The organism is Paenibacillus sp. FSL R7-0204, assembly GCF_038002225.1.
Lineage (GTDB): Bacteria > Bacillota > Bacilli > Paenibacillales > Paenibacillaceae > Paenibacillus_AQ.
Genome location: NZ_JBBOCA010000001.1, coordinates 4,148,774 through 4,379,459 on the forward strand (window position 1 = coordinate 4,148,774; position 230,686 = coordinate 4,379,459).

Annotated in this window: 209 protein-coding genes and 2 pseudogenes (2 of these 211 cut by a window edge); 61 read left to right on the forward strand and 150 right to left on the reverse strand. The window is 52.2% G+C overall.

Annotation, left to right across the window (positions count from 1 at the left end):
* Both MKX42_RS18285 and lysS read right to left on the reverse strand, forming a co-directional pair.
* Positions 1-395 carry the 5' portion of a YebC/PmpR family DNA-binding transcriptional regulator gene (locus tag MKX42_RS18285; RefSeq protein WP_340753751.1) on the reverse strand. Its footprint begins 325 nt before the window's first position, so 395 of the gene's 720 nt are visible here — the first part of the coding sequence; it begins with the start codon at positions 393-395; the stop codon falls past the left edge of the window.
* Between the two features lie 94 nt (positions 396-489).
* Complete coding sequence (lysS, locus tag MKX42_RS18290) at positions 490-2,052, reverse strand: lysine--tRNA ligase (RefSeq protein ID WP_340753752.1); 1,563 nt, start codon at positions 2,050-2,052, stop codon at positions 490-492.
* 687 nt (positions 2,053-2,739) lie between these two features.
* Here lysS and MKX42_RS18295 point away from each other — a divergent pair.
* A complete protein-coding gene (locus tag MKX42_RS18295; protein WP_340753753.1) occupies positions 2,740-3,972 on the forward strand; it encodes a hypothetical protein in 1,233 nt (410 codons plus the stop codon).
* 14 nt (positions 3,973-3,986) lie between these two features.
* On the opposite strand, the gene MKX42_RS18300 is transcribed toward MKX42_RS18295, so the two are convergent.
* From MKX42_RS18300 to MKX42_RS18320, 5 genes are all read right to left on the reverse strand, one after another.
* Positions 3,987-4,439 carry a GNAT family N-acetyltransferase gene (locus MKX42_RS18300; RefSeq protein ID WP_340753754.1) on the reverse strand — a complete coding sequence of 151 codons (453 nt, stop codon included), beginning with the start codon at positions 4,437-4,439 and terminating at the stop codon, positions 3,987-3,989.
* 530 nt (positions 4,440-4,969) lie between these two features.
* Positions 4,970-6,163 carry an IS256 family transposase gene (locus MKX42_RS18305; protein WP_339249823.1) on the reverse strand — a complete coding sequence of 398 codons (1,194 nt, stop codon included), beginning with the start codon at positions 6,161-6,163 and terminating at the stop codon, positions 4,970-4,972.
* A gap of 128 nt (positions 6,164-6,291) precedes the next feature.
* On the reverse strand, positions 6,292-7,407 hold the full coding sequence (locus tag MKX42_RS18310; RefSeq protein ID WP_340753755.1) for a 5-methyltetrahydropteroyltriglutamate--homocysteine S-methyltransferase: 1,116 nt from the start codon (positions 7,405-7,407) through the stop codon (positions 6,292-6,294).
* Between the two features lie 15 nt (positions 7,408-7,422).
* Complete coding sequence (locus MKX42_RS18315; RefSeq protein ID WP_340753756.1) at positions 7,423-8,355, reverse strand: LysR family transcriptional regulator; 933 nt, start codon at positions 8,353-8,355, stop codon at positions 7,423-7,425.
* A 126-nt stretch (positions 8,356-8,481) separates the two neighbouring features.
* Positions 8,482-9,621, reverse strand: a complete 1,140-nt coding sequence (locus tag MKX42_RS18320; protein WP_445669330.1) for a phosphodiester glycosidase family protein — start codon at positions 9,619-9,621, stop codon at positions 8,482-8,484.
* Positions 9,622-10,009: 388 nt separating this feature from the next.
* Between MKX42_RS18320 and MKX42_RS18325 the strand changes: the two genes are divergently transcribed.
* From MKX42_RS18325 to MKX42_RS18335, 3 genes are all read left to right on the forward strand, one after another.
* The gene (locus tag MKX42_RS18325) at positions 10,010-10,543 is read left to right on the forward strand and encodes a 2'-5' RNA ligase family protein (RefSeq protein WP_340753758.1); all 534 of its coding nucleotides are present in this window, start codon (positions 10,010-10,012) and stop codon (positions 10,541-10,543) included.
* A gap of 34 nt (positions 10,544-10,577) precedes the next feature.
* Entirely contained in the window at positions 10,578-11,519 is a 942-nt protein-coding gene (locus MKX42_RS18330; RefSeq protein WP_340753759.1) for a hypothetical protein, read from the forward strand.
* Positions 11,520-11,601: 82 nt separating this feature from the next.
* Entirely contained in the window at positions 11,602-12,141 is a 540-nt protein-coding gene (locus MKX42_RS18335; RefSeq protein ID WP_340753760.1) for a DUF4303 domain-containing protein, read from the forward strand.
* A 69-nt stretch (positions 12,142-12,210) separates the two neighbouring features.
* Here MKX42_RS18335 and MKX42_RS18340 read toward each other — a convergent pair whose 3' ends face one another.
* From MKX42_RS18340 to MKX42_RS18370, 7 genes are all read right to left on the reverse strand, one after another.
* Entirely contained in the window at positions 12,211-12,720 is a 510-nt protein-coding gene (locus MKX42_RS18340) for a GNAT family N-acetyltransferase (protein ID WP_340753761.1), read from the reverse strand.
* A 108-nt stretch (positions 12,721-12,828) separates the two neighbouring features.
* Entirely contained in the window at positions 12,829-14,316 is a 1,488-nt protein-coding gene (locus tag MKX42_RS18345) for a TPM domain-containing protein (RefSeq protein ID WP_340753762.1), read from the reverse strand.
* A 129-nt stretch (positions 14,317-14,445) separates the two neighbouring features.
* Positions 14,446-15,276 (reverse strand): aldo/keto reductase, encoded by an 831-nt coding sequence (locus tag MKX42_RS18350; protein WP_445669331.1) that lies wholly within the window; start codon positions 15,274-15,276, stop codon positions 14,446-14,448.
* A 57-nt stretch (positions 15,277-15,333) separates the two neighbouring features.
* On the reverse strand, positions 15,334-19,857 hold the full coding sequence (locus MKX42_RS18355; RefSeq protein WP_340753763.1) for a hypothetical protein: 4,524 nt from the start codon (positions 19,855-19,857) through the stop codon (positions 15,334-15,336).
* Complete coding sequence (locus tag MKX42_RS18360; protein WP_340753764.1) at positions 19,844-20,602, reverse strand: DUF6063 family protein; 759 nt, start codon at positions 20,600-20,602, stop codon at positions 19,844-19,846. Before MKX42_RS18360 ends, MKX42_RS18355 begins: the two co-directional genes overlap by 14 nt.
* A gap of 12 nt (positions 20,603-20,614) precedes the next feature.
* Positions 20,615-22,120 carry a hypothetical protein gene (locus MKX42_RS18365; RefSeq protein WP_340753765.1) on the reverse strand — a complete coding sequence of 502 codons (1,506 nt, stop codon included), beginning with the start codon at positions 22,118-22,120 and terminating at the stop codon, positions 20,615-20,617.
* On the reverse strand, positions 22,117-23,007 hold the full coding sequence (locus tag MKX42_RS18370; protein WP_340753766.1) for a hypothetical protein: 891 nt from the start codon (positions 23,005-23,007) through the stop codon (positions 22,117-22,119). Before MKX42_RS18370 ends, MKX42_RS18365 begins: the two co-directional genes overlap by 4 nt.
* Positions 23,008-23,198: 191 nt before the next feature.
* On the opposite strand from MKX42_RS18370, the gene tnpC reads away from it, so the two are divergent.
* Positions 23,199-24,665, forward strand: a complete 1,467-nt coding sequence (gene tnpC / locus MKX42_RS18375; protein ID WP_340753767.1) for an IS66 family transposase — start codon at positions 23,199-23,201, stop codon at positions 24,663-24,665.
* A gap of 329 nt (positions 24,666-24,994) precedes the next feature.
* On the opposite strand, the gene MKX42_RS18380 is transcribed toward tnpC, so the two are convergent.
* From MKX42_RS18380 to MKX42_RS18390, 3 genes are all read right to left on the reverse strand, one after another.
* Complete coding sequence (locus tag MKX42_RS18380) at positions 24,995-25,591, reverse strand: GNAT family N-acetyltransferase (RefSeq protein ID WP_340753768.1); 597 nt, start codon at positions 25,589-25,591, stop codon at positions 24,995-24,997.
* A 312-nt stretch (positions 25,592-25,903) separates the two neighbouring features.
* The gene (thrS, locus tag MKX42_RS18385) at positions 25,904-27,817 is read right to left on the reverse strand and encodes a threonine--tRNA ligase (RefSeq protein ID WP_340753769.1); all 1,914 of its coding nucleotides are present in this window, start codon (positions 27,815-27,817) and stop codon (positions 25,904-25,906) included.
* A gap of 484 nt (positions 27,818-28,301) precedes the next feature.
* Positions 28,302-29,021 carry an HAD family hydrolase gene (locus MKX42_RS18390; RefSeq protein ID WP_340753770.1) on the reverse strand — a complete coding sequence of 240 codons (720 nt, stop codon included), beginning with the start codon at positions 29,019-29,021 and terminating at the stop codon, positions 28,302-28,304.
* Positions 29,022-29,196: 175 nt separating this feature from the next.
* Here MKX42_RS18390 and MKX42_RS18395 point away from each other — a divergent pair, with 175 nt between their 5' ends.
* Positions 29,197-29,808 (forward strand): hypothetical protein, encoded by a 612-nt coding sequence (locus MKX42_RS18395; RefSeq protein ID WP_340753771.1) that lies wholly within the window; start codon positions 29,197-29,199, stop codon positions 29,806-29,808.
* Positions 29,786-29,992, forward strand: coding sequence for a hypothetical protein (locus MKX42_RS18400; RefSeq protein ID WP_340753772.1), 207 nt, complete (start codon positions 29,786-29,788; stop codon positions 29,990-29,992). Before MKX42_RS18395 ends, MKX42_RS18400 begins: the two co-directional genes overlap by 23 nt.
* Here MKX42_RS18400 and MKX42_RS18405 read toward each other — a convergent pair.
* A complete protein-coding gene (locus tag MKX42_RS18405) occupies positions 29,973-31,343 on the reverse strand; it encodes a glycoside hydrolase family 64 protein (protein ID WP_340753773.1) in 1,371 nt (456 codons plus the stop codon). The genes MKX42_RS18400 and MKX42_RS18405 overlap by 20 nt on opposite strands.
* Positions 31,344-31,546: 203 nt before the next feature.
* Positions 31,547-32,062, reverse strand: coding sequence for a peptide-methionine (S)-S-oxide reductase MsrA (msrA, locus tag MKX42_RS18410; RefSeq protein WP_340757727.1), 516 nt, complete (start codon positions 32,060-32,062; stop codon positions 31,547-31,549).
* A 359-nt stretch (positions 32,063-32,421) separates the two neighbouring features.
* Here msrA and MKX42_RS18415 point away from each other — a divergent pair, with 359 nt between their 5' ends.
* Complete coding sequence (locus MKX42_RS18415) at positions 32,422-32,982, forward strand: TetR/AcrR family transcriptional regulator (protein ID WP_340753774.1); 561 nt, start codon at positions 32,422-32,424, stop codon at positions 32,980-32,982.
* A gap of 134 nt (positions 32,983-33,116) precedes the next feature.
* Here the strand turns inward: MKX42_RS18415 and MKX42_RS18420 are convergent, their stop codons facing one another.
* Genes MKX42_RS18420 through MKX42_RS18435 form a run of 4 tightly spaced genes read right to left on the reverse strand, consistent with a single transcriptional unit; the run spans position 33,117 to position 37,249 of the window.
* The gene (locus MKX42_RS18420; protein ID WP_340753775.1) at positions 33,117-34,133 is read right to left on the reverse strand and encodes a Gfo/Idh/MocA family protein; all 1,017 of its coding nucleotides are present in this window, start codon (positions 34,131-34,133) and stop codon (positions 33,117-33,119) included.
* A 38-nt stretch (positions 34,134-34,171) separates the two neighbouring features.
* Complete coding sequence (locus MKX42_RS18425) at positions 34,172-35,260, reverse strand: Gfo/Idh/MocA family protein (protein WP_340753776.1); 1,089 nt, start codon at positions 35,258-35,260, stop codon at positions 34,172-34,174.
* On the reverse strand, positions 35,257-36,033 hold the full coding sequence (locus MKX42_RS18430; RefSeq protein ID WP_340753777.1) for a sugar phosphate isomerase/epimerase family protein: 777 nt from the start codon (positions 36,031-36,033) through the stop codon (positions 35,257-35,259). Before MKX42_RS18430 ends, MKX42_RS18425 begins: the two co-directional genes overlap by 4 nt.
* A 52-nt stretch (positions 36,034-36,085) precedes the next feature.
* The gene (locus MKX42_RS18435; protein WP_340753778.1) at positions 36,086-37,249 is read right to left on the reverse strand and encodes a Gfo/Idh/MocA family protein; all 1,164 of its coding nucleotides are present in this window, start codon (positions 37,247-37,249) and stop codon (positions 36,086-36,088) included.
* A 159-nt stretch (positions 37,250-37,408) separates the two neighbouring features.
* On the opposite strand from MKX42_RS18435, the gene MKX42_RS18440 reads away from it, so the two are divergent.
* A complete protein-coding gene (locus MKX42_RS18440; protein ID WP_340753779.1) occupies positions 37,409-38,248 on the forward strand; it encodes an AraC family transcriptional regulator in 840 nt (279 codons plus the stop codon).
* A 440-nt stretch (positions 38,249-38,688) separates the two neighbouring features.
* On the opposite strand, the gene uxaC is transcribed toward MKX42_RS18440, so the two are convergent.
* On the reverse strand, positions 38,689-40,098 hold the full coding sequence (uxaC, locus tag MKX42_RS18445) for a glucuronate isomerase (RefSeq protein ID WP_340753780.1): 1,410 nt from the start codon (positions 40,096-40,098) through the stop codon (positions 38,689-38,691).
* A 154-nt stretch (positions 40,099-40,252) separates the two neighbouring features.
* Between uxaC and MKX42_RS18450 the strand changes: the two genes are divergently transcribed.
* Both MKX42_RS18450 and MKX42_RS18455 read left to right on the forward strand, forming a co-directional pair.
* Positions 40,253-40,945: a GntR family transcriptional regulator gene (locus MKX42_RS18450; RefSeq protein ID WP_340753781.1), complete on the forward strand. Its 693-nt coding sequence runs from the start codon at positions 40,253-40,255 to the stop codon at positions 40,943-40,945.
* A gap of 48 nt (positions 40,946-40,993) precedes the next feature.
* Positions 40,994-41,848, forward strand: coding sequence for an SDR family oxidoreductase (locus MKX42_RS18455; RefSeq protein ID WP_340753782.1), 855 nt, complete (start codon positions 40,994-40,996; stop codon positions 41,846-41,848).
* 66 nt (positions 41,849-41,914) lie between these two features.
* Here MKX42_RS18455 and MKX42_RS18460 read toward each other — a convergent pair whose 3' ends face one another.
* The 12 genes from MKX42_RS18460 to MKX42_RS18515 form a co-directional block, all read right to left on the reverse strand.
* Positions 41,915-42,604 carry an ABC transporter ATP-binding protein gene (locus MKX42_RS18460; RefSeq protein WP_340753783.1) on the reverse strand — a complete coding sequence of 230 codons (690 nt, stop codon included), beginning with the start codon at positions 42,602-42,604 and terminating at the stop codon, positions 41,915-41,917.
* Positions 42,601-43,725, reverse strand: coding sequence for an ABC transporter permease (locus MKX42_RS18465; protein ID WP_340753784.1), 1,125 nt, complete (start codon positions 43,723-43,725; stop codon positions 42,601-42,603). Before MKX42_RS18465 ends, MKX42_RS18460 begins: the two co-directional genes overlap by 4 nt.
* A gap of 200 nt (positions 43,726-43,925) precedes the next feature.
* Positions 43,926-45,314, reverse strand: a complete 1,389-nt coding sequence (locus MKX42_RS18470) for a sensor histidine kinase (protein ID WP_340753785.1) — start codon at positions 45,312-45,314, stop codon at positions 43,926-43,928.
* A complete protein-coding gene (locus tag MKX42_RS18475) occupies positions 45,311-45,988 on the reverse strand; it encodes a response regulator transcription factor (RefSeq protein ID WP_340753786.1) in 678 nt (225 codons plus the stop codon). The genes MKX42_RS18470 and MKX42_RS18475 overlap by 4 nt, the downstream gene beginning before the upstream one ends.
* Before the next feature lie 108 nt (positions 45,989-46,096).
* Positions 46,097-46,915, reverse strand: coding sequence for an SDR family oxidoreductase (locus tag MKX42_RS18480; protein ID WP_340753787.1), 819 nt, complete (start codon positions 46,913-46,915; stop codon positions 46,097-46,099).
* A gap of 123 nt (positions 46,916-47,038) precedes the next feature.
* Positions 47,039-47,485 (reverse strand): MarR family winged helix-turn-helix transcriptional regulator, encoded by a 447-nt coding sequence (locus MKX42_RS18485; RefSeq protein WP_340753788.1) that lies wholly within the window; start codon positions 47,483-47,485, stop codon positions 47,039-47,041.
* A gap of 171 nt (positions 47,486-47,656) precedes the next feature.
* Positions 47,657-48,847, reverse strand: coding sequence for a metallophosphoesterase (locus MKX42_RS18490; RefSeq protein WP_340757728.1), 1,191 nt, complete (start codon positions 48,845-48,847; stop codon positions 47,657-47,659).
* Between the two features lie 177 nt (positions 48,848-49,024).
* Positions 49,025-49,690, reverse strand: a complete 666-nt coding sequence (locus MKX42_RS18495; protein ID WP_340753789.1) for an HIT domain-containing protein — start codon at positions 49,688-49,690, stop codon at positions 49,025-49,027.
* A 125-nt stretch (positions 49,691-49,815) separates the two neighbouring features.
* A complete protein-coding gene (locus tag MKX42_RS18500) occupies positions 49,816-50,229 on the reverse strand; it encodes a bacteriohemerythrin (protein WP_340753790.1) in 414 nt (137 codons plus the stop codon).
* A gap of 126 nt (positions 50,230-50,355) precedes the next feature.
* Complete coding sequence (locus MKX42_RS18505; RefSeq protein ID WP_340753791.1) at positions 50,356-51,261, reverse strand: NUDIX hydrolase; 906 nt, start codon at positions 51,259-51,261, stop codon at positions 50,356-50,358.
* Between the two features lie 448 nt (positions 51,262-51,709).
* The gene (locus tag MKX42_RS18510) at positions 51,710-52,573 is read right to left on the reverse strand and encodes a cation diffusion facilitator family transporter (RefSeq protein WP_340753792.1); all 864 of its coding nucleotides are present in this window, start codon (positions 52,571-52,573) and stop codon (positions 51,710-51,712) included.
* A gap of 420 nt (positions 52,574-52,993) precedes the next feature.
* Positions 52,994-53,497: a ferritin gene (locus MKX42_RS18515; RefSeq protein WP_036694058.1), complete on the reverse strand. Its 504-nt coding sequence runs from the start codon at positions 53,495-53,497 to the stop codon at positions 52,994-52,996.
* Positions 53,498-53,613: 116 nt separating this feature from the next.
* Here MKX42_RS18515 and nagZ point away from each other — a divergent pair, with 116 nt between their 5' ends.
* Entirely contained in the window at positions 53,614-54,957 is a 1,344-nt protein-coding gene (gene nagZ, locus MKX42_RS18520; RefSeq protein ID WP_340753793.1) for a beta-N-acetylhexosaminidase, read from the forward strand.
* A 361-nt stretch (positions 54,958-55,318) separates the two neighbouring features.
* Here nagZ and MKX42_RS18525 read toward each other — a convergent pair whose 3' ends face one another.
* From MKX42_RS18525 to MKX42_RS18545, 5 genes and pseudogenes are all read right to left on the reverse strand, one after another.
* Positions 55,319-56,419 carry an efflux RND transporter periplasmic adaptor subunit gene (locus MKX42_RS18525; RefSeq protein ID WP_340753794.1) on the reverse strand — a complete coding sequence of 367 codons (1,101 nt, stop codon included), beginning with the start codon at positions 56,417-56,419 and terminating at the stop codon, positions 55,319-55,321.
* Positions 56,420-56,446: 27 nt separating this feature from the next.
* Positions 56,447-57,838 carry an ABC transporter permease gene (locus tag MKX42_RS18530; RefSeq protein ID WP_340753795.1) on the reverse strand — a complete coding sequence of 464 codons (1,392 nt, stop codon included), beginning with the start codon at positions 57,836-57,838 and terminating at the stop codon, positions 56,447-56,449.
* 257 nt (positions 57,839-58,095) lie between these two features.
* Positions 58,096-58,761: pseudogene (locus MKX42_RS18535) on the reverse strand (ABC transporter ATP-binding protein); the annotation flags it as partial.
* 54 nt (positions 58,762-58,815) lie between these two features.
* Positions 58,816-61,434 carry a hypothetical protein gene (locus MKX42_RS18540; protein ID WP_340753796.1) on the reverse strand — a complete coding sequence of 873 codons (2,619 nt, stop codon included), beginning with the start codon at positions 61,432-61,434 and terminating at the stop codon, positions 58,816-58,818.
* A 184-nt stretch (positions 61,435-61,618) separates the two neighbouring features.
* A complete protein-coding gene (locus MKX42_RS18545) occupies positions 61,619-62,452 on the reverse strand; it encodes a helix-turn-helix transcriptional regulator (RefSeq protein ID WP_340753797.1) in 834 nt (277 codons plus the stop codon).
* Positions 62,453-62,596: 144 nt separating this feature from the next.
* Between MKX42_RS18545 and MKX42_RS18550 the strand changes: the two genes are divergently transcribed.
* The 3 genes from MKX42_RS18550 (at position 62,597) to MKX42_RS18560 (ending at position 65,913) form a co-directional block, all read left to right on the forward strand.
* The gene (locus MKX42_RS18550; RefSeq protein WP_340753798.1) at positions 62,597-64,660 is read left to right on the forward strand and encodes a beta-galactosidase; all 2,064 of its coding nucleotides are present in this window, start codon (positions 62,597-62,599) and stop codon (positions 64,658-64,660) included.
* Positions 64,661-64,897: 237 nt separating this feature from the next.
* A complete protein-coding gene (locus tag MKX42_RS18555; protein WP_340753799.1) occupies positions 64,898-65,596 on the forward strand; it encodes an AzlC family ABC transporter permease in 699 nt (232 codons plus the stop codon).
* Positions 65,587-65,913 (forward strand): AzlD domain-containing protein, encoded by a 327-nt coding sequence (locus tag MKX42_RS18560; RefSeq protein WP_340753800.1) that lies wholly within the window; start codon positions 65,587-65,589, stop codon positions 65,911-65,913. Before MKX42_RS18555 ends, MKX42_RS18560 begins: the two co-directional genes overlap by 10 nt.
* A gap of 46 nt (positions 65,914-65,959) precedes the next feature.
* Here the strand turns inward: MKX42_RS18560 and MKX42_RS18565 are convergent, their stop codons facing one another.
* From MKX42_RS18565 to MKX42_RS18595, 7 genes are all read right to left on the reverse strand, one after another.
* Positions 65,960-66,925, reverse strand: coding sequence for an alpha/beta hydrolase (locus MKX42_RS18565; RefSeq protein ID WP_340753801.1), 966 nt, complete (start codon positions 66,923-66,925; stop codon positions 65,960-65,962).
* A 102-nt stretch (positions 66,926-67,027) separates the two neighbouring features.
* Positions 67,028-67,435, reverse strand: a complete 408-nt coding sequence (locus MKX42_RS18570; RefSeq protein WP_340753802.1) for a MerR family transcriptional regulator — start codon at positions 67,433-67,435, stop codon at positions 67,028-67,030.
* A gap of 43 nt (positions 67,436-67,478) precedes the next feature.
* Positions 67,479-68,810, reverse strand: a complete 1,332-nt coding sequence (locus MKX42_RS18575) for a hypothetical protein (RefSeq protein ID WP_340753803.1) — start codon at positions 68,808-68,810, stop codon at positions 67,479-67,481.
* Positions 68,807-69,895, reverse strand: a complete 1,089-nt coding sequence (locus tag MKX42_RS18580; protein WP_340753804.1) for a DUF58 domain-containing protein — start codon at positions 69,893-69,895, stop codon at positions 68,807-68,809. The genes MKX42_RS18575 and MKX42_RS18580 overlap by 4 nt, the downstream gene beginning before the upstream one ends.
* A 3-nt stretch (positions 69,896-69,898) precedes the next feature.
* Positions 69,899-70,876: an AAA family ATPase gene (locus tag MKX42_RS18585; protein ID WP_340753805.1), complete on the reverse strand. Its 978-nt coding sequence runs from the start codon at positions 70,874-70,876 to the stop codon at positions 69,899-69,901.
* Between the two features lie 339 nt (positions 70,877-71,215).
* Entirely contained in the window at positions 71,216-72,193 is a 978-nt protein-coding gene (locus MKX42_RS18590) for an aldo/keto reductase (RefSeq protein WP_340753806.1), read from the reverse strand.
* Between the two features lie 114 nt (positions 72,194-72,307).
* Entirely contained in the window at positions 72,308-73,168 is an 861-nt protein-coding gene (locus MKX42_RS18595) for a DUF421 domain-containing protein (RefSeq protein ID WP_340753807.1), read from the reverse strand.
* A gap of 218 nt (positions 73,169-73,386) precedes the next feature.
* Here MKX42_RS18595 and MKX42_RS18600 point away from each other — a divergent pair, with 218 nt between their 5' ends.
* Positions 73,387-73,593, forward strand: a complete 207-nt coding sequence (locus MKX42_RS18600; RefSeq protein WP_209986222.1) for a DUF1657 domain-containing protein — start codon at positions 73,387-73,389, stop codon at positions 73,591-73,593.
* Positions 73,594-73,684: 91 nt separating this feature from the next.
* Here the strand turns inward: MKX42_RS18600 and MKX42_RS18605 are convergent, their stop codons facing one another.
* Entirely contained in the window at positions 73,685-74,236 is a 552-nt protein-coding gene (locus MKX42_RS18605) for a class I SAM-dependent methyltransferase (protein WP_340753808.1), read from the reverse strand.
* A 197-nt stretch (positions 74,237-74,433) separates the two neighbouring features.
* Here MKX42_RS18605 and MKX42_RS18610 point away from each other — a divergent pair, with 197 nt between their 5' ends.
* Positions 74,434-76,371: an AraC family transcriptional regulator gene (locus MKX42_RS18610; RefSeq protein WP_340753809.1), complete on the forward strand. Its 1,938-nt coding sequence runs from the start codon at positions 74,434-74,436 to the stop codon at positions 76,369-76,371.
* Between the two features lie 90 nt (positions 76,372-76,461).
* On the opposite strand, the gene MKX42_RS18615 is transcribed toward MKX42_RS18610, so the two are convergent.
* Positions 76,462-77,532: a Gfo/Idh/MocA family protein gene (locus MKX42_RS18615; RefSeq protein WP_340753810.1), complete on the reverse strand. Its 1,071-nt coding sequence runs from the start codon at positions 77,530-77,532 to the stop codon at positions 76,462-76,464.
* Positions 77,533-77,547: 15 nt separating this feature from the next.
* Entirely contained in the window at positions 77,548-78,435 is an 888-nt protein-coding gene (locus MKX42_RS18620; protein WP_340753811.1) for a sugar phosphate isomerase/epimerase family protein, read from the reverse strand.
* Between the two features lie 124 nt (positions 78,436-78,559).
* Between MKX42_RS18620 and MKX42_RS18625 the strand changes: the two genes are divergently transcribed.
* A complete protein-coding gene (locus tag MKX42_RS18625; RefSeq protein ID WP_340753812.1) occupies positions 78,560-79,453 on the forward strand; it encodes a helix-turn-helix domain-containing protein in 894 nt (297 codons plus the stop codon).
* A 218-nt stretch (positions 79,454-79,671) separates the two neighbouring features.
* Here MKX42_RS18625 and MKX42_RS18630 read toward each other — a convergent pair whose 3' ends face one another.
* The 6 genes from MKX42_RS18630 to MKX42_RS18660 form a co-directional block, all read right to left on the reverse strand.
* Positions 79,672-80,832: a Gfo/Idh/MocA family protein gene (locus MKX42_RS18630; RefSeq protein ID WP_340753813.1), complete on the reverse strand. Its 1,161-nt coding sequence runs from the start codon at positions 80,830-80,832 to the stop codon at positions 79,672-79,674.
* A gap of 191 nt (positions 80,833-81,023) precedes the next feature.
* Positions 81,024-82,357 (reverse strand): IS3 family transposase gene (locus MKX42_RS18635; RefSeq protein ID WP_445669382.1). Its coding sequence is split into 2 segments (ribosomal slippage): positions 81,024-81,976 and positions 81,976-82,357, totalling 1,335 coding nucleotides; the frame shifts between segments, so codons are not numbered across the junction.
* Positions 82,358-82,502: 145 nt separating this feature from the next.
* Positions 82,503-83,711, reverse strand: a complete 1,209-nt coding sequence (locus MKX42_RS18645) for an L-serine ammonia-lyase, iron-sulfur-dependent, subunit alpha (RefSeq protein ID WP_340753814.1) — start codon at positions 83,709-83,711, stop codon at positions 82,503-82,505.
* Positions 83,712-83,728: 17 nt separating this feature from the next.
* Positions 83,729-84,565, reverse strand: a complete 837-nt coding sequence (locus MKX42_RS18650; RefSeq protein WP_340753815.1) for an enoyl-CoA hydratase/isomerase family protein — start codon at positions 84,563-84,565, stop codon at positions 83,729-83,731.
* Positions 84,555-85,394 (reverse strand): enoyl-CoA hydratase/isomerase family protein, encoded by an 840-nt coding sequence (locus MKX42_RS18655; protein ID WP_076077911.1) that lies wholly within the window; start codon positions 85,392-85,394, stop codon positions 84,555-84,557. Before MKX42_RS18655 ends, MKX42_RS18650 begins: the two co-directional genes overlap by 11 nt.
* 29 nt (positions 85,395-85,423) lie before the next feature.
* Complete coding sequence (locus MKX42_RS18660) at positions 85,424-86,650, reverse strand: M20 metallopeptidase family protein (protein WP_340753816.1); 1,227 nt, start codon at positions 86,648-86,650, stop codon at positions 85,424-85,426.
* A gap of 226 nt (positions 86,651-86,876) precedes the next feature.
* On the opposite strand from MKX42_RS18660, the gene MKX42_RS18665 reads away from it, so the two are divergent.
* Complete coding sequence (locus MKX42_RS18665) at positions 86,877-88,190, forward strand: transcriptional regulator (RefSeq protein WP_340753817.1); 1,314 nt, start codon at positions 86,877-86,879, stop codon at positions 88,188-88,190.
* Between the two features lie 72 nt (positions 88,191-88,262).
* Here the strand turns inward: MKX42_RS18665 and MKX42_RS18670 are convergent, their stop codons facing one another.
* The gene (locus MKX42_RS18670; protein ID WP_340753818.1) at positions 88,263-89,144 is read right to left on the reverse strand and encodes a LysR family transcriptional regulator; all 882 of its coding nucleotides are present in this window, start codon (positions 89,142-89,144) and stop codon (positions 88,263-88,265) included.
* A gap of 120 nt (positions 89,145-89,264) precedes the next feature.
* Between MKX42_RS18670 and MKX42_RS18675 the strand changes: the two genes are divergently transcribed.
* The 3 genes from MKX42_RS18675 to MKX42_RS18680 all read left to right on the forward strand — a co-directional run bounded on the left by MKX42_RS18675 (position 89,265) and on the right by MKX42_RS18680 (position 91,538).
* Positions 89,265-90,161: a DMT family transporter gene (locus tag MKX42_RS18675; RefSeq protein ID WP_340753819.1), complete on the forward strand. Its 897-nt coding sequence runs from the start codon at positions 89,265-89,267 to the stop codon at positions 90,159-90,161.
* Positions 90,162-90,360: 199 nt separating this feature from the next.
* Positions 90,361-90,663 carry a transposase gene (locus MKX42_RS33460; protein WP_445669297.1) on the forward strand — a complete coding sequence of 101 codons (303 nt, stop codon included), beginning with the start codon at positions 90,361-90,363 and terminating at the stop codon, positions 90,661-90,663.
* A complete protein-coding gene (locus tag MKX42_RS18680) occupies positions 90,585-91,538 on the forward strand; it encodes an IS3 family transposase (protein ID WP_445669363.1) in 954 nt (317 codons plus the stop codon). The genes MKX42_RS33460 and MKX42_RS18680 overlap by 79 nt, the downstream gene beginning before the upstream one ends.
* A 374-nt stretch (positions 91,539-91,912) precedes the next feature.
* On the opposite strand, the gene MKX42_RS18685 is transcribed toward MKX42_RS18680, so the two are convergent.
* From MKX42_RS18685 to MKX42_RS18720, 8 genes are all read right to left on the reverse strand, one after another.
* Entirely contained in the window at positions 91,913-93,400 is a 1,488-nt protein-coding gene (locus MKX42_RS18685; RefSeq protein ID WP_340753820.1) for a DHA2 family efflux MFS transporter permease subunit, read from the reverse strand.
* 42 nt (positions 93,401-93,442) lie between these two features.
* Positions 93,443-94,066, reverse strand: coding sequence for a TetR/AcrR family transcriptional regulator (locus MKX42_RS18690; protein ID WP_340753821.1), 624 nt, complete (start codon positions 94,064-94,066; stop codon positions 93,443-93,445).
* 195 nt (positions 94,067-94,261) lie between these two features.
* Positions 94,262-95,038: a stalk domain-containing protein gene (locus MKX42_RS18695; RefSeq protein WP_340753822.1), complete on the reverse strand. Its 777-nt coding sequence runs from the start codon at positions 95,036-95,038 to the stop codon at positions 94,262-94,264.
* A 98-nt stretch (positions 95,039-95,136) separates the two neighbouring features.
* Positions 95,137-95,904: a M15 family metallopeptidase gene (locus tag MKX42_RS18700; protein ID WP_340753823.1), complete on the reverse strand. Its 768-nt coding sequence runs from the start codon at positions 95,902-95,904 to the stop codon at positions 95,137-95,139.
* Between the two features lie 69 nt (positions 95,905-95,973).
* Positions 95,974-97,299 (reverse strand): FtsW/RodA/SpoVE family cell cycle protein, encoded by a 1,326-nt coding sequence (locus MKX42_RS18705; protein ID WP_340753824.1) that lies wholly within the window; start codon positions 97,297-97,299, stop codon positions 95,974-95,976.
* Positions 97,299-97,631: a PadR family transcriptional regulator gene (locus MKX42_RS18710; RefSeq protein ID WP_036728783.1), complete on the reverse strand. Its 333-nt coding sequence runs from the start codon at positions 97,629-97,631 to the stop codon at positions 97,299-97,301. The genes MKX42_RS18705 and MKX42_RS18710 overlap by 1 nt, the downstream gene beginning before the upstream one ends.
* Before the next feature lie 183 nt (positions 97,632-97,814).
* Complete coding sequence (locus MKX42_RS18715) at positions 97,815-99,269, reverse strand: DHA2 family efflux MFS transporter permease subunit (RefSeq protein ID WP_340757730.1); 1,455 nt, start codon at positions 99,267-99,269, stop codon at positions 97,815-97,817.
* A 66-nt stretch (positions 99,270-99,335) separates the two neighbouring features.
* The gene (locus MKX42_RS18720; RefSeq protein ID WP_340753825.1) at positions 99,336-99,905 is read right to left on the reverse strand and encodes a TetR/AcrR family transcriptional regulator; all 570 of its coding nucleotides are present in this window, start codon (positions 99,903-99,905) and stop codon (positions 99,336-99,338) included.
* A 351-nt stretch (positions 99,906-100,256) separates the two neighbouring features.
* Here MKX42_RS18720 and MKX42_RS18725 point away from each other — a divergent pair, with 351 nt between their 5' ends.
* On the forward strand, positions 100,257-101,084 hold the full coding sequence (locus MKX42_RS18725; protein WP_340753826.1) for a lipase family protein: 828 nt from the start codon (positions 100,257-100,259) through the stop codon (positions 101,082-101,084).
* Positions 101,085-101,136: 52 nt separating this feature from the next.
* Positions 101,137-101,973, forward strand: a complete 837-nt coding sequence (locus MKX42_RS18730; protein WP_340757731.1) for a lipase family protein — start codon at positions 101,137-101,139, stop codon at positions 101,971-101,973.
* Positions 101,974-102,115: 142 nt separating this feature from the next.
* On the opposite strand, the gene MKX42_RS18735 is transcribed toward MKX42_RS18730, so the two are convergent.
* The 7 genes from MKX42_RS18735 to MKX42_RS18765 form a co-directional block, all read right to left on the reverse strand.
* Positions 102,116-102,646 carry a hypothetical protein gene (locus MKX42_RS18735; protein WP_340753827.1) on the reverse strand — a complete coding sequence of 177 codons (531 nt, stop codon included), beginning with the start codon at positions 102,644-102,646 and terminating at the stop codon, positions 102,116-102,118.
* A 114-nt stretch (positions 102,647-102,760) separates the two neighbouring features.
* On the reverse strand, positions 102,761-103,693 hold the full coding sequence (locus MKX42_RS18740; RefSeq protein ID WP_340753828.1) for an NAD-dependent epimerase/dehydratase family protein: 933 nt from the start codon (positions 103,691-103,693) through the stop codon (positions 102,761-102,763).
* A 309-nt stretch (positions 103,694-104,002) separates the two neighbouring features.
* Positions 104,003-104,992, reverse strand: coding sequence for an ROK family protein (locus MKX42_RS18745; RefSeq protein WP_340753829.1), 990 nt, complete (start codon positions 104,990-104,992; stop codon positions 104,003-104,005).
* Between the two features lie 232 nt (positions 104,993-105,224).
* Positions 105,225-106,010 carry an ABC transporter permease gene (locus tag MKX42_RS18750; RefSeq protein ID WP_340753830.1) on the reverse strand — a complete coding sequence of 262 codons (786 nt, stop codon included), beginning with the start codon at positions 106,008-106,010 and terminating at the stop codon, positions 105,225-105,227.
* An 8-nt stretch (positions 106,011-106,018) separates the two neighbouring features.
* Positions 106,019-106,813 (reverse strand): ABC transporter permease, encoded by a 795-nt coding sequence (locus tag MKX42_RS18755; protein ID WP_340757732.1) that lies wholly within the window; start codon positions 106,811-106,813, stop codon positions 106,019-106,021.
* A 70-nt stretch (positions 106,814-106,883) separates the two neighbouring features.
* Positions 106,884-107,939, reverse strand: coding sequence for an ABC transporter ATP-binding protein (locus tag MKX42_RS18760; RefSeq protein WP_036728804.1), 1,056 nt, complete (start codon positions 107,937-107,939; stop codon positions 106,884-106,886).
* 110 nt (positions 107,940-108,049) lie between these two features.
* Entirely contained in the window at positions 108,050-108,832 is a 783-nt protein-coding gene (locus MKX42_RS18765; protein WP_340753831.1) for a GTP cyclohydrolase II, read from the reverse strand.
* A 202-nt stretch (positions 108,833-109,034) separates the two neighbouring features.
* Between MKX42_RS18765 and MKX42_RS18770 the strand changes: the two genes are divergently transcribed.
* Positions 109,035-109,361: a winged helix-turn-helix transcriptional regulator gene (locus MKX42_RS18770; RefSeq protein WP_036728810.1), complete on the forward strand. Its 327-nt coding sequence runs from the start codon at positions 109,035-109,037 to the stop codon at positions 109,359-109,361.
* A 96-nt stretch (positions 109,362-109,457) separates the two neighbouring features.
* On the opposite strand, the gene MKX42_RS18775 is transcribed toward MKX42_RS18770, so the two are convergent.
* The 5 genes from MKX42_RS18775 to MKX42_RS18795 all read right to left on the reverse strand — a co-directional run bounded on the left by MKX42_RS18775 (position 109,458) and on the right by MKX42_RS18795 (position 113,622).
* Positions 109,458-110,339, reverse strand: a complete 882-nt coding sequence (locus MKX42_RS18775; protein ID WP_340753832.1) for an ABC transporter permease subunit — start codon at positions 110,337-110,339, stop codon at positions 109,458-109,460.
* Entirely contained in the window at positions 110,336-111,328 is a 993-nt protein-coding gene (locus MKX42_RS18780; protein WP_340753833.1) for an ABC transporter ATP-binding protein, read from the reverse strand. Before MKX42_RS18780 ends, MKX42_RS18775 begins: the two co-directional genes overlap by 4 nt.
* Positions 111,325-112,458, reverse strand: a complete 1,134-nt coding sequence (locus MKX42_RS18785) for a hypothetical protein (protein WP_340753834.1) — start codon at positions 112,456-112,458, stop codon at positions 111,325-111,327. Before MKX42_RS18785 ends, MKX42_RS18780 begins: the two co-directional genes overlap by 4 nt.
* A 23-nt stretch (positions 112,459-112,481) precedes the next feature.
* The gene (locus MKX42_RS18790; protein WP_340753835.1) at positions 112,482-112,997 is read right to left on the reverse strand and encodes a sigma-70 family RNA polymerase sigma factor; all 516 of its coding nucleotides are present in this window, start codon (positions 112,995-112,997) and stop codon (positions 112,482-112,484) included.
* A 61-nt stretch (positions 112,998-113,058) separates the two neighbouring features.
* On the reverse strand, positions 113,059-113,622 hold the full coding sequence (locus MKX42_RS18795) for a TetR/AcrR family transcriptional regulator (RefSeq protein ID WP_340753836.1): 564 nt from the start codon (positions 113,620-113,622) through the stop codon (positions 113,059-113,061).
* Positions 113,623-113,787: 165 nt separating this feature from the next.
* On the opposite strand from MKX42_RS18795, the gene MKX42_RS18800 reads away from it, so the two are divergent.
* Both MKX42_RS18800 and MKX42_RS18805 read left to right on the forward strand, forming a co-directional pair.
* On the forward strand, positions 113,788-113,952 hold the full coding sequence (locus MKX42_RS18800) for an NAD(P)H-binding protein (RefSeq protein WP_340753837.1): 165 nt from the start codon (positions 113,788-113,790) through the stop codon (positions 113,950-113,952).
* Entirely contained in the window at positions 113,949-114,128 is a 180-nt protein-coding gene (locus MKX42_RS18805) for a hypothetical protein (RefSeq protein WP_340753838.1), read from the forward strand. Before MKX42_RS18800 ends, MKX42_RS18805 begins: the two co-directional genes overlap by 4 nt.
* Before the next feature lie 107 nt (positions 114,129-114,235).
* Here the strand turns inward: MKX42_RS18805 and MKX42_RS18810 are convergent, their stop codons facing one another.
* The 6 genes from MKX42_RS18810 to MKX42_RS18835 form a co-directional block, all read right to left on the reverse strand.
* Complete coding sequence (locus MKX42_RS18810; RefSeq protein ID WP_340753839.1) at positions 114,236-115,516, reverse strand: stalk domain-containing protein; 1,281 nt, start codon at positions 115,514-115,516, stop codon at positions 114,236-114,238.
* A gap of 177 nt (positions 115,517-115,693) precedes the next feature.
* The gene (locus MKX42_RS18815) at positions 115,694-117,148 is read right to left on the reverse strand and encodes a PTS transporter subunit EIIC (protein WP_340753840.1); all 1,455 of its coding nucleotides are present in this window, start codon (positions 117,146-117,148) and stop codon (positions 115,694-115,696) included.
* Positions 117,149-117,190: 42 nt separating this feature from the next.
* Positions 117,191-117,709, reverse strand: coding sequence for a PTS sugar transporter subunit IIA (locus MKX42_RS18820; protein WP_340753841.1), 519 nt, complete (start codon positions 117,707-117,709; stop codon positions 117,191-117,193).
* Positions 117,710-117,730: 21 nt separating this feature from the next.
* Entirely contained in the window at positions 117,731-118,597 is an 867-nt protein-coding gene (locus tag MKX42_RS18825; protein ID WP_340753842.1) for a PRD domain-containing protein, read from the reverse strand.
* 186 nt (positions 118,598-118,783) lie between these two features.
* Positions 118,784-121,516, reverse strand: coding sequence for a CHASE3 domain-containing protein (locus MKX42_RS18830; RefSeq protein WP_340753843.1), 2,733 nt, complete (start codon positions 121,514-121,516; stop codon positions 118,784-118,786).
* Positions 121,517-121,587: 71 nt separating this feature from the next.
* Positions 121,588-121,983: a DivIVA domain-containing protein gene (locus tag MKX42_RS18835; RefSeq protein ID WP_340753844.1), complete on the reverse strand. Its 396-nt coding sequence runs from the start codon at positions 121,981-121,983 to the stop codon at positions 121,588-121,590.
* A 187-nt stretch (positions 121,984-122,170) separates the two neighbouring features.
* Between MKX42_RS18835 and MKX42_RS18840 the strand changes: the two genes are divergently transcribed.
* The gene (locus MKX42_RS18840; protein ID WP_340753845.1) at positions 122,171-122,734 is read left to right on the forward strand and encodes a TraR/DksA C4-type zinc finger protein; all 564 of its coding nucleotides are present in this window, start codon (positions 122,171-122,173) and stop codon (positions 122,732-122,734) included.
* 73 nt (positions 122,735-122,807) lie between these two features.
* Here the strand turns inward: MKX42_RS18840 and MKX42_RS18845 are convergent, their stop codons facing one another.
* Complete coding sequence (locus MKX42_RS18845; protein WP_340753846.1) at positions 122,808-123,167, reverse strand: helix-turn-helix transcriptional regulator; 360 nt, start codon at positions 123,165-123,167, stop codon at positions 122,808-122,810.
* 714 nt (positions 123,168-123,881) lie between these two features.
* Here MKX42_RS18845 and MKX42_RS18850 point away from each other — a divergent pair.
* Positions 123,882-124,334 carry a MarR family winged helix-turn-helix transcriptional regulator gene (locus MKX42_RS18850; protein ID WP_340753847.1) on the forward strand — a complete coding sequence of 151 codons (453 nt, stop codon included), beginning with the start codon at positions 123,882-123,884 and terminating at the stop codon, positions 124,332-124,334.
* A gap of 15 nt (positions 124,335-124,349) precedes the next feature.
* Positions 124,350-124,808, forward strand: a complete 459-nt coding sequence (locus MKX42_RS18855; RefSeq protein ID WP_340757734.1) for a GNAT family N-acetyltransferase — start codon at positions 124,350-124,352, stop codon at positions 124,806-124,808.
* A gap of 262 nt (positions 124,809-125,070) precedes the next feature.
* Here MKX42_RS18855 and MKX42_RS18860 read toward each other — a convergent pair whose 3' ends face one another.
* From MKX42_RS18860 to MKX42_RS18960, 21 genes are all read right to left on the reverse strand, one after another.
* Entirely contained in the window at positions 125,071-125,715 is a 645-nt protein-coding gene (locus tag MKX42_RS18860; RefSeq protein WP_340753848.1) for a general stress protein, read from the reverse strand.
* Between the two features lie 108 nt (positions 125,716-125,823).
* The gene (gene hrpB / locus MKX42_RS18865; protein WP_340753849.1) at positions 125,824-128,316 is read right to left on the reverse strand and encodes an ATP-dependent helicase HrpB; all 2,493 of its coding nucleotides are present in this window, start codon (positions 128,314-128,316) and stop codon (positions 125,824-125,826) included.
* Positions 128,317-128,800: 484 nt separating this feature from the next.
* A complete protein-coding gene (locus MKX42_RS18870; protein WP_340753850.1) occupies positions 128,801-129,211 on the reverse strand; it encodes a DnaJ family domain-containing protein in 411 nt (136 codons plus the stop codon).
* 131 nt (positions 129,212-129,342) lie between these two features.
* Positions 129,343-129,723: a GIY-YIG nuclease family protein gene (locus MKX42_RS18875; RefSeq protein ID WP_340753851.1), complete on the reverse strand. Its 381-nt coding sequence runs from the start codon at positions 129,721-129,723 to the stop codon at positions 129,343-129,345.
* Positions 129,724-129,748: 25 nt separating this feature from the next.
* Positions 129,749-130,537, reverse strand: coding sequence for a DUF2087 domain-containing protein (locus MKX42_RS18880; protein WP_340753852.1), 789 nt, complete (start codon positions 130,535-130,537; stop codon positions 129,749-129,751).
* A gap of 151 nt (positions 130,538-130,688) precedes the next feature.
* On the reverse strand, positions 130,689-131,498 hold the full coding sequence (locus MKX42_RS18885; RefSeq protein WP_340753853.1) for an SDR family oxidoreductase: 810 nt from the start codon (positions 131,496-131,498) through the stop codon (positions 130,689-130,691).
* Between the two features lie 205 nt (positions 131,499-131,703).
* Entirely contained in the window at positions 131,704-132,570 is an 867-nt protein-coding gene (locus tag MKX42_RS18890; RefSeq protein ID WP_340753854.1) for a transglutaminase family protein, read from the reverse strand.
* Entirely contained in the window at positions 132,567-133,520 is a 954-nt protein-coding gene (locus MKX42_RS18895; protein ID WP_340753855.1) for an alpha-E domain-containing protein, read from the reverse strand. The genes MKX42_RS18890 and MKX42_RS18895 overlap by 4 nt, the downstream gene beginning before the upstream one ends.
* Before the next feature lie 29 nt (positions 133,521-133,549).
* Positions 133,550-135,013: a circularly permuted type 2 ATP-grasp protein gene (locus MKX42_RS18900; RefSeq protein ID WP_340753856.1), complete on the reverse strand. Its 1,464-nt coding sequence runs from the start codon at positions 135,011-135,013 to the stop codon at positions 133,550-133,552.
* A gap of 736 nt (positions 135,014-135,749) precedes the next feature.
* Positions 135,750-136,742, reverse strand: a complete 993-nt coding sequence (ftsY, locus tag MKX42_RS18905; RefSeq protein ID WP_340753857.1) for a signal recognition particle-docking protein FtsY — start codon at positions 136,740-136,742, stop codon at positions 135,750-135,752.
* A gap of 57 nt (positions 136,743-136,799) precedes the next feature.
* Positions 136,800-140,369, reverse strand: coding sequence for a chromosome segregation protein SMC (smc, locus tag MKX42_RS18910; protein WP_340753858.1), 3,570 nt, complete (start codon positions 140,367-140,369; stop codon positions 136,800-136,802).
* Positions 140,370-140,576: 207 nt separating this feature from the next.
* Entirely contained in the window at positions 140,577-141,281 is a 705-nt protein-coding gene (gene rnc / locus MKX42_RS18915; RefSeq protein WP_036694163.1) for a ribonuclease III, read from the reverse strand.
* A gap of 14 nt (positions 141,282-141,295) precedes the next feature.
* Entirely contained in the window at positions 141,296-142,534 is a 1,239-nt protein-coding gene (gene fabF, locus MKX42_RS18920; protein ID WP_081751295.1) for a beta-ketoacyl-ACP synthase II, read from the reverse strand.
* A 223-nt stretch (positions 142,535-142,757) separates the two neighbouring features.
* Positions 142,758-142,991: an acyl carrier protein gene (gene acpP / locus MKX42_RS18925; RefSeq protein ID WP_036694165.1), complete on the reverse strand. Its 234-nt coding sequence runs from the start codon at positions 142,989-142,991 to the stop codon at positions 142,758-142,760.
* A gap of 124 nt (positions 142,992-143,115) precedes the next feature.
* Positions 143,116-143,865 carry a 3-oxoacyl-[acyl-carrier-protein] reductase gene (fabG, locus tag MKX42_RS18930; RefSeq protein ID WP_340753859.1) on the reverse strand — a complete coding sequence of 250 codons (750 nt, stop codon included), beginning with the start codon at positions 143,863-143,865 and terminating at the stop codon, positions 143,116-143,118.
* A 51-nt stretch (positions 143,866-143,916) separates the two neighbouring features.
* The gene (gene fabD / locus MKX42_RS18935) at positions 143,917-144,840 is read right to left on the reverse strand and encodes an ACP S-malonyltransferase (protein ID WP_340753860.1); all 924 of its coding nucleotides are present in this window, start codon (positions 144,838-144,840) and stop codon (positions 143,917-143,919) included.
* A gap of 91 nt (positions 144,841-144,931) precedes the next feature.
* Positions 144,932-145,921 (reverse strand): beta-ketoacyl-ACP synthase III, encoded by a 990-nt coding sequence (locus MKX42_RS18940; protein WP_340753861.1) that lies wholly within the window; start codon positions 145,919-145,921, stop codon positions 144,932-144,934.
* 8 nt (positions 145,922-145,929) lie between these two features.
* Positions 145,930-146,919, reverse strand: coding sequence for a phosphate acyltransferase PlsX (plsX, locus tag MKX42_RS18945; RefSeq protein WP_340753862.1), 990 nt, complete (start codon positions 146,917-146,919; stop codon positions 145,930-145,932).
* A complete protein-coding gene (fapR, locus tag MKX42_RS18950) occupies positions 146,903-147,499 on the reverse strand; it encodes a transcription factor FapR (protein ID WP_036694172.1) in 597 nt (198 codons plus the stop codon). The genes plsX and fapR overlap by 17 nt, the downstream gene beginning before the upstream one ends.
* 275 nt (positions 147,500-147,774) lie before the next feature.
* The gene (rpmF, locus tag MKX42_RS18955) at positions 147,775-147,948 is read right to left on the reverse strand and encodes a 50S ribosomal protein L32 (protein ID WP_076154019.1); all 174 of its coding nucleotides are present in this window, start codon (positions 147,946-147,948) and stop codon (positions 147,775-147,777) included.
* A gap of 50 nt (positions 147,949-147,998) precedes the next feature.
* Positions 147,999-148,520, reverse strand: coding sequence for a YceD family protein (locus tag MKX42_RS18960; protein ID WP_340753863.1), 522 nt, complete (start codon positions 148,518-148,520; stop codon positions 147,999-148,001).
* Positions 148,521-148,659: 139 nt separating this feature from the next.
* Here MKX42_RS18960 and MKX42_RS18965 point away from each other — a divergent pair, with 139 nt between their 5' ends.
* Positions 148,660-149,898: a nucleotidyltransferase gene (locus tag MKX42_RS18965; RefSeq protein ID WP_340757736.1), complete on the forward strand. Its 1,239-nt coding sequence runs from the start codon at positions 148,660-148,662 to the stop codon at positions 149,896-149,898.
* Here the strand turns inward: MKX42_RS18965 and MKX42_RS18970 are convergent.
* Positions 149,888-150,928 (reverse strand): YlbL family protein, encoded by a 1,041-nt coding sequence (locus tag MKX42_RS18970; RefSeq protein WP_340753864.1) that lies wholly within the window; start codon positions 150,926-150,928, stop codon positions 149,888-149,890. The two genes, MKX42_RS18965 and MKX42_RS18970, sit on opposite strands and share 11 nt — an antisense overlap.
* A gap of 159 nt (positions 150,929-151,087) precedes the next feature.
* On the opposite strand from MKX42_RS18970, the gene MKX42_RS18975 reads away from it, so the two are divergent.
* Entirely contained in the window at positions 151,088-152,347 is a 1,260-nt protein-coding gene (locus MKX42_RS18975; protein ID WP_340753865.1) for a nucleoside recognition domain-containing protein, read from the forward strand.
* Here MKX42_RS18975 and coaD read toward each other — a convergent pair.
* From coaD to MKX42_RS18995, 4 genes are all read right to left on the reverse strand, one after another.
* Positions 152,319-152,837, reverse strand: coding sequence for a pantetheine-phosphate adenylyltransferase (gene coaD, locus MKX42_RS18980; protein ID WP_036728903.1), 519 nt, complete (start codon positions 152,835-152,837; stop codon positions 152,319-152,321). The two genes, MKX42_RS18975 and coaD, sit on opposite strands and share 29 nt — an antisense overlap.
* Positions 152,821-153,429 (reverse strand): 16S rRNA (guanine(966)-N(2))-methyltransferase RsmD, encoded by a 609-nt coding sequence (rsmD, locus tag MKX42_RS18985; protein ID WP_340753866.1) that lies wholly within the window; start codon positions 153,427-153,429, stop codon positions 152,821-152,823. The genes coaD and rsmD overlap by 17 nt, the downstream gene beginning before the upstream one ends.
* A gap of 364 nt (positions 153,430-153,793) precedes the next feature.
* Positions 153,794-154,237, reverse strand: coding sequence for a hypothetical protein (locus MKX42_RS18990; RefSeq protein WP_340753867.1), 444 nt, complete (start codon positions 154,235-154,237; stop codon positions 153,794-153,796).
* Between the two features lie 74 nt (positions 154,238-154,311).
* Complete coding sequence (locus tag MKX42_RS18995) at positions 154,312-154,737, reverse strand: hypothetical protein (RefSeq protein WP_340753868.1); 426 nt, start codon at positions 154,735-154,737, stop codon at positions 154,312-154,314.
* A gap of 230 nt (positions 154,738-154,967) precedes the next feature.
* Between MKX42_RS18995 and MKX42_RS19000 the strand changes: the two genes are divergently transcribed.
* Both MKX42_RS19000 and MKX42_RS19005 read left to right on the forward strand, forming a co-directional pair.
* Positions 154,968-155,543: a hypothetical protein gene (locus tag MKX42_RS19000; RefSeq protein WP_340753869.1), complete on the forward strand. Its 576-nt coding sequence runs from the start codon at positions 154,968-154,970 to the stop codon at positions 155,541-155,543.
* Positions 155,544-155,790: 247 nt separating this feature from the next.
* Entirely contained in the window at positions 155,791-156,561 is a 771-nt protein-coding gene (locus tag MKX42_RS19005; RefSeq protein WP_445669332.1) for an S-layer homology domain-containing protein, read from the forward strand.
* Positions 156,562-156,650: 89 nt separating this feature from the next.
* On the opposite strand, the gene MKX42_RS19010 is transcribed toward MKX42_RS19005, so the two are convergent.
* The 7 genes from MKX42_RS19010 to MKX42_RS19040 all read right to left on the reverse strand — a co-directional run bounded on the left by MKX42_RS19010 (position 156,651) and on the right by MKX42_RS19040 (position 162,040).
* A complete protein-coding gene (locus tag MKX42_RS19010) occupies positions 156,651-156,902 on the reverse strand; it encodes a YjcQ family protein (protein WP_340753870.1) in 252 nt (83 codons plus the stop codon).
* Positions 156,903-157,078: 176 nt separating this feature from the next.
* On the reverse strand, positions 157,079-157,213 hold the full coding sequence (locus tag MKX42_RS19015; RefSeq protein WP_268748465.1) for a hypothetical protein: 135 nt from the start codon (positions 157,211-157,213) through the stop codon (positions 157,079-157,081).
* Positions 157,214-157,365: 152 nt separating this feature from the next.
* Entirely contained in the window at positions 157,366-157,788 is a 423-nt protein-coding gene (locus tag MKX42_RS19020) for a hypothetical protein (RefSeq protein WP_340753871.1), read from the reverse strand.
* A gap of 114 nt (positions 157,789-157,902) precedes the next feature.
* On the reverse strand, positions 157,903-158,184 hold the full coding sequence (locus MKX42_RS19025) for a holin (protein WP_340753872.1): 282 nt from the start codon (positions 158,182-158,184) through the stop codon (positions 157,903-157,905).
* A 5-nt stretch (positions 158,185-158,189) separates the two neighbouring features.
* Positions 158,190-158,993, reverse strand: a complete 804-nt coding sequence (locus MKX42_RS19030) for a glycoside hydrolase family 73 protein (protein WP_340753873.1) — start codon at positions 158,991-158,993, stop codon at positions 158,190-158,192.
* A 655-nt stretch (positions 158,994-159,648) separates the two neighbouring features.
* Positions 159,649-161,280, reverse strand: coding sequence for a sensor domain-containing diguanylate cyclase (locus MKX42_RS19035; protein ID WP_340753874.1), 1,632 nt, complete (start codon positions 161,278-161,280; stop codon positions 159,649-159,651).
* A gap of 154 nt (positions 161,281-161,434) precedes the next feature.
* Positions 161,435-162,040, reverse strand: coding sequence for a pentapeptide repeat-containing protein (locus MKX42_RS19040; RefSeq protein ID WP_340753875.1), 606 nt, complete (start codon positions 162,038-162,040; stop codon positions 161,435-161,437).
* A 248-nt stretch (positions 162,041-162,288) separates the two neighbouring features.
* Between MKX42_RS19040 and MKX42_RS19045 the strand changes: the two genes are divergently transcribed.
* Positions 162,289-162,564: a PilZ domain-containing protein gene (locus MKX42_RS19045; RefSeq protein ID WP_235218399.1), complete on the forward strand. Its 276-nt coding sequence runs from the start codon at positions 162,289-162,291 to the stop codon at positions 162,562-162,564.
* An 81-nt stretch (positions 162,565-162,645) separates the two neighbouring features.
* Here the strand turns inward: MKX42_RS19045 and MKX42_RS19050 are convergent, their stop codons facing one another.
* The 5 genes from MKX42_RS19050 to MKX42_RS19070 are packed head-to-tail and all read right to left on the reverse strand — an operon-like array spanning position 162,646 to position 166,177.
* Positions 162,646-163,380: a hypothetical protein gene (locus tag MKX42_RS19050; protein ID WP_340753876.1), complete on the reverse strand. Its 735-nt coding sequence runs from the start codon at positions 163,378-163,380 to the stop codon at positions 162,646-162,648.
* Positions 163,374-164,075: an ABC transporter ATP-binding protein gene (locus MKX42_RS19055; RefSeq protein WP_340753877.1), complete on the reverse strand. Its 702-nt coding sequence runs from the start codon at positions 164,073-164,075 to the stop codon at positions 163,374-163,376. Before MKX42_RS19055 ends, MKX42_RS19050 begins: the two co-directional genes overlap by 7 nt.
* A gap of 5 nt (positions 164,076-164,080) precedes the next feature.
* A complete protein-coding gene (locus MKX42_RS19060) occupies positions 164,081-164,464 on the reverse strand; it encodes a GntR family transcriptional regulator (RefSeq protein WP_209985987.1) in 384 nt (127 codons plus the stop codon).
* Positions 164,464-165,210: an ABC transporter permease gene (locus tag MKX42_RS19065; protein ID WP_340753878.1), complete on the reverse strand. Its 747-nt coding sequence runs from the start codon at positions 165,208-165,210 to the stop codon at positions 164,464-164,466. The genes MKX42_RS19060 and MKX42_RS19065 overlap by 1 nt, the downstream gene beginning before the upstream one ends.
* Entirely contained in the window at positions 165,203-166,177 is a 975-nt protein-coding gene (locus MKX42_RS19070) for an ABC transporter ATP-binding protein (RefSeq protein WP_340753879.1), read from the reverse strand. Before MKX42_RS19070 ends, MKX42_RS19065 begins: the two co-directional genes overlap by 8 nt.
* Positions 166,178-166,463: 286 nt before the next feature.
* Here MKX42_RS19070 and MKX42_RS19075 point away from each other — a divergent pair, with 286 nt between their 5' ends.
* Together MKX42_RS19075 and MKX42_RS19080 are read left to right on the forward strand one after the other, a co-directional pair.
* Entirely contained in the window at positions 166,464-166,835 is a 372-nt protein-coding gene (locus MKX42_RS19075) for a hypothetical protein (RefSeq protein WP_036728954.1), read from the forward strand.
* 150 nt (positions 166,836-166,985) lie between these two features.
* Entirely contained in the window at positions 166,986-167,921 is a 936-nt protein-coding gene (locus MKX42_RS19080; RefSeq protein ID WP_340753880.1) for an aminoglycoside phosphotransferase family protein, read from the forward strand.
* Positions 167,922-168,227: 306 nt separating this feature from the next.
* On the opposite strand, the gene MKX42_RS19085 is transcribed toward MKX42_RS19080, so the two are convergent.
* Complete coding sequence (locus tag MKX42_RS19085) at positions 168,228-169,166, reverse strand: phosphotransferase (RefSeq protein ID WP_340753881.1); 939 nt, start codon at positions 169,164-169,166, stop codon at positions 168,228-168,230.
* Positions 169,167-169,373: 207 nt separating this feature from the next.
* Here MKX42_RS19085 and MKX42_RS19090 point away from each other — a divergent pair, with 207 nt between their 5' ends.
* The 4 genes and pseudogenes from MKX42_RS19090 to MKX42_RS19105 all read left to right on the forward strand — a co-directional run.
* The gene (locus MKX42_RS19090) at positions 169,374-169,769 is read left to right on the forward strand and encodes a hypothetical protein (RefSeq protein WP_340753882.1); all 396 of its coding nucleotides are present in this window, start codon (positions 169,374-169,376) and stop codon (positions 169,767-169,769) included.
* Between the two features lie 193 nt (positions 169,770-169,962).
* Positions 169,963-170,859 (forward strand): sulfurtransferase, encoded by an 897-nt coding sequence (locus MKX42_RS19095; RefSeq protein ID WP_340753883.1) that lies wholly within the window; start codon positions 169,963-169,965, stop codon positions 170,857-170,859.
* Positions 170,860-171,080: 221 nt separating this feature from the next.
* Complete coding sequence (locus MKX42_RS19100; RefSeq protein ID WP_036728968.1) at positions 171,081-171,527, forward strand: OsmC family protein; 447 nt, start codon at positions 171,081-171,083, stop codon at positions 171,525-171,527.
* A gap of 44 nt (positions 171,528-171,571) precedes the next feature.
* Positions 171,572-171,907, forward strand: a pseudogene (locus MKX42_RS19105) (alpha/beta fold hydrolase); the annotation flags it as partial.
* Here the strand turns inward: MKX42_RS19105 and MKX42_RS19110 are convergent.
* Together MKX42_RS19110 and MKX42_RS19115 are read right to left on the reverse strand one after the other, a co-directional pair.
* On the reverse strand, positions 171,871-172,434 hold the full coding sequence (locus MKX42_RS19110; RefSeq protein ID WP_340753884.1) for a winged helix-turn-helix transcriptional regulator: 564 nt from the start codon (positions 172,432-172,434) through the stop codon (positions 171,871-171,873). The pseudogene MKX42_RS19105 and the gene MKX42_RS19110 sit on opposite strands and share 37 nt — an antisense overlap.
* Complete coding sequence (locus MKX42_RS19115; RefSeq protein ID WP_340753885.1) at positions 172,431-172,793, reverse strand: VOC family protein; 363 nt, start codon at positions 172,791-172,793, stop codon at positions 172,431-172,433. Before MKX42_RS19115 ends, MKX42_RS19110 begins: the two co-directional genes overlap by 4 nt.
* A 258-nt stretch (positions 172,794-173,051) precedes the next feature.
* On the opposite strand from MKX42_RS19115, the gene MKX42_RS19120 reads away from it, so the two are divergent.
* Complete coding sequence (locus MKX42_RS19120; RefSeq protein WP_340753886.1) at positions 173,052-174,533, forward strand: 4-hydroxyphenylacetate 3-hydroxylase family protein; 1,482 nt, start codon at positions 173,052-173,054, stop codon at positions 174,531-174,533.
* Positions 174,534-174,643: 110 nt separating this feature from the next.
* Here the strand turns inward: MKX42_RS19120 and MKX42_RS19125 are convergent, their stop codons facing one another.
* From MKX42_RS19125 to MKX42_RS19135, 3 genes are all read right to left on the reverse strand, one after another.
* Positions 174,644-176,515, reverse strand: coding sequence for an ABC transporter substrate-binding protein (locus MKX42_RS19125; protein ID WP_340753887.1), 1,872 nt, complete (start codon positions 176,513-176,515; stop codon positions 174,644-174,646).
* 279 nt (positions 176,516-176,794) lie between these two features.
* Positions 176,795-178,966 carry a methyl-accepting chemotaxis protein gene (locus MKX42_RS19130; RefSeq protein ID WP_340753888.1) on the reverse strand — a complete coding sequence of 724 codons (2,172 nt, stop codon included), beginning with the start codon at positions 178,964-178,966 and terminating at the stop codon, positions 176,795-176,797.
* A 303-nt stretch (positions 178,967-179,269) separates the two neighbouring features.
* Positions 179,270-182,926 (reverse strand): S-layer homology domain-containing protein, encoded by a 3,657-nt coding sequence (locus MKX42_RS19135; RefSeq protein WP_340753889.1) that lies wholly within the window; start codon positions 182,924-182,926, stop codon positions 179,270-179,272.
* 144 nt (positions 182,927-183,070) lie between these two features.
* On the opposite strand from MKX42_RS19135, the gene MKX42_RS19140 reads away from it, so the two are divergent.
* From MKX42_RS19140 to MKX42_RS19160, 5 genes are all read left to right on the forward strand, one after another.
* Positions 183,071-185,176, forward strand: a complete 2,106-nt coding sequence (locus tag MKX42_RS19140; RefSeq protein WP_340753890.1) for a bacterio-opsin activator — start codon at positions 183,071-183,073, stop codon at positions 185,174-185,176.
* An 18-nt stretch (positions 185,177-185,194) separates the two neighbouring features.
* Positions 185,195-186,841 (forward strand): helix-turn-helix domain-containing protein, encoded by a 1,647-nt coding sequence (locus MKX42_RS19145; RefSeq protein WP_340753891.1) that lies wholly within the window; start codon positions 185,195-185,197, stop codon positions 186,839-186,841.
* Between the two features lie 120 nt (positions 186,842-186,961).
* The gene (locus MKX42_RS19150; RefSeq protein WP_340753892.1) at positions 186,962-187,924 is read left to right on the forward strand and encodes an ABC transporter substrate-binding protein; all 963 of its coding nucleotides are present in this window, start codon (positions 186,962-186,964) and stop codon (positions 187,922-187,924) included.
* A 12-nt stretch (positions 187,925-187,936) separates the two neighbouring features.
* Complete coding sequence (locus MKX42_RS19155) at positions 187,937-188,704, forward strand: (2Fe-2S)-binding protein (protein ID WP_340753893.1); 768 nt, start codon at positions 187,937-187,939, stop codon at positions 188,702-188,704.
* Between the two features lie 229 nt (positions 188,705-188,933).
* Positions 188,934-190,994, forward strand: a complete 2,061-nt coding sequence (locus tag MKX42_RS19160) for a methyl-accepting chemotaxis protein (protein WP_340753894.1) — start codon at positions 188,934-188,936, stop codon at positions 190,992-190,994.
* 81 nt (positions 190,995-191,075) lie between these two features.
* Here MKX42_RS19160 and MKX42_RS19165 read toward each other — a convergent pair whose 3' ends face one another.
* Positions 191,076-192,344 (reverse strand): hypothetical protein, encoded by a 1,269-nt coding sequence (locus MKX42_RS19165; RefSeq protein WP_340753895.1) that lies wholly within the window; start codon positions 192,342-192,344, stop codon positions 191,076-191,078.
* Between the two features lie 205 nt (positions 192,345-192,549).
* On the opposite strand from MKX42_RS19165, the gene MKX42_RS19170 reads away from it, so the two are divergent.
* Positions 192,550-193,449 (forward strand): hypothetical protein, encoded by a 900-nt coding sequence (locus tag MKX42_RS19170; protein ID WP_340753896.1) that lies wholly within the window; start codon positions 192,550-192,552, stop codon positions 193,447-193,449.
* Positions 193,450-193,565: 116 nt separating this feature from the next.
* Here MKX42_RS19170 and MKX42_RS19175 read toward each other — a convergent pair whose 3' ends face one another.
* The 3 genes from MKX42_RS19175 to MKX42_RS19185 form a co-directional block, all read right to left on the reverse strand.
* Positions 193,566-193,760, reverse strand: a complete 195-nt coding sequence (locus MKX42_RS19175; RefSeq protein ID WP_340753897.1) for a hypothetical protein — start codon at positions 193,758-193,760, stop codon at positions 193,566-193,568.
* Positions 193,761-194,119: 359 nt separating this feature from the next.
* Positions 194,120-195,505, reverse strand: coding sequence for a sensor histidine kinase (locus tag MKX42_RS19180; RefSeq protein WP_340753898.1), 1,386 nt, complete (start codon positions 195,503-195,505; stop codon positions 194,120-194,122).
* Positions 195,495-196,172 carry a response regulator transcription factor gene (locus MKX42_RS19185; RefSeq protein WP_340753899.1) on the reverse strand — a complete coding sequence of 226 codons (678 nt, stop codon included), beginning with the start codon at positions 196,170-196,172 and terminating at the stop codon, positions 195,495-195,497. The genes MKX42_RS19180 and MKX42_RS19185 overlap by 11 nt, the downstream gene beginning before the upstream one ends.
* Positions 196,173-196,358: 186 nt before the next feature.
* Between MKX42_RS19185 and MKX42_RS19190 the strand changes: the two genes are divergently transcribed.
* The 6 genes from MKX42_RS19190 (at position 196,359) to MKX42_RS19215 (ending at position 204,623) form a co-directional block, all read left to right on the forward strand.
* Positions 196,359-197,264, forward strand: coding sequence for a hypothetical protein (locus MKX42_RS19190; protein ID WP_340753900.1), 906 nt, complete (start codon positions 196,359-196,361; stop codon positions 197,262-197,264).
* Positions 197,265-197,484: 220 nt separating this feature from the next.
* Positions 197,485-199,038: a response regulator gene (locus tag MKX42_RS19195; RefSeq protein WP_340757737.1), complete on the forward strand. Its 1,554-nt coding sequence runs from the start codon at positions 197,485-197,487 to the stop codon at positions 199,036-199,038.
* Positions 199,039-199,056: 18 nt separating this feature from the next.
* Entirely contained in the window at positions 199,057-200,799 is a 1,743-nt protein-coding gene (locus tag MKX42_RS19200) for a sensor histidine kinase (protein WP_340753901.1), read from the forward strand.
* 119 nt (positions 200,800-200,918) lie between these two features.
* Positions 200,919-202,601 carry an ABC transporter substrate-binding protein gene (locus tag MKX42_RS19205; RefSeq protein ID WP_340753902.1) on the forward strand — a complete coding sequence of 561 codons (1,683 nt, stop codon included), beginning with the start codon at positions 200,919-200,921 and terminating at the stop codon, positions 202,599-202,601.
* A 91-nt stretch (positions 202,602-202,692) separates the two neighbouring features.
* Complete coding sequence (locus tag MKX42_RS19210) at positions 202,693-203,682, forward strand: ABC transporter permease (RefSeq protein ID WP_445669333.1); 990 nt, start codon at positions 202,693-202,695, stop codon at positions 203,680-203,682.
* A 17-nt stretch (positions 203,683-203,699) separates the two neighbouring features.
* Positions 203,700-204,623: a carbohydrate ABC transporter permease gene (locus MKX42_RS19215; RefSeq protein ID WP_340753904.1), complete on the forward strand. Its 924-nt coding sequence runs from the start codon at positions 203,700-203,702 to the stop codon at positions 204,621-204,623.
* 73 nt (positions 204,624-204,696) lie between these two features.
* On the opposite strand, the gene MKX42_RS19220 is transcribed toward MKX42_RS19215, so the two are convergent.
* The gene (locus MKX42_RS19220; protein WP_340753905.1) at positions 204,697-205,533 is read right to left on the reverse strand and encodes a helix-turn-helix transcriptional regulator; all 837 of its coding nucleotides are present in this window, start codon (positions 205,531-205,533) and stop codon (positions 204,697-204,699) included.
* Positions 205,534-205,660: 127 nt separating this feature from the next.
* Here MKX42_RS19220 and MKX42_RS19225 point away from each other — a divergent pair, with 127 nt between their 5' ends.
* Both MKX42_RS19225 and MKX42_RS19230 read left to right on the forward strand, forming a co-directional pair.
* A complete protein-coding gene (locus tag MKX42_RS19225) occupies positions 205,661-206,434 on the forward strand; it encodes an SDR family NAD(P)-dependent oxidoreductase (RefSeq protein ID WP_036729015.1) in 774 nt (257 codons plus the stop codon).
* A gap of 160 nt (positions 206,435-206,594) precedes the next feature.
* Positions 206,595-208,883, forward strand: a complete 2,289-nt coding sequence (locus MKX42_RS19230) for a preprotein translocase subunit SecA (protein ID WP_340753906.1) — start codon at positions 206,595-206,597, stop codon at positions 208,881-208,883.
* A gap of 218 nt (positions 208,884-209,101) precedes the next feature.
* On the opposite strand, the gene MKX42_RS19235 is transcribed toward MKX42_RS19230, so the two are convergent.
* Positions 209,102-211,024 carry a serine hydrolase domain-containing protein gene (locus MKX42_RS19235; protein WP_340753907.1) on the reverse strand — a complete coding sequence of 641 codons (1,923 nt, stop codon included), beginning with the start codon at positions 211,022-211,024 and terminating at the stop codon, positions 209,102-209,104.
* A 155-nt stretch (positions 211,025-211,179) separates the two neighbouring features.
* Between MKX42_RS19235 and MKX42_RS19240 the strand changes: the two genes are divergently transcribed.
* Complete coding sequence (locus MKX42_RS19240) at positions 211,180-211,710, forward strand: MepB family protein (RefSeq protein WP_340753908.1); 531 nt, start codon at positions 211,180-211,182, stop codon at positions 211,708-211,710.
* 34 nt (positions 211,711-211,744) lie between these two features.
* Entirely contained in the window at positions 211,745-213,103 is a 1,359-nt protein-coding gene (locus tag MKX42_RS19245; RefSeq protein WP_340753909.1) for a cryptochrome/photolyase family protein, read from the forward strand.
* A 34-nt stretch (positions 213,104-213,137) separates the two neighbouring features.
* Here MKX42_RS19245 and MKX42_RS19250 read toward each other — a convergent pair whose 3' ends face one another.
* The 5 genes from MKX42_RS19250 to MKX42_RS19270 form a co-directional block, all read right to left on the reverse strand.
* The gene (locus MKX42_RS19250) at positions 213,138-213,776 is read right to left on the reverse strand and encodes an ABC-2 transporter permease (RefSeq protein ID WP_340753910.1); all 639 of its coding nucleotides are present in this window, start codon (positions 213,774-213,776) and stop codon (positions 213,138-213,140) included.
* A gap of 1 nt (position 213,777) precedes the next feature.
* Positions 213,778-214,641, reverse strand: a complete 864-nt coding sequence (locus MKX42_RS19255; protein ID WP_340753911.1) for an ABC transporter ATP-binding protein — start codon at positions 214,639-214,641, stop codon at positions 213,778-213,780.
* A complete protein-coding gene (locus MKX42_RS19260; protein ID WP_340753912.1) occupies positions 214,631-215,017 on the reverse strand; it encodes a GntR family transcriptional regulator in 387 nt (128 codons plus the stop codon). Before MKX42_RS19260 ends, MKX42_RS19255 begins: the two co-directional genes overlap by 11 nt.
* A gap of 120 nt (positions 215,018-215,137) precedes the next feature.
* Entirely contained in the window at positions 215,138-216,250 is a 1,113-nt protein-coding gene (locus tag MKX42_RS19265) for a metallophosphoesterase (protein ID WP_340753913.1), read from the reverse strand.
* Positions 216,251-216,329: 79 nt separating this feature from the next.
* Positions 216,330-218,189: an FAD-dependent oxidoreductase gene (locus tag MKX42_RS19270; RefSeq protein ID WP_340753914.1), complete on the reverse strand. Its 1,860-nt coding sequence runs from the start codon at positions 218,187-218,189 to the stop codon at positions 216,330-216,332.
* Between the two features lie 98 nt (positions 218,190-218,287).
* Between MKX42_RS19270 and MKX42_RS19275 the strand changes: the two genes are divergently transcribed.
* Positions 218,288-219,169: a LysR family transcriptional regulator gene (locus MKX42_RS19275; protein WP_340753915.1), complete on the forward strand. Its 882-nt coding sequence runs from the start codon at positions 218,288-218,290 to the stop codon at positions 219,167-219,169.
* A 171-nt stretch (positions 219,170-219,340) separates the two neighbouring features.
* Entirely contained in the window at positions 219,341-220,573 is a 1,233-nt protein-coding gene (locus tag MKX42_RS19280) for an MFS transporter (protein ID WP_340753916.1), read from the forward strand.
* 62 nt (positions 220,574-220,635) lie between these two features.
* Here the strand turns inward: MKX42_RS19280 and mnhG are convergent, their stop codons facing one another.
* The 9 genes from mnhG to MKX42_RS19325 all read right to left on the reverse strand — a co-directional run bounded on the left by mnhG (position 220,636) and on the right by MKX42_RS19325 (position 228,812).
* Complete coding sequence (gene mnhG / locus MKX42_RS19285) at positions 220,636-221,040, reverse strand: monovalent cation/H(+) antiporter subunit G (protein WP_340753917.1); 405 nt, start codon at positions 221,038-221,040, stop codon at positions 220,636-220,638.
* Entirely contained in the window at positions 221,015-221,308 is a 294-nt protein-coding gene (locus MKX42_RS19290; protein ID WP_036694318.1) for a Na(+)/H(+) antiporter subunit F1, read from the reverse strand. The genes mnhG and MKX42_RS19290 overlap by 26 nt, the downstream gene beginning before the upstream one ends.
* Positions 221,305-221,784: a Na+/H+ antiporter subunit E gene (locus tag MKX42_RS19295; protein ID WP_340753918.1), complete on the reverse strand. Its 480-nt coding sequence runs from the start codon at positions 221,782-221,784 to the stop codon at positions 221,305-221,307. The genes MKX42_RS19290 and MKX42_RS19295 overlap by 4 nt, the downstream gene beginning before the upstream one ends.
* A 2-nt stretch (positions 221,785-221,786) precedes the next feature.
* Complete coding sequence (locus MKX42_RS19300; protein ID WP_340753919.1) at positions 221,787-223,268, reverse strand: Na+/H+ antiporter subunit D; 1,482 nt, start codon at positions 223,266-223,268, stop codon at positions 221,787-221,789.
* Positions 223,265-223,600 (reverse strand): Na(+)/H(+) antiporter subunit C, encoded by a 336-nt coding sequence (locus MKX42_RS19305; protein WP_036729053.1) that lies wholly within the window; start codon positions 223,598-223,600, stop codon positions 223,265-223,267. The genes MKX42_RS19300 and MKX42_RS19305 overlap by 4 nt, the downstream gene beginning before the upstream one ends.
* Positions 223,600-226,464 carry a Na+/H+ antiporter subunit A gene (locus tag MKX42_RS19310; protein ID WP_340753920.1) on the reverse strand — a complete coding sequence of 955 codons (2,865 nt, stop codon included), beginning with the start codon at positions 226,462-226,464 and terminating at the stop codon, positions 223,600-223,602. Before MKX42_RS19310 ends, MKX42_RS19305 begins: the two co-directional genes overlap by 1 nt.
* A gap of 66 nt (positions 226,465-226,530) precedes the next feature.
* Positions 226,531-227,139 (reverse strand): universal stress protein, encoded by a 609-nt coding sequence (locus MKX42_RS19315; RefSeq protein ID WP_340753921.1) that lies wholly within the window; start codon positions 227,137-227,139, stop codon positions 226,531-226,533.
* 165 nt (positions 227,140-227,304) lie between these two features.
* Positions 227,305-228,153 carry a metallophosphoesterase family protein gene (locus MKX42_RS19320; RefSeq protein WP_340753922.1) on the reverse strand — a complete coding sequence of 283 codons (849 nt, stop codon included), beginning with the start codon at positions 228,151-228,153 and terminating at the stop codon, positions 227,305-227,307.
* The gene (locus MKX42_RS19325) at positions 228,150-228,812 is read right to left on the reverse strand and encodes a DUF2625 family protein (protein WP_340753923.1); all 663 of its coding nucleotides are present in this window, start codon (positions 228,810-228,812) and stop codon (positions 228,150-228,152) included. The genes MKX42_RS19320 and MKX42_RS19325 overlap by 4 nt, the downstream gene beginning before the upstream one ends.
* A gap of 274 nt (positions 228,813-229,086) precedes the next feature.
* Between MKX42_RS19325 and gdhA the strand changes: the two genes are divergently transcribed.
* Positions 229,087-230,463, forward strand: coding sequence for an NADP-specific glutamate dehydrogenase (gdhA, locus tag MKX42_RS19330; RefSeq protein ID WP_340757738.1), 1,377 nt, complete (start codon positions 229,087-229,089; stop codon positions 230,461-230,463).
* A 65-nt stretch (positions 230,464-230,528) separates the two neighbouring features.
* Here gdhA and MKX42_RS19335 read toward each other — a convergent pair whose 3' ends face one another.
* Positions 230,529-230,686, reverse strand: partial view of a diaminopimelate dehydrogenase gene (locus MKX42_RS19335; protein WP_340753924.1) — the 3' end only. The gene runs 826 nt beyond the window's last position; 158 of the gene's 984 nt are visible here — the last part of the coding sequence; its start codon lies beyond the right edge, outside the window; the stop codon is at positions 230,529-230,531.

The window sequence follows — 230,686 nt, forward strand, 5'->3', positions numbered from 1 at the left end:
TCGAACATATATGTAACCGATCCGCTGACACCCATGTTGCCGCCATTCTTGCTGAACGTGGAACGGACCAGCGGAGCCGTGCGGTTGACGTTATTCGTCAGCGCATCGACTACAATCATTGAGCCGCTTGGGCCGAAGCCTTCGTAGCGAAGCTCAACATAGGTCTCATCGCCGCTGCCCTTGGCTTTCTCCAGGGCACGGTCAATAATCGCCTTCGGTACATTGTAGGTCTTGGCACGCTCCAGAACCACCTTAAGCGCCCGGTTGGATTCCGGATCAGGCTCACCCTTCTTGGCAACCACATAGATTTCTACCCCGAACTTGGCGTAGACCTTACTTGTATTAGCATCCTTGGATGCTTTCTTTTCCTTAATATTATTCCATTTACGACCCATATCGTTACCGCTCGCTTTCCAACATTTAATTAAAAACAGTCTTGTATATTATACCTCTCTTCAATCGATCCCGTAAAGGGCCGTCCACACACCTTCACAAATCCAGCAAATTCAGCATCCGCTCTGTCCCCGCCGCCTGAATTAGCCAGGGCAGACGCGGCCCCTCCTCTGTACCAAGCACTAGCTGATAGATGATGGTGAACAGTCTTTTTTGCTGGCTGCGCATCATCTTCTTGTCTTCATGATGACAAATGGCGTAGATTTCGGTCATCCGCTGCGTCTCGTCCAGCTCCCTGCTCCGCAGCAGACTGCACAAGCTCCGCAGCCATCTCAGCTCCACTCCGGTAAGAGAATGATAATACGCATAGTTGGGCGAGGTCTGAATCGTCACCAGCTTGTGCGGCATCCAGTTCCTGATCCAGTATTCCACCCGCTCAACCGTTGTCTGCAGCCTGAGTTCATCTACCTCTTCGCCGTTTCTGTTTAACATCTCCCGGAGCTTGTCCCTGTCGAAGTTGATTAAGGGAAGCAGACTGGCTACCTGGCCGAAGCTAACGTTGCTTCCAGTGCTAACCGGAGAGTCGCTTCGCAGAGACAGCTCCAGCGCACCCGCAAGATCGCCCGTTAATGTGCCTGCATGTGCTCCTGCAGCATATCGTTCGAACTCCGTATAATTGCGCAGCACATCCTCATCCAGCCCGATATGGAAGGCGGCATTGGGCTGGTATTTGGCGAACAGGAACAGAATGTTCTCAGGGGCGTAGACTCGGAGCAGATCATCTGGAGTGTAATTATGACCGGAGGAGCTTGACATTTTAGCGAAGCTGCCTTTAATGCTGATGAATTCATAAGGCTCATACACCGGTGGTGAATACCCGAAAATCTGCTCTGCGATTACCGCAGCCACATTGTAGCTCCCCGTCTCCGACGAATGGTCCCGGCCGCCTGGCTCAAACACCACCTGCTCTTGCTGCCAGCGCATCGGCCAGTCTATTTTCCAGTGTAGCTTGATATTGTCCGCCTGCGGAATATGTACGGTATCGCAATGACCACATCCGCAGCGGTAGGCCACACTCTCCTCCAGATCGTCGAAATACAGAATCGTTGTCGAATCTTTTCCGCACTGCCCGCAATATAAATGGATCGGATAAAAATCCGCCCGCTCATCCGCCGAACTCTCACCGGTCTTGAACGACATCAGGATATCGTAGATCTCACCCCGGCGCCGCAGAGCGTGAAGGATCTGCGGATGATAGCGGCCTGACTGGTATTCCCGGCTCTGATAAATGAACTCCGGCTCAATCTCAAATACCTGGAGCGCCTGCTCGAATTCCGACTCGAAATGTGCCGCATACGAAGCATGACAGCCATACGGACAAGGCACCTTCGAATATGGCAGCCCAATATACTGAGCGAAGCCGGGATCGATATGGGCCGGAACTTTACGAAACCGGTCGAAGTCATCCCACGAGAAAATAAACCGCACCTCCTTCCCCGCCCGCCGCAGCGCCTTCGCCACAAATGCAGTCGTCACCACCTCGCGGAAATTCCCGATATGAACGGACCCGGACGGACTGATCCCGGATGCACATACATACGTCTGAAGCTGCGGATGCTCCGCGATTAACCGGTTTGCAATTTTTTCTGCCCAATGCACAATGAATCACCTCTACTGATAGTATGAATCTTACTTGGAGCCTGCTTGACTGCGCTCGGAGCTGCCCGCCTGTGAACGCAAAAAAGCTCCCGCCCTCAAGATCAATATCTTGAGGACGAGAGCTTGGATAAGCTTCGTGGTACCACCTCTGTTCACGGACAAGTTGCCTCATCCGCCTCTTCGGGTACGGCCATGACGCTTATACCCTATCTCTGTAACGGGAGAACCCGGCATACCATCCTTGGACCCTTGTGCCCAATTCCCTATGCAGCTCGGAGACTTTTTTCAGATCAGGCGCTTCGCTGCTCCCTTTCACCACTCTGGAGCTCTCTGTGAACGCTGCCGCCTGCTTACTCTTCTCTTCATCGCTTGTTGCTGTAAGTTGTTATGTGCAATAATACTGCGGCAGGGAGGGCGGTGTCAATTACTTAGATCAAAATAATCTTGCAGAAACTTATAAAAGCTTGGCCAGCCTATTTCCAATTCTTATTTCATTCTTTTCAAACACATTTGTTTATAAATCCATATTCAATTATCATTTTTAGGTTATCTCAGTATGAATACAAGGTACCCGCCGTTTAAGCTTTCATTAACTAGATCACAAGAATCTAATTACAAGCATTGTCTAATTAAGGATGATATAGTAGATTCATATAGAAAGAGCTTCTACGAAAAGGAAGGGTTTGTTTGAAAAGAATACTAGGGTTACTTGGCTTGATTTTTATACTGATACTATGTAGTTGTGATGACCATGCCAAAAATCAAAAAACACAAGATTTGAAACAAACACTGCCCCCCAATACTACGGTTTCAAATGAAGCCATTTCAATTTATAACATCAACAATACAATAATCGGAAAAATCGAGCGTTATGGAGCGTTAGTGCTAACCGATGACAGTATCATCTACAATAAGATCCCAAAGGGGTCTGTTGACTCAATATCCGAAATGGATTATTATCGCTACATTTTTAAAACAAAAGAAAATATAAAACTAGGTACAGTTAAACATTGGTCATATGAAGCTAAGTATGATACAACTATCATCGATAACTCTTTATACATGTTTGTCACAACTGGTGAGATATCGGATATTACAAGCAGAACACTTCGTCTCTATAAAATAGACTTAAAGAACAATACTATGTCCGTTGTTTTTTCTGAAACAGGCGGATTCCCCTATAACAGTATGACCGCTGTGGGCAACAAATTATTAATGGTTAGAGTAATCGCTGCTGGCGGTTCTGAGTTAGAAGAATATAATTCAGAAACGAAGGAGAGAAAGATTCTTAAGAAATTCGACTTTGATGACAAAGCAAATACAGGTGAAGCCATCCGGCAAATCACATCTGACGAGAATACAATTTCATTATTACGATTAAAAATAGACTCGGATGGTAAATCAAAGTTGTTTCTGGATGTATACGATCATGGTATGAAATTCCAGAATAGCGTTGATGTGTCGACGATTTCACCCAATTCTACGGATGCGACACAGAGTGAATTACGTCAAGGGGTATCTAATTTTGTTGTTACAAACGATTATATCTACTATGCGAATTTTAGTATTACAAGATTTTTAGGAAAAATAAACAATAAATCTCTGCGCCCTATTATAGAGGTTAATCCGGAATTTGAAATGTCTTCAGAATCTGCAAAAAGTGAACTCTCAGGTTTATTTTATCAATCGTTTGGACAAAAAAATGACTTATATCTATTGAGTTACTCAAACGGCACAATTAGAAAAACTACGTTTAATGCTGATGACAAAAGGTATTATATGATTAATATTTCGAGATATCATGACAAGCTCCTAATCACAATGAGATATAAAGACCCCAACACCGGAGAGGAGCTTGAACCTAGATTGTACTATATAAGCATGTCAAATTTGAAATTTTCCGCAGCAACAGTGAGATAGAAGTTAATACCCTATTATTGATTAAGCTCCAAACAACGCACAACCTCACCGTCGCATAACTCTTCACTGACCTTTTGGAATCCAAGCGACTCATACAGCGATCCGGCAATCTGATTGTCAGGTCTATGTCCGATCATTAATCGGGTACACCCTTCATTTCGCATATGCTCGATTAACTGTCCCATTGCTTGTCTGGCATAACCCTTTCCTTGATGATGCTCATCGATCATAAGGGCGGGTATCCAGCAGTTACCGTCCTCATCGGGAGTTGTGACAAAGACAATAAATCCTACCACTACAGCTCCTGAATAAATAGCCAGTAGTTCAAACTCCTGCACGAAATTTGCTTCAGCAATCCAATTAATCACCGGAGCAGGAAAAACGCTTTGTTGTTCTGGCTTTACTTTCAGCAATGTGCAATCATACCAGTTCTCGGCCGATACAGGCAGTAGTTCAATAACCATCATATTCCCTCCAAAGATATAGCCTCATTTTTGAATCCGCTCTCAACATTATACTGTAGAGGCAATCCCTACGATGGGTACAGAATGGTTAAAGAAGAAGACTACAATTGCAAGCACACAGAATACCCCCACCCTCCTTAGCAAACAAATGGAATAACGTATCTTATTTCCCTCGTTTCTAATATTTTCAGGTAAACAAGTGGAAAAACAGCAACTACTGGATCGGGATATACCGCTATGGCGGAATATGCGAGAATTTAAGTGTTGTTTATCCAACTGCTGCCCTGACAAAGTCTGTTCCTTCATCAGGAGGTGGAGAAAATCCACCTATTCTCCGTCCGCAGCCTAGCACTCCGCGCAAAAAGGGGGATTGCCCCAGGCACTCCCCCCATTTCGCTCCAAATCAATCCGAATTCAGGTAGCGTCAAGAAGTTTGTGTAAAAGAGTAGAAGTGCCTCCCCCGGGTTACGGGTTGGGATGTAGTGTTTCTGGGGGGAGGGGGAACCCCGACTCCCAGAAACTGGATTTATCTGCTACGCCTCTTCCGGTGTGGGCAAAGAGGGGTAGCGTGTTTCGAATAGCTCTTTTAGCTTCTTTTTAACGGCATCCACTCCAAAGCCTTGGGCGACCCGCCCTGCATGACGTTCATTGTATTCCAGCATCTCCAGGTACACGATTTTCTCTGCGGCATCCATGTTTGTCAGACTGTTCATCGGTTTCAGACGCTTGCGGATTTCCTTGTTCATCCGCTCGATGGGGTTCGACGTGTAGATCGCTTTACGGATCGACAGCGGATAGTTGTAGAACGTCAGGAGTGTGGATAACTGTTCCTCCCAGGACCTCATTTCCTTCGGATACAGCTTGTTCCACTTCGCTTTGACCGTATCAAAGTTAGCCCGGGCTACCACTTCATCCGGTGCTGTATATACGGTTTTCAACGCCTCCATGACATCGGTTTTGTGCTCCACCCGAATTTTATGAAACGTGGCCCGCACTTTGTGCACTACGCAATGCTGTACATCCGCCTGAGGATAGGTCTCTTTAAACGCCGCATCCAGTCCCGGTAGCCCGTCAAACACACCCAGCAGGACTTCCTGCGCTCCGCGGTCGTACAGGTCTTTGAGTACCTCCCGCCAGCCATTCGAACTCTCTTGGCCACCCACGTAGAACCCGAGAATTTGACGCTGTCCCTCCTCGTCAATTCCCATCGCAAAGTAGACCACTTCACCACGAACCGTGCCCCGTTTCAGCTTCACGTACAGCCCATCTAAATAGATCACAGAATACCGTTTGCTCAGTGGCCGCTTTTGCCACTGGTGGATATCGTCCAGCACTGTAGCCGTAATATTGCTGACCGTGGTTGGGGAGTAGTGGCTACCAAACATACTTTCAATGAACCGGGCCACATCCCGCGTACCCATGCCCGATTTATACATTTGGATGACGGCCTCTTCTAACCATCCGTCCCGCCGCTGGTACGGCTCAAACAACTGCGTCTGGAAAAGGCTTTGGCGGTCCCGGGGCACCTGAAGATCCTCGATATGGCCATATTTCGTGTGTAAGTCTCGCGTATAGTAGCCATTGCGACTATTGCTGGCGCCGGCTTCTTCACTCTCCATAAACCCCTGGATTTCGGCGCGCAACAGGCGTTCCATGTTGTCTTTCACAAAATCTTTAACAAGTTTTTCAAATAGATTATTCAGCGAACTTTCGGGTAAAATATTCATTGGTAGGGTTCCTCCTTGGTGGTTTCGCAATCCCGAGGATACCCTACTTTTTTGGTGCCTGACTAGGCTCCAAATCTTGGTACACAACTTACTTTACGCCATCCGAATTCATCCCAATTCATCCAACGCTACACCCAAACCTCATTCGCCGTCTCAATCACCAGCCGCAGCTTATCCCACTGCTCTTCCTCCGTCAAAATATTGCCTTCCTCCGAAGAGGCGAAGCCGCATTGTGTGCTAAGACACAGTTTGTTGATGTCTACGTACTGTGCAGCTTCTTCGATACGCGCGATGAGTTGCTCCTTGCTCTCCAGGCCGCCGTGCTTGGTTGTCACCAGTCCCAGCACAACGAATTGGTCCTTAATGAAGCGCAGTGGCTCGAAGTCGCCGGAGCGTTCATTGTCGTATTCGAGGAAGAACGCGTCCACGTTCGTATTCGAGAACAGCTCCTCGGCGACCGGCCCGTACCCTCCGGCAGCGAACCAGGTGGAGCGGAGATTGCCCCGGCATACATGCAGGGCAATAGTCATGTCCGCCGGGCGGCCGGCAATGCTCTCGTTGATCAGCCGGACGTAGTCTCGAGCAAGCTGATCCGGGTTAACGCCCCTGCTGCGCAGATGAGCACGATGTCTGCCGCTGCACAGCGTCCCCCAGGTCGTATCGTCCAGCTGCAGATAACGGCAACCGGCATCATAGAACGCCTGAATCGCCGTCCGGTACACCTGGATGATATCACCGTAGAGCGTTTCGGTATCCGAATACACCTCGTTGCCATTGTAATCCTGCACGAAATGGAACAAAGAGGGTGAAGGAATCGTCATTTTGGCCAACGTCTCTCCGGCCATTTGCTGCAAGGTGCGGAATTCTTCGACCATAGGATGGACTCCGAAGGCGATTTTACCGGTAATTCGGAAGCTCTCCGCCCGGTTCGTCTGCTCCTTGGAAGCACCGGGAGGGCCAAGCGTAATCTTGCCTGTACCTTCAATCCCCAGGAAGAAATCCAGATGCCACCAGGAGCGGCGGAATTCACCATCGGTCACAGCCTTCAGCCCGAGTGCCTTCTCCTGCTCCAGCAGTTTACGAATCTCCACATTCTCAATTTCCTGCAACTGTCCCGCGGTTAGCTCACCTTCCGCATGCAGGCTGCGCGCATTCTTGATCTCCTCTGTACGCAGGAAGCTCCCGACAATGTCGTAGCGGAAGGGCGGTGCGTTTCTTGTCGATCCGATCACTGGACTGCTCATACTTCCCTCCTGCTCTTATAGTAAGAAAGATTCAAGCTCAAAAACATTACCTGACACCAGATCATTCAGAATATCAATATATGTAGACATAATCTCACTCGGTTTGCGGTCCTTGTGGGCGATCCAGCCGACAGAGAACACTTCCTTGCTGTCAAAAGGAATCGTAATCAGCCCCGCATCATCCAGCTCAGAGGCCATAATCCCAGTCCCTACGGTATACGAATCACTGCCGAGCAGCAAATGAGTCAGCGTGGCCCGGTCGGTCACCTTAATATTCTTCTCAATCTGTGTGAAGCTAAGCATCTCCTCTGAAAAATGCAGCGAATTGTTATCCCCCTGCTCAAAAGTAATGTAAGGATACGGATGAATGTCCTCCGCCGTGATCCACTCTTTTGCAGCCAATACATGCCCTGCCCGCACATAGACATGCGGATTCGTATTGAACAGCGGAGTGAACTTCAGGTTCCCGTCACTGAACAGCTTGTTCATGATCTTGTAATTGCTCTCGTTGATATACAGAATCCCAATGTCGCTGCGCAGGGTACGCACATCCTCGATGATCTCATAGGTCTGCTTCTCTCTCAGGCTGAAATTGTATTCCTGCACCTTGCTCTCCTTCATCAGCTTCACAAAAGCATCCGTAACAAACGCATAATGCTGTGTAGATACCGAGAAATAGATCGGGCTGCGCTTTTTGCCGGTATAGCGGTTCTCCATGAATTCGGTCTGCTCAATAATCTGCCGGGCATAGCCCAGGAATTCCATGCCTTCGGCCGAGATGCTGATCCCCCGGTTATTCCGTTCAAAAATCGTGATGCCAAGCTCGTTCTCCAGCTCCTTGATAGCATTCGAGAGGCTGGGCTGCGACACAAATAGCCGTTTGGCCGCTTCATTCATAGAGCCGCTGTTCGCAATCTCAATCGCGTAGCGGAGCTGCTGCAAAGTCAAACCTTTTCCCCCTCTGATCAAGGACTTCACCAACAGGTTCAGCAAAATAAGAATTTACTTGTTATCCTAGCACACCTGCCGCGTCTGATCTACTATAGATTATTGAAGCAGGCGGCCTAGCGGATGTTACTGGCTGCGCTTCTTGCCTGCGTCGATTTTGGCCGGGTCCAGCCCTTCCCAGATATTCTTGATCTTCGCGTTCTCAGGGTCATCGAATACCAGGAATGCCGTTGGCAAATAACGCTCCCCATACTGCGAAGAGGGCTTGTTGACAATCTCATTGTCTTTCACCAGCACTGTCGAAGATCCCCCGTCCAGATTGGCCGCGATGACCGCTCCATGCTTCAGCATAATCTGCTGCACATCATACAGGTTCGCCCCGATGCTGTAGCCCGGCTGCCGCCCGTCAATGACTACGAAGATGAGCGCACCGTCTGCCCGTTGGCCCATAGCGGTTCTTGGCGCGATGCCCCAGCCTTCGGCGGCATTCTTAATCTGACCTTTACCGTTCACAATAATCCGCGGCTGAAAAGTCACCGCCTCCTGCACTCCCATTTTGCTGAGCTGATCCAGAGTGTAGTTACCGGCGACCATTTTGCCTTCTTTATCGATGCCGACAATCTGCGTGGATTTCTTGCCGCCCAGTCCATTGTAGAATAGCTTTCCTTGCGAAATCACCAGCCCGATCGGCTTGAAGCCATTGCCCTTCCAGTTCGGATCGGCGAAGCCGCCGCCGTTCACCCCGGCGATAGCCCCCGTCCGTGCCACCATGCTGGATACCTTCTCCCCGGAGCCGATTTTGCCCGGCACACCCAGCCGCACCTTTTTGGGGTCGTTCACAATCATGACATAGCCGCTGTAGCCGCTGCCCGTGACTTCTTCAATCTGGACGAGCGGTGTATGTTCAGCTTCCTTTACAGGCTCAGGCTTGATCTCATGGGTATCAACCTCGTCGCCCATCTCCTCGAAGCGCTTGGTATAATCGCTGACGCGGTGCTTCAGTTCCTCTTCGCCGATAATATATTTGGCCCAGTGCCGGTGTTGAGTCGTAATCAGCGTATCTGCGATCAGGAAGCGCGTATTCTTGGCCGACGGTGCGAAATAGAGCCAGCCTCCGGCTGCTATAATCAGAATGAAACAGACCATGAACACCCTGAAGAGTGTGCGGAAGAAACCTCTTTTCTTGCGCTTGCGCGCCGGCTTCTTCTTCTTGCGGACAGTTGAACGTTGTGGTAAAGAGCTCACTTCTGAAATCCTCCCTAACATACTGATAATGGTTAAGTCTACAAACTCACAACTTCCATGATAGACGAAATCTCTGATTTAAAAGTTTCAGTTTGTTTAACTCTGTCCAAAAACTGTAAACTATATATATTGAACTATGTTTTTATGTTTTGGATTAGCCGTGACTCCAGAGAAGTTTTGGACTTCCGGCCGCTGCCCTTCTACAGATTTCATGATTTTATACCGTTATTAGCGGATGAAATCCGTAGACAGGCGGTCGCTACCGCTCCTCCAGTTCCAAAATTCCCCTCCGCCACTTTTCCTTCAACTTAAATTTTCAGTTCAATTTATATAGTTAAGTTACGACTAAATTATGGTAGATTAAAGTTATATCCTAAGCATAAGGATACAAAGGAAAAGAGGAGCTTGAATGCAGTATTTCATAGGCATTGTGCCGCCACAGAAATTTACCGTAAAAATGATCCAGTTTCAGAACCGCTGGCCCAATAACCGCTTGCAAGAGGTAGTTGAGCCTCATATCACTGTGAAAGCTCAGGGCGGATTATATCCGGACTTGGAGTGGTTGCAGCATGTGAAGAAGGTGTGTTCCTCATATCCGCCGTTTGAGTTATCTTTGTCTGCTCCGATATGTATAGGTGATTCCGTCATAGGTTTAGGTGTTCGTTCGCAGCATTTATCAGAATTACATATTAGACTTGTAAGGGCCGTTTCCCCGTCACCAGAGCTTATCGCCCGTTATTTTGAGCTGGATAGCTACCTCCCTCATCTAACATTGGGGCAGACCAGATGGGGTTTGAACGGCGCTGAATTAACAGAGATGAAAGCGCTCGCAAGAACAGAATTAACACCATTTCCTATCTGGACAGTAACGCATCTGCGGGTGTATACAGAAATTCAGCCTGATAAGTATGTGCTGTATGAGGATATCGCTCTTCTTGGTTAGAATCTTAATGCCTGAAACATAGGAGGACACCAGCATGAAACAGCAATTCATCACAGCCTTGGAGCAGAACAATCGGGAGTTGATACGGCAAATACCCAAAGGCGATCTGCACAACCATATCACCCGGGGAGGCAACAAACGTTACATCACAGCTTGGTGCGATACGGCTATACCGGAATGTCCAACATTTAAGGATCTTGGGGAGATGAACTTGTGGAATGCCCGCTATATCAAGCCTTTGCTGACCGGACGAATCGGGTATGAGAAGCGGATTGAGGCTGCTTTTGTCCAAGCGAAGACCGACGGTGTTCAATTGCTGCATATGAGTGTGACGATGGGAGAAGAAGAGTGGTTTGACGGCTCTATAGCAACACTGATCCATACCATTCAGGGCATCCACCAGCGGGTTGCGCCGCAGATTCTTTTTGTGCCGGAGCTTGCCTTTCTTACTCATACACCAATCCAAGAAACCATTGAGAGGCTCGAACAATATCTGGAGTATAACTACTTTAGATCGCTCGATATTTTTGGCGATGAGTCTGCTGTTCCGGGGTTTAAGCAGGTGTTCCGCATGGCGAAGCAACAAGGACTAATTCTCAAAGCACATGTTGGGGAGTTTGGTACATCTGATCTGGTAAAACAAGCGGTGGAGGAACTGGAGCTGGATCAGGTTCAGCATGGCATTGCAGCCGCACAATCTCCAGAGACGATGAAGTGGCTTGCCGACCATCATATCCAGCTTAACATCTGCCCCACCAGCAATATTCTGCTCTCCCGGGTGGCTGATTATGGGTCACATCCCATCCGCAAGCTCTATGATTATGGCGTCACAGTCACGGTGAATACGGATGATATGATTATTTTTGACCAGAGTGTATCGGACGAGTTCGTTAATCTGTACCGGGCCGGATTGTTCAGTGTGGAGGAGTTGAATACAATCAGGGAGAATGCGCTGACAGAGGCAAACCGGAGATAAAGACAGCTGCTTGCATTCCTATACGTAACGCCACTATTCTATAAGTGAAGTCATACTAAATCGTAATATAAGGAGGTTTATAATGAACGCTTTTCTAACTGAATTTGAACAACGGATTCGCGAGGGCTTTGTGGCTGACCTTGAAGCTATTTTAGAGGAAGTAGCACATGAGAAGGTATATGTCTGTGCAGTCGGTACAGATAGCGACTTTGTCACTCTGTTCCTTGCGGTCAATACAGAGCAATCCCTTGCCAGACATATTGCCGATATGACAAGTGAAGGCTTATGTGATGATGCTGAAACAGAGCTTTATTACAAATGGGGAATTTCCGAATTTCAATATGGTGAGCATTCGCATTTCAATCATATCAGCCGTTTTTTATATGCTGAGGATAATGTATACCAATATAAAGATGAAATGGTCAAAATCATTGCTAAGGTTGTTAATGAAACCAAGGACGATTTATTCACAAAATATAATCAAACCAAAGAGGACATTACCTTCTTTGTATCCATGACCGACGATGAGCTGGCTGAGGAATTAGAAAATGAATCGGTGTCGCTTATGACAAATCCTGAATTAGTTTCTGAATTTTTGTCACGCTATGATGCTGAAATCTAAAGAAACCTAATAGCGGCAGCCCGGACATTAATATCCCTGACTGCCGCTATAGTAATGGTAATTCGTGCTCTACCTTGATTTTGTCAAGTATAGAGTAAGCTCATCATCCACCCGCACCTGACTTCCAGGAACAGCGGGCAGGTTGTCATACATGAGTCCCCGGCCATCCGGAATGTAGCCGCGTTTGGTGTACAGCCTTTGGGCCGTACCGTAGCTGGCATACAGTCCAAACCCAATGCCAATCGTATCGAATGTAGCGAACACTTCTGCTTCGAGAGCTTCCATCAGCACATTCCCTATGCCGCGTTTTCGTAAGGTAGAGATCACATCGAGATTCTGAATCTCTGGAATATGATTCTCTGCAAAATAAGGATAGTGTGAGGTATACACGATATGTCCCCAGCCTGCAAACTCATTCTCATGGAAGGCTAATAGCGTAAGCCGATTATTCTCAACGTTCTCCTGCCAACAATGTGCAATATACTCTACGGGTTTGCTGACATCATGCGGGGCCAGCCCCTCATGTATTAATGTAATGTCCTCGGACTTCATCCGGCGGACAAGTGTAGATTTACTCATCAGATCATTCATTCCTTTCCAGTTGGACTGTGCTTTTGAAAAAAAGCCGTGCATCCCTGCACGGCTTCACGCTAACTCTAGCACAGCTTAGCGGCTGAGCGACCCGGATTAACCGTGTCTGCCTACACCGCCACCGCTGCTTGCACTGCCGCCTCCGCCAGAGTTGCTATCATCGTCGTCATCGTTGGAGGAATACCGGCCGGCTCCACCACCGCCCGAGTATCCGCCACCGCCACGATTCCGGTCATCATCGTCATCGTCACGCGAGGAATACCGCCCTGCTCCCCCTCCGCTCGAAGAACCGCCGCCCCCGGAGTTACTGCCCCAGAAGCTGCTGGAGCTGGATGAGCTGCTCCCCGAGGAGGAGTGATGGTGCGGCCGCCGGTATCTTCTTCTCTGGCTGTAGCCATAACCGGGCTGGCCGGTCCAGACGCCGTAGCGCCGGATATTGCGCGGGTTATGCGGATTTATCCGTATCCCGTAGCGGGCAACATAACGGTTGCGTGCGCTGGCTGCAAGACTGATTAGCGCTACAAGGATCAGGAAGATTCCGACAATCGCCATCCCCTTGGATCTGGAGACAGGCACCAGCTTCACAGGTTCCTTCGCTGCCACAGGCGCTTTGCTGACGGTAGAGGCTGCTGCGGATGTAGAGTTGCCTGCGGCTTGTCCCGAAGCAGCATCTGCCCGGGCCAGGAAGAAACTGTAGAAGGCATTCGCCGTCCCCGCCACGCCGCCAGCGTAATCTTTTGCCGCGAATTTAGGCTCCAGCACCTTATTCAGAATCCCGCTGATCCGCTCATTCGTCAGCACTCTATCGATCGATTTGCCCTGTAGCACATGATAGTTATCTCCGCCGATATCCAGTACCAGCATCACATCTCTGGGTCCGGCAGCAACCCCGGCGAATTTCGCATAGGTGTAATCCTGCAGGCTCTTGCCGCCAGTATTCTTAACGGTTACCACATAGATTCCGCTCCCGGTAGTAGCCGAGTAACGGTTGCTGGACTGGTTGAGATAATCCTTGGTAACTTGCGGGAGAATTCCGGCATTGTCCGAGACATAGCTGCGGGTGCCAAGTGTTTCCGAGTAGCTTCCGCCGAGCTTCTGAATGAAGGAGCCATAGGTTTTATGGGCACCGGCGCTATACTTCTTGGCAGCGAAGTCCGGCTCCAGTGATGCCGAGAGAATCTTCGAGATTACACCACTGTTCAGTTCATTCTCCAGTCCCTTGCCGGGAACCGCCCAGTAATCATCGTCCTTAATGGAGAGCAGCAGCAGAAGTCCATTATTCTTGTCCGCTGAGCCGACTCCCCATGAATTGAACAGCGAGGTCGCATATTTCTCCATAGATACACCGTTCGTCGAATCCACGGTGACCAGTACCACCTGGGCTCCGGTCTTCTGATGCAGCTTCACCCCGTAATTGACCATATAATTCTCGGTTTTCTCATCAATTACGCCTGCAAAGTCATTCACATAGAATGATTCTGAATGTTTCGGAACAGCAGCCTCCGCCCGCCCGGGTGCCAGCGGCAGCAGAAGCACAATCATCAGGATGGCGGTAAGTGCTGCTTGTATACTTTTACGATTCATAGTTACCCCTCCGGCTTCTCAAATCTCTTCTATTACTATATCGGTTACGCACAGGATGGACTTATAGTTCCATCTCTCTTATGTGTATGTCCGAATCTAGCAAATATTCGAAAGAGACTGCCGGGCCCTTTACTCGTTGTTGAACCGGTCTGGATGAGAGCCAAAGCGCTGATCGCGGTTCAAGCCGTTGATCCGGCTGATCTCCTCTTCAGACAGCTCGAAGTCAAAAATATCGGCATTCGCAATGATCCGCTCTTCCTTAACGGACTTCGGAATCGTCACAATTCTGTTTTGCAGATCCCAGCGCAGGATGACCTGCGGCAGCGTTTTGTTATGATGGGCTGCAATATCGGCCAGCACCTCGTTATCCAGCAGATGCCCTTGGGCCAACGGGGCCCAGGCTTCAATCTGAATGCCCTGTGCCTTGCAATACTCACGGAGCTCTTGCTGGTTAAGCAGAGGATGCAGCTCCACCTGGTTGACCATCGGCTTCACGTTGGCATCTGCCAGCAGATCCTCCAGATGATCGATCTGGAAGTTGGACACCCCGATGGCGCGGACTTTGCCGTCTGTATACAGCTTCTCCAGAGCGCGCCAGGTGTCTTTGTATTTGGCCCGGATCGGCCAGTGTACCAGATACAGATCGGCATAATCCAGTCCCAGCTTGCTTAAGCTCTGGTCAAATGCGGCCAGTGTAGAATCATAGCCCTGCTCTGTATTCCATACCTTGGTGGTGATGAACAGCTCCTCACGCGCAACTCCCGATTCACGGATAGCCTGCCCGACCCCTTCTTCATTTCCATACACGGATGCGGTATCGATACTCCGGTAACCGGCCTTGATGGCTGCTTTGACCGAATCAATAACCTCCTGGCCCTCTTGCACCTTGAAGACGCCCAGCCCGAACCATGGCATTTCTACACCGTTAGCCAATTTCGTTGTTGACTTTAGATTCATCATAATCACACTACCACCTATCTCTATGATTTGTAGGGTTACCAAGTGATGCTTCTATTTCTAGAATAATGAAGCAGGGATCAGCTTACGCCCGCCTTTGATCAGGGTCGAATCCAGGGCATCCCCTTTATCTCCGCCAAAATACAGCTGCCAGTACACGCCGAAGCGGATGCTGACATCATTCTTGACCAGCTCCGGCGGCGTGACGATCAGCCACTGGAACTTCAGCGCCTTCGAGATCTCGAAGACCGGATCAAGCACGTTATTCGAGACCATCTCTCCGAACGGGTTATCATACAGGAAGACCGTCCAGCCTTTGTTTTCCCGGTTAACTCGCTTGTGGGTCATAATCATCATCGCCACCAGCAGCTGAACAGACTGGCGCTGTCCGCCGCTGCCTACCGCCTCATCCAGCGCGCCGCGGTTGATGACCTCCCAATCGGAATAATGATAGTCTTCGGGAGCGGCATACAGGAAGTAATTCTCCGTCACCGGCTTATACACCTGCAACACCGGGAACCGGTTCTGTAGTGCCGCATAGACCAGCCGACCGTCGCTGATCAGCTCTCTGACGGCCGGAGCCGGAACCTGCTCCATCTTCGGGAACCGCTCCAGCAGGCTGCTAATACAGTGGTTGAAATACTCTCTGACCAATGGTTCGATGTCATCTGCTGTCCGCGGAACGTTAATATTCTTGTAATTCAGCTTAACCAGCGGGAACGCATGTCCGTTCTCATTATGAATGATCATCCGGCGTTCCATACGTTTAAGGATATCTACAATCTGAACGACACGCAAGCAGGCGCGGCCTACCCATACCTTGCGGGACAGCTCCATCTCTTCCTTGTCGCTGCGGATGCTCTCAATCTGATCACGCGAGCTCTGAAGCATGGAATCCAGTACCTGCAAGGCGATAGCGAAATCATCCCAGTGAACATTGTTCAGGCGTTCCTGAATTTTGGTCTCAAGCTCCGCGTTCCAGCCGGACTTGGCCACCTTACCGCTTAGCTCAGTCTTCTCTTCCTTCACCTTGCGGGAGATCTCTGCCCGCTGGCTGCGGCTGGTCTTGCTGCGCTGCAGCCAATCCTCCACCAGCGTCTCGCAGCCCTCCCGCACACTCAGCTGCAATTCTTCCGGCACGTCCCGGAGCGGTACACGGTTCTCGACATGGGTATCCATGATCCTGCTCTGATTGCCGAGAATGAGCAGCCATTGATCCATGGAAGCCAGTGCCTGCTTACAGGTATTCAGCAGATGCTCATTCTCCCGGACCCGCAGACTGATCTCTTCCTCCTTCTGTTCCAGCGGCTCATGCCACAGCTCTACCGCCCGCTCATGCTTCTCCTTGATCGCCTTCTCAGACTTGTCCAGCTCCTTGCGCAGGCTGTCAAGCTCGGTCTGGCAGCGGATGAAGGAGTCACGGAGTTGTTGATAGTCCTCGTCCAGAATCATCGTGTCGCTCTTCTGACGGACTCTGGCAGACTGAAGCATATCCGGTGACTCCTGCGGCTCAGGGGCAGAAGGCCATCCGGCATCTACCTGCTGCACAGCAGCTTCCAGCTCAGCCAGCTGTTCTCTGGCTGCCTTGATCTGGGCTGTTCTTGTGCGGATCTCCAGCTCATTCTGGCTTAGTGACTGCTGAAGACTCTCGGCCGTACTGAGCAGCTGCAGCAGCTTGTCCTGTACCGTCTCATTTAGCACTTCATCGGCAGCAGCTTCCTCTGCCTTAACATCCGCCTCAGCATCAGCACCCTGAACCTTAGCACCCGCAGATTCACCGGGGAACTCTATGTCCGGGAACCAGTTCTGCAGCCGTGGGAATACGGAATAACGGGCATCCCCGATCCATTTCTCGCGCTGTAAGGCGAGGCTGTCCATCTCCGCCTTCAGCCGGGCGAGCTGCTGGTCCTTCACTGCAATCTCTTTGTTGAGATTATTCTTCTGTTCAACAGACTTGTGCTTGTCTGTACAGTTGCGCTCGTGCGTCTGGCTCCGCTCACTCCACTCCCGCAGCGCCGCCGCCCGGGCCTCCTGCCCGGACTTATCCGCTTCGCAGGCTGACAGGTCTCTGGTAATTCCATCCAGAACCTCCTCATAGCGTGCCTGTTCTGCTTTCATTTCATTCAGCTGGCTGTGAAGCTCCTGCAGCAGGGTCTCCGCACTCTTCTGTCTGCTCCGCAGAGTTGAAGTATGTTCGCCCTGATGCAGACGTTCATATTCCTGCCGGGCGGATCTCAGCTTGGCAAGATACGCTTCCTCTGCCTGAAGCTCCTCCTCCTGCTCACGGAGTCTGGAGGCCATCCCCCGCTTCCACTCCTGGAAATGATCCGGCTGCAAGACCATTTGCGGCCCTTGATGCGCCAGCAGCAGAAAGGCGTCTGTACCGCCCTCCGCCATCTCCTCGCGCACAAAGATTGGAACCGGAGCCTTAAGCAGAAGCTCCTTAAGCAGCTCCGGCTGGAGCTTAGCCGCTTCGCGCTTCGTGACAATCAGGCCGTAAGGAAGCAGCGGATGGCGTTCCAGCTCCTCCTCCCGGACCAGATAAGGCTGATCGTTCAGATACATAGTACCCGTCATGGAACTTATCTTGAGAGCATCCAGGCTATCCTTCACCGTTACAATATCATGGTTAGGCAGCCAGTAGGCTTCCTGCTGCAGCTCAACATCCAGCAGTTGCTGATAATAATCCCGCCGCAGCCGCTTCGTCTGCTGCTCGGTATCCTCCAGCCTGCGGATGAACCGCTCCTGGATTAGAGGCTTCGCTTCGAATAGAGCTGTCGCGCCTAAGAGCTGATGCTCCTCGTACATCTCCAGCAGCACTACGAGCTGTGACCAGAGCTGGGACTCCTTGTTCATCTGGGCTTCGATTCGCCCGGTTAGCTCCTCTGCCTGGGCCTCGGCCCCAAGCAGCTTCTCGGACAGCCGGGTATGCTGCGTATGCAGGAGCAGCTTCTGGTCCTCAGCGGTCTTGCGCTGTTCGTTCAAGGTCTCAATCCGCTCAGTCAGCCCTCTGGCTGCAAGCAGCGCACGCTGAAGGGCGGCTCCCGGAGAGTGGGCAGCTTCCTGCCCGTGTCGGGAAGCGAACACACCCAGATCCTCTGTATACTGACGGATCATGGCTGTTAATTCCTGCAGCTTCCCGTCCAGCCTGCCAAGCTCCAGCAGCAATTCCTCCCTGCCCTTGCGCAGAATCTGCTCTTCCGCTGTATGTGACTGCTGCTGCCCGCTGTAGAAGAGACTCTTCGTCTGCCATAGCCGGTATACCTGCTTCCACTGTACCCGCAGCTCCTGCTTGGCGCCCTGAATCACCTCTTGGCGCTCCTTCATTGCAAGCGACCCTTCGATGGCTTCAATCTCCTTCTGCCACTGCTCCATCTGACGGAGCTGCAGCTTGCGCCGGGCCAGATAATGGGCGACCTCCAGCGACTTCTCTCTCTGCTTCGATTCTTCCAGACGCTGCTTGGCCCGTGCCTGATTGTCCGAGACTGCTCTGAAGTGTTCCTGTTTGCCGTCATGCTCTTCCTTCAGCCGCAGGTACTTCAGATTATCGCTCTCGAATCTGAGCGTCTTCGCTTCCAGATAATGTCCGGCCTGTTCATCCGCCACTTTGCGGCGCTTGTCTTCCGCCTGCTTCAGTTCATCATGAATAACAGTATAGAGCTGCGCGCCTAGTCGCTCGGTCTCCCGGAAGCTGAGGTCCGCCTCCATTCCGAGTTTCACTGCTTCATATAGAGGAGTTGCAAGGGAAGTGAATTCGGCAAAAGCCCGCTCCCTCTGCTCCAGTATCGGCAACCGCTGCGCAACCGTAGCGGTATCCACGAACATCCGCTGAAGCGAGCCTTCATCCTCGCGCTGGCTCCCTCCCAGACTGGAACCAATCTCCGGGATAATCAACCGCTCGAAGAGATTATGATTGGTGAAGGCGTCATTTTTCTGGAAATAGCCTTTGATGCCGCCCTCTTCCCCGTTGATTCTGCGCATATTGCGCCATTCATCGAAATGGATATCATGGTCAGCCAGGTAGGCATAGTATTTCTTCTGATCAGAACTGTGGCTACCATAGACGGTGATCTCATTACGCCGCTCCCGGACAAACTGCTGAATGGCTTCGAAGCTGGCGGGGCTGTTTAGCTCATGATCATATAAGGGCAGGGTGGAGAGTGTAAGCTCAGCCGTCTCCTCATATTTCAGCAGCGCGTACAGTATATAATCGACTTTGATTTCAAGCTGGTCCATAGAATGCTGGGCCGTCATCGCGATCCCGGTGGTGATATACTCCACCCGCTCCTTATCGTCAAGCCGCCATTCGATGGCTACGTGGAAGGTGTAGGGCTTCAACTGTTTTTTGTGATTATGAAAAAAAGCTTCGACTTGGTTCTCATTATTCTTGCCCCAGGCCGTCTTCGGCATCAGCAATTGGAAAATCGACTGCAGCAGCACGCCCTTCCCCCCGCCGTTCATCAGAGTAATCAGGGTATTCGCCGGGCCTTCTTCATTACACAGATCGAGGATCATATCCTCATATTTCTTCAGCATCTTCTCGTATTTCAGTCCGGCGATGCGGATTCGCTCAATACGCGGCATGGGCTTCCCCCTCCTGTTCGCTGAGTGTCCGGCCAACCAGAGCCTTCAGCTCTTTGTACCGGTCCACATCGTGGTAGAGATAACGCATCCGTTCGTACAGCTCTTCCCTTGGGAAAATCCGCTTCTCATTCTCGGAAATGAACACCAGATGCTCCTCCTCCAGTAGCTTCATTCCTTCGTGGATGAGGCCAATCCGTGAGCCTGCGCCACGGGACAGCGAATCGCCCTCCTCCTGGCTGCGGGTCTGCATATAGAGGCTGGTCCATACTCTGTGCATGGCCTGGATATCCAGCCGCCACTGCTTGCTGAAGCTGCCGTCTTCATCCATGCCAATCCACGCCTGGAACAGCTCGGATACCTGATCCGACAACTGAATATAGGACATGCTGTCCTGTCCCGGCTTGAAGTGCTGCTCATCCTGATCTATCTCCGCCAGGAAGACGAGGATAATAACGTTAATGATATGTAGATGCGTCTTGCGCTCAATCCGTGAATACTTATTACGCAGCTGCGTAAAGTTGCTGGCGAACCCGGAGCCGATCGGACTCACGAGCAGGTGCAGGCGGTGACCTGAATTCATAATCCGGCAGCCGGCTTCTTTGGCTACATATTGCAGGGCATCATAAGCGGCGGTATCCTGCAGACATTCGGCGGCAGCGGGATCATCCAGCGGAATCACCTTGCGCCGAAGCAGGTCGAAGAACAGCCGGGAAGCCTGCTGAACTTGCTCTAAGGAATAACTCATATCCGAATCATCTCACTTCTCTACTATAATAATGGTATAAGGGCTGATCTCAAGGCCGGGGAAGCGGATACTGCCCTGCTGCTGTGCAGAGATGGTGGTCCGCAGCCTTGCGCCGCGCAGCACCGCAAGCTCCGGGTGGTCCAGCATCAGCCGCTGAAGCAGCTTCTGGCACTCGTCCGCGACGCCATGGCCTTCCGCTTCCTGCTCCTCGACAGTAATTACGGTATGGAAAAATTGCACCCACAAATCCACGGCATCCGGGCAATCCGCCCAGCGCCGCTGCTCCTGCTCCGTGAACACCTCCGCAGTGAAGGTGAAGCTGCCTTGCGCAGCCACTCCGGCTATAACCGGCAGCCACAGCTCACATACCTCGGTCCAGGGAATACCTCTAGGAAGATAATGGTAATCCTCGTCCTCTCCAGCTTCCTCCGGTGCATCCGGCGTATCCTCCGGCAGGAAGCCGACTTCCTGCTCTTCCCAGGCCCAGGCCAGCGGATAGATGAAATCCTGGCTTGGCGAGAAAAGCCCGCTGATCAGCGTCTCCAGGCTATCCCCATCCCGTAGTCCTTCCGGCTTCACCCATTCTTCCCACACATGAGTGCGGAAGTTGAAGCCTGCTGCTCCCCAGAATAATTCCGGGAAGTTCAGCCGCAGATTCGTCTCTGCTTCGAAGATGCTCAACACGACCTCAGCCAGCTCGTCATGCACCCGCCGGGACAGCTCCACCCGCTCGGAGAGCTGACGAAGCTCATTGAAATCAATGACATCCTTCTCATCATTGACCAGCCGGGCCAGTGAGCGGTGGATATTATCGAAATGCTTTCGTTCCTCGTCAAATTGCTGGTGGATTTCCTCCAGCCGCTCATGCCGCTGGGTGCCATATTCGCTGAAGATATGCTTCGGATTACGGCGCAACGCATTACGGTACTCCTGCTGCTGTTGGGTCATTTTGCGCACGCGGGAGATCAGCTCATTCACATCCTGCATCGCCCGGGTAACCCGTCCATGCTTGATATGCATCTGAATCTCCAGCAGCTTGATGCTGACCTGGAACTCATCGATAATCTCATGGCTCATGAAGATCAGCTCCATCGCATACTCAGAGAGCCGGTAGATGGTCGTCCCGTTCTCTTCCCAGCTGATACGCGTAGCATCCTCGTCCACAGTGAAATATTTGTATTTCTGGACCCCGATCTGGCGGGTGTGGTCATCGTAATAATGGGCCTCGAAATCCCCGCCGCTGCCGCTCCACAGCAGTCCGTCTACCAAACGTTCGACCGATTCCGGGCTGCCCGACTTGGCTATGCCGAAGCGCTCCAGCGAGCTCCAGGCCAGATCCACCAGATCCTCCCTCGCCCGCTGTTCATTCGATTCCAGCTCCAGATAATAGACCTGCAGCAGCACACTAAGCGCAATCATTTCCTTATATGGCTGCAGCTCACCCAGATTCATGCCTGCGCCCAGACTCCATAAGGGATTCAGCCGCTTGTTCCGTTCTCCGAAATCATTCCAGTTCATGCTCTTGCCAACCTCGCCATCACTTCGTAATTTAAGACTTCCTGCGGAATTCTCTTGTTCTCCGTAAGCAGGGAATTCATACACAGCAGCAGTTCGGGAATAGCAGAGAACTCCTGACGCACCCGCTCCAGATAAGCCGGAGGACAATCCGTTTGTTCTTTCGCATAATCGTACGAACGCGTGGCGCTGCTGAGCATGGAACGATACACTGGCATTGCCAGCTTCATATTCAGCTCTGGATAGCTGAGCTTCAGATTGCCGTAGATCTCCCAGCCCTTCTTGTCCATATCCCCCACATAGAATAGCTTTGCTTCAAGCAGGTCTATCCCACGTTCCTCCAGATAAGACAGACTGCTGATAATCTTCCAGCCTTCCCCGTAGATCAACATGTCCGGCTGCAAGCCGCATACTGCCGTACCTTTCACCATTAATCTTTTGGCAGACTGATAGAAGGAATGGTTCTCTGAAATAAGGATACAAAGTATAGGTCTATCCGGCACCAGGTGTGCCTCGAAATCTTCACGTACAATCTCGGCTCGGAGCAGCTCTAGGTTCATGCCCAGCCTGGACAGAAATTGCTTGCCCTCCGGTCCTGCCAGATATTTCTCCTGATCAAAAAGCTCCAGCGAGCGCTCCTCCCGGGTAATCGTCTCCCTGTCCTCTGCTGTTCGCAAAAATTCGTATATCCGTTCTATGTACTTCCACGTGTCCGCCGTCTGGAATTCAGGATGATTCCTGTAGTAATCCAGATTCAGACCTTTCGCGCCGATAACCCGCATCATGGCCGTCTCGCTCCATCTAGCCTGAGATGAAGCAGGTACAGTCAGCCAATAGGCTTCTTCCAGATGGGTAGAGCTATACTTTGTCTTCTTTATAATAGGGGTCAAATATCCCTCTGTTATCAGTCCTTCAATTCCTCTAACAAACGCTGAGACTCCTCCTTCTTGATAATAGTCAGTATTATAGTTACTACTTAGGTATCCATGAAAAAATATCTGCCATGTTCCACGTTCCGAAAAGGAGTTTTACTCTCCCTTGTCGAAAGAAAAAAAGACAAAACCCGGGAGGTGAATGAGGTATGGATGTTAGCCCACAGCAAGTCCTTCAGATCAGTAAAGGGGATCCTGAAATTGCAGGCTTCATCCAGATGCTCCTCGAACAGAATCAGCGCCTTCAACAAATCGTTGACGCACAGGCGAAAGAGATTCAAACGCTGAAAAAACGCGTGCATGAGTTGGAACGGCAACTCCAGCAGAAGAGTCATAACAGCAGCAAACCTCCATCCAGTGACGGGCTTCGCAAGCCTCCCAATCTGCGGACTCCTGGCGGTCCCAAAGGCGCACCGAAAGGCCATCCGGGGACGACGCTCCATGTTATCGACAATCCGGATGAAGTCGTGGTCTGCGAATTAACCACCTGCCCGGACTGTTTAGGCTCGCTCGCAGATGCCCCTTGTGTGGGGGAAGAACGGCGTCAAGAATTCGACCTTCCCGTGTCCCGCATCTGGACCACCGAGTTTCGTGCCGAGCAGCGCTATTGCGCTTGCTGCCAAAAAGTCCAGCGTGCAGCCTTCCCGTCCCACATCACTGCTCCGGCCCAATATGGCCCCCGGATGGCGGCGTGGACGGTGTATTTGCATGCCTTTCACTTTCTTCCGCTTCAGCGGATGGCTCAGCTCTTCGAGGACTGGACCACGTATCGGCCCAGCGAAGGTACCTTGCTTTCCTTTTTAGAGACCGCCCATGACCGGTTCGCTCCCATCGAAGAGCATATCCGTACCCAGTTGCATCAGAAAGTCAAAGTCCATGCGGATGAAACCGGGTGCCGGGTCGGCGGACGGACTCAGTGGATGCATGTCATGTCCGACGAAACGTATACCTTGCTCCAGCTGCACGCCAAACGGGGAGCGCCTGCGATGAAGGACATCGGTTTTTTACCTACTTATACAGGGACCGTCGTCCATGACTGCATGAAAGGATATTTTAATGAGAATCATAGCTATTCCCATGCCTTGTGTAATGCCCATTTGCTCCGGGAATGCATCGGGATCGCCGAGCATGACGGACATGAGTGGGCGAAGCAGATGAAGGATCTGCTGACGGAGGGCTGGACCCAGGCGCTGCGTTCCCGTCAAGCAGGGGTTCCTTTGGAGACGGAGGTCATTCAATCGTTTTGCAAACGGTACGACGCGATTCTCCAAACGGGCGAAGGTGAATGGTCGAAAGACTGGGTACGGGCCAAAACGTGTAAAAAAGGACGGGCCATTAAGAGCAGGGCCGGCAACTTGGGAGAACGCTTTTTGGTGTACAAAGAAGCGATTCTCAAGTTTCTTTGGTGTCCCGAAATTCCCTTTGATAACAACCAAGCCGAACGTGATCTCCGAATGGTCAAGGTCAAGCAAAAAGTCTCCGGTTCGTTTCGTACAGAAGCCGCGGCGCAATGGTTTGCCCGCTTACGGAGCGTCGTCTCCACCTACATTAAACAACAACTCCCTGTCCTTGCCTCGCTATCTCTTGCCTTTTCTGGTAACCCTGTTTTGAAGTGACCTAAGTAGTAACGTATTATAAGCAAAAGATTTCGTAACTGCTTCTTCAAGCTTCTTAAGCTTGATTATGCTTCTGGCTGTGTGAGAATTTCTGAACTTCCCTTCCAACACTTGCTTAATACGCTCTTTCATCCCATCACCCTCACAACATAACATAAACCCAAATCCGCACCACAGGGTGAAGGGAAATGGGAATGTATGTTTCTATTCTTATGTCATTCTATTATATCAATGTTTCATAGATATGGCTATTTGCAAAATAAATAGAGGCGCCCGCGCAGGGACACCTCTATGTTAATCACTACTTCATACCACACCATAGCCAACCGCTAATTGTATTTCTCATTCACTAGATATAGCAGATTCTGCTTCACCGCAGGCCATTCCTCATCGATAATACTGTACAGCACATTGTCCATAACAGTACCGTCAGCGGTGATCCGGTGCTTGCGCAGGACACCCTCCCGTACCGCTCCAATCCGCTCGATGGCCTGCTGCGAGCGCAGATTGTGACTGACAATGGAGAAGTCTACCCGGATCAGCCCCAGCACCTCGAAGGCATATTGCAGCAGAAGCAGCTTCGACTCCGTATTCACTGCAGTTCTCCAGTAATCCGGGGAGATCCAGGTGCAGCCGATCTCTGCATTACGATGCGTAAGGTCCAGATGCATTAACCGCGTAGTCCCTACGATCCGGCCGGATGCCTGCTCCACCATTACATAGGGCATATCCTTGCCTGCTGCCTGATTCGCCAGAGCCGCATCCGCCAGTTGTCCTGCCTCTTCCTCTGAGCTGATCCGTCTCCAGGTGTACTCCCAGATCAGCGGATTGTGCAGCACCTTGGTAAGCTCAGGTTTATGCTCCGCCGTCAGGGGTAACAGCCGGATTACGTTGCCTGCAAGCTGGCCTGTTTTTATTGCTTTCAATTGATTTCCCCCTAGTTGAGTATAAAAAATCTAACGGACCGAAGAGACCGTATTCCCACAATAACAACCCCTTTTGCAGTGTAACGGACTCAGGCGAACTAATCCTCTTTCTGGGAGACGTTTTGGAGCTGAATGGCAGGGGATAAGGGCCATGCGGTCCGTTAATCGCCCAAGTGACGACTTTCTTCACGCATAAGAGCACCTCAGTCCGTTGCGCTAAGCCAAACGCCCCTAAAGAACACCCCCGCATGGAAAAGATGTGATTTAAGGGGGGATTGCTTTTGCCCCTCTATCTATTATATATGAAGCGATTTATTCCCATCCGTCAATCTTAGCAGTCAGTTGCTGAATGAACTCCTGGGCGCTCAGTGTGAATAATGTCTTATCCGCACGGCTTCTTACCGAGATTGTTCCATCATTCTGCTCCTGATCTCCCAGCACCAGCATATAAGGGATTTTCTCCAGCTGAGCTTCACGAATCCTGTAGCCCAGCTTCTCATTCCGGGAATCTACTTCTACCCGCAGTCCGGCTGTAGCAAACTGTCTTCTGACCCGCTCGGCATACTCGTCATGAACCACAGAGACTGGCAGCACTTTGACCTGCACCGGAGACAGCCACAGCGGAAACGCTCCGCTATAGTGCTCTGTTAGAATACCCATGAACCTGTCAATGGAGCCGAACACCGCACGATGGATGACAACCGGACGATGCTTGTTGTTATCTTCGCCAATGTAAGTCAGGTCGAACTTCTCGGGCATCTGGAAATCCAGTTGAATTGTACCGCATTGCCAGCTGCGTTTCAGGGCATCGAGGACATGGAAATCGATCTTCGGTCCGTAAAAAGCGCCATCTCCCGCATTCACCCGGTATTCGATTCCATTCTTCTTCAGCACCCGCGTAAGCGACTCCTCCGCCTGATCCCAGAGCTCTTCGGACCCCATATAATCCTCCGGGCGTGTGGATAGCTCCACCTTGTATTCGAATCCGAAGATGGAATAGAACTGGTCGATCAGTTCCAGCACCCGCGAGATCTCGGATTCAATCTGCTCCGGCAGCACGAACAAATGGGCATCATCCTGGCAAAAAGTACGGACCCGCATCATCCCGTTCAGCGCGCCGGAGGATTCATGGCGGTGAACCTGGCCGTATTCTGCAATGCGGATCGGCAGATCCCGGTAAGAACGGAGGCTGTTCTTGTAGATCAGCATGTGTCCCGGACAGTTCATCGGCTTCAGCGCAAAATCTGTCTCATCCACCTTCGTGAAATACATCTCGTCCTTGTAATGATCCCAATGTCCGGATTGCTCCCACAGACGGCGGTTCATCATCAGCGGCGAGCGGACCTCTTCGTACCCGTCGGCACGCTGCAGCTTGCGGGAGAAATCCTCCAGCGCTGTGCGGATCAGCATCCCTTTGGCCAGGTAGAACGGCATGCCCGGCGCTTCCTCGGAGAACATGAACAAGCCTAGCTCCTTGCCCAGCTTCCGGTGATCCCGTTTCTTCGCTTCCTCCAGCAGGTGCAGATGCTCCTCAAGTAGCGCTGTGCTCAGGAGAGCTGTGCCGTATATCCGCTGAAGCACCTGATTGTCAGCATCCCCGCGCCAGTAGGCACCCGCTACACTAAGCAGCTTGAACGCCTTAATCCGGCCAGTGGAGGGCAGATGCGGCCCCCGGCACAGGTCCGTGAATTCGCCTTGCTCATACAGGCTGATGACCGCGTCCTCCGGCAGATCCCGGAGCAGCTCCAGCTTCAGCGGCTCTTCCAGCTGTTCAAAGAACTGCACCGCTTCCGCCCGGCTGACCACCCGGCGCCGGATCGGCAGGTTCTCCTTGATGATCTTCCCCATCTCCCGCTCAATCGCAGCAAGATCCTCGCTGGACAGAGGCTGGGCAATATCTATATCGTAATAGAAGCCGTCCTCAATCACCGGACCAATTCCCAGCTTCACGTTCCGTTCTCCATAGATCCGTTTGATTGCCTGGGCCATCACATGGGCAGTGCTGTGTCTGTGAATCATCAGCCCGTCGCTGCTGCCCTCTGACACAATCTCCACGAGGCTGTCCCCTTCAACCGGACAATCAAGGTCAACGAGTCTGCCATCGATTTTGCCGGCTACTGCATTCTTCCTTAGACTTACGCTAATCGACTCCGCAATCTGCGCAATTGTGGTGTTACGCGAATACCTCCTATTTGCTCCATCCGGCAGCTGCACTTGAATCTCCATGATTATGGCCTCCATTTCTTCAGTATATATTAGTATATGTGAACACAAAAAAACGCATCTCATCCCGGAAAGGGACGAGTGCGTCTTAAGCTCGTGGTTCCACCCTAATTCGACTATACGTCACTTAACCCCCGGCTGTTCGGCGGAAATGTAATCAGTACAATCCTCATGGCATCCGTTAACGGGGATGGGGCGGTGACATTTACAGCCTCGCTAACAGCAGGAGGGTTCAGTGTCACGGCTATAGAGGGGTAACATCCGGCTGGTCACTGTAAGAAGCTCTCACCTTGCACTTCTCTCTCTGGTCAGTCCTCACGGGATATCCTGTCTCTGGTCATTGCCTTGGTTATGGTGTTGCTGGTTACATAATACGCACGGTCTTCGCCAGAAGTCAATACCGCGCAGAAAAAAACTTAAAATCCGCTTCACGCTTGACCGCTTAATTCTTAAACTTTAACTCCCCTAATCCTTTAGCTTGCGGGCCTTATCCGTTCAGCTCATTCCTCTGTATCCGCAGGATAATATCCTCCACACTACGTACTGAAGGTGCAATATAATCGGCTCCGGCCGCCGATAATTCCTCCTCAGAACCATAGCCGAACAACACGCCCACTGAGGCTACGCCGCAGGCTTTTGCACCAATAATGTCATGCTCCCGGTCCCCGATCATCAGCGACTGCGAAGCAAGAAGATTATTCTCGTCCAGTACATGCTGAATCACCTCGCGCTTCTTCGAGCGTGTGCCATCCAGGTTACTGCCTGCCGCATACTTGAAGAACCCGTCCAGCTCATAATGCCGGAGAATCTGCTCAGCGAATACAATAGGCTTTGAGGTTGCCACATACAGCTCGAACCCTTTGGCCCTCAAGCTCTCCAACAGCGCTGGAATGCCTGGAATCACATGGTTCTCGAACATCCCCAGCGTCCGGTAACGCTCCCGGTAGAACTCCACAGCCTGTGCCGCCGCCTCCGCCGTGAAGCCCTGAATTTCGATAAAAGAATCATATAGCGGCGGGCCTATGTACGGAATCAGCAGATCAGGATGCTCCACCTCTAAGCTGAATTGGTTAAGCGCATACTCTACACTTTTGGTAATGCCTTCCTTGGGGTCAGTCAGTGTGCCGTCCAGATCAAATAAGATATGCTTCAAGCTGTCCTTCATCTCTCCCGGATGCTCCCTTCGTGTGCAGTTGCTATCTATCATACCTTTCTTCCTGTTTATTTTCCATCCTCAGGATGCTATAATTCAGGGCAATTCGAGGAGCAGGAGGAATAAGATGATACTGCTTAATCCCGCCACAATACTCATAGGCGACTATCACTTCGCCGCTAGGAACAATGGCGGACCTGAAGTTGTTGTATATGACAAGGAAGGCTAAGTGTACCGACTGGATGCGGACTTAACGCCTCGTGAAGCCGGACAGCTCTATAGCATGCAAACGCTTAACCTGGACTCCCTTTCGTTCCATCCTGAGGGGGAGCTGGCGGCTTTCATTATGGAGGATGCGGCAATGGGCGCAGGAGACTTTACGGGCCGCTTGCTGTGGAGCAAAGCCGGGGCGTATGTAAGTGTTCTTTTCTCGCGTGATGGGGGGCTAATCTGGTCTGTAGCCAGGCTGGACGGGGAATTTCTGCGGATTTCGGTGTTTCATAGCGGAGACGGAACGTTAGCACATTCACTAGACTTGGAAGATCCATTCGGTGACAGTGCGCTGCAGCTGATGGATATCCCAGGGTCCGATGCAGTAACACTGGAGCTTGCGGCCGGTCAGAATGGTATATCCGTGTACGAATTGTCTATTCAGCAGGACGGGTTACATAGCAGGGAGATGTTCCCGCAGGGATGTTATCTCTCACCAGCTTGGCATCCTGACGGCAGTCGGTTGTTCACCTTGGAGAATGATGCTCAGGTGTATGCACGCTTCTCCTATCCAGCCTTGGAGCTGCTACAGGAACAGGGTCCGCATAATGGGGAATACGAAGAAGAGTAGTGTAGTTTTCCCTTCACTGGATGATGATCCTTCCCTGTACTCCCAGCTTCAATCGTGCAAGAGAGTCGGCAGCCTGCTTCTATTCAGGACCGGCTCTCTACACGATATCCCTCATGTGCTGATGATTGAGGAAGCTGTGCTGCTGGAAGCCATCGGCTCTATGCTTACCAGGCCACGCGGATAATCAGGCCTTTAGGGTCACCGACTTCCAGGTAGGCTGCCTGGCCGTTCACATCGTCATACGGGAAACCGTAAGCCAGTCCGCTGATGCTGTGGTCATGCCAGAATTTCGCATAAAAGTTCGCAGGAGCCGCATTGTAATAGTTCGCTACGTTGTTCCAGTTGCTAGTGGTGTAGACATGGCGGTTGATCGCAGCGGAAGTGGCGGCATCGATTAGCGAACCGTCATTGCGCAGAATATCCTGGGTGCTATAGCTGGAATACCCTGCAAAGTAATTCGCATTGGCCCCACCGGCTTTGAATGATCCATGGACTGGAGCAATAATCCGGTAAGGTGCCTGCTCAGTTGCCAGCGATTTGAAGGCGGACGGAACTTCATTCTGGTATTTGGTGAAAATGCCGGCCCGTGTCTCCGATTCCAGCTCTCCTACCGTCTTGTCATAACCGCCGGACAAGCCTACCAGCCGGTGCTGGATCGGGAAGCCGAAGGCATCTACACGGGTGGTATTGCCATGATAGCCTGTAGCATCTACCGTGAATTCAACGAAGTCGAAATAGAGATTACGGTTAGGATCGGTCGGATTATCAATATCCGGTCCGGCGAAGCCGTCGTCATAGGTCTTGATGTACAGCGGTGTGCCTACACTGAGGAACATGCGGCCGGAGGTGATTTTGGGCAGCGTTACCCAGGAAGCCTCATTAATCGTGTGATAGATATTGGCATAATTCACGCCGCTCTTGGTCAGATGGCCTGAAGCATTGTTCAGCGCATTCGAGATCGGAGTGAGATTGCCATTCAGGTCCAGATAACTCCATTTGCCATTGGCCGGGTTGATGCCGAGCACTCCCCAGTAGATCTGGCTGTCAGGATAAGCACCGCCTGTTCCGTTCATGACTTTGACGGAGACAGAGCCAGCTGGCGGTGTCGGGATTGAAGAAGCAGCAATGGAATAGATGGAGCCTGAAGAACCGGACGGCGGAGTTGTCGGCCCTGTGGTTGGTGCAGTTCCGGCAGTGTAGTTGAACCAGCCGGTGTCATACGCCGGAGTGCCGTTGTTGTAGGTGAAGAAGTAAGAGAGTACTGTGCCGCTGGCGATTCCTGTAACCACCTGCTCATAACGCGATTTGCTGTTGTTATACGTTGATCGGAAATTGCTTTGAGTCCCCGAATTCACCTTGTAATGGACGTCCACCCAACTGGTATTTACTGTGGATTTGAACCAGATGGTAGCCGAGGTTCCCGACAGGTCTACCCCTTGGGTGTAGTCTGCCGCGGCTGCTTTGGAATTGAACATGGGCAGGCAAGAGAGCAGAAGCACGAACGCAAGCATCGTCATTAGCCATTTTTTGGACATTCTAACATTCCTCCTGAATTATATTGGAATTTCTGTATCCGCTTACAAATATGATTATAGTAGCTCTGATAGCTATTTAGTAGGTACAGAATTTCGGATTTCGGTTCCCATATTTTGGTTCGGTGCTGCAAAAATAGCAAAAAGCCCTTAATTCCCAGATGCCTGGTCATTAAAGGCTTTTATACGCTTCTATCACGTATTCGCTACTCCCAATGCTGCGAAATAAAGGTATCCCGCCCCGATTGCTCACGGTCCTCTTTATAATGCTTCGGATTCTTCTTGTGATAGTCCTGGTGATAGTCTTCTGCCGGATAGAACACCGGCGCAGGCAGAATCTCCGTCACTACCGGCTGCTCGAACCGGCCGCTAACCGCCACCTGCTCACGGGAAGCCAGTGCAGTCCGGCGCTGCTCTTCCGTATAATAGAATACCGCCGTGCGGTACTGTGTTCCCCGGTCCTGAAACTGTCCGCCGTCATCCGTCGGGTCTATCTGCGGCCAGAACAACTCCAGCAGGCGCTCATAAGGGAATAATTTAGGGTCATAAGTGATCTGCACCACCTCATAATGGCCGGTTGTCCCTGTCTTCACCTGCTCATAAGTCGGATTATCAACTGTTCCTCCGGCGTAACCTGATACAATCCCCTCAATTCCGGGAAGCTCTTCGAACGGTGTGACCATGCACCAGAAGCAGCCTCCGGCAAACATTGCCTGTTCCATAGCCATACTCCCACTCCCTGTCTCTCTTCTGCTGACTCTAGGTAAACCTGTACTGAAGATAAAGCCTAATGGTCTAAAAGTCAATTGGATTGCTTGTATTAGCAATCTATTCATAAGCTTAAGAAATAGAATATTTATTCTATTGATATTCTAAAAGGAAGAAAATCAAACTTCAAATAAATTCAGAATGAAAATTCCACTTCTCCTGATTTTGACATAAATATAGTTCTTTTATTGTCTATTCCACCACAAATTCAATCTTTTCTCCACTTCACAGCGGAATAGACATTCTGATAATTGACATTTCCTTGCAGAAGCTGTACTATTTTATAGAATGATTTTTCCGCTAGCGAGGTGTAATGATGGGTAAACGCGATGATATTCTTCAGGCAACCCTTGATTTGATTACTGAAGAGGGCTTACAATCTGTTACTTTTGCCAAAATATTTAAGAGCGCCAATGTCGGCTCCAGCACATTCTACCATTATTTCGAGAACAAAGAGCAACTGGTCAATGAGCTGTACCAAAAGGTCCGCATACATAAAAATGAGTTCGTTATGAACGGTTATGACCCTGGATTAACGATCTATGAGCGTGTGAAGAGTCTGCTGAAGAATACAGCCACCTACTCGCTTCACTACCCCAAAGAGGTTGATTTCACAGAGAGCTATTGCTCTTCGCCCTATATTTCCGAGGATTTGCGGAACACACCGGCTCCCTCCACCTTAGAGATTTTCTCCATCATTGAAGAAGGCCAGCGGCAGGGAATCATCCGGGAAATGAATGTGTGCCTGTGCTATCAGATGATCTACGGAATATTAATTGCTGTGATCAAAGGCTATTTGGACAGAAAGTACCCGCTTAACGAGCAGCAGATTCAGCAGACCATTGAAGCTTGCTGGCTTGCGATTAAGCTGTAACGGCGTTTCAGCGAGAGATAGAAGGATAAGTTATCGTGTGAAACCTATAACTTCTATATTTCAAATAAGGCCATCCCTTAAGCAGAACCCTGCATAAGAGACAGCCTATTCCAGCATCAGCCGGTTGATGAATACTAGACCTGCGGAACCAGATTCCGGCTCCCCGAGGACTTATAGATCTCTGCAATCAGCGTGAGCGCTTTGATGCCCTCAGCACCGTCAATCCAGAACCTGCGGTCTTCACGGATATGGGCGTAGAAATCATGAATTAACCGTGAATGCCCGGTGCCCCAGTACGATTTCCCGCCGCTGCTGATGCTCTGCGGCTCGCAGAGCAGCGTCTCCTGACCATCCTTCCACAGATACAGGCTGTCCCTGCGCTGCTGCAGGGTCCCTTGCTCGAAGACCAGCTCCAGCTCCACCGGTGAATTGGCCTGATACGCATTGGTTCCGTAGAATAGTCCGCGCGCCTTGTTCTTGAAGTCGATACACGCATGCGCGCTGTCATCGACCTCGATGACATCGTTCAGCACATCGGTGCTGACACTGCCTTTCACGGAATCAATGTCACCGCCGAACCATTGCAGCAGATCCAGGGTATGGATAGCCTGATTGATCAATACCCCTCCGCCTTCTGTAGCCCAGCGGCCTCTCCATGTACTGTTCGTGTAGTACTCCTCAGTCCGGGTCCAGGTTACCAGACCCTTCATACAGAGGAGATTGCCCAGGCTGCCGGAATCGATCACTTGTCTGATCCGCACTGAAGGTTCATTATATCGGTTCTGGAATACTACACCCAGTTGTCCTGCAGAATGCTCCGCCGCCTCCTGCATCAAGCGGGCTGAAGGCACATCCAGCGCCATAGGCTTCTCGGTTAACACATGCTTGCCCGCCTTCAGCAGCTCCACCGCCATTCCGGCATGCAGATGATGCGGCGTGCAGAGATGGACGATGCCGATATCTGCGCGCTCCAGCAGTTCCCTGTAATCTGTCAGGCCTTCACATTCGTAATCCTGAGCAGACTGTGCTGCCTGAACAGGGTCACTGTCCGCCACGGCTACCAGTCGCGCATTGTCGATGGAAGCAATGGCTCTGGCATGCAGCGGGGCAATCGCCCCGCAGCCGATAATCGCTGCTCCATTAGTATTCATCTTAACCACCTTTCGATCTTCTGCTAGCTGTCCTGCAACTATTTGAGCGTATCCGGGGTCAGATTCACCGCTTGCCGCTGCGCCTCCAGACACAGCTCAGCCGCTTTGAACGCATGCTCCTGGGTCATCGCCTTCTCCGTCCGTTCCAGGCAGTCCAGAATCAGCTCACCGAAGAACGGGAAGCCGATCTTCCCGGCCACATGCTCATAATGCTCTCCCTCGCCGTCTACCCAGTAGACATGATCCGGTGTGCTGGAGCGGCCAATATCGCTGTATTTGCGCAGTTCGATATAACCTTCTGTACCAAGAATGATCGTCCGGCCGTCGCCCCAGGTTCCGAGTCCTGACGGAGTGAACCAGTCCACGCGAAAATACTGCGTAGCCCCGTTATCCCCAACCAGTGTAGCATCCCCGTAATCCTCCAGCTCCGGGTAAGCCGGATTGTTGTAGTTGGCGACCTTGCTGTGCATTACCTTAGCATCACGGCAGCCCGCGTAGAAGAGGAATTGTTCAATTTGATGACTGCCGATGTCACAGAGAATGCCGCCGTATTTGTCACGCTGGAAGAACCATTCCGGCCGGCTTGGTGCATTTAACCGGTGCGGCCCCAGTCCCATCACCTGAAGCACACGGCCAATCGCCCCCTGCTGCACCAGCTGACCCGCATAGACAGCGCTCTCTACATGCAGTCTCTCACTGTAGTACGTCATGTATTTTCGCCCCGTCTTCTCTACCTGAAGGCGTGCTGCGGCGAGCTGGTCCAGAGAAGTGAACGGAGATTTATCCGTGAAATAATCCTTTCCGTGTGCCATCACCCGCAGACCGAGCGGACCGCGCTCCGAAGGAACGGCCGCCGCTGCTACGAGCCGGACCTCAGGATCTTCAAGAATCTCTTCAGCAGAACGTGCGGCTCTGACGCCGGGATACTTGTTCAGGAACGCTTTTACCTTCTCGGGGTCAGGATCGTATACCCACTTCAGCTCGGCACCCGCCTCTACAAGCCCGTTGCACATCCCGTAGATATGCCCATGATCCAGCGCCAACGCAGCGATTACGAATTCACCCGGTCCCACCACAGGCTTCGCCTCATGTACCGGGGCATACATCATTCCATCCTTGCGGCTCATGCCTGCACCTCCAATCTGGAATGCAGATTCTGGAGACTGATCTCCAGGCTCTCGAACGGATCACGCTGGCACACATCCTGCTCCACGATATGCCATTCCACCCCCGTCTTGCGGCAGGCCTCAATAATCGCTCCATAGTTCATATTGCCTTGGCCGATCTCGGCAAACACTGCCTTACGGTTCAGAATAGTCATATCCTTGAAATGCACGGCCTGCATTCTGCCTTCCACCTTGTGAATCCACTCTACAGGATCTCCGCCCCCGGCCTGAACCCAGTACAGATCCAGCTCGAAGCCGAAGACCTCCGGATCACTCTCCTTCAGCATCACTTCCATGCCGGTCAGACCGTCAAACCGTTCGAATTCAAAATCATGATTATGATACACAAATTGCAGGCCATGCTCTTCCTTCAGCGTACGTGCAATGCCGGAAGCCAGCTTGGCGAAGGTGCGGTAGCCTTCCTGACTGGTCTGATATTCCGCAGGCAGCGAGCCAAGACCGATGTATTTGCAGTCCCACTGCTTATGTTCGGCGGCGAGTGCATCCAGATCATTCACCAGCCGGTCCCAGGGAACGTGTGTCGCACATATTTTGAGATTAAATTCATCGGCATATTCCTTCACCAGCTTAGGGTCCATCGGACCGTTCCCGGAGATCTGGACAGCCTGGTACCCGATACTGCTCACCTTCCGCAGGCTCTCCCGCAAGGCCTCCGGCGTCTGGGTAAATTCTCGCAGAGTATACATTTGGGCGGCAATCGTTGAACGATTCATTGTATTCATCCACTCCTAGTTAAGTTTGAGTTTGCGTAAGAGTAAGGTTCGTCTAGTGGGTACCCGATACATCCAGGGCTTTCTGGCTGACCGGCGCTTTCTGAAAAGTCGAATTCTCCACCTGCTCCATCAGCTTCTCATAGAACAGTTCGCTGTCGATCGGCAGGTCCACCCAGTTGTCAGTCCACGCAGACAGATACATGGCATTGGACAGGGTCAGCCCGTGAATGCCCTCTTCCCCCGGAGCCAGCAGCGGCTCATCATGCAGGATCGCATTGGTGAAGTTGCGCAGAATGCCCTTATGCTGTTCTCCATTGCCGGCCTCCACCGGAATCTCGCATTTCCAGCACTCCGGTGCTCCGAACCCTCCGGTATATTCCGCATTAAACTTCGGCTCCGGGGTGCGAAGGCGGAAGAAGGTCAGCGTGCCGTCTTCGATGACGATTTTACCGTTGTCGCCAGTAATCTCGAACCGGTTCGTCCCCGGCGCTTCTCCTGTAGTCGTGATGAACAGCCCCGTTGCGCCATTCTCATATTCCACATAGGCGGTCACATCATCCTCAACCTCAATATTCCGGTACTTCCCGAACTGGCAAAAAGCGCGTACCCGCTTAGGCATCATCCCGGTAGTCCACTGCCAGAGGTCAAGCTGGTGCGGGTCCTGGTTCAGCAGTACCCCGCCGCCTTCCCCGCCCCAAGTCGCCCGCCAGCCGCCGGAATCGTAATAGCTCTGAGAGCGGTACCAATTCGTAATAATCCAGTTGGTGCGCCGGATCTCCCCCAGTTCCCCGGACTGGATCAAGTCTCTCAGCTTCTGATAGAGCGGGTTCGTCCGCTGGTTATACATAATGCCGAACTTGCGGTCAGACTTCGCTGCGGCGTCGTTCATCTCCTGTACTGCCTTCGTATAGACACCGGCAGGCTTCTCAATCAGAACATGCAGCCCGTAGCCCAGCGCTGCAATCGCCAGCGGCGGATGATCATAATGCGGGGTGGCAATCATCACCGCATCAATGATCCCGGACTTGAACAGTTCCTCCGGCGACAGAAAGCGCTGCACATGATCCGGCAAATGCTCCTCTGCCCATTCCAGCCGCTCAGGGCTGATGTCGCATACGGCCGTTAGCTCGGCCCCCTTAATATCACTCAGCAGACTCTGTGCATGGGTCCGCCCCATCCCCCCAACGCCAATAATTCCAAATTTCACCTTATCCATCGTCCAGTCCCTTCCTGAAACAGTTTATGATATGAGGATAACCCTATTTGCCTGTGGAGGCCATGACTGTAATTAAGGTATATTTGTATAATAATAAGATGTATTGGATAAATGGAAGCGTTATAATAGCTTTATAGCCTTATTTTAAGGAGCCCTGATATGAATATGACTGCGAAAGGCAATGGTAATTTGACCGGACGCCTGCTGCACAACCTGACGGTTACCGTTACCCATGCCCAATTAACCAGCAGATATCCGGGATGGAACCGGACGAATGAGACCCCTGCCTTCAACCGGCTCTACTACATTGATTCCGGCGAAGGCAAGGTGATTATCAACGGAGTGGCGTACTATCCGAGACCCGGACAGCTGATGATTATGCCCGCAGGCTCTACCCAGACCACGGATACTTCACGTGATGATCCTTATACACGCTACTATTGCCACTTCGATGCGCAGATCGGGGAATGGCCGCTGTTTCATTCGGCGAATAAGCTCTACATCTGTGATGTGCCTGACCCGGAGGCCACCCGGACGATGTTTGCAGAGATGATTGAATGGTTCCAGGATACCGGCTTCCTCGCTACCCTGCGGACGCAGGCCGCGCTGCTTACGCTGCTGTCCCTCTGCCTGGAATCTGGAGGCTACAGCAATTTCCTTGACGATCTGACGCATACAAGCGACCAGGGTAAGCTGGCAAATGTGATGGGCTACATCGATCAACGGCTAATGCGGCCGCTGACGGTGGAGGAACTGGCAGAGCGGGTCCATCTGCACCCGAACTATTTCATTCCCTACTTCAAGAAATTCATCGGTGTTCCGCCGATGCAGTATGTCCAGCTGAAACGGATGGAGCTGGCTAAGAGACAGCTCTCCTATACCGATTTCAGCATCTCCAGTATCGCCGAGCAGGTCGGCATGGAGCTGGCCCACTTTTCCAAGGTGTTCAAGAAATCGACTGGCGTATCCCCGTCTGCTTACCGGAGCAGTACGAGGTAGAATGCAACGGATTATCAGAACATAATCACCCTAACGGATGAATAAGATTACCTTCGCGCGAACAATGTATGCTGCATTGGTCCATATTCCGCTGTAACGGCCAATTGTGATCGGTTTTTCGATTACATTCGGCTTACGCTACCCTCCGAGTCCAATTGTGATCGGTTTTTCGATTACATTCGGCTTACGTAGCCCTCACAGTCCAATTGTGATCGGTTTTTCGATTACATTCGGCTTACGCGGCGCTCCGAGTCCAATTGTAATCGGTTTTTCGATTACATTCGGCCTACGCGGCGCTGCCAGTCCAATTATAATCGGTTTGCTGTTGTGCCTTGAAAGACATAATTCCTGAACAATTAAAAAATCAGCATGCCTCTCTAAGAGGCCTGCTGATTTTTTCACTGCGTCAACCCATGAATGGTATGCTGCGCTCCTGCTCCCTACTTAATCCCGAAATAAGCATCCGCATTGTTGTAGCATATATTCTCAATGGTCCGGCCGATCAAGGCATAGTCTCGCGGCAGGTCCCCCTCTTCGATCCACGTGCCGAACAGGTTGCAGAGAATGCGCCGGAAGTATTCATGACGCGTGAAGGACAGGAAGCTTCTGGAATCAGTCAGCATGCCGACAAAAGGGCTGATCAGGCCAATGCTGGATAGCGCCTTCAACTGCTGCAGCATGCCCTCCTTCTGATCATGGAACCACCAGCCGGAGCCCATCTGTACCTTGCCCTTGATGCCATCCCCCTGGAAATTGCCGATTGCGGTGGCGATCATCTCATACTGCGAAGGGTTCAGTGTGTAGACGATGGTCTTCGGCAGCTGTCCACTGGCATCCAGCTCATTCAACAGCGCGTTGAGACTGCGGGCCATATTGAAATCCAGAATCGAATCGAAGCCGCTGTCCTTGCCGATAGCACTGAACATCCGTGTATTGTTGTTGCGCAGCGCTCCGATATGCAATTGCATGCTCCAGCCCCGCTCATGATAGAGCCGGCCTAATTTGATCAGCGTATGGCTTTGGAACTTCTGTTCCTCCTGCGGGCTGATCTCTTCCCCTTTGAAGGCACGGGCGAATATGTAGGCCGCTTCATGCTCTGTAGACTGGGCATGCGGCAGCTCGCCGAAAGCCTGATCCGACAGCCGGCAGCCATGCTTATGGAAATAATCGATCCGCGCCGTCACAGCCTGGAGGAACCCCGAGTAATCGTGGATTTCAAGACCGCTCGCCTCACCAAGCAGACCTACGTATCCGGTGAACCCTTCATCACGGATATTCAATACCCGGTCCGGTCTGAAGGTTGGAGCGACCACCGCCTTAAGCGCATGATCCTTCTTAATCTGGATGTGATGCTCCAGTGAATCAATGGGATCATCCGTTGTGCAGACCACATCGACATTGAGTTTTTTGAGAATCCCCTGCGTAGTCAGTTCATCTCCCTGGAGCTGCTCGTTGCAGCGTTCCCACACACTGTCCGCAGTCTCTCCAGAGAGCAGCTCGTCGATCCCGAAGTAGCGCTTCAACTCCAGATGAGTCCAGTGGTAGAGCGGATTGCCCACCATCTCCGGCAGGGAACGCGCCCAGACCATGAACTTGTCTTTGTCCGGTGCATTCCCGGTAATTAGCTGTTCGTCAACGCCCAGCCAGCGGAGCGCCCGCCACTTATAATGATCCCCGGACAAGGCGAGATCAGCAATATTGCGGAACCTGCGGTTACTGCTGATCTCCTGCGGATTCAGATGACTGTGGAAATCGTAAATCGGCATTGCGGCAGCATAATCGTGATACAATCTCTGTGCACTTGGACTTAACAGCAGCCAGTCGTCATGAATAAAAGATGATGTACTCATATTGTTCTCCAGCCTCTCGTCTATGATATTGGCGGGCCACGGATACCGTCCTGATGCGGACGGGAGACGCTTATGCCCGTAAGCACTACCATACTACCATACTTGTATGGTAGTATGGTAGTGCTTACAATAACTATAGCAGGAGGGTTACACGATGGAATACACTATCGGTACACAAGCACTCTCCACAAGGGACATCGTGTATCGTTCACTGAAGAATCAGATTCTGCTGCTGGAGCTGCCGCCCGGAACCGGCATTTCTGAGAAAGAGATTTCGCTGAAATTCAACGTCAGCCGCACCCCAGTCCGGGAGGCCTTCGTCCGTCTGGCCCAGGAGGGCCTGCTTGCCGTATATCCCCAGCGGGGAACGGTGGTCTCCCTGATTGATTCCGAGCTCGTGGAAGAAGCCCGCTTCATGCGCGAGCATCTGGAGCGGGCGGTCATCCGGGAAGCGTGCAACACCTTCCAGGCCAGGAAGCTTATTGATCTGAAGGCCAATCTGGACAAGCAGAAGCTCTGCATCGAGGACCAGGACTATAAAGAAATGTTCATGCTGGACGAAGAGTTCCATCATGTGATTTTCATGGGCTGCAATAAAAAAAATACCTGGGAGGTCATCCAGCAGATCAAGGTTCACCTGAACCGCAGCCGGATGCTCAAGCTCACGGCAGATCACAACTGGGAGCATCTGTATCGGCAGCATTATTCTCTATATGAAGCCATTGAGCAGCATAATATTCAGCAAGGGGATCAGATTATGCAGGAGCATATGGCCCTGACGATCGCCGACCAGGAGATGCTAATGGAGAAATATCCGCAATATTATAAGCAAAGATCCGCAGACTGATATAACCTGACGCAAGATCATACTTTCACCAAGAAGGGTTGGATCACTATGACTGAGTTGGCATTACAGCCTGCACTGGCAGGCAAGACTGCTGTAATTACCGGAGGAGCCGGAGCCCTCTGCAGCGCTATGGCGCTGGAGCTGGCCCGGCAAGGCATGAAGGTAGCTATCCTGAACCGTACGGAGGCCAAGGGAGCGGCTCTGGCTGCCCAGATCACTTCCGGCGGCGGTCAGGCTCTAGCCTTGGCCTGCGATGTTATGGATGCAGAGAGTGTCCGGCAGGCAGCGGAAGAGATCCACAAGCAGTGGGGGTCCTGCGACTTGTTAATCAATGGAGCCGGGGGGAATCAGCCTTCTGCGATCACCACCAAGGAGACCTTGGAGCCGGGAGACCCGGAGAACCCCGATGTCGTCTCCTTCTTCGATCTGTCCGTGAACGGTTTCCGCACGGTCCTCGACCTCAATCTGACCGGAACATTAATTCCAGTCCAAATCTTCGCCAAGCAGATGCTCGGACGCCCCGGAGCTGCGGTAATCAACATCTCCTCCATGAGCGCCGCTTCGCCACTCACCAAGGTCCCGGCTTACAGTGCGGCCAAGGCAGGCATCAACAACTTTACGCAGTGGCTTGCGGTTCATCTGGCAGAGTCCGGCATACGGGTGAATGCCATCGCCCCCGGCTTCTTCGTCACCGCACAGAATGAACAGCTGCTGAAGAACCCGAACGGTGAACTGACCGAACGTTCGCTCAAAATCATCTCCCAGACCCCGATGCGCCGCTTCGGCACACCGGAGGATCTGCTCGGCACCTTGCTCTGGCTGGCCGATGAGCGCATGTCCGGGTTCGTAACCGGGGTAACCATCCCCGTAGACGGCGGGTTTATGGCCTACTCGGGCGTGTGAAAGCATCATGGAGCGGGAAACCGCCATTCAAAAAAACTGAACCCCATCCCCAGGGTTCAGTTCCAATTAATTAAGGCTATGCGCTTCAACCAGCACGCCATCCTCCAGATGCAGCACCCGGTCGCACCAGTCGAGCATCCGTTCGTCATGAGTTACCATCACGGCGGCCTTGCCTTCGCTCCGCACCTCGTCGGCGATCATCCGCACGACTTCCCGGCCGCGGCTGTAATCCAGGCTGGCTGTAGGTTCATCCGCGAACAGAATGGCCGGCTTGTTCATCCATGCCCGGGCAATCGCCACCCGCTGCTTCTCGCCCCCGGACAGCTGTTCGGGGTAATGGTTGCGGCGTTCCCAGATCTCCAGACGCTTCAGCAGATAGGCGGCACGCACCTTCGCTTCCTTCTGGCTGAGCTTAGCAAGCTTCGCTAAATAGAGCAATTGCTCCTCTACCTTCAGGAACGGCAGCAGCTGCGCACTTTGGAACATGAAGCCGATTTTTTTCAGCCTCAGCTCCGTCAGTGCCCCCTTGTCCTTGTCACGCAGTGATTCGCCGTCGAGGATGATCTCACCGCTGGTGGGCGTGAGCAGAGCGCCGGCTGCGGAGAGAAACGTGCTTTTCCCGGAGCCGGATGGTCCCAGTACTGCTATGAATTCGCCCTCGTTCACCGTAAGGTTCAGATGGTTCAGAACGGTCATCGCCCCGTCCCCGTCTCCGTAAGTCTTGGTTACCTGCTTCATCACTAATTTCGCACTCATGCTCCAGTCCTCCCTATCGCTTCCAAAGCATCCACCTTGGCCACTCTTGCTACCGAAATTAACGAGCCCAGCAGGGACATCCCTATGAACAGCAGACTGGTCATAGCCATCGTCTGCCCGTCCAGCTCAAACGGCATCGTGTCAGGCAGGCCCATATTCATCGCAAGCGTAAGCAGAATGCCCAGCGCCAGACTGGCGACAGACAGCAGCATCACTTGACCGACTACACTCCAGGCCAGATAGGACATCTTGGTCCCCATTGCCTTCAGGATACCGAATTGGCTGGTCTTCTGGATCGTAATGACATAGAAGAATACAGCAAGAACTACTGCGGCAATCACGAACAGGAACACAATCATCATCAGCAGCGAGTTCTGCTCGGCGGAGTAACCGGGAACACTGGCGATTGCCTGCTTTTGCGTAATTACCTCTACGGACTGCTGCTGATCCGCAATTTGCGCAGCTTGAGCTGCCGTTACATCCAGCGCGATAACATTGTACGGAGCATTGGCATTGCCTGAACTGCCGCCGCCCTGAACCGCTCCTTGTTTCATCGCCTGCCAGTCCAGTTGGTTGATATAGACCACCGGAGTATGGCTGTAGGAGCTGTCCTTCACGAAGCCGGTAACCGTCCAGCTCATGCCGGAAGCCTGATCACGGATCGTACTGCCAATGGTAACGCCTGACTGCTCCAGCTTCGAATCCGCAACTGCACTGCCTTGAACCTCATTGGTGATTCCGGCACCTTCCGTTACATCAGGAGCCAACATCCCAGTCATATCTACAGCAAAAAACGTAATATCCGCTTTAACATCTGCACCGGCAGCCGTAATTGTACTGGTCTGTACCCCCAACGGAGTCGCGTTCGCCTCTCCGGCTACCGACCGGGCAGCCGCAAGCTCCGTATCCGTTAACTGTGAACGCCTGAAGGTATGATCCGCGTCGCTCTGCACGGCAAAGTAATTGGCGGGCATATTTTTCAGCGCTGAAATGTTAGCATAAGCAAGCCCTCTGGCCAGGCCGGTGACGAACAGCACTAGGAACGAGACCAGCAGCATAATCACCATAATGAGACTGTAGCGTGCTTTGGAGTGCCTCATCTCCCTTATTGCCAAGAACATATAACCACTCCTTCTAATCTGTATATCCACAGTTTAGAGAGTGAAGATGAACGGAGTATGAATAAAGAATTACACTATATAGATTGAACTAAACGGTATTATGTTTTGGGAATGCCGTGACTCCAGAGAAGGCTAACGCTCCTCCAGTTCCAAAATTCCCCTCCGCCACTTTTCCTTTAACTTTAAATTTTTAGTTCAACCTATATAGCGGCAGGGTGGCAGGGCAGAGTGACAGTGAACGTTGTTCCTTCCCCTACTGTACTCGTTACCTCGATGCTTCCGCCATGCGCCTGGACGATCTTTTGGGCGATGGCCAGCCCCAGCCCGCTGCTGCCTGGCTCACGGGATCGCGACTGATCCACCTTGTAGAACCGGTCGAAGATCATCGGCAGCTGCTCCGCCGGAATACCCGCCCCGTTGTCGGTCACTGTTACAATACATTGCTGGCCCTCCACATGGGCTGCGATACTGAGGTTCCCGCCCGCCGGGGTGTATTTGACCGCATTCGTCACCAGATTCATCCACACCTGATAGAGCAGATTGGAATCGCCCGTAAGCCGGATTTCTCCGGCATGCAGCCTTACCGCCAGTTCCTTCTCCGTAAGATGCCACTCCATAATCTGAATCACCTGCCGCAGCTGGGCGCGAAGATCGAAGCTTCTTTTCTGCAGAGCATGCTCGTCATAATCCAGCGAAGACAAGGTGAGCAGTTGTGTGCTGAGCATGGACAACCGCCGGCTCTCATCCCCGATAATGGACAGATACTCTTGGCGCTGAGCTTCCGGCAGAGTACCGTCCTGGAGCGCATGGGCGAAGCCCTGAATTGAGGTTAGCGGTGACTCAATCTCATGCGACACATTGGCGACAAACTCCTGTCTTGCCCGGTTCGTACGTTCCAGCTCGCGGCTCATCGTCATGAAGTGGGAAGCCAGTTGGCCGATCTCGTCGCGGCGTGCGGTGTAGAGCTTAATGTCGTAGCGCCCCTTGGAGATTAGGAGCGTGGCCTCGGTTAGCCGGGTGATCGGCCGCACCACATGAAATACAGTAATCAGCATGAACCACAGACTTAGCAGAATAATGACTCCAATAATCACGACAAAAAAGATCCGCAGCTCCCCGAACTGCACCTGGGCATCCGGACGCATGAACAAGGCATAGGTCTCCCCGTTAATATGGACCGGCACCCCAATGGAATTGCTGAGCTGGTTATCGAAGAACCCTGTCACGAACAGCTGGCCGGGGAAATTCCCCACCCCATGGTAGATCTCCCCGTCCAGCACCTTGCGCAGCGCCTCGTCCTTGAGGTCATTTTTGCGGAAAGGCAGGCCGTAGAAGCGTTCCTCTCCATCGCCATTGACCAGATACATTTTGTACCCCAGGGAAGCCGTACTCAGGAGATATTCTTCCACCGCATCCGGGTGATCCTCAATGAACTGCTGCAAACCTATGGCCATCCGGGTCAGCTTAGCATCATTTTTCGGCTTGACTTGGGACTGGTAATAGAGGTTAGAGACCAGAAATCCCAGCACACTGCTGATCATAATCACCGAGCAGAAGATAATACTCATCCGTACATAGAGCGATCTCATGCGTTCACCATGTCCACTTTGTAGCCAATTCCCCGTACCGTGCGGATGATAAAATCATTCTGGTATTCGCTGAACCGCTGACGCAGGCGCTTGATATGAACATCCACCGTCCGCTCGTCCCCTTCGTAGTCCGCTCCCCAGACCAGCTCAATCAGCTCACCACGCGTGAACAGGCGTCCCGGATATTGGGCCAGCTGGGCCAGCAGCTCGAACTCCTTCACCGGCAGCAGCAGCACCTCTGTACCGTCACTGATCTCGTAATTCTTACGGTCTATCACTAGCGAATTCAGGCGAATCCGATCATCTGAGGCGATGGAATAACGGCGGAACAAGGCCTTGATGCGAAAGATCAGCTCCTCCGGCTCAAAAGGCTTAGTCACATAATCATCCGTCCCGTGCAGATAGCCCTGCTCCTTATCGCTGAGCTGCTGGCGGGCCGTCAGCAGAATAACGGGAATATCATAGTTCTCCCTTATGTATGCACACAGCTCCAATCCGTCCATATGCGGCATCATCACATCCACCACCGCCAGATCGACCGTCTGCTCCTTCATGCGCGCCGCCGCTTCCCGCCCGTCTCCGGCTTCTATCGCTTGATATCCCTCTCTGGTAAGAACATGCCGCAGCAGCGTGCGGATATGAACATCGTCGTCGGCTACCAGTATCTTTTTCAACTTACATACGCCCCCTCCGGCTTGCCTGTCAATGACATCATACTAGCAACAAACCCTGCTCAAAACAATAGGACTCCAAACCAACAAGCTCACTTAGGTCAGTACGTCCTACACTATAAAAGGCAGAATGCTGTCCCTCAGTGGGGTGACCGGTCTGCCCATAAGCCGCTCCAAATCCCCGGAGGTGGAAGCCGTATCCAGCTTGCTCATAAAAGCATAGATCCAGTGCTGAATTCCGTCATCCTGACGGTGCACCACCGGATTGCCGGCAACCTCTGTCAGAACTTCGGCCAGATCGCCAAAATCCCAGGTCTGCGGAGCGGTCAATTCATAGATCCGGTTGCCTGCTCCCTCTTCGGCCAGCACAGCAGCAGCAGCCAATGCAAGATCCCGTCGACCTACCGAGTTAAACTTCCATTCTCCCGGTGCCGTCACCAGCTCTCCGCTGGAGAGGGCTTCCTTCAGCCCCAGCACCCCTACGAAATCAATATAAAGAGCATTGCGCAAAAAGGTATATTCCAGCCCGGAGTCTATAATCGCCTGTTCCGTCCATGTATGCACATTATCCGGCTTGCTCTGATCTGTTCTCCGCCCTGAGAATGCAAAACCAGTATATAGGATATGCCTCACACCGCTTCGTTTAGCCGCATCAATCACCCGCTTATGCTGGGACAGACGAACATTGTCATCCGTATGCGAGCTGGAGATCAGCAGGAGCCGGGAAATCCCGCGAAAAGCTTCATTCAGTGTTTCCGGCAGATCATAATTCACCTTGCGGACTTCAATTCCCTGCTCCCGGATAAAAGTAGCTTGCTCAACACTTCTTACTCCGGCAATGATCTGCCCTACAGGGATGCTGCTACGCAGATTCTCCAGAATTAGACTTCCCAGTTGCCCGTTTGCTCCCGTAATCAATATTGTCGTCATAGGCGATAACATCCTTTCCTTATTGGAATCAGATTTCTTCACATATCCACCGTCATATTCCAGCTGCTATATATAATCTCTGTCTGCGGGCAGCCTCCCGGCATGCGGAACATTCCACACCTTCTATCCTCTGCTCAGCTTATTCAGCAGCTTCAGCAGCAGCTGCAGCTCCGGCTCATCCAGCCGGTTCATTACCTCCGCAACTGCTTCCCGGTTCCCCGGCAGCTGTTCCAGCAGCAGACGCTTACCTGCTTCAGTCAGCGAAATGACTGTCTTACGGCCATCCTGTGCGTGAGCCGCCCGCGTAATATAGCCATCCTTCTCCAGCGGAGTCAGCAGCAGGCTGATATTGGCTTTGGTTACCGCGATTCGCTCAGCAAGCAGCGAAGGCAGGATCGCCCCTCCTTCCTTCGCAATCTCAACCAGTACGCGAATTCTTGCCCCGTTCAGCCCCTGCGCCTGCCAATATTTCTCCGAGACGGCCACAGTGCCGGCAGTCGCTCCCACCAAGGCGAAGAAAACCCTATTTTCAAGCGGCAGCTCAAGCACAACCTTTTGTAAATCATCCATTAGCAGTCGTCAACTCCATTTAGTTAATAGCTTAACTATATCTAGAGATAGATTATCTGATTCCGTCAGGATTGTCAAAAGAATTGCACCAACTCACCCATAGACAAACAAAAACCCCCTATCCTTCCTAAGGAAGGCAGAGGGTTCAATACAGCCGCATGAAGGTTTCCGTTAGATTAGAACAGGCTTAGCCGCAGGTGACACCTTTTCTTCACCATAGCTCCTACTGCCTTCCAGCACAAGCTCCAGCTTAATCAGCTCCGAGCGGCTGGCCAGCCGGATCGGCGGTCCCCAGGTTCCGTAGCCGGACGAGACGATGACATGCAGCTTATTTTTGAGCAGATAGCCCCAATCCAGTTCGAACAGGCGCCGGGTAATCCAGTGATTCGGTGCAATCTGCCCCCGGTGGGTATGTCCAGACAGCAGCACATCCACTCCAGCCTCTGAAGCGATGCCAAAGCCAGTCGGTTGATGATCCATCATCAGGATCGGCTTACTGCGGTCAAGACCCTCCAGTAAAGCTTCCACGCTGAGCCGTCCACCGGCCTCCATAGCTTCAGCAGTCTTGTCTTTGCGCCCGACCACGTAGACTCCCGAAGTCTCCACCACTTCATCCTGTAACACCTGAATGCCGACACTATGCATAACCTCCGTATACTGCGCAATCGATCCGCCGTAGTATTCGTGATTTCCCAGCACAGCGTAGACCCCATAACGTGCCTTCAGCTGCTTCAGCTGCTGCTCCATCCCATTGCGGAGAAAAGGTTCAATGCTGTCATCCAGCACATCTCCGGCCAGCAGAATGATATCCGGGTTCATCGCGTTCATCTCCCTGACCATTCTGCGCAGATGGCGGTTGCCGACAATGTTGCCCAGATGCAGGTCGGAGGCTACCGCTACCGTCAGCGGAACGCTGGTTCCGATGGATTTTTCCACCTTAAGCCGGTGGGTCCGCACCACAGTACTCCAGGCATTGCGCGATCCCCAGATCAGGAAGACGGCGAGCAATACCAGCAATGTAGTTCCTGCTTCCGTTACGAATGCGGAGAGATTCGCGCCTGCGAGCGCCAGCACACCATAGAGCAGATCGGTCAGCGGCAGCATGATCACGGCGAACTCCATACAAGCCAGATAATAAGAGCCGATCACCTTGAACAACCTGCCTAACGGTCTCAGCGCCTGCGGCAGAGGCACCCGGCCAATCATATAAGAGAAGGAAATGACAAGAAAGACAGTCCAGTACGCAGCAGTATTTATCCCCGGCAGCCATGCCTGGAGCAATACGGACAGATGCCATCCAATGTAGACATTCACCAGTCCAAGCACCAGCACCATGACCGCAGCCCCGGCCAGCATCCGCATGTTTTTCACTAAATCCCACTCCCTTAAAGTAAGTTTCTATACGATCTACTTCAAATCATAACACAAAGTATTCACCAGGTATAAACTGTGCCGCCAACCTGTGATAAACCTGAGTTCCCCTTGGACAAAAAAGAAAGGCAGCCCTGCGGCTGCCGTTGATGGAATGCGTATTTCCGTTTATTGTCTTAGTCCCTTGATTTCTTCTACCGGTAAGCTGGTGGCTTCGGAAATGGTTTGCAGGTCTATACCGCGGTCTAGAAGTTTAATAGCAATTTCTTTACTTGTCTCCGTTCTACCCTTTGCTTCGGCACTTTCAATACGGGAATGCTCATCGCTCAGCGCCTTCATCCCGGCATCATAAGCCACTCGCGCTGCGGCGTCCTGGCTCAGAAACTCTAGCGTGTCCATCGCTTTTTTCAGCATAGGTTTTTTCTCCGCCAACGCTTCTACCATTCTCCGTCTCGTCTCGCCCAGCCGTTCCCCGGCTCCGTCCGGGCGCAGCGGCTCTCCCCACAGTAGCCCGTCCCCCTCATACCGGGGAAGCACATGCATATGATAGTGGGTCAGATCATTGAATTTACCGCCGTCGGCAATGATTCTGATCCCGTCCGGCTGGTATAGACGTTTGAGCAAGGCGGAGAGCTTTTGTGAAGTCTCCATAACAGCATGTGCAGTCTTCGCATCCATCTCATCGACGTCCCAATAGTGCTTTTTGGGCAGAATCAGGGTATGGCCTTCATTGAAGGGATCGATATCGAGTACACAGGTGATATATTCATTCTCATAGACGATATTCAGGTCAGGCTCAAGCCCGTTCGCAATTCTGCACCCCAGGCAATCCATGATGATCCTCCCCCCTTAACAAACTGGATACTATGATAATATCAACAGGCAATAGGATTCATATCCAAGCAGCTAATATAAAAAAAGAAATGCCTTACAGCATCTCCTTGTTCCCGATCATTCAGTTAGACCGCCTGGTTGCCCTTTGCAGCGATGCATTCCCCAATCAGTTTGTCACACTTGTGAATGTGATTAATTAGCCAGTCTGTCAGCGTCCGGTTCAGCTTAATGGTGGATAAGACCGATACCCCTTTGTTCTTAATACTCTCTTCCAGATCAAGCACAGTCTGCACGAACTCAGCGTGCGTCTTCTGGTGTTCCGACAGCTCCGGGAAGCTGATATCCTTCATCAGCTGCTCTTCACTGCCGAAATGCTCCACGGTATAGTCCTTGAGGAACTTCAGCGTTTCTTCGATTTTTTCTTTGCCCTGCTGGTTGCTGCAGGCTTCAAAAAAATCATTCAGCTTCACCAGCAGCTGTCTGTGCTGACAATCAATCTTTTCTACTCCGATATCATACGAATCCTTCCAGCTAATCATAGGCTCACCCTGTCCTTTGCCATAAATCAAATAGTCAAAATATAACTAATTGTCTGCTTTTCCCTATGAAAGTTCTATTAAGAACATCACAAGGCCAAGGCGGCGTTGCCGGACAGAAGGGCGTTCTCAAAATAAATTCCATTCCCGGTTATACCGGTACAGCTTCGAGGGACGGTGTCCGGCATCCCGGGTGCTCTGATCCGTCTCAATGACCCGCTCTGCGATTTTGCGGCGGAAGGCGGCGGCGAGCAGCTCTTTGCCGAGGATAATCTCATACACGCGCTGCAGCTCGGACAAGGTGAACAACGGCGGCATGAGATTGAAGATAATATCGGTATATTCCGCCTTGCCGCGCAGACGTTCGATGGCATACTGCACCATGAGCAGATGGTCAAAAGAAAACCCTGTGCTGCGCACGATCTCACGGCTGACCTGCCGGACATGCCCTTGAATCGTCTCGGTAAGCTTGACGACCCCGCTTAGCTTCTCCTGCTCACTCTCCAGTATAATCTCCACCAGTGTCTCCTGGCGGACGTCCTGCTCCAGCACCTCGCGGCGGGTCTCCAGAATGTGGTACGAAACGTCGAACCAGGCAGCTGCGGCTGCATCATCCCCTGCTTGTACGTCCAGAGCCTTGCGGTCCACTAGCGCCATGTAGGAGCAGCTGATCACCCGCATCCGCGGATCACGGTCTACATCGCCCCAGGTATACAGCTGCTCCATGTAGATATTATCGATATTAGTCTCGCTGTACAGCTCCCGGCGGGCAGCTTCTTCTACGCTCTCACTGATCCCCACGAACCCTCCCGGCAAGGCCCACTGTCCCAGAAAAGGATGCTCCCCGCGCTGAATCAGCAAGAGCTGCAAGGACTTATCCGCCAGCTTGCGGTAGTTATCCTGCTCCTGCTCCATTACAGTGAAAATCAGCATATCGACGGTGACAGACGGACGTTCGTAGCTGCCAACATTATAGTTTTTCAGGAATTGCTCCTCGTTTAAGCCGTTGGGGTCGGTGACTGGTTGATTTGGCATGGATATTCTCCTTGTCTTGAATCGATTAATAGGAATCGCTTGTTAATAACACATTGATATTATATACATGTTCCTGCAATGCGGGCAAGTCCGGGCCAGGGCGAAGAACGTTTTTCCCAATCTATATAAGACGTACTCAAGGTTTGAACTCGAAGCTTGGTCGTCGCTGCGGTGAACATTTGGACTTCCGGCCGCTGCCCGCCCCCAGGTTTCTTGATTTAAACCACTATTCGTGGTAGAAATCCGGTGACTAGCTGATGCTTACGATGCGAGCTTTCCTGCGGAAAGCTTTCAGGCGATCGCTATCGCTCCTACAGTTCCAAATTTCCCCTCCGCTTCTTTTTGCTTTTCGTTAATTTCTTTAGTGCGCCTTATCTAACACAAAAAATCGCCCCACCCGAAAGCAAGGCAATTCTTCATGTAACTATTCTTGTTGTACACCTGTTGGTCACATCGGTTCGATATGGACAAGTACGGTAGAGACCTGATGACGGTCCTTAAGCTGATCCTCGATCTCCTCCGTAATATCGTGACTCTGCACCACATTCAGACTGGAATCCACCAGCACTGTAGTATCGACCAGCACATTATTACCGTGAATACGGGCTTTGATATCCTTAATCGACTCCACGCCTTCAATCTCAGCTACCGTCTGCTTCATCAGCGCAAGCTTACCGGCATCGAAGCCGTCGGTGAGGTCGTGTGTAGCTTTGCGGAAAATATCCCAGGCCGTCTTGCAGATCAGCAGTCCGACAATCGTGGCTGTGAGCGGATCTAACCAGGGAATTCCGAACTGTGAGCCGATAATGCCGACGAAGGCTCCCATGCTGACCAGTGCATCCGAACGGTTATCCTGCGCCACTGCATGCATTGCATTGCTGTTCAGGTTGCGGGCAAGCCTGATGTTGTAACGGTAGACTGCAATCATAACCACAGCACAGGCAGCTGCCGTCCACGCGGCAATCAGATCAGGGGTCTCCAGCACAGGCTGAATGAATTTGTTCACACCCTGATAGAGCACTTGGAAGCCTACGGCAATCATGATAAAAGAGGCGACCAGTGCGGCAACTGTCTCTGCTCTGAAATGACCATAGCTATGGTTGGAATCCGGGGGTCTGCGGGAAATCCTAAGCCCGGTCAGGATGGCCAGAGAAGCAATAATGTCGGTGCTGTTATTCAGTCCGTCAGCCAGGAGAGCCTGAGAGCCCGACACCGTTCCTATGAATAATTTGACAGCAGATAAGAGTATGTACGCTAATAGACTTAGCCATGCTCCTTTTTCACTTTGTTTGATATCACTGTAATTTTCCAAGAAAAAGGACCTCCAAAGATTAGTATTGTTCCATACTACACGCTGAATTACGGGTGGGTCTAGAGAAACAGTGTTGCCGGACAGCGCAAGAGTTAACCCCGCTAAATAGAGTTGGGAGCCCGGAAGTAAGTTGCCACCCCCTACATTCTTTGCCCTTGTTCAACTTTGCAGTCCATCTGCTGCTGACAGGCCGGGTAACTTTTACCGCAAAACGTAGTCTAACTATATGGTGACCCTGGGTCGGCCAAGCAGAAACGGCGTTGCCGTCCTCTCAAGGACGGTACCGTTTCAGCGAGAAATAGAAGGATAAGTTATTGTGTGAAACATATAATTTCTTATATTTGCACACAAACAAGCGGCTTCCCCTCTTCAGGAGAATGCCGCTGAGCTTGCGTATGATCCGGTTACACTGGCTGTCCTCTACTCCGCTGGAGGAGTGAACGAACGTGCTGCAAATTCTGCATCCAGCATATAGAAGGCATTGCTGTCGGTTTCGATCCGTTTGAGCTTGGCGATAATGTTGCTGAAGAGCGCCTCTTCTTCCACCTGCTCATCAATGAACCATTTCAGGAAATAGATCGTCGCATGCTCCCGTTCATCCAGGGCCAGATCCGCCAGATGATAGAATTTCTTCGTATTCTGCTGCTCATGTGCGAAGGCATGCTCGAACGCATCCAACATGGAGCTATACTCATTGTTCGGTTCAGGCATCGCCGCAAGGGTGGCCCGGTAATCGCGGTCATTCAGGAATTTGTAGATCTTCATGGCATGGAACCGTTCTTCTTCAGCCTGCACCAGAAAGAAATTGGCGAATCCGTCCAGGCTCTCACCGGAACAATACGCAGCCATCGCAAGATAGACGTGAGCAGAATAGAATTCGAAATTCATTTGTTCATTAAGCGTGTTCATTAATTGCTCTTTCATTGACAGGTCACCTCATCCTATAGTATTGATTATGCTTGAAGCAAGCTCATATGTAATGTCTTGTTCATTCTATCATTCTTATCCGCCAAACCGCAATCGAAAGGAAGATTCCCGCGATGAAATGGTTCAGCCGTAATAAAATAAAAAATAATTCCACCCGCCGCGCACTACTCCTGCTCGCAGCCTCCGCCTGCCTGCTTCTGGCAAGCGGCTGTGAGGAGAATGAAAATTCCGCGCAGGTTAGCACCGATACCGGCTCCACCCCGGTATCGGCGTCAACCTCTCCGGCTGCTGTACAGACGCCTGCGGCAACCGAAGCTCCAGCGACTCCGTCACCAGCGGCCACGGCCACCCCTGACCCCGTCTCCCTGAAGCTCGCCGGAATGACCCTGGAGGAGAAAATCGGGCAGATGCTGCTGGTCGGCATCCAAGGCAAAACAACAGGTGCTGATGCGCGGAAGATGATTGCCGAAGATAAGGTGGGCGGAATCATTCTGTATTCGGGTAATGTCGGCAGCCTGAAGGAGCTGGTGCAGCTGACCAACGCCTTGAAGCAGAGTAATGCGGGGAATTCTGCACCGCTGTTCATGAGTGTCGATCAGGAAGGCGGCAAGGTCAGCCGTCTCCCCGCTGACTATGCCGCCTTCCCTTCGAACGCTGCTGTCGGCAAGGGAGACGATGCCGCCGCTGCCGGAACAATGGGCGAACTGCTTGCCCGGGCGGTGAAATCCTCCGGCTTCAATATGGACTTCGCGCCGGTCCTCGACATCAACAGCAACCCGGATAATCCGGTGATTGGTGACCGTTCCTTCGGCAACAGCGCAGAGCTTGTCACCCGGCTTGGCATTGCCGAGATGCAGGGACTTGAGCGTGAAGGCGTAATTCCCGTGGTTAAGCATTATCCCGGCCATGGCGATACTTCTGTAGACTCCCATCTGGAGCTGCCTGTGATCAACAAGACGGAGACCCAGCTGGCAGAACTGGAATGGCTGCCATTCCAGGCAGCGATCCGGGAGAAGGCCGATGCTGTAATGGTGGCCCATATCCTGTATCCGAAGCTCGACCCGGACAAGCCTGCCTCTCTGTCCCCAGTGATTATCGGCCAGCAGCTCCGCGGGCTGATGGGATACGAAGGTGTAGTCATTACGGATGACATGACCATGGGCGCAATCATTAAGAATTACAGCCTCCCAGCTGCGGCAGTAGAATCTGTATTGGCCGGCAGCGATATCCTGCTGGTCGCCCATGAATACAAGAATGAACAAACCGTTCGCGCCGCGCTGCTGGACAGCGTCAAGAACGGCAGTATCTCCGAAGCACGGATTGACGAGAGTGTCTACCGTATTCTGGCGCTGAAAGCCAAGTATCAGTTAACGGACGAGGCAGTGCCCTTGCCTGATCTCGCCGGATTGAACAGTGACATCCAGGCTTGGCGTAAGCCGTATCAGCAGAACAAGTAGCTAACAAGCGGAGTCGGTACACTCTCAACCATTTATATACTTAGGGGAAGTTTACTCCACTAACCCTCGGGATAAACCGTCAGAGTTGGAAAAAAGGCACTTAATTAAGCCGAAACCATGCGCTGTGGGGAAGCAGTTGGAAAAAGTACATTTAATCCACCAAGCCCCATAATCTCAGCAGAATTCGGTCTGATTAAGTGTTATTTATCCAACTGTTATAAGTAATTGTTCCTGCGACCATAAATTAGATGTACTATTTCCACTTAGATGATCCGCCGCGCGCCACTCACGCCTATAATTTCTATTCAAAAAGCCCCAAACCCGGCAATCAACCAGGTTTGGGGCTTTCAACTGCTGTCAACTACTGCAGAACCACGGTGTCTCCTGCCTTCAGTCCCGACAGCACCTCTGTTTTATCGGTTGTTTCCATTCCAGTCTTGATCTCTTTGCGTTCATACTGGCCGTTTCCTTTGTCCACCATAACGAAGGCAAGATCCCCTTCACGGATGACGGCGATATTGGATACAACCACCGCCTTCTCTTTGCGCGAGGTCTCGACGTCTCCGCTCAGGCTGAGGCCGCCCATCAAATGCTCGTCCGGCTGCATGGAGATAACCACCTCGAATTGCGGAAGCTGGCCGGCTGTGTTCTGTCCCGTAGTCGTTGTAGCGAACTTGGCCACTCCGGTTACCTCTCCGTCCAGGACCAGATCTTTTACGGCGGTCATCTTCACCTTCACCTTCATGCCCTTTTTAATGCGGAAGATATCCTGTTCCCCAACCTGTGCTATGAACTCTACCTTGTTCGTGTCCACAATCTTACCGATGTACTGATTGTCGGTGACGGTCTGCGGACGTTCTGTACTGCTGTCGAAGAGGAAGATGCCGTTCTCCGGTGCATGGTATACCGCAGTGTTCAGCTTCGCCTTCTTCTCCGTAAGCTCTTTGGCTTGAATCTCGGCGTTCACCTGATTCAGCTCATCGCTCAGACGGGCGGTTTCCTGGGCAGCCAGGGCCTTCAGCCGTTCCGCTTCCGTACCGGCCGGGGCAGAAGAATCATCCTCCTGCTGCGCGACAAAAGCATTCAGTTCCCCCTCCAGCTTCGCCTTGCGGGCAGTTGCCTCCGCCGTGGAAATCTCATTACGGAGTGTGCTCTGATCCAGGGTGAAGAGCACCTGGCCCTTCTTCACCTGTGCCCCGTTCTCCACCTTCCAGGCAGTCACCTTGGAAGCAAAGGGGGCATACACCAGCGTCTCCTTCTGGTATTGTGATCTGCCTTTGATCTGCACTGAGCTGGTTAACGTCTCTTCCGTTACCGGGAAGCTGATTACCTGCATCGGTTCAGGCGGGAGTTCAGCGGTATCATCAGCCTTGAAGAATTTGGTATATCCGAAATAACCGGCAGTGCCGATGATACCTAAGATTATGATCCATTTCAGGCTCTTCTTTAGAGTCCTTTTCATCGTTTCGGCTTCCTTTCTAGCTTAGGGTTAGTCTCGTTTAATAGCGGTTAATGCATCGGTTCTGGAGGCGCTGATTGCCGGATATATGCCCGACAGCACACCCGTCATAATGGCAAAGGACATGCCGACCGGCAGATTCATCGTCGGAATGAAGAAATTCATCCCGTCCCCCGCGCTGCCCACCAGCTTGTTGAGCGCCATGACAATTAAATAGGAGAAAGCGACACCCAGCATACCCCCGAGCAGGCCCAGAAGTGCAGCTTCGGTAATGAACATATTGCGGATCTGTCCCATGTTGGCCCCGAGGACCTTCATAATCCCGATCTGGCGCCGCCGCTGATGGGTGGACATGGTCATGGCCACTATGATGGAGATGGAGGCGATGATCAGGATGAATACCCCGATGCCGAGAGCCGCCATTTTGATCATATCGAATTGTTCCTTCAGCATCTCCTGCTGGAAAAGATTGTCTTGAGCGTTCAGTGACAGCTTCTGAATCATCTGCTCTACCGGCTTGATGTTCGCCACATCGTCCACCTTGACCGTAATCGAGTTGTAGCTGCCCTCCGGCGGGAGAGAGAGGACGCTCGTGGTGGAATTATCGAACATTAGCTCTTTGGAGAGCTGCTGTGCGGTCTCGGGAGACACATACATAATCTTCTCATAAGATGACCGCAGTTCATCCATACCTTTGGGAAGAGCCAGAATTCCGGAAATCTGCAGGGGCGAGCTAAGCTTGAACACCGGTGATGTAGAACTGTAATCCTGAGCCTGAATTTGGACCTGCTTGCGGTACAATTCAGTAGGCACAGTGGCCATTTTGTCATATTGCTGGTATAGCTCCTGGTTGAACGGATCCGCACTCATCTGATCGAACAGCTTCTGCCGGGTCTCCAGGTCAATCAGGCCCAGTGTAGCCCCGTGATTGAGCACAATGGATCCGAGCTGGCCATTCGCCCCTCCCTGCTTGAACTTGTGGTCGTACGCCGTCAGCTTCTGTAAATCGGCGACAACGACCTGAACATCGGAGATCTTGTTGTCTATGGTCACCATCTGCAGATATCCTGCTTGATGAAAAGGCGAAGCCGCCTTCACATGATTCAGCCCCTGGATGATCTTCAGCTTCTGATCGGTCAGCTTGCCGGGGTCGAGGTTCTCATTCACCTCACCCGATCCGCCGCCCCCGCCTCCGTTCTTCCCGTTCGTTGGAAGTCCTCCGCCGGGCGAGACTGTAATCTCATCCATTTTGAAGTTGGCATTAACTTGTTCCGTTACATAGACCTGTGCAGACTGGCCTACGCTCAAAGCCACGATAATGGCTGCGCAGCCGATGGATATCCCGGTCATACACAGACCTGTAACCACCTTGCGCCGTTTGACCTGTTCCCAGGCCATCCGTGAAATGTCTCTGATCTTCACGGCTTCCCTCCCTCTGCAGGATCAGCTTCCGCAGTGGTCTGGTGTTCAGGTTCCTCAGCTGGCGGATCTTCATCCGCTGCTGCTGTCTGCGGCTCTACAGCTTCCTGTTCAGCTCCTGCAGCTAATTGTTCTTCAACCTCTACCATGATCTGCGGTTCAGCTTCCTCAGCGATTTGCTCTTCAACCTGTACTTCTGTCTGCAGCTCAAGCTGCGGTTCTATCCGCGGTTCTGTCTCCGCATGCGGTCCTGTCTGCAATTCAGTAACCAGGAAGCCGTCCTTCAGCGTAAAAATCCGCTGCATTTGTTCAGCCACCTTATACTCATGAGTAACGACAATAAATGTCGTCTTCATCGTCCGGTTCAGGTTCAGCAGAATGCCGATAATCTCCTCTTCGGTCTTGGAATCCAGATTCCCCGTCGGTTCATCGGCGAAGATGACCGACGGCTCTGTGATCAGTGACCGGGCGATACTGACCCGCTGCTGCTGACCTCCGGAGAGCTGCGAGGGGAAGAGATCCGCCTTGTCGGGAATCCCCACCTGCTCCAGCAGCGCAAGCGCCTTGGCCTTACGGGCCCTGGGAGAGACCGACTGGAAGACGAGCGGCAGCTCCACGTTCTCACGGACCGTCAGGCTGGTAATCAGCTCATAGGCCTGAAAGATAAAGCCGATATTCTTGCGGCGGAACTCGGCAAGCTTATTCTCGCCCATCTTCACAATGTCCTTATCAGCAATGTAGATATGACCTTCCGTGGGCTTCATCAAGCCGGCCATCAGGTTGAGGAGCGTTGACTTCCCGGAACCTGAACTGCCCAGCAGAGCAACCATTTCTCCTTTTTTGACGGTGAAATTGATTTTATGAAGAACGGAGGTCCATTCATTACCGCTTTTGTACGAATGCGTAATATCTTCAACACGCAACATGGAAGCTGCTCCTTTTTTAACAATATAAGAATGTTTTAGTTGAGCGAATGATGATTATTCCTGTGTCTTGTTCGGAACCACGTTAGTGACTACAAAGGACTGGCTGCCCAGCATCAGACGTTCACCCTGGAATTCATCATAGAAAGCTAACTTATAAGCGCCGCCGTCCATTGTCTTGTACAAGGGTCTGCTGAGGGAGAAGGAATACTGGTTGTTCGTCCCTTCAATCAGGTCTGTGCCAAGCGTAAGAACCTTCTCGGTAGCGATGCCTAACGGATCGGTAATCTGCAGAATCAGCTTATGCTCCAGAACCCCTGCATCGTAGATGTTATCCTTCCTCAGGCTGTAATTCATTGTAATATCTATGGTATCCGACGACTTCATCCGCTTGCCTTCAGAGGTCAGAACAGAAATCGTATAAGGATATAATACCGTGGATTCCAGCGTATTCTTCGGTACGTTCGCCTGCGGATTCAGCTGCAGCGCTGCCACATTGACGAATCCGGTAGCTTCCTCCTTGGCCTCGATCAGTTTGCCTTCTTTGATACCGGCACCCAGGTAGAGCGAGACATCTGCGAGGTCCGTAGCCTTAGGCACCTTAGCCCATAAGACCACGAGCTGCTTGGCGCCCGGAGACGCGCTGTTCTCCGACTGGCTGGAGCCCGCTTCAAAATACTGCCCGTCCTTGGTCTTATAGTAAGCCTGGAGACGGGCCATTTTGCTCTGTCTTTTCTCTTCACTGCTCAAATAGAGCTCTGTGTATACCAGATTGTGGCTTTCTCCTGGGTAGATCGTTGTCCGGTTCTCCTGTACACTGGCCGTTTTGCCTTTGCCGCTAATGGTGTAGCTCTTGCCCTTCTCGATGGCCGGGATACTGTTAATCGAGTTATTGATGCTGAAATCCAGGAACGCAGCGGTCTCTGAATTCTGTGTGCCGTTCAGGACAATCCGCATATCCTGGAACTCTGACGTATAGGCGATTTTGCCAAGTACATACAGCTCCGCCGACTTCCCTGGCGCAAGGACAGAAGAATCCTTATTGTCCATATACAGCTCTGTAGTCACGGGCAGGTTTTCTTTATCCAGCTTAATGGTGCCCTTCAGCTCAGGCAGCGTAAGAGATACGTTCTGGGTATTGGTGATTCTCAGTCTGGCAGCCAGGATATCATCATCTCTCCAAGGATAACGCTGCAGAGACTCTATGCTGTACGAGAAGGAGCCGTATGAATTCGTGGTCATATACTCTTGGCCGGACGTGACTTCCGTACGTAGTGCATATGGAATGACGAAGTAGGCCACCGGGAAAATCATTTTGGCAGTCGGTGTTGCAGGAGCCGCAGTGGACGGAGTCCCGGTATTTCCGGTATTTCCGGTATTTCCTGTTGACTCGCCGTTTCCGTTTGATTCAGGTACATTTATGCTCTCAGCGCCTACCGACTCTATCATCATAAGCTGTAATCCGGATTGATCGACTTCAAGCGGCACGCGGACCGTAAGCGGTACAATTTTGGTCTCTAGCGGTTTGAGGGTTACTCCGCTTACACCTTTGGAATTCACCGGAAAAACCTTGCCCTTGACCGATTTGACCGCCAGGTCGTAGCTTGGCAGGGTTACCGCCTTGTTGCCGGTATTCTTAAGCTGCATCTGGAACGTCCATACCGCATCTGCATCCTGTGCATACACATTGGCGTTGCGGAGCAGCGTGTCTACTGTGTTGTTATTGACTACTATCTTTTTGACTACACCGCTGCCCACTACCAGATTAGGCGAGCTTGCTGCGGGCAGCTTATAAGAGGACTTAGCCAGCTCCAGCTTCGCGGTCTCATCCTTCTTCGTGAATTGCAGCTTCATATTATCTGTTTTGAGATAGGCCGGGATTTCGGCAATGTAATAAATGCTCCGCTTCTCCTGCGGCTGAATCTTGTAATCCGCCTGTGTGCCGCTCAGCGCCAGCTCGAAGGAAGTGCCGCTGGCAGATACCAGATACGCCGAATAGCCCGGATCACTGAGGACTTTATTGCCCTTGTTGGTTAGGCTGACTCCTACTTTGGCATAGACCTTACCGCTGTATTTATAGAGCTGGAGAGAATCTGCACTGGCTGCGACAGGAATGTCGTTCATGACTGTACTTAGGCTTGTTCCAGCTGGAGCCGTAGTTGAATAATTAGCGGGCACTCCAAAAGATCCCGTCTGCTTCAGATACCCTTTCGTCTTGGCATCCCAGACCAGCATCGAGATTTTGATCCCCTGCAAAGAGGAGGTTTGTCCCACATTTACATAATAGGTCACGCTAAGGGTTTCTTTGGCGCCGACTTTCTTCTTCAGGGCATCCGCACCTAAGGGATTCCCCGGAAGCGCTGACCCTCCCGGAGTGACCACACGTGAGAAATAGTGCATTAAGCTAGCGCTTGAATTTCCGGAATTCGTATATTTAAGTGTGTATGACAAAATGCTCCCGCCTGGCTGGCTCCATATGTTGATATTCTCCAGTACTGCGGTCACTCCCGCACCCATGGGAACGGAATTGAACTTGAATGCCGCCGGAGCGGATACTGCGGGGGCCTTCGCCGCCGGGGCTGCATGTGCAGCAGGCGCAGTGATACTGCCAGCCACCTGGCCGGCAACGAGTGAACTCACCAGCAATGCAGCATATGTAACTCTATACTTTCTCATTTATTTCCCTCCAGATGTATTTACTAGCAATAGTATAGTTGCTTGGCGCGTGGAATTTGTATCCACTTTGTAACCCTTTGTTTCCATTTGTAACCTTCTGTCACTCAACCAAGGCTGCCACGGCGTGAAAACTGCCACAAATGTAACAAACTTTGTTGATACTTGGTCCTAAAAAAGCTTGATTCTATGAGTTGAAGGAACGTCTGTATTGGTTCGGCGGCATCCCTTCGAGCTGTCTGAACACCTTGATGAAATAACTGGATTGTTGAAAACCGCTCTGCAGTGCAATTTGCGCAACAGACAGCTTGGTGGAAGCCAGCAGCAGCTTGGCCCGGGCCATCCGGCAATCGCTTAAATACCGGTTCGGCGTCTTGCCCATAATGCTGCGGAACAGACGGAGAAAATGGTAGCTGCTATAACCGGCAAGGCTGGCCATGGACTCCAGCGTCCAGGGCCGCTCACACTCACTGTAGATCCTGTCGGCGGTTAGCCGGATGGAATGCCGGATCTCCAGCGGAACGGAGCCGTGGAGCGGCTCGGAGTTCTGCATCAGCGTAACCAGAATCTCATAGAGCAGTGTAGAGAGGCGCGGTTCACTCCGGGTCTCATAGCCTGCGCTGAGCCGGTACATTTCCTCGAAGAGTGCTTCATAACCGCTGGCGGGATCGAAGGTGAAGAAGTAGCCGCGTGACTGATCCGCCTCCTCCAGCATGGGCAGAGGCATCGCCGTGGCGAAGTGCATCCAGCGCACATCCCAGGCGGCCCCGGGATCAGAACCATACTGCTGATAAGCCCCCCTGGGAAAAAGAAACCCGCTTCCCCGTCTCATGGAGATCCGCTCCCCTCCCTGAAAAACATACCCTTCTCCCCCGAAAACCATGTGGAGATTATAGCTGTTCAGGAACCCCTCGCTTCTGCGCTCTGCATGCTCCGGGAAGTCGCTGTAATGCCCCAGCATCTCCGGATAACATACATAGTGGGCATAAGCGGGCTGCGGCAAAACCCAGTGCTTTCTCATGTGAATCTCCTCCTGCCCTGCGCTGACTCAAGCACGCAATATAATGATATAATAGCAATATTCTGTTATATAAGTGGATACACTGCTGATAATACAATAGATTGGTAGCTTAAATAAAGCATATTTTTACACTTGGAGGTTAAGATGAAGAAACCTGTTGCAGCAGAACGATTTGAACTGGGCGTCTGCTATTATCCCGAGCACTGGCCTGAATCCATGTGGGCTGACGATTACCGCCGTATGGTTGAAACCGGATTCACCATTGTGCGTCTGGCTGAGTTCGCCTGGTCCATTTTTGAACCGGAAGAAGGCGTGTTTCAATATGATCTGTTTGACCGTGCGGTCGACATGGCGCACAGCCACGGGCTCAAGGTCATTCTGGGAACGCCTACGGCCACTCCGCCTGCCTGGCTTACCGAGAAGTACCCTGAGGCTCTAAATGTTACTTATGAAGGTGTGACGCTACAGCACGGCATGCGCCGCCATTACAATTACAGCAGTCCCAAATACCGCGAGCTTTGTGCCCGAATCGTAACGAAGCTTGCTGAACATTACGGCAATCATCCGGGTGTTGTCGGCTGGCAGATTGACAACGAGCTGAACTGTGAGATCAATGTATTCTACTCGGAGAGTGATCATCAGGCCTTCCGCCTTTGGCTTCAGGACAAGTATGTGACCCTAGACAAGCTTAATCAGGCTTGGGGCACGGTGTTCTGGAATCAGACCTATACGAGCTGGTCACAGGTCTGCCTCACCCGGCCTACCCCTTCACCGAACCAGCCGAACCCTCACCAGGCTCTGGATGAGAAGCGCTTCATCTCTGATAACACCATCTATTTCGCCAAAATCCAGGCAGATATCCTCCGGGAATTGGCCCCTAATCAGTGGGTTACCACGAACGGGCTGTTCGGGCATCTGGACAGCCATGAGCTGAATGACGAGCTGCTGGATTTCTTCAGCTATGACTCTTACCCGCAGTTCTCCACCATCGGCTTCGATCCGGCTGAGGTGAACCCGATGCTTGACCGCGGCTGGGGCCTGTCCCTGTCGGCAGTACGTTCGGTAAGCAGTAACTTCTGTGTCATGGAGCAGCAATCCGGTCCGGGGGGCTGGGTCAACCGGCTGGACATGCCTTCACCGAAGCCGGGACAGATGCGGCTGTGGACTTACCAGTCCGTTGCCCACGGCGCTGACATGCTGCTCTATTTCCGCTGGCGGACCGCCACGATGGGCAATGAGATCTATTGGCACGGCTTGAACGACTACCATAACCAGCCTAACCGGCGGGTAAGAGAAGCGGAGCAGATCGGCCGCGAGCTGGCAAGCATCGGACAACAGTTCATCGGCAGCCGGACTCAGGCGAGCATTGCTATCGTGCGTGATTATGACAATGAGTGGGACGGGGAATATGATGTCTGGCACGGCCCGTTCATGTGGCAGAGCAACAAGGAATGGTTCAAGGCTCTGCAGCGGAAGCATATTCCGAATGACGTTCTGTACCTGCGCAGCCATACCACCCTTGCAGAGCTTGCCCGTTATGAAGTGCTGGTCTACCCGCATCCGGCGATTATGACCGATGATACGGCGGCCCTGCTGGACCAGTATGTACAACAAGGCGGGAAGCTGGTCTTTGGCTGCCGCACAGGCTACAAGGATATTACCGGACAATGCTACATGCGGCCTTTTCCCGGAGCGGCCCAGGAGATGTGCGGGGTAACCGTGGAAGAATTCACGCTGGTCAAAGGAACGCGCAAGCCTACCTCCATCCGCTGGAACCATGATCCTGAGGCGCTGACCGGTGCAGATGCCTTCAATGACATCCTGCATGTGGAAGAGGACAGTGTGGAGGTCATGGCAACCTATGCGACCGACTACTATGCCGGCAAACCGGCAGTAACCCGCAACACCCGGGGCAAAGGCGAAGTATGGTATTACGGCGCCGTGTTCAATGAGCCTGCTGTGCTGCAGATGCTTGGCAGCCTGGGTCTGGTCTCGCCAGCCGCAGATTTGGCGGAGCTGCCGCCTGAGGTTGAATTGCAGATTCGCTCCTCAGGGGAAGACGCCTCTACAGGTGTCGCGTTCCTGCTCAACTACAGCGAAGAACCGGCACAGATTGTGCTTAAGACAGCAAAGACAGATCTCTTAAGCGGCCAGACCCTGTCGGGGAGCTATACGATGGAAGGGTTCGGCGTACTCGTCTTGAAATAACCATGAACTCAAAAGGGTTCCGCTGCCGCAGATTGCTCTGTGGACGGCGGAACCCTTTTTTACAGATATAGCTAATATTCCCTTGCAATTCGCTATGAATTATTAGATATTAATACAATGTATTTATTACCGGTGGCAGTCGTTATTCCATTACCCAGAAGGAGCATGTCTATGAAGACGGAATCCATTCATTAGGAGCCGTTATCCGGCGGCGGCCTGGTTACAGATAGCCTAAGTGTGCCGGAGAGCACCGATACGTTCTGGCAAGGGGTCAAGGACTGCCTCCCCACGCTGCTCGGTTATCTCAGTATCGGATTCGCCGCAGGCGTTGTGGAGAAAACAGCGGGGCTGACCCTTGCCGAAATCGCCATGATCTCAATCATCCTATATGCTGGCTCAGCTCAGTTTATTGCCGCTGGCATGATTGCCGCCGGGAGCAGCGCCTCCGGGATTGTCATTACGATTCTGCTGGTTAACCTGCGTCATCTGCTGTTAAGCGCAGCATTGTCGCCGTACTTCCGGCATCTGACCCCGCTGCGCAACCTGCTGATCGGCTCACTCCTCACCGATGAGACCTTCGGCGTAGCCATTCAGAAGAGTGCCGCAAGGAAGCAGATCAGCGAGAAATGGATGCACGGCTTGAATATTACCGCTTATCTGAACTGGTTCCTGGCCAATATCGCCGGTGCTATTCTCGGTCAATGGATATCCAGCCCCGAGAAGTGGGGACTGGATTTCGCCCTTCCGGCTATGTTCATCGGACTGCTGGTCCTGACCATTATGGGACGGCGCAAGTATAGACTGGATATCACTGTCGGAATAGCTGCTGCTGCGGTGGCCGTGCTCGTCTCTGTACTGTGGTCACCCAGTATGGGTGTCATAGCTGCCGCGCTGGTAGCCTCAACGATTGGAGTAGTGATGGAACAATGGAAATAAGACTTGATATTGCTATAATCATTCTCGGAGCCGCGCTCGTCACCTTCATTCCGCGTGTCCTTCCGCTGATGCTGCTAAGCCGGATCACGCTCCCGGAATGGGGCATGCGCTGGCTGAGCTATGTGCCGATTGCAGTCATGGCGGCACTGGTTGCCCAAGAGCTGCTCGTATCTGGCGGCAGGTTCGCAGTCCTGTCCACCAATGTGGAGCTAATCGCCGCCCTCCCCACCTTCTGGGTAGCCGTCAAGACCCGCAGCCTGCTGGCCACTGTAATAACCGGTATTGTGACCCTAATGTTGCTGCGTCTGCTGTTCTGACCCTGTCCACTGGATACGCTGTACGATTCCCTTCAGGCTACTGGCGTTAATCTTGCCTGCCCTCCTGCTGGAATACTCTCTTAATGAAGCTGCCTATATTTCCAATGGCCTGCTGAGCTTCAGGAAGCATGGCTGCCATCAGCTGAAAGGCGCACCACATGTTCTCCCAAAGTTGAAGCTCTACAGCGATGCCTGCAGCCCCTGCCTGTTCAGCCAAGCGCTCTGCATCACTCAGCAGCACCTCGTGATCACCCGCCTGTATGAGCAGGGGCGGCAAACCCCGGAGATCCAGTCTTAGCGGTGACAATATCGCAGGCCACGCACCATTGTAGTCCCTCATATATTCCTCAATCATTCTCTGATTCGCAGCCCGGCTTCCTGTCGGGTCCATTCCCGCACGGCTGTCATAAGATTTCCCGTCCAAATGAACAAGGTCGGCGTGTGGAGATAGCAGGCATGCACCACCAGGGAGCTTAGCCCCCTGCTCCCGCAGCGTAATCAAGGTCATCAGCGCAAGCGTGGCTCCTACCGAGTCTCCGCAGACTATGATATTGCCAGCACATACGCCCCGTTCCAGTAGCCAGTGGTAAGCTGCAAGGCAATCTTCATTAGCTGCCGGGTAGCAGAACTCCGGTGCAAGCCGGTACTCCACAGTGAAGACGGCAATTCCTCCAGCTGCATGAGAGAGGCGGGCTGCCAGATCCCTATAAATCTCGCAACTGCCGGATACGAACCCTCCGCCGTGAAAATATAGAATTACCTTGTTATCTGCGGGCTGCGGATGCCCGGCACATTGCTTACTCTCTCCCTCCGCCCTGACCCACTCTCCGCTGAAGGTCTCCGCCTCAACCGGTTCAACCTTCACGCCTTCAAGTAAGGGGATTTGCCTGGAAGCTTCCACAGCTGCCGCCCGAATCTCCTGAACCGTGCTTTTCGAATAACTATTATTGCTTTTCAGATAAGCTCTAATGGCCTGTAACTGTTCAATCGGGGTGCTGCTCGGATATAACATACATGTAGTTCCTCCTGTTATCCTGGGATGCCCCTACTATAAACCCTGTAGCTGTGTACAGAGTCAAGCGGCAATTCCTCCAGCATTACAGGCGGCAGCGGATTAATCATTCATGTTTAATATAGCAAGCGTATCCTGAAGGCTCGGGTGCCTGTCATGAGACAGAAGGCCGGACTTTAACGCTTCAAGCTTCCTGCGTGTCTCGTTCCGCCGGGCAATCTCCAGATCGACAGCGGCGATCTTCCGCTCAATGACTTGGACGAAATCACTGATTCCGATGCTGCGGTCGGCAGATTTAACGAGCGCCTTCTTAATCTCCTGAAGTGTGAACCCGCAGCTCTTGGCATTACGGATAAAAGCAATCCGGAGAAGCGTCTCCTCCGGATACAGCCGATACCCGCCTGCTGAACGCTGCGGCAGCGGGATCAGCCCCTTTTTCTCATAGAACCTGAGCGTCTCCATATTAATCTGAGCCTCTTTTGCCAGCTCACTGCGCAGATAAGGGGTCATACTTGCCGCTCCTCTCCCATATTCGCTGAATGAGATGATTCAGCTACAGCTTCAACTGCTCCTTAAGCGCTGCCGCCTCAGCGGCAGTAAGTTCAGCCAGCTCCTCCTCGGCATAGCGGGCCTTGTTATATAGGCCGAGCAGCCGGTCATTGACAGAGGCATCTCCGTCAGCGTATTTGCTTGAGCGCTTCTGGCCTTGCGACCAGGCAGCTACATCCGCAGCTGTCTCCTGCGGGGTCAGGTAGGGCTTCACCTCATACCCTTCCGCATGTCTGGCCCGCAGCCAGTGCCGGTAGAGCCAGCGGATGCGCTCGCGGCTTCCATCCATCCCCTCCCAGCGGTCCCGGCGGCTGGCGGGTGTCAGCTTGGAACGCATGTACTGGCGGAAGTCCTGAATGGTCTGCTCCCAGTTGAACAGGCTGGTCTCCTCATCCTGATACCCTGAAACCGCAGGCGTCTCTCTGCGAAGCAGGGACAGCAGCCTGTCCATCGTTCTGCGCAGGATGCCTCCTGTATTTCTGTATAACCAACGCAGGATAAAATACAGTACCGCAAGAATGGCTGCCGCTCCTAGAATATAGAAGCCTATATTTAGAATCATCGACAGCAAGCCCGGTTCATTCGGCTCCACTGACGGCATGGGAGGGATAGCCTCAGGCGGTGCCTCTGCTGGCGGTGCCTCCTCAGAACCGGAGGATAACCGGCTGAGCCAGGCGAAGAATGCCCGCGTCATATTCCATAGCATCATTCCTAGCGCCCTACCGCCCCCCGCTGCAAGCAGTGCTGCCAGGATAATAAAGCCAATCACGAATACCCGGTTATGCCGCCGCAGTCCTTGTGGCAGACTTCCCGCACTTCCGTTCAAGGAGCTATAGCGCAGGTGGGTGCTGTTCGTAGCCAGCAGTGCCAGGATCAGGCACAAGCTGCCGCTCCAGGTGAGCACCGCTGCACTCGGCTGGAGACCGGGTGTGCGCGAGAAGACAATAGAAGCGACAAAATACAGTATAATCCCGCTGATATACAGCCACAGCCGGTTCACCCGTGTAGCCGCTGTCATGCCAAGGAAGGCGGATACTGCCGCTCCGGCTGCCAGCGGAAGACCCATAAGTGACAGTGTACCGGTTAGTGCAGCTGCTATAGCTCCGAGAACCAGCGCCGCCAGCAGCTGCTTCCAGCGGCGGTTGCATATCATCCGCAGCAGTACACCAACTGCAGCCAGTACCGGCAGCAGATAGATCCAGCGCAGCGCCTCAGCCTCCGGCTGGAAATAAGTCTGGAGTACCAGCCATACCGGGAGCAGCAGCAGCCATTCGATGAGGGAAGACATCCATATGAAGAAGTTTTTTTTGAAGGCATCCGGGATTCGGGAAGTCATAGCTCACCGCCCCCTTCTGCCGGAATATCCAGCCACTCTACACCGTTCCCGAGAAAGCTTAACCCTGAGGCAGCCAGCTGCAGCTCTGCCCCCCGGTGACAGGTAATGATCAGATAATCCATATCTCCCACACCCTTGTCCGCTTCAATTTCCATCAGCCTGCTCATCGGCACGGTCCGGTCCAGATTCAGTCTGGCCAACAGGCCAAGGAACTCCTCGGTATGGGCAATGGACCAGGTGTCCACCGAATCTCTCGCCCCGCTGCCGTCCAGTCTTCCATTGCTGAGCAGCCGGACCTCAATCCCGTGGCTGATCGCATACTCTGCTACAGTTGCCGCATAGCGGATACCCAGCTCTATGCGCTGCACATCGGTAACCGTTCTCCACATGGACTCACTGGTCTCTACGTTCAGGCAGATGACCAGCCGGGAATCGGCGGTGTAATCCTTTTGATGCACCTGCATACTTCCCGTCCGGGCAGTCGCCTTCCAGTTAATGCTCGCCAGAGAATCCCCCGCGCTGTATTCTCTTGTACCGGCGGTCAGGAACGGATCTTCAACAATCCAGCGCTTGACCGGCAGCTCTCCAAGCCAGCTGTGAACCGGCAACGGAAGGTCATGGAAACGCAGCAATCCGGGGTAGACCAGCAGCTCCAGATGAAGCGGGAAGGTCTTGGCGCTGCGGCTCAGTCCGAACAGATCGCCGGTAGTCATGGTTGCCGTCTCCAGGACGAACAGTCCCCGCTCCCTGCAGGTGATATTATGTCGCCGTTTGATATGGCGGAAAGACCTCAGGAAGAACAGGCTGACATGATTCTGGGAAATCTCTCCGCTGCTGATGCCCAGATTCTCCTGGTTACCAAATTCTAGCCCCTTGGCTATGCTGGATTCCAGCCGCAGCCATGGCAGCGGCAGCAGCTTCTTGTTCATAATCTCCTCAACCATTTCTACCTGTTCTCCGGCGTACACCGCTTTGGCAGAGAAGTAACGGGTATAGCTGACCTTCTTCAGTGCATTCCGGTCATAGATCAGCGAGATTAGGACCAGCAGAACGAACGTGCTTGCGATGAACCACGGCAGCGACATGGGTCACTCCACCCTTCCGCCTCTGGACAGGACCGCAGGCTCAGCAGGCACCTCAATTTCACGCAGCACCTGGAGCACTACCTCTGCCGACTGGCCTTCACGGACTCCGGGACCACGCTGAAGAATCAGCCGGTGCGCCAGCACAGGAACCGCAACCTCTTTGATATCATCCGGGATACAGTAGCTTCTGCCCTGGATCAATGCGTACCCCTGCGAGGCGCGCAGCAAGGCAAAAGCTGCCCGGGGACTTGCTCCCAGCCGGACCGCCGGGGAGGTTCGGGTGGCCTCGACTACACGCATCATATAAGCGAGCAGCTCGTCACTTACGGCAACCTCCGCAGCCAGACGTTGAATGTCCTGAATCTGCCGGGCCGTGGCCACCGCAGAGGTATCCTCCAGCGGGTTATTTTGGCGGAATCTCTGGAGGATATGTACCCCTTCCTCAAATGTCGGATACCCGCTGGTAATCCGCATCAGGAACCGGTCCAGCTGCGCTTCAGGCAGCGGAAAGGTCCCCTGGCTGTCCACCGGATTCTGCGTAGCAATAACCAGGAACGGCCGCTCCAGCTCATGCGTCACGCCGTCAATTGTAATCTGCCGCTCCTCCATACACTCCAGCAGGCTGGACTGGGTGCGCGGCGTGGCCCGGTTGATCTCATCCGCAAGCAGAATGCTGGCAAATACCGGACCGGGGCGGAATTGAAATTCGCCGGTCTTCTGATTATAGTAATTGATCCCGCTTAAGTCGGACGGCAGCAGGTCAGGTGTGAACTGAATCCGCTTGAACGTGCAGTTCAGGGAACGGGCCAGTGTTTTGGCGAGCAGTGTCTTTCCGGTGCCGGGCACATCCTCCAGCAGCACATGACCATTCGCCAGCAAGGCCGTCAGCAGCAGGTTCACACCGCTCTCTTTGCCCACGATAACTTTTGCCAGATTGCTTCGGATCGATTCAATTAGAGCGGTTGCTTCTTGAAGATTCATGAATAATAACACCATCCTATTCCAAAAAAAGGTATGTACATATAAACTAATCATACCAGAAAGCGCCTACATTATATAATAGTAAGTATTCAAGCTATAAGATGTACTTTTCCTCATTGGAAACGCTCCTCGCGTTAGAAATCCAAACACAGCCTATGCTTACGATGCGAGCTTTCCTTCGGAAAGCTTTCAGGCGTACGCTATCGCTCCTACAGTTCCAATTCCCCCTCCGCTTCTTTTGCTTTTTTGTTAATTTCTTATGTGCGCCTTGTATAGAACGAACAAATAAGGAGCCGTCATCCGGCTCCTGTTCATTCACATTATCATATGATGTCTGTGCTAAAAGCCCATCACCGGATGAGGCACGTATGGCTCCTCAAGCCGGCGGATTTCCTCATCGGTGAGGATAAGCGAAACCGCTGCGGCAGCATCCTCCAGATGGCTCATCCGGGTTGCTCCGACAATCGGCGCCGTGACAGGCTTCTTCTGTAGCACCCAGGCCAGTGCCACCTGTGCACGGGGAATCTCCCTCTGCTCCGCAATTTCCTTCAGCCGCAGGGCCACCAGCCGGTCCGCTTCCTCCGTCTGTGAATACAGCAGCTTGCCGAACTGATCACTCTCCGAACGGGCGCTAGTCTCCTGCCAGTCCCGGGTCAGGCGGCCGCGGGCCAGCGGGCTCCACGGAATTACGCCGATCCCTTCCGCTTCACACAGGGGCAGCATCTCCCGCTCCTCCTCCCGGTACAGCAGGTTCACATAGTTCTGCATCGACACGAAACGGGCCCAGCCATGGCGCTCTGCGGTATGCAGTGCCTTAAGGAATTGCCATGCAGGCATGGAGGAAGCGCCGATATAGCGGGCTTTGCCCGCTTTGACCACATCATGCAGGGCTTCCATCGTCTCCTCAACCGGCGTGGACGGGTCCCAGCGGTGAATCTGATACAGGTCCACATAATCTGTGCCCAGCCGCTTCAGGCTGTGATCGATTTCGCTCAGGATGGCTTTGCGCGACAGCCCTCCGCCATTGGGGCCGGGACGCATGCGCCCGTGCACCTTGGTGGCCAGCACGATCTCGTCACGGGTGGCGAACTCCTTGAGGGCCCGTCCGACAATCTCTTCACTGGTCCCATCCGAATAGATATTAGCCGTGTCGAAGAAGTTAATGCCCAGCTCCAGCGCTTTGCGGATAAACGGCCGGCTCTCCTGCTCATTCAGCGACCAGGGATGGGCTCCGCGCTCCGGCACCCCATAGCTCATACACCCCAGGCAGATCCGTGATACATCCAGTCCGGTCTTCCCCAGCTTCACATAGTCCATAATCGGCAGCATCCTCCCTATTACTTGAAATAGATCCTATGAAATCGATTATAGTATACCTCTACAGCGCCCGAATGGAAAATCTCCCCCTGTTGCCCGCTTGGTCAACTGCTGTCAGTTCTGGATAAAAGGCTTCAGCTTCTGCAGCAGCTCCTGCAATTGCTCTGAACAATTTCCGTACATTTGCTTCGCTGCTTTGTTCTTGGTGGACAGACCGAACAGCTCCAGATCGGCTTCGCATTTCTTCAGCAGCGCATACAGCTGAGGCTTATCCTGCGGCTGCGGCACCTTCACATTGTCGGCATAGAGATCCACGGTAAGCTCACCGTAAGAATCTACCTGCCCCAGGAAAACATCCTTCACGCTCAGATTCAGCTTTTCCAGCTCGGTCTGCAGCCACTTCCGGGACAGATTCAGCGTATCCAGAGGCTCATCCAGAATCTCACCATCCATAATTACAGCGAGCGTCTCCTTCTCCGGGGCGACCTTTATTCCCAGATCCTTTGGGGTGAAGGGCTGATTCTCCTTGGTCAAAAGCACATTAATCGCACCATCTGATTCCATAATCGCAAATTCCACATCGGCCACCTTGAAGACATCCTTTTTACGCAATTCCTCCAGCAGCTCGTCGACGCTCAGACGCTCTTTTTTCATATTATTCTCGAGAATCTTGCCGTCCTTAATCAGCACCGTCGATTTGAAGTCAATGAAATCCCGGGCCTTCTTACTCTTAATCTGCAGATATTCGATTCCAAGCGAGCAGGCAACCCAGACGCCTAAGGCAATCAGGCCCAGATGCCAGGTCTTATCCGTATCCAGCGAGATATACGCCGCCAAGCTCCCCACCGTAATTCCCGTAATATATTCAAAAAAAGACAGCTGCGAAACCTGCCGTTTACCGAGTATCTTGGTTAGAAAAAACATTACGACCACTGCAAACAAGGTCCGCAGGACAACCTCCAGCGCTTCAGGCATTCGAATAACCCCCTGTATTGATATTTCATGCTCTGTGTGCTCAGGCATTCTGCTTCAGTATTTGTCAAACCAGGGGTGAATTAACCATAAGATTTCGTTCCGGTTGATTATGCTCTCGTGAGTATAGATTTATTTTCCAGAATATGAGCAGCGGGAATGCAGATACTAGAATCCATGGATGATGATCCATTTCTATGATATGAAGGAGGGAATGCCTGATGACTGTCGCCTCACAAGTCAAGACCTGCGTAGCTTCGCTAAAAAGCGCCCAGGCCAGCCTGGAGCAATTCGCCATGGAGACTCAAAACGAGGAAGCCAAGACCCTGTTCACCCAAGCTGCCGAGCAGACCCAGCAGGTTGTCCAGCAGGTGGAAGGACGCGTAACTGAGCTGGAAAAGGAAGAACCGCAGTACCGGGGCTTCTAGCCCGGGCGGGTAGAATGAAGGACGGGCTGATCTTAGCGTAGCGAATCGTGCTGCGGGGATCAGCCTTTTTGCCAGGTGGAGATACTATGTGTTATCTCTTAACGGCATCCACAATCAGCGAGACAAAACCTAACCTTCCCTCTGTATTACGGTGGTCAAAGCGCTCGGAGCGGTAGATAAACCCTCCGCCCTCATCCCAGTGGTTATAATGAAACTTCCCGGATTCATCACAATATTCCAGCAGTTTGACCTCGAATCCAGCCGCCATGAACATGCCTTCCAGAGTATTGTAATTATGTACGATGCGGTGGGATGCAGCCGGATGATCCAGGGGACCCGGGCCCCCGACCTGTACTATTCTCTGATAAGCTTCATCCGGAAAATACCCATCCGGCACAGCACAGCGGATATACCCGCCAGGTGCCAGATACGAATAGCAGATTCGGGCCGCCTGTATCCCCTCCTCATACCTCAGATGCTCCCAGACATGCTCCGCAAGGATTGCTTGTATGGAGCTTTTCTTGAACCTGTTGGCCCACTCCTCTTCATTCAAAAGATTAAGCTCCGACTCCTCCGTATGCAGCCAACCCTGGTTATGCCGACTTCCGCCGCTCCCAATCACAACTCTTAACCGCTCATCCATCAAGATCACCCCTTGTTCGTTACATCCACTATCTGTTATTTACTCTAGTCTTCATTGCACAGATCTGGAATACATCGATGTGAGGATAATATGGATTTATGTGACTTTCAATTTCACGATTATTATTCAGACTGTCATTGATAATGGTTATCATTTAAAATGAGAAGCAGACAGATAACGGAGGGGAATAACGCATCATGCACAACAGCAATCAATTATTACTTTGGGATCAGGCTTCAATTAGGCTGGTGGATATCCGGCAGATGGAGTTAGCACAAGGCGAAGCTCTTCCTGCGTTCATAATATCCGCCAATATATTCTTACTGTCGGTACAAGGAAGCGCACAAGTTCAGGTAGACCAGGCTGAATTTGCTTGCACAGGCTTTCAACTTTTACATAGCGGCAAAGGGGCGGCCCTAAGCATCGTTTCGGTTAACAATAAATTTATTTACTACATCATTTACTACAAAGCCTTGCTCCATGAAGCGAATCCTTTTCAATCGCAGTATTGCTTTAGCCCTGAGGCACCGCTTTTACTGTATAACAGAATTCAGCAGATGCATCAGAAATGGGACAAGCCGGAAGAGCGACTTCAGGTAAAAGCACTTTTTTACCAGTTCGTTCATCTGACGTTAAAGGAATTGCGCCTGCAAGAGCATAAGACCGAGGTCAGAACAACTTCTGTTGCAGTCCAGGTAATCACTTATATCCAGGAGTATTATGCGGAACCTATTACCTTAGATTCACTTGCCGAAGTATTCAATTTCAGTGCTTATCACTTGTCATCCTTATTTAAGGAGCATACAGGCATCAGTCCGATTGATTACTTAATCCGCTACCGGCTTGACCTTGCATCAGAGCTTCTAATGACAACTAATGCTTCTGTCGGGGAGATTGCGGCCAGCATCGGGTATCAAGACGTGTATTATTTCAGCAGGATTTATAAAAAACGAAAAGGTGTAGCCCCTGCTCATCATAGAAATAGAGAGCTGGAGCAGCACAAAGTTGCTGAAAGTCCATTAAACTTCCCCACATCCTCTATTTCTGAATATAGTGCGGATCTGTATATTAATAATGATAATCATTATCATAATACGGACAAAGGGGAAATACATATGTTTAAACCAACGAGATCTGTGGCCATGGCTGCTATCCTGCTGTGCGGCTCCCTGCTGCTCAGTGCTTGCTCCAACGGGACGAACACAGCAGCAAAGGATTCAAGCAGCGGGAACACTAACGTAAATCAAGCAACTCCGGCTGCCTCTGAAGAAAGTCCGAAGACACGGATCGTATCCACGCCAAGAGGAGATATTGAAGTACCCGCAGAGCCGGTAAAAGTGGCGGCAGACCAATATATGGGCCATTTATTGAAACTGGGCATTGTCCCCGTCGGGGCAAGAACGTTTATGCTCGACGAAGGCTGGATGGACAAGGCGGAGATTCCACAAGAAACACTCGAAAGAATCGAAGATCTGGGAGAATTCCCGATGAATCTGGAGAAATTGACCATGCTGGAGCCAGACCTCATTATCGGTTCCATCGAAGATTATGTTGACCAATATGAGAAGATCGGCACCACTGTTTTTCTGCCTTATTGGGAAGAGCTGTCAACGGCCGGACCGCTTGATAAATTCAGACGAGTAGCCTCGATATTCGGAAAAGAACAGCAGGCAAAGGAATGGATTGCGGAATACGAACAGAAGGTTGTTGAAGCAAGGTTAAAGGTCTCTAACGTCATTAAAGAAGGCGAGACGGTATCCATCGTACAGTTTGCCGAAAAAACGGTTTATGTGTTAGCAGCAACGGGCGGAAATTATGGTTCCTCCACTATCTACGAAATGCTGCAGCTGCCTCCAACAGAAAGTGCCTTACATATGAAAGAGGGGTTCGAATCAATCTCGCTTGAGGTGCTTCCTGAATACTTAGGTGATTATATCTTTGTCTATAATGGCGATGCTGAGATTACAAACCAGGCAATGGAAAGTGATATATGGAAAAGTGTACCTGCCGTGAAGAATGGAAAAGTCTTCTTATACGGGGATAATTATCATGATGAATTTGTCATGGAGGACCCTTATTCTTTGGAGCAGCAGCTGGATACGGTTGTGAACTTGTTACTGGGGACAGATAAATAACCAGAATTGAGAAGACGGCGGTAAAAGAAAAGGCATGGGGCTTTCCCCATGCCTTTTTGCATTCCATTTTGCTTCCCCTGCTAAAATCTCCTACGCCTTACTCCCCGCCAGCTCAACCCCCTCTATGAATTCGGCAATACTAAGCTTGCGGCCAGTCCGCGCACTCTCCAGAGCGCCCAGCACCATGGCCATGCTATAGCGGTTATCGCGGCAATCCGTCTCGGCCGGACGGCCTTCGGCCAGCGAACGGAACATTTCATCGAGGCAGCCCTGGTGGAAGGTCTCCTCCATCTGTACCTCCGGCGCTTCCACCCGCTCGAATTCATGGAGGAACTGGCCGGAGTGTTCACTCCCGGCGCTAATCACCTCGGCATATGGCAGATCCCGGCCATCCCAGATCGCAGCGCCCTTTTCACCTTGAACCCGCCAAGAAGCTTCCCAGGATGTAGGCGCACCTTCCGCACACCAGGAGCCTTGATAGCAGAACACGGAGCCGTCCGACATTTCAAAAATACAAACCGCCGCCGCATTTCCCGCATACCACGATCCCGGCGGATTGAACTCCTGGCAATACACACTTACCGGATCAGCGCCGCTGATATAGCGGGCCTGATCGAAAGTGTGGATCGCCATATCCAGCAGCAAAGGGCTGTCCATCGCATCCCGGAAGCCGCCGAAATGCGGAGCCAGGAAGAAATTCGCGCTGATTGAGCCTGTCCGCCCTATAGCCCCTGAAGTGATCAGCTCCCGCAATGAGCGGATGCGCGGATCATACCGCCGGTTCTGCATCACCGCATGGCTCCTGCCGGTACGTTCAGCAATGCTGACGATTGAATTGCACTGCTCCATCGTCTCCGCCAGCGGCTTTTCCGCGAACACATGGCAACCGGCCTCAAGCGCGCTGCTGGCAATATTGTAATGGCTGGCGGGCACCGTCACATCGAATACCAGATTAGCCGCTGTATCGGCAATCGCCTCTTCCACATCAGTAAATACCGGGCAAGTAAGCCCGTGCTTCTCTGCCATGGCCAGAGCGGACTCCCGCCGGATATCCACGAGCGCTACAATCTCAATTCCATCAGCATGCTTCAGTGCATAGGTAATCCATTCATTAGCCATGGCCCCACAGCCCGCCACAACCACACGATATCCTGCCGTCATAGCTTGTTCCTCCTGTTACACCGGGTTCGGGATGAAGCTGCCGCCCCGGCAGGTTTTGAGATAATTCAGTGCATGGACCTGACCGGTCATCTCCAGATCGTCACGATAGACAGGATCATGCCAGCCTTCAATATCGATCGTCCCCTTATATCCGGCCTGACGAAGAATCGAGATCACATCGGTCCAGTTCGTATCCCCGAAGCCCGGTGTCCGGTGCCACACATAAGGCTTAGGCCCATGGATTCCGTATTCCTTGATAATATCCCAGGCGATGGTTGCGTCCTTGCCGTGGACATGGAAGATCTTGTCCGTCCATTTGCGCAGCTGCGGGATCGGGTCAATCAGCTGCACCATCTGGTGGCAAGGCTCCCATTCCAGGCCGAGATTATCGGCAGGCACGGCGTTGAACATTTTCTCCCAGGCTGTGGGGTTATGAGCAATATTCCAGTCCCCTGCCCGCCAGTTCCCATCCATCGAGCAATTCTCAAAAGCGATCTTGACCCCGCGCTCCGCCGCCCGCTTCGACAGCTCACCGAACACCTCAGCGAACTTCGGAATCGACTCATCTATAGATACGCCAGGCAGACGTCCGGTGAAGCCGGAGACCAGATCCGTCCCGAACAAATGGGCATGGTCGATCAGCCGTTCCCAGCTGGCAACCGTATCTGAATTGTCACCTGTCCCTGTAAGCGGATTCCCGAATATGCCGACTGAAGAAATTGTGAAATCATGCTCCGCAGCCAGTTCACGCACCCGTGCCGCTGTTTCCGCCAAATCAGTAGTCCCTGTAGTCTGCCAAAAGGTTAAGCTGAAGGACTCGAATCCATGTCCTATAATCTGAGGAATGACTCTGAGCGCATCCCCGCCTCCAACCAGTGTTCCGATTCTTAATGTATCCTGCATCTTGTATGCCACTCCAATATTGGTTTATAGTTAATGCAACATTCCTAGTATATCGCTCATTTTGGGCAAAATCTCTACTTATCTTGTGCTAAACTAGCTGAATCTTGCGGGAGTTGAACCAAGCATGACCTATCCGAAGGAACTTAAGGAATATCCAAGGCTGGAAGAGAAAACGTATCCGTTCCGTCTGTTCTTCAACAACTGCCGGGAGGTATCGCCTGAACAGAACATCCTGTTTCTGCACTGGCATGAGCATTTCGAGATAATCATAATGCGCGAAGGTCAGGCCATTTTTCATGTGGACAGCAAGCCTTATGAAGCCGGGCCGGGGGATGTTCTGATGGTGCCCTCCGGCGGGCTTCATGTCGGCTATAGCCTGTGCAGCGGTGACCTGTCGTATGTCTCGATTGTATTCCATGCCTCGCTGTTCAAGGACCGGAACCAGGATTCCCAGCATGAGCAATTTGTAGCTCCGTACCTCAATAATCTGAATCAGTTCCCGGTTATGCCTGCCGCCCAGCAGCCTGAATGCGCCGCGTATTATCATTTGCTGGAGCGGGTGATTGCCGAAGTGGAGGCGAAGCAGCCGGCTTTTCAGCTCGTGGTGAAGAATCAGCTGCACCTGTTCTTCACCCTGATGTCCCGGGCCTTCCCGGCCCGGCAACGCAGCGAGCGGGAGCACAGCGAACGCCATTCGATCCACCGTGAGCGCTTCAAGCCGCTGCTGGAACACCTGGAGAACCACGCAGATCAGAAGATGTCGATTGAGACCGCTGCCAGGTTTGTGAATCTGAACCCTTTTCATTTCTGCAAAACCTTCAAGAAGCTCACCGGCCGGACGTTCATCGATTATGTGAATTTCTGCAGAATGGATGAGGCGCAGCGGCTGCTGCTGGAGACGGACTTGACGATTACCGAGATCTCAGGCCGGGTCGGCTGTGACAATCCGAATTACTTCACTAAGCTGTACAAGCAGTACAAGGGTCTAACCCCTTCCCAGGCACGAAAACAAGGGTGAAAGAATGGGGCGCTACTGCTGACCATCCGGCCTATGTGGCGCGTACAGTCCAAATGTGGTCGTTTTTTCGACTACATTTGGTCCACGCGCCTCCACCGCAGCAAATGTATTCGGTTTTCCGCATACATTTGGCTCATACGCCTTTCCGGCCTGTCCGGGCCACAGCCCAAAAAACACCGCAGGCCATCAAGTAGCCGGCGGTGTTTCCCTGTCTTCCCTTACATCTCAGATATCGGAACCCAGCGCCGCTGCTCGATCGAACGCTCGACCGCTTCGAGCACCGCCTGGCACTTCACACCGTCGTTGAAGTTCGGCTCCGGCTGGCGTCCCTCCTCAATGGCATTCGACAGCTCCAGCATCTCATGAATGAAGGTATGCTCGAACCCGATGGTGTGGCCCGGCGGCCACCACGCTTCCGAATAGTCATGGGACGGATCGGTGGCTAGCACCCGGCGGAAGCCCTGCACATCCTCGTCATCCGAGGTCAGGTAGACCTCCAGCTCATTCATCCGTTCAAAATCAAACTTCACACTGCCGAGACTGCCATTGATCTCGAAGGAGTTAGTCGAACGATGTCCGGCGGCAAACCGCGTTGCCTCGAAGCTGCCCAGTGCACCGTTCGCAAAGCGGGCCAGGAACAATGTTGCATCATCCACGGTTACGGGACCGCGCGGCGCATCCTTGCCAGCCTTGGCACTCAGCCCCGTCATCTCCGTTGCCAGCGGACGCTCCTTGACAAAGGTCTCGCTCATACCGATAACCTCCTCTACATCTCCGACCAGGAAATGAGCCAGATCAATCAGATGCGCCCCGAGATCACCATGCGATCCCGAACCGGCAACCTCCTTCTGGAGCCGCCAGACCAGCGGGAATTCCGGATCGAGAATCCAGTCTTGCAGGAACCATGCGCGGAAGTGATAGATTGTGCCCAGCCGGCCGCTCTCGATCAGCCGCTTCGCCAGCCGCACCGCCGGGGAGAAACGGTAGTTGAAGCCAATCATATGCGCAATTCCAGCCTTTTCGGCAGCCTCCAGCATCTCGCGGGAATCCTCCAGATTCAGGGCTAGCGGCTTCTCGCAGAAGATATGCTTGCCTGCTGCCGCAGCCGCAAGTGCAATCTCTTTATGGGCATTGCTTGGCGCATTAATATCGACCAGATCAATATCGCTGCGTGCGATCAGTTCTTTCCAGTCGGTCACACTCTCCGACCAGCCAAGCTGTGCTGCCGCCTCTGTAACCGCTTCCTCATTACGTCCGCAGATGACCGACATTTGCGGCTTAACTGCCTTGGGGAAGAACATTGGCAGACTGCGGTAAGCGTTGCTGTGGGCCTTGCCCATGAATTTATAACCTATCATTCCAATGCGTAGCTGTTTCATTTGGTGCCTCCTCACTGAATAGACAACTCGATGTACACGCATACATTTTCTCATTCAGGCTGCACTTAAGTCAAATCGCTTCTTGCCGGACGGCCAGATCCAGCTTACATCAACTCCAGTAAAAAAACGCCCCTCCGGCCAACTTGAACTGTGACCCAATTTGAGGACGGTTTAAAAGAAATACCCTAGAGCTAGCTCGCAAGGAGATGACTTCTGAATTCGTCAGGAGTCATCTTTTTTAATGTCCATTGGTATCGCTCGGAGTTATAGTAGGCAATATATTCCGAAACACGAGCCCTGACTTCCGTAAGATTCTGACAATCTCGAACGCTCATTTCATCTTTCATGTGCCCAAAGAATGACTCCATTGATGCATTGTCCCAACAGTTCCCTTTACGGGACATGGACTGTTGAAAACCTGCCTGCTCCATTTGGAGACGAGTTTTAGGATGCGTGTAGTGCATGCCCTGATCGGAGTGGAAAATGGCTTCTGGATGAAGGTTTCCATCCAGCCGTTCCAGCAGGCGCCGAATGGTCTTTTCAACGAGTGGTAACTCTAGTGTCCCTGCTACACAGTCGGCAAGAATTTGTCTTGTTGCTCCATCTTTTACGCACGATAGATAAGCCCACTGTCCGTTTCCGTACCGCAGGTACGTGATATCGGTTAGAAAGACTTTCTCCGGCTCTTTCTGGTCAAATTGGCGTTTCAGTAAATTGGCACAGGTCTGATGCTCCTGCGTAGCCTTTGCCATCTTACGGTACGGGTTCGCTTGCCGTATGGCCGCGACAAGGTTAAACTTACGCATTAATCGGCGAATCTTCTTGTGGTTCATGGTGACCCCGCTGAGATGCTCCAAACGCATCTTAATCACCAAAGCGCCAGCTCTTCCTTGTAAGGCGTCGAAGTGTTGCTTAATGAGAACAAGGTCACGCTCGTCGTCGGCTGTACGAAGTTGGCGTCTTTGCTCGGAGCCCAGCCATCTGTAATAGCCACTGGTGCTCACGGCGGCGACTTCACAGAGATAACGCGTCATGCGGTTGAGTCCATGGGCTCTCAGGGTGTGATAAATGATCTCGTAGCGCTCCGAAGGGGTTAAGGTCTTCCTTTGTTCCGTTCGAGCGCTTCGAGCTTTTTTAGAAAGTCGACCTCAGCTTCTAGTAATTTGATCTTCGCCTTTGCGCGCTTCAGTTCTTCGTCAGCAGACAAGGGACTCGCAGGCTTTCGCCCAGCGCTGCCTTTGCCACGCCGTTCTTCCAGTAGTCCAAGTTCACCATATTTAGCAAAGCTATCTCTCCAGCGTTTCAAACTATGCTTTGGTTTTTTAGAACCGATGAGATCCAGGTCAAAGCCCGCCCTAAGAAATATTTCTGACGGGGGTGTCCCCTCGTTGTAGGCCTTCACTGCCGATAACTTAAACTCAGCAGTATACGAAATATTCGTCTCGGATACTCGCTGAACATTTGGATTCTTCTCTAATCTTCTGATGCTATCCTCCGTAAATAGGGTTCGATTTAAGTTTCCCACAGCCTTATCCCGCTCCTTTTCCAATATTCTGATTAAAACACAAAAGACCCACAAGAAGGTCACTTTTTTCAAAGTGTCTTTCTTGTGGGTCACAGTTCAACTGGCAGTAAAGGGACGTTCTTCGTCTATATCAGTTCATAATCATTTAACTGCCCATGTTGTAGAACTTAGCGAGCCCGCCCTCTGAAGTTTCACGGTACCTGCTGTTCATATCTAAGCCTGTCTGATACATGGTCTGAACAACCAGATCAAAGGATATTTTACGGGTACCCGACAAGAATTTGGCCAGACTCAGCGCATTGATTGCCCGCATCGCACCGACAGCGTTCCGCTCAATGCAAGGGATCTGAACCAGTCCGTTAATCGGATCGCAGGTTAACCCCAGGTGGTGCTCCATGGCCACCTCCGCTGCATACTCAATCTGGCCGATCTCCATCCCGGACAGTTCAGCCAGTGCAGCTGCTGCCATAGAGCAAGCCGTGCCAACCTCCGCCTGGCAGCCGCACTGAGCGCCGCTGATCGAGGCGTTATGCTTGACCAGATTGCCAATGAGCCCGCCGACGGCCAGCGCCCGTAGAATCTGTTCGTCCGGGACCAGCAGCTTCTCCTGCATATAACGGAGCGAGGCGGGGACAACACCGCAGGCCCCGCAGGTTGGAGCCGTTACGACTGTACCGGCGGCCGCATTCTGTTCATTGACGGCAAAAGCGTACGCGCTGACGATCCGGTTCTCCCGCGTCTCCGGGCTCTCATCCACAGTCCCCTGATGATACAGATATTTCGCCTTGCGTTCGACATTCAGGCCGCCCTCCAGAATACCTGTGACAGACAGTCCTTCGTCGATCGACCGCTTCATCGCTTCCCAGATGCCTTGGAGGAACTCCCAGATCTGTAGGCCTTCACGCTGCTCGACGTAATCGCTTAGACGGATATGATTCGCTTTACAATAGGCACTGATCTCTGCAAAGCTGTTCTCCGGGTAGACATCAGGTCCCCGCTTCTCCTCCCGCCCATCAATCACGATCTCCCCGCCGCCGATACTGGCAACACGCATGGAGGCTGTTTGCTGACCGTCCTGGTAAGCGAACAAGTCCATTGTATTGGGATGAGGCAAATCAAAGTCAGGCTGCGGAACAAATTGAACCTCCGTCCGGACGGGATAGAGTGCCCGAATAATAGCCTTGTCCGTCATATGGCCTTTACCTGTTTTGGCAAGGGAACCATAGATCAGTGCCTTGAACTGGTCTGCGTCTTCATTTTCTGCTTTGAAGATTCCGGCTGCCTTCTCCGGCCCCATGGTATGGGAGCTGGACGGTCCGCTGCCAATCTTGAATAGCTCAGTCAACGATCTCATAGCACCCTTATCCCTTCTCAGTTGTCATTCCTCTGAAAACGTTCCTTAAGCTTCATCAGCCGTTCATGAATCCCCTCTTCATCAATCGCCATGTCAACCAATTGCTGAGTAAGCTGAAGACCCTGATTCTGTGCCAAAGCTTGTTTCCACGGGTGCGCCACAATCGAATGCGTAAGATGTCTTGTAGAGCGGGGGGCCTGCATGATCATCTCTGCCAGCTCCCATGCCCGTGGAAGAAGCTGTTCACGAGGCAATACCTCACTGACCAGACCTAGATCTAATGCCTCTTGAGCATTAATATTCAAGCCCGTGTATGCATAGTATGCCGCTTTCTTGGTTCCCAGTATCCTTTGAAGTGCCAGGACGATTCCATCTCCGGGCGGTACACCACCCAGATAATGGGCATCGAAGAAGGCTGTGTCATCCGTACAAATGGTAATATCACAAAGCGTTCCCAATTGCCAGTGTGCGCCTGTGCCATTGATCGCCCCAATCGTGGGGATGCCCAGGCAATGAACCATATTTTCAATCATCCGGAGTGATTCATGGTACATTTCCAGCTTCCGGCGATTCGGCCAATCCATGAATTTTCTTTTCCAGACTTCAGGATTGCCGGTCTGCCATAACTCTCCTGTCCCTGTAAGAATCATGACCTCATTCTCAGAATCACGGCCAATATCTGACCATACCTGACCATATGCCGCTTGGACCGGCCAGTCGAATTGCAAAGGTCCCCCGTCAGTGTGCATGCGCACTTCGAGGATGCCGCCGCGTCGGGTCATGAGGAACAAGTCCTTGTACTTCTCCGAGTATTCTTCGAGCCGGGTAGGTCCGGTCATCTTTCTATTGAACATCGTTGCCCATCAGGCGTCCTTGCATTTTCTTCAGGCGTTCCAGCGCTCCTTCTTCATCAATGGCCATGTCGTACATCTGGTGGGCAAGCTGGAACCCTTGATCAGCGACCAGAGCCTGCTTCCATGGCCGGGAGATAATGGAGTGAGACAGATGTCTCGTTGAACGCGGTGCCTGCATGATCATCTCCGCCAGCTCCCATGCGCGCGGAAGAAGCTTTTCGCGGGGCAGAACTTCACTGACGATACCCAGGTCCAATGCGGTCTGACCATTGATATTCTTGCCGGTATAGGCGTAGTAGGCTGCTTTTTTGAACCCGATCATGCTCTGCAGTGTGAGCAGCATTCCATCTCCCGGAGGCGTGCCTCCCAGATAATGCGGATCAAAAAAGTCCGCGTCTTCCGTACAAATCGTAATATCACAGAGCGTTGCAAGTTCGCAGTGCGTTCCCGGCCCGTTGACCGCCCCGATGGTCGGAATGTCAATGCAGAAGATCAAATTCTCAAGTAATCTCAGCGATTCATGATACTGTTCGAGCTTCTTTTGCTTCGGCCAGTCCATAAATTTCGTGTTCCAGACCTCAGGGTCGCCAATCAGCCATTTATCCCCGGTTCCCGTAATAATCATGACTTCGTTCTCAGGGTCACGGCCAATATCTGACCAGGCATGAGACCATGCGGTATGAGCTTCCCAATTGTGCGTGTACGAACCTCCATCGGTGTGAAGACGCACTTCAAGGATACCGTCACGGCGTGTCATTAACAGGAATTCCTTGTATTTCTCCGAGTACTCTTCAAATTTGGTCGGTCCAATCATACGTCTCTCTGTCATTGTAATTCCTCCTAAGTTTGGTTTAGAGCTTATCTGTTATTTTCAAGCCAGTCTCTGGCAAAAGCTGCGTAAGCCGCAGCCCCTCTATGAAGCACCTCATCCGAGAACATCGTCTTTGGATGGTGTACAGGGTAACTATAACCTTCTTCGATATTGCCTGCGTTAAGAAACACAGTGGTACTTGGCACCGCCTGAGATACAAATGCGAAATCTTCCGAGCCCATTAATTTACCGCCGGGAACCAGCTCAGTTATACCGATGTAGGAGCCGTCCCCAAAGGTATTTGCAATCGAAGCCCTCATTTGCCCGTTAAGCCCGCCATCCGTTTTCACCTCAGGACACCCCCGCGTATAGATCACTTCCAGTTTTGCCTGAAAAGTCCCTCCGATTCCTGCGGCAATTTCGCGGATACGGTTCTCCATTTTATCCCGCAATGCAGCATTAAATGTGCGCACGCTGCCTTTCAATCTGGCCATATCGGGAATCACGTTGTTCGTCGTTCCGCCTTCCATCACGCCAATGGTAAGGACTGCATTATCAATCGGTGATATTTCCCGGCTAAGGATACCTTGCAGCGCCAGATGAAGATGAGCCGCTACATTTAAGGGGTCCACTGCGGCCTCGGGCATTGCGCCATGTGAGCCCCTTCCCCGGATGATGATTTCGAACCAATCCGAAGAAGCTGATATCGCTCCGCCTTCCTCAGGCACTACAAATTGCCCCATAGGAAGTGGCATTCCGGTCAACACATGAAGCATCATGGCTGCATCCACCTTGGGATTGCCCAGAATCCCATGCTCCAGCATCATCTGTGCCCCGTGCAGCGTCTCTTCACCCGGCTGAAACATAAGCTTAACCGTCCCGCGAAGCTCAGCTTCGTTAGCCTTCAAGATCTCGGCTGCTCCGAGCAGCATGGTAGTATGCATGTCGTGGCCGCAGGCGTGCATGTTACTGTTCAACGACGCGTAAGACAGATCCGTTTCTTCTTGAATGGGCAAAGCGTCCATATCCGCACGGATTAGAACCACCTTCCCGCCATGCTGTCCGCCAATGGTAACTGTTAGCCCTGATTCCCCGACGGGAGTGGGCTTAAGCCCCATCGATTCCAATGCCTCTTTTACGTATGCAGTTGTCTTAGGCAAACTTAGATCAAGCTCTGGAACCGCATGAAGATGATGCCTGTACATGACCATTTTGTCCTGCAGCTGATGAGCCATACTCATTAAGTCTTCAGCTTCTTCACTCACAATGAACATCTCCCGCAACATGAATTAAATGAACGTTTAGTTAGAGTAAACATTATCTCCCCTTTTTATTTTAAGACTTTTTAAGAACACTTTTATCGTACTGGCATTTTTATTCGCTGTCAATATATTTTTAGACATTTTAAGAACATTATTTCAAGGACTGATGGAACATTGTAATATCACATTTATTGTGATATAACTCTTTTGATTGAACTGTTCATGAAAGGAATCAATTATGAAAATCAAGCTGGGTATTATCACGCCAGAGTCCCATATGGATTATTTCCGCGCTATTGAAGAAGAAATGCGGCCCCTATGCCAGTTCCGCTTCCTTATCATCAGCAACTTCCGGGAAACAACGGACATTTATCTCAAAAACCTGGATTCGGTGGATGGATTTGTGATCAGCGGGAGAATGCTTTACGAGGCCATCGACAAGGAATGCCTGGATGACAAGGTACCTGTTCACATTTTGCATGATGATGAGAACCTGCTGTACAGAGAGCTTTTCCGGCTGCTGGTTACAGAACCTGAACTTGATATCTCCCGGATCTATGTGGATTATGCGTATATCATCGAGTCTTTCAGCGAATTCCAGCAATACCTGACTCATGAAGGAAAGCCCGTTAACAGCGGAAATCTGCTTGAGCGGGTGGAGACCATGCTGGAGAACCATATCACGCTATGGGAAGATAAGAAAATAGATCTGTCTATCACGGCGTTCGGCCACTTTGTTCCAGAACTCCAAAAGCACGGCGTCAAATATATCTTAATCCGGCCCACTTTGAAGAGCGTTAAAGAGACCATCAGCGAGATCATCAACGAAATTACCATCCTCAAGCTTAAGAACCAGAGGGCAGTGGTTGCATGTCTATCGGTCCAAAAGAATCAGCAGTCCTCCGAAGAGGAGCTTCATGAGCTGAAAGTCCTGGTCGGCAGGTTTCTGCACGATATAAACCTGGCAGACACAACGCAAATTTCGGATGGCTATGTCAGACTGTACACCACCTACGGCAACTTCATGAGAATCACCTCTAACGCTCATAACTGCTCCCTGCTGGAGTATCTGGAGGAGCGCATACAGGACAAGGTGAAGATCGGGTGGGGCTCGGGGCATGAATATTTTCAAGCGAACGTTAACGCCACCAAGGCTCACAGACAGGCGGAAGCCTATCCGGGCAGTTCCAGCTTTTTCATAGACGAGAATCAGAAGGTTGCCGGCCCCATGCGCAGCATGAATGTCATCCAGTTCTCTGAACAGGGGGACCCGGAAATCATTGCGTTAGCCAAAAGGATCGGAATCAACAACATCAATTTACAGAAAATCATATCCTATGCAGAAATCATGCGAACCAATAAACTGTCCTCCGAGGATGTTGCACAGTGCCTGTCCATGACCGTCAAAGGTGCCAACCGAATTCTTAACAAAATCGAGGAAAGTAAACTCGTACAAACAGTATTTGAAAAAAGGGACAACAGTAAGGGGCGGCCCAAAAAATATTACGAGCTGTTGTTTCTCGACAATGAAGGGCGCAAATTAAGCAGATGATACGCGGATGCACTTGGCAAAAAGGCATGTTTTCAACATAGAAAACATGCCTTTTTGCGCTTTTTTAGCAAGTTAAATGGCTCCTTGGCTAAACGACCAGTGCTGTACATGCTGCAAGAACCGCCGCGTGGCAGGTGAAGCATATTTCATCGAGTTGACTGCGATGCCCAGGGAACGGAAGCTCCGCTCCTCCAGCTCGAGCATGGCTACACGCTCATACTGGAACCGGGTGACCAGCTCTGGAAGGATGCTGATGCCCAGGCCTTTTTCCACCATGGCAATAATGGCGTAATCGTCCCCGGCCGAGAACTTGATGTTCGGCTTAATCCCGGCCTTCTCCAGCACCCGCTGCACATCATAATCCGAGCCGGGCTTCGGAATGATGAAGTCCTCGTAGGCGATCTGGGCCAGCGGCATATAAGGGGCCTTACTCAGCGGATGGCCGAGCGGCAGGACCGCCAGCATCCGGTCCTGCTTCAGCGGAATGACCTCGAACCGCTCCCTTGTCGGCAATGAGAGGAAGCCGCAATCAACCACCCCAGCCTCGATCCACTGCTCAATCTCCAGATAACCACCCTCCATCAGCTTGAACTCAATGTACGGATATTCCTCACGGAACTGCTTGATGATATCCGGCAGCCAATGCACAGAGACACTGGTGAAGGTGCCGATCGTGATCGTCCCCGTCTCCAGGCCGTGAATATCCGTTACCTGCTGCTTAAGCTGCTCATTCCAATTCAGAATCTCCCGGATCGGCTGAAGCACCTGCTCCCCGTTCACCGTCAGCTTCACGCCTGATCGGCTGCGCACGAGCAGCGGGAAGCCGAACTCCTGCTCCAGACTGCTGATCGTATGGCTGATGCCGGATTGGGTGAAGCCCAGCGCCTCCGCTGCCTTCGTAAGACTGCCCAGCTCCACCACTTTCAAGAACACCTCGTACTTAATCAGACTCATGTCCAGCCCCCTCACTAAGCATGACAATTCCTCATGTATCCTATGATAAACATTCAGTTACCTTATGTATTCGAGCGTATTATACTATACTCACTTGAAATAAAGAAGGATGATGAAGGAATGAAGCCGCTTAAGGCCGAGCTAATGCTCATTGTAGTAACTCTGTTCTGGGGCTCCTCTTACCTGTTCATGAAGCTGGGACTGGGTACACTGGGAGAATTCAATCTGATCGCACTGCGCTTCGGGCTTGCATTCATCCTGGCGGGGCTGCTGTTCCGCAAACGGCTGAGCAGTGTGGATGCCAGAACCTTGAAATACGGAGCCTTGCTCGGCTTCCTGCTGCTTGGCGTATTCACTTGCATCACCTTTGGGCTGAAGACGACCACGACCTCTAATGCCGGATTCCTGGTTGCGTTGACCGTTGTCTTTGTTCCTATGCTTGAGGTTCTGGTATTTAGAAAAAAAGTCGCTCCCCCGCAAATCTTCGGCGCCGTGCTCGCCATCAGCGGCATCGGGCTGCTTACGCTGAACGGATCGCTGCAAGTCCAGCCGGGTGATCTCCTCTGTATTCTGTCCGCAGTATTCTATGCGGTGCAGATTCTAGTGACGGGCCGGGCGGTCAAGACCTGCGACTCGCTGAACATCGGCATTCTGCAACTCGGATTCGCCGGTGGCTATGCCCTGATTCTATCTGCTATCTTCGAGACACCTTCGCTGCCGTCCACCCTTCCGGGCTGGATCGCGATTCTGGCTCTGGGGATCTTTTGCAGCGCCTGCGGGTTCATCCTGCAGCCGGTTGCCCAGAAATACACTACACCGACCCGCACCGGTCTGATCTTCGCACTGGAGCCGGTATTCGCTGCCTTCTTCGGATACTTGTTCGTACACGAACAGCTCTCGCTCCAGGGCTATACCGGTGCCGCCCTTGTCCTGCTGGGAATTCTGGCCTCCGAGCTGCTGGGCAAGCTGCATATGGTTCCGCCGACAAGGCTGCTGAAGAAGCGGCGGGCGCACTAATAGGTTCTTCTGGCAGATCGAGTGGTTGCGGGACAATTGCCTTAGACGTTCATCCACCGCTCCCGATCCAATTGTAATCGGTTTTTCGATTACATTCGGCTCACGCGCCGCTCCCTGGTATTATCCCCTTTAAGTAGACACTCGAAAAAACCTCATGTGTTAACATGAGGAAATGAGTGAACTTGGAGGGGATTTTGGTATGGCCAAAAAGGGACAAGTGTTTCAATCGTACACGGAGGCATTCAAGAAAGAGGCTATTCAAGCCTATTTTACAGGAGGTGAGAGCTATAAGGTCGTCTCCGACAGGTTGGGGATTGTGAACTGTACCCAGCTTAAAGTATGGGTAAAGAAATATCGGAATGGGGAGCCACTCGATACACAAAAAGGGGCAACAAGCCCTTTAAAAGGACGTCCACGTTCTACATTTGCCAGTATAGAAGAAGAACGAGATTACTTAAAGGCACAGGTGGACTACTTAAAAAAGCGGTATCCAAATCTGTAAAGGGAGGGAAGCTTGGACTGCACGACAAATACGCCGTAATTGAAGAACTACGTGACCAACATGGCATCACCCGCCTATTAGCCATTGCAGAGGTATCGCGGGCAAATTACTACAAGTGGCGAGGTGCAGAGGTTCGACGAATGGATGCCCATGAGCAAGAGCACGCCATTAAAGAGCATATGGTGGCTATTCACCTGGTTCATCCCTATTTCGGGTACCCTCGAATGCAGGCAGCCCTGCGGGAGGCAGGCTACCTCGTCAACCACAAGAAGGTATGGCGGCTCATGAAAGAGCTATCGATCCAGTCTGTCATTCGCAAGAAAAGGAGTCGTGCGGGCTCTACTCCTTCCGTGGTCTACCCGAACCGATTAAAGCGTAAGTTTCATGCGACAGCACCTCAGCAGAAGCTAGTAACGGACATCACATATATCTCAGACGGCACCCGTTTTTATTATCTGTCTGCGATTCAGGACCTCTTTAACAATGAGATTGTAGCTTGGCAGATCTCGGAGCGAAACGACGTAAACCTCGTCTTAGATACCGTTGAACAGTGGACACGGAAAAGAGACGTGTCTGAGGCCGTGCTCCATTCGGACCAAGGCTTTCAGTACACGTCTCAGGCGTACAACACACGATTAGAGGCATTCAGCGTCAAGGGCAGCCACTCTCGCAAAGCAACCTGCCTGGATAACGCCTGCATCGAATCCTTCTTTTCGCATCTGAAGACAGAAAAGTTGTACCTTCACCAGTGTAAGTCAGAAGCAGAGATTCATCAAGCCGTTGAGGAGTATATCTACTTTTACAATTACCAACGTTTTCAGGCGAAACTGAAACAGCGCGCGCCGATTGAGTATCGACACGCGCTGGCTGCTTAGCTTTTTTCATCTGTCTACTTGACAGGGGTATGACCACCCGGTCCAATTGTAATCGGTTTTTCGATTACATTCGGCTCACGCGCCGCTCCCGGTCCAATTGTAATCGGTTTTTCGATTACATTCGGCTCACACGCCGCTCCCGATCCAATTGTAATCGGTTTTTCGATTACATTCGGCTCACGCGCCTCTACACCCGCCCATGCATTCGGTTTTCTCCCTACATCCGCCCCGCACCTAACGCCCCTCTTCTACTAACACTCTCCCTTCCCCGCATCATTCATTGAGAACAACAAAAAACGTCCCCCTGCCAACAGGCAGTCAGGGACGTTCTTTGTTAGTCTATAACGTGTGTCTTCTATAACAGCTACAGCCGATTAATGCCCCATCATCATCGCGGCATCCGTCTGCTGTTCTTCAGGAGAAGGTGCAGCGCCTGCTGGCTTCGGACGGCGCAGAATCAGACTGAGCACCACTCCGGCCACGGCGATGCAGCCCGAGAGGAAGAAGACATCCCCGAAGCCCTGTACGGCAGCGGCAAGCGGATTGCTTCCAGCCGCCATTTTACCCATATGCACGGTAATTTGGCTGGTCAGGTACCCGGTCATGCCGGCCACGGCGAACGATACCACAACCTGCTGGGCAGCGGCGGTGAGGGGGGTAACCCGGTTCACCCATTCACGCGGCGCAGAGTTCAGAACATGGGTGTTGACCGGCATCATCGAAAGGCCCATACCGAGACCCATCATCACCAGACACAGCATAATAATAGGAAGACTGGTGTCTACTGTAACTCCTGAGAGCAGGAACAGGGCCGTAGATATAATACTGAGACCTACGAATACCAGCGGACGCGCACCGATTTTGTCAAACAGGCGGCCGCCCAGCGGCATCCCTACTCCGGAAGCCAACGCCTGGGGAAGCAGGATGAGCCCAGTCTCAAGCGGCGTGTAATTGCGGATCTGCTGAAGATACAGCGGAACGAACAGCATGGAGCCGAACAATGCCGCCTGTGTGACCCAAGACAGAATAATCCCGCGCGTGAAGTCCGAGGAACGGAAGACGCGCAGCTCCAGCAGCGGATGCTTTTGCAGCAGTTCAACAATGACAAAGACGATCAACGCGGCTCCGCCAACTGACAAGCCCAGGATAGCCCCGGTTGAAGTCCAGCTCTCTCCCCCGCCCTGATTAACACCATAAGCCAGCATCGAGAACGCGAGCGGAGCCAGAATGATTCCGAAGATATCGAGGTGGGCTCTTCCCTTTTTCTCGGTCACCGGCAAATATTTAAGGCCAAGAATAATACCTACAATACCAATTGGCAGGTTAATCAGGAAAATCCAGTGCCAGCTCACATACTCCACCAGATAGCCTGCGAGGATCGGGCCAAGGGCCGGAGCCAGCAGCATTGGAATACCGAGCATCCCCATGATCGAGCCTCTGCGCTCTGCCGGAGCGAGTCTGAAGACCATCGCCATCCCGATCGGAGCGACCATGCCGCCGCCAAGACCTTGAATGACACGGAAAAGAACCAGTTGCCCCGAAGTCTGAGCTACAGAGCATAACACAGAGCCAAGCACGAACATGGCAATGGTCGTTAGGAACACCTGCTTGGACCCGAACCGGTCCGTCATATAGCCTGCCAGCGGAATTACAGCAGCGAGCGCAAGCGTGTAGCCGGTAATCGCCCATTGAACAGTCTTCAGATCCGTATCGAAATATTGCACCAGATTCGGAACGGCCACATTGACTGCGGTGCTGTCCAGAATAACCATGATCATGCCGACAATAATTGCCAGCAGCGATGGCAGTATAGCTCTCAGAGAGAACGGCGCCTCTGCGGCTGCGGTGTTACTTGGATTCATAGATTTTGACATTCTCTTGTCCACTCTTTTCTCTATTTATGATTAGTTATACTTGTGAAAATACAGCTCAAACAACCCTTCAATCTGCTCCTCCAGCGGGGCCAGCTTGAAGATTTGCTGAAGATCCTCACGCTCCTTCGGGAGACTGCTCACCATAATCACCGGAAATACGATAGCCCCATAGATCTGCATTGTCATTGTCATCAGCTTGTCACGGTCCTGCTCTCCGGTAATCTCAGATAGTGCGTCAAGAATCCGTTCAATTCTCATCAGCTTGGAATATTTCGCATATTCATCGTGAGAGCCCATAATATGGTGTCTCTGATCCAGCATCTGCCGGGCCATCCCGGGATAACGGCTAAGATTTATAATATAACGCGTGAAAAATAGCTTCATACGCTCCTTCGGCGGCAGCGAAGTATCCTCCAGTGCCTTAAAAGCATCGTCAAAGGTCGCCACGAGCTGCTTCACAGCATCGCCGAACAGCTTCTCCTTGGAGCCGTAGTGGTAATTCACCAGTGCCAGATTGGTCTCAGCTCTTGCCGCGATACTGCGTAATGTAATGCAGCGGAATCCATCCTCGCGGATCAGCGCAACCGTGGCATCGAGGATCAGTTGCTTCGTATCTTTATCTGAAGAATCAGCCTTGTTGCCCAATTTAACCATAATACAGGTTGTCGCCCTCCTCTGTCACAGAATCTTAATCATTGATCTAATCAACGATTTAAACATTGTTTAATTCGAATTTAAAATTACTCTCTTTCCGGCATTCTGTCAATAGAAATATAAAGGGAGAATTCCTACAGCTATACTTAAGCCGTGGAATTCTCCCTTGGAAGTGAAGTTATGTCTTATGTGAACCTAGGATTGGGCCGGGCTGGCCAATACTTCACTGGCTGCCTGAACCGGCGTTAGAGTCAGCTTGGTGAGCTTGCCGGAAGCGCCTAGTTCCAGAGTCAGTACGGCCTCCGCTTTGGTGAATGACAATACGCTCACAATCGTCATTACTCCAGCCTGCTGTGTGCTTGTGGTCGATTTCACTCCGAGGTAACTGCCTGCCGCCGTGTTAATTCCTTCCCAGCTCTGCTGGAGCGCCGGAAGAGCAGCGGGTTCCGCATCATTGGCGTAATACCGCTCCTTCAGCGCCGGATAGTTACCGGTTGCCAGCAGACCTGCTACGGCACCAGCCATTACCTCGGGTGTGTATACGTCAACCTGGCCTGTAGCCGGATTATAGGAAGTGACTAACCCGATTGCTGCAAAAAAAGACAGCGGTGCGTACGCCTTTTTTTGTTTTAACTCAAAGCCGCCTGTAAACGGTACCTTATTCTTTCCGTCCAGCACAAGCTCCTGACCGGACAGTCTGAACTGAACGCTCTCCTGGAACCGTTCCAGCAGGAATGTCCCGGTAGCTCCACTGAAGGTGACCTTATACTTGAGAGCTTCTACCGTCTCACGTAGCGGAAGCATGGCATCCGGTCCGTCTGTATAAGCCGATGCCCCAGCCGTCTGCAATTCCTGACCGTTCACGATAATCCTCAAGCTGCCGGCGGCACTAACGTTATCACTGGTCAATACACCTGCTCCTGCTGCAAATAACATTACACTAAGGAATACGGCTGCGATTTTTTTGAACAAATCGATCCCACCTCTCCTGTATTACAATATTATGCACGCATGCTTCAGAGATTAACCTTACATTATCCATTAACCGTTCTGTACAGCTTTGAACAGCCCTACTCCACTTTGAAGTTGAAATATTGCTTCGGGTAAGGCTCCTTGATCAGTGTGAAATGCCACCATTCCTTGGTGTACGGCTTGAAGCCCTGCTTCGTCATCGCATCCTTCAGAATCTTGCGGCTCTCATGCTGGGTGCTGCTGATGAGCGTCGTATTATAGTAAGAGATTTCACCGAAAAAATCATAAGGGCTGCCCATATCCACCAGCTTGCCTGTACTTTTGCAGGCCAGGGTCAGGTCAATCGTGCTGCCCCGGGAATGCCCCGATTTCTTGGCGATGAAGCCCAGCTTGAACAGATTGCGCTTGTCCAGCTTCGGATAATACTGCGGCTTCATCTTCAGATCACCGGCATCCTGCGACCAGCGCACGAAGTGGTTGACGGCTTGCTGCGGACGGTAAGCGTCATAGATTCTCAGGATATAGCCCTTCTGCTCCAGATCCTCGCTAACCTTCTTCAGCGCAGCAGCGGCAGTCTTTGAGAAGATCGCCAGCGGTGCCTTATACCCGTCCACTCTGGTGCCGGTAAAATTATTCTCACTATAATAACGGATCTCATATTGCGCCGAGGGAATAACCTCATCCAGATAGACAAAACCGCCGGGGAGATTGTTTTTCTTCACAATTGTACTTGATGTAATCGGTATCTCTGGAGTCACGGGTGCTGCTGTAGCTGTTGTCATGACACCCAGAAGCACAGCCCCGCTTACAATCATTGCACCTAACAGTAATCCGAGTTTTGTGCCTGTATACCGCAGCTTGTTCACAATGCTTACTTCTCACCTGCCTCATCCCATATTTACCCTTTCAGTATACGGTGCAGCCCCAGGGAGCGTCTATAGAGAAGATGGAGCTTGACCCGCTGGGAGCATATCTTTACGCCGGTAAATCCCCATTAACAGCCCGGCAGCAGCGAATTCAATGAAAACATGCTGGCCGTAGCTCAGGAACGGGAACGGTAGAGACACAAGCGGCATTCTGCCGCTGAGTATAGACAAGCCATACAGCAAGCGGATCGAGAGCATCAGCGTCACCGCAAAGATCAGCATCCGGCCGTAAGTGTCGCTTACCGCGCGGGCATAGGAAAACATTTTGAGTACAAACCAACAGGTTAACACAAGGAGTAGTAGACCTCCGGCCCAGCCGAAGGTTTGAATCAGCACCACGGGAAACAGATCCGTATATGGATAAATCAACCCGTTACCTGCTCCATCGAACCCCTGGCCCTTCCAGCCGGCGGAGGTAAGCGTACCCTGTATGATCCGATTAATATAGCCTGCACCTGTCACTACATCATGGAAATAGAAGGCATCAATGTTCCGGTCACTCAAATGAAGTTGACTCCAAACATATAGGACAATGCCTGATACACTGCTTACAACAACAACCATAACTCTTACCCAACGCCGGGTAATCCTTATATATAATGGTAAAGCAACAACCAGATATACAACCAGTTCGGCAAAAGAAGGGATAAGAATATAAATGACCGCAGGCAGCAGCAGCACGCAAAACTCCACCCAACTCCTCAGTCGTCCGCCCGTAGTATTCTGCACACTTGGTCTTTTCCAAATTCCTGCTAACGCTACAACGAAGAGATAGGGACTGCAACCGATCAGATCAAAGGGGAATCCCAGAATAGAAACATATCGCCTGCTGCCATTCATCATCTCTGGACCGAGCCACAGACTGACAGCAATCATAAGTAGCGCTCCGCCATAGATAAAGCCTGAGGCCCGCTGCAATTGCTTGAAATTGATGAAGAACATTCCGGTCATGGCTATAAGACCAAGGATGATAAAGACAGATTGACGCAACATTAGAGCATTAGGAATAAGATCCTCAGTGAACCCCGCTTCCACAGCTGCCATCCCCAGCAGACTTACCGCCGACAACAATACTACACCGGCCAGCAGCCCCCAGGGAATGCGCGGTTTATGAATCTGGTGCAGCTCTCTGCCTACGGCCTGCGGGTCTCCCATTTGCGCGATCGCATACCGCTGTGCCTCTTCTTCGGGAGCACCAAGCTCCAGCCGCTCCGACACCAGGTCTGTGAAGTGTCCGCTAAGCTCGTCCCGAATTTCACTGTGCATCCCTTTGGCTCTAACCTCTGCGCATACTGTATCCAGATAACGCTCCAGTTCCATCTTACTCTGCTCCATCAGCCGCTCCCCTCCCCCAGAACGGTATCCATAGCACCCTTGAACAGCGCCCATTCTGCCTTCTTCTCCTGAAGCTTGTGCCTGCCCTCATCCAGTAGCCGGTAATACTTACGTCTGCGTCCGTCTACCTCCATCCAATACGCTTCCACCCAGCGTTCACTCTCCATCGCATGAAGAATCGGGTAGAGCGTACCCTCCTTCAGGGCAAAAACTCCCTGCGAGCGCTGCTCCAGCTCCTTAATCAGCTCATACCCATACAGCGGCCTGTCCAGCAGCAGAGTGAGGATCATCGTCCCCGTGCTCCCCTTCAGCATTTCTTTGCTGACCTTCATCGGCATTTCCTCCTGTTTGTTTCGCCTATACATCGTTAATCTATGCTTAATATACAGTATTAACCAAATGAAGTCCAGCCTTTCCGACATCCGCCTCCATACATTAACACGCACAAAAAAACCTCTCCCGCCAAATGATTGCCCATTTTAGCAAGGAGAGGTTGTTATTCAATTCCATGGTAATTAATGCATAGAAGCCTGAGTCTTGTGCGAAACGATGACACGCTTAAGGAAGAACGCAATCACCAGACCTATAATAGCCATGACCATCCCGAAGATGAAGGCATTCTGCACTCCATGAGTGAAGGCAGCGCCTATGTTCAGCGGATCAGCCGGGTTAGTGACGGTCTGCATGTAGCTTTTGGAGCCGGAGGTCATGATGCTTACCGCCAGCGCTGTACCTATCGCACCCGCCACCTGCTGGAGTGTATTCATAATGGCAGTACCATGCGGGTAGTATTCTAGCGGAAGCTGATTGATACCATTCGTCTGTGCAGGCATCATAATCATGGAGATTCCGATCATCAGCACACTGTGAAGCACGATCACGAAGACAACGGTCGAAGTAGCTGTAATTCCCGAGAAGAACCACAAGGAGACGGCGACGAGCGCCAGTCCTGGGATCACCAGCCATTTCGGACCGTATTTGTCGAACAGACGTCCCATCACCGGCGACATCAGACCGTTGATGATTCCGCCCGGCAGCAGCAGTAATCCTGCCTTGAAGGCTGAATACCCTTGTCCCTGCTGCAGATACATAGGAAGAATCAGCATCGAGGAGAGAATAACCATCATACAGATGAAGACCATCAGTACCCCAACCACGAACATCGGGAACTTGAAGGCGCGCAGATCAATCATTGGCTGCTTCATCGTCAACTGGCGGATACAGAACAGAATAAGGGCAATCGCACCGATCACGATGGCGATAATAACCTTTGGACTTCCCCAGCCTTCTGCTTCACCAGCACTGCTGAAGCCGTAGACAATACCGCCGAAGCCGAAGGAGGACAGAATAATGGACAGGACATCAATCTTAGGTTTTGTCACTTCCGTGACGTTCTGCATGAAGAGAATTCCGCTAATTAGAGCCATTACCAGGAACGGCAGGGACAGCCAGAAGATCCAGTGCCAGCTCAAGCTCTCAATCAGCAAACCGGCAATCGTAGGTCCAATCGCTGGAGCTACCATGATTACCAAGCCGATAAGCCCCATCGCCGCCCCTCTTTTCTCAGCGGGAATGATGATTAGAATCGTATTGAACATCAGCGGCAGCAGCAGCGCGGTTCCCATCGCCTGCACCACTCTCGCAGTGAGCAGAAACTCGAAATTCGGCGACATCGCTGCAAGAAACGTGCCCAGAATGGAGAAGCATAGGGCAGCGACGAACAGCTGTCTTGTGGTGAACCACTGCAGAAGCATCCCGGAGATCGGAACCAGAATGCCCAGCGTCAGCAGATAGGCCGTAGTCAGCCATTGCGCCGTCGATGGTGTAATTTGCAGGACATTCATAAGATCACTTAAAGCTACATTTAGGGCGGTCTCACTGAACATGCCGATGAAGCCGGCAATCAGCAGGGAGATCAGAATGGGTAAAGTCTTGAATTGCCGGGGGGTGCTTGACCCCTTGTCAGTCATAGTTGCGTTCACTCTCGTATCCTCCTGGTATCTGTGTATATCTCTCTATGGTCTTGCGTATTACGGTTAAGCCAATATTGCCGGAATGCACTCTGCCGCTGCTTCCAGCGGTTGAATATTTCTGCAGGTCAACGCCTGCAGCAGCGCTCCCTCGAACAAGGAGACCACCACCGAAGCTTTGCGCTCTGCCGTTTCCTCCTGTACCCCCTCCCGGATCAGACGCTTCGCAATAATATCCTGCCAATCCCTGAAGACACACTGGCAAGCAGTGCGCAGCTCATGGCTGACACAGGAGGTCTCCACGGCTACCCAGAAACTGAACGGAACCAGTCCTTCAAAAGAGGACTTCTCCGCCTCATTTGCCATAGACATGATGAAATTCTGCACAGCCTGAGCCGGTGCCGCTTCACCCTCCATGTAATGGCGCAATAAACGGGCTACCTCTTCACTAGTCCGGTTAATGCAGGTCAGGGCCAGCTCCTCTTTGCCGTGGGGGAAATAATAATACAAGGAGCCCTTGGGCGATTCGCTGTCCTTGATGATCTGATTCAGTCCGGTAGCATGGTACCCCTGTGTAAAAAACAATCTGGAAGCCGTATCTACAATGGCCTCGCGTGCATTAGGCTTGTTCGACAAGCTCTACACTTCCTTATCTTGACGATCCAACGATTATAACAATTGGTCTACATAATAAAACCACAAAAAAACTGCTCCTGTCAATGGATAATAATTTTAAATTTTGGCAGGGGCTTAGCGTATATTGACGGTAAACTGTCGGCGAACCTCCAGAAAACAAATTCAAAAGCGAATCGCGCAGTTTCTGTATGGTATTTTCGCATTTCACCAGTCGGTGACATCATCATTTAGGGATAGGTTTCATATTAATAATCAAGAACCCTTAACAATCTGGCCAAGTCAACCACACGGATTGTTCAAGCTTAGGAAGAAGACGAAGAATAATCTCTCATGCGGAAAGGAGGTATACAGATGGTTTTCGCTCACAAACCGCCTGTTTTTGATAGCAAAACAGCCATATTTCTCTCTGCGATGAGCTATCAGACCTACCCGTTCTTTTTTGAGGGAAAGCTTGTCTTGCCGGAAGGCTTTAAGCTTCGATTTACGATCCGCGCTTTTGCCGACGTTGAGAACCCTACGGAGCTCGTATTCGGCTTTATCGCCGTGTCGCGGGATCAAATCGTTGTTGCGTTTAGAGGATACGCTTCGTATCCGGCAGACCTTCTTGCCTCATATGACATCTTTCTGACCCCATATCCTTTCGTCCGAAGCGGGGGGAAAACCTCTCGTGGCTTTACATGTTTGTATCGATCAACCCGAAACAACTTAATCCGTGAATTAAACAAGCTTTCGACAGCTAAAAGGCTGTATATTACCGGCCACAACTACGGTGGGGCTTTGGCCACGCTGGCCGCTTTGGATATTGCAGTAAACACCAGGTTCAAGCATCCGTTCGTCTATACGTACGGCAGTCCTCGCATCGGAGACCCCAACTTCGTTTCCCGCTTTAACAGTACGATTAAAAACAGTGCGCGAATCGTCAACATTCATGACTCTTTCCCGACTTTCCCGGCCCGAAGGTATCCGCCTCCTTTTACAAAGAGAGGAATTACTTATCGGCATGTAAAAACGAAGGTACCCATCTCTTTTCAACTGAACAATGTGCCGCGCAACGACTCGATTGCCTGCTATTTTAACAAGCTCAGTCAAAAGAATCCCAAATTCGCCAAAGCGTTATGCGACGAAAATCCGGGGTTCTGTCCTGATACCGGCATGTGCTTTCCGTTTCAAGGATGCTAGAGCTCGAATCCTTGAATATTAAGGAGGAGTTGCAGTTTTGAAAATTCCAGGCATGTACAGCAACGAAGACGCGATATTGCTTGCGGCCATGATCAATCAGGCTTACCGGCTTTTTGAGAAGGAAAAGGTAGTTCTGCCGCAAGGTTATACCCTTCGATTCAACATTCTAGCGCTTGCAGGTGTCGAACAGCCGGAGGAAGAAGTATTCGGCTTTCTCGCGGAGTCGAAAGATAATGTCATAATGATTTTCAGAGGAACACGAACATTTAAGGACAATGAGTCAGACCAGGACTTGTATCAAGTTCCCTTTCCATTTGTCAGAAATGCCGGAAAAACCCATCGCGGTTTTACATGTATTTATCAATCGGCAAGAGATGAATTGATCGAGGAATTGAACAAACTTTCTACGAATAAAAGACTGTTGATTGCAGGCCACAGTCTGGGAGGGGCTTTAACCGTATTGACTGCTTTGGATATTGCGGTGAACACCGGATTTAAACATCCTGTCGTGTATTCATACGGCAGTCCGCGTGTCGCAGACCCGAAATTTTCTTCCTTTTTCAACCACACGGTAAAAAACAGTTTTCGTATTGTCAACGTCCATGACATTATTCCGACTTTGCCGGCTAATGCGTATCCGCCGCCGTTTACCAAGAACGGTTTGTTTTATCGGCATGTAAACACGAAGGTTCCGATCTCTTTCCAGCTGAACAGTTTGCCTGTCCGCAATCATGAGATTGTCTGCTATTTCAAATTCCTAAGCCGACGGAATCCTGATTTTGCCAAAGCTTTATGCGCTGATAGCCCGGGGTTTTGTCCCGATACGGGATTATGTGTTCCGTTTATAGGAATATGCAGTGCGGAGGAAGAAAGACCAAACCGTGCATAATCGAGGATTTTCGAGTATCTCTAGTCCATTTCACAGAACAGGCCAGCCAGTCCTTGCAGCAGTAGAACACTACTGTCAAGGCTTGGCTGGCCTGCGCCTGCCGGAATGAAGCGGACTAAAGTGTAACCCATGTGTAACCCGTTCAGCGTTCCCTGCCTGCCACATCCCAGCGGTGACGGAACTTCTCGAGGCGCGGATGGACCTCAGCCGGCGCTTCGGAGAGCAGCAGACGCAGCTTGACGATCCACTCCTCGAAAGAGGAGAAGGAGGCGAACAGATTCGCCATAGCTGGAGTCAGATAGAGGAAATACGGTGCGGGGTAAATGTCGCAGATATGACGCAGCGCCGAATCCATCGGGGTATACTTCTTACGCTTACCTTCGAGGCTCTCTACGGTGATGAAGGACTGTCCCTGCTCTTTTTCCCACGCATGCAGCCGGTCATCCCGCTTATACCAGGCCTTCACCGGCTCCTTCGTCATCCGCCGGACGGTTTCTTCATGCAGCGGGTAGAGCACCAGCTTCGTGAACTTGCGCTCCACTGCCGTCTCCGCCGCCTTAAGCAGCTCCATATCCGATATATGCTCGAAGGAATCATAGAAGATCAGCGTTCCCTTACGTTCATTCACTGGCGGTTCATAACCATAAGGCACATGCTGTATGTCGCGTGTCATCCTATTACCTCCCGTGTATTACTGCCTATAGCATATCATGCTACCCGGGACGGCGTACAATTCTGCAAACTTGTCATGAAAAGCACCACTGCTCATTTCTCTTGGCTTAATCCGCTAACCCAGCTCTTCACGGAACCATTCTATGGTTTCCTTAATGGCATTTTTATACGATGTCGGATTATATTCTGGAAACCGTTTCATGAATTTGTTATCATTCAGCAGCAGAGGATACTCGAATTCATATAGAAGCTCATGGAATTCGTTAGCTTCCTTATTGAACATACCGGCTAATCCGACTGCCCAGCTCGGCACCGCACAGCACTTTCCCGGACTGCCAGCCGCATGGTGGATATTCATCAGGAATTGCCGCCCCTCAATAGCTCCGGAGCCGGACACATGCCACTCCCCCTGCTCACCGCTCTCCGCCAGCAGCACGGCCGCTCTGGCCGCATCGCGGATATAGACCAGATCATGCGGAACGTCCAGCTTCACCGGCCACTTAATCGTTCTGGCTTGGAGGGCTCCGCTGAAGATCGGTCCGAATAAGCGGTTTGTGACATTGGGACCGTAGCAATTCGGATATCGCGGAATCACATAACGGAAGCCCCGCCGTTCAGCCTCCGTCTTAAGCAGCTCCTCCAGTTGATTCCGCAGCTTCCCCTTGCGGGTTCGTGCCTCCTTCGGATGGCGTTCATCCGCCGGAAGATATTGGAGCTTGCCGTAACCGTAGATATTGCCCGGAAATACCAGGGTCTGGCCAGTCTTAAGCTGGCGGGTTACCCGCTCCAGCGCCTCTGGCATGACAGAGTACCAATCCTGATACGGCACATTAAGACAGAAATAGAGGGTTGTTACTCCATTCAGCACTTCAGCCAGCACCTTCTCATTCATTACATCTACTTCCGCCAGGGTCAGCAGCGGCCCCTTCAGCCTGCGCAGAGCCTGACTGGAACGGTGGTATGTAGCCGTCACTAGCTTGCCCCGTGACAGTAATTCTTGTGTGATGGAATGGCCCAGACCGCCATTTCCCCCAATGACGAGATTCATAACATGAACGGCTCCTTATCGAACGCATGAATACCTTCAGCAACCAGCTAACGGTTCATTCAATTTGCCCGTGATTATAATTCGCAGTTGTTGAAGAACCGGATCATCCATGCTGCTTCTATAGAAGGGAAGGATATATATTCCAGTAACCTGCGTTGTTATCAGTATAGCGCCTGCAAGTCACTGTATTCATTGGGTTAATTTGACGATTCATGTCGATTTCGAGCTTTTATATGGACATATGGTGAATTATTGAATTTCAATAGTTTTGCATCAGGCAGATGCGGCCAGTAGCACGCGAATTTTTGCTCAATTAGAATGGTCTAGTTGTGTATGCTTCTGTTTCTGATAAGCATATACAGCAGCACCCAGCGTACCTGCACGGCTGCCCAGTTCAGCCTGAACAATCCGGCACCGGCTTGCGGATAGCTTCAGCGCATGGGCGTTTACGGTATCGCGGACACTATTCAGGAGCCGGTCTCCGGCTGCGGCCATGCCGCCCCCGATAATAACCAGCTCCGGGTTCAGCAGATTAATCACATTCGCCAGCCCGAATCCCAGCAACTCCCCCGTCTCATGCATGACCTCAATGGCCAAGGGGTCTCCAAGATCGTAAGCCTCTGAAATCATCTGAGCTGTGATTTGATCCTGTTCGTGCTTCGTCCAGGTCTGAATTAGGCTGCCCCTTCCTGCCTCCAGCTTCTCCTTGAAGGTATTCACCATCCCCACCGCAGATACATACCTCCCCAGGCATCCAGAGCTTCCGCAGCGGCAGGGCCGTCCCTGCCGGAACATATTCATATGTCCGATTTCACCAGCGCTGAAGGTTGTCCCGTAGAGCACCTTGCCGTCATGAACCATCCCGGAGCCGAGACCGGTCCCGAGTGTGAGCAGTATCAGATGCTTATGCCCTTGTCCGGCCCCCTGCTGCCATTCCCCGTAGAGATTAACCCGCACATCGTTATCTATGTAGACCTCGAAGCTGTAGTACGGCTTCATTTCGTTGACCACATGAACCTGCTCCCAGCCGGGAAAATTCGGTGAGAAGACCGACAGGCCCTCCTCCGGGTCGAGCAGACCGGGGATTCCCATGCCCATACAGGCAATCTGCGACTCGTAAGTTCCGCTTCCTGCACATAGCTGTGTAACAGCAAGCCTGATCCGCTCCAGCACATGTGCCGGACCCTGCTGCGCTTCTGTGGGTATCGACAACTCCTCCACGGCTGTGAAATGCTCATCGAATAGGCCTGCCTTGATATTGGTTCCGCCCAGGTCAATGCCGACTATGTATTTATCCATTCTGTCCCATCCTTCTTTCCCCATTAGAATGCTGTACCTCTCTTCTCTTATTATGCGCTTTCAACATTTAGATAAGTAGCATTTTCCGAGCATCTGGATAGTACGTTTCACTTGAAAGCGAACATCCTGCGGAAAGCGATTGCTGTTATTTTATTGACAAAGAGGGCTGCCCCGGCAGCCAGACTTATGCTGCGGGACAACCCTCTCTGTACATCTATTTCATTCAAGCGTCTTAAGAACCAGCGCCCTTATACCGTTTGACGCCGTAGCTCCAGGCCATCAGGCCGATGCTGAGGAAGACCACACCGACCAGAGGAGTCAGCAGCGCCATCGTCCGCATCTCATCGCGGTGCAGGAACAAGGCTGCCGGATAGATCCCGACAAAAGCGAAGGGGATAATCCAGGTAAGCAGCACCTGAATCGCCCGGTTGTAGATCGTTACCGGATAACGTCCGTACGTCTGGATGTTATACATCAGCGGCAGAATGCCTGTCGGCGCATCCGAATAGAACGACAACGAGGTCAGTGTAGTATAGATCCCTGTATAAATGGCTACAGCGCTGAGCGTCAGAAGAATCAGCATCGGCAGGGTCCACCATTCAAACGGCAGGCCCAGATTGCTGCCGCTGATTGCCATCACAATCAGCCCGATGAAGGATCCGACCAATGACGGCGGGTCTACATTCTCCAGGAAGATCTGGAACAGGTTATGTGCCGGACGGGTCAGGACGCGGTCCATTTCGCCTTTGACAATATACCGTTCACTGAAGCCCCACATATTAACGAAGCAGCTGAACACGCCGAACGGAACCATGAAGAAGCCGTAGACGAACACCACTTCGTTCTGATTCCAGCCGCCCAGGCTGTCGGTATGCATGAAGATGACCAGGATGAAGATAAAGTTCGTCGCCTGGAACAGCAGGTCGGAGATAACCTCCACCCAGAAGTCCGCGCGGTAGGTTAACCGTGTTTTCATATAATTCTTCAAGTATTCAATCAATAAGCCCAGGTAGTACATAGCTCAGCTTAACCCCCCTGCACGAACAGCCGCTGACGCGCTGCGTGATTTAGCCAGACAATTGGAATGAGCAGAATCAGGAACCAGATGACCTGGATACCCAGCACATTCCAGATGCCTACCCCCTGCACCCGGCCTGTAAATACAGAACCCGGCAGATAGGTAATCGTTTGGAAGGGAAGAACTTTAAGCACGGAAGACAACCAGTCCGGGAATAACGTAATCGGCACAATCAGCCCCGAGAACAGATCGACGACCACACGCTTCATGCGCATCATCCCCTCATTGTTCTCCACGAAGAAGGCTGACAGGCCTGTGATAATATTAATCTGCGAGCTGATCAGGAAGCTGAAGAACAGCATGACCAGGAACCCGGCCCAAGCCGAAGGCTCCGTAGGAAGCTGTACCGGAAACAGCAGAATGGCAATCACCATGCCCGGGATCATCAGCATCATGAAGCGGAACAGGCCTTCGCCGAGACCCTGCATCATTTTGACCAGAACATAATTATAAGGCCGGATGAACTGGATCGCGATGCTTCCGTCACGGATATCCGTAGAGATCTCCCGGTCCAGATTGTTGAAGTAGAAGGCCCGTGCCATCCAGGACACCGCCACATACGTGGTCATCTGCGCCCCGGTAAAGCCGCCAAGCGATTCACCATCGCCATAGATCGCTCTCCAGGTGAAATAGTTCACCCCGATATTAAGCGTGTAGATCAGAATCCCCGAATAGTAATTTACCCGGTAAGCAAGCATCGTCAGGAACCGGATACGGATAAAATCAAAATAAGCGCCAAGCAGCAGCCTCCGCCCATTCTCCCCGGAACCGCCCCGGGAACCGCCGGAGGAGGGAACTGCCGTTGCCAGCTTCTCAGACATGGATAACCTCTTTCTCATCGCTGAGTGCGGCGATCCGCTCCTCCGGCTTCTCTGCCGAGCCTGACTGGTAGATACTGCGGACGATGTCATCCGTATTCGTTTCGATGATTTTGATGTCTGTAATATCTGCCTGTCCAACGACCCGGCCCAGCACATCCGATACATTCAGCTCCAGCGGAATCCAGACCTTGGCCGCCAGCTCATTCTCTGCGGTCCAGGTAACCGGCATGCCTTCCGTCCAGCCGATCAGCTGCTGCAGCTTCGTGGCCGTTCCGAACTGGAACTGCACCTCACGCCCGGTTCCCCAGCGCTGCTTCAGGTCATCCAGACCTCCGTCATAGATAATCCGCCCGTCATCCAGCATGATGACCCGTGAACAGAGCGCTTCGATATCCTGCAAATCATGAGTCGTCAGCAGGATGGTTGTGCCATGCTCCCGGTTCATATCCTTCAGAAATTCGCGGATCTCCGACTTCACGACAATATCCAGTCCAATCGTCGGCTCATCCAGGAACAGAATGGACGGATTGTGCAGCAGTGCGGCTACCAGCTCGCAGCGCATCCGCTGCCCAAGACTCAGCTTACGGACCGGACGGTTCAGCAGATCCTGAAGCTCCAGGCGTTCCACCAGTTCATCCAGCCGTTTTTTGAAGTCCTGCTCGGACACGCGGTATACCTTGCGCAGTAGCTGGAACGACTCAATCACGCCGATATCCCACCAGAGCTGGCTCCGCTGGCCGAAGACAACGCCGATGTTCTGCACGAACTTCTCGCGCTCCTCGTACGGCACGAAGCCGCCGACAGTCAGACTGCCGGCGGTAGGGACAAGAATTCCGGTAAGCATTTTGATCGTAGTAGACTTCCCTGCCCCGTTCTCCCCAATATATCCGCAGATTTCACCTTCGGGAATGCTGAACGAGATGTCCTTCACTGCCGTCACTTCGGAATATTGCCGTTTAAACAAATCAGCGAAGGCCCCTTTGAGGCCCTCGCGGTTTTTTTGGACTTTGAAGGTCTTGCGCAAGTCCTGCACTTGAATAGCATTCATAGGTTACCTCACTAAGCTAAGAATTGGGTTCAGTACCCCATTATAATAGAATGAATACAAAAGTACTACCTATTTCCTCGTCCCTTTCCCTCCGCCAGCATCTGCCCTGCTTATTTTGCCACTCTTCCCTCAAAAAACTCTGCACCCGGCACAGCCTCCAGATGTCCGGAACGGGCCACCTTGGTCCGCAGGTACTTCTCATTGAAGGCCGATACGTCGCCCCATAGCGGCACCCGCTTCACTGTGTTCATTCCGGCAGCCCGGAGTGCTTCCAGCTTCTTCGGATTGTTGGTGATCAGGGTCACCGGATGGCTGCGCAGGTGCTGAAGCACGCTAATCGCATCTGTGTAATCTCTGGAATCATCGGCGAACCCAAGCTCCAGATTGGCCTCCACAGTATCATACCCTTCTTCCTGAAGCAGATATGCCATCGCTTTGCTGAACAGGCCAATACCCCTTCCTTCATGATTCGCCAGATAAAAGAGTGCCCCGGCGCCATGCTGCGCAATCATCTTCATCGACTGATGCAGCTGGAAGCCGCAATCGCAGCGCTTGCTGCCGAAGATGTCCCCGGTATGGCAAATGCTGTGCATCCGGATCAGCGCTTCCTCGGAATGCTCGAAATCTCCGTAGACCAGGACACTGGATTGCTGTCCATCCGCAAGCTTCATCGAGGATAACCGGCTGATGAGCAGCTCGGTAGCCTCCTTGCCTTCAGCGTGCTGAAGCTCTTCATCCGTCACATTCAGCCAGCTGTACCATTTGAAAGTAATCGTCTCCCCGTCCAGATTGACAGGCAGGGTAATAGGTCCGACCAATATATTCGTGGAGTGTTCCATAGGAATCCGGCTGATTTTGTTTTGTAGGATAGATAGGATATCTGGGTTAATCATAAGAGCACCGTCCTAAAAGTTTGATAGCGTTGCTTCGAAAGCATACACTTAGTTTAAATTGAGATATTTAAGTTTTGTCATAGTAACTATTTGTAAGTTAGTTTATCATTGTAATATAACTTCGTCAAGTTATAATATATATTTAAATATTTATAATTACTTATTGTAAGTTTATGATATAATGAATGCTGAGGTGATCCTTATGAATGATTTTGAGATGTGCCCGCGGTTTGAGAAAGCGGTAGATGTGCTTAGTAAGCGGTGGGTCGCCCTGATCGTGTTCGTCCTGATGGATGGTCCGCGGCGGTTCGGAGAAATTGAGCATTGCTTGTCCAATCTTAGCGGCAAGGTCTTGTCAGACCGGTTGAAGGAAATGGAGACGGAAGGGATCATACAGCGCACTGTATATCCTGAGATGCCCGTACGAATTGAGTATTCGTTAACCGATAAAGGTACGGCCCTCGCCCCTATTCTTGGAGAGATTGGTAACTGGTCTACGGATTGGATCGAGATCGGCGTGACCAAATGATTCCCGCACGGCACGCGAAGCAGCGCCCTTGAAGCTCCTGAACAGGAACCTTCGGGGCGCTGCTTTGTTTGATTTAATAATAAGCATGGTCGATTCCTAGAGATCCTTACGCTGAAAGCGCAGAAGCCCCAGCCCAAAGATAACCACAGTGTAGATTACAGCGTAAACGACAAAGGTATTAGACGGAAATGAATTGAAATTCATCAGACTAAGCGCCCCGCTATTCATGGATACCATGCCGTTCATATCCTTCAAGCTGAACAGCTCGACAGTCATTCGGCGCTGCAAGGTATCTGCCGGCATAATCATCGAGATCATTCCGGTCAGATTATTCAGCACCTTCAGTCCGTCGTCCTCCAGTCTCAGCGAACTGCTAAGCTTATCTACCATCCCTCCGAGAAATCCCGCCCCATAGAGCATCGTCATGAACACACCGTTGCCAAGCGCCGAGAATAGTCCTGAACCCAGCATGGATACGGAGATTAACAAGGGAACTACAGAAGCGAACAGCAGGAATGACTTTGTAAGCACGACTGCATCTCTGGGAACATTCGCGTGGGCACTTGTAATCAGTAGAATTGCAGTGAACAGAATGAGGGCATAGATCGTTCCCAGCGTAACGAAGCCCAGCCAGCGGCCAAGATACCATTTCCAGCGCGGCAGCGGCCGGGGCAACAGAGCCTGCATGACCCCCTGTTCCGCCTCACCGGCAATCACCGAGAAAGAGCTGAAGATCGCCAGAAAGGCAATAACGAACGCGCCGAAGAAGAAGCCCAGACTCAGAATAAAAGCGCCGTTCATGAACTGCATGAATAACCCGCTGCCATTCCCCAGCGTTCCGGCCCCCGGATCATTCGTCCCCACGGTATCCGCCACGAACCAGAAGGCAATCAGGAACACCAGGGTCAGCAGGAGGGTTAGCAGCATCACTTTTTTGCGCAGCATTTCTTTCCAGGTCATTTCCAGTATGGTTCTCATTCCTTCTCCCCCCTATGACTGAGCCCGGCGACCGCATCCATGAACCAATCCTCCAGCCGTTCAGTCTGGCGGTTCACCTGGTACAGCGTCATCCCCTGCTCTACCATCAGCCCGTTCAGCCAGCCCGCCTGCTCCTCATGATCCAGCTCCGTTTCCAGCCACACGACGCTTGAATCTGACTCTTCCTGTGCCGGAGCATTGCCCGATTTACCCGCCGCAGGCACGGATTGCCGGATGGATAGCCCTGTATGCTCATTAAGCCAGGACAGCAAAAAAGGCGTGTATCCGCCCACTTTGAAATGCCAGCTTGTCCGCTTGTTCAGCATATCCGCTACTTTGCCGTGCCGCAGGACCGCTCCGTTACTCAAGAGAGCCATCCGGTCGCACAGCACTTCAACATCCTCAAGTAAATGAGAGTTGAGAAAAATAGTAATTCCCCGTTCCTTCAGCCGCTGCAGAATCTTCCGCACTTCCATTCTCCCGATGGGATCAAGGGCTGAGGAGGGTTCATCCAGGAAAAGAATCTCGGGGTCATTCACCAGCGCACACGCAAGACCCAGCCGCTGCTGCATTCCCTTGGAATAATGCTTGACCCGGTCCCTTCCACGCAGCCCGATGCCTACCTCCTGAAGGAGCTCGGGAATTCTCTGATCCATGACGGATTTCGGAATCCGGCACAGCTTGGCATGAAGCCTGACCACCTCTTCACCGGTCAGCCAATCCTGGTAGCGGTACAGCTCGGGCAGATAGCCAATCTTCATTTTGGCTTCGATTGAGCCGAGCGGATGGCCCAGGATGGAAGCCTGCCCGTCCGTTGGCGAGATGAGTCCGACCAGCATTTTGACAAAGGTACTCTTGCCGGCACCGTTGGGGCCGAGGAAGCCGAAGGCTTCCCCTTTCCCCACAGTCAAAGTAACATCCCGGCAACCGCGCCCGTTCGGATAAGCTTTGGTCAAGGCGTTCGCATCAATCGCAGGGATACTGCTCATTGTGTGATCAACTCCTGTACCTTCTGGATGAACTGCTCGCGGTCAGGATAAAGGTCTCCGCCGCTAAGCTGCAGAAACTGCCCCTTCTGCACCCAGACAGCCGTATAGCTGTTGCCGTTACTGTACTTCATTTCAGTAAGAATCACCGGCGTACCAGCCACCGTAATCTGTTCATCATGACTGCCCTTAATCAGCGGCATCGGCAGATCTCCGGACAAGATCCGGCTCTTCTGCAGGCTGTTTCTCAGATTATCTGGAATCAGCGGGAAGTTCACAACGGCATCAATCGCTTCGTCCAGATCCACAGAAGGATCTACAGTAACGACAGGTGTGTTCATCTGTGACAAGGCTCCCCAGTGCTGATCTGAGCCCAGATCGTAATTCACCTGTTCGGGGATATGAAGCGTAATCGGCTTGCCATCTACAGATGTAGGCAGCAGATCTTGTGAGCCCAGACGTTTCAGTGCCTTGTTCACTTCCTCCACTTTCAGGTTCAGTGTGATATCATGGGTCCCGCTTACCTGAACAAATTTGACTGAATCCATAATGGACCCCTTCAGCGGCTCGTAGCCCAGCAAGCCTTGGATATCCTTGAGCGGAACATTCTCCTTCATCTCACCATTACTGATTGAGACGTCACCGAAGGCCTCAAGGGATTGCTCGATATTGCCATTGCCATTACCATTCTCTGTTATCTGATAAAACATATCCCGCAGATCGCCTTCTTCAACAACAGTGGCCTCCTGCATCTTGAACTGGTTCAGCAAGGCTGCCATGGCTGTATTCCCTACCGGAGTAGCCAGAATTGCTGCGAAAATCGCTACGCCTGCCGCCGCTGAGGCCCACTTGCGGGTGCGGCTCATCACAGGCCGGCGTGACTTGCGCCCTGTATTCTGCACTGGCTCCGCTGCTGCACGACTATCCGCCTTAGCTGCCTGAAGCACAACATCTGCTTCCGGTTCTGTTCTATCTGATCTATCAGCCTTGACAGTCTGTTCCTCTAGAGGGGTCTCTTGCTTGCCCCATGTAGCCCACACCGGATTGACCGGCTCGTCTCCCAGCTTCTCCTGTAATTTAGCCCAGGCTTCATCTGTGCTCTGGAGCTGTACCTGCCCGTTTGCTCTATTCATGGTCTCTTTCCTCCCGGATCTCATTATTCTTGCGGAATGGATTTCACCGCATGGTGTTTCAGTTTGGCTGTCGCCCGGCTTAACAGGGTACCGACCACAGGCGGCCTCACTCCCAGCTCCCCGGCAATCTCTGCGTAGCTATAGCCCGAATACTTAAGCAGCAGTGCCTGCCGGTCCCGTTCCGGAAGATCCTCCAGCCAGCTCCGCACATCTTCCTGATCCAGCTTGCTGAGGACCACTTCTTCCCCTGTAGGAGCAGAAGCCCCCGGATCATATAACAGCTCCTGCTTGTTGATCAGACGCCGCTCTCTCACCCGCTGGTTCAGATAATCATATCCGATCCGCGTAAGCACTCTATGCAGCCACGCCCCCAGAGCCGCTGGATCATCCGGCGGATTTCTGTAGAGTCTGATAAAAACCTCCTGCGCCAGATCATCAGCAGCACTCTCGTCCCTCACAAGTGCCGCCAGCTTGCGGCGCACACTCGGGTAATGCTCATAAAAGATTAATTTGTATGGGTCTGATTCCGGAATATTCATTAGGTAAATCCTCCTTATCCGCTGCAGCTATAAGTAAGACGAAGGCTGGGGCTAATTTGTATCACCTTGCCTCAAGATTTCTCTCCAGCAAGTTCCCGATCCGCTGTGCCATTACGTCTGGAGGGAGCGGCTGTCCATTCTTGAACCACCATTCCACTACCCCAACGATTGCCGATCCCAGAAACTGGATGTCCACATTTCTGATTTTGGCTGACTCCTTGCCGCTCTCTCCGGACAGGCTCTTATCCTTCTCCAGCTCGCCGAGGAAGAATTCAAGAAACCGCCCCCGGAAAAAAACGCTGCCTTTACTCCCCAGCAGCACAGAGAAGAACATCGAATGCCTCTCAAAATATTCAAACCACACCAATCCCATTTCGGTATACCCGGCAGCATCGTCAGAACTTTCACAGATTTCGCGTACATTGCTGATATGCTCTTCTATGAGCTTGTCCAGAAGATCAAATTTGTCTGTGTAGTGAAGATAAAGGGTTCTTCGGCTGACATCCGCTCTATCGGCAATGTCCTGTATTGTAATTTGATCAAAATCCTTCTCCAGCATCAGCTCAATTACAGCCTTTTTTAAGGCTTCCTGGGACTTGCGTATTCTCCGGTCAATCTTTAACACTCTATCCTCACCAGCTTTCCTGTAGATTACTGCACAATTCCGTTGAAGTCGTGAATTAATGCACAGAATCAGGCTTTTTAAGACTTGTATCGTTACTTATTCTGCCTATTATTATACATACATGCTTACTAATTCACGACTGTGCATTTAAAGGAGAATATCATAATGAAAATTGCAATTATCGGAGCCACTGGAGGAACGGGAAGAAAAGTAATGGAGCAGGCACTTGCAGCGGGACACGAGGTGATAGCTGTGGTACGCAGACCGGAGGCGCTCTCCCCTGCAACGGGGCTCACTATACGCCAAGGGGATGTATTCGACACTGGGTGATCGTACGGGCATCCGTGCTTAAATACGCAGAGAGTTCTTTTAATTATTCGGCAGGCCCATCGGCCCGCATACATCCGCTCCAGGCGCTTCCATATGCTGCCTGTGCCGATTGCCTGCTACGTGCGGCAGGCAGCGAGCCGTCCTGGACCCGCAAGGTGATCAACGTCGGCCGTTAAGGAGCAAGCGGACGAATGCGCACGTACCGAAGAGCTTATACACTATCCATACCAAAAAACGGTCCCTTGGGTATTCCCGTGGACCGTTTCTGTGTTACTGTTTCTTCCTATTCCTTGTCATAATTCTCATCGCCAACCTGGATACTGCCGTCATCATGCTGGAAGAATAGAGAGCTGGATACTTTGCCGTTGCCAAAAGCGAATACGATGGTATTCCCGCTTATCTTGTAGGAGCCGGTGTCAGACCCGCCGGCCCCGCCTGTTGTAGGCGCCCCGCCCTGAACAGTACCCAGCATCAGGTTATCGCTGGTGAAGGTACCATTGCTGTTCAGCACCAGCGTCCGTGTCCAGGAGGTCGATCCGGCTGATATTCCGGCCAGCCCCTGGAAGCCGCGGTGAACATAAGTGCCGCTTAGGGTCAACCCGTTCTTGACAGCCTTGACCCGGCCGAGCTCAACATCGTCAATATGCAGCTTACCGGATTTGACCGCAATATCATAAGTGTCTCCGTTACTTAGCTTCAGCTTACCACTCTGTATCGTGTAAGTCTGGCAGCCGTCACGCGAGCAGTTGATCGTTTCCGGTCCGCCTTGCTTTGGAGCATCCACAACCACTTTATTACCCGGCAGGAAGGTGATGATATTCCAGCACATCCCGCCGCATTCATACCCGTCATAGTCCGGGCTGAAGCCATAATACATTCCCTGCAGATTGCTCAGATTCACCTGGTCCGAAGCCGCTGGCTTGTAGGAACCGTCTCCGGCAGGAGCATTCGGCACAGTCCCTGGAGCTGGCGGCTTGGGCTCCGGCGGCTGGCTGGCGATCTGCTCATCATATACTTTTTTGAATTCAGCAATTTGCTTGTCAACCGCCGCTTTCGCCGTTGCTTTGGTCAGGCCGTTCGCCGCCAGATAAGGGTCGGTGTAAACGAGAATTTGCGGCTTATACGGGTTCCATGCCACCAGTGCCTGAGTGGATTCTCCGACGAAGCGGAGCGGGACGATTGTATAATTATCGATAATTGTTGGCGCTTGCAATAGTTGAACACTGGTGCCGTTGACGGTGGCCGTCTTGCTGCCTATCTTCATGACGATGGATAGACCTTCCTTCGTACCGGTTACTGTCTGCTGCGCGGGGTTCCAACCTACTTCAAGTCCCATGGCCTCGAACAGCGGTCGGAATGGAACCAGCGTTGTCCCCTTATCCAGCAAGGGAGCTTTCTCAAAAGACAACGGTTTATCGTCCAGATTGACCTCAATCGTTTTGCCCGCAGCTGGCGAAGCTTGCGCCTCACCCGCTGATGCACTCAGTGCTACGGCTAGCCCCAGCCAGATGACAGCCGTCCATATCCGCCGGATTACAGGTCCGGCCATTCGCCTTTTTCTCACGTATACCCATCCTTTCGCAGACCTCAAATTATAGATAGCTAAACAAACAGATTTTTATCTCCTTACCCGGAAGCAAAGTATTCAAAACGAAAATTGGTGAAATTGTGCAAAAAACAGACACCCCGCGAAGGATGCCTGCCAGTAAAATGCTATTCTGCTCTGTTAACAAGCTTCAAGCTACATCAGTTTCTTGATATCATCCTTGAGCTGCTCAGACTGCGGTCCGAACACAATCTGTACGGCACCCTGCCCAAGCCGCATCACACCGGAAGCACCAAGCTGCTTAAGCGCGGAGTCTTTAACCGCCTTGTCATCATTTACGTTAAGGCGCAAGCGGGTGATACAGGCATCGATGCTGCGGATGTTCCCAGGACCACCGATATTCTCCAGAATCTTGGCGGCTCTGGAAGAGGAAGACACGGTCGCCCCGCCTTTGGACAGTTCAATGACCTCCTCCTCGCTGTCATCCTCGCGTCCGGGAGTTTTGAGGTTGAACTTGATGATAACAAAGCGGAATAAAACATAATATAGTAGGAAGAATGCCAACCCTACCGGAAACAGTACCCATGCGTTCGTTGAAATCTTAAGGTTCGTCAGATAGTCAATTAGACCTGCAGAGAAGCTGAATCCGAGCCGTACATCCAGGATGTACATCAGAGCCATTGACACACCGGTCAATAACGCATGGACAAGGTACAATAACGGTGCCAAAAACATAAATGAGAATTCCAGCGGTTCGGTAATCCCGGTAAGTATAGAGGCAATTGCAGATCCAATAAAGATGGAGGCTACCAGCTTTTTCTTCTCCGGTTTTGCGGTATGAATGAAAGCAAGCGCCGCACCAGGCAGAGCGAACATCATAATCGGGAAGAAGCCGGTGGTGAACATTCCTGCACTTTTATCTCCGGCCAGGAAACGCCAAACGTCACCATGGACTACCTCGCCGGCTGCATTGGTAAAGTCACCTAGCTGGAACCACGCAATGGTATTGATAACATGATGGAGGCCGATCGGAACGAGCAGACGGTTCGCCGTACCGAACACGAAGGCACCAATGGCACCCAAGCCTACTACCCAGTTACCGAAATCACTGATAACATCTTGTATCGGGCTCCAGACCATACCAATGAAGACCGCCAATACCATTGTCGAGGCTGCAGTAACAATAGGAACAAACCGTTTACCTGCGAAGAAGCCGAGCCAATCTGGCAATTTGATATTGTGATACTTTTTGTATAGGAAAGCGGCCCATGCACCAGCAAAGATCCCCCCAAGTACGCCCATATCCAGCACTACATCGTCACCTATGAAACTAAAGGTTCCCGGTACGATCAACAATACTTTGGTAAGAACCATATACGCAATAAGCGCCGATAAAGCAGCTACAGCATCACCGGCAAAGCCTATGGCAACCCCTACCGCAAAGATCAGTGCCAAGTTGCCGAAAATCGCACCCGAACCTGCGTTTAAGAATGGAGCAACATACTGGTTCAAGAATCCGCCGATAGCGCTACCCAGATGTAAATCCTTTTCGTAATCGAGAAGGCCGAGTCCCTGCAGTAGAGCTGCCGCCGGTAAAGTTGCCACTGGAAGCATCAGAGATTTCCCTAACTTCTGTAGAAAAGCCAACATAATGAAATCATCCCCCTGGTTTCATATTAATAAGTGTATGTTCTATAGCTGTGAAGCTGCTGTGGTAAGAATACTGCTCGTTCCTGCCGTAACCTGGCCGTAATGGAAATCGACCTCCGGAGGTTCCTCCCCGTTATGGGTCACAATCACTGGAGTAATGGTACGGTACCCCGCAGCCCGGATCGCCTCCAGATCGAATTCGATCAGCGTCTGCCCTGCCTGCACTTCATCTCCGTTGGCAATATGGCTGATGAAGCCTTCGCCCCGCAAGCTGACCGTATCAATTCCGATGTGCATCAGCAGCTGTAACCCTGAGGCATGCTCCAGGATTAGAGCATGATTGGTTTTGACCACATGCGCGATTTTTCCGTCAAAAGGGGCCGTTATACGTCCCTCTATAGGTTCTATGGCAATGCCTTGGCCCATATGCCCGCCAGCAAAGGTCTCATCCGGCACTTCTGTTAATGGTACGGACTGTCCGCTGACCGGAGCGTATATCTCCAGGCGGGTTACCCCCTCAGTAGGTTTCTCTTCTTTTTTAGCTTTCCATCTCGAAAACATAAAAGTCACTCCTTGCTGCCGCTATTTATTCTTCTCTATCGTCTGGAACAGCCGGTGCAGATGCATAGCCAGGAAGCAGATTTCTTCTTCGGGTACGTCTACACTGAGCTTGCCCTGCATGACTTTGCCCATCCTATGCGCGAGCTTGTATTCATCCTTGTATTCCTTCTTGATATGCTTCACAAAAGGATTGTCGATGAGCGAACCCTGCAGAATCCGTTCAATCGAGAATCTCAAGTGAACCATCAGCCGGACATGATTCATACTGCCCTGCTCAAAGCGGATCTTGCGTTCACTGCGGATCATCTCCATTAGTTCACTGACAATATTGGAGGCCTTCACGAGCTGGCCCACCGGCACATTGCTGACCGCAGAATAGACGTGGTAAGTAAGGAAACCGACCTCATCTTCAGGAATCTGCACTTCAAAGCCTTCGCTGATCTTCCCCGCCGCCTTGGAAGCGATCTCAAATTCCTTGGGGAAGGTCATCCGGGTCTCTTCCAGGAAAGGATTCACAATGTCCATCCCGCTGCGCAAGCGGAAAATGGTGAACTGGATGTGGCTGGGGAGCGCCAAATAGATCTTGTCGTTTAACTTGCCGGGAAACTCACGGGCGATATCAGAGATAATCTCATCCGTAATCCTCATGACCTTGGGATCAATGTCCTCCAGCAGAATCTGATACTGACTCCATTCCTCCCGGTCCTCCAGCCGAAACAGCTTTTCAATCCGGGGATCATCCGAATCAATAACACCCGTATCCTTAAGCGCAAACCCGATGCCCTTGCCGATAATTACATATTCCTTGCTCTTCTTGCCGCCCTCTACCATTACGACATTATTTCCAATCACCCGCAGCACCTGAAATTGTTCAGTGTCCCTCGCCAAGTTCCCCCTCCTTTCCGCCCATTGCCTGATTTTTTGCACAAAAAAGAGCCAAGACTGGACTCAAATTATTGAGTACGAATCTTGGCTCATGCCCTGTTAAGGTAACACGCCACTGCATATAAATGATCATTTATGAACCCATCATAAAGCATACCTTGTATTGCCGTCAATGGGTTTTTGGAAAAGTCAAATGTACCGGCACATTCGTGTAATGACGTCCTGCATCAATACCGGCTTGCTGATGAAATCAGTGGCTCCGGCGGCCAGGCAACGCTCACGGTCTTCCCTCATCGTCTTGGCAGAGACCGCAATGATCGGGAGGTCGGTGAGATGCATCTCCTCACGAATAATAGACAACGTGTCATAGCCATCCAGAACCGGCATCATAATATCCAGGAGTACGATATCCACCTCCGGCTGTTCTCTAACCACTTGAAGACATTCATACCCTGTCTGAGCGGTCATGATGGTCATTCCGTAAGGCTCCAGACCCTTCTGAAGGGCATAGATATTGCGCATATCATCATCTACAATCAGGACAGTCCTGCCTTGCAGCATGGCGTATTCTTTCTCGAACAGGGAGTCCTGGCCATTACCCGGCTGCCCTGTATCATGAATGGTCCTGGAATGCTCCGCCCCGGCTGCAGTCTGAGCCAGCTCCGCCGGATGGACGGGTTCTTCTTCACTGTCCAGTTCACGGCATGGGAGATACAAGGTGAATGTACTACCCTTGCCCTCTTCGCTCTCCAGGCTAATGTGTCCGCCCAGAAGCTGAGCCAATTGCTGGGAGATGGATAAGCCCAGACCGGTTCCCCCGAATTTGCGGGCAGTCGTTCCGTCCACCTGGCGGAAGGCCTCGAAGATCAGCTCACGGTTCTCCGCAGAGATGCCGATTCCGGTATCCTGTACAGCAAAGGCCAACACCGGCCCCTCTGTTATGTAACGCTGATCCGAATATGCCGCCAGCTTGGTAATCTCCACGGTAACCGAGCCCTGCTCAGTGAATTTGAAGGCATTGGACAGCAGATTCCGCAGAATCTGATGCAGGCGCATCTCATCGGTGAAGAACAGATCCGGAACCTCCGGGTTCAGGGTCACGTTAAACTCAACATTCTGCGCTTCGGCAAGCTTGCCGAAATAACCCTGCAGCAGTGCGGGCAGCTCGGTGAGATTGACGGCATCCATTTCCACCAGCATTTTGCCGGCTTCCACCTTGGAGAGATCCAGAATATCGTTAATCATATTCAGCAGATCACTGCCGGAATTGTAGATGACTGAGGCATAGCCCAGTTCTTCCTCATTTAAGGTATGATTGCGGTTCTCCGTCAGGAGCTGTGAGAGAATCAGCATACTGTTCAGCGGCGTACGCAGCTCATGCGACATATTGGCCAGGAACTCAGACTTGTAGCGCGAGCTCTGCTCCAGCTGTTCATTGTACCGCTCCAGCTCAATCGCGGCATTCTCGGCTACAGATTTCTGGTTCTCAAGCTCCTTGTTCACGGTGAGCAGCTCGCTGGTCTGACTCTGAAGCTCCTCCGTCTGCATCTGCATCTCCTCGGATTGCGTCTGAAGCTCCTCCGATTGAACCTGAAGCTCTTCGTTCATCACCTGCGATTCATGCAGAAGCCTCTGGATCTCCATCCGGGTCTTCACCGAATTCACGGTAACCCCCATCATATCCAGCAATTCCTTCAGCAGCCCGAAATGGTAAGGCGCCCATCGGGTCAGCGCAGCAATCTCAAGTACAGCAACGGTCTTATTCTCAAAAATAATCGGAGCGATCACAGCGAATCTGGGTGCCGTTCTGCCCAGAGCAGAGTTGATGTAGATATAGTCATCAGGCAATTGCTCAATCACATTCATCCGCTGATCCAGCGCACATTGACCTGCGAGGCCTACTCCCGGCTGAATAACCTCCGGCCCTATGAGCTCTTCCTTATTCTCTGCTCCTGCATAGGAATAGATGCGTTCGAACAGTTCCCCGTTATTCACGACATATATAGTGGCATACTGCATTTCCAGCATAACCGACAACCGGCTGACAAAAATTCTGCACAGCGAAGGCATATCAATAGTCTCCTGCAAGGCAATGGACATTGAGGTGAGCTGTTCGCTCATCCACTGCTCCCGCTGCACATTATCCAGCAGCCCGTTCGTCGCTTCGCCCAAATCATAGATTTCATCCAGCGTCTTCACCTTAATGCGCTCTGAGCGGTTACCGCCGGAGGCAATGCTGTTGATGGCCTGTATGACGCTGTGCAGAGGATTTACAATGCTGGCCGAGAGCAGATAAGTGATGAGCAGCGCAAGTACGACCACCAATCCCCATAATATGTACATGGTGATCAGCAGCTTGTGATTGCTGTCCTTCAGATTGCTGATCCGGTCGTTCGTGAGGGTTCGTTCGATGTCTCGGAAGTAATCGGACTGGGAACGGATCGTGTCGACGAGATTTTTCCCCGTATCGTTGCGAAAAAAAGCGTTGACCGCCTCTGTATTGCCATTCTTCTTCAGCTCAACCACATGCTGCCCGGCGACATCGACCCACTTCTCGATATTATCCGTAATCGTGTCCAGATTCCGCACCTGATTCGGGTTATCGGCAATGAGATTGTTCAGCTTCGCTGCATTAATCCTCCACTGCACCAGCCCGTCATTATACGGTGCCAGGTAAGACTCATCATCGGTAAGGACGTACCCGCGCTGTCCAGTCTCCATATCGAGTACATTTTTCTCAATTTGATATGTAAGTTCATGAACTTCTATATCATGATCGCTCAAGAACACGGTTTCTTTCTCCAGGCTGTTAATCCGGCCAGAGACTATAATCAGAAATAGCCCTAGCATTAATAGTATGATGACATATCCAAGTGCGATTTTGCCGCGGATCTTCAAGCTCCAAGCATGCTTCTCCGGCAATGGTCCAACCCCCGTCCAGAGTTATACTTATGCTGCATATTGTTGTCTCTCACGCTGTGGCTGCACAGGGCTTATAAATACCCCTCCGTGCGGGGCATAGGCAATCTGTCCTTGAGCTGACGAACATTGGCTTCCAGCTTGATGATGATATCCTCAAGATCCTGCGGATCGATCCCCTTAATAATCGGCACAGGGGCCGGAGTGGCTGCGGTCTTCACCTCTGCCTTCAGCTCTTTCATCTCAATCTGCTGCTCCTGCCACTTATCCATCAGATCCGCTATGGTGGCATAGAACCGTTCATAATCCTTAATAACGCTGTCCAGGAACGTATCCACCTCTTCGGCGTCATAGCCGCGAAGCTTCATACTGAATTCCTTTTCATGAATTGTAAGTGCATCAAGGGTAATACCGAGCTGGCTGAACAGCTTTCTCTGCTTATCCAGCCGCCGTTTCATATGTTCGTCCATTTCATAACCTCCAAGTGTATGCTGCATTCATCCGGCAGGTATTATTATAACAGGGTGAAAGCAGCATGAAAATATCACTAAAGTTACAATTCAGCATAGGGATGCCTGCTGATTGCCCTATAACACATTAGGGTAAGGAAAGATTACGACAGTGTAACTACTACTCAAGCTGAAAGGAAGATGACACATGAGCCACTTAACCAAAGACCAATTAAATACAATCCGGGCAGCCCTTGAGAAGCGCAAGGCAGAGCTGGAGCAGCATTTCTCCGGCAATGGAGCTGAAGACAGCCTGCTCGGCGATTCTCTTATCCTCTCCACGGGGGAGCTCTCTTCGGTCGATAACCATCCCGCCGATACAGGCACGGAGACGTTTGAACGCAGCCGCGACCTGTCCATCAACACCTCGCTATCCGAAGAATTAACGGAGATCGAGGCTGCACTTGCTCGGATGGATAACGGAACGTACGGCATCTGCGAGGCCAGCAAGCAAGAGATTCCTTATGAACGGCTTGAGGCCATCCCCTACACCCGCTTTACCGTGGAGCATGCCCCAACCAGCAGTGACACTGACGCACGCCCTGTGGAAGAAGAGGTCATGACCCCGCCGCCCGCCGGTGCAGGCGAAGGACGCCAGCAGAATAGCGGAAGATTCGATGACGCCGGTGCCTGGGAAGCCGTGGAGGAATATGGCAGCGCAAGCTCGCCGGTAACCCCACCGGGCCAGGATTCTGAAGAAGAGGATACCTGAGACGGCAGGTCACTGCTTGCGAGCCTCGTGGATAGACTGATATGGATGAGGCTTACGGCTCAGGCATTTCCCATCAGAAGTTGTCTGCTACCGCCTTATTAAGAATTCCAAGACAACGGTCCAGGTCGGCCTTCACCTGCTTCTTATACAGCTTGGCCTTCTCCTCCCCGTCCGAAGTGAAATGATACAGGACAATCTCCTGAAAATCGACCTTCGGATCATTCCCCTTGAGCTGCTTGGTGCGGTAAAGTATCCCTTGCTGCACCAGCTCATGCAGGGCGCGGTAAATTTCACTTTGGGGAGGCGAATAGCCATGAGCTTTGAAATCTCTGCGTAAATCCTCAAGCATCTGATAACCATACCCCTTGTGCTGCTCCACCATAGTAATCAGGTATACCTTTATAAACGCCCGCTGGGCAATCATAAACGCCATAAGACACCTCCCGGGGTGTTTTTTTTGTTTTTTAGGAAATTCTAATTTTCTTCTGTTATGGATAAGTGGCGCGCAGGTAATCTCATTCACCCGTAAGGGTGATTTTGTCCTAGAATCCTTAGAGAAGAACAGTCTTTGCCCCTTGTCACTTAATTCCGGCAGTCAAATGATATGGTAGTATTTCCAGCTACAACTCTAGTATAAACTCTATTTCCCAGTTTTCACAACAAGTTATATTTTATAGTTTCATTTTTCCGGTGAGGAGTTTAGGTTTACTTTTTCCGTTTTGAAGAGGATAGGTACAGATGTCGTAAGGCGTTTAGAAGGTATATGTAGATATGGTGGGTGTTTTTATGTATTCTATTGTGAATTTTTCATATATTGAAATTATGTTAATAGAGACGAGTTTAACTTACAGCCCCTGACACCCGTTGCTTAACACCTCTACACAATAAAGGTTATTGTGGACGCAATAAGTCTTTTATTAATATTTAGGGGTCACTATTATGAATTTTTCATATGATGAAATAACATGAATAATTTCACCCCTCGGCCTCCCCGCAGACGATCACTCTTATGTATAGAAGGGTCATTCTGGGTGCGGCAATACATTGATCTTGAGGGGATTAGGTACGCATGTAGTTAATTGCTTGGTGTTGTAGATTTATTTTAAACTATAGGCTTGGAAAATACATGATCAATGGGGCTGTGATTATGAAAGAGATTCTACGCGAGGTTGGAATGATTGCCCGGTCACTGGACTCTATCAGCAATATCGAATTTAAGCAATACGACCTTACCAGGGGGCAATATTTGTATCTGATGCGGATCTGTGAGCATCCGAGGATGATCCAGGAGAAGCTGGCTGAAATGATTAAGGTGGACCGGACAACGGCTGCACGTGCTATACAGAAGCTTGAGATTAACGGTTTTATTGAAAAAAATGAAGATCAGCATAACAAAAAAATCAAGAGGCTGATCCCTACAGAGAAAGGGCAGGCCGTCTACCCTCTGCTCAAAAGGGAGAACGATTATTCTAATAGCGTAGCGCTGTCCGGCTTCTCCGAAAGTGAGGCAGAAACCCTGGTAAAACTCCTGCAAAGAGTCAGGTCCAATGTGGAAAAAGACTGGGGATTTGTAAAAAAGGGAAACAAACGGGACTATTGATTATACAAAAGGAGAATTACAGATGACTATTTTGATTTCAAAAATCAAAATTCACCAGAAGCTATGGAAGCTTATTTGAAAAGAGCATTTCGTACAGAGCAATTAAAAAAAGAATGCGCCAACCGCCATTCTGAATTTTATTTCATCTATTATAATGAAGAAATTGCCGGGTACATGAAGCTTAACGCCGATGATGCCCAAACAGAACATATGGATAAGGACTCGCTTGAAGTGGAACGGATCTATATTAGAAGGTCCTTTCATAGGCTGGGACTAGGGAAACAGCTGATTGAGAAAGCGGTGGAAATCGCGGCCGAAAAGAATAAGAGGAAGCTCTGGCTGGGGGTTTGGGAACAAAACGAAAACGCAGTTGCCTTTTATACAAAATTGAATTTCGTACAGACAGGAACTCACTCTTTCTATATGGGTGACGAGGAGCAAACAGATCTGATCATGACCAGAATCATCCTCTAGCACAATTAGGTTAATCAGCACAAAATCACTCTGCCAGGTGAATGATGCTAATACCTCTCTCACCGGCCGCTTTTAAGGAGCAGTAATGTTGCACTTTTTGCAGGATTCCTCCTTCTTCACTCATGCGGTCTCTGTTCCTCCTTTATCCATAGCAGACGAATATTATAATTTCCAAAACAAGCACAAAGAACTGCCCCGGCATGTTCGCCGGCAGGCAGTTCTTTGAGGGTGCTATATTAGCGGGGAGTGTCCCGCTATAGGGTTAGATTTTGTCGCGGTTGTAGAGGTCCGGGTCACGGTCTGCATTCATCGCGCCCCTGTTGCCCAAGGTATTGCCGACCGTTGTGTCCTTAGGGACCAGATCCGGGTTCGTTGCCCTGCGGTCTGCCAGCGTATCCTCCGGGTACAGGCTGTCGTACCTGCCCGAGTTGAGTGAACGGTTACCCCGGAACACGGTATGGATATCTCTTCCGCGGCCGTTGTCATCGACGAGGACGAGGATTTTGCCGCTGTCGATGTAGCCTTCGTAATCTCTGGCCTCATCCTCGGGAATGCCGAGTCCGATTAATCCGCCCACCAGACCGCCCGCTCCTACTCCGATGGCAGCCCCTGTTAACGTAGCTGCGATTGGGCCTGCGGCAAGGATTGGACCAATTCCCGGAATGGCCAGCGCACCGATCCCGGCGAGCAGCCCTGTAATACCGCCCACTACGCCGCCGGTGGCTGCACCTGTGGCAACGCCTTCCGGCGCCATTGTTCCTGTATCTTCGGAGATGTGTTTCAGGTCATCTCGATCCTTCGTAATTACTGAAATCTCATCGTTCGTGAACCCTTGACTCTGCAAACTTTCAATTGCTCTGGTTGCTTCTTGTTCCGTATCGAATACGCCAATAATTTTCTCTGTCACTTGAAGCCCTCCTTCGTAATTGTTGTTCGCTACTCTATTACCCGTTCACGCGATGCCCAAACAGGAAAAGCTTCACTGGCTGCACTAATACCTGTTCACCGCCACATTCTATTTGGAAGGACGGGTACGGCTAGTCGGTACTGCCTCCAGCGGATTATCCGGCCAGTAGTGCTTGGGATAACGGCCTTTCAGATCTTTTTTCACCTCGAAATAGGTGTTCTGCCAAAAGCTCGCCAGATCTGAGGTAATCTGCATCGGCCTTCTCGCCGGAGACAGCAGGTGCAGCAGCACCGGGACCTTCCCTCCGCCGATCCTCGGAGTATCCGTCTGCCCGAACATCTCCTGCAGCCTGACTGCCAGTACCGGCGCTCCCGGATTGCTGTAATCCAAGGGAACCCGCGATCCGCTCGGTACCGTAATATGCGTCGGCGCCTCCTTGTTCAGCAATTGGCGGCTGTTCCAGTCCAGCATTCCCTCCAGTGCCTGCGTCAGCTTTACCCGCTGTAAATCACGGAGATTCCGCATCCCTTGTATAAAGGGTGCCAGCCATTCCTCCAAGGTATCCGTCAACGCCTCATCCGACATATCGGGCCAGTCGGCCCGCAGCGAGTGCATGAATTCCATCCGCTGCCGCAGCTGAGTGGTCCCTTTCTCCCAAGGCAGCAGCTGTAACCCTTCCGCAGCGATCACCTTCAGCAGCACGTTCTCTGTCTCCTCGGGAGTAGCCCGCTCATGGGTCGTCTGCTTCAGAATGAGCGCCCCCAGCCGGGTCACTCTTCGCGCCTTCACGCTTCCGCTCTCACTGTCCCAGAAGACTTCGCGCTCCTCCAGAAGGCTGTCCGCATGATGCTTCAGCAGGTCCTGCTCGGAGAGCGCTGCGGCAAGCATAATCCGGCTCTGCCCGGCACGGTCATCCACGCCGGGTGCCACGATGTAGGGCGAGCGCGCCAGCGGCTGCCCCTCGCGCATCGCCGCCCCCCGGCCGCCGGACAGCAGGAACGCGCCATTGCCGCGTTCTTGCCCGATGCGGTCGGGATAGGCGAACGACAACAGCAGGCCGCTGCAGCTGATGTCGCCGGGCCCTTCGCCCGGCGCTGCCTGCAGCTGCGCCAGGAAGCTGCGGCTCTCGCGCTGCACCGCGCGCAAGGCCGCCGGGTCCGCTCCGCCGCTGCTGGCGGAGCGCTCGAACCCGAGCAGCGCCTCCACGCGCAGCGTGAGGTCGCTGTCCAGAGCCGCGGGACCCTTGAAGAGGTCCCGCTCTTGCAGCAGCGCAGCGAGCCTGGCGGCGAGCGGCGCGGCTGCAAGGTCTGCCGCGCGCAGCAGCATATGCGCGATGCGCGGGTGCGCGCCAAGCACGGCCATGCTGCGGCCGTGCGGCGTAATGGCGCCGCCGGCGTCCAGCGCGCCGAGCTGGCGCAGCAGCGCCGTGGCCTGCGCGTAAGGCGCGGCAGGCGGCGCGTCCAGCCAGGCGAGCGCTCCCGGATCGCGCACGCCCCACAGCGCCAGCTCCAGGGCGAGCTGCGCCAGGTCGGTCTCCATGATCTCCGGGACACTATCGTCCGGCAGATGATCATGCGCCTCCCGGCTCCACAGCCTGTAGCAGACGCCCGGCGCGGTGCGGCCTGCCCGGCCGCGCCGCTGATCGGCCGATGCCTTCGAGACCGGCACCGTCGTTAAGCGCGGCATGCCGGTACGCGCAGAGAACACCTGCGTCCGGCGGAGCCCTGTGTCAATCACCGAGCGTACCCCTTCGATTGTCAGACTCGTCTCGGCAATCGAAGTGGCCAGCACGACCTTCCGCTCGCCGTCCACCGCAGCTGCCACCGCCGCATCCTGCTGCGGCTGCGGCAACTGGCCATAGAGCGGCCGCAGCACCGTCCCCGGCGGCAGACTTCCTGACGCCAGCTCCTGCTCCGTCCGGCGGATCTCCCGCTCACCGGGCAGAAAAACAAGCACATCCCCCGGCTGCTCAGCAAGCGCACGGCGGACAGCGGCGGCTGCAGACTTCTCAGGAGAAGCGTTGCCTGCCTCCGGCATATAGATCGTATCCACAGGATAGGTACGGCCCGGGCAACGCACAACTGGAGCTTTCCCCAGCAGAGAAGCTACTCGGTCTCCGTCCAGAGTCGCCGACATCACCAGAATGCGCAGATCCTCGCGCAGCACACTCTGCGCCTCAAGCGCAAGTGCCAGTCCAAGATCCGCATGCAGACTGCGCTCATGGAACTCATCGAAGATCACAAGCCCCACATCCCCCAGCGAAGGATCGCTCTGGAGCATTCTCGTCAGCACGCCTTCCGTTACTACAACAATGCGTGTATTCCGCCCCACCCGGGTATCCATCCGCATACGGTAGCCTACGGTCTGTCCCACACTCTCTCCCAGACAAGCAGCCATATAAGCTGCGGCCGAACGGGCGGCGAGGCGTCTGGGCTCCAGCATCAGGATCGTTTTACCGGCCAGCCAAGGCTGCTCCAAAAAAGCAGGCGGCACCGCCGTTGTCTTCCCCGCTCCAGGCTCAGCAATCAGAACCGCCGCTGCACGGTCTGTCAGAATTCTCTTCAGGTCAGGAAGCACCTGCATAATAGGAAGCTGCTTCATTTCATCTCTCCATCATCTGCTAAAAGTTAAGTTAAATCTCCATCTCCCTATCATCGGCGAATTCATTCCAGATATCAAGCGGTTCATTGCTGCTGTTTGAGAATACAACAATAAGTGGAAAATCGCATTTTAATTTGTTGATATCATACGTTTACAGGCAAGCAAGTGGAAAAAAGGCAGCTATTGCTGTTAGGTCTGCCGCTAAAGCGAACATAGTGATAACTTAAGTGCCGTTTTTCCAACTGTTGTTCCCGAAGCGCCGATACGCTCATCAGCAAGTGGAGAAAATCCACCTATTTCCGTTCCCATCTAATCTTCGCGCAAAAACCCCCGGTTCCATGAATCGGAGGCCTCATACTCTAATATTCGTCTACTGAGCCGTTCGCCTATTCACAAGCTCGACTATCCATCCATTCAACTATCCAACTCACCTATTCTACTCACTATACTATCAGCTATCCACAGTAGGCCTACCTATCACTCACTACTCAGTATCTTCCCTTTCCACCCCGGCCAGACGCTGCCCGATAGCGTCCCCGTAATCCGCATATGCAGCATTGCCTTCCAGACCCCGTTCCTGCAAAAGCATCTGAAGACGCAGCCGCTTCAGGGAGAGCTTGCCCTCCAGCTCCCTGCGTTCCCCGGCAGTGCTGTTGCCGCTGCGGTGGCAAGTCACCAGCAGCTCTTCGAGCGTTACGCACTCTGCCCGCAGCGTCACTTCCTCCGGCAGCAGCCCGGCATTCTTCATAAGCTTGTAGGACATCCGCAATTCCTCCGGTACGCCGGAGAGATCCTCCAGCGCCAGCGGCTTGCCGTGCCCCGGCAGATTGGCGAACTCTCCGCTGCGCATCGCTTCCTGAATTCTCTGTTCTGCAAGCCAAGATAATATAGCCATACACACCGCACCTTTCATCAGCAGCTGAGCATCTCTTCTTATTATATCCGGCTTACCTGGCGCCACAGCTTTGCCCTCATTTTACCACAGCCGCTGATGAAATTCCTTCCGTTCCCATCTCCACCTACCCTCTATTTCTGCTTATGATAGCCGCGCTCCCCGTAAGGAGACAGCTGCTCCAGCCATTTACTCTCCATGTCCGGCAGCATCTTGCGGTACTTCTTCAGCTCTTGCACATCTGCCACGAAATCCTCCTCCGGCTTAATCTGCTCCAGCACCTCGAAGCGGAAGCCCGCTTCACCGCGATCATTCCAGTCTTCCTGCAGCGCCTTGTTGTCATGGCCTTTGATATCCAGCATGAACTTATGCTTATTCCAGACCCCGTCCAGATTCAGGCTGCTTCCCACATACATTTTGTCATTGCCGGTGTTCACAATCCGGTATACCCCCATCGGCCTGTGCGAGTGTGCGTAATTATATCCCAGTTCCTTGCGTCTCGTTTTATCCGTCATTTCTTCTCTCCCCTTCTTCTCTCCGTTATAATTTCACCCAGTAGCTGCTTCCGTCTTCTTCACGGTCCAGCAGCCCGTAATCGATCAGATACCGCCGGAGCGTCACGTAATCGGGGTAAGCCGCTTCGAGCACCGCATTGATTTCCTTCTCACTGTACCTGCGCCCGGTCTCAAAACGCTGCAGCAAATGGCGCAGAATTGCCGCCTTCCGCTTCTGCCGCTTAGGAAACTCCGACAATGGGCCGTCGGGCCCTTGTTTGAAATAGGTGCCCAGAATCTCGGCGTTCTCCTGCTCGGTAATCGCGAACCGTTCATCGAGCATCACAGCCGTGCGCGGAATACTCACAAAAGGCGATGAAGCTCCCGGCTTCTCCTCAGCCAGCTCCATAACCGCCAAAAACAGCTTGGCCTGCTTCACCTTCTCGCGAAGTGTGAACCGGTGGTTACGTACCGTAGAGGTGCTGCCGATTCCCAGCGCCTTGGCTGCTTCTGCATCGCTAAGACTTTGGCGGAAGGCCTGGAGCAGTCCCTTTTGCAATTCGGTTAACCCGCTCAGCTTCTTGTCCAGCGTCAGCAGCCAATTGAACATCCCGCCATGAACCCTGTCCACATGCAGAGCGGCGAACTTCTCCGCTTCGTAATACTGCCCGCCATCCTGATAGATCAAGCCCTTCTCAAAGGCAGCACCGCAGACCAGACAATGATACTTTTCCGTCCGCTCTTCCGTCTCCACATTATAGCCCTGCTTCAATTCTGCAATGGACGCATTCCAGAACTTCTCTGATATCCGCACCGCCTCATTCTCTTCTGTCAACTGGACCACCACACCCTTTGTTTACTTTAATATAGACATATTATCATTTCGTTTGTTATTTTACAACCATCTAATTAGATTGTTTATGGCAAAAGAAAAACACCGCCAATCATGGCAGTGTCTCATAGCAGAAACGGGCGGCAGAATATGCCTAAGACAGCAGCGACTCCGCACCGTCAATCACAATCTGCGAGCCGGTAATATGAATGGATTCATCCGAGGCCAGGAAGGCGACCAGATCGGCGACATTCTCCGGCTTGCCCGGTCCGTCTGCCAGCGGCTGTGCTCCTTCAGGGAATTCAATTGGAATGACAATGGACTCTACATCATCGTTCCACTCCGTGCTCTCGTCGATATTCGTGGCAATCGCTCCCGGGCAAATGACATTAACGCGGATTTTGAACTTGGCCAGCTCCAATGCAGCCATCTTGGCAAAAGCGACCTGACCGGCCTTAGTAGTACTATATGGTGACCAGCCGAAGCTGGTAAATCTGCTGTTGCCGTTAATCGAGCTGGTAATAATAATGCTGCCTTTGCCCTTCTCCTTCAGGTGGGGAATGCTGTATTTCAGCGTCAGGAAGGTACCTGTGAGGTTGACCGACAGGGTTTTCTCCCAATCATCTACGCTCAGCTCCTCAATAGGCCCGACTACTCCGTTAATGCCTGCATTGGCAAACACAATATCCAGACCTCCGAAATGCTCCACGGTTCTGCGCACCGCTTCCTCCATCCGGCCGGCATCCGAAGTATCCACATCAATTGCTAATGCACAGTCCTTGCGGAGCTTGTTCAGCTTCTGTTCCAGGACCAGAGTACGTTCGTTCACCAGATCGAACAAGGCGACATTCGCGCCTTCACGTGCCAGCTGGATCGCTGCCGCTCTGCCGATTCCCGAGCCCGCACCTGTAATTATGGCTGTTTTCCCCTGAAAACGCTGCTTTTTTGCTATATTGGGGCTCATATGTACACTCTCCTTCCGTGAATACCATTCAGCTTGTAATGGCTCTGTTTCAAGATTACCCAATTGGTGCTTGATTATAATCATGTTATGCAAAAAATTGCACAAACCTCGTGCAACATGCACAGCACATCTGCTAATTGGGTCTAGAGTGCGGCTTACCGGCAACAGCAAAGACCCCACATCTGCGGGGTCTCCAATAACAAATTCAATTCTCCAGCTGCCGTACATCCACCTTGACCGTAAGCTTGCCCGCTCCTCCACGGTATACGCCTTTAACCGGAACAATATCCTTATAATCCCGTCCATGCCCCAGCTTGATGTACCGCCAGTTCACTTCAACATTATTGGTCGGATCGAAGCCCAGCCAGCCCGTACCCGGAATATGTGTCTCCACCCAGGCATGGGAGGCCTGTTCGAAGTTGGCATTGCCCCCCTGCAGATCCCCGACAAAATGGTACCCGCTCACATAACGCGAAGGCAAGCCGACACTGCGGCAGACCGCAATCATCAGATGCGCATAGTCCTGGCAGACTCCGCGCTTGAGCATCAGTGCTCTTTTTACCGTAGTATTGACGCTGGTCGCCTCAGGATCGTACGTAAACTGCTCATAGATGGTGGATGACAGCTTCCGGGTCCATTCATACATATCCTCGGCTTCCTCAAAAGGATGCTGCGACGCGAATTCCACCAGCTCCGGCGTCACCTCGGTGTACCGGGTAGGCAGAATAAACTCTATATACCGGTTCTGAAACTTCTCGTCATTCAGCAGCTTCACCTGCTCCTCCAGCGGTATATGCGGCAGATCCGTGCCTTGCGCCTTGTCGAGCGTGACCACGGTAGCTTTGGTGTGAATGACCATCTCCGTGTGCGGCTTATTCACTGAATAAGCATGGACCCGGTTACCGAAAAAATCCTCATAGGTCAGCAGATTGGCCGCCGGATGCACCTCTACTTCATGATGATAACAGGATTGCCGGTAGTTCGTGCGCGGCGTCAGCCGGATCTCATTGACACTGTCCGTCACCGGCTCGGGGTAGCTGTAGGTGGTTGTGTGATTGATTTGTATTTTCATACCGATACTCCTTCACGGCGAAAAAAAGCACCGTCCATCGTTCTGCCGAGCCTCTGACAGGATATCATGAGTGCATCCAGCACATCCAGGGCCAGGTCCCCGGACATCTCATCCTTCTCCATGTAATCCAGCTCCGCCTTGATCTTGCCCGCCTGCCGGATCACCTTCTCATGCCCAGAGCCCTTCTCTGCAGTGTCCAGCTCCAGCTTGGCCAGATGCTCCTCCAGCTTGTGGAACGAGAAGCGGATCGAACGGGGAAAGAACGGGTTCACGATCAGGAATTCAAGAATGCACTCCGGCGACATATCATCGGCATAATACCGGCGGAAGGACTGATAGCCGCTTACCGATTTCAGCACGGCCTGAAGCTGAGTATAGATAGAATTGATATCCTTCGACTTGCAGGATACCGTGACGGTCTGCAGGATACGCGTCGTATTCTCTGCCCGCTCCAGAAACCGGCCGCTCTCGATGAAATGCCATTCATTGCCCCGCAGCATCACCGATTGCTCCGCACCGAGGAACATCGCCGCCCGTTCCTTGACCTGCTGATAGAATTGATGGGGACCGCGCATGATATCTGCTACCGACTGCTCCCCCAGCCACAGGTTGAAGCCGTTGACAATATCCCACAGCTCACTCGGCAGATGCTGGCGCAGGGTGCGCAGATTGTTCCTAGCTTGATGCACACAGGAGAATAGGGAGTTGGTATTCCCCATATCCAGTGTGATGAAGGACAATACATCCTGCTCGTTGAAGCTCTCAAACTGCCGCAGATATTCGCTCCGTACCCCAAGCGCGTCAATCAGGCGTGACCACTTGTGGCCCTCTTGCTGGAAATCCTCTTCCTGCTGGATATGGTAATGCACGTCGATTAGCCGGGCGTGATTCTCAGCCCGTTCAATATACCGGCCGATCCAGAATAGAGCCTCCGCATTGCGATTCAGCATTCTAGCCACCCCTTTAACTTAGATAGTCTCTAGGCCATTACCCAGGTATCCTTCACTCCGCCGCCTTGGGAGGAATTCACGACCAGCGAGCCTTCACGCATCGCCACCCGGGTCAGGCCCCCTGGAATGACATGCGGCTTGCGGTCAGCCCCCATCAGCACAAATGCCCTCAGATCGATATGCCGCGGAGCCATACTGCCTTCTGACAAGACCGGTGCACGGGACAGCGACATAATCGGCTGGGCGATATAACGCTCGGGTTCTGCCAGTATTTTGAGCCGGAAGTCTATTAGCTCCTCCTTCGTGGCCTCACTTCCGATCAGCATGCCGTAGCCCCCGGAGAGCGACGTCTCCTTCACCACCATTTCAGACAGATGATCCAGCACAAATTGGCGCTCTTGTGGCCGAGACAGCAGATAAGTCGGCACGTTGCCCAGAATCGGCTCCTCATTAAGATAATAGCGGATAATATCCGGTACATACACATATATGGCCTTATCATCCGCTACCCCGGTTCCGGGCGCATTGGCAATCGCGATATTCCCTGCCCGGTAGGCATTCATCAGACCTGCGACCCCAAGCAATGAGCTGGGCTGAAAAGCAAGCGGATCAATGAAATCATCATCCAGGCGGCGGTACAGCACATCGACCTTGCGCAGCCCGTTCATTACCTTCAGATAGATTTTGTGGTCCTGCGCGACCAGGTCGCGGCCCTCAACCAGATGAATGCCCATCTGCTGCGCCAGAAAAGCATGTTCATAATAAGCCGAATTGTATTCCCCCGGTGTCAGCAGAGCAATGACCGGGTCTTTGGTCCGGGACGGGGACAGGCTGCGCAGCACGGAGAGGAAACGGTTCAGGCTGTGATCCACATCGCGGATGGAGCTGGCAAAGGACAATTCAGGAAACAGCTGATTCATGAGCGATCTGCCTTTGAACAGATACGAGAAGCCAGAGGGTGTTCGCAGGTTATCCTCCAGCACATAATACTCGCCGTCATGATGCCGGATCAGATCGATTCCTGAAGTTGTGATGTAGGCACCGCCGGGCACGCGGAGTCCGGACATTTCCGGCCGGAAATAACAGTTCGAAATAATCATCCGCCGCGGTACTATGCCGTCCTTCACAATGTATTGCTCATGGTAAATATCATGAATGAACAGATTCAGTGCGGTAATCCGCTGCACGATGCCCGCCTCCAGCCGTTCCCATTCCCCCTTGGGAATAATGCGCGGAATCATGTCAAACGGAATCGTCCGCTCCATCGGCTGATCCTGTGCCGGATTATACAGCGTAAAGGTAATGCCTTCTTCCATCATCCGACGCTGCATCAGCTTCTGCTTGCCTTGCAGCTCTTCGGGGCTCATCCCGGAAAACATGCGGTGCACATGCTTGTAATGAGGCCGGACGTTCCGTTCATCCGCATACATCTCATCATAGAAATGCTGCAGCGGATACGGAGACAGACCGGGCAAAGGATCTAGTTTGGACATGAGCCCGACTCCTCTCGGATCAGTATAATGTGTTATGTTTCTTAACAAATAAGTTCAAAAATTAAAAAGTTCACCACGAAAATATGATTTACTATCTTCATAATACGTAAATGATATTATTCATGTCAATATATATAACAGCAAAATGGAGTTTCTAAACCATCCTGCCGGTTTGGAAACGTTTCCTTTCTCTTAAACTTGCTTTTCAGGGTGCTGCACGTTCATTCCACATCCCATTGTATGCCGGAGTGCTGACAAGCATTACTAATATGAATTTTTCATATGATGTATTTTTAATATAATTTTGGTGTATTCTTTGAAACGCCAAAAGGGGAGTAAACCGAAGGATGCTTATGTACTGGTGGAGGCTCCTTTCGGCAGAGGAGGATATGTCCGTGGCGGGGGATTCTGCGCGGGAAGCCAAGAAGCGGCAGCCCCGCAACAACAGGTGGACAAACGTATCTTAATTCTTCGATTTCTGAGGGATAGGGGAAAGCAAGTGGAAAAACTACAACTGCTAGTGTTAGTATCAGCCACATTGGCTGAAATGCGCTCAATTAAGTGTTGTTTTTCCAACTCCTGCCTAACAGAGACCTTTCTTTCATCAGCAAGTGGAGAAAATCCAACTATTTTCTCTCCCCTCCCCTCTCAGCGGGTCCAATCCGTTCAACAAAAAACCTCCCCGGGAATATTTCATTCCAAAGGGAGGTTGCTTCGCAGCTATCTATTGTTGTGGTTATTCTTCGGCGTCTGCTTCTTCCGAGATCATGCCTGCGAACAGGGCGTGCACGAACTGGTCGGAGTCGAACGGCTGGAGATCTTCCATTTTCTCGCCGAGGCCGACCAGCTTCACTGGCAGGTTCATTTCCTGACGGATCGCTACCACGATACCGCCCTTCGCCGTACCGTCGAGCTTCGTCAGTACGAGACCGGTCACACCGCTCTTCTCGCCGAACAGCTTAGCCTGAGTCAGCGCATTCTGCCCGGTGGTCGCATCCAGCACCATCAACACCTCGTGCGGTGCGCTTGGAATCTCGCGCTGGATGACACGGAAGATCTTGTTCAGCTCTTCCATCAGATTGCTCTTGTTCTGCAGCCGGCCTGCCGTATCGCAGATCAGCACATCCACACTGCGCTGTTTGGCAGCCTGAACCGCATCGAACATCACCGCTGCCGGGTCCGAGCCCGACTGCTGCTTAATAACATCCACTCCGGCACGCTTGCCCCACACCTCAAGCTGCTCAATGGCTCCGGCACGGAAGGTATCGCCTGCCGCCAGCAGAACCTTCTTACCTTCCTGCTTGTAGCGGTGCGCCAGCTTGCCGATGGTCGTCGTCTTCCCGACTCCGTTAACGCCAACGAACAGGATCACGGTAATTCCGTCCGGATTCTCATTCAGACTATTGTCGTCATCGCCGCGCAGCAGCTCCATCAGCTTGCGGGAGAGAATCGGCTGAAGCTCTGCCGCGTCCTCGATCCGCTTCTGCTTCACTTCGGCGCGCAGCTCCTCCACCAGATTCATGACCGTATTCACGCCTACATCGGCGCTGATCAGAATTTCTTCCAGCTCCTCGTAGAACTCTTCATCTATCTTTTTGCGGCGGATAATCAGATCAGAGACCTTCTCAACGAAGCCCTTGCGTGTTTTCTCCAGACCGTCGCGGAACTGTTTCGTTACGCTTTCCGTTTTGCCGGAGATACTGTCTTTCAGTTTTTTGAAAAAACTCATATGCTTATGCTTCCTCCTAAAGGGTTATAGGGATCACTTCATGAATCCTGCGTCTAATTAAGCTATCTCAGCCTCTTCGTCCTCCAGCCGCACGGATACGAGCTTGGATACGCCGCCTTCCTCCATCGTCACGCCATAGAGTACGTCTGCTTCCTCCATCGTTCCCTTGCGGTGGGTCACTACGATGAACTGCGTCTGCTCCGAGAACTCGCGCAGGTACTGGGCGAAGCGCACCACGTTGGCTTCATCCAGCGCCGCCTCCACCTCATCCAGCACGCAGAACGGCACCGGCTTGACCTGCAGAATGGCGAACAGCAAAGCCATCGCGGTCAAGGCGCGTTCTCCGCCGGAGAGAAGCTGGAGGTTCTGCAGCTTCTTGCCCGGCGGCTGGGCAACGATATCAATCCCTGTATCGAGCATATGCTCAGGGTCCAGCAGCTGCAAATCTGCCCGGCCGCCGCCGAACAGCTTCGTGAACACCGTGCCGAACTCGCGGCGGATGGCATCGAAGGTCTGCTTGAAGCGCTTCGACATCTCCTCTTCCATCTCATGGATGACATGATACAGCGTTGTCTTGGCTTCCACCAGATCATCCTTTTGCCCGCTGAGAAAAGTATACCGCTCATGCACCCGCTGATACTCTTCAATTGCGCCAAGGTTGACCTCGCCCAGACCTGAGATGCTGCGCTTCAGACGCTGCACCTCCAGCTGTGCCGCAGGCACATCCTCCGGCACCGGATAACGCTGCTTCGCTAGCTCGTAGCTCAGCTCGTAATCATCGCTCAGCTTGCGGAGGATATTGTCCAGCTCCACATCGAGCCGGCCAACGGCAACCTCCGTGGAACGGAGCTTGTCCTCAACTGCCCTGAGCGCCTGACGCTGGTCTTTGGTCTCGCCTTCGGCCAGCTCCAGCTTGCGCGAGATCGCCGCGCGATCAGCACGGGCCAGGTCAAGCCTCGCAGACGTATCTTCCTTGCTCAGCCTCAGACTGTTGACCTCTTCCTTCTGCTTCACTGTCTCCCGAGCATTCTCTTCCAGATCCTGCTCGATGGTCATCAGCAGGCTGCGGCTCTGGCGCAGCTCCTTCTCTTGGGAGCCGGCGTCCTGCCTCATCCGGCGCAGCTGCTCCTCCAGGGAGAAAATCTCCTGATCCAGCTTACCTTCCGTGACCTTCATCCCGGTCAGCTTGCCCTGCAGCTCTTCCTTGGCCGATTCATTCGCCTTGCGGTCCGACTCGGCACTGCGGATGGCTGCGTGCGCCTCCTGCTCTTCCTTCTCCAGCCGGGACAGCTCTGCTTCCGCCTGCTTGCGGGCCTCGTCCAGCCCGCGTACCTCCTGCTCGAAGCCGCTGCGCTCCGCGCCTGCGCCCTCGACCTGCTCCTGCACATGCCGCAGCTCCTGCTCCAGCTGCTTCAGATCGCCGGATACGCGCTGTTCCTCCAGCCGCTTCTCATCACCGTCATGCCGCAGCTGCTCCAGCTTCTGGGAGCCCTTGTCCTGTTCGGCGCGCAAGCGGCTGATCCCCTGCTTCAGCTTGTCAATCTGCTGCTCGCTCTCTTCAATCTCGCCGGAGAGCTGGTCGAGCTGGCGCTTGCGGCTAAGCAGGCTGTTGTTCTTCTTATGCTGGCTGCCGCCCGTCATCGAACCGCCTGCATTGACCACATCCCCTTCCAGCGTAACCACTCTGTAGCGGTATTGGCATTTGGCCGCAATGCGGTTCGCCTGCTCCAGACTCTCGGCGATTACGACATTGCCGAGCAGGCTTCCGATAATACTGCCATACTTTTCTTCATAACCGACCAGCTCCGAACCGATACCAACAAACCCTTCAGAACCTTGAACCATGCTGCGGTCACTGCCGGTAATCTGCCGGGGCCGGATAACATCCAGCGGAAGGAAGGTCGCCCGCCCTAGCTGACGCTGCTTCAGGAATGCAATCGCCTGCCGGGACACCGCTTCATTCTCCATAACCACATGCTGCAAGGAAGCGCCCATCGCGGTCTCAATCGCCATTTCCAGCTTCTCAGGAACAGAGATCAATTCGGCAACCGCCCCGTGTACACCGCCCAGCTGTCCTTTGCGCGCGCCCTTCAGCACCTCTTTGACCCCAAGCATGAAGCCGTCAAAATCATCCTGCATTTCCTTCATCGTCTCATGCCGGGACACCTGGGCTTCGCGCTTCTGCTCCCATTTGCGCAGGCCGCTCTGCGTCTCTTCGAGCAGCTTCTGCCGTTTGCCGGTCTGCTCGCTCTCCGTAATGTACGCGCCGCGCAGCAAGCCGATTTCCTTGCCGAGCGCGGCAATCTTATCCTTCAGCCCGCTCTGTGCAGAGACCAGCTCCTGCAGCCGGGCTGTCCACTTGCCGCTCTCCTCCTGGCTGCGGCTCATCCGCCGCTCCAGGCTCTCCTTCTGCTGATCCGCATAGCGGATCTCGTTGCGCGCCTGGGCCATCAGGTTCATCAGCTCAAGCAGAGCGCTCTTCAGCTTCTCTTCCTTGCTCTGGCTGATGCCTCCGGCCACACCCTGCAGCTTCGATTCCTCATCCGCCAGCTGTGCCCGCAGCTCCGCAAGCGTCTGCCGGGTCTGCTTCAGCTTATGCTCCAGCTCGGCCAGCTCACGCTGCCGCCCCTCGGAACGTTCGCCTACAGAACCCAGAGTCTGCATGAGCTGTTCCCGGTTCTGCTCCAGATTCCTGCGGCGCTCCTTCAGCAGCTCTCCATAGCCTTCGCTCTTCTCGTTGGCTTCGCTGCTGCGCAGCAGCTGTTCCTGCAGCTTCTCCACTTCCTGCTCCAGATTACGCAGCTCCGCCCGGCCGCTCTCCAGCTTGGCATCATGGGCAGAGACTACAGTGGACAGCTCCAGCTGCTCTGTCTTCAGCACCTCCAGGCGGGCGTTGCCCTCCTGCCAGGAAGTATGTATGCCTTCGATCTGATGCACATATACCGAAATCTCCAGATGCTTCAGCTGCTCACGCAGCTCCTTGTATCTTATCGCCTTCTCGGACTGGTCCTTCAGCGGTCCCACCTGATCCTCCAGCTCACTGATCAGGTCATGAATCCGCAGCAAATTCTGCTCGGTCTCATCGAGCTTGCGGCCGGCATCCTTTTTGCGTGACTTATATTTAACAATACCTGAAGCCTCTTCAAAGATACCCCTCCGGTCTTCCGAACGGGTACTGAGAATCTCTTCAATCCGGCCTTGTCCGATAATCGAATAAGCTTCACGGCCGATACCGGTATCCATGAACAGCTCTGTAATATCCTTCAGCCTGCAGGCCTGCTTATTGATCAGATATTCACTGTCGCCGCTGCGGTGGACACGCCGGGTCACGGTCACCTCGCTGAAATCCAGCGGCAGGACATGATCCTCGTTATCCAGCGTCAGTGAGACCTCGCCGTAGTTGACCGCTTTGCGGGCATCACTTCCGGCAAAAATAATATCCTCCATCTTGCCGCCGCGCAGGGATTTGGCACTCTGCTCCCCAAGCACCCAGCGGATACCGTCGGATATGTTACTTTTGCCGCTTCCGTTCGGGCCGACTACAGCCGTAATTCCGCGTACAAATTCCATCTCCGTTTTGTCGGCAAATGATTTGAAGCCTGCTAATTCAATCCGTTTCAGAAACATAACTCGCCACTCACCTCTGACCCATTATACCATAGTGTTTCCTTGCCAAAACAACCCCATAAAGTGGTGCACCTGCTTCGAAGTTTACCCCAAAACATATATTTTCCGACCTTTCGAAAAAGAGCAGCAAAAGTCTGACTTCCGCCGAACCGCCGGCATTCAGACCATTGCTGCTCTACTCCGCATTTCAGATGTTCAAATCTGCCTTCAGGCACCGTCTTCCTTCAGAAGCAATAATGCCGCTGCGGCTGCCTGCTGCTCCGCTTCCTTCTTGGAGCGGCCGCTGCCGCTGCCGAGCGAACGGCTGGCCATATATACTTCTGAGACGAACTCGCGCTCATGCGCCGGTCCGCGTTCTTCAATAATCCGATATTCCAGCGTACCCAATCCATGATGCTGTATCAGTTCCTGAAGCTCTGTCTTGAAGTCGCTCATCTGCATTTGCAGCTTACCGTCGGTTTCAACCAGCGGGAATACGTGATTATCCAGGAATCTCCGGGCCGTCTCCAGGCCCTGATCGAGATAGAGTGCTCCCACGAAGGCTTCGAACACATCGGCAAGGAGCGCGGGGCGGGTACGTCCGCCCGTAAGCTCTTCCCCTTTTCCCAGCAGTACATACCGCCCGAAGCCCAAGGTCTCGGCGAACCGGACCAGCGACGGCTCGCAGACAATCGCAGCACGCAGCTTGGTCAATTCTCCTTCGGGTCTGTCCGGGAGCAGATTATACAGATATTCGGACACCGTCAGCTCAAGCACCGCATCACCCAGGAACTCCAGGCGCTCGTTGTCCTGATGCTGATTGAACCGGTGTTCGTTCACATAAGATGCGTGGGTGAAAGCCTGCTTCAGAAGTACAGGATCGTGAAATTGGATTTGAAGTTGGCTTTGTAACTGCTTCAGGTCTCCTTTCACTGCACTGTCTCCCCTTACTTATTATATTTTTTGAGAATAACGGTCGCGTTATGTCCCCCGAATCCGAAGGAATTCGACATCGCAATATTCAGCTCCGCCTGACGCGGCACATTCGGAACATAATCCAAATCGCAATCCGGGTCAGGGTTGTCCAAATTGATCGTTGGAGCAATCATACCCTTCTGCAGGGACAGTCCGCAGATAATCGCCTCTACCCCGCCGGCAGCGCCAAGCAAGTGGCCTGTCATCGACTTGGTCGAGCTGATCGCTACCTTGTACGCATGCTCTCCGAGCGCTTTCTTCACAGCGGCTGTCTCTGATTTATCGCCTACCGGTGTTGACGTACCATGCGCATTGATGTAGTCGATGTCCTCAGGATTAATGCCGGCATCACGGATCGCCATCTTCATGCAGCGCGCTGCACCGTCAGGATCAGGCTCCGTCATGTGGTGGGCATCGGCGCTGAGACCGTACCCGATGACTTCGGCATAGATCTTGGCTCCGCGCTTCTCGGCGTGTTCCAGGGATTCGAGAATCAGAATTCCCGCACCCTCGCCCATGACAAAACCGTCACGGTCCACATCAAATGGGCGGCTGGCCTTCTCCGGCTCGTCATTGCGGGTAGACATGGCTCTCATGGCACAAAAGCCTGCCATTCCTGTAGGACGAATGGTCGCTTCCGCACCGCCGCAGATCATCGCATCCGCATCACCGCGCTGAATCAGACGGAAGGATTCCCCTATGGAGTGGCTGCCTGTCGCACAAGCGGTCACTGTCGTTGTATTCGGTCCCTTGGCCCCGAGGTTGATCGACAGCTGGCCGGAGCCCATGTTGGCAATCATCATCGGAATGAAGAACGGGCTGACCCGCTTCGGGCCTTTTTCGAGCAGCAGGTTGTGGTTATCTTCCCATGTGCCGAGGCCGCCGATTCCAGAGCCGACAGACACGCCGATCCGCTCTGCATCGATATCTTCACCGATTGTAAGTCCGCTGTCCTTCAGCGCATCTTCACCGGCAGCAACCGCAAATTGTACGAACCGGTCCATCTTGCGGGCTTCCTTGCGCCCGAAGCGGGCTTCCGCATCGAAATCCTTGACCGAGGAAGCGATTCGTGTTGGATATTCACTGACATCAAAAGCTTCAACCAGGGATACTCCGGACTTGCCGCTCATGAGACTATCCCAGAATGTCTCAAGATCCTTACCCAGCGAAGTCATTACACCCATACCAGTTACAACTACTCTATGATTCAAACATAATCACCCCGTCTATAGGCTGTGTACCTCTACAATTTGTAAACGCAAACATGCCAGATGTCTATATAAACTGCAGTCGCCGCAAGATTAATTAATCTGCGGTTCTGTTATTATCTTCATCAAGATGCTCATGCACCACTTCGCGGACGCTTGGCTTAAAGAACCGTAAAATGAGGAGAAGTCCCGCCCTGGCAGGAACGGGACCCTCAATCATATGACTCTAGGTATGAGATTGTATGTACTTCACAACTTCACCCACGGTCGTAATTCTCTCTGCATCTTCATCAGAGATTTCCATGTCGAATTCATCTTCCAATTCCATTACCAATTCTACTACATCAAGAGAATCAGCACCTAAATCATCTTTGAAAGACGCTTCTAATGTTACCTCTGCTTCATCGGCACCTAAGCGGTCGATGACAATGCGTGTTACACGCTCTAATACATCGGACATCCGGTTCACCTCCTCTTTTGGTATTATACGAGATATGAAGTCAAAATACCATAGAGCATAAAAAACGCTGCCCTGGCCGCCTCTGTCCATCTTCCCCCGTAATGATCTAATGCCCTGCGAAGCCTTACATGTACATTCCGCCATCCACATGAAGCGTCTGGCCTGTCATGTAGGCTGCCCCTTCTGAAGCCAGGAATACCGCCGCATTCGCAATGTCCTCCGCCCGCCCAAGCTCTCCCAAGGGAATCCCCTTGATCAGCTCACTGCGAACCTCATCGGACAACTCGCGGGTCATGTCGGTATCAATGAAGCCGGGCGCAATGCAGTTCACGGTGATTCCACGTGAAGACAGCTCGCGGGCCGCAGACTTCGTCATTCCGATTACACCTGCTTTGGCAGCGGTATAGTTCACCTGTCCGGGATTCCCTGTGACACCCACGACCGAGGAAATATTGATGATCCGGCCATAACGCTGCTTCATCATCGGACGGGTTACTGCCTTCAGACAGTTGAAGACGCCTTTCAGATTCGTCTCGATGACCTGATCGAATTCTTCCTCTTTCATACGCATGATCAGATTATCCCGGGTAATGCCCGCATTGTTCACCAGGATATCGATTTTCCCCCAGGTCTGGATAACCTCCTTGACCAGGTTCTCGGCGTCACTGCTGCGGCCGACATTCCCCTGCAGAGCAATTCCTTCCGAGCCCAGCTCGTGAATAAGGGCCACGGTCTCTTCAGCCGCCTGAAGGCTGCCGGAATAGTTCACCGCAACCTTCACGCCATGAGCAGCGAGTGCCAAGGCTATGCTGCGGCCGATCCCCCGGGACCCTCCGGTTACAAGGGCGGTCTGACCTTTTAGTGCTGCAAACATGCTAAGTTGTCCCCCTTCGATAATCATGCGGCTGCGGCTAGGCCCAAGCTGTTACCAGCCAGCCTGCACGCTCTCCAGACTGTTGATATTCACAACCTTGACATTTCTGTCAATTTTGCGGATCAGGCCAGCCAGCACAGTGCCGGAGCCGATCTCTACAAAAGTATCTACTCCTGCGCCAATAAGCCATTCCACGCTATCCTGCCATAGTACTGGAGAATACACCTGTTCTACCAGCAGCTTGCGGATTTCTTCCGGGTCTGTCACCGGAGCAGCAGTCACATTGACCACTACAGGCATAGCAGGAGCATTGAAGGTTACCTTCTCGAGCTCAGCAGCCAGCCGCTCAGCCGCACCCTTCATTAATGAGGAGTGGAACGGCCCGCTAACCTCCAGCGGAATCGCCCGTTTGCCCCCGGCTTCCTTCACACGCTGGATCACCTCACCGACACCGGCCACGGAACCGGAGACCACAATCTGTCCCGGACAATTGACATTCGCCAGTTCAACGGGAGTACCCGCCGCTGTAATACTGCGGCATAATTCCGTAAGCCCTTCACGGTCTGCTCCAAGCACAGCTGCCATAGCCCCCTGTCCTCCGGGAACGGCTTCTTCCATGAATTGTCCGCGCAGGCGGACCAGCCTTACAGCATCTTCATAGGACAGCACACCGGCTGCCACAAGAGCGCTATATTCGCCAAGACTGTGGCCTGCCACATAATCCGGCGTAACCTTAAGGCCGCTTAGCGCTTCCAGATAAGCCACACTGGCTGTAACCAGTGCCGGCTGCGTGTTCACCGTCTGCTTAAGCTCGCTGTCCGGCCCTTCAAATACAAGCCCGCTCAGCGGAAATCCAAGCACCTCGTCACCCTTCTCAAAGACCGCACGGCTCTGAGGCAATGCTTCATATACATCCTTACCCATACCGACTGCCTGTGCACCCTGACCGGGAAAGACAAATGCGATTTTGCTCATGAGGTATACAGCTCCTTCCCTTTAACTGCAGCGAGCCCGGATATTCTCCGGATCGAGCTGCTGCGCGTTGCTATTATTAATGCCCCGTTTCTTACCAGATCAGCACAGAAGCGCCCCAGGTAAGTCCGCCGCCGAAGCCGACCATAAGCACAGCATCGCCTGCCTTCATCCGGCCTTCCTCGGCTGCTTCTACAAGAGCCAGCGGGATGGAAGCTGCAGAGGTATTCGCGTATTTATCAACGTTGACTACAACCTTCTCCGGCGGCAGATCCAAACGCTGCATAGCGGATTGAATAATCCGGATGTTGGCCTGATGCGGCACGAACAAGTCGATATTCTCCTTAGACAATCCCGCCTTGGTAAGCACACGCTCCGTAGCCGATCCCATGACGCGAACGGCGAACTTGAAGACCTCGCGCCCATTCATATAGATGAAGTGCTTCTTGTCTTCTACGGTCTGCCGGGAAGCTGGCAGACGCGAGCCGCCCGCTTCAAGATTAAGCAGGCTGCCGCCAGAGCCTTCCGCCCCAAGATCGAAGGACTGGAAGCCGCGTCCTTCCGGAACTTCGCCGACGATTACCGCACCTGCACCGTCACCGAACAGCACGCAAGTATTGCGGTCTGTATAGTCTGTAATACGCGACAACGTATCCGCACCGATCACCAGCGCATTGTTATACATTCCATTCTGGATAAAGCCGGTAGCTGTAGCCAAGCTGTAGACGAACCCCGAGCAGGCTGCCGACAGGTCAAAGGCGGCTGCGTTCTTGGCCCCCAGCTTGTCCTGAAGAATGCAGGCTGTGGACGGGAAAGCACTGTCAGGTGTAACTGTAGCGACAATGATCAGATCCAGCTCGTCGGCCTTCATGCCTGCGGATTCCAGTGCCTTCAGGGCCGCTTCATAGGCCAGATCAGAGGTGGCCTGTTCCGGGGCCGCAATATGCCGTTCCCGGATTCCTGTGCGGCTGACAATCCATTCATCATTTGTTTCAACGATCTTCTCCAGATCGCTGTTGGTTAATATTTTCTCAGGTACATATTTCCCAGTCCCAATAATTCCTACCGGACGTAATTGTCTCATGTCTTCACTCACTTCCCGCTAATTTCCTTCGATATACTAGGCACCAGTTCAGCCTTCAGGGCAATCCGTGCCTGTCTCACCGCATTCTTCACCGCATTGCCGTCGGACGAACCATGCCCCTTCACTACCAGGCCGCTAAGACCGAGCAGCGGCGCTCCGCCGTGTTCCTTATAATCCATCTTGCCCTTCAGGCTTCTAAGCTCCGGCATCAGGATCGCCGCACCCAGCTTCGTCTTCAGCGATTTACTGAACTGCTCCTTCAGCAGAGAGAACATCGCGCCGGCTGTTCCTTCCAGCGTCTTCAGAAGTATATTACCGGCGAAGCCGTCACAGACCAGCACATCGCAGCTTCCGGTGAGCACATCCCGCGCTTCCACATTGCCGACAAAATGAATGCCCTGCAGCGCCTCAAGAAGCGGATAGGCTTCCTTGGTCAATTCATTTCCCTTGCCCGGCTCAGTCCCGACGTTCAGCAGGCCCACCCGGGGCTTTGCAATACCGTGCACTTTATTGCGGTATATGCTGCCGATCGTGGCATACTGTGCCAGATGCTGCGGCTTCGCATCCATGTTGGCGCCAAGATCCAGGGCCAGCACACCGACATCATCCAGCGTCGGAATCATCGGAGCCAGCGCCGGCCGTTCGATCCCTTCCATTCTTCCGACTACCAGAAGTCCTGTAGTCATCAGCGCACCGGTATTCCCGGAGGAGATCATGGCATCGGCCTCACCCTCGCGGACCATCCGTCCGGCTACGACCATGGATGAGTCTTTTTTGCGGCGGACCGCCTTCACCGGCTCTTCGTCCGAACCGATCACATCCCCCGCATGGCGTACGGTAACATTGGAGGGCTTGTTCTTCAACAGCGGATCAAGCCGCGCTTCATCACCGACCAGTACGATCTCTATGTCATTCCACTCCGCAGCCGCTGCCAGCGCGCCTTCCACATTACATTCAGGAGCATTATCCCCGCCCATAGCATCAATGGCGATCCGCACTCCGGTTTCCCCCTTCGCTGTACTCTTCAGTTGCTGAACGATACACTATAAAATGGCCTTGAAATACCAGCTCTTCTCCGACATATGTAAATACATCCACTTCAGCCTTGCCGTTCCGGCCCGCAAGTGAGCGCACCTGCGCCTTGGCAATGCATTTCTCACCCAGCCGGACCATGCGCACAAACCGGATGTCGGCCGAAGCCGTTAAGGCAATCTCATCATTAATAATGGCTACTGCCAGCGAATTCGCCTGACCGAAGACGTAATGGCCCCGGGCAATCCCGTTGCGGGAGAACACATGCTCATCGCGGATCTCGAAGATCGAAATCCCGCTCCGGTCCAGCTGCAGATCCACAATATCACCGACCACTTCATCAACTGGCAGGGAACGCACCTGATCATAGGAATGCTCCGCCATCTGCTTCATCCGCTCACGCAGTTCCGGAATCCCCAGCTCCAGCCGGTCCAGCCGGATCGTCTGGATACTCACCTTCAGCTGGCGGGTCAACTCCCGGTCAGTTACAAACGGGTTCCCTTCTATTATAGCCAGCAGCTGCTGCTGACGTTCCTTCTTGGACATCCGCTCGATAGCGACTCACCTCCCGGCACAGGCCTGATGTGCAGCTTTCCGGCCCGCAAGAGTGGCCGCATTAGTTAGAATTCTCTGTTCTCTCTTACTATTTAGAACCAGGTACTAATATGTAGTATAAAGCATGCCGCCGCAAAAATAAAGCTTTGGCTTGAAAAGCGCCTGAAAACCCGCGCAGTGCAAGGCATCTAAGCTCCGCCCCAGTTTCATTTTCTCCATAAAAATAGCACTTCACCGGCAGATGAAGTGCTACTCTTATGTTCAAACTATTGTTTGATGATCTCTCTTGCTTTGTATGTTCCGCAAACTTTACATACGTGGTGGGAAAGCTTCAGCTCTCCGCATTGTTCGCATTTCACCATACCTGGAACAACCAGTTTAAAGTGAGTACGACGCTTGTCACGGCGAGTCTTGGACGTTCTGCGTTGTGGTACTGCCATTGTTAGACACCTCCTGATTTGGTTGTAACCCAATTCCTTGGGATTTGTTCTTAGTCATCTTGCTTGGTAAAGAATCCTTTCAACGCAGCGAGTCTTGGATCGATCACTGTGTTGTCGCAACTGCAGGTGCCTTCGTTCAAGTTCTGTCCGCATTTCTGACAAAGACCAAGACAGTCTGCCTTGCACAATACCGAATCCGGTAAGTGCAGTACGAAATTTTCTTCCACATACGGGATAAGATCCACAATCTCATCTTTGATGTAAATGAGTTCCTCATCATCATCTTCGGGAAGAATTGGCTGCTTAAGCCACTTGAAGGTCTCAGCGAAAGGAATGTTCAGCTTACTCTTGACCTCACCCAGACAACGTGAACATAACATGTCCACTTCTCCACTCAGTGTTCCCACCACGTTCACACTATCGGTTCCCGCGGGCAGCGCTTTAAGGTCTACTGAGAGTGGTGCAACAGCAAGTATATCCTTCCGCCCTGTGACAATCCCGCTGACATCCACAACTTCGTGGAGGACCAGAGGCTCGTCGGCATTCGCTAATTTGCGAAAGTGAATGTTCATTCTTATCACTCCAAACAAACAAAATTTATTATACCTATTATTCCCTGACTTTGTCAACCACTTTCCCTTTATATTGTTTCAGGGGGCGTGACAATTTATGATATACAATATAGATTCCAGAATGGGGCGTGAAGCAACTGTGACAACTGTAGGTATTATAGCCGAATATAACCCTTTACATAACGGGCATGTCCATCATTTCACCGAGGCCAAAAGAATCTCGGGAGCGGACCGCTCCATTGTCATTATGAGCGGACCGTTCACCCAGCGCGGCGAGCCGGCGGCGGTCAGCAAGCGCGCCCGCACCGAGATGGCGCTGCATATGGGCGCCGATCTGGTTATTGAGCTGCCGGTGGCATACGCCGTGCAGCCGGCGGAATGGTTCGCCTTCGGAGCGGTATCCCTGCTGGAGGCGACCGGCGTCGTGGGCAGCCTGTGCTTCGGCTCCGAAGCAGGCACTTTGGGCGTGCTGCTGCCTCTGGCCGGCTTCCTGGCCGAAGAGAGCAGCGCGCTTAAGGAGGAGATCCGCGCACGCCTCTCTGAGGGCGCGGGATTCCCCGCCGCCTACAGCGCAGCTGCGGCGGCGGCCTGGAGGGCCTCTTTCATGGGAGAGGAGAAACCGGAAGATGCCGAAGATATATTACGGCAGCCCAACAACAGCCTCGGCCTGCACTACCTGATCGCGCTAAGGCGGCTCGGCAGCGCGATCAAGCCCTTAACCGTGCCGCGTACCGGCGCGGGCTTCCACGACCCGCTGGAGGGCGGGTCGGCTATTGCCAGTGCAACAGCCATCCGCAGGCTGCTGCAGGAGGGCGGGTCGCCGGCGGCTTACATGCCGGAGTACGCCCTGTCCATCCTGGAGCGTGAGCGTGCTGCAGGCCGGGGACCGGTGCTGCTGGAAGACTTCTCCAGGCCGCTGCGCCATGTGCTCTCGACGCGCTCCGCTGCAGAGCTGCACACGGTTCAGGATATGAACGAGGGCCTGGAGAACCGGCTGCTCCGCAGCCTGCACCAGCTGGACAAGTTCACCGTCGGCGGACTGCTGCAGGAGCTTAAGAGCAGACGGTATACGCTCACCAGGCTCCAGCGTCTGCTGCTCCACACCCTGCTGAACCACAGCACAGCAGAGATGTCCCCCTCCGTTCTCTCTCAGGGTCCCGGCTACATAAGAGTTCTCGGCTTCCGCGAGAGCGGCCGTGAGCTGCTGAAACAGATGAAGCAGACAGCGGCGCTTCCGGTGATTACAAGCCCAGCCCGCTACACCCATCCCATGCTGGAGCGTGACCTCCAGGCGGCCGCTGTGTTCGCCGGGGCTTATGCCGACCCGCGGCGCAGCGATCTGTATAGTGATTATCTCGAGCCGCCGGTCAGGATTTGATGACCGGCAGCTCCTCCATGTACTTCAGAGCATCGGTTAGCGTTGAGACAGGAACCAGCTTCATATCCGTGCCAATTTGCTCCGCTTTTGCCTTGGCCTCATCATAATTCTTGAGCGGAACGAAGAAGATCACCGCCCCCTTGCGGTCAGCCGCTACAATCTTATGCTTCACACCGCCGATCGGCCCCACATTCCCCTCCGCATCTATCGTACCCGTACCAGCCACCCTCCGGCCCTTGGTGAGGTCTCCCGGCGTAAGCCGGTTATAGATTTCCATAGTGAACATCAGTCCGGCAGAGGGTCCGCCCACGTTAGTGTCCACGAAACTGACGGCATTGCCTTTCTCCTTAGGCTCCACCTTTTGAACGGCACCGATTACAACTCCGAAGCCCGGCCGTGCAGCTGCAGCCTCTTTATCCTTGACTCCCACCAGTTTGACCTGCTCCTTGATCTCTTTGCCGTCACGCTGGAGCGATACCTCCACGGTATCCCCGATTTGATGAACCGACAGCAATTTGGACAGTGCAGCCGGATCGGCGGCCTTTTGCCCGCTTACACTGATGATTTTGTCCCCCGGCTTGAACCGGTCCTGATTGGCAGCCTCAGGTACAGAGAACACGTACAGATAATCCACGACATCCTCATAGGGTACACCTGCCGCATGATAGGCTGCCTGCACCGCATAGGACTGTGAACTATTCATATAGAATACCTGTTCCGCAGCATATTCCTGCTCCGTCTTATCTTGCAGGCGGGTTTCTTTCAATACCACCTCGGCATTGGAATTGAACACGGAAGCGATTAGAAGCGCCACATTCGCATAGCTTGCCGAGACTGTGGTCATCATGAAGGTTCCCTGCTCCTGCGGATCGGCGTTCTCAACCTTGATCATCGGTGCCACCTCGGAGGCGCTTCCCGGCTGATATACAATGTAAGGCGTGTTCATAAAGACCACAACATAGAGAATGACCACGAATGAAAATAAATAGGCTGAAGCGCGGATGCCTACCCGGCGTTTATACTGCCTCAAGTCTCTTCCCCTTCTTTCCTGCGGATGATGCCCCGGCACTTAGAATGTCGTGCCTTAGCCTGAAGCTTCACTCCGGCTGTGGCATGATGGTTGTCTGCTCTGCATAAATTGGTAACAAGATCTGTCCATGTCCTAAGCTATGAAGAGGGGATAACTCTAATGATAAACTTTAGATCCAGACGCTTCCTGTCGGGTTCAGCTCCATTTATACCCGGGGCTGCAGCCATTCTGCTCGCTGTAGCGATTATCATAGCACCTGAAGCCTCGTTCAAGGCTTCACTTACGGGCCTTACACTCTGGTGGACCCTGGTTTTCCCTGCGCTGCTGCCCTTCCTGATCCTCTCAGAGATGCTGAACGCATCCGGCTTCGTGCATGGTATCGGCGTTCTGCTTGAACCGCTAATGAAGCGGTGCTTCCGGCTTCCCGGGGCGGGCGGCTGGACGCTGGTGCTCGGCCTAACCGCCGGCTTCCCGGGAGGAGCCGGGGGAGTGATGCAGCTGCACAAGCAAGGGGACATTACGGACAAGGAGGCTGGAAGACTGGCGGCTATTGTACATTATGCCAGTCCGGTCACACTGCTTATTGTAGTCGGGACAGCATTCCTGCACAGTCCAGCCGCCGGATATGCCCTGCTGGCCATCCACTGGCTGTCAGGGATAACCGCAGGTATTCTATCCGCCTGCTTCACCGGCTCCCGACAAATAACCTTCCCGATTCCTCAAAAGAGTGCCCCCAGCTTTACCGGCAACCGCCCCCATAACAAAAAAACATCCTTACCCCGGCGTATCCATCAGGCAGCAGCGGATGCCCGTTCAAGGGACGGACGGGGCTTCGGTAAGGTGCTTGGTGAATCCGTATCCTCCGCCGTACAGAGTCTAATGATTGTAGGCGGCTATATGATCATGTTCGCGGTCGTCATAAGTATTGTTACCCGGTTGTTCCCGCAGCTGCCGGCTCTGGTTACAGCAAGCATGCTTGAGATTCATCTGGGGGCCCGGACAATGACTTCAGCCATAGCAGGTCCCGAAGGCTTCGTCATAGGCGGTCTTCTTGGCCCGGCACTGCTGTCCGCCGGACTGGCCTGGAGCGGCATCTGCGCCCAGCTCCAGGTACTAACTGTGCTGAGGGCAGCGAATGTCCGCTTTCTCCCGTTCACCGCAGTCAGGCTGCTGCATGGACTATTTGCCTTTATGTTCACACTCCTGCTGTGGACACCGCTGCTCCATATTCAGTCTGCGGTGCTGCCGGTTCTTGCCGGTTCTCCCCCAGCTGCTCTGCCGCAAGACATAGGCACTTCGCTGAGAATATGGACTCTGGCCCCACAGATCCTGGGACTTCAGACCCTGCTTGTTATGCTGCTGCTGTTGCTGTCTGCTGCCGTGAAGCTGTTTACTTCGAGCCGCCGTCCATCCGGCTGAACTTCAGCTTCATGGCCTGCTCCACCTCAGGGGTTACAAAATCCGAGACCTTCCCGCCGAAGTGGGCAATCTCCTTCACCACACTAGAGCTAAGGTAGGAGTATCTCGGATTAGTCATCATAAATATAGTTTCCGCTTCAGGGTCAAGATTATGATTAATGGAAGCATTCTGCAGCTCATATTCAAAATCCGTAACGGTCCGGATTCCCCGGACAATAACCTGCGCATCCTTTTGCCTCAGATAGTTAACCAGGAGATCACGGAAGCTGTCTACCTCAACATTCGGTATATCCGCTGTCGCCTGGCGCAGAAGCTCTGTCCGTTCCTCGACCGAGAACAACGGATTCTTGCTCAGGTTGTTCAGCACCGTCACAATCAGCCTGTCGAACTGCTTGGCGGCCCGGTGAATAATATCCATATGTCCCAGCGTAACCGGATCGAAGGTTCCCGGATAGATAGCGACACGTTCTTTTCTAATTTGCAGACTCATCATTAACCTCCTTGCCGCTTGCGGCAGCCTCTGGAAGAGCAGCTTCATACCGGTAGATAGAGATCGTAACCTCTCCATAGACGGATTGCTTCGTTCTCACGAACCCCGGTATGTCCTCAGGGTAGGTATATCCCGATTCATGCTCCAGCACGATCACTGCATCAGGGTTCAGCAGCAGCTTGTCCGCCAGCGTAAACATCAGCTCGTCTCCATGCTTCATACGGTAAGGCGGGTCCAGAAAAACAAGATCAAATACTTTCCCCCGCTTCTGAAGTGCCCCAAGCGCTCTACCCGCATCATTGCGGTAGACCTCAGCCTGGGCCTCCAGCCGGGCCGCCTTCAAATTAGCGCGCACCGTGTCAATCGCCTTCTGCTCCATGTCCACAAACACTGCAGCTTCCATCCCTCTGCTCAGGGCTTCGATCCCCAGACCTCCGGTACCGGCATACAGATCAAGCACCGTACCTCCTTCAAAATAAGGCCCGATCATGCTGAATAACGCTTCCTTGACTTTATCGGTAGTAGGCCGTGTGCCATTGCCTGGAACACTTTTAAGCGGCCTGCCTTTTGCACTTCCCGATATGACTCTCACCGATCATCCACCTGCTTTTTAGCTTTTGTCTCTACATTACTATGCCATTTCAGGGCATAAGTCCAAGCCTATAGTACCACAATTATTCCATGAAATAAAAAGAATGTCCGACTTTGTCACAATGAGGAGCAGAAGAATATTCGCAAACAAATGTATAAAACTCCCGTAACCGGGTCATCCTGTAACTATCGACATCACAAAATGTCGTAGACAACCGCGGAGCAGGCTTACGTTTCCCCATAAGCTCTTCGTCCGGTTTCTCCTCTCCCATGAAAGAGGCTCCCGAAAGGGAGCCTCGATTTTTGTTTTACGCCAAAAAGCCCCCGCCTTGAAATCAAGGTGCGGGGGCTTGCTGTGTATATACTTATATAATCCGCTTCAGCTTGGCTTCCTGCTCAATCGAGCGCGCTGAGAGCAGTTCGATAATTCTGTGCTGATTCTCCAGAAGAGACTCAACGTTAATGAGACGTTCGTTTGTTTCCAACACAGCACGTTTAATCTGCTCCTGATCTTGCTTCATTGTTTGCAGATCTTGCCTCATTGTTTGCTGATCTTGCTTCATTGTTTGCTGATCTTGCTTCATTATTTGCAGATCTTGCTTCATTGTTTGCTGATCTTGCTTCATTATTTGCTGATCTTGCTTCATTGTTTGCAGATCTTGCTTCATTGTTTGCTGATCTTGCTTCATTGTTTGCTGCTCTGTCTCAATTCGATCTAAACGCTCGTTGACGGTTCCTAATTCCGCCTTAACAGGAACTAATTCTTCACGAATAACGGATCTTAATACCTGCACCAAATCATTATCCATGTGCTCCGCTCCTTCAAACTTAATATTTAGATTGTACCAGAATCAAATGTATTATTCCACTTCATTTCAGCTTGTCATTTGACCTTATCGATCTTGAAAACAAACTTCCAGGAGGCAGTGTTCCCGGAATACCGCCCGCGGTTTTCGACTACCTTCACTGTCAGCGATTTGTTCTGGGTATCCTTCAGGGCTGACACCTTAATAGAAGCGCTTGCTGAGCCTTCATCCGGAATCTTATCCTGTTCCTGCGCTTCAGCACGAAGCTTGATGCTTGCGGTTGAACTGAGATCCAGCGTGACTGAATCCCCTTCCTCAAGCTCCTCTCCATTGACGAATCCGCCCCACCACCACTCATTACCTACATGACTATTCTCTACCAGGTCTGCACTTACAAACGTAACCTTAACCTTCTGAGTCTTGCCTGCTGCCGATAATGGCTGCACACTTAAGGATAGAGCAAATATCATCACAAAAAAAAGCGTTGCTAGTTTCCGCTTCATTTTACTTGGCACCTCTTTTATATTCTATTTTTTACCAATTATATCAGGTCAAATGGCTTAGTTCTATAGACTCACACAATATTCTTATTTGTCATTTATCCCCGCTTCCCTCTCAGGGAATGTATTATCCATTTAAGGTGAAGACTGTAATTAGGTTACGTAGTTCAATCAGGCATCACAAGGTTACATATATAGTATATGGATATCCGATAGATTCAGGAGGAACCGCTATGAAGAAGCCCTTGTATAAAAAGATGTCGTCCCTCGCCCTAGTCATCCTAATCAGCGGTGCCATTGGACTGACCGCAGGCTGCAACACTCCGGCTAATCAGGCCGCCCCAACTCCCGCAGGGGAAGCGCAGCCAACCGCAGTCCAGTCAACCAGCGCACCAGCCACTGAACCATCCGCCGGGAAGGGGGCAGTGAACTGGGAATCTGCGATCCAGCAAATCGCGACTACGGATACGGAGGCCACGCAAAAAGCAGATGCTGCGGAAGTTTTGGCGAAATCATACACTCCGTCGGCTGTGGAGCTTAAGGATTTTGAATCCCAGATCGTGGAGGAGTACACCGCCGGGAATTATCTCGCGCATAGCGAGGATGCCGGATACATGCTGACGAACCTGTTCAAGGCTACCGTTGTTGAGCGCAATCACCCTGACGGTGAAGCTATTAAGAAGTTTGCCTTTGACTTTTATCAGAACACTAAGAATGTCTTCCGCGGAATTGATGCTGTGGACAGCGAAGCCGTACAATCGAATGAAACGCAGATGGACAAGGCGTTGTCAGAGATTACAACCAAGTAAACCTCCTGCATGGGACCTCCCGTATTTATTGACAATTCAGGAATGATGGTGATACCGTTCATTAGGGTAAGGGAGCTTAGGGCTCCCGCATTCATCATAAGAATTCAATTGATCAGGAGGTCCCATGTTCAAAAAAACAATCCTTTTCCCCGTCATCAGCATGATGCTTCTCAGCTCTGCCCCGTCTTCATCCGCAAGTGCGCAAAACTTGTAATCCGATGTCAACGAGCAGAAATATGCCTGGGCGATGGAATCCATTCTTTTTATGACGGATAACGATGTGCTAAAAGGGTATTCCGACGGTACCTTCAAACCAGAAGCAACGGTTACCAAAGCCGAGTTCACCGTCATGCTGCACCGGCTGTTCAATAAGTACCGCCCCAATGTAAAGCCCCTGTTCTATGAACCGAAAGTGGCCGGCTATCAGGATGTCCCCACAAATCATTGGGCCTACAAAGAAATATCTGAGCTATACAATTCCTCTGCGGTCAGCGGCGGCGGGATTTCCCAAAACCCTTCAACAGGTAAGTATACCTTCCAACCTGAAGCCCGGCTGACACGACTCAAGCTAACGTCTATGCTCTACCAATTATTCGCTGAAGATTTCGACAAGGGTGCGAATGCCGGTGATCCTGACAAAGAGTTATACCAGCGGTTAAGTAAATTCAAGGATATTCCCTTGAGAAAATTCAATACTCAGAATGCTATGGATCAATACATGGATACAGAAAGAGCGAAGGCCAGCAACAGGTGGGATACATACATACCTGGGGATGAACTGTCCCCCGCGATTTTTTATACATACCCGAATGGATCTATCTCGCTAATTGGAGATTTCACCTTTCTGCCGGTTTACGCCATTGCAGCGATGGATTCCCAAAGGATTATTACAGCCGATTCCCGTGGATACTACAGACCGCTCGCCCCTGTTACCCGGGCAGAACTGGCAACGATTCTGGACCGCGTCTATCTGTTGTTTGAAAAGAAAGGGGTTCTGCAAAAATACAGCAATAAATAGCCTTAAGTGTTGATTCATCAAGCAGGGACCCTAGTCAACAAAAATAGCCCGGCCTCTTACAGTGCCGGGTAATGACATCTATTTTCCGATCAAATTCGGCCAGACTCCTTCAATAAAATAAAATCATGACCACGCCGGGTCAATTTGATGTCAGTAGTTCTGACTGTCACGATCCCGCTTCCTGACCGGGAGATCTTAATATTCTCCACCATCCGGCTGTCGATAAGCTCCTCCATAATATCGGCGAAGTCCTCGGCTTCGAGTTCCATTACCTCCTGATTAACCGCCTGTTTTGCTTCAATCCGCTTGAGGATGGCATATATCTTTTCCTTCTCTTCCATCGTACACCTCTTTCATGCCAGCACTAATTGCCCTGAAGACAATGACTTCTATTATCGCACATCCATTCGGGCCAAGGCGAATTTAAATTCACCGTCATGTAGCAAAGCTTGTCCATCCTGCATCTGCAACAAGAGCAGTCCCGGATTACCGGGACTGCTCTGACTGATTGGATCTCCTAGTAGAAGCAGGCACTCAGAATAATAACGAGCAGGATATAAAGAACCAGAATCGCACCTGTAGATGTCCAGGGACCTACTCCACACGTATTCACGCCGCCTACATTGCCACCGTATCCGCAATCTGCACCCATGAGATTACCTCCTTCATAATGTTGACTACAGAACAGCATATGAGCCAGCCGCCTTATCAGATTGGGCGAAACGGACATAATTTGAGGCGTATGTACAAGGGCATCCTGCCCGCCCGTCCTTGCGGGCAGCCCAGGATGTCCCATGCTATTACTTAATCGGATACCAGGATTCCATCGAAGCTCTCCGGACCTACACGGATTGTACCCAGAAGGTTCGAACTGATGAACGCAGTATACGTTAACTGCGGTGTAATCGTCGGAAGAAAATCATCAGCCGAGAAGGTAATCACCTGTGGAGCCAAGACACTAAGACTGAAGGTACTGGTAGCGGAATAGACCAGTGGATCAGTCGATAGTGTTCCTCTAACAATTGTTACAGTTACACCTACCAGCGCAAGCGGAAGCTGCAGCGAGATGGTTCCTTTTAGTATTACGCGAGGATTCGCCCCTACCCCTTCAGTGATCAGCCCAATTTGCCCGAACAGCTGCGGAGTATTAATGACCAGGATAGGTATTGCAATAGAGTTAGCAAAACTAGCATTCTGCGAGGTTCTACCATCAACATAAGTTCCCATATCAAGCACCTCCTTTCTTCTTAATTAATATATTCGCGTTCCTTCTAAATCGCTTGGATGATATCACCATTACTTATTCCCCATCTTATATTACCGCCTGAAGCCGCCGCTCTACTAATCTTCTTTGGTAGTCCCGCTCCGCTTATTGAACGCCAGTTCAAACAATCCCGTTGCCGATAATCCGGCCAGGCCTCCGGCCCATAGACGAAGAATGAGATTCATATCTGTAAAAGGGTACGCAGCCGCTCCTACCAGCAGGCCGATGACCAGCCCCACCGCAGGAACCACATTACGCGGAAGGTTCACGCTGTTCTTAACGAGCTGCACCAGCGCCATGACGAATACCGCCAATACGGATGCAAAAGCTAGTACACTGTTAAGTGCATCATTGTACATACCGGCTACACCCCCTTGCTGGTAACCAGCAGACCGGCACGATTCAATACGGTCAGCATCCGGTAAAAATCATAGCTGCCGCCGGACGGTGTATCCAGCAGACCGGCGGCTGACGCTGCCTGTACTGCAGGCTCAGCCCAGGCCGGCACATTCATTACTGCACGGCCCTCAATGACAGCCAGCCGCTCCGCAACACCTTTAATGGACTGGCCTTGCTCTTGAACGCCGGCCTTCAGTGTATCTCTGCTGGCAGACAGTCCTGCCAGCAGCTCCTTCAGCTCACGCAGCTCGGTTTCCAGCGCCGCAATTTTTTGTTTATCTTCAGCCGACATCTCTTCATCCTCCTTCAGCTCGTCATATTGATACAGGTTATATGAATCCATAATCTGAATCAGCTTGGACGCATAACCCGGGTCCGTTGCGTAGCCTGCAGCAGCAATCTCGCGGGCAGCTGTTTTGCCGTCGACTCCAATAGCCTTGCTGTACAGCTTGGGGTTCCAGGACACTCCCCCGGTAATCAGTGCGGAATGATCCGCTATAGATTCTCCCCAGTTATGATAGGAACGGAACTGGGCAGTCACCTGTACAGCTTGGCCGTTCCTGTATTCCGTTGTCGGAAGCGCCAGGCTGCCCGCAGGCCCGCTACCCTTGATGCCGAACAGATTGCCTGCCTTCAGCGTCAAGCCGCTCGTTCCCCAGCCGGATTCCAGCGCTGCCTGGGCAATCGTCAGCGAAGCTGCGATACGGGTGCGCTGCATATCCGCTACTGCGAAAGAAGCGATCCGGGTGATAAATTCGGAGTTCGTCATTGCTTCACTTCCTTTCCTACTATATTAAATGCCCCGCCCTGCCAAACTGCCTGTGCTTATCCCTGTTATGATGTATATGGAAGTGAGCTGCAGCTTATACGCACGCAAACAGCGCCGGAGCGGATGCCCCGGCGCTGTCCCCCCCCCTATTTTCCCTTCCGCTAAAATACGCTAAGGATAATAATCAACAAAATAAACAATACCAGAATCGTAGCCGTTGACGTTCTCAGACCTCCACTCATCTGGAGCCCTCCTTTCTTACGCACATGCCCAGCTTTGCTTCCTCTACATCGTATGCCTGTAGTCCCAAAAAAACTGGGCGAACGTACAATATGGGATTTATATGTAATAAAAAGGATTGTTAAATCTTCCATCTTGGCTTAGACTAGTATTAATTAACTATATCGGAGGGACTAATTTACTATGCCTTCATATTATTTCAAGGAAATTTGGACACCGCTGAGCTGGATAGGCATTAAGTTTTTCCGGGACGACGAAGGATTTCTGTGGATAAAGAGATGGTCTAATCCACGTAAGCGGTTACGCTAATCTAGGGAGATAACATCAAACAACCTTTTATCCGGCACAAGAGGAGCATCCCCGTCCTGCTGATAAAAGGTTGTTTGTTGTTTCTGTCTGCTTCAGACTCCTGACCCTAAGATGCCGCCTCGAAAGTAATCCGGTTCTTCCCGCTCCGCTTGGAGATATACAATGCTTCGTCTGCGAGCCGCAGGGTCAGGGTGGTATCTCCGCCGTCCGGAGTCCATACAGCAGCACCTACGCTGCAGCCTACACGAAGCTCCTCGCCTTTAATCAGAATCGGCTGGTTGATCTTGCTGATAATCCGCGAAGCCACTACCTCCGCTTCCTTCATCGGTTTGCCCGCCGAGGTATTCAGAATAATCACGAATTCATCCCCGCCCAGCCGGGCAACGATCTCATTGTCCCGCGTACAGTCCATCAGCCGGAAGGCCACCTCCTGCAACAGAGCATCTCCAACCGCATGGCCGAAGCTGTCGTTCACTTTTTTGAAGCCGTCCAGATCCATGTACAAAAAGCTTAGCGTCGTCCGCTTCTGCTTAGCCTTACTAACCGCATGGGCCAGAAACTCATCCAGCGCTGCCCGGTTGGGCAAGCCGGTAAGCTTATCATGCAGCGCCATATCCGACATATAGCTTAGCTTGGTCTCTGTCTTGGTCAGGTTGTTCACCAGGCCCCGCAGGGAGGCCGACAGAATCGCCACATCTCTGAACCGGGTAGACGCCGGGATCTCCACATCGGCACCGGAGCTGAGCAGGTCGGCTGTACGGGTGATATCCCTCAGCGGACGGCTGATCCATGAGGCCAGCAGCCAGCCGATTAGTGCGAAGACTGCTGCGGTCAGCAGACCGCTGATCAATATGAAGCGTTCAAGCTGATGGACCGAGGCAAACGCGATGTCTGCCGGCTGACGGATAATGACCGTCCAGCCAAGGCCCGGGTAGTTCATGTAACCATCGCCATAGGCGTATCCCGTTAAATAGGAGTCACGGCCCCGCTCCTGTTCAATCACATAGGAGCTCTTGCCGCTGCGGGCCTGCTGCAGGACCGCAGCCGTCATTCTTTTACCGGTGAGCGCTTCAGGTCCCAGCAGAATGGTGTCATCCTTCTTGCTGACCACGAACACCTCCACGCCCTTAAGCCGTTCCTTGAGCGGATTCACGATGGAGGCCTCGACCTCGCGTGACCACTCCCAGCTAAGATGTGCCGCCAGCACGCCGCTTGTCTGTCCTTGCTTGTCCATGACCGGCACACTCACATCAACAAACTGCAGGGCTTCTCCTGTAGGATTAGGCAACAGCTTAGAGAGCAGCACCGCATCGTGGACATCCCCGACGAAGGTTCCCTTAAGCGCCTGCTGAAAGACCGGCCTCTGGCTGATATTCGTTCCTTGTAAAATCCGATCCGTGGAAGCAACTACATTCCCTGTCTTATCCAGAAAACCCACCCAAGTGAATACTGGAAGACTCTTCTTCAGCTGATTCAGCAATCCGCCGGCTTCTGCCGGTTCCACAGGCTCCTGAAAAGCATTAAGCTTACTCAAAACTTCTATTTCACCGGAACGTGACCACATGAATTGATCAAGCTTCTCTGACATTTGATTGGCCTCTGCGGCCAGGGAGCTGCCGATACTGACTTCCACAGAAGTGGTGGAGCGGTTGCCGATCACATAGCTGAGAATAGCCGTGAGCAGAATGATAATAACCGCAAATGCTATTGAAAATAAAGTGCGAAGACTTAATGACATGTACACTCTCCTCTTCCGATGACCTTGTTCATGCTTCCGACCACTGAAGATATCTTGCGGCAACATGTCGAAATGGGTCGATATTTCTTTATCGGAAGAGTCCGGCAGAAATATAATACAGCTTTCCGGCACACCGCCGTTTTTTCTTGAGTCGTTACCCTACCTTCGCTCCCATAGAACGGGCCAGCAGCACAGCCTGCTCCACATCCAGACGCACTCCTTTGAGATCCAGGCTCTTCAGATCAATCCCTTCCAGCTTGGCGTCACGCAGATCTGCCCCTGCAAGCTTACACTGTGCAAGCTGAACCCGGCTTAAATCCGCCCCGCGCAGATCCGCCTTTTGCAAATCACAACCCTGCATATCTGCCTCGGTGAACCGGATGCCACGCAGATCCTGCCTGCTGAGATTCAGGTGGCGCAGATTCGTATAGGCCCAGTCCCCTCCGCTCAATGTGATTCCGTCCATATGGGCGTTGGCGAAATCCGATCCGACCATCTTGCAGTTCTCGAACTTCGCCACGAACAGATTCGCTCCGGTGAACTTGCAGTTGGTGAACGCGCCATCCGTGTGCAGCGATGCATTCAGCAGGGCACCGGTGAAATCGCAATCGACAAACCGGCAGCCGCTGGAGGTCATCTCTTCCATCGAAGCTCCCCGGAAGGAGCAGTGCTCAAAGGTACAGCCGTTTATTTCTCCATCCTGCAGCGCCGCGTAATCGAAATTATGCTCATTAAACGTTTCATTATGAAATTGATACATCGTACATGCACCTCTTTATCTGGGTATTAGAGCAAAGGTATGGTATAACAGATACTATATTATTCTTTAAATATACTACTTTAGGAGATTGTCCAAGTGTAGCCGTTTCGATATAATAGCAAATAAAATCGCGGAGGTAAATGATGGATGACTCCAGCAGAAAAGAACCATTCCGATATGTAATGAACCAGCCCATCGATTGCTGGCTTGAAATTCCTGCCAGTAATTCGGGACCGGGAGCGGGAAAATTGACTGAAGGTATTCTGCTTGACCTTAGCCGCTCCGGCTGTAAGGTCCGCACCTCGCTGAACCTCCGCTTCACCGCAGGGGATACGAAGCTGATTATTCATTTTCAGCTGGCGGAAGAGAAGCTGCAGTATGAAGGCAGTGTCCGCTGGGGCTGGATGTTCGGTCTGGGGCAATACCAGTACGGGGTAAGGCTGGACCTGCAGGAAGACGAGGAAGAACAGCTGCTGCGGGAGCTGGAGCTGTGGACAAGCGGAAGAAGCGCGCAAGGCTTGTAGCCTTTGCGCTCCCTAATAATGTATACAAACGCAAGCAAGGCTGATTAGGAGCCTTGCTTGCGTGAAATAGGAACGTACCTTTTACACTTCGATTCTTCTCCTCACAAGCGTAACCATTCCATAGATCATCAGGCAGACCACCGCCACTTCAAACAGCAGCGCCCCTTGATTCACCGGAAGATACTTTATTGTGAAATCACTGCCGGACTGGGGGCTTACAGGGTATATTTTGAAGTTAAAAGGACTATCTAAACCAATGAAATTAGTGTCAAAGAGCACCTTTTCCAGATAACCTATTCCGTTCTGCAGCAGGGCCAACAGGGCGATGCCGACCCAGACTCTCAATCTCATGCGCAGACTGTAGGCAACGGTAAAGGAGAACATCACCATCACCATTAAAAATAAGATAGACCAGACCGATTGAAGCAATACCCGGAAGCCAACCGTCAGCAGATTGCCTGGCAGAAAATCCATCGTATACAGCAGCTTGTAAATCCCCAGATGGCCGAGACCCAAAAGGATGACCACCCCGGTCAGCAGCAGCGCCAGCAGCATGGGAGACAGGACCGTCTGCTGCGCAGTAACCGGCAAAAGCCGCCGCTGATAGGATTTAAGATTACGGAAATATCCGGTGACCGCTATAAAGATCATTGCGATGGCCAGTATACAGTAAACAGCCAGATTCAGGGTGACCAAATCCACGTCCATTTTTGCACTGTAGATCCACAGTCCGGCTTGAGCGAGCAACGCAATGACGATGAAGACGAGAATACGTTCTTGTCGGCGTTTAAGATCATATTTTAATAGCTTCAGCATTCGGCAAACACCTCTCTGAACAGCTCATCTACACTCTTCCCATGCTCTTGTCTAAGCTCTTCCACCGGACGATGCAGCACAATCTCCCCATCCTTCAGAAAAATCACCTCATCAAAGATCCGTTCGATATCCGTCACCAGATGGGTGGAGAGCAGAATACTGCTGTCCTCCTCATAGAACTCCATCAGCGCATTCAGAATCTTGGTCCGTGCCACCGGATCAACGCCGCCAATCGGCTCATCCAGCAGATATAATCTGGCCCGGCGGGAGAGCGCTAAGGTCAGCTGCAGGCGTTCGTTCATCCCTTTGGATAACGTCCGCACCTTATCCGCTGTACGCAGATTCATGAAATCCAGCATCCGCAGCGCCTTGGCCTGATCGAAATCCGGGTAGAAATCCTGCTGGAATCTCAGCGCATCCCCGATATTCATCCATGACTCCGTTACCGGCACATCCGGCATGAAGGAGACGAGCTTCTTGCTCTCTACGCCCACGGGTACGCCAAGGACCCTGATCCGTCCCGAGCCGGGCCAGGCGAGTCCTGAGATCAGCTTCATGAGTGTGCTTTTGCCGCTGCCGTTGCTTCCCAGAAGGCCGGTGATGGTGCCGCTGCCCAGCTTGAAGGAGACCTGGTTCAGCGCCTGTCTGGGCCCGAACTGTTTGCTTACATTCTGTATGTCAAGTATATCGTCCACTCTTCTTACTCCCCCTGTTCTTGGTCCCGCTGATGAATGCTCTCTGCTACTGCAGTTAGAATATCTTCGCCCTGGAAGCCGAGTTCCTGCATTCCGCGGATAAAACGGTCCAGCACATCCTGTGCCATCTCCTTCTTAACGGTCAGAATCGTCTCTTCGCTTCCGGTCACATATCTGCCCATGCCGCGGCGGGTCTCCACGATGGTCTCACGCTCCAGTTCCTGAAATGTTCTTTGCACGGTATTCGGGTTAATCTGCAGTTCAGCGGCCAATTCACGGACAGAGGGAATCTTATCTCCAGGCTTCAGCTTACCGGTGATAATCTCTCCCTTGATGTAATTCATGATCTGGAGATAAATCGGCTGGTTATTATCGAATTCGATCCCCATCAAGCAACATCCCTGCGTCTGAAGACGGCGAAGCCTGCAAGCAGGAACAGCGCCATGTAGATGCACAGCAGGATAATGGAGAAGCTCAGTGTCATTCCCTGCATCGGCGCACCGCCATCCTTGTAGGCTGCAAGATTTAGATTAGGGAACAACACATATTTGTAGAAATCACGGGAAATGACCAGCTTGTCGATGGTGGTGGCGAAGATGGTTGCCCCAATGGTTACGCCAGTCGATTTCGTCAGGATTCCCAGCATGAAGCCAATCGTGGCGTAAACTGTGCAGTACACGGTTGAATACAGCAGTGAAGTAAGGATCTCACTTATTCCCGCCTCCCCTCCGCTGATTCCGAAGAAGACTGCGCCCGAGAGGAACAGCGCCACCGCTGCAACTACTTGCATGCTAAGTGTATACAGCAGTACGGTTACATATTTGGAGGCCAGAATCGCCGTGCGGCTGCGGGCACGGATCAGCAGAAATTTGATCGTCCCCTGGCTGTATTCCCTGGATACAATCCCCGCCGTCCCGACGATCACCAGAATGGCCAGAATCTGGCCAATGCCTCTGGGCTGAAGAGAATCCGCCGTAAAGTCCGCCCCTGAAGCATACATATCCGTAGCAAATGTACGTGTCATATAGCCTACTGCCAGCGACAGCACCAGCAGGATGACGTAAGGAATGATATTGCTGCGTTTCTTCGATATTTTGAGCCATTCATTCAACACGAGCAGATTAAATTTACGCAATGCGGTTGCCCCCTGTCCATTTCAGGAAATCCTCTTCCAGACTTTGTCTATTCTCAGTGATCCGGTATATTCCAACCTTGGCCTCGCTAAGCGCCGCCACCAGCTCCGGTACGGCTCCATCCGGCAGCTGTACATGCAGCTCGGAATGAGCTTCATCCGCTCCAGTGACCTTGACACCCTGCAAGGCTCCGGCCACAGTCCGTGCAGCTTCAAGCTTATCTACCCGGATCGCAAGCGCTACCTCACTCCTCGCCTCCGGCGCTTCCGTAAGCTGTGTCACCGTTACAAGCTTGCCGTTCTGAATGACCACCGCGCGGTGGCAGATCTGTTCAATCTCGGCCAGCATATGACTGGAGATTAGAATGGCAATGCCCTCGACTTCTGCTATTCTGCGCATATAGTCGCGCATCTCACGGATGCCGGCGGGGTCCAGACCGTTGGTCGGTTCATCCAGTATGAGCAGCTTCGGCGAGTGCAGCAAGGCCTGAGCAATCCCCAGACGCTGGCGCATACCGAGGGAGTAGGCCCGAACCTTCTTGTTCATCGCCTCCTGCAGCCCCACCAGCTCCACGACCTCCTTGATCCGTGATACCCCGGCTCCATCACTCATGCGTAAATATTGCAGCAGGTTGTCGTACCCGGTCATATGCGGATAGAACTCAGGATTCTCAATGATCGCCCCGATCTGTGAGATCGCCTGCTTGAATTCCTTCCGGATGCTGTGTCCATGAATCAGAACATCCCCTCCGCTCATGCGGATCAGTCCGGTCATCATCCGGATGGTGGTCGTTTTGCCGGCGCCATTCGGTCCCAGCAGCCCGACAATCTCTCCCTTCTGAATCTTGAAGCTTAGATTATCTACAATGGCCTTACCTTTAATCACTTTACTGACGCCCTGCATTTCCAGTACGGTTTGTTCTTGCGCCGGGCCAGACGGCCCCTGAGCCTTAAGAGCGGTTGAATTCATGACAGCCTCCTTGTGCAGATAGGTATGGGTGGAATAACAATTCCACAGGTTGTTGCTGAGCTGAAATAGGTGTATTCTCTTCGTTGTATTGGTGTGTTAGTTAAATAGTACACTAGGTGTTTCAGTTTGTAAAGCAGGTTTGTGAAAAATTTCCTGAATCACTATGTAAACAGGCTATCCGTGCAGGGGTTCTAACCATACGAATCTCTATCAGCATACATAGAATAGTATTGCAGGTGGCAGTATCATGCTGCTTTTGCCAAAACGGCTTCAAGGAGGAATACACATGAATAAAGAGGTTCATATCTCGCAGACTTATCCAAGACTGACAGTGTACAGCGAAGAAAACTTCCGGGGAAGAAGCAGAATCTACAGAGGTAATCTAGGCATCCGCGATACGGACAATATTCTGGATGGCATCGAAAGTCTCCGCTTCTTCTCCACCAGCAGCAATGCTACGCTCGTCCTGTTCAGCAGAACCCGGTTCAGGGGCAGCTTCCGCGTGCTTCGCGGCAATCACAGCATCCGCGATCTGGATGACTTCATCTCCGGCAATGACGTAGAATCGATCATCTCTACCAACCAGAGACTGACGCTGGACCAGATCCGCCGTATCCGCAGCAGCGGGGAACTTCCTCCAGGCTACCGCTTAATCTAACAGAATAGGCACGTGAAACAGGGCACCCTCTGGTATCGCCCAGCCGGAGAGTGCCCTGTTTGGTATGACTTTAGATTAGTGAACTTCCTATGATAGGATATTATTGTAAAATAGTGAATAAAACTAATTATGAAGGAGGACCAACAGAATATGAAGCCACTGGATATCCATCCAACAGCGTTGTATGAGCAGGTTCAGTCCGACATTGGCAGCTTTCAGGTCTTGGCGAATTACAGACAGAATAGTGTGAGAACCGGGGTCTGGAAGCTGCAATCCGATCAGGACTCTAAATGTTATTACTTAAAAACGTACAGCCGCAAACAGAGATGGCATCCTGAGGTTTATGCATACCGTCACTGGATAGGTCAGTTGAAACCGTATGTACCTGAGTTAATAGCTGCTTACGAGGGGGAGAGTTGGCAGGCTATATTAATTACAGCAATCGACGGGTTCATTATGAGAGAGACGGAACTAAGCCCAAGTGCTGCTAAAGCTGCTTTTTATAAGGCTGGTGAGTTAACAAAGATTCTGCATCTATCGCAGACAGGCCGCTGGTTCGGCCGCCCCGATCAATATGGAAACCCGATAGAGCTAAGGCACCATGCTGACCCGGTGCAGTATGTTGCTGATGCCATTCAGGACTTAACTTCTCAGTGTGTTGATGAGGGGCTGTTGCAGGCCTATGAACTAAGGTTAACCGATTGGGCACTTCAGAACGTTCATGTATTCCGGCATAGCAGACCTGTGCCTATTAGCTGGGACTCCACACCAGGCAACTGGCTGGTGGATGACCAGGGTATTTTGACAGGAATGATTGACTTCGAGAATATGTTGTGGGGGCTGGCTGTGGACAACTTCTCCATTCTGTTCGCCAGATATTTCATAGATCATCCATCAGCCAGAGATGCCTATTTTGCAGGGTATGGACTTGAAGTGCTTAAGGACCAGTGTGCTGAAATACAAATATGCTGCATCAAAATGGCCCTCGGCGATATCTGCTGGGGTACTCACAATCATCAGCCCGAAGTCGTCCGATCCGGCAGAGAGCTTATGAAAAGAATACATAATCAGCAGCTTTTCCTGTAAGAAAGCTTACTTGAGCAGATTCGAAGGAAGTGGAAGCCCCATACGTGGCAGCAACAAGTGGACAAACGTATCTTAAATTCTGGATTTTCACCAATAAAGCTCAAACAAGTGGAAAAACAGCAACTACTGAGGGAGGTTTCGCAGATAAAGGGTGAATCCAGCTTAGTTAAGTGTTGTTTTTCCAACAATGGCTTCAGGAAACACTGTTAATTCATCGGGAAGTGGAGAAAAGGCAACTATTCCCCCTACCTGCCTCACACGCACCGGGTTATCGCTATATAAACACCTTGACTCTTGACTTCCCGCCTACATCGCAGCTACCTCTGCCGCCAGCTCCCGGACCTGCTGTTGCAGGACATTCACCTCATCGGTCCCTTCCCAGTAACGGGTGGCGAAATGCAGGAATACGTCTATCTTGCGCAGGAGCATGAGCACCGGAATCACCGCCAGTTCCTCGGGAGTCAGCGTAACCCTGCGGTTATAACCCCGCCAGAAATCACAGATAATCCGCTCCGAGTCCTCATGACTGAGCAAGGCTGACAGAATTACAGCAGCATCCATAACCCGTACATCCCAAGTGCAGAATTCAAAATCCAGCAGCGCGACCACCTGTGCTGAGCCCTCCCCATCCACCAGCAAATTGGAAGCATTCAGATCGCCGTGTACCAGCTGATGCGGCAGACTCTCAAGCTGTTCCAGCGAGTCAGCCACATTGTCGTAGGCCTCCACTAATAGGGTCAGCTCCGGCAGCAGCTCCTTCAGAGATTCGGGCGGGTCCGTCACCAGACCATGCAGCGCTTCACGGGTGCATAGCGGATAGGAGGTCCGTAGCTCGTAGTAGGGACGGTACACTGGAGCTATCCCTGTCTCCACTTTAGCCAGGGCAACGGATAATGTGCCTGCCGCCTCTCCAAGCGAATCATAGAAGCCGGAATCATGTTCGGTGGGAGATTCTCCTTCAATATAACCGAACAGGCAGGCGTATTTATCTGTGCCATCCTCCAATTGTACTAACGTCTCTCCCGTAACGGTAAGAATCGGAACAGGTATTGTAAAAGGAAGATTCAATCCGTTTAGCTTCTGCAAGACAGTATGCTCGAACACTATTTTATTCCTGTCTCTATGTGTATTATAGACGCGCAGCACAGCGCGGCGTTCCCCGCTCTCCACAAAATACGTAGTATTATTCCAGCCTCCGCTCTGCTTGCGCAGCGTACCCTTCCATTCAGGCCAGGCCTGACTCAATATAGCTTCCGTAGGCTTATGCCCCCTTTCTTATACGTTCAGAAGCAATTGTAGAATCCGTATACTGCGATGTCAAATCTACTAGGATAGGGGCGGTTCGCTATCCTCTGATCCAGTCGCCTTTTTTAGTAAACGAAAGACAATTATACAAAACAATCTATCAGATTTACATATATTACCGTATCAAAAGAAAAGGAGGATTTCCAAATGCCTATTTATACGATTGGTGCAGTACCCAACCTCGAACCAACCGGAACAGTGATTTCCCAGTTTGTACAACTCCGAATCACCAATACCACCGCAGGAAGACTCGAACCCATTGTAGTCAATGCCTACAGTGTCACAGATGCCGGCCCGGAGGGGATAGCTGAAACCCTGAATTTCACAACAACGTTCGCAATTGCTGCTCCAAATGGAGTAGTGACTCTCATCATTCCAACTACGGTAGCCAACTACAGTATCACCGTTTCTTCACCTGGTGCTCCCGGATTCGTGAACGACATCTCGCTATACGCAGTAGCCCGGGATGCAGCCGGATTCATAGTATTTGATCAGGTATATCCATTCGGAGACTGGAACATCATCGGTCCCGTCCTTAGTTAACTTCATTTCATTGCTCAGGCGAGTCCTGAGCTTTTTTTGTTTCTGGTAAAACTGTACAGAATAGCAGCCCGCTCACTATCACGATCACTCCTGACCTGATAAGCCTATGCTTGCACCACTTCAATAATATGCGGAATGCCTGATTATCCGCTATAATGTAATCCATACAATACAAGCAAAGGATGGGATACATATGGACGCAACCGTTAGCAAACGCTGGCTGCTCGCCAGACTCTACGAGCCGGAACAGACCATCGTAGACTGCCGGTTCACATTAGGCCAGCCTAAGGCCGGCAGAGACAGCTATGAACAAGAGCATATTCCGGGCGCGATCTATCTGGATCTGAAACTGGATCTGTCCTCTCCGGTGAGCGAGCATGGCGGGCGCCATCCCCTGCCTGACCCTGAAGTGCTGGCTGCACGGCTCAGCAAGCTCGGAATCGGTAATGATACTCGTATTGTCGCCTACGACGATGAGAACGGCATGAACGCCGCCCGTCTGTGGTGGCTGCTGCGTTACCTGGGGCATGAGCAGGTATTCATTCTGGAAGGCGGCTTCAGCCAGTGGAAAGAGGGTAAATATCCGGTGACGGATCATCAGCCGGTGCGGGTGCCTAGTACCTTTACAGCTAATGTTCAGCCGCAGATGCTGGCGGGAGTTGAGGAGGTGCGCAAGGTATCGGAGAAGACAGTTAATAATGCTGGCGCTAAGTCTGAGAGTTACGTCAACGTTGCGGATGCCGTGCCTGCTCTTCCCGTGCTGATCGATTCCCGGGCCAATGACCGCTATCACGGCCAGAATGAGACCCTGGACCCGGTCGGCGGGCATATCCCTGGTGCGGTCAACTACTTCTGGAAAGACACGCAAAATCTCGACGGTAGCTGGAGGAGTGCGGAGCAGCTTGAAGAACATTATGCCGGACTGGACAAAGACCGTGAGATCATCGTCTACTGCGGCTCCGGTGTAACAGCCTGCCCGAATGTACTGGCGCTCGAAAAGGCCGGGTATAAGAATGTACGGTTGTATGCGGGAAGCTGGAGTGACTGGATCAGCTATGAAGATAACCCAGTGGCTACAGGAGACGAGTAAGAGCCGATTGACCGCATCGGATTTGAGTTTTGGGGCTGTGACAGGTTGCCGGAAGGCTGGCTGCTCACGGCCCTTTTTCGGCATTTTCGCGCGCGCTGTTCCAGAGATCGACAAGTTGGTAATTTGAGGATTGACAATATGACCCGTTAAATTTAAAATAATCACAGCGGAAAAGTATGATTTAAATTATTATAAACTAACCATAGAAGGAGATTTTTAAAATGACCGCTCTCCAAACCTTTAAAGCATCTGCGCATTTGCAAGACGGAGTCCAAGTGAAAGTAGCATCCCGAAACTTTGAATTTATTATTGACGAGCCCAAAAGCTTGGGCGGAACTGATACCGGTATGAATCCGGTCGAAGCTTTGCTGGCCTCACTGGGAGCATGTCAGTCTATCGTAGCCAGAGTGTATGCGCCTAAATTCGGCGTGAACCTCAAGGATTTCTTCGTGGATGTAGAAGGCGATCTTGATCTGGATGGCTTTTTCAACAAGTCGGAGGTGCGTCCGGGCTATTCAGAAATTCGGTATACCTTCCGTATTAAAACAGATTCACCCAAAGAACAGGTTGAAGAATTTGTACGATTCCTGGAAAGCAAATGCCCAGTTGGAGATACGCTCGCAAACCCGGTTAATCTCAAGCTGGAGAGCATTATCATCGAAAGCTAAGCAACCGATAAGAACCGAGAAGCTTCGTCGGACGCGGGTTTGGGGGCTGGGACAGGTTAAGAGGCAGTGACCTGTCCCAGCCCTCTTTGGGCTTTTCTGTCAACAACTCGCGATTCCAAAAGGCTAATATTCCAGGCCCTTATGTGCTGGTGGGACACAGTATCGGCGGGTTGAATGTAAGGGCATTTGCCGACCACTATACCAATGATGTTGCAGGGGCTGTTCTGATTGACTCTTCTCACGAAAAGCAAGAGAAACCCCTTCTGGCGGTTACGACTCCAGAATTTGGGAACATGTATCTGTCGCAGTTTACTGCCGAGGGAAGTTATACGGAAGTGACAGATCACAGCAGGGATGCCAAATCGATAGACAGTAGGTGAATCGGCTGCTGAACTGGCTGTCCCAGCTGGTAGCAGAAGGAAGGTCTCGGCTCTTCGGACAATTGCTTACAGACAAGACCGCCGTCATGAAAATCATGCAGACGCAGGGATAGTTGGCGCGGCGTTATACCGGTGAGCGACTTGCGGATATCCTCGAACCGTTCATTATTAAAGTTCAGCGTTAGTAGAACAGACAAGCCCCAGGCTCTGTCTGAAAGTCTGCCATGCCCAATCTTCTGTTCGCTGAGTTGGACAGCACGCGCGGCTTCTCGGTGAAGCCGCCCTTTGTCGGTCAGCACATACTCAGGAAGGAGCGGGTGCCTCCGATCTTGCGGAGAAAGATGAATGAGCAGACCATCCGCTATCATCTTTTTCAAATTGGCAGTCAGCCGGGAGGGAGCGATACCTAGCTTGTTCTGCAGCGGGGTGAAGCGACCGCCACGTTCGTCAAGCGACAGCAGAATGGGCAAGGTCCATTGCCCGGTTAGCTCCCGGCTTAGCTTGAGTATCTCTTCTTTCTTGATCAAGAGTCTGTAAGGGATTCGGCTAACATCAGATTATGCCCGTCGGGGTCCACGAATGTAGCCAGCTTGGTCAACTCCGGAATAAGTTCAACTTCACCAATGAAAATTACCCCTATACTCTTGAGCAGCTGTATCGCTTCCTCGATATTCCATACCTCAAATACGGTCGAAGAAGTAGCCGGTTCTACGGTGTCTGCCACTGAAAAACCAATAACACAGTCCTTAGTATTGGTACTCACCATGGCCATGCCACTCTCCGCATCATGAAAGATAACCTCGAAACCAAGCTTTCCTGAGTAAAACGCCATCGTCTGCTCCAAGTCGGATACGCTGTACCATACGGTAAGACCTGATCTGTACATATTCAGCCTCCTTAAGATAAATACAGAATTAACTACCGATAGTATACCCCATATAATAACGGTAGTAAAGTAAACATAATCATCGTCAATACTGCTAAGAGGCTAGCGGCATATCTTCTTTCTATAGAGTTTGAATACAACTCCCCGTCTCTCACACGATCTACGGACAATGTACAAAGCAGATCATGGTTACGTATATTAAAAGCAATAACACGGCTTTTTTTAGTGAAAGCTGTGTCTTTTAAAGAGGTGAACCGTGTGCCCATTAAAACAGGTAGCCAATACATCGAACGTATCGACCGGCAAAATATCAATATCTTTTACAAAGGAACACGGATCGAAGGTCCTCTATCCAAGCATCCCGCATTTCAAGGTCTCATACAAACCCAAGCCGAAATGTACGACATGCAGTGTGATGAGCGTTATTTAGCACAGATGACCTACCCTTCACCCGATACAGGAGAGCCTGTCGGTCTATCTTTTCTTCCACCCAAGAATGCTGAAGATTTACAGCGCCGCAGAAAAATGATTGAACTCTGGTCCAACTGCCATCATGGGTTTTTAGGACGTTCCCCGGATTATATGAATACAGCCCTAATGTCTCTGTTAACAGCGGCCAATATCCTTGAGGAACTGAATCCGAAATATGCTGAGAACCTCAGAAAGTACTATGCTTACTGCCGGGATCATGACATTACCTTATCCCATGCATTCATCCAGCCTCAAGCAAGCAAAATATCCGGCCAGATTGATGCTACAGAGGATTCTATCGCTGCTAAAGTCGTAGAAATCAATGATGAAGGGATCATTGTAACCGGTGCTTTTATGATGGCAACACAAGGGGCTACATGCGATGAAATGCTCGTATTCCCGACGCCTTCCCCCTCGTTTGTGGATGATGATAATCCGTTCGCGTTTGCCTTCGCCGTGCCTAATGATCTGCACGGGATGACTTTTTTTTGCCGTGAAAGCTACGCAGCCTCATCTGCCTACGACCATCCGTTAAGCTCAAGATATGAAGAAATGGATACCCTAGTCATATTTGACCGTGTTCTTATCCCTCATGACCGTGTATTTTATTACGGAGATGAAATGTACTGTTCCCGATTGTTCGGCGAGAGTCACTTCCATACGCATCTGGCCCATCAAATCATCACCCGCTATATTGCTAAAACAGAGTTCTTTCTCGGGTTGCTGGAATCTTTGGCGGAAGAACAAAACGTTATCCCTGAGCCCCATACTATTCAGCCTATTTCCAGAACGATAACCTATTTAGAGACCTTCAAAGCCTTAAGACTTGCTTCTGAAATAGGGGCTTCCCCGGACAAATTCGGATATCTCGTTCCAGACAAAGGTCCACTTTTGGCTTCGTCTGTTCACTTTTCGGAATTTTATCCGGAACTGATTGAAATGGTTCAAAATATCAGTTCAAGCGGTCTCATCATGATCCTCTCGGAGTCCGACTTCGATACAAGCGCGGGTACGTACCTTAGTCAGTATTTGAAGGGTTCGGCTTCAGAGGCCTGGTTCCGAAACGCTTTATTCCGGCTTGCTTGGGAACTCGGAGCGGGTGCATTCGGAGGGCGACAAATCCAGTTTGAGCGGTTATTTTTTGGCAGCTCCCACACACTGGCCTGGCGTATGTACAACAGCTATGATAATCACGAATCCTTCCGTCACATCATTCACGAGTTCATTGCGCCAGAAGAAATTCGATCCGTTATGAGGGGAAGCCGGTAACTCAAAGACACTCTGCTCATTGTTCTGAGGAGAGTGTCTTTTTTCTCGGAAAATCATCATTTAAAAGTCTGATGTCTCCATGCTTCCGGGGCTGCTTCAGGTCCAGCCGTCTATTCCTGCAGCTTCGATACCTGCTCAATCAACGCATCAACGCCTCTGTCTACGGTATAAGGGCCGTTGTTCCAGTTCACACGGGATACATTAATAATCCGGTTGTTCTTCACCGCAGGGATGCTCTGATAGACAGGCTCCTTGAACAGCTCCATCATGGTAGCCAGCTCTTCATCCGTCATTTGTGTAAAAAAGTAATCCGCCGGCTTGTCCACCAGCATCTCCATGGACAGTACCGTTCCCCCATCCGCATAGGGCTTGAATTGCTCAGGCATTGCAAAACCGAAATCCTGATAGATCAGCTTGCCCAAGGTACCTCCTTCCCCTCCGAGCAACACCTCTCCGTTACGGATAATGAATGAGATCGCTGTAGTTCCTTCATCAATTTTGATATTGATGTTATCGCGGATGCCCTGCAGCTTCTCATCGAAAGAAGCAATCCATTGCTCCGCTTCCTCTTGCTTACCCATAATATCGCCCATGGTTGTTAAGGTATTCACCACATCCGGGTCACCGCCCCAGGCGACTGCTACAGTTGGAGCAATCTTCTCATAGGTCTCAATTACATCTTCACCAAGATAGTCCGGAATGATAATCAGATCTGGCTCCAATGCAGAGATGGCTTCAACACTGCCTGTTCCTGCCCCTATATTCTCCACAGTCTTCATCTCTTCTTTGTATTGATCCAGCGTCTCCTGGTTGACACCCGCCGGCATCAGGCCGAGAGGAAGCATATAACCGCCATAAGCGAGCGCCACTACCGCGCCAGGCTCGACTGGAATTTCCACCTGTCTGCCGAAGCCATCGGTAAATATTCTTGTTGCTGCTGCTTCGGGTTTCGTATTCCCGCCTCCGCAAGCTGCAAGCAGCACAGACAGACTAAACAAGAGGGATACGGCAAAAGTGAGTTTATGGCTAACTTTCAAATCATTCACACTCCATGTTCTGTATTGATAATGATTATCACTGATATCAATATAGCGTTGTTCTTTCGCTGGAGCAATGAACGATTCCGGCATATCATTGGTAGGAATTGAACCTTTGTGTAACGGTGCGTGCATTTTGAACTGGGCGGGGGTCTCTCCGTACAGCTTTTTGAATAGTCTGCTGAAGTAATAGAAATCCGTATACCCGACACTTTCAGCAACATGGCGGATAGGAGCATCTGTCCCTGCCAGCAGGGTTCTGGCTTGCTGCATCCGGGTCCGGCTCACATACTCCATGGGACTGCAATCATACTTACGCTTGAATACCCTCACCAAATGATGGGCGCTGTAGTGGAACAGCTCAGCCATAGCTGTCATAGAGAGGGGCTGGCGATAATATTCCCGGATATAACGGGCGATCTGTTCAGCCAGATCCGGTTCCGCCTGCTGCGCTCCGCCCAGCTGGAGCTGACGGAATTGTTCAGACACGAACTGATAGAACAGTCCGGTCACCTGCATCCGTTCCAGCTCCCCTCCGCTTTTCCAAAGCTGAAGCATGCGCTCTTGCAGGGAGAGGATCATCCAGGGATCGCTCCCTTGGAAGACATAGGGCTGCTGGAACGGATTGTGATTGCCCCCCGCTAGGTCTGTGAATGGACTGCCGGGACAAGGCTTGTATAAGATCAGGTAATAATCAAACGTACTGCTCAAGCAGCAGATATGAAGAACTGCACCTTTGCCGCCATGTACGACCTGGTGATTGCCTGATGCGCTCCCGTACCCGTCCAGCATGACTTTGGCTTCTCCCTGATTCGTGAACACAAACGCACTTGAAGGCAAAGTATAACTCTGAAGCTTCTCTCCCGGCTGCATAATCACATGACGGATATCCAACACTTTCACAGGCACATGATTCCATATCCGAAATCTTTCTGACCACTTCATAGAAGCACCTCATCGTATATTTCCCACATTATAATTGATAACCATTATCATTTACAACACTGCAATGGTGATTGGAGCCACTGAATTTCGTCTGAGGAGAATACGGTGGCAATCATTCATTGGGATTGATTTCATTCAGTAAAACACGAAGAGCCCGCACAGGATGCGGGCTTCTTATGATTGAATGAGGGCGATAATGCTGAGATCCTGCCAATCGCGGTCGGCTGCCAAGGCCCGATGGCTAAAAAGGCGGCGTATCAGCGGTGCCCCTTTTTTCACTTAAGATTTACGAATATCCTTCAATCTAAACTGTCCGATCAGCTGCTGCAAAAAGGTCCCGATCACCTCAACAAATTGCGTGGTCTGTTGTACATGAACATAATCTTCTCTGAGCGCTGCCAGCTTCTTCTCGACTTCAGCAGAGATGCTGCGGTTATCCATGCTGACGGCCGTGATCTCCTCCATCAGCTGGACAACCCGGTCAATGACCTGAGATTTGCTCGCATCCTGATCATTCGCCTGTATCAGCAGTCTGGTTGCTGCAGCGACACGCGTATTGCCCTCTTCAACTACTTGAGTAACCTCTGCCATGGATTGCTGGGCACGCTCTGAGCCGGTATAGATATGCCCAATCGTCTCCTGAATGTCCGCTACCGATTGTCCGGTTGATTCCGCCAGCTTACGAATCTCTGAGGCAACAACCGCAAATCCTCTTCCATGCTCTCCTACCCTGGCTGCTTCAATCGAAGCATTTAACGCCAGCAGATTCGTCTGAGAGGCGATCCGCTCGATCATCTGCAATACGTCCTCAATCTGGCGCGTGGTGCCGACGAAGGAGTCCATCGTTTCATGCGTAGCTGATACTTGCAGGGAGATGTTCGACATTTGATCTCCGATATTCTCCACCTCCTCGCGGGCCACTCTGATCTGATCAGCAGCCTGCTGTTCGAGATTCTGTAGAGTTATGCGCATATCCGCCACAGCAGCGCTTACCGCATCAAGATCTTGAAGCTGCCGAAGAATGCTCTCCACCATGGCTTCAATGCGTTCATTTACGCGTTCAGTCGATTGCTCGGTCTCAGCGGTGGAATGACTCAATTGGCGCTGGCTCACAATGACATCATCCGCCGCGTGCTTGACCTTCAGCAGAATGCTTTCCTGGGAATCAATCATACTGTTGATCCATTTCGCCGTATCACGCAGCTCATCTGTTCCGAAATCGTGAAGCGGAATTCTTTGGGTGAGATCGCTGCTGCCTTCCGTATTGCGGCGTATGAAGCGGTTCAATTGATGAATACGTCCTGTTTCGGGAAGCAGGATGGTACGGAGAATCATCTGCCAGAGTATCAGCCCGCAGATCAGCACAGCCGTCCCCGTTCCCAAAGCGCTGCCCATCCGGGCAACAGCCCCGCTTCCGTTCAGCAGTCCGGCCACTGCCGCTACAAGGATAGCCATCGCAATCAGCAAGGGCAGCATCAGCTTAGTCACGTTAAAGCCAAGGCTGCGGGTGCGATAGACTTCCTCAAAGTCGGCTTCACACATCATTCCCCACACATCAGGGCAATGTGGAAGCTGAACTGTAACCCCTTTGCCAATGACAGGAATATGGCGGTAATCCGAGTAGCCTGGAAATGAAACGCATACATTACTGCCGTAAGCAATCACGTTTGCCACACCGGGGTGGAGCTCTCCCGAAGCCGGGTCGGTAAACATCAGCTCCAGCTCGGTATGCTTCTCCACCTTCACCGTCCCCCAGCGCGTCGATACCCCATCCTTCAGATTCTCGCCATGTGTGAAGGTGCGGTCCTCAAACCGGCTCCGTGACAACGCAGTCCCCGGCTTAATCCCCACCTGCAGCCGGGGCTCTGCCATGAACAGATAATGGTCGCCCGAATCCGGATAGATATGCCCCGATTCCCGCTGGATCAAATCACCAATAACATCATTAGGCACGCGGCCGCACAAGAAGCCCTCGATCTTCCCCTGCTCCACAACCGGCAGCACAAACAACATAGTGATCTCATCGAAAAAGGTTGAGGTGCCGGGCCCCGCTTGCAGAGTCACCGGATCGGCGTAGGGTCCGAACAGACATTTACGCCCCTCTGCTCCCTCGGAGGCATACCGCAAGCACTCACCAAGGATACTTTCGTCCCCATACTGTTTGCCACGGTGCGCCGGAAAGGTAGTCGATATTACGGTGCCTTCCCCGTTCAGCACAAAAATCTCGGAAAAATCAGCCGCCCTGCCTTGGGTAGCTGCGAATAAAGACTCCCATACGGCCGGATCCCCTCCATTTGGAAAACGGTTCTCACCGGGAAGCATCCGTAATTGCTCGTGCAGCCGACTTAAGTAATTCCAATACAATTCAGCCCAATTATGTAATATTTCCTTGCGTGTTTCTGCAATTCCTTCAAAAACATCAGTAATATCAGACTCTAAATTCCTGTTCAAGCGATTGGACCACCATAAAGGCAATCCTGTCTTCCAGCCCAGCCAACCAAACATGTATTCTCTCCCCCCAATAAAACCGTTCCAGTTCATTCATACTGAATTCACTCTGTGTATGATCACTGAAGCAGCATACATTCGCCTCCACTTTAATGAGTCAAAGCGTTAATGAAGATGATAAGGCATACTTGTGTAATAATCAACATTCAATTCTGGGTTGGGAGCGGATCACCAAACAAGCCTGTTCCTGCTTTCATCCGCAGGAACAGGCTTGTTACAGACTAACTATAAGCTTCAATGTAAGGCTCAGCTATTAATCCATTGCAGATATTGCAGCAGCCGCCTAATCATTACTGCGCTCTCTGCGCGGGTTGCCGGCTCCTTAGGGTTGAAATCGCCTGCGGGGTCCCCATGGATAAGTCCGGCTTGCGACAGCAGGACCACAGATTCAGATGCCCATGCTGCAATGCTGTTCTGGTCGGAGAACACTTCAGTTCCGGACGATTGGGGCAGCTTGCCTGAGAAGTTCAGCGCCCGGGCCATAGCTACAGCCATCTGCTCCCGCGTAATATAATCCTCCGGCCTGAATAAACCCTTCTCGAAGCCGTCCATGATCCCTGCGGTCTGGATCATGCCGACGGATTCAGCATACCAGGCTTCTGCCGGGATATCTGCGAACGAACCTACCGATGGACGGGCATGAAGTCCAAGAGAACGCACAAGCATTGCTGCAAACTCACCGCGCGTAACCTGTTGCGAAGGGGCAAAGGAAACGCTGCTTATCCCTTCAACAATCAGCTTATTGGCAAGCAGTTCAATGTCAGCCTGTGCCCAATGTCCAGCCGAATCCGCAAAGAAATATCCGGACGTAACGAGCGCATATGCACGGTTAAGCGGCGTGTAGACTATAGCCCGGCCCGCCTGCCCTTCAACGTCAAACACGGCAGGTACATAATGAAGCTCCTGGTCATTATCCACCCATACCACAGTTGTTGTCCCCGGATTGGCTGGTGAGGCAAGAGGAAGGATATGTCTGGTGTACAGAGGACTATAGCTCTCTGCCTGGACACCATCGATATCAAGCGTGAAGTCTACAGGACTGCCGAGCAGCTTATAGCCCTTCTTGATAGAAGCTGCCCTGAAGCTGTCGCTGGTTGCAGATGCGGCTGTGCCCATTCCGACTGTAAGGATCTTGCTGTCAGGCCACTGATCTAACGGGTCAAGCCGCAGCTCGAAGCCGATTCCATTTACTTCAATGGTTAACGAAGCGCCCGGCCGTTGTTGTAACACCTCCCTCAGAACGGAAAGCGATACATCAACAAATGCAATATCCCTGCTATTCTCGAGCTTGATCACAGCTTCCTTGTCTGAAGCAAACGCCTGGACTATAAAAGCATCATCAAGCCTGACCCGGAGCGCCGACCGGCCATCATCCATGGCTTCAAGCGTTGCTTTCGCCAGAAGCTCCTGATCATTAGCAGTAAGCCGGATCAGAACAACGCCAGGATTAGGCGGGCTCGAAACGACAATTGCTTCGTGCACAATCGAGGGCTCCTGAGTTGCCGTCGGCGTCGCTGTTGGTGTCACCGTTGGCGTTGCTGTCGGCGTGGCCGTTGCTGTCGGTGTCGCTGCCGGCGTTGCCGTAGGTGTCGCTGCCGGCGTTGCCGTAGGTGTCGCTGCCGGCGTTGCCGTAGGTGTCGCTGTCGGCGTTGCCGTAGGTGTCGCTGTCGGCGTTGCTGTCGGTGTCGCCGTTGGCGTTGCTGTCGGTGTCGCCGTTGGCGTTGGTGTCGGCGTGGCCGTTGCTGTCGGTGTCGGCTTCGGTGTTTCCGTTGGCACCGGTGTCGGCGTTGCCAGCAAAGTTAGATGAGTGCGGCCTGCATCTGCCGTTTGTCCTGCATACACATTCACTAGCTGCTCCATAGGCGCATAACCCTGTGCAGACAATTGGAGTGTATATACGCCGGCAGGAATCTCATCCAGCCTGTATACTCCCTCACTGCCGGTAACGGCACTGAAGCTGTCTATGGATACAATGGCTCCCGCCAGCGGTAAATCCCCCGTACCATAGACTGAACCGGTAATCGTCCCTGTCTGGACAGTGGCGGGAAGCACCGTGATCTCTGTCTGCGCCGTCAAGGCATTTTGCACAGAAGTAATGGTAATCGTCGCTTCGCCAGTAGCGACAGGCTCCACCTGCCCGTTCTGGTCTACGGTTACTACCTCCGTGTTACTTGAGCTCCAGGTGATATCCGGATTCGTTGCGTCTTCAGGCAGAACGGTTGCCTGCAGCCGGACAGAGGGCTCGCCGACCCTCAAGGTTAGCCGGGAGACATTCAGGCTAACACCACTGACCGGAATGAAAGTACGGATATGACCGTCTTCTATTCTGAACTGGTGCCATGCCTGAATCAGCCGGTCCTCATTGACCTCATACAGATCGAGATATTGTCCGGCAAGGACAGCAGGGATATCCGTGTCCGGAATATAATCTACCGCATCCACCAGCAGGGCACTGTCAAGCAGCGGCGGTGACATCCCGGTACTCCCCAGAACATAAGCGAAGCTGTCGCCGGACCGGTTCGGCTCAGCCATTATTGCCGTGGAGCCTACCACCTGGCCCGGATGAATCGCAAGCCTGCCGATTTCAAGAGCATACTGACTGACAACAAGCTGAAGATCACGTGAAGCGGTGGCCAAGCCCGCATCCGTTACTTGCAGACGAATATTGAAGGTGCCGGCCTCTGCGGGCGTACCCCGCAGTTCTCCACGGGTGCTGACACTGAGTCCTTGCGGAAGGCCGGAGGCACTCCAATTGAGACCTATATGTGCGCCGTCGAAGGCTGACAGGTCTACGGAATAAGGCTGCCCCTTGATTCCCCCGGGAAGCTCCTCCGTCAATACGGCAGGACGCAGGTAGGGATAACCGTTGTTAACATTATCATGAATGTTCCAGGTATGATTGAAATCCCATCCTGCATAGCTGCTCTGCTTCTTCATCTCCACAGTAGTCAGTGCCTTAATATCTATTGTGCTGCTTGTGAATAAATCCGCTCCACTAGTATTGATTCCACTGGCAGGAATTCCTGTTGTCGTCGTGTCAAAAAAAGAATGCTCAATAGTAGTCTCAAATCCAAAAGCTCCAATGCCGCCTCTCCGGGTATAGGTTGCAGCATTCGAAGTAGAGAGGTGTCCTGCGGCATAGGTGTTTTTTATTGTATTATGAAATTGGTAGCTTGTGATCCCGCTCGTGAACACAAAGTAATCGGGAGGCTCGTTGCTTATCTCGCCAGTCGAATAAGAATCTTCTACAGATCCATACCCCTGAGAACCCACAAGTCCACCGGCATACATATTGGGGGAGTTGGCAACAGTGACTGAGGCACTGGAGGATGACATTTTCAGGCTGGTATTAACAATCGCACCAGCTATACCTCCGGCAGCGGTTACCCTACCATCGGTTCCGCTTTTAACACTCCCTTGCGTATAGACCCTTTCAATACTTCCCCCGCTTTGATGCCCCACCAGACCACCAACCATGGAGCCGCCGCTTATATTGACATCCAGACCGAGATTTCGGATCGCACCGGTAGATTGGCCAAAGAAGCCGGTATTAGTGCCGCTGTTACCGGTTACCTCAACACCACTAATCGTATGACCTTGTCCATCAAAAATCCCGCTGAACGCAGCATAAGCATTCCCGCCTAGCGGAACCCAATTCACCCCGGATAAGTCAATATTCTTCATTAGGCGGATATGTGCACTCAAGTAATTCTCCTGATTCTGATTAAGATACATAAGCTGCTCTCTGGTGGACACCTCCGCCCATCCGTCTGTAACAGGCGGGATGCCATCCGCTTCATCGGAGCCGGAATCCGCATGGACCACTAAGGAATACAGTCCAAGCTGTCCTACGAGCATCACAATAACCAGCAAGGCTGCCGTTATAGTCAGGTATTTTTTCATTACAGTCTCCCCTTTGGCTACGATAATAATGGTTCAAGCATCTGCAAATCTGCCGAAGCTGCGGATCAAAAAATAGTATAATATATGAATTGAATCGAAAGGTCCCGTTTTTGTTTCAAATTTGAATAGAAAGTAGTGTGCAGCATGAACCTCTCTTCGGCTAACAGCAAAATCTCAGCTCAGCGGATCGTCGGCTTCAGCCGGGAAAAGAACGCCTTATTCCAATGGCTTGCTGCACCCGATGCCGGTTCGCAAATTTTCTCCGTCACGGGTATTGGCGGCATCGGCAAAACCACCCTGCTCACAGAACTGAACGCCGGAGCCCGCCGTACCTCCACGCGTACATTATGGATGGACGGACAAATATGCCTGCAGACTCCAGGTGCTTTTCTGTCCTGTCTGGAGATGAGTCTGGAGATAGAATACGGCCTGACACGGGCAACAGACGAGACGATGCTGGCTTATGCGGTACGGGAGTTAACCCGCCAGCGGACCGTACTGATTATAGATAACTGTGAGCATATAGATTATCTTGAAAGCTGGCTGCTGGCCAGTCTGCTGCCTAGGCTGGCCGAAGCTGAATGTCTGCTCATTCTGGCCTCCCGCCGCGGTCTGCCGACGAAATGGCATAGTCATCCCCTTTGGTCCAAGCGGATTCATTCCTATCCTCTGGAGTTGTTCTCCCGTGAGGAGATCTATGAATATCTGCAAGACAGCGGACTCTCACCAGCCCTTCAGGTTGATATCGTTCAGAAGACCGGAGGCCACCCCCTGCTGCTGGCGCTTACGCTGGATATGCTGCTCCGCCAGGAGCCGGAGAGACAGGAACGCGAATATCAGCTTCCGGGGATACTCAGTGCAGAGCTGCTGAAGGAAGCCTCCTCCCCCTTTATGTATGAGGCTCTGCAGCTGTTATCTCTTCTTCCTGCGGCAGACCAGACAATCCTGAACCAATTGCTGGCACATCCCCTGTCGGCCTCGGAATATGCGGAGCTGAGCCGATTGTCTTGTGTGCGTACCAGCATGAACGGATTATGCCTGCACCAGCTCGTATCGCGGATGCTGCGGGAAGACTACCAGCGGCGGGACCCAGGACAATATCACCGGATGCGGTCCAGAACGCTTGAGCTGCTCACCGGGAGATTCCCCGCGTCCAATACACTTCAGCAAATGCAGATTGCCGCCCATGTGCTGGAGCTATACCGCGAGCAGCTGCCGGTTACCGGCACATATACAGATTTCTCAGCCGTAAGGACACAGGAACGGCAGCGGGGGTATGAGCCGGGGGATCTTCCTTATCTGCACCGTTTTCTTGAGGCATCGCTGGCCCGATCGGACTGGCAGTCGGAGCTGATCGCAGCCGGTGAGCATCCTGCGCTGCTGGAGGATATTGCAGCGCAGGATCCAGGCAGTATTGTAGTCCTGTGTAACAGCAGCGGGATTCCGCTGGGATTCTCGGCAGGCCTGCGACTGCATGCACTTACGCTGCCTCTGCTCGACCGTTACGCGCCAGCCCATAGGGAACTGCTGGGAGAATTGGCCGGGTCTCTCTACAGCCTGCCCGCCGAAGCTGCGGATACACTGTTCATTCTGCTGGCAGCGGTAGACACAGAGCAGCCCTACTACCAGCCGGAAGAGCTGGGTGCCATGCTGCTCCAGTCGTGGCTGGTGTACACTTCCGGGGGCTTGCGCACCATTGTCGCGACAGCGGACAACCAGTTAAACCTGCTATTACCGCTTTTGGGCTTTCAGGAACAGATACAGTCAAGACCTAAGCAGGCTGCTCCAACAGGGCTGATTGTGTGGGACCTCGATTTCCGCCAGGTGACATTTGAGGTGTGGGTACAGCGGGTATTTCAGCTGGCTGTGCAAGCCCCGGAAGCAGTCCTTGCGGAAGAGCCGCAGTCTCTGGACTGGAAGGATGTCAAGCAGATTGTTCAGCATTTGTATAAGGATGCCCTGCTGGAAGAGATACCTTTGGTGCAGCGGCTTGGGCTTGCCGGAGAGTATGTACGTCAGCAGGTACAGCATATCCTGACGGATAAGCAGCCGCCTTATCCGCTCACAGAGCTGGAGCAAAGCTTACTGAGAGAGAGTTATTTGCAAAAGAACTACCGGAAATCACAGCTTGCCGAAGCTTTTCATATGAGCCGCACTACATTCTACCGTCACTCCAGGCTGGCATTTATCCACCTGGGGTATGTACTCACAAGGGTGCTGAGGGATATTGATCTGCATGGTGACAGATAGCGGAAGGGGGTGCGAAGAATGAATAACAACAACGAAAATCCTCCTGCAGGAGCCTTCGGACAGCTTGATCAGATGTGGTTCAGGCTTCGGAGCAGCGAGCAGAACAGCAGTCTCACGGGAGGGTGTTCACTCCGACTGCAATTCCTTGAATCGCATCTGCTCCTGATTCCAGTTTCGGGCCGGGGCTGGATCACTGTGGACGGCAAGTATGGCGAACTCAGAGCGGGAGCTGCCTTTGTCTGCCTGCCGGGGCAATTAATCGAAGCCTGCCTGGACGGTTCAGACGAACCGAATATATACATTTTGCGGTTTGATGTATTTAGCCAGCGGAATCTGCCTGTACAACCGGGCCGGATAAGCTCAACGGAGCCCCAGCTCCCCTTCTCACTGGAAGGTGAAACAGCGATGTCTTCAACTGTTACATACAGCAAACACTGTGAGGCTATCACCGCTTCCCTTGGCAGTACAGACCCCTTACAGCAGCTGCTTGCCCAGAGCAGATTCTATGAGCTGCTGTACAGTCTGCTCAGCGATGCCAGGCAGTCCGAGCCAGACGATACCGATACGATTATGGAACGGGTCAAGGCCTATATAGAGCAGCATTACCGTGAAGAGCTTTCGATCACCCTGCTGGCGGGCGAAGCAGGCATTAGCGTAAGGCATTTTATCCGGCTGTTCAAGCACAAATATGGTCTTAGCGCCATCGAATATCTTACCGAATACCGGATCAGACAAGCAAGAAGTCTTATGCTTCCGCATTCGAATTATGAATTAAAGGATATCGCCGCTTATGTCGGTTACAAGGATGTTCCTTACTTCCGACGCAAATTCAAGCAAGTTACCGGTGTAGCTCCGGCCACCTTCATGCGCAATGCCAAGCTCAAAATCGCAGTTTGTCACGGCAGCCTCATAGGGGCGCTGCTCACCCTGAATATTATTCCCTGCGCGGCTCCTGCGGACCATCCCTGGGCTGAATATTACCGGCGAAAATATGAGACGGATGCGGCGCTGCCGCTTGCCCAAGATGATGCTATCCGCATCCAGCAGCTTGCTTCCCTCCGCCCTGATTATATTCTGGGGCTGGAGCAAACGCTAAGTCCCGCCATGCAGCAGCAGCTTCAAGAGCTTGCCCCCACTTCGCTTGTTCCCCGGCTCCAAATGGATTGGCGGACGGAATTAAGCTTCATCGGACAATCTCTTGGCAAGTCGGAGGAGGCAGCGGCTTGGTTAGGCACCTATGAACGCAAGGCGGAAACAGTCCGTGCAGAGTTGGATTATAAGCTTACCAAGGGCAAGCTGCTTATCGCCCGAATATCCGGTCAGACCCTCACCGTATTGTCTAACCGAAGCCTGGCCGAGGTGTTCTACGATGATCTGCATTTCATCCCCGCTCCCCTTGTTAACCGCAAGCTAAGCCGTCAGACCTTGACACTTGTGGAACTGAAGTCTGCGGATGCGGACAAGCTATTGTTGATCGTAGACGGGGATGCCGCCTCTCAGGCCATTTGGTCAGAAATCCAGCATCAGGAGTTGTGGAAGCTGCCTGATCCCGCCGGATATTCGCGCGTTGAGCTTCTCCCTCCCTTCCCTTGGACAGAGTATACCCCGTTCACACAGGACCTGATTCTTGACCTCGCGCCATCTCTGTGGCGCAATCGGATATGAAATATTGGCGCGATCATCTATAGTCGAATCCAAGGGATTGTTTTATACTCCTAACAGTGATATTGATTCTCACTCTCATGTGAGATACAAGGTATCGAAACTCAGGAGGTTATAGAATTCATGCGACAGATAAGAACAGGAATTGCATTCTTTACGGCCGCTCTGCTAGTACTGGTAATGGCAGCTTGCTCTAATAACGCGGGACAGGCCGAGGTAGAAGCTTCAACAGAAGCGGACTTTCGTCTGGTAAACAGTGAGAAGGGCGAAATTAAGATCCCGGCCCATCCGACCAGAGTCGTCGGCCTATCCGTAGTCTACCCGGAGTTTCTGCAAGCGTTAGGCGTTACGCCCGTTGCTGTACAGAACTACCAGGAGGAGTTCCCGACTTATCTAGAGGAGCCCTTCAAGGATACGCTGAAGATGGGTATAGCCCAAACTCCGAATTTTGAAATGATTCTCTCTGCCAATCCTGATCTGATCCTCGCCCCTACATGGTGGTCGGCTAAGGATTATGACCAGTTGTCGGGGATCGCTCCGACGGTTCTGCTGCCGCAGCGCGATGACTGGCGGGATGAGCTGAAGGATATCGCCGGGGTACTCGGCAAGACGGAGCTTGCAGAGAAGGTAATTAAGGATCTGGAGGCTCAGGAGGCAGAAGCCAAGCAGAAGCTGGATGATCTGGTGGGTAATGAAACGGTGATGTACATGATGGTCATGCCGGGCAGCTTCGTTCTTTACGGGGATCAGATTGACCGCGGAAAATTCCTTCACACTACGCTTGGGCTGGAGATGATCCCGAATTTCCCGACTAAAGATCCTTCCTTATCCATCTCGCTGGAGAAGCTGCCGGAGTATAATCCCGATCACATCTTCCTTCAGTTGAATAACGAGGACGATGCCGGGGTGAAGAAAACTTATGAGGATCTGCTGAAGAGTCCATTATGGAAGAACATGACGGCGGTCAAAAAGAACCAGGTCTACACCATGGCCGGCAAGGATTGGTTCAACCTGGGGATGTCTCCTCTGGCTAACCGTTATGCGGTGGATGCGGTGCTTAAGGCCTTTGAAGGCAAGTCGAAATAAAGGGGATTCAGGATGTGCGATACTGGCAGGTTCCAGAGGGCTGAACGTTACTACATCTCCCCCGAAGCTATTGAGAACGCAGTGGTTACTTTACGACTGACCGAATTATGTATGCCCGCACATGCTGAGCATCTGCTTACCACTTATGCTTCCATGCTTAGGACTGAGGATAAACGTATAGCGGCAGCCATCTTCTGCACATGGATCGCCGGGATCTGCGGAGCCAAATACGCACTGCTCACAGCCGCAGACCCGCTGGCTCATGCCTTGCGACTGAATAACCTGTCTGTGCAGCTCATCCGCACGGAGGGGTATCCCGAATTCGCCTTTTTTATCCACGATCAGGGGAACGGGACCTATGACCAGGATGGAGATGGAAAAGAATTATCCGGCGAGCTCGGCATGTTCTACAGCAGTGTTGTCAGACCGGTTATTGACGCGCTTGCCGAGGCTTCACAGACCAAAGCGGTGATGCTGTGGAAGCATGTCTATAATCAGCTGTATACTTTTATCGAAGAGGATGCTCATAACGTCTCCTGTGAGTGCAGCCGCAGCCGGATCCACGGGCAATTCCAAGCTGCACACTGGGAGCTGACGCCAGAGGTATTCGGACTTCGCAGCAATCCATTCCGTATTACCCCTAAGTTCCGGACGGACCCCCACCCTCCGCATGATACGATATCTGTTAAGGCTACCTGCTGTCTGGCCTATAAGCTCAGAGCGGATCATGGCTATTGCGGCGGATGTCCTATACTTCCCGCAGTACCCGGAGAATTATAAGCTGAGACCTCTGCTGCCCGAGCCGGAATTGAGCTACAAGCTGCCAGAAGGCTACACCCTATTCAACTCAAATCAATGTCTGCCACCCTTCAAGCGGCTACCGGACCGGGATATTTTCCCATCCGGTTTTTTTATGCAAATTAACATCCTTCACTCTACAAGAATATCCGCCATATTCCGACATATTATTTAAGAGCTTTCGCTCTAATACATATCCGGGAGATGACCTATGTCACAGCTAATTCAAAAACGGCCAGTCCGTTCAACCAGCATCGCCAACACATTGGCCATTGTGCTGCTAGTCATTATTCTTGTCGTCTTCTCGATCCTGGGTACCTTCTTCTATTCCAGCACCCGAAGCATTCTAGTAAGCCAGCAAGAGTCGATGCTGATGACCAAAACGCAGGGAATTGTCAGCCAGTTCGATGCTCTGTTCAAGGAGAAGGGCTCACTGGTCAAACAAATGTCCACCAACTCGATTTTTCAAAAATATATTGAGAGCACTACAGCAGATCAAATCACCACTTCCCCCCACGCCGCAGAAGCACTCGCCACACTGGCGGACATTGTAAAGTCTGAGCCCTCCTTCGCCGATGCCTGGGTGGCCGGGTTATCCGGGAAGGGATATTTCCTCCAAAATGACGGTCTGACCTCTAAATCGGACTTTGATATCCGCGCCCGCCCCTACTTCAAGCCTGTATCCGAATCCAAGGGTCTCTACTATTCTGAACCTTACGCCGACGTCATTAGCGGCAAAATGCTGATGGGCATTTTCTATCCGATTCTGAATGAGAGCAGCCAAATGATCGGCTTCATTGCCGCAGATATTGCTTTCGATGACATCCCGCAGATCATGCAGAGCTACTCCTTGGGAAGCACCGGGTTCTCCATTCTGGCTACCCGCTCTGGCGATATTCTCTACCACCCGGATGAAGCCAAGGTACTGAAGGAGAAAATTACAGAGAGTCCGGGCGATCTAGGCGCCATCGGTAAAAAAATGATTAACGGCGAATCCGGCGTATCGCTCATTGATGATAATGGCAACCCCCGTTATATCGGCTATGCCACCAGCAAGGATACCGGATGGTCTGTAGGCTTAACCATTACCCGGCAAGAGGCGCTTAGCGAGCTGACGTCCTTCACCCGGACGACCATCACCGGTTTTGCTGTTGCCGCTTTGGTCCTGGTGTTCATCTGTTATCTCACACTGCGCTACCTGTTACGCTCCATTCCAAAACTGCTGGCCGCTATCCAACGGATTGCAGACGGAGACCTGACGGTTCAGCTCAATGATGCCTCTCGCAATGAAATCGGACAGATTGCTCATGGCATTGCGGGCATGGTCCAGAAGATTCAGGGCATGATTCAGGTGATCCATAACACGACTCAGGTGCTGACCCAATCCTCCCAGAACCTGCAAGCCATCTCTACCAAAACCGCGATAACCATGAACGAAACGGCTACGGCCATTAATGAAATTGCGAATGCTACCAACTACCAGTCCGTTGAATCGGAGAGCATTCTTCACAAAACCGGTGCGTTGTCGAATCAGATTGACGAGATCACCAGTGATGCCCAGACTGTAGGAACCATGGTACAGACCTCAGCAGAGCTCAGCAGTTCCGGTCTTGACTTGGTGGAGCAACTCTCCAAAGCTGCAGAAGACAATCACAGATCTACACAAGCGATGTCATCGCTCATTGAGGATATTGATCTGAGCCGTCATGAGATTTCGGGTATCGTAGGCACAGTGAATCAAATAGCGACACAGACCAATCTGCTCGCCCTTAATGCTTCCATTGAAGCGGCACGGGCAGGTGAACATGGCAGAGGCTTCGCGGTGGTAGCTGGTGAGGTGCGTAAGCTTGCCGAGCAAACAGCCCGGGCTACTGAAGAAATCTACAAGAAGGTCAGCGCCATTGAGGAAAAAACAAGCCTATCCGTAGAACACACTACTCTTGGCCTTACGATTGCGGAGGAGAATGCCAAATCTGTCGAGAATGCGAAGCAGGTCTTCTTCAGCTTGAACAGTGACCTGGAGGAGCTGAAGGTACGGATGCTGCAGATCAGCAATAACACCTCGATTGTCCACAAGCACAAGGATGAGATTCTGCAGGCGATTGAGGTCATATCTTCGACGACCGAGGAGAATTCTGCCTCCACTGAAGAGGTAAGTGCCAATACACAGGAGCAGCTCGGCAGTATTGAGCAGGTAGCTGAACTGTCCAGAGAGCTGAGCGACATCTCACAGAGGCTGGAGGAAGAACTGCGGCAGTTCAAGCTGGAGTAACGGGGTATGCAAAAAGATCGCCAAGTAAGAGATTCACCTGGCGATCTTTTTGTCATGCGGAGGTCTAAGCCTGGTTCGGTGCTATTTTAACATGTACTTGGTAATCGTCTTAGGCGCATAGCTCCTCGTGATGTACAGCTCCCCGCCTCCCGCATAAATGTAATTATGCCCGGTTTCGTAGTCGTGCCAGCTTGTGGAGAGATGATATTTGATCTGCAGGTTCGCCGGGTCCAGCACATAGAAATCCTCCTTGGCAATATCCCCCTCAAAGGTCTCAGGATCAACGACAGCCGGACGCTCCTGCCATTGGTACTGCTTCTCGACCGTAATCTCGCCCGATGGTGTTATCCGGCAGTACCATTCGCGGTCCCCGGCTTCACCGATCTGCTGCTTGCCGAGTAATTGGTTGTCTTTGCTGTACAATTTGTAGACGTTGTCGCTCTGGATCAGATAGTTGTTGCCGGTCGTATCGATCCGATCCATCTTGTTCACAGGACGCACCCACTTCTTGGTGCCGTTAGCGTCATAGCCGAATAACAGCCAGGTATCGCTACTGCTCATCTTAATCAGGAACGAACCGCCGCGAAGCGGATACACCTGGAAATCAGGATATTTAACTGCTTTGGGAGCGGTGTAGGTAACCAGCGGTTTCGTCAGAGCATCCAGACTCCGGTATACGCTGACTCTGTTTGTATCCAGCTCCTTATGTACCACATAGCCGTTCGGCAGCACATCAATCACCCCTGAGGCCCATTTGCCGGTCAGCTTAAGCTTGCGTACCTGCTTCCCGTCCTGACTGTACTCGGTAATACCACGAGAAGCTACATTGCCGCTAACCAAGGTTCGAATCACAATATTTCCGTTATCCAGCACCACCGGCGAGTAGGACCCGGTTATGGTTTTGGTCCATTTCCGTTTGCCGTTCGGATCAACAACGGTAAGATCATAGGGTTTGCCGCCCCACATTTTATAGAAATAGCTGTAGCCGTTACTGGCAGAATAAAAACCATTAGCAGTAAACGGCTTGTCGTTGGCCATGTCCGAATAGTCATATACCCAGTTGGCAGAACCGTTAATGCGGTCAATGGATGCGTACAACATGCCCGAAGACTTCGTCTTGGAAGGGGATACGGTTACGGTCTTGACCAGCGGAATGAACATCCGATTCTTACTCTGTAAGGTGTCTATAGTGCCCCAGAAGGTAACGCCATCCGGCAGCGTATAGCTCCATTCCGGCTTCGGGAGCTGTTCCATGACTTTTGCCGCAGATGAGCGCCCGGGAACCAGTACCTGTGCCGCCAGTAATAGCGCAAAGCCTGCGGTAAAAAATTTCAATCGTTTTGAATTCATAACTCCTATCCCTCTTTTACTATGTATTAATGTTCCAACCTGAATTATTATATGACCACCCAGACAATAAGGACAGGTTATAAATGGATGCTATCTAACCGGTGTGTCCGGCCGCTTTCCCGGCGCGTTTGCCAGTACCCGGGGCTGTCCATTACAATGACAGTAATCAGGCTAACAATGCCTATTCCCGGGAGGAGAGTATGACATGGTAGCATGGGACCGTGCCGCATGGGGGCAATTAACGGTTGAAGAGAAAAGGCACGCGATGCAGGGAGTGCTTAAACAGCTGCCCGCTGGCTTCAAGTCGCTGCGCTTAGAGAGGTTCGAACGTTACGGCCAGTCCATAGAAACGGGTGTCTTCGTATATGAGGGCAGTGAATACGTGTACGTGCCGGGCGACACGGTGACCCTGGGCCGCTCAGAGGTACATATGTATGCCGAGATGTCTCCCGTCCGCGAAGCTGTGATCGGGCCATTGCTCGTCCAGCGCCAGCCTGCTTCAGCAGGCTGGTATGAATGTCCGCTGGACCGGCTCGACCCAGAGGAAGATGCGGATGTGCTCGAAGCCATCGAGGAGTTCCGTCAGGGGCCGCACACCAGCTATGAGTACTCCCAGTATTTCCGGCTCGAACGGGACGGGGAACAGATCGTAGTGTTCCTGTTCGACGACAGCGAATCGTTCGAAGAATGGTGCGAGTCAGAGCTGCCGGAGGGCTTCACCCTGCCGACTGAGGACGAATGGGAGTATCTGTACGGCGCAGGTGCACGAACGCTGTTCCCGTGGGGCGACGAGATTGACGAAACCATGCGGCTCAGACATGTGTCCGGTTCAAGTGTGGCTAATGCTGAGGACCCGTATCCGCTGGAGCTGCCGAATGGGTTAGGGCTATGCTTCCCCGGCGATCCTTACAAGAAGGAGCTGGTCCTCACACCGGACGGTATCACCGGCAAAGGCGGCGACGGCGGCTGCAATCTGCACGGCGGCCAAGGTGTTGCTCTAGGGTATCTCCCAACCGCGACCGCTTTCCGCGATCCTTATGAGAGCGAGCTGGAATGGGAGGATCTGCTGGATTGCCTGGTGTACCGGCGGGTTGTTAGGCTGTGAAATTACGAATAATATTATAAAACGGCCAAAAGCCGCCCGCTTCGCTAACGCGAATGCCGGGGCGGCTTATTCCATTGTCATGTTATTTAGTAAGGCAGCTTCATCGGCTAACGGTTTCACACACCCTGCGATATAAGCTCTCTCTGGACTGAAGCTGTTGAAGCTGCTCCTTCTGTGTCCGAATCAGGGCTCTTATCCAGTTCTTCCACACGTGCTACATTCAATTCCTGCTCGTTCTGATGAAGCTCTTTGACCATATTCCTGTAGATATGGGCTTCTTGACGGTCCAGTCCGTCACGATTCTCTTTCATGATCCAGGTTTCCACGGTTCGCTTGAGAATTTCGCCTCTTCGTTCCAACAGTTTCGTATAAGTCAACGTTTCTTCATTCCCTTCCTGAAGCTAGAGTTCATACGCCAGGGTGAAGCTCTGATGTCACATCCGGCGTAACGTCTACTATTATACGGGAAAGACCCGGCTCACCCAATGCGGAGCATCCGGAATTACATCGGGTGAGCTGCGCTCAGCGTAGAAGAGGCTGACTCAGCAGGCAGGTTCGCAGATGTTCGGACAGATGCTCCCATATACGGCAAGATAGAAGCAGAATTCGCCTACAAGTCAATATGTGTTCGGTTTTCCGCATACATTCTGTTCGTGTCCGTACTACCGCTTCAGCTCCGCAGCTCCACACGGAACACGCTGCCTCCGCCAGGGCAGTTCTCAGCCCGTATGCTGCCGCCAAGCGTGTCTACCAGCTCCTTGGCAATGGCAAGTCCCAGCCCGTGGCCCCCGGCCTCCCGCGAACGCGACTGGTCAGGGCGGTAGAAGCGCTCGAAGATCCGGCTCAGGTCTTCCGCAGGAATACCCACGCCTGTATCCTGTACCTCCAGCGCCAGCCACGTGCTGCTGTTCTTCTGAATGAGCGCAGCCCGCAGAATGACGCGGCCGCCTGCGGGTGTGAACTTGATGGCATTCTCCAGCAGAATGACCATGAGCTGCACCAGCTTCTCCTGATCCTGCTTCACCGGAAGCTCCGCCGGAGCTTCGAGGGTAAGCCGGATCTGCTTCGCTTCGGCCAGCACGCCCAGGCCGGAGAGCGTAAGGGCCAGAACCGGCGCGAGGTCGAAGCGCCGGAGGACCTGCTCCAGCAGCCCGGCATCACTGCGGGCCAGCAGGAGCAGGTCACGGGTCAGCGCGGTCATCCGCTGGACCTCCGAATACATCCCGTCCACCACATGACGGGTGAACGCCTGTTCATTGATGCTGTCCTCCAGCTTCAGCGTCTCGATGGAGGACAGCATCACGCTCAGCGGCGTGCGGAGCTCATGCGAGGCGTCCGCCGCGAAGTGCTTCTGCCGGTCATACGCCTCGCGGACCGGCACCATCGCCTGCCGCGACATCACCCGGCTGAAGACGGCGGCCAGCAGGATGAATGCTGCTGCGATGGCGGCCAATACGCCGAGAAGCCAGCGGAATAACTGCTGCTGGAAGGTAACATCTTTACCGGCATACAGGATGCCCGCAGGCTGCCCCTTATGCTCGAAGACCCGGCTGCCGAGCAGATAAGCAGCCTGCGGGCTGTCCTTGGGATCATTCCCCTTATGCAGCAGGCCTGGCCCCTGCTCCAGCTCCACTACCGCAAGTCCCTCCGCTGTCTTGGCCGCCCCGGAATCCGCTAGCTTCAGCACCTGCTCCTTCAGTCCCGGCTGAATCTCGCCACTGCCCAGCAGACCGCCCTCCGTATTCAAGATCACGTAGAATGACTGATCCGCACTGAGCGTAAATTCCTGATTCCCCGGCCCATGGTCCCTCCCTTGCAGCAGTTCATTGAACATAGGTCCTTGCAGCTGCTTCACCTCGGCATCCAGCAGAGAATTAAGCCGCTCCTTCTGGTTATTCCAGATCAGGAGATACAGAAGCAGATAGATGATAAGGAAAGACAATAGCAGAAATACGCTCATCACCGCACTATACCGCCAGGTAAGGCGCTTTTGGGTGCGTGCGAACAAGTCATTGCCGGAGCTGCTGGCCCCGGAACGAAAAACATTAAATTTCAAAGCTATACCCCACTCCCCGGATGCTGTGAATGTGCTGCTGTTCTCCGTCCAAGAGTGCCAGCTTCTTACGGAGCAGCTTGACCGTAGCATCGATGGTCTTGAGCGTAACCTCAGATTCCATCCCCCAGATCCGGTCCAGGATCACCTCGCGGGCAAGCACCGTGCCCTGGTTCTTCAGGAGCAGATCCAGGAGCTGATACTCTCTGGGCGTAAGCTGAACTTCCTGCATCCCTGCCGCAATCCGGTGGCTGTTCCGGTCCAGCACCAGCTCTCCGATCCGGCATTTGTCATTCTCCAGCGGGAGGAAGGTCCGTCGGCCCAAGGCCCGGAGCCGGGCCAGCAATTCATCAATTTCGAACGGCTTCACCAGATAATCATCCGCACCCGCATCGAGTCCGCGAATCCGGTCTTCCAGCGAATCCCTGGCCGTCAGCATCAGGATAGCCCCGGGATATCCATCCTGACGCAGCTGACGGCACACCTCCCGGCCATCCCGCTCCGGCAGCATCCAGTCCAGCACCAGCACATCATAGCCTGAGACACTGGCGAGATCATACGCCTCATCCCCGGAAGTGACCCATTCAACGGTGTATGCCGCTTTCTTCTTAATCATATGTACGATCAGTTCACCCAGCCGGGTATCGTCTTCCGCGAGCAAGATCTTCATGGGGGCCTCCCCTTCCTCTCATCAGGTGCTTGTGTCCTGTACATTTGTCAATATATCAAGATACCACATTCCAGTGAAAATCTGGTGAAAACAATGCAGTTGCCCTTTCTCCGTATTTTCACACTGGGAGTATAGAGTAAGTGGCAAGCCATACATTACCCGAAAACGGGAAAGGATGATTCAACGATGAAAGCAACACGTAAACCGTTCGTTCCAAAAGCAGGCAAGCTGATTGCCGGCACCTTGACAGCAGCACTAGCCCTAAGCACTGGCGGGCTGAGCGCCTTCGCCGCCTCTTCCCCATCGGCTGCTAGCGTTTCGAGTGTCCAATCTGCAACGTACAGCAGTCCAGCCCCGCTGCTTCCGGCTCCTGAAGCTGGCCTTCCGCCTGCGGGTACAGAGCCGCTTAGCCCGCCAGCCGGACCACCCGGCGGCCCCGGCTTAGGCGGTCCCGGCCTCGGCGGCATCGAGACCAGCGACCTGCTGGCCACGCTTGGCCTGTCGTCCAGCGGGCTGCGCAAAGCGCTTGAATCGGGAAGCTCGCTTAGCGCAATTGCCAAGCAGCAGAACGTGGACTCTCAGAAGCTGCTCCAGCTCGCCGCAAGTGCAATAGAGGCCAGACTCAGCCAGGAATATAAGGATGGACGTATCACCGAGAGCGTGTATAAGAGCCGCCTCAGTGAAGTCTCCAAGCGTGCGGCGTCCCTGCTGAACCAGACCCGGCCGAAGCCGCCGGTGCCCGGTTCAGCACCGGCAGATACGGCTGCATTGCCGCCGCTCGGGCCTGGGCTGGCGAGTCTTGACCGCTCGGAACTCGCCGGACTGCTGGGCATCAGCACCAGCCAGCTTGCCTCCGGTCTCGGCAGCGGACAATCCCTTGCCGAACTGGCAGGCACAAGCGGAACCATTACGCAGAAGCTGATGGATCTGGTCTCAGCTGCCCTGACCCAGGATTTGAAGGAACGCCTGGCCAGAGGAGACCTGTGGACGGATGAATATTCAGCTGAACTCGCGAATGTTCAGACCCGGGCCGCCGATCTGGTGCAGCATCAGCATCCGTTGCCCCCGCATCTCCTGCAGAATGACCAATAAGATAAGCGTTTAGCGAAAAATACAATACCAAAGAGCCTGTGTCTAACGATGCAGGCTCTTCGTGTTGAAAGGATTTTCCAGCAGATGCTAGAATAAAAAGTCGTTTCCACTCGAATTCTGTCAGGGAATTAGCTTATAATGATCACACTGCGACTTGACCGAGGATGGAACAGGACCAAGCAATCCAGAATAACCCCAAGGAGGAAGTCCATTGTATAAGGTGCTGATTGTAGATGATGAAGTTTTTGTGCGGAAGGGCTTGATCCGGATCTTAAGCGAATGCTCGCCGCAATTCGAAATTTGCGGTGAAGCCGAGAACGGGGAGCAAGCGCTTACCCTGATTGAACAATTGAACCCGGAGCTGGTGATATGCGATATCCGTATGCCCGTGCTGGACGGGCTGGGACTGATCAAGAAAGTGAAGACGGAGCTTGTGCAGGAGCCGATTTTTATTATTTTGAGCGGATATGCCGACTTCTCCTATGCCCAGCAAGCTTTCCGGTACAATGTGTCCGATTATATCCTCAAGCCGGTTGACGAACAGGAGCTTACGGTTGCACTAGGCAAAATCGCCCATATGTTGAACAAGAAGCAGCTCCTCTCCATCACCCGGGAAAAGCCTCTGGTCGAGACGGTCATCGAAAGCCTGCTGCAGACAGAACCCGACGATCAGGTCATGGGGCGGATCGCCTACGCGCTGGAGCTCCCTCTCACCTCTTCCTATACGTATCTCATCGCAGAAATGCAGGATCAGCTCCCCGCCGGAGAAGTCGATTACCTGCCTGCACTGAGGGACTCGCTGCTGCGTTATTTCCGCCAAGAGGCTCAGACTCTGCTCCTTCATGTACGCACTAACAATCAATACGGGGTGATCGTGCCCGGCCATTGGATCGATGAACCTAATCATTCCCCGCGGGGAGGATACCGTACGATGCTGGATACATTGGAGCGGGAGCTTGGAACAAGCATCGCTTTGTTCGTTGGCCGGAAGGTAAGCCATCTCAAGCAGATTGCAGACTCCGGGGCCAGTGCCGAGCAATGCCTCCAGTACCGTTTTGCCGCCGGCTTCGAGGGTATATATATGGCGGACGAGCTGCTGGAGCTGCCCTTATACTATTTCGACATCGATGAAGGATTACACAGTAAGCTGATTTACGAGGTCGAAGCCAATGACAACAAGGGTTACAGCTCAACTGTAGATGCTATTTTCGCCTTGTTTCAGGAGCGCCACTTCGCCCCCGGGGCGGTGACGAACACGATCCGGCGCAGCATGATTGCCATCATCAACATTATCCGGCAGCTCGAAGGTGACGAGAATACGCTGCAATGGATGAATGAGCTGCTCAACTGGCCGCTGAAATACCGCAATCTGAATCAGCTGAAGCAGATATTCCAGCAGTTTATCGCCGAAGCCGCAGAATATATCGCCGAGAAGCGCGGCGGCAAGAGCGAAGGCAATATTGAGCGGATCAAAAAATATATCGACGGGCATTACCGTGAAAATATCTACCTTAAGGGTATTGCCGCCGATTTCGATATGAACCCGGTCTATCTTGGGCAGTTATTCCGCAAAACCTACGGAGTGTATTTCAATGAATACCTGCTGACCCTGCGGATTGAGGAGGCTAAACGCCTGTTGCGGCAGACCAAGAAGCGGATGTACGAAATCGCGGAGCTGGTCGGCTTCCAGAATGCGGATTATTTTGCCACCCAGTTTGAAAAGCTTGAGAATATGACGCCGACCGATTATCGCAATATGATGATTGGGCAGTAAATAAGGAGGCTCCCTGCCGTGTTCAACTTCCGTCTGAATCATATGAAGCTTAGAAGCAAGCTGATTGTCATCTACATTGTATGCGTGTTCATCCCGATCATCCTGACCAATGTAATGTTCTATCGGGTTACCACCGCCAATATTAAGAATCAGAAGACCGCTGATGCTGAGCAGGCGATGAATCTGCTGCAGGCTGAGCTGAGGACCGTAATTGAGGATGCAGCAGGCATATCCTACCTCTACTCTATTGACCGGCAGCTGATCCAGCATCTGAATACCACCTATGCTTCAACGGACCGCTATGTGGAGTCGCTGAACGCCATATCGAATCTGTTCAACCGGACTGACAAAGAGAACAAGGTGCTGAGCTCCTCGGTGATTATGACCGACAATCCAACCGTTCTGGCCTCAGCCCATATCATTAAGCTGGAGGACAGTATGCGCCAGCAGAACTGGTATAAGCAGATCAGTAAGTTCAGTAACACCCACCCTCATCTCTATGTAACGCCCGACAGCATCAGCGTGATCCAGCGCCTTACCGACCGCAGGCTGGAGACCTACGAACATGTGCTAAAAATCGACCTGAACATGAACCATATCCGGCAGATTCTGGATTTATCCAGCTTCAGCGGTGATTTCTATATTCTCGATCCGTCGGGCCAGGCCCGCTTCGGCCGTCTCTCCAGCGGTCAGCCCAGCGGGCTGATTACTGCGGCGCACACCCTGACCCCAACTGAGATTCCCAAGCCTAAGCAGGCCATTGTGATCGACAAGACATACCAGAATAACCGTTATCTAAGCGGCTGGTCGATTTACGGCGTCCTGGATGAGACCCTTATTTTGTCTGACGTCAGACAATCGGGGCAATTTATCCTCTGGTTTGCCGGTATTAACTTCCTGGTTCCTACCATCGTAATAATGATCATGTCCCGTTCTATTCACACGCGTATTAAGAACATTCTGAAGCATATGAAGTCTGTAAAAGACAAAAACTTCGGACTGATCCCCTACCACCTGGAGCGGGATGAGATTGGCGAGCTTACCGTCGAGTTCAACCGGATGAGTAAGCGCATTGAGAACCTGATCAATGATGTATATGTTGCAGAAATACAGAAGAAGGAGCTTGAGCTGCGGCAACGGCAGGCCCAGCTGCATGCACTGCACAGCCAGATCAACCCTCACTTTCTGTTCAATGCGCTGGAGACGATCCGGATGCGCAGTATGATGAAGGGCGAGACTCAGACGGCCCGGACGATTCAGAACATGGCGAAGATTTTCCGCAAATCAATCATGTGGAAAAGCAGCTTCGTTACGATCCGCGAGGAGCTTGAATTAATCGAGAGCTTCCTGGAGATTCAGAAATACCGCTTCGACAACAAGCTTGAATATCACATCGAGGTGGACCAGTCACTGCTGGGCATTGAAATTCCGAAGATGGCCTTCCTTCCGTATGTGGAGAACGCCAGTATTCACGGGATTGAGAATATAGCCGGCATCGGGTATATCAACATTCAGATCGCCCAGGAGAACGGGCAGATTGTCTTCGTCATTGCAGATAACGGCGTAGGCATGGACCAGGCAAAAATCAGTGAGCTTATGCATTACCTGGAGGATGCATCCGCCATGGGTGATTCGATCGGGATGAAGAATGTAATCACCCGGCTGAGAATCACCTACGGGGAATCGTTCACCTTCTCCATCACGAGCGAGCCCGGAGCGGGAACCCGCATTTTGCTGCGTCTGCCCCTGGAGAATAAATAAATATAGGGTATACCTTAATTATTCAAAGACCAATCTAAGGTTTGCCCTGTAACAAAGTTAAACGCTTTCTTTTATAATGAGGATGTTCAATAGCACAAAGAAAAGAAAGGGGATATGAAATGCGTACAAAGAAATGGTTGCAAACCGGACTGGCTGTTGTTATGGCTTCCGCACTCCTTGTAGTTGGCTGCTCAAACGGCAACTCAGGGGAAAAGAACAGCGCGTCCGGCGGAGAAAACAGCGAAGTCAGCACAGAACCGGTAACATTCACTTACTTCGGCTTCGGGGCCAACAAGGATACCATGGCCAGTGATACCACCATCGGTAAGAAGCTTCAGGAACAGACAGGTGTAGACTGGAAAATGGAATACGTAGTTGGAGATGGAAGTACCAAGTCCGGTGTTATGATTGCCGGAGGCGACTATCCGGATGTCATCTCTCCAGTCGGCGAGTTGGCCAAGCTGCTCGATGCCGGTGCATACATTCCGCTCAATGATCTGATTGAGAAGTATGGCCCTAATATCAAACGTGTCTACGGCGATTATATGAACAAGATCACCAATGAAGACGGCAACATCTATATCCTTCCCTTCACTGCAAATGTAAACGGATACTTGTCGCCCCCGGATCCTAGCAGCACCTTCTGGATGCAGAGACGCGTCCTTAAAGAATTCGGTTACCCGGAAGTGAAAACGCTTGACCAGTACTTTGACCTGATTGAGAAATACCAGGCCAAGTACCCTAAGGTGGATGGTAAAGATACCATCGGCTTCGCCACCTTCGCCGGTACAGCCGGTGAATTCTTCACCATCACCAACCAGCCCATGCATCTGGCCGGTTATCCGAATGAAGGCGGCGTCCTGGTGAACATGGATTCTCATGAAGCCAAGCTGTATCAGGGAACCGAAGATGAGAAGCGCTGGCTGGCCAAATTGAACGAAATGAACGGCAAGGGTCTGGTTGACCCTGAGACATTCACAGCGAACAAAGACCAGTATCTGGCGAAGCTGACCTCCGGCCGTGTACTCGGATATGTCAACTATTCCTGGCAGATCAACGATGCCACTAACAACCTGAGATCTGCCGGTAATGACGACCTGCGTTACGTTGCCCTTCCTATCGTATTTGACGAAGGCATTAAAGACGCTTATGTTGATCCTCCGTCCTTCGTGAACAACCGCGGGCTGGGCATCTCAGTCAGCGCGAAGGATCCGGTCCGCATCATCAAGTATTTTGATAACCTGCTGACCGACGAGAACCAGAAGCTTGTAGAATGGGGCATTGAAGGCGAAACTTACACGAAGAACGCTGAAGGCCGTATGGTGATGAGCGAAGAACAGCTGACAAACCGCAACGACAATGATTTCAAACGTAAATTTGGCTTCGCTTATTTCGATTATGAATGGCCGCGTTATGGCGACAACTCCGTGTATGATGACGGCAACGCCCACGTTCCGTTCAACCAGCCGGAAGTTGCAGCTATCAACTACACAGAAGGCGACAAAACACTGCTGAAGGCATACAACCTGAAGACCTTCTCCGACTTCTATGCCGAGCCGGTAGAGCGTCCATGGTACCCTGCCTGGAGTATTGAGAAAGAACCGGGCTCACCTGAGCAGCTCTTCAGCCAGAGAGCCGGCGATTTGCAGCAGAAGTACTATCCTCGCATGGTGCTTGCTGCCCCTGGCCAATTTGAAACGGTCTGGAATGAATATCTGGCCGAATACAACAAGCTCGATGCTAAGGGCTACGAAGAATTCATGACTAACAAGATCAAGGACCGCATCGACGGCAAATGGTAAGCGTCCGCTTCCCAGCTGCAGCATGATGAACCGGGAAAAGTGAAGCAGCGCCTTCACTTTTCCCTTCTACACTTGTTAGCAAATAGAGAATATGGAGCTTGGAAAGGGGACGGTACAGGTGGGAAAAACCGCTGTGCAGTTGGCAAAATCGAATAATACCGGTACTTCGCGCTTCAAAACCTTTTTTAAAGAGCTATCTAAACAGAAAATGCTGATGCTGATGTCATTGCCCTTTCTGTTATGGGTGATTATATTCAAATACCTCCCGCTATGGGGATGGACCATTGCCTTCCAGAAATTCAAACCGGCTAAGGATCTGTTCGATCAGAAGTGGGTCGGACTCGATAACTTCAAGTTCCTGTTCCAGGAACAGCAGTTCTACCGTGTGCTCCGCAATACGCTCGTCATGAGCTCAATTAACCTGGTTCTCGGATTTGTAACAGCCATCGTACTGGCCCTGCTGCTGAATGAGCTGCGCAATGTATTCTTCAAACGCACCGTGCAGACGATCAGTTACCTGCCTTACTTCATTTCCTGGGTCGTAGCGGCCAACATTGTACAAATGGCACTGGCACCGGAAGGGATCATCAATGTGCTGCTGGTCAAAGCGCAGCTTATTGATCATCCAATTCTGTGGCTGGGCGAAGGCAAGTACTTCTGGGGAATACTCGGGGTTACGGAAGTCTGGAAGAATGTCGGCTGGAATACCATCATCTATCTGGCAGCCATCACCTCCATCGACCCTTCTCAATATGAAGCAGCTGAGATTGACGGGGCATCCCGTCTGCAAAGAATGTTCTATATTACCCTGCCGGGTATCAAGCCGGTTATCGTTCTGATTCTGATCATGAACCTGGGCCATATTCTGGAGTCCGGCTTCGAGGCGCAGTACCTGTTAGGTAACGGGATGAACCTCGACTACTCGGAGAATCTGGATATTTTCGTACTGAAGTACGGAATGCAGATGAATAACTTCGGGCTTGCCACCGCAGCAGGTATGTTCAAAACGCTGGTCAGCTTCATCTTCTTGATCGCAGCCAATAATATCGCCAAGCGTATGGGCGAAAGCAGATTGTACTAGAAAGGAGGACACAAGTAATGGCTAAATCCAAAACCAATTCATACCGGAATTCTTCCTTGGGTGACCGAATCTTCGATATATGCAATACGATCTTCATGATTCTCTTGGTCATTGTTACCCTCTATCCGTTCCTGAATATGTTTGCATTATCGTTCAATGAAGCGAATGACTCTGTCCGCGGGGATATTTATATCTGGCCCCGGGAATGGACGCTGCGGAACTTCGAGTATGTATTCAGTGAATCCAACATCTTCTTTTCAACGTTTGTATCCGCAGCACGGACTGTCGTCGGGACTGTGGTCTCCGTGTTCTGTACAGCGATGCTTGCCTATACGGTAAGCCGCCCGGAATATAAGCTGAAGAAGTTTGTGTCCGTCACGTTTATTTTCACCATGTACTTCAGCGGCGGTCTGATCCCGGGTTACCTGCTGATCAAAGAGCTGAACATGCTGAACAGCTTCTGGGTCTATATCATTCCCGGTATCATCGGCGTATTTAATATGATCGTCATCCGCTCCTTCATCGAGGCACTTCCTGAGGGACTGATGGAATCGGCCAAAATCGACGGCGCCGGCGACTTCATCACCTTCTCGCGCATTGTGCTTCCGCTGACCGTGCCGGCGCTCGCTACCGTCTCCCTGTTCGTAGCGGTCTATCAGTGGAATTCCTGGTTTGACGTCTTCCTGTACAACTCCTCCACGCCAAGCCTGAGTACTCTGCAATACGAGCTGATGAAGATGCTGTCAACATCCAACACCGCGATGTCCAGTTCCTCGGCAGGCGATGCCTTTGCGAACGCGCAGGGCAACAAATCGACCGTTACACCGACCTCTATCCGTGCTACGATGACCATTGTGGCCAGTGTGCCGATTATCATCGTCTATCCGTTCCTGCAGAAGTATTTCGTCAAAGGGATGGTTGTCGGCGGGGTCAAAGGCTAAGTGTAAAAGGCTGTGCACATAAACAAGCGATCTTCGGAAGGCCATCCGCCTGGTCTGAAGACCGCTTGTTTTTTTAATTACTTTTGCTTGCCATTAACTCCTGCTCCAAACGGGATTTCGTTGCCGTATCCGGCAAATAGAGCATAATCCGCTGATCTGGATCATTAGGGAACTGTAGGGTAATATGTTCAAACTCCAATACTCCAAGCTCAGGGTGATACAGCTTCTTGTAGCCGTCAAGGCTGCTCGGCGCCTCGTGTTGCTGCCACATCCTTGCGAAATCTGAGCTTACATTCTTAAGATCAACAATTAATTGGTTAAATGAAACATCCTCCAGATAACGGGCTCGCGATGTCTGGAACTCGGCTACAATTCTCTGGGAGACATCATGCCAATCCTCTGAACCCTCCCTCCAGACAGGGTCGGTGAACTGACGCCACATTAGATTATGATCATGCGGAGGTGACGGCCGGCTAATCGTAAAAACAGCTTCCGCCGCTGCATTCCAGGCCAGAAAATCATACCTCCTCCCGATTACATAAGCAGGATTCGGATTGAATTCGTCCAGCATCATCTGGACAGACGGGCTGATCTTCTCTTCAGCAGCAGCCAGTTGAGGCGGCAGTGACTCTCCTGACAGTAGAAAAAGATGCCGACGCTCATTGGGGGTTAGCTTAAGGGCCGAAGCCAGACTCTCCAGCACACCCACTGATGGACTGATATCACGTCCCTGCTCAAGCCGCGTATACCATGAAAGACCTATACTGGCGAGTTGAGCAACTTCTTCGCGGCGTAAACCTTGTGTCCGGCGGCGGCCCCCGGCAGACAGTCCGACATCATGCGGAGAGATCGAGGATCTTGCTTTTCGCAGAAAATTCCCTAAGGCTAAACGGCGTTCACTATCATTCAACTAAGCAGCCCCCTTATCCTGTCACTCGTAAGCCTACCATTAAGAAGGCTCTCCTCCCAAAACAATAGCCAAAGTATACTCAAAGTGATCAAGGATATCAATATATCTAGGGAAAAGGAGAATCAACATGACAAATTATTCGGGACAATTATTGAAGGACAAGGTGGTAATGATTACGGGTGCCGGACGGGGGATCGGGGCTGCGGCAGCAAAGTGTTTTGCCATGCAGGGCGCCTCGGTGATGCTCGTCTCACGGACAGAATCTGAGCTGCGTTCACTCAAAGATGAGATTACGGCAGCCGGAGGACAGGCGGAATATTTCACAGCCGATCTGGCAGAAGCGGGCGGCGCTGGGGAAGCGGTCAACGCCACAGTAAGGCGGTATGGCCGGCTTAACGCCGCTTTCAACAACGCTGGTATCGGAGTCACCATATCCTCTTTGGTCGATGAGAAAGAAGAGGATTTCGACCTGATTCAGTCTGTAAACTATAAAGGAGTCTGGCTGTGCATGAAAGCCCAGATTACGGCAATGCTGCAGACCTCCGGATCAGGGGCAATTGTCAATACCAGCAGTGTCGGCAGCTTAAAGGGCAATCCCGGCTTGGGTGCCTACGGCGCCTCCAAACGCGGAGTTAACAGCCTCACGCAAACAGCTGCCATCGAATACGGACCAGCGGGCATTCGGGTCAATGCCATCGCCCCCGGTACAACTATGACAGATATGATTCAACAGTGGGTCTCCATCAATCCTGAGATTATCGAGCAAATCAGTGCCAAGACGCCCCTCCGGCGTCCGGCTGAACCTATAGAAGTCGCACAGGCAGCGGCCTGGTTACTTAGTGATCAAGCCTCCTTCGTGACCGGGGTCATCCTCCCGGTAGACGGCGGGCTGAGTGCCTAAAGGGCGCTTCCCCGCCCCTTTTTTATCCGGCCAATACTTGTCTCAGGAGCTTATAATCCATACATTGGTAAACTGAAACATGAATGAATTATAATATACAGGTAAAGTAGCCCGAAGACGTTCATGTTAGTAGTCGGGAGAGCGGGGAGAGGACATTACTATGAATATAGCTGTTAAATGGTTGCAGAATTTCAGAGACCACGATAACCGGCAACTGCTGAAGAACTATGAGGTTACAGCGGAGCTTATCCGCACACGGAATTTGACAGCCTGGGCTGATGCAGAGCTTCAAGCAGAGTCCCTCCGTCTTCAACAAGCCGCCCGGTCAGGCGTAGCCCTGGACGAGCTGCTGGTGGATGCCTATGCGTTAGTCTGTGAGGCTGCTAACAGAACACTCGGATTACAGCCCTATCATGTCCAGATTATGGCCGCTATCGCACTACACCAGCGTATGCTGATCGAACAGCATACCGGTGAGGGCAAAACCCTCTCAGCCGTAATGCCGGCCTATCTGAATGCGCTGACCGGCAAAGGCGTGCATGTGCTGACCTTCAATGATTATTTGGCCCGGCGGGATGCGCAGTGGATGGGTCCCGTCTACCGCTTCCTGGGACTAACGGTGGATTCGGTTCAAGCGGGTATGAGCCTGACTGAGAAACGTGCTGCCTACAGAAGCGATATCACCTATGTTACGGCAAAAGAAGCAGGGTTCGACTACTTGCGCGATACTATTGCACTTACGGAAGCCGCTACGGTACATCGCCCATTCCACTACGTCATCGTGGACGAAGCTGATTCCTTGCTGCTTGATGAAGCGCGGGTACCGCTTGTAATCAGCGGCGAATCTGAGGTCAGCCTTAGCGACGGCACGCGATACGCGGAACTGGCCCGGCAGCTGCTGGCTGGAGAGCATTACGATTATGACGAATTCCAGCGGAACGTATACCTGAACGATGCGGGGGCTGCCAAAGTAGAAGAGTTGCTGGGATGCGGTAATCTCTATGATAGCCGGAATAGTCAGCTGCTGACCTCACTGAATTGTGCACTGCATGTGGAGACCTTATTAACGAAGGATATTGATTATATCGTCCGTGGCGGTGCTATCGAGCTGATCGAAGAGTATACAGGACGCGTGGCAGAGAACCGTTATTTGCCGGACGGGCTGCAAGCGGCTTTGACAGCGAAGGAAGGACTGAAATGGAACGCAGGCGGGAAAATACTCGGTACGATCACTATTCAACACTTCATTAGCCTATATCCTGAAATCTGCGGAATGACGGCTACAGCCTGTGCCTCCGCTATGGAATTCAAGGATATCTATGCTCTGCAGGTGGTACAGATTCCGCCGAACCGGCTGAACATCCGGACCGATTACCCGCACCGGATCTACACGCACAAGGAAGCCAAATATCAGGCGCTCGTGCAGAACATCTCCTCTATTCACAGGGAGGGCCGTCCCATTCTGATCGGGACCGCAAGCGTTGAGGAATCGGACATGCTGGCTGCGGAGCTTGCGGCTGCCGGGGTTCCCGTTCAGGTGCTGAATGCGAAGAATGATGCTGAGGAAGCTGATATTATCGCCAGAGCCGGAGAACTGGGCGCCGTAACGGTCTCAACGAATATGGCGGGACGCGGTGTCGATATCCGGCTCGGCGGCGGTGATCCGGTACAGGCAGACGCTGTCGCCCGGCTCGGCGGCTTATATGTTATTGGCACCCATGTGAACGAAAGCGTACGGATTGACAACCAGCTTCGCGGGCGTTCCGGCCGCCAGGGCGACCCGGGGGCTTCTGTCTTCTATGTCAGTCTGGAAGATGAACTGATGCGCCGCTTCAGCCCCCCTACCCCAGCCCATGCGGTCAGACAGCAGAAAGCTATTGAAGAGCCTTCGCTTGGCCGTAAAATCGCAAGTATTCAGCAAATTGTAATGAGTCAGAACTTCGATATCCATAACGAGCTGAACCGTTATTCGGATATGATCGAGGACCAGCGGCGGATTCTCTACGCAGAGCGGCTCAGCATTCTGCTGGGCGAGCAGCCGATGAGCCCTGCGGAGCAGCGGGTACGGCTATTCTATATCGATGAATGCTGGGCTGACCATCTGGCCTTCGTCTCCTATCTCCGCGAAGGCATTCACCTGGAGAGCATCGCCAGCCGCAGCCCGATCGATGAATTTCATACACAGATTACCGGAGCGTTCGATCAGATCCCGGGCAAGATCAACCGAGCGGAAGAGGCGATGCTGGTCAGGCTTGGAGGGTCCAATGATCCGGCTGAATGGGAACGGCTGGGCCTTAGGAGCCCTGCTTCGACCCGGACTTATATCATTAATGATCAATATCTACAGAATAAGCGCAGCTCATGGACGGGAACGACCGTTGTAGCTTTTTGGCTTCGTCCCTTTGCACAGAAGGTACTATCCCCCTTCATTAAGCAACCGAAATACTAATATGGCTCTTATTGCAGAAGTGGAAACAGCATCTGCAACTATCCATTTTCCCTATTGGAGGTGCTTCGAGACAAATTAAGTGCCCTTTTTCCAATAGCTGTCGTCGCAGGGCTCCACACTCCTTGAGCAAATGGATATAATCCATCTATTTCCTGCTATCATCGCTGCCCTCCCTATTCTCCCTCCGAGTGGCCGCTTCTCTGCCCTTCCCCGGCTACTTAACTGTAGAACTCCCAGAATACAAGCTGGGCCAGCAGAATTGCCATCATCACCATGGGCACGATGACAGACCAAGGATAACGGGCCGTTGAAGCAGGCGGCGGCGACAGATGCTTCATCTTGGTTATAAACAGCGCAGCGATAAGCAGTGCAGCCAGACCGGTTAGCGTAATATTCACTATAATCTGCGGATACACTTCGGAGTAGGGACGTTCATTGTTGCTCAGCATCCGTAAGGCCAGCACCAGATTGTTCACTACCAGACCGGTACCGGTTAAGGTCAGTCCGGCCGTCAGCTTCCGGTTGGCGGAACGGGGTGCTGGACGGTTACGATGTGCTCTCCTTTTGCCCAAAAGCATCTGTACCAGCCACACAAATGGAGCGATTACGAAATAGACGATCGCCAGTCCCGCAAGTGCTGCACTGATCAGCAGTACCGGCATGGACCGGCCCGGAGACAGCGGCAGATAATCGGAAGTGTACACCGAGACAGACTCTACCTTCCCTTCTTTCATCGTGGCGTACAGCATCGGCCAGGCATCCAATCCTGAATCCCCGCCCGTCTTCTCATAGAGGTAAGGCTGAACCTGCTGATAGCTCCCGCTCATCCCGGCAAGTGACACCTGAAGCTGATCTGCTCCCTGAGGCTCAAGCTTCATCATTGTCAGATAAGGGAACAGCTTCATGAAGCCATGTCCGGGACGGCGTGCTGCCACGAATCTGCCTTCCACCTCTGACACGTCCGGCAGCACCGCTGCCTCAGTCTGCGCTCTCTGTCCCACTACTGCTTTGGTCAGACCATGAACAATATGGGATTCGCCCGCCTGATTCGTCATAATCACGACTGCAAACCGGTCTTCCGGCACAAGCATCAGATTGGTGGCAAAAGCAATCGTGTTCCCGCCATGTCCCAGCGTACGGTGTGCCCCGGGATACTCCCAGAACCCATGGGCGATGCCCGGCATGCCTTCAGCAGCGGAATGACTCCGGGTCAGCATCGTATCCAGCGTACCGGACTTCTGGAACAGCGGGGATTGCTCTCCGGCTGCGGGCATGAGCGCCATGGCGAATTTGGCCAGATCCTCCGCAGTCCCGTTATTGCCGCCGTTAGGGTACATGGACATATAATTCCATGGGCCTTGATTGAAGGAGCCTTGCCCGGCGAAGAAATATCCTTTGGCCTTATGCTTCAGCAGCTCCGGGCGGTCCTCCACCACGGAATACGCCATGGAATGCTTCATGCCCAGCGGCTCAAAAATATGCTGCTGAACATATTCATGATAAGGCTGCCCGCTGATTCTCTCCACAATATAGGCTGCCAGTGAGTTGCCGTAGTTCGAATAAGCAACCACTTGCCCCGGTCTATAAATCTGTGCCGGCTGGGCCAGCTTGAGCCCCTCTTCCAGTGACCTTACTTCCTCAGGAGACTGGTAGGCCATATCGAACATATACTCTTCAAATCCGGCGTTGTGGTTCATCAGATGCAGCATGGTGATCGGCTCGTCATACTCCAGCTTGGTCAGGAAATGCTCCGGCAAAAGCTTACGGATATCTTCATTCAGATCCAGTTTTCCCTGCTCAGCCAGCTGCATTACGGATGTCCATACAGCGAGCTTACTGATGGAGCCCCATTCCATGACCGTATCCGGGGAGACGGGGAGCTGCTGCTCCACATCGGCGTAGCCGTACCCCTTGGACAGCACGACCTGCCCATCCTTCACCATCACAACGGACGCGCCTACGGTCTGTTTTCCTATGTACTCTTTTACATAATCGTCAACAAACGCTTCCAAACCAGTCAACGGAATACCGGATGGGGTAGTTCCTCCCGGTCCAACGCTGCCTTGCCCAGCTGCAAATGCTGTAATGCTGCCCGATAGCAGCAATAGCACCAAGAGCACTAGTGTGAATCCTTTTTTCAAAATAAAACCTCTCCTTTAGTCAAGTAAAATCCTGTTGCCTTCCTAATTCTAACAAAAAACTTGACCGGCTACCGGATAATTTCCTTCAAGCGATTTCCCTGATAGTATCTATAGTAGAAACAGCATCAGCATCTCTATGGAAGAAGGGACAGCCTATGAATAAATTTCATACCACGTTAGCTTATATAACTGAAAAATTATACGCACCAGCCCGCTTAACTGTCGCTTCTATACGTGAAGAACCGCAGAACTCCGAATATGGAGCCGGTATATTTCAACTGGATGCTCTTTCGGTGCGATTTCGGGTTGCCAAAATCACCCCCACGAAGACCGGCCAATTTGTCGCGATGTGGGAAAAAAATGCCGATCGTAAAAACCAGGCCTTCACCTATGCCGATGCCCCTGATTTGCTGGTAATCAGCACCTTCCATCCCGTCAGCGGGGAGCTTGGACAGTTTGTATTTCCGAAAGACCTGCTGAAAATGCATGGTGTGCTGGCAACCGATAATGTCCCGGGAAAAATGGCGATACGGGTCTATCCTGCCTGGGATACCGTAACCAATAAACAAGCTTTGGCTACTCAGAAGTGGCAGACCCCTTATTTTGGAAGAGTCGATCCGATGAACAATCACCATCTGCAGGCGTTAACCCGGTTGTATCTGCCAGAACTACCGTTTACAATTTAAGAGATGGCATCTGCATCTGAAAGGAACTACACCTATGATTCTATTCATACACCGCAAGGACCTGCGGACTTCGGATCTGCCGGCCTTCGACGCTATAGCTTCAGCAGAGAAAGACTCACTGCATGTGTTAATACTGGAGCCGTTTCTGCTAAGGAATAAACGTTATCTGGAGCATAGCGGCCGGAATTTCCTGCAACATGTTGTCCGTCTTCAGCAGCAATATACGAAAGAAGGCAAACGGCTCCATCTCCTGTATGGAGAGCCGGAGGTGATCCTCCGGCGGCTGGCACAGCTCCACCCTGTTCAGGAGGTCAGCCTGCATGCAGACTATACCCCTTATGCCCTTAAGCGCGACCGGCTGCTGCAGGATACCGCCCATGCACTGAACCTCAGGTTCCAAGTGCGGCATGACAGTATGCTCTGTGATCTGGAAGAATTCATGGACTGGTGCGGCCGGAGTGAGCCGTTCAAGGTGTTCACTCCCTTTTACCGCCGCTGGCGTGCTTTCCTCTCGCAGCGGTTCCAGCCGCCGTACGCTGCCGGGCTAAGCAGTCTGCGAACCGTAGATCTTCACCCGCAGCTCGCAGACACCTTCCAGGTTCCCGAAGAGATTGCCCGGCAGCTTACAGCGCTGGCTCCCACCACAGAGCAGATGAACCCGGATCATCTGCTTGAGAATTTCCTGCACGCGGATCTGCATGATTACAAGGTGGGCCGCAATCATTACGCGCAGGAACGGACCAGCCGGATCAGCAGACATTTGAATACAGGAGCGATCTCGGCACGGACCCTATACAGCAGGCTTACTGAAGAAGAAGATTTCGGGGAAGAATGGCTGAGACAGTTAGCCTGGAGGGATTTTTATCTATATCAGGCACGGCTGGACAAGGATTTCTTCAACTATGAGAATGTCTATGATCTCTCTGCGCTGGGGACACAGCACTTCGAGGCCTGGGCTCAGGGCAGGACCGGCATTCCGGTCATCGATGCTGCCATGCGCCAATTGAATGAGACCGGCTGGATGCCGAACCGGCTGCGGATGATAACGGCCATGTTCCTGACAAAGAATCTGGGCTGTCCCTTCATCTATGGCGAACGTTATTTCCGGCTGAAGCTAAGCGATTACGACAACGCCCAGAACCGTGGCGGCTGGCTATGGAGCTCTTCGCTCGGCTTCGATGCCTCTCCCTATTTCCGGGTGATGAATCCGGTCACCCAATCCCAGACCCATGATCCGGGCGGCAGCTATATCCGTACCTGGCTGCCGGAACGCGCGGACTGGTCTGATAAGGACATTCACCTGCCCGCCGAAGATGCCATTGTGGATCTGAAGCGGTCCCGGGCATACGCCATCGAAGTCTACAAAGAGATCATGCGGAGCCGGCAAGGCTGATAGTCTCCCAATCGCAATCGGATTCCGGTGATCATCAGAATTCTTTATTCCGATGAATCCGCACGGAAATCAGATAGGACACCGCGAACAGGAGAACAGCAAGGAGCAGGGTGGCATACCCGGTCTCAGGACCATTATAGTTCACATCGTCCATATACAGGTTCAGCAGCATCCACACCAGGAAACGAAGGCCCACCGATAGCCCTGCCGATATCATCACCATCTGCTCGCTTTTTTCCACACCGAATTTAAGAATGACCGGATAATAGATCGCCAGGGTGGAGATAGATAAAGATAAACCGAAGGTATACCCGGTGGACAGGTTCAAATGTGCTATGTCTCCCTTGCTTACATAGGTTAATGCCAGAGTAACCAGACTTACAGCGGTGCCCATGAGGATTAACATCAGGAAGGACATGTATTTCGCATGGATGACCGTTCTCCTTCTGATCGGCATGGTGAGTTCAAACCGGTTCCATTTAGAAGCCTCATCCATCTGCAGGGAGGCCCCGATGCTCAACACAAAAATCCAAATCTGTGCCGCGATGACTGCATTCAGTACGCTGTGATCCACCCCGGCAAAGGAAACCAGCGACAGAAGCAGCGCAATGCCGAGGGAAGATTTGATGTTATTTTGCAGTGAGTAATAATTATTTAACAGCAGTCCGCGCATATTATTTCTCCCCCTTTACGAGCAGCAGCAGTATTTCATCAATGGTTACCTGGTCCACTATGATCCCGCTGTATTGTTGCTCAAACCCTCTTCTATCCTTCACCAGCACATCGGTCTGATGCTCCCTCACTCTATAGGACAACTTGTCTTCTTCAGCGATACCTCTGAACTGGTCCCTGGTGCAACGGGCAACGCCGTAGCCGTAGATCAGCTCGTCCTTCATCGCCGTCAGTATGATCCGCCCTTGATGAATGAAGGTGATGTGATCGGCTATTTTCTCAAGGTCGCTTGTGATGTGGGAAGACATCAGTATGGCATGACGCTCATCCTCGACAAACTCCAGGAATACCTCCAGAATCTCCTCTCTGGTTACCGGGTCCAGCCCCGAGGTCGCCTCATCCAGGATCAGCAGCTTAGGCCGGTGCGACAATGCGGCAGCGATCGCCAGCTTCATCGTCATGCCCCGTGAGAATCCGCTGATCTTACGGTCCATAGGCAGGCCGAACTTCCCTGTGAGCTTCACATAGATCTCCTGATCCCACTGCTTATAGACACCGCGCATAACCTTAGCCAGCTTAACCGGTGTCAGTACCGCCGGGAAATTGGCCGAATCCAGCACAACCCCGATGTCTTCACGTAAGGCGGTATCTTCATCCTTCATCTCCTTGCCCAGCAGCCGGATTGTACCGCTGTCGATCTGAACCGTGTTCAGAATGGACTTGATTGTTGTCGTCTTCCCTGCTCCATTCTCACCCACGAACCCCATAATGGTTCCGTTAGGAATGGCTAGTGATACATTGTCCAGCATAAAGCCGGAGCCGGCATAGGACTTGGTCAGTCCGGTGACTTCCAAACTAAGATTCATGATTACCCTCCGTATAAAAGACAGTCAGCATGTCCACCATCTTTTCCAGTTTGATTCCGCCCGCACGGGCGAGCTCGGCTGCTGCGATGAGATGCTCCTCCACTTGCTTCTGCTGCTCTTCCTGAAACATGTTCTGGCTCACGGCGGACACGAAGCTGCCCCGGCCAACCGTAGTCTCAATGAACCCATCCCGCTGCAGATCCTCATAGGCCTTCTGCACCGTAATTACACTGACTTGAATAGCCTTGGCCAAGGCACGCATCGAAGGAATAGGATCTCCCGCCTGAAGCTCTCCGCTCATAATCTTGCCTTTGATCTGCGAGGTGATCTGCTCATAAATGGGCTTGTTCCTGTTGCTGCTGATGATAATCTCCACGCGCTTCCTCCTTGCATGAACAGTGTACTTATTGTACCAGTACAATATAGCTGATCTTCAGGTATTTGTAAATCTTTATCCAAAAAAAGAGCTAACCCATCACGGGTCAGCCCTGTCAACTTACTGGTCTGCGTTAGAAAACTGCACTTGAATGGACACGATCTCTGAGCGCGACCCGATGCGGATCGGCGGACCCCAGAAGCCATAGCCTGAAGACACGATGGTATGAAGCTGCCCCTTCTGCAGATAGCCCCAGTCATTCTCGAACACTCTGGAGGTGATCAGATTGGCCGGCGCGATCTGCCCGCGGTGGGTATGGCCGGAGACCATCAGATCCACGCCCTGCTCCTGCGCAATCCCGAACTCCACCGGCTGATGCTCCAGCATGAACACCGGCTTGGAATGATCTATCTCCTTGGTCAGATCAGCCAGCTTGGCCCGTTCCTTATCGCTGTAGTCCTTCCGTCCAATCAGCGTCAGCCAGCCGCCCACCTCGACGTCTTCATCATAGAGCACCTGCATCCCGCTCTCCTTCAGCAGGCTGATGATCTCCTCCGTCCCGCCCTTGAACCGGTCATGATTCCCCAGGGAAGCATACACTCCGAGCGGAGCTTCAAGCTTCGCCAGCACAGCGCCGAGTCCCTTCTCCTTATACGGCCTGACATCATCATCCACGATATCGCCCGGGAGCAGTATTAGATCGGGGTGCAAGGCGTTAATCTCCTGTACCATCCGCTCCGCATGGCGTTTGCCGGATAAATAACCGAAATGCATATCTGAAGCCATCACGATATGAAGCTTACCGCTGGCCGGACCCGGCTTGTCAATCTGTACCTCGTAGGAACGCACAACCGGGCTGTATGCATTATAGCTTCCATACCCGAGCAGGCTCACCAGCGCCACCAGCGTTAGAATACCGGACCACTTCTGAACAGCCCGGCGTGGCAGCCTGACCAGCTTCGTGAGCCAGACCATAAGGTGCACTAGAGGCAGAAGTATGAGCAGCAGGCTGAATACGGCCAGCCAGTAACTGCCAATGACGCTTAAGACCGCTGACCCCGCCACCACTCTGGAGAGGATCAGCGAGCTGGCCAGGAAGATCAGCGCAATGATGTAGAACAGCCGGAACCGTCCGGAGACGACCGGCTTGATCCAGCCCCAGCCGCTCCAGCCAATATAGAAGACAATTAACGCGTATAAAGCAATGAATACTAGCCCAATGATGATAAACATGTTAACCACCTTATCTAATTTTCGGATAACATATTATCTCATGGCACCTTGGTCTTTTCCACTATAGGGACAGCCGGGCTTATTTAAGTTTATCTACCACTGCCTCTGCTGACAGCTTCCCGGAGGTCAGTGCCCAGGCATTATTGGCGCCGGAGGGGGAGTCATCTCCCATGACACCACCAACAACCTCGCCTGCGGCGTAGAGTCCGGGAATGATCTGGCTGCTGGTATTCATGACTTCAAAGCCTGTGTTCACAACCAGTCCCCCCATGGTTGTAGCGAAACGCGGTTTCTGCTCTACCAGATAGTAAGGGCCTGATCCAATGGCTTCCTTCATGTAATCCGCTGAACGCCCGAAGTCCTTATCCTTACCGGCCTTAACGAAGCCGTTATAGCGGTTAATGGTATTCTGCAACGCACCAGCCTCCATTCCGGCAGCCGTTGCGAGCGCTTCAGCCGTCCCGGCATGGAAGAAATACGGCTTAGATAAACCATTGTTCTTCAGCCATGTCTCAATATCACCCTGTGAGATTCCTGCTTCGCCCAGACTGGTCTTAAACACATCGAAGGTTGCCGGATCCATCAGCAAGTATAGCATCTGATTCTGTTGCGTAAGTTCCACTTCCAGAATGCTGCGATTACTGGATTTCTCATTCACTACTCTATCTCCGGCACTATTCACCAGAATTCCGCTCTTCTTGAACGCAGCGATATTGCCGACAATGGTTGATTTCGCAATTCCCTCGGATACCTCCACTCCATTGGGGTAACGTTTTCCGTATTCCATCAGGCGGGTTGCGGCATCGATGCCTTCACCTTTGGCCATTACTATTCCGTCTCCAGTCGAGGAAGTCGGACCATAGTATAGAGCGGTCTTTAACTGATCGGAGAGCAGGTCTTTATTATTACCATAACCTCCGGTAGCCATAATCACTGCCTTAGCTGTAATATTGTAGGTCTTCCCGGTGCCGTCTCTGGCAACGACACCTGTAACAGCACCGCTATCATCTGTAACCAGCTTCTCTGCTCTGGTCTCCAGGTGCAGCTCCACACCCGACTCTTCGACCTTCTGGCGGGCCTGCTTGGCGAATCCGGGTCCGCCCTGATCGTAAGCAAGCTCCCGGTCATGACTGTACTCTGCCAGCTTATGCAGTCCGCCTGCCATATCGTATTTAATCCCCACATATTGATTCAGCCAGTCTGTAGTCTGCCCGACGTTGGCTGCGAACAGCTTCAATAAATCGGCAATGTTCTTATTTCCCCCGTTGGCAAGAAAATCCGTCACGATGCTGTCGGCACTGTCGTCGGTAACTCCGGCTTCTTGCTGAAGCTTGGAGAGTCCAACCACCTGATTGCCGCCGCTGATCGAGATGGCCCCGCCGATGTAAGTCATTTTCTCCAGCAGAATGGTCTTCAGTCCAAGCTCATCTGCACGCAGGGAAGCGGACATGCCTGCCGCTCCGCCGCCGATGACGACTACATCTGTCGTTAAGTCCTCTACCTCGGTCGATTCCACTTTCTTCACATCATTGTTCAGAACCAGCGGATCTACACCGGCTTGGGTTACGCAATCGGCGACGGCAGCCAGGATCGCATCACTGGTGACGGTTGCCCCGGAGACGGCATCAATCTTCAAGGACTGGTTATCGACAATAGCCTTCGGAATCTTGGTAACGGATGCGTCACTGACCCCTTCGGTCTCCTTGAAATTCACTACCTTCACAGTGTCGATGGCATGCTCCGAGAAGGTTACTTCCACCTGCACCGCACCGTTTTTTCCGTCCGCAGAGCCTGTATAGGTTCCTGCCTTATAGGTGATGCCCCCGGCATCTTTAGGGCTATCTTCATTTTTTGTACCTGAACATCCTGCCACAGATAAGATCACCAATGACATCAACAGGATAACCGACAGTATTTTCTTCACACTCTTTTTCCTCATTTGTACTCCTTCTTGGAACCATTTTTGTTAATATATAAAGGTCGCGATATGCCACTCTACTCCAGAACGCACTATACATTCAGATAGGATGATCAGCCATGACTATTGCACAGCTTCAATATTTTATGACTATTCGTAAATATCTTAGCTTCTCCAGCGCAGCAGATGAGCTGTGTATCACCCAGTCCGCGATATCCAAACAGATCAAATCCCTGGAAGGCGAGCTGAACACCCTGCTGTTCGACCGAAGGACACGGACGATCAGCCTGACTCCTGCCGGGGAAGAATTCGTATTATATGCCGAGAAAATCCTGGCCAATTACAATGAGATGATGTCAAACATGAAGAAGCATGAGCTGCTCGAAACAGGCCATTTATCCATTGCAACCATTCCCGTGATGTCCCAATATGGCATGACCTCAATAATTGCCGGATTTACAGGGATGTACCCGCAGGTCAAATTGCATCTGATTGAAAAAGAAAATGATAGCATATTATCCATGCTCCGCAATGGCGAGGTGGATGTAGCGTTCATGCGTACAAACTATATCCCGGAGGGGCTCGCCGAGGTTCATCCGCTGGTGGAGGATTTCTTAGTGCTGGTAGTCTCCAAGGATCACCCCCTGGCTAATCAGGCCTCCGTGGATCTGGACCGGGTGCAGAGCGATAAATTCATTCTGCTGAACTCCACTTCGGGTATTTATACTACCTGTATGGAAGAGTGCCGCAAGGCCGGCTTCACCCCTGAGGTTCTATTCACCAATAGCCGGATTGAGACCATTATGGAACTCGTTGCCGAGAATCTTGGCGTAACCCTATTGATGGACCAGGTTGCCCGCTACGCGGATCATCCCAGGCTTAGTATCGTACCGCTGACGAACCCGGTTCTTAGCTCGGTTGCTATTGTAAATCCCAAGAATAAACAGAACACGGAGAGCGTCACGGCATTTATGGACTATGTAATTCAATCATCATCCTGAAATTGAATTGTAACAAATTTCACATTCTCCTTCGGAAGTAAAGTTTACCTTGGCGCCAAGGCATGACTACATTCTAAACGCGGGGCGCCCGTTCAAACAATTCCAATATAGCAAGCATCTATTCCATTAAGGAAAATAACAGACCTGAAACGGTTCCCTGGAGGATTCATCATGGCAAAACCCTTTTTTCCGCGGCTGGAGGGAAACAGCCGGGGCTGCTTGACCTTTGAGCCTTTTTTCCTGATTCCCTACAGCATGTTCTCTACCTATGCCACCCTGTACATGTATGAGCTTGGATTGACCGAGCTGAACATCGGCTGGATAACGACGATCGGACTCATCGTACAGGTATTCTCCTCTTTGCTGAGCGGATATTTAACGGACCGGCTGGGACGCAAGCGGGCTATTCTGTATTTTGACCTGCTTAGCTGGAGCCTCGCCACCTTGTTATGGGCCTTCTCACAGAATCTGTGGTTTTTCGTGGCGGCCGCGGTGATTAACGGCTTCCAGCGTGTGCCGCATATCGCCTTTTACTGCCTGATTGTTGAAGATACCCGCCCCGCTGACCGGACCTATGTATTCACACTGCTGCAAATTATCGGGGTGATCGGAGGCCTTTTCGCACCGCTGGGCGGTCTGCTTGTCCACCAGTATGGCATGGTCACGGGCATGAGAATCATGTACGTGCTGGCTTTTCTCTTCATGACCTTCCAGTTCGTGGGCCGTCATCTAACCACCAGGGAGACCGAGGCCGGCATCCGCAAAAGGCAGGAAACCCGGGAGCTCGGCCTGCGGGAGAGTATGATCGAATACGGCGGCGCCTTCCGTGACCTCGGGGCTGAGCGCAATCTGCTGCTGATCTTCGGCGTATACATTCTGTTCAACTTCCAGGCTACGCTGAAAAGCACCTACCTGTACCTGTATCTGGCAGATTATATCCATCTGGACAGCGGCATCCTCTCTCTGTTCCCCGCAGTGTCCTCAGTCATCATGCTGCTGACCCTGTGGCTGCTGATGCCCAGAATCCCGGATGAGAGTGCTAACCGCGCCATGATGGCAGGCTTCGGCTTATCCGCTCTGTCGAATGTCATGCTGGTCCTCTACCCGTCAGCGAGCTTTGTCTGGATCGGGCTGAGCACCATTCTGGCAGCCGTAGGCCTGATGATCAGTTCTCCTTATCTCGAAGCAGCCGTGCAGAACGCCATTGATGATGATAAGCGGGCCAAGGTCTTCTCCATGTTGTCCGTCCTGATCCTGGTATTCACCGCTCCTGCGGGCATTATCGGAGGCTGGGCGTACAAGCTCGACCCGAGAATTCCGTTGTGGCTGGTAACCGCAGCATTCGCCGCCTCTTATCTGCTGCTGTATCTATACCGCAGACGGACAGCTCCTCAGAGCGCATGAACCAAGCCAAAAATAACAAAAGGGATGTCCGTAGCAGCACTGTGCTGTGGACATCCCTGTTTTTATGGTGATGCATCAGTTTTCACACGTTCCGTTGCCTGTTCCGCTGCTTGCTCCTTTTCCAGCGCCTCCTTGAGATCATCCTGGACGCGGCGGCTCCAGAGCGGAACACCAGAACGGTAGGCCGCGCGGCCTGTCAGATGAGCAGAGAGCGGCGAAGTCATGAAGACGAACACGATTCCGAGCAGCAGCTTCGCACTGATGAAATCGAGGAAGAAGGCGAAATACAGGAATGCGCCGCTGAGTACACAGAGCACACCGAGCGTAGCACTTTTGGCAGCGGCATGTGATCTTAAGTAGACATCGGGCAAGCGGATCAGCCCTACAGAGCTGACTGCGCTAAGCAAGGCTCCGGTCAGAATCAGCAGGACAAACACATACTCAATGACCGTCTTGATCATGTCCATGTTCAAACACCACTCCCCTTTCGATATATCTGGCCAAGGCCATCGTCCCGATAAAAGAGAGGATTCCAATCAGAAGAATATATTCTATAAAGGCTTGTGTCTTGAACAGGACCGAGAGGACTGCCACCATCGCCAGCAGATTGATACCGATAGTATCGAGTGCGGCAACCCGGTCAGGCAGCGATGGCCCCTTAACCAGTCTCCAGGCACAGATAGCAATGGAGATGACCATGATCGACAGCGCCAGCATAAGAATTGATTGAATCATGAACGGGTCACCTCCTGAATCGCGCGTTCAAAGGTATTACGGATATTCGCATCGAACTGCTCCACATCCTGAATGTCCATGGCATGAATGTATAAGGTCCGGTTGTCTTTGGACACCTCCAACACGACAGAACCCGGCGTAAGGCAGAGCATTGTGATCAGCACGGCTACTTCCCAGTCCGACTCCAGTTCGGTATGGTACATCAGGATAGCCGGACGGATATTGAGATTCGGTCTGAGCACCGCCTTCACCACTACATAGCTGGATACCAACAGTTCGCGCAACAGCAAGGCTCCCAGCTTCAGAATCGCCCATACTTTGCCAAGATATAGCCGGCCGTCGAAGAAGCGCCGCATGACCACCAGCACGGCCACCCCCAGCACATAACCGATGATGAAGCCGGAGGCCGTCCAGTCATTATTCAGGAACATCCACAGGAAGGCAATCATGAGATTCAATAATATTTGAAAGGCCATCTTCATCGACTCCTTATGACAGCATTAATATACGCTGCCGGATCAGCGAGGACTGCGCCGGCCTGTATTACATAGCCGTTCACCAGCTCAGCGCCGATACCCATTAGGATGACTAGAACAAACAGCACAGCAGCCGGTACCATCATCGCTTTGTAGCGCAGAGGGCGGATTTCTTCATCGCTCTTCTCGCCCCCCCAGAATACCTGCTGGAACACTTTGATCAGTGAATACAAGACCACGAAGCTGGAAGCCAGGGCGATAAGCGCAAGCACAGTGTGCTGCTCGCCGAAGCCGCTGCGGACCATCATGACCTTCCCGGCAAAACCGCTAAGCGGAGGAACGCCGACCAGCGCCAGCGTCAGGACGAAGAACATCCAGCCCGTCCACGGATACCGGCGGATCAGACCGCCCATCAGCCTGAGTTGCTCCGTCCCCGAAGCCGCGACAATCAGCCCGCCCAGGAAGAACAGCAACGCTTTGGCAACCATATCGTGCATCAGATAGAATACAACCCCGCTAAGCGAATCCTGGGTAGCCACGGAGATGCCGAAGGCGATGAAGCCGACACTGATGACAATATTATAATTGAATATCCGGCTTAGATCATTATAGGCGAGTGCCCCTATGGCTCCAAGAATCATAGTGGCCCCTGCCATCCAGCCGATCAGCGAATAGGTCAGACCCATATCATGGACAAAAATCAGTGAGAACATTCTGGTGATCGCATACAGCCCCACCTTGGTAAGCAGTGCGCCGAACAATGCCCTTACCGCCTGCGGAGGAGCGCTGTACGAATCCGGCAGCCAGAAGAACAGCAGCAGGCCCGCTTTGAGCGAGAACACCAGCAGCAGAAGCACGGCAATCACATTCATCACCCCGCCCTGCCCGGCCTCTCCCACACGGATGGCCAGATGAGCCATATTAAGCGTGCCTGTCGCAGCGTACAAATAGGCAATCGCCGCTACGAACAAGGTGGAGGAAATTACGTTGACAAGGATATACTTGAGTGTCTCGCGCAGCTGTACCCGGGTTCCACCCAAGACAATCATGGCGTAGGAAGCAACCAGCAGCACCTCAAAGCAGACAAACAGGTTGAACAGGTCACCCGTCAGGAACGAGCCGAACACGCCGGTGAGCAGGAAATGGAAGAACGTATAATAGTAGAAACGTTCCCGCTCCTCACCGATGCTTGCGAAGGAGAAGAACAGACAAGCTGCCCCTACCACCGCAGCCGTCAAGACGAGCAGCGCTGCGAACATGTCGGCTACAAAGACGATGCCGTAAGGCGGTAGCCATCCTCCCATATACAGCGTCTGAATCCCGTCCGTACGGACCTGGTACACAATGATAAGCGCTACTGCGATGTTCACCAGCACACTGATGGCGCTGAGGATACGCTGAAGCTTAATTCGTTCCTTGAGAAAAATCAGGATGACCGCCGTAAAGGCCGGAATCAGCAAAGGCAGCACCAGCAGGTTGTTCATGGTCTCTCCCCCTTGCTTCCTTCCACATCATCCGTCCCGGCCGAGCGGTAAGCCCGGTAGGCCAGAACGATGAAGAACGCGGATACCCCAAAGCTGATTACAATGGAAGTCAGGATAAGCGCCTGCGGCAGCGGATCGACATAACTGTCCGCCTTCTCGCCAAGCAGAGGTGAAGCGCCCGTCTTCAGGCCGGCCATCGTCAGCAGCAGCAGATGCACGCCATGAGTCAGCAGCGTCGTCCCGAGCAGGATGCGGAGCAGACTTTTGGACAGGACCAGATAGACACCTACGGTAAACAAGACACCGATCGCCAGGGCAATAAGGATCTCCATTAGTTATCCCTCCCGATCGTAAAGATAATATTCATCGTGACACCGATCACCGAGAGGTAAACTCCCAGATCGAACAGCATCGCCGTGGTCAGCTCCGTCTTGCCCATGACCGGCAGTTCAAAGTAGCCGAAGGCTTGGGTCAGGAACGGAGCGTCGAAGACAAAGGAACCGATTCCGGTGAGAAAAGCGATCATAATCCCGACTGCGATTAACTTGCGGTAATCGACTGGCAGCACCTTCTCTACAAACTCCGTACCGAAGGCAATCGCAATCAGTACAAGCGCCGCAGCAGCCATCAAGGCTCCGATAAAGCCGCCGCCCGGCTGATTATGACCCGCGAAGAACAGGTACAGGGAGAACGTGATGATGATCACGAAGGCTACTTTTGCCACCGATTGCAGCAATACATCATTGCTGCGGGTATAGCGGCGCGTGCTGGACTCCGGTTTGTTTCTGGTCAGAACAGGCGTATGATCCTGCTCCAGCTGCAGCTTGATCATCGAGTAGATGGCCAGCGACGCCAGCCCCAGCACCGTAATTTCGAACATGGTATCGAAGCCGCGGAAGTCCACCAGCAGGACATTGACGATGTTCTTGCCGCCGCCAAGCTTGTAACTATTCTCCACATAGTAGGTTGAGATAGACTCGAACGGACTGCTGCCGAGCGCCGCCAGCGCCACCAGCGTCATCGTGATCCCGAAGCCTAAGGCAATGATCAGTCTCGGCACCTTGACCCGCAGCTTCACCTTCTCCCGCTTCAGCTTGGGCAGATGCCGGAAGCAGAGCAGGAACAGCGTGACGGAGACCACCTCCACAATCATCTGGGTAAGGGCCAGATCAGGTGCGCGGAACAGAATGAAGAGCAGGGTCACCATATAACCGACCATTCCCGTCAGCAGGATCGCCGAGACTCTAGACTTCGCGAACGGAATGGCGAGCGCGCCTGTCAGCAGGACCAGTACGGCAACAACCTCAAAGAAGGTGACCGGAGCGTAGCTCCCCTGGCCGAACGTAATGCCCTCCGAATACAGCATCGTCCCGCCGACTACGGCAATAATCAGAGTGAAAATGTACATCAGATAATGACGCATCGAACCGGTCATGTATAGCCCTGTCACTGCACGGGACAGTCCCTCCACGAGACGGATACTCCCGTCATATACCTGTGTCAGCGTGAGGCCGCTGCGCCATTCCTTATCAACAAGGCTGAAGCGGCCATATACACGGTATACGATAATCCCCAGAAGGATCACGCCCAGTGTCATCCAGACCTCGGCGGTGAACCCGTGCCAGAAATAGATATTCACATAAAAAGGTGAGCTGGCTGCAAGCTCCGGATGAATGGCATTCATCCCCGGCACGATCAGTGTCCCCGAGAGGATGTTCGGGAAGAAGCCGGTGACAACGGCCAGCAGTGCCAGAATTACTGGCGGAAGCAGAAGGCCGAAGGGCGCTTCATGCGGTTTTTTGTCCAGCTTCTCCGGCTGATATTTGCCGAAGAAGGTATGGAAGACCATAATCATGCTGTATGCAAAGGTAAATATGCTTGCAATCCACGCCAGCACCGGGAATATTGTAAAGAAGGCCCCGGGGCTGAAGATATCCAGCTGTCTGATATTCAGCACAGCCGTGAAGAACATTTCCTTGCTCAGGAATCCGGCAAACGGCGGAAGACCCGCCATTGAGAAGCTGCCGATCAGCGCTAACGTGAAGGTTACCGGCATCAGAGACACCAGCCCGCCCAGCTTGCGCAGATCACGGGTATTCGTCTCATGGTCGACAATTCCGACTACCATGAAGAGCGAACCTTTGAATATGGCATGATTAATTAAATGAAAGAGTGCTGCCGTTGTTGCGGCGGTATAGAATACAGCCTGTTCCCCTGTATAGAAGGAAGCTGCTGATCCCATGCCGAGTAATCCCATAATCAGACCGAGTTGGCTGATTGTAGAATAAGCTAACAGAGCCTTCAGGTCCGTCTGCTTCATCGCCTGGATCGATCCATAGATCAAGGTGATCAGGCCGACGCCCGACACTATCCAAAACCACTCATGTTGCCCCGCAAACACCGGGCTGAACCGTGCTACCAGATATAAACCAGCTTTGACCATGGTCGCTGAATGCAGATACGCACTGACCGGGGTCGGCGCTTCCATCGCATCAGGCAGCCAGATGTGGAATGGAAACTGGGCCGATTTGGTGAAGGCACCCAGCAGAATAAGCAGCATTGCGGGAATGAACAGCGTCTGTCCGCTGATGTCGCCCACCTGGCTCCAGATCTCGCGGATGCTGAAGGTACCTGTCATCACATACAACATCAGGAAGCCTGCGAACATCGCCAGACCGCCGAAGACAGTGATCAGCATCGACTTTTGCGCGCCGTAGCGTGATTTCTGTCTCCGGTGCCAGTAGGCAATCAGAAGGAAGGATGAGACGCTCGTAAGCTCCCAGAATCCGTATAACACCATCAGGTTATCGGATAGGACGACTCCCAGCATAGCTCCCATGAAGAGCAGCAGATATACATAGAATGGAGTCAGCTCTTCCTTGCGTTTGTCCAGATAGAATATGGAATAGATAAAGACCAGGGTGCCCATTCCCGTGATTAACAAGGCGAACAGAAGACTTAATCCATCCAGATGGAAGACCAGATCTATCCCAAGGGAAGGAATCCATGGCAGTGTCTCATATCCGAGATCCCCTCCCTTGATGACCGGAATCCGGGTAAAAAAGTAGATAAATAACATCAGCGGTGCAGCCAGTACAAGCCATCCTCTATGGAGCTTGCGTACCCTCCCGCGTAGAAGCGCTATCATCAGGGCCATAAGAAACGGAACAAGAACGGTTATATGCAGCAAAGGCAAGCCTCCTTTTCCCTTCAGTGGTATAGGTTGTGAACACTGGTACTTACTTCCTTACAACAAGACCGGTTATAGCGGATCGGCCAAGTTCCCTTCACAGATATGCAAATATCTTGCTTTACCATCTTGCTCAATTTTGAACAAGCCATTCTCAAACTCGGTATGCAATTCGTGGAAGTATTTCCCTTTAATGAAGTCTGTACCTTCCGGCTCATCGCTGAGCTGATACATTCCCTCGTTCTTCACCAAATAAGCGGTTACTCCTTCTTCATGGGTCTCTTCCAGCCCGGCGCGCATACGTTGAACTGCAACCACATGCAGATCCATCATCTTCATCTTGCTGATCAGCTCATTGACGAAGTTACGCTTGGTCAACTCCTGCCACAGAGTCTGGGCGGATTGCCCGATAATAATCTGAGTGACTTCATGCTCCTCAGCCGCTTCAACGATCACATCCGTAGTCTTGCGGCCGCGGCGTTTGCGGACCATGAACTCAGCGCCGGCTTCTTCAGCCAGACGTTTCCAGACTGCCATATACATTTCTTTGCTTTGATTATATTCATCACTGTCTGAACTATCCACATTGAGCACATATAGCGGTGCTCCGATCATCTCGGATAACTGGACTCCACGCCGGATCAAACGCTCGCCGTGCGGGCCGTAATGAACACATACCATAATCTTTTCCTTGTGAATGACTTTCGCCCTCCTGTTAACATGGGCCGGAAATACAAAAGGAGCCTAATGGCGTTAGGCCCCTTTCTGTTGTTTCAAACCCTGAAAGTTATACCTAAATTATATCTATTCCGATGCTGTTTGTAAAGTTTACGGACAAGTGCACGTTTAGCACAGGCCTGCGGCTGTGAATACCAGCACCCTTCCGTCTGTATTCAGAAGCTGGACACCGTTGTCCAGCTCCGCCAGCGGCTGGTTCCAGTGAACATGCCCGCTGCAGACCAGTACCTCCGGCCCGGCTTCCAGCCGCTCACGGATGCCTGCGTGTCCTGGTAGCCCAGCTCCTGGAAGGTCCGGGCTCTGGTGCAGCAGCAGCAGACCGGGCCCGTGTTGCAGCAGACCTTCTAGTCTCTCCAGATACTCCTTCTCCGGCGTGCGGTTCGGCCGGCCTGCTCTTCCTGTGACGCCTCCAAGTCCAGCGATAAGCAAATTCTCATGGTGCAGGACCGCCGGTTCGGTGAACAGATGCATTCCCGGTGTAGAGGCAAGCTCTGCTTCCCCTTCTGAAGTCAGAAGATCGTGGTTGCCGTTCACGCCCATTACCGTTCCGAATCTGCGGCGGAAGGCACGCCATACCGGCAGCGGATCGCCGCTAGAACCTCTTACTGCAGTGTCTCCGTATAGATCGCCGCATAAACAGACCAGCACCTGATCCGGGCGGACATCCGGCATTTGGCGGAGCAGCAGATCTTCCAGTGTGGCGGCAAGCTTCTCACCCACCAATAGATCGCTGTAATCTCCATTGTCAGACAAGGCAACTCCCTGAAGGTCGGATGCGACGATCAGCACCTTCACCTCTTCCGGCAGTCCCTGCATCTCTCCCAGATATATCGGTAGCCCACCATATATTATTCCCTGGCTGCCGGGCGCCGCACTGACAAAGGGAACCATCTCCAGCGGTTCTTCCACTATCCTTAAGACTCTAAGCTGCTCGCGTTCAGCCTTTCGCCGCTTCATTCAGCACCTGCGCTTCCCGCTGCCCGCCATGCCTCTAGAATAGAGACTGGTACTTTGCTGCTGGCGCAGCCGCTGCCCTCCTCCGTCCAGAGCGGCGGATAATACCCGAAGACCTGATCCGGCGCAAGCTTCTGCGTCTCCTCTTCCCATCCTTCCCAGCGGAATGTTTCATAGAACAGATCCAGGTCACCTTCCGCCAGCCAGCCGATAAAGCCTGAATAGGTTAATTCCGTCGTCTCCCATACCTGAGCATCGGGGGCATAATAATAGATATGTCCGCTCTGTCCGAACCGCCCGGTATCCAGACCGAAGAAGCCTCCGGCCGCATCATAGGCCACAATCAGCACACCCGGCAGCGGGACTGTGTCCTCTGTATCACCCAGACCGTTCCAGGATACCAGGCTGCCGCAGACCCCATCTGCTCCAGCGCCAAGCAAGGTAATCCAGCCATGCTCGAAGATAATACCTCCGGCTTCATAAGCAATGGCTCCCAGATAAGACCTCGTACTTACCTGCAGACGGACGAGCGTCAGCGCTGCTTTCTCCGGTTCTGCGGCCTCAAGCCGGTAGGTTCGCGGCCCTTGGCTCAGCAGCTCCCTGATCTCTTCCCAGGCATGATTCTCCACATCTACTAATTCTGCTACAGATAATAAGTGCATATGTTTCCGCCTCTCTCTCAATGCTTTATGCTGCTTCCAATATTTATATATACCCTATTCAAGGGGAACTGCAATCCTGAATTGACCAGAGGTTTATTAACATTCTGCCGCATTTAGCTTGCATAGTATGTAAGGTTCATAGAATTTCTTAATGACTATGCCAAAAATAATTGATTGGCAAATTGATGTCAGGTTTTATAGAATTCTTTTAAATTCTAATTAATACGGGATAGCCCGAATTACAATCAGACAGGGAGTGCTTGCCAAAGTGTCCATCGTTCCTACACTAACGTCAGAAGTATCAAATGAGGCTGTGCAGTACGTGCAGCGGATCTATGCAGAGGTCCAGAAGCGCGACCCGCATGAGCCGGAATTTCACCAGGCTGTCCAGGAATTCCTGGAGAGCATCACCCCCGTTCTGACCCGCCACCCGCAGTATATGAAGCACGGAATTCTTGAGCGGCTGGTTGAGCCTGAGCGCAGCATCTCCTTCCGTGTCCCTTGGGTGGACGATGCCGGTAATACGCAGGTTAACCGCGGCTTCCGCATTCAATTCAACAGTGCCATCGGTCCCTACAAAGGCGGCCTGCGCTTCCATCCTTCCGTCTATCTCGGGATTATCAAGTTCTTGGGCTTCGAGCAGATCTTCAAAAACTCGCTGACCGGCCTGCCCATGGGCGGCGGCAAGGGCGGCAGCGACTTCGATCCCAAGGATAAATCAGATCAAGAGGTTATGCGCTTCACCCAGAGCTTCATGACGGAATTGTACCGTCACATTGGACAGGATACAGATGTTCCCGCAGGAGATATCGGTGTGGGCGCGCGCGAGATCGGCTATATGTTCGGACAATACAAACGAATTCACGGCGGGCATGCTGCCGGGGTTCTTACTGGAAAAGGGCTGCTTTATGGCGGTAGTCTGGCCCGCAAGGAAGCTACCGGCTATGGCTGTGTGTACTTCGTACAAGAGATGTTGTCATCGCGGGGAGCAAGCTTTAAGGACAGCAAGGTGGTCATCTCCGGTTCCGGGAATGTCTCCATCTATGCTATCGAGAAGGCTCAGCAGCTTGGCGCCCACGTAATTGCCTGCAGTGATTCGAACGGTTACATCCATGATCCTAAGGGCATTAATCTGGCTACCGTCAAAAGACTGAAGGAAACAGAACGCCTTCGCATCAGTGAATATGTGAAGGAGCACCCGCATGCCGAGTATGTTGAGGGCTGTAGCGGAATCTGGAGCCTGCCTTGCGACATCGCCCTGCCTTGTGCCACACAGAACGAGCTGGATTTGGAATCCGCCCGGACGCTGATTCTGAACGGGGTTCAGGCCATTGGCGAAGGCGCCAATATGCCGACCACCCTCCAAGCGGTGGAGCTGTTCCTGGAGAACCAGGTGCTGTTTGCTCCAGCCAAGGCAGCCAATGCCGGGGGCGTAGCCGTCTCGGGTCTTGAGATGAGCCAGAACAGCATGCGGCTGTCCTGGACCTTCGAAGAGGTGGACGAGAAGCTGCAAGTCATTATGAAAAATATCTACAGCAGCACCGTTCAGGCGGCTGAGGATTATGGCGTCGCCGGTAACCTGGTTGCCGGCGCCAACATCGCCGGGTTCCTGAAGGTTGCCGATACCATGCTGGCGCAGGGTATTGTGTAACCTGCAATCATACAAGAAGAGGTGTCCCTAAGCCGTTTGGCTGGGGACACCTCTTTTTTAATTGCCTACAGCAGCTCGCGCCGCAGCTCCTCTGCCGATCTTGGGGACAGGTGGCCGAGCGGAATGTCGAATACCGTCTTAGCTCCTGTCTGGCCTTCCTGCTTCAGACGCACAGCAGCGCGGGCATAGGCGGCCAGGACGCTGGCGGTGAATTCCGGGTTGC

What these genes read in the sequence shown, in the direction of transcription:
- MKX42_RS18300 (WP_340753754.1), bottom strand. Translation starts at nt 4,439, where the DNA reads ATGATGGTTATTGAACTACTGCCTGTATCGGCCGAGAACTGGTATGAT.
- MKX42_RS18305 (WP_339249823.1), bottom strand. Translation starts at nt 6,163, where the DNA reads ATGAATATTTTACCCGAAAGTTCGCTGAATAATCTATTTGAAAAACTT.
- MKX42_RS18310 (WP_340753755.1), bottom strand. Translation starts at nt 7,407, where the DNA reads ATGAGCAGTCCAGTGATCGGATCGACAAGAAACGCACCGCCCTTCCGC.
- MKX42_RS18320 (WP_445669330.1), bottom strand. Translation starts at nt 9,621, where the DNA reads ATGTTAGGGAGGATTTCAGAAGTGAGCTCTTTACCACAACGTTCAACT.
- MKX42_RS18325 (WP_340753758.1), top strand. Translation starts at nt 10,010, where the DNA reads ATGCAGTATTTCATAGGCATTGTGCCGCCACAGAAATTTACCGTAAAA.
- MKX42_RS18330 (WP_340753759.1), top strand. Translation starts at nt 10,578, where the DNA reads ATGAAACAGCAATTCATCACAGCCTTGGAGCAGAACAATCGGGAGTTG.
- MKX42_RS18335 (WP_340753760.1), top strand. Translation starts at nt 11,602, where the DNA reads ATGAACGCTTTTCTAACTGAATTTGAACAACGGATTCGCGAGGGCTTT.
- MKX42_RS18340 (WP_340753761.1), bottom strand. Translation starts at nt 12,720, where the DNA reads ATGAGTAAATCTACACTTGTCCGCCGGATGAAGTCCGAGGACATTACA.
- MKX42_RS18345 (WP_340753762.1), bottom strand. Translation starts at nt 14,316, where the DNA reads ATGAATCGTAAAAGTATACAAGCAGCACTTACCGCCATCCTGATGATT.
- MKX42_RS18350 (WP_445669331.1), bottom strand. Translation starts at nt 15,276, where the DNA reads ATGATGAATCTAAAGTCAACAACGAAATTGGCTAACGGTGTAGAAATG.
- MKX42_RS18355 (WP_340753763.1), bottom strand. Translation starts at nt 19,857, where the DNA reads ATGCCGCGTATTGAGCGAATCCGCATCGCCGGACTGAAATACGAGAAG.
- MKX42_RS18360 (WP_340753764.1), bottom strand. Translation starts at nt 20,602, where the DNA reads ATGAGTTATTCCTTAGAGCAAGTTCAGCAGGCTTCCCGGCTGTTCTTC.
- MKX42_RS18365 (WP_340753765.1), bottom strand. Translation starts at nt 22,120, where the DNA reads ATGAACTGGAATGATTTCGGAGAACGGAACAAGCGGCTGAATCCCTTA.
- tnpC (WP_340753767.1), top strand. Translation starts at nt 23,199, where the DNA reads ATGGATGTTAGCCCACAGCAAGTCCTTCAGATCAGTAAAGGGGATCCT.
- thrS (WP_340753769.1), bottom strand. Translation starts at nt 27,817, where the DNA reads ATGGAGATTCAAGTGCAGCTGCCGGATGGAGCAAATAGGAGGTATTCG.
- MKX42_RS18390 (WP_340753770.1), bottom strand. Translation starts at nt 29,021, where the DNA reads ATGATAGATAGCAACTGCACACGAAGGGAGCATCCGGGAGAGATGAAG.
- MKX42_RS18400 (WP_340753772.1), top strand. Translation starts at nt 29,786, where the DNA reads ATGGGGAATACGAAGAAGAGTAGTGTAGTTTTCCCTTCACTGGATGAT.
- MKX42_RS18405 (WP_340753773.1), bottom strand. Translation starts at nt 31,343, where the DNA reads ATGTCCAAAAAATGGCTAATGACGATGCTTGCGTTCGTGCTTCTGCTC.
- msrA (WP_340757727.1), bottom strand. Translation starts at nt 32,062, where the DNA reads ATGGAACAGGCAATGTTTGCCGGAGGCTGCTTCTGGTGCATGGTCACA.
- MKX42_RS18415 (WP_340753774.1), top strand. Translation starts at nt 32,422, where the DNA reads ATGATGGGTAAACGCGATGATATTCTTCAGGCAACCCTTGATTTGATT.
- MKX42_RS18420 (WP_340753775.1), bottom strand. Translation starts at nt 34,133, where the DNA reads ATGAATACTAATGGAGCAGCGATTATCGGCTGCGGGGCGATTGCCCCG.
- MKX42_RS18425 (WP_340753776.1), bottom strand. Translation starts at nt 35,260, where the DNA reads ATGAGCCGCAAGGATGGAATGATGTATGCCCCGGTACATGAGGCGAAG.
- MKX42_RS18430 (WP_340753777.1), bottom strand. Translation starts at nt 36,033, where the DNA reads ATGAATCGTTCAACGATTGCCGCCCAAATGTATACTCTGCGAGAATTT.
- MKX42_RS18435 (WP_340753778.1), bottom strand. Translation starts at nt 37,249, where the DNA reads ATGGATAAGGTGAAATTTGGAATTATTGGCGTTGGGGGGATGGGGCGG.
- MKX42_RS18440 (WP_340753779.1), top strand. Translation starts at nt 37,409, where the DNA reads ATGAATATGACTGCGAAAGGCAATGGTAATTTGACCGGACGCCTGCTG.
- uxaC (WP_340753780.1), bottom strand. Translation starts at nt 40,098, where the DNA reads ATGAGTACATCATCTTTTATTCATGACGACTGGCTGCTGTTAAGTCCA.
- MKX42_RS18450 (WP_340753781.1), top strand. Translation starts at nt 40,253, where the DNA reads ATGGAATACACTATCGGTACACAAGCACTCTCCACAAGGGACATCGTG.
- MKX42_RS18455 (WP_340753782.1), top strand. Translation starts at nt 40,994, where the DNA reads ATGACTGAGTTGGCATTACAGCCTGCACTGGCAGGCAAGACTGCTGTA.
- MKX42_RS18460 (WP_340753783.1), bottom strand. Translation starts at nt 42,604, where the DNA reads ATGAGTGCGAAATTAGTGATGAAGCAGGTAACCAAGACTTACGGAGAC.
- MKX42_RS18465 (WP_340753784.1), bottom strand. Translation starts at nt 43,725, where the DNA reads ATGTTCTTGGCAATAAGGGAGATGAGGCACTCCAAAGCACGCTACAGT.
- MKX42_RS18470 (WP_340753785.1), bottom strand. Translation starts at nt 45,314, where the DNA reads ATGAGATCGCTCTATGTACGGATGAGTATTATCTTCTGCTCGGTGATT.
- MKX42_RS18480 (WP_340753787.1), bottom strand. Translation starts at nt 46,915, where the DNA reads ATGACGACAATATTGATTACGGGAGCAAACGGGCAACTGGGAAGTCTA.
- MKX42_RS18485 (WP_340753788.1), bottom strand. Translation starts at nt 47,485, where the DNA reads ATGGATGATTTACAAAAGGTTGTGCTTGAGCTGCCGCTTGAAAATAGG.
- MKX42_RS18490 (WP_340757728.1), bottom strand. Translation starts at nt 48,847, where the DNA reads ATGCGGATGCTGGCCGGGGCTGCGGTCATGGTGCTGGTGCTTGGACTG.
- MKX42_RS18495 (WP_340753789.1), bottom strand. Translation starts at nt 49,690, where the DNA reads ATGGATTGCCTGGGGTGCAGAATTGCGAACGGGCTTGAGCCTGACCTG.
- MKX42_RS18500 (WP_340753790.1), bottom strand. Translation starts at nt 50,229, where the DNA reads ATGATTAGCTGGAAGGATTCGTATGATATCGGAGTAGAAAAGATTGAT.
- MKX42_RS18505 (WP_340753791.1), bottom strand. Translation starts at nt 51,261, where the DNA reads ATGCCAAATCAACCAGTCACCGACCCCAACGGCTTAAACGAGGAGCAA.
- MKX42_RS18515 (WP_036694058.1), bottom strand. Translation starts at nt 53,497, where the DNA reads ATGAAAGAGCAATTAATGAACACGCTTAATGAACAAATGAATTTCGAA.
- nagZ (WP_340753793.1), top strand. Translation starts at nt 53,614, where the DNA reads ATGAAATGGTTCAGCCGTAATAAAATAAAAAATAATTCCACCCGCCGC.
- MKX42_RS18525 (WP_340753794.1), bottom strand. Translation starts at nt 56,419, where the DNA reads ATGAAAAGGACTCTAAAGAAGAGCCTGAAATGGATCATAATCTTAGGT.
- MKX42_RS18540 (WP_340753796.1), bottom strand. Translation starts at nt 61,434, where the DNA reads ATGAGAAAGTATAGAGTTACATATGCTGCATTGCTGGTGAGTTCACTC.
- MKX42_RS18545 (WP_340753797.1), bottom strand. Translation starts at nt 62,452, where the DNA reads ATGAGAAAGCACTGGGTTTTGCCGCAGCCCGCTTATGCCCACTATGTA.
- MKX42_RS18550 (WP_340753798.1), top strand. Translation starts at nt 62,597, where the DNA reads ATGAAGAAACCTGTTGCAGCAGAACGATTTGAACTGGGCGTCTGCTAT.
- MKX42_RS18560 (WP_340753800.1), top strand. Translation starts at nt 65,587, where the DNA reads ATGGAAATAAGACTTGATATTGCTATAATCATTCTCGGAGCCGCGCTC.
- MKX42_RS18565 (WP_340753801.1), bottom strand. Translation starts at nt 66,925, where the DNA reads ATGTTATATCCGAGCAGCACCCCGATTGAACAGTTACAGGCCATTAGA.
- MKX42_RS18570 (WP_340753802.1), bottom strand. Translation starts at nt 67,435, where the DNA reads ATGACCCCTTATCTGCGCAGTGAGCTGGCAAAAGAGGCTCAGATTAAT.
- MKX42_RS18575 (WP_340753803.1), bottom strand. Translation starts at nt 68,810, where the DNA reads ATGACTTCCCGAATCCCGGATGCCTTCAAAAAAAACTTCTTCATATGG.
- MKX42_RS18580 (WP_340753804.1), bottom strand. Translation starts at nt 69,895, where the DNA reads ATGTCGCTGCCGTGGTTCATCGCAAGCACGTTCGTTCTGCTGGTCCTA.
- MKX42_RS18585 (WP_340753805.1), bottom strand. Translation starts at nt 70,876, where the DNA reads ATGAATCTTCAAGAAGCAACCGCTCTAATTGAATCGATCCGAAGCAAT.
- MKX42_RS18590 (WP_340753806.1), bottom strand. Translation starts at nt 72,193, where the DNA reads ATGGACTATGTGAAGCTGGGGAAGACCGGACTGGATGTATCACGGATC.
- MKX42_RS18595 (WP_340753807.1), bottom strand. Translation starts at nt 73,168, where the DNA reads ATGCCTGAAGCGCTGGAGGTTGTCCTGCGGACCTTGTTTGCAGTGGTC.
- MKX42_RS18600 (WP_209986222.1), top strand. Translation starts at nt 73,387, where the DNA reads ATGACTGTCGCCTCACAAGTCAAGACCTGCGTAGCTTCGCTAAAAAGC.
- MKX42_RS18605 (WP_340753808.1), bottom strand. Translation starts at nt 74,236, where the DNA reads ATGGATGAGCGGTTAAGAGTTGTGATTGGGAGCGGCGGAAGTCGGCAT.
- MKX42_RS18610 (WP_340753809.1), top strand. Translation starts at nt 74,434, where the DNA reads ATGCACAACAGCAATCAATTATTACTTTGGGATCAGGCTTCAATTAGG.
- MKX42_RS18615 (WP_340753810.1), bottom strand. Translation starts at nt 77,532, where the DNA reads ATGACGGCAGGATATCGTGTGGTTGTGGCGGGCTGTGGGGCCATGGCT.
- MKX42_RS18620 (WP_340753811.1), bottom strand. Translation starts at nt 78,435, where the DNA reads ATGCAGGATACATTAAGAATCGGAACACTGGTTGGAGGCGGGGATGCG.
- MKX42_RS18625 (WP_340753812.1), top strand. Translation starts at nt 78,560, where the DNA reads ATGACCTATCCGAAGGAACTTAAGGAATATCCAAGGCTGGAAGAGAAA.
- MKX42_RS18630 (WP_340753813.1), bottom strand. Translation starts at nt 80,832, where the DNA reads ATGAAACAGCTACGCATTGGAATGATAGGTTATAAATTCATGGGCAAG.
- MKX42_RS18645 (WP_340753814.1), bottom strand. Translation starts at nt 83,711, where the DNA reads ATGAGATCGTTGACTGAGCTATTCAAGATTGGCAGCGGACCGTCCAGC.
- MKX42_RS18650 (WP_340753815.1), bottom strand. Translation starts at nt 84,565, where the DNA reads ATGTTCAATAGAAAGATGACCGGACCTACCCGGCTCGAAGAATACTCG.
- MKX42_RS18655 (WP_076077911.1), bottom strand. Translation starts at nt 85,394, where the DNA reads ATGACAGAGAGACGTATGATTGGACCGACCAAATTTGAAGAGTACTCG.
- MKX42_RS18660 (WP_340753816.1), bottom strand. Translation starts at nt 86,650, where the DNA reads ATGTTCATTGTGAGTGAAGAAGCTGAAGACTTAATGAGTATGGCTCAT.
- MKX42_RS18665 (WP_340753817.1), top strand. Translation starts at nt 86,877, where the DNA reads ATGAAAATCAAGCTGGGTATTATCACGCCAGAGTCCCATATGGATTAT.
- MKX42_RS18670 (WP_340753818.1), bottom strand. Translation starts at nt 89,144, where the DNA reads ATGAGTCTGATTAAGTACGAGGTGTTCTTGAAAGTGGTGGAGCTGGGC.
- MKX42_RS18675 (WP_340753819.1), top strand. Translation starts at nt 89,265, where the DNA reads ATGAAGCCGCTTAAGGCCGAGCTAATGCTCATTGTAGTAACTCTGTTC.
- MKX42_RS33460 (WP_445669297.1), top strand. Translation starts at nt 90,361, where the DNA reads ATGGCCAAAAAGGGACAAGTGTTTCAATCGTACACGGAGGCATTCAAG.
- MKX42_RS18685 (WP_340753820.1), bottom strand. Translation starts at nt 93,400, where the DNA reads ATGAATCCAAGTAACACCGCAGCCGCAGAGGCGCCGTTCTCTCTGAGA.
- MKX42_RS18690 (WP_340753821.1), bottom strand. Translation starts at nt 94,066, where the DNA reads ATGGTTAAATTGGGCAACAAGGCTGATTCTTCAGATAAAGATACGAAG.
- MKX42_RS18705 (WP_340753824.1), bottom strand. Translation starts at nt 97,299, where the DNA reads ATGGAGCAGAGTAAGATGGAACTGGAGCGTTATCTGGATACAGTATGC.
- MKX42_RS18710 (WP_036728783.1), bottom strand. Translation starts at nt 97,631, where the DNA reads ATGAAGGTCAGCAAAGAAATGCTGAAGGGGAGCACGGGGACGATGATC.
- MKX42_RS18715 (WP_340757730.1), bottom strand. Translation starts at nt 99,269, where the DNA reads ATGACTGACAAGGGGTCAAGCACCCCCCGGCAATTCAAGACTTTACCC.
- MKX42_RS18725 (WP_340753826.1), top strand. Translation starts at nt 100,257, where the DNA reads ATGGTTTTCGCTCACAAACCGCCTGTTTTTGATAGCAAAACAGCCATA.
- MKX42_RS18730 (WP_340757731.1), top strand. Translation starts at nt 101,137, where the DNA reads ATGTACAGCAACGAAGACGCGATATTGCTTGCGGCCATGATCAATCAG.
- MKX42_RS18735 (WP_340753827.1), bottom strand. Translation starts at nt 102,646, where the DNA reads ATGACACGCGACATACAGCATGTGCCTTATGGTTATGAACCGCCAGTG.
- MKX42_RS18740 (WP_340753828.1), bottom strand. Translation starts at nt 103,693, where the DNA reads ATGAATCTCGTCATTGGGGGAAATGGCGGTCTGGGCCATTCCATCACA.
- MKX42_RS18745 (WP_340753829.1), bottom strand. Translation starts at nt 104,992, where the DNA reads ATGGATAAATACATAGTCGGCATTGACCTGGGCGGAACCAATATCAAG.
- MKX42_RS18750 (WP_340753830.1), bottom strand. Translation starts at nt 106,010, where the DNA reads ATGTACTACCTGGGCTTATTGATTGAATACTTGAAGAATTATATGAAA.
- MKX42_RS18760 (WP_036728804.1), bottom strand. Translation starts at nt 107,939, where the DNA reads ATGAATGCTATTCAAGTGCAGGACTTGCGCAAGACCTTCAAAGTCCAA.
- MKX42_RS18765 (WP_340753831.1), bottom strand. Translation starts at nt 108,832, where the DNA reads ATGATTAACCCAGATATCCTATCTATCCTACAAAACAAAATCAGCCGG.
- MKX42_RS18770 (WP_036728810.1), top strand. Translation starts at nt 109,035, where the DNA reads ATGAATGATTTTGAGATGTGCCCGCGGTTTGAGAAAGCGGTAGATGTG.
- MKX42_RS18775 (WP_340753832.1), bottom strand. Translation starts at nt 110,339, where the DNA reads ATGAGAACCATACTGGAAATGACCTGGAAAGAAATGCTGCGCAAAAAA.
- MKX42_RS18780 (WP_340753833.1), bottom strand. Translation starts at nt 111,328, where the DNA reads ATGAGCAGTATCCCTGCGATTGATGCGAACGCCTTGACCAAAGCTTAT.
- MKX42_RS18785 (WP_340753834.1), bottom strand. Translation starts at nt 112,458, where the DNA reads ATGAATAGAGCAAACGGGCAGGTACAGCTCCAGAGCACAGATGAAGCC.
- MKX42_RS18790 (WP_340753835.1), bottom strand. Translation starts at nt 112,997, where the DNA reads ATGAATATTCCGGAATCAGACCCATACAAATTAATCTTTTATGAGCAT.
- MKX42_RS18800 (WP_340753837.1), top strand. Translation starts at nt 113,788, where the DNA reads ATGAAAATTGCAATTATCGGAGCCACTGGAGGAACGGGAAGAAAAGTA.
- MKX42_RS18815 (WP_340753840.1), bottom strand. Translation starts at nt 117,148, where the DNA reads ATGTTGGCTTTTCTACAGAAGTTAGGGAAATCTCTGATGCTTCCAGTG.
- MKX42_RS18820 (WP_340753841.1), bottom strand. Translation starts at nt 117,709, where the DNA reads ATGTTTTCGAGATGGAAAGCTAAAAAAGAAGAGAAACCTACTGAGGGG.
- MKX42_RS18835 (WP_340753844.1), bottom strand. Translation starts at nt 121,983, where the DNA reads ATGGACGAACATATGAAACGGCGGCTGGATAAGCAGAGAAAGCTGTTC.
- MKX42_RS18840 (WP_340753845.1), top strand. Translation starts at nt 122,171, where the DNA reads ATGAGCCACTTAACCAAAGACCAATTAAATACAATCCGGGCAGCCCTT.
- MKX42_RS18845 (WP_340753846.1), bottom strand. Translation starts at nt 123,167, where the DNA reads ATGGCGTTTATGATTGCCCAGCGGGCGTTTATAAAGGTATACCTGATT.
- MKX42_RS18850 (WP_340753847.1), top strand. Translation starts at nt 123,882, where the DNA reads ATGAAAGAGATTCTACGCGAGGTTGGAATGATTGCCCGGTCACTGGAC.
- hrpB (WP_340753849.1), bottom strand. Translation starts at nt 128,316, where the DNA reads ATGAAGCAGCTTCCTATTATGCAGGTGCTTCCTGACCTGAAGAGAATT.
- MKX42_RS18870 (WP_340753850.1), bottom strand. Translation starts at nt 129,211, where the DNA reads ATGGCTATATTATCTTGGCTTGCAGAACAGAGAATTCAGGAAGCGATG.
- MKX42_RS18875 (WP_340753851.1), bottom strand. Translation starts at nt 129,723, where the DNA reads ATGACGGATAAAACGAGACGCAAGGAACTGGGATATAATTACGCACAC.
- MKX42_RS18885 (WP_340753853.1), bottom strand. Translation starts at nt 131,498, where the DNA reads ATGAGCCCCAATATAGCAAAAAAGCAGCGTTTTCAGGGGAAAACAGCC.
- MKX42_RS18890 (WP_340753854.1), bottom strand. Translation starts at nt 132,570, where the DNA reads ATGAAAATACAAATCAATCACACAACCACCTACAGCTACCCCGAGCCG.
- MKX42_RS18895 (WP_340753855.1), bottom strand. Translation starts at nt 133,520, where the DNA reads ATGCTGAATCGCAATGCGGAGGCTCTATTCTGGATCGGCCGGTATATT.
- MKX42_RS18900 (WP_340753856.1), bottom strand. Translation starts at nt 135,013, where the DNA reads ATGTCCAAACTAGATCCTTTGCCCGGTCTGTCTCCGTATCCGCTGCAG.
- ftsY (WP_340753857.1), bottom strand. Translation starts at nt 136,742, where the DNA reads ATGAGTTTTTTCAAAAAACTGAAAGACAGTATCTCCGGCAAAACGGAA.
- smc (WP_340753858.1), bottom strand. Translation starts at nt 140,369, where the DNA reads ATGTTTCTGAAACGGATTGAATTAGCAGGCTTCAAATCATTTGCCGAC.
- acpP (WP_036694165.1), bottom strand. Translation starts at nt 142,991, where the DNA reads ATGTCCGATGTATTAGAGCGTGTAACACGCATTGTCATCGACCGCTTA.
- fabG (WP_340753859.1), bottom strand. Translation starts at nt 143,865, where the DNA reads ATGTTTGCAGCACTAAAAGGTCAGACCGCCCTTGTAACCGGAGGGTCC.
- fabD (WP_340753860.1), bottom strand. Translation starts at nt 144,840, where the DNA reads ATGAGCAAAATCGCATTTGTCTTTCCCGGTCAGGGTGCACAGGCAGTC.
- MKX42_RS18940 (WP_340753861.1), bottom strand. Translation starts at nt 145,921, where the DNA reads ATGAGACAATTACGTCCGGTAGGAATTATTGGGACTGGGAAATATGTA.
- fapR (WP_036694172.1), bottom strand. Translation starts at nt 147,499, where the DNA reads ATGTCCAAGAAGGAACGTCAGCAGCAGCTGCTGGCTATAATAGAAGGG.
- rpmF (WP_076154019.1), bottom strand. Translation starts at nt 147,948, where the DNA reads ATGGCAGTACCACAACGCAGAACGTCCAAGACTCGCCGTGACAAGCGT.
- MKX42_RS18960 (WP_340753863.1), bottom strand. Translation starts at nt 148,520, where the DNA reads ATGAACATTCACTTTCGCAAATTAGCGAATGCCGACGAGCCTCTGGTC.
- MKX42_RS18975 (WP_340753865.1), top strand. Translation starts at nt 151,088, where the DNA reads ATGATAAACTTTAGATCCAGACGCTTCCTGTCGGGTTCAGCTCCATTT.
- coaD (WP_036728903.1), bottom strand. Translation starts at nt 152,837, where the DNA reads ATGAGTCTGCAAATTAGAAAAGAACGTGTCGCTATCTATCCGGGAACC.
- MKX42_RS18990 (WP_340753867.1), bottom strand. Translation starts at nt 154,237, where the DNA reads ATGGATAATGATTTGGTGCAGGTATTAAGATCCGTTATTCGTGAAGAA.
- MKX42_RS18995 (WP_340753868.1), bottom strand. Translation starts at nt 154,737, where the DNA reads ATGAAGCGGAAACTAGCAACGCTTTTTTTTGTGATGATATTTGCTCTA.
- MKX42_RS19000 (WP_340753869.1), top strand. Translation starts at nt 154,968, where the DNA reads ATGAAGAAGCCCTTGTATAAAAAGATGTCGTCCCTCGCCCTAGTCATC.
- MKX42_RS19005 (WP_445669332.1), top strand. Translation starts at nt 155,791, where the DNA reads ATGGAATCCATTCTTTTTATGACGGATAACGATGTGCTAAAAGGGTAT.
- MKX42_RS19010 (WP_340753870.1), bottom strand. Translation starts at nt 156,902, where the DNA reads ATGGAAGAGAAGGAAAAGATATATGCCATCCTCAAGCGGATTGAAGCA.
- MKX42_RS19015 (WP_268748465.1), bottom strand. Translation starts at nt 157,213, where the DNA reads ATGGGTGCAGATTGCGGATACGGTGGCAATGTAGGCGGCGTGAATACG.
- MKX42_RS19020 (WP_340753871.1), bottom strand. Translation starts at nt 157,788, where the DNA reads ATGGGAACTTATGTTGATGGTAGAACCTCGCAGAATGCTAGTTTTGCT.
- MKX42_RS19025 (WP_340753872.1), bottom strand. Translation starts at nt 158,184, where the DNA reads ATGTACAATGATGCACTTAACAGTGTACTAGCTTTTGCATCCGTATTG.
- MKX42_RS19030 (WP_340753873.1), bottom strand. Translation starts at nt 158,993, where the DNA reads ATGACGAACTCCGAATTTATCACCCGGATCGCTTCTTTCGCAGTAGCG.
- MKX42_RS19035 (WP_340753874.1), bottom strand. Translation starts at nt 161,280, where the DNA reads ATGTCATTAAGTCTTCGCACTTTATTTTCAATAGCATTTGCGGTTATT.
- MKX42_RS19040 (WP_340753875.1), bottom strand. Translation starts at nt 162,040, where the DNA reads ATGTATCAATTTCATAATGAAACGTTTAATGAGCATAATTTCGATTAC.
- MKX42_RS19050 (WP_340753876.1), bottom strand. Translation starts at nt 163,380, where the DNA reads ATGCTGAAGCTATTAAAATATGATCTTAAACGCCGACAAGAACGTATT.
- MKX42_RS19060 (WP_209985987.1), bottom strand. Translation starts at nt 164,464, where the DNA reads ATGGGGATCGAATTCGATAATAACCAGCCGATTTATCTCCAGATCATG.
- MKX42_RS19070 (WP_340753879.1), bottom strand. Translation starts at nt 166,177, where the DNA reads ATGAATTCAACCGCTCTTAAGGCTCAGGGGCCGTCTGGCCCGGCGCAA.
- MKX42_RS19075 (WP_036728954.1), top strand. Translation starts at nt 166,464, where the DNA reads ATGAATAAAGAGGTTCATATCTCGCAGACTTATCCAAGACTGACAGTG.
- MKX42_RS19080 (WP_340753880.1), top strand. Translation starts at nt 166,986, where the DNA reads ATGAAGCCACTGGATATCCATCCAACAGCGTTGTATGAGCAGGTTCAG.
- MKX42_RS19090 (WP_340753882.1), top strand. Translation starts at nt 169,374, where the DNA reads ATGCCTATTTATACGATTGGTGCAGTACCCAACCTCGAACCAACCGGA.
- MKX42_RS19095 (WP_340753883.1), top strand. Translation starts at nt 169,963, where the DNA reads ATGGACGCAACCGTTAGCAAACGCTGGCTGCTCGCCAGACTCTACGAG.
- MKX42_RS19100 (WP_036728968.1), top strand. Translation starts at nt 171,081, where the DNA reads ATGACCGCTCTCCAAACCTTTAAAGCATCTGCGCATTTGCAAGACGGA.
- MKX42_RS19115 (WP_340753885.1), bottom strand. Translation starts at nt 172,793, where the DNA reads ATGTACAGATCAGGTCTTACCGTATGGTACAGCGTATCCGACTTGGAG.
- MKX42_RS19125 (WP_340753887.1), bottom strand. Translation starts at nt 176,515, where the DNA reads ATGAAGTGGTCAGAAAGATTTCGGATATGGAATCATGTGCCTGTGAAA.
- MKX42_RS19135 (WP_340753889.1), bottom strand. Translation starts at nt 182,926, where the DNA reads ATGAAAAAATACCTGACTATAACGGCAGCCTTGCTGGTTATTGTGATG.
- MKX42_RS19140 (WP_340753890.1), top strand. Translation starts at nt 183,071, where the DNA reads ATGAACCTCTCTTCGGCTAACAGCAAAATCTCAGCTCAGCGGATCGTC.
- MKX42_RS19145 (WP_340753891.1), top strand. Translation starts at nt 185,195, where the DNA reads ATGAATAACAACAACGAAAATCCTCCTGCAGGAGCCTTCGGACAGCTT.
- MKX42_RS19150 (WP_340753892.1), top strand. Translation starts at nt 186,962, where the DNA reads ATGCGACAGATAAGAACAGGAATTGCATTCTTTACGGCCGCTCTGCTA.
- MKX42_RS19155 (WP_340753893.1), top strand. Translation starts at nt 187,937, where the DNA reads ATGTGCGATACTGGCAGGTTCCAGAGGGCTGAACGTTACTACATCTCC.
- MKX42_RS19160 (WP_340753894.1), top strand. Translation starts at nt 188,934, where the DNA reads ATGTCACAGCTAATTCAAAAACGGCCAGTCCGTTCAACCAGCATCGCC.
- MKX42_RS19165 (WP_340753895.1), bottom strand. Translation starts at nt 192,344, where the DNA reads ATGAATTCAAAACGATTGAAATTTTTTACCGCAGGCTTTGCGCTATTA.
- MKX42_RS19170 (WP_340753896.1), top strand. Translation starts at nt 192,550, where the DNA reads ATGGTAGCATGGGACCGTGCCGCATGGGGGCAATTAACGGTTGAAGAG.
- MKX42_RS19175 (WP_340753897.1), bottom strand. Translation starts at nt 193,760, where the DNA reads ATGAAAGAGAATCGTGACGGACTGGACCGTCAAGAAGCCCATATCTAC.
- MKX42_RS19185 (WP_340753899.1), bottom strand. Translation starts at nt 196,172, where the DNA reads ATGAAGATCTTGCTCGCGGAAGACGATACCCGGCTGGGTGAACTGATC.
- MKX42_RS19190 (WP_340753900.1), top strand. Translation starts at nt 196,359, where the DNA reads ATGAAAGCAACACGTAAACCGTTCGTTCCAAAAGCAGGCAAGCTGATT.
- MKX42_RS19205 (WP_340753902.1), top strand. Translation starts at nt 200,919, where the DNA reads ATGCGTACAAAGAAATGGTTGCAAACCGGACTGGCTGTTGTTATGGCT.
- MKX42_RS19210 (WP_445669333.1), top strand. Translation starts at nt 202,693, where the DNA reads ATGGAGCTTGGAAAGGGGACGGTACAGGTGGGAAAAACCGCTGTGCAG.
- MKX42_RS19215 (WP_340753904.1), top strand. Translation starts at nt 203,700, where the DNA reads ATGGCTAAATCCAAAACCAATTCATACCGGAATTCTTCCTTGGGTGAC.
- MKX42_RS19225 (WP_036729015.1), top strand. Translation starts at nt 205,661, where the DNA reads ATGACAAATTATTCGGGACAATTATTGAAGGACAAGGTGGTAATGATT.
- MKX42_RS19230 (WP_340753906.1), top strand. Translation starts at nt 206,595, where the DNA reads ATGAATATAGCTGTTAAATGGTTGCAGAATTTCAGAGACCACGATAAC.
- MKX42_RS19240 (WP_340753908.1), top strand. Translation starts at nt 211,180, where the DNA reads ATGAATAAATTTCATACCACGTTAGCTTATATAACTGAAAAATTATAC.
- MKX42_RS19245 (WP_340753909.1), top strand. Translation starts at nt 211,745, where the DNA reads ATGATTCTATTCATACACCGCAAGGACCTGCGGACTTCGGATCTGCCG.
- MKX42_RS19250 (WP_340753910.1), bottom strand. Translation starts at nt 213,776, where the DNA reads ATGCGCGGACTGCTGTTAAATAATTATTACTCACTGCAAAATAACATC.
- MKX42_RS19255 (WP_340753911.1), bottom strand. Translation starts at nt 214,641, where the DNA reads ATGAATCTTAGTTTGGAAGTCACCGGACTGACCAAGTCCTATGCCGGC.
- MKX42_RS19265 (WP_340753913.1), bottom strand. Translation starts at nt 216,250, where the DNA reads ATGTTTATCATCATTGGGCTAGTATTCATTGCTTTATACGCGTTAATT.
- MKX42_RS19270 (WP_340753914.1), bottom strand. Translation starts at nt 218,189, where the DNA reads ATGAGGAAAAAGAGTGTGAAGAAAATACTGTCGGTTATCCTGTTGATG.
- MKX42_RS19275 (WP_340753915.1), top strand. Translation starts at nt 218,288, where the DNA reads ATGACTATTGCACAGCTTCAATATTTTATGACTATTCGTAAATATCTT.
- MKX42_RS19280 (WP_340753916.1), top strand. Translation starts at nt 219,341, where the DNA reads ATGGCAAAACCCTTTTTTCCGCGGCTGGAGGGAAACAGCCGGGGCTGC.
- mnhG (WP_340753917.1), bottom strand. Translation starts at nt 221,040, where the DNA reads ATGGACATGATCAAGACGGTCATTGAGTATGTGTTTGTCCTGCTGATT.
- MKX42_RS19290 (WP_036694318.1), bottom strand. Translation starts at nt 221,308, where the DNA reads ATGATTCAATCAATTCTTATGCTGGCGCTGTCGATCATGGTCATCTCC.
- MKX42_RS19295 (WP_340753918.1), bottom strand. Translation starts at nt 221,784, where the DNA reads ATGGCCTTTCAAATATTATTGAATCTCATGATTGCCTTCCTGTGGATG.
- MKX42_RS19300 (WP_340753919.1), bottom strand. Translation starts at nt 223,268, where the DNA reads ATGAACAACCTGCTGGTGCTGCCTTTGCTGATTCCGGCCTTTACGGCG.
- MKX42_RS19305 (WP_036729053.1), bottom strand. Translation starts at nt 223,600, where the DNA reads ATGGAGATCCTTATTGCCCTGGCGATCGGTGTCTTGTTTACCGTAGGT.
- MKX42_RS19315 (WP_340753921.1), bottom strand. Translation starts at nt 227,139, where the DNA reads ATGGTATGTGTTCATTACGGCCCGCACGGCGAGCGTTTGATCCGGCGT.
- MKX42_RS19320 (WP_340753922.1), bottom strand. Translation starts at nt 228,153, where the DNA reads ATGAAGCGGCGAAAGGCTGAACGCGAGCAGCTTAGAGTCTTAAGGATA.
- MKX42_RS19325 (WP_340753923.1), bottom strand. Translation starts at nt 228,812, where the DNA reads ATGCACTTATTATCTGTAGCAGAATTAGTAGATGTGGAGAATCATGCC.